209 protein-coding genes, 3 tRNA genes and 2 pseudogenes (2 of these 214 running past the window's edge) are annotated in these 224,842 nt (G+C 63.8%); 106 read left to right on the forward strand and 108 right to left on the reverse strand.

What is annotated here, in order from left to right; all coding sequences use genetic code 11:
- From KU43P_RS09670 to KU43P_RS09695, 6 genes are all read right to left on the reverse strand, one after another.
- Positions 1–294, reverse strand: the beginning of a protein-coding gene (locus KU43P_RS09670) for a FadD3 family acyl-CoA ligase (protein ID WP_317662603.1). The gene continues 1,290 nt to the left of window position 1, outside the view; 294 of the gene's 1,584 nt are visible here — the first part of the coding sequence; it begins with the start codon at positions 292–294; its stop codon lies beyond the left edge, outside the window.
- Between the two features lie 68 nt (positions 295–362).
- On the reverse strand, positions 363–1,109 hold the full coding sequence (locus KU43P_RS09675; protein ID WP_317662605.1) for an SDR family NAD(P)-dependent oxidoreductase: 747 nt from the start codon (positions 1,107–1,109) through the stop codon (positions 363–365).
- A 94-nt stretch (positions 1,110–1,203) separates the two neighbouring features.
- Positions 1,204–2,286, reverse strand: a complete 1,083-nt coding sequence (locus KU43P_RS09680) for a 2Fe-2S iron-sulfur cluster-binding protein (protein ID WP_411567251.1) — start codon at positions 2,284–2,286, stop codon at positions 1,204–1,206.
- A gap of 10 nt (positions 2,287–2,296) precedes the next feature.
- Positions 2,297–3,052: a glucose 1-dehydrogenase gene (locus KU43P_RS09685; protein ID WP_317662607.1), complete on the reverse strand. Its 756-nt coding sequence runs from the start codon at positions 3,050–3,052 to the stop codon at positions 2,297–2,299.
- On the reverse strand, positions 3,040–4,719 hold the full coding sequence (locus tag KU43P_RS09690; protein ID WP_317662609.1) for an FAD-binding protein: 1,680 nt from the start codon (positions 4,717–4,719) through the stop codon (positions 3,040–3,042). Before KU43P_RS09690 ends, KU43P_RS09685 begins: the two co-directional genes overlap by 13 nt.
- A 7-nt stretch (positions 4,720–4,726) precedes the next feature.
- Entirely contained in the window at positions 4,727–5,242 is a 516-nt protein-coding gene (locus KU43P_RS09695) for a flavin reductase family protein (protein ID WP_317662610.1), read from the reverse strand.
- Positions 5,243–5,457: 215 nt separating this feature from the next.
- On the opposite strand from KU43P_RS09695, the gene KU43P_RS09700 reads away from it, so the two are divergent.
- The 21 genes from KU43P_RS09700 to KU43P_RS09800 all read left to right on the forward strand — a co-directional run bounded on the left by KU43P_RS09700 (position 5,458) and on the right by KU43P_RS09800 (position 25,249).
- Positions 5,458–6,639, forward strand: a complete 1,182-nt coding sequence (locus KU43P_RS09700) for an acyl-CoA dehydrogenase family protein (protein ID WP_317662611.1) — start codon at positions 5,458–5,460, stop codon at positions 6,637–6,639.
- Between the two features lie 123 nt (positions 6,640–6,762).
- Positions 6,763–7,887: an LLM class flavin-dependent oxidoreductase gene (locus KU43P_RS09705; protein ID WP_317662613.1), complete on the forward strand. Its 1,125-nt coding sequence runs from the start codon at positions 6,763–6,765 to the stop codon at positions 7,885–7,887.
- Positions 7,888–7,906: 19 nt separating this feature from the next.
- Positions 7,907–8,803: a VOC family protein gene (locus KU43P_RS09710; protein ID WP_317662615.1), complete on the forward strand. Its 897-nt coding sequence runs from the start codon at positions 7,907–7,909 to the stop codon at positions 8,801–8,803.
- An 11-nt stretch (positions 8,804–8,814) separates the two neighbouring features.
- Positions 8,815–9,696 carry a CoA transferase subunit A gene (locus KU43P_RS09715; RefSeq protein ID WP_317662617.1) on the forward strand — a complete coding sequence of 294 codons (882 nt, stop codon included), beginning with the start codon at positions 8,815–8,817 and terminating at the stop codon, positions 9,694–9,696.
- Between the two features lie 12 nt (positions 9,697–9,708).
- On the forward strand, positions 9,709–10,500 hold the full coding sequence (locus tag KU43P_RS09720) for a CoA-transferase subunit beta (RefSeq protein WP_317662619.1): 792 nt from the start codon (positions 9,709–9,711) through the stop codon (positions 10,498–10,500).
- A gap of 38 nt (positions 10,501–10,538) precedes the next feature.
- Positions 10,539–11,411, forward strand: coding sequence for an enoyl-CoA hydratase (locus tag KU43P_RS09725; RefSeq protein WP_317662621.1), 873 nt, complete (start codon positions 10,539–10,541; stop codon positions 11,409–11,411).
- Position 11,412: 1 nt separating this feature from the next.
- Positions 11,413–12,480, forward strand: coding sequence for an NAD(P)H-dependent flavin oxidoreductase (locus KU43P_RS09730; protein WP_317662623.1), 1,068 nt, complete (start codon positions 11,413–11,415; stop codon positions 12,478–12,480).
- Positions 12,481–12,492: 12 nt separating this feature from the next.
- The gene (locus KU43P_RS09735; protein WP_317662625.1) at positions 12,493–13,248 is read left to right on the forward strand and encodes an enoyl-CoA hydratase family protein; all 756 of its coding nucleotides are present in this window, start codon (positions 12,493–12,495) and stop codon (positions 13,246–13,248) included.
- 11 nt (positions 13,249–13,259) lie between these two features.
- Positions 13,260–14,426 (forward strand): acyl-CoA dehydrogenase family protein, encoded by a 1,167-nt coding sequence (locus tag KU43P_RS09740; RefSeq protein WP_317662627.1) that lies wholly within the window; start codon positions 13,260–13,262, stop codon positions 14,424–14,426.
- 10 nt (positions 14,427–14,436) lie between these two features.
- Positions 14,437–15,492, forward strand: coding sequence for an acyl-CoA dehydrogenase family protein (locus KU43P_RS09745; RefSeq protein WP_317662629.1), 1,056 nt, complete (start codon positions 14,437–14,439; stop codon positions 15,490–15,492).
- A gap of 21 nt (positions 15,493–15,513) precedes the next feature.
- Positions 15,514–16,662 carry an acetyl-CoA C-acetyltransferase gene (locus tag KU43P_RS09750; RefSeq protein ID WP_317662631.1) on the forward strand — a complete coding sequence of 383 codons (1,149 nt, stop codon included), beginning with the start codon at positions 15,514–15,516 and terminating at the stop codon, positions 16,660–16,662.
- Positions 16,663–16,671: 9 nt separating this feature from the next.
- On the forward strand, positions 16,672–17,547 hold the full coding sequence (locus KU43P_RS09755) for an SDR family oxidoreductase (protein ID WP_317662632.1): 876 nt from the start codon (positions 16,672–16,674) through the stop codon (positions 17,545–17,547).
- Between the two features lie 172 nt (positions 17,548–17,719).
- A complete protein-coding gene (locus KU43P_RS09760; protein WP_317662634.1) occupies positions 17,720–18,868 on the forward strand; it encodes an acyl-CoA dehydrogenase family protein in 1,149 nt (382 codons plus the stop codon).
- Complete coding sequence (locus KU43P_RS09765; RefSeq protein WP_317662636.1) at positions 18,865–20,055, forward strand: acyl-CoA dehydrogenase family protein; 1,191 nt, start codon at positions 18,865–18,867, stop codon at positions 20,053–20,055. The genes KU43P_RS09760 and KU43P_RS09765 overlap by 4 nt, the downstream gene beginning before the upstream one ends.
- 17 nt (positions 20,056–20,072) lie before the next feature.
- A complete protein-coding gene (locus KU43P_RS09770; RefSeq protein ID WP_317662638.1) occupies positions 20,073–20,855 on the forward strand; it encodes an SDR family oxidoreductase in 783 nt (260 codons plus the stop codon).
- A 2-nt stretch (positions 20,856–20,857) separates the two neighbouring features.
- Complete coding sequence (locus KU43P_RS09775) at positions 20,858–21,316, forward strand: MaoC family dehydratase (RefSeq protein ID WP_317662640.1); 459 nt, start codon at positions 20,858–20,860, stop codon at positions 21,314–21,316.
- A gap of 10 nt (positions 21,317–21,326) precedes the next feature.
- Positions 21,327–22,529 carry an acetyl-CoA C-acyltransferase gene (locus KU43P_RS09780; RefSeq protein ID WP_317662642.1) on the forward strand — a complete coding sequence of 401 codons (1,203 nt, stop codon included), beginning with the start codon at positions 21,327–21,329 and terminating at the stop codon, positions 22,527–22,529.
- A 1-nt stretch (position 22,530) separates the two neighbouring features.
- Positions 22,531–22,905: a nuclear transport factor 2 family protein gene (locus tag KU43P_RS09785; RefSeq protein WP_317662644.1), complete on the forward strand. Its 375-nt coding sequence runs from the start codon at positions 22,531–22,533 to the stop codon at positions 22,903–22,905.
- Between the two features lie 410 nt (positions 22,906–23,315).
- Positions 23,316–24,563, forward strand: coding sequence for an IS256 family transposase (locus KU43P_RS09790; RefSeq protein WP_317658073.1), 1,248 nt, complete (start codon positions 23,316–23,318; stop codon positions 24,561–24,563).
- Positions 24,564–24,702: 139 nt separating this feature from the next.
- A complete protein-coding gene (locus tag KU43P_RS09795; RefSeq protein ID WP_317662646.1) occupies positions 24,703–24,972 on the forward strand; it encodes a hypothetical protein in 270 nt (89 codons plus the stop codon).
- A gap of 4 nt (positions 24,973–24,976) precedes the next feature.
- Positions 24,977–25,249, forward strand: a complete 273-nt coding sequence (locus KU43P_RS09800; RefSeq protein ID WP_317662647.1) for a DUF3077 domain-containing protein — start codon at positions 24,977–24,979, stop codon at positions 25,247–25,249.
- 137 nt (positions 25,250–25,386) lie between these two features.
- Here the strand turns inward: KU43P_RS09800 and KU43P_RS09805 are convergent, their stop codons facing one another.
- Positions 25,387–25,860, reverse strand: a complete 474-nt coding sequence (locus KU43P_RS09805; protein WP_317662649.1) for an SRPBCC family protein — start codon at positions 25,858–25,860, stop codon at positions 25,387–25,389.
- 15 nt (positions 25,861–25,875) lie between these two features.
- Positions 25,876–26,649 (reverse strand): SDR family oxidoreductase, encoded by a 774-nt coding sequence (locus tag KU43P_RS09810; protein WP_317662650.1) that lies wholly within the window; start codon positions 26,647–26,649, stop codon positions 25,876–25,878.
- A gap of 163 nt (positions 26,650–26,812) precedes the next feature.
- Here KU43P_RS09810 and KU43P_RS09815 point away from each other — a divergent pair, with 163 nt between their 5' ends.
- The 4 genes from KU43P_RS09815 to dmpG are packed head-to-tail and all read left to right on the forward strand — an operon-like array spanning position 26,813 to position 30,398.
- Positions 26,813–27,640 (forward strand): alpha/beta fold hydrolase, encoded by an 828-nt coding sequence (locus tag KU43P_RS09815; RefSeq protein WP_317662651.1) that lies wholly within the window; start codon positions 26,813–26,815, stop codon positions 27,638–27,640.
- The gene (locus KU43P_RS09820; RefSeq protein WP_317662653.1) at positions 27,637–28,428 is read left to right on the forward strand and encodes a fumarylacetoacetate hydrolase family protein; all 792 of its coding nucleotides are present in this window, start codon (positions 27,637–27,639) and stop codon (positions 28,426–28,428) included. Before KU43P_RS09815 ends, KU43P_RS09820 begins: the two co-directional genes overlap by 4 nt.
- A gap of 15 nt (positions 28,429–28,443) precedes the next feature.
- Positions 28,444–29,352 (forward strand): acetaldehyde dehydrogenase (acetylating), encoded by a 909-nt coding sequence (locus tag KU43P_RS09825; RefSeq protein WP_317662655.1) that lies wholly within the window; start codon positions 28,444–28,446, stop codon positions 29,350–29,352.
- An 11-nt stretch (positions 29,353–29,363) separates the two neighbouring features.
- On the forward strand, positions 29,364–30,398 hold the full coding sequence (gene dmpG / locus KU43P_RS09830) for a 4-hydroxy-2-oxovalerate aldolase (protein WP_317662657.1): 1,035 nt from the start codon (positions 29,364–29,366) through the stop codon (positions 30,396–30,398).
- An 18-nt stretch (positions 30,399–30,416) separates the two neighbouring features.
- On the opposite strand, the gene nudE is transcribed toward dmpG, so the two are convergent.
- From nudE to KU43P_RS09845, 3 genes are all read right to left on the reverse strand, one after another.
- Complete coding sequence (gene nudE, locus KU43P_RS09835) at positions 30,417–30,968, reverse strand: ADP compounds hydrolase NudE (RefSeq protein WP_317662659.1); 552 nt, start codon at positions 30,966–30,968, stop codon at positions 30,417–30,419.
- A 103-nt stretch (positions 30,969–31,071) separates the two neighbouring features.
- Positions 31,072–32,199, reverse strand: coding sequence for a LuxR C-terminal-related transcriptional regulator (locus KU43P_RS09840; RefSeq protein ID WP_317662661.1), 1,128 nt, complete (start codon positions 32,197–32,199; stop codon positions 31,072–31,074).
- Between the two features lie 137 nt (positions 32,200–32,336).
- Positions 32,337–33,380: a Rieske 2Fe-2S domain-containing protein gene (locus tag KU43P_RS09845; RefSeq protein ID WP_317662663.1), complete on the reverse strand. Its 1,044-nt coding sequence runs from the start codon at positions 33,378–33,380 to the stop codon at positions 32,337–32,339.
- A 170-nt stretch (positions 33,381–33,550) separates the two neighbouring features.
- Between KU43P_RS09845 and KU43P_RS09850 the strand changes: the two genes are divergently transcribed.
- The 4 genes from KU43P_RS09850 (at position 33,551) to KU43P_RS09865 (ending at position 37,389) form a co-directional block, all read left to right on the forward strand.
- Entirely contained in the window at positions 33,551–34,381 is an 831-nt protein-coding gene (locus tag KU43P_RS09850; RefSeq protein WP_317662665.1) for an SDR family NAD(P)-dependent oxidoreductase, read from the forward strand.
- Positions 34,368–35,294: an alpha/beta hydrolase gene (locus KU43P_RS09855; protein WP_317662666.1), complete on the forward strand. Its 927-nt coding sequence runs from the start codon at positions 34,368–34,370 to the stop codon at positions 35,292–35,294. Before KU43P_RS09850 ends, KU43P_RS09855 begins: the two co-directional genes overlap by 14 nt.
- A gap of 91 nt (positions 35,295–35,385) precedes the next feature.
- Positions 35,386–35,556, forward strand: coding sequence for a hypothetical protein (locus KU43P_RS09860; RefSeq protein ID WP_317662668.1), 171 nt, complete (start codon positions 35,386–35,388; stop codon positions 35,554–35,556).
- A 72-nt stretch (positions 35,557–35,628) separates the two neighbouring features.
- The gene (locus KU43P_RS09865) at positions 35,629–37,389 is read left to right on the forward strand and encodes an FAD-dependent oxidoreductase (protein ID WP_317662670.1); all 1,761 of its coding nucleotides are present in this window, start codon (positions 35,629–35,631) and stop codon (positions 37,387–37,389) included.
- A gap of 108 nt (positions 37,390–37,497) precedes the next feature.
- Here KU43P_RS09865 and KU43P_RS09870 read toward each other — a convergent pair whose 3' ends face one another.
- Complete coding sequence (locus tag KU43P_RS09870; protein ID WP_317662671.1) at positions 37,498–37,677, reverse strand: hypothetical protein; 180 nt, start codon at positions 37,675–37,677, stop codon at positions 37,498–37,500.
- Between the two features lie 157 nt (positions 37,678–37,834).
- Here KU43P_RS09870 and KU43P_RS09875 point away from each other — a divergent pair, with 157 nt between their 5' ends.
- Positions 37,835–38,578, forward strand: a complete 744-nt coding sequence (locus KU43P_RS09875; protein ID WP_317663765.1) for a peptidase C39 family protein — start codon at positions 37,835–37,837, stop codon at positions 38,576–38,578.
- Positions 38,579–38,696: 118 nt separating this feature from the next.
- Here the strand turns inward: KU43P_RS09875 and KU43P_RS09880 are convergent, their stop codons facing one another.
- Positions 38,697–39,980, reverse strand: coding sequence for an NAD(P)/FAD-dependent oxidoreductase (locus KU43P_RS09880; RefSeq protein WP_317662673.1), 1,284 nt, complete (start codon positions 39,978–39,980; stop codon positions 38,697–38,699).
- 201 nt (positions 39,981–40,181) lie between these two features.
- Here KU43P_RS09880 and KU43P_RS09885 point away from each other — a divergent pair.
- Together KU43P_RS09885 and KU43P_RS09890 are read left to right on the forward strand one after the other, a co-directional pair.
- Positions 40,182–40,258 (forward strand) — tRNA-Val (locus KU43P_RS09885).
- Positions 40,259–40,899: 641 nt separating this feature from the next.
- Positions 40,900–41,478: a hypothetical protein gene (locus KU43P_RS09890; protein ID WP_317662674.1), complete on the forward strand. Its 579-nt coding sequence runs from the start codon at positions 40,900–40,902 to the stop codon at positions 41,476–41,478.
- 432 nt (positions 41,479–41,910) lie between these two features.
- Here KU43P_RS09890 and KU43P_RS09895 read toward each other — a convergent pair whose 3' ends face one another.
- From KU43P_RS09895 to KU43P_RS09920, 6 genes are all read right to left on the reverse strand, one after another.
- On the reverse strand, positions 41,911–42,273 hold the full coding sequence (locus KU43P_RS09895) for a hypothetical protein (RefSeq protein WP_317662676.1): 363 nt from the start codon (positions 42,271–42,273) through the stop codon (positions 41,911–41,913).
- A gap of 536 nt (positions 42,274–42,809) precedes the next feature.
- Entirely contained in the window at positions 42,810–44,264 is a 1,455-nt protein-coding gene (locus KU43P_RS09900; protein ID WP_317662678.1) for a DEAD/DEAH box helicase family protein, read from the reverse strand.
- Between the two features lie 194 nt (positions 44,265–44,458).
- Positions 44,459–44,761, reverse strand: coding sequence for a hypothetical protein (locus KU43P_RS09905; RefSeq protein ID WP_317662680.1), 303 nt, complete (start codon positions 44,759–44,761; stop codon positions 44,459–44,461).
- Positions 44,758–45,204: a hypothetical protein gene (locus tag KU43P_RS09910; protein WP_317662682.1), complete on the reverse strand. Its 447-nt coding sequence runs from the start codon at positions 45,202–45,204 to the stop codon at positions 44,758–44,760. The genes KU43P_RS09905 and KU43P_RS09910 overlap by 4 nt, the downstream gene beginning before the upstream one ends.
- Positions 45,205–45,215: 11 nt before the next feature.
- Positions 45,216–45,482, reverse strand: a complete 267-nt coding sequence (locus KU43P_RS09915; protein ID WP_317662684.1) for a helix-turn-helix domain-containing protein — start codon at positions 45,480–45,482, stop codon at positions 45,216–45,218.
- A 209-nt stretch (positions 45,483–45,691) separates the two neighbouring features.
- Positions 45,692–46,648, reverse strand: a complete 957-nt coding sequence (locus KU43P_RS09920) for a tyrosine-type recombinase/integrase (protein WP_317662686.1) — start codon at positions 46,646–46,648, stop codon at positions 45,692–45,694.
- 280 nt (positions 46,649–46,928) lie between these two features.
- Here KU43P_RS09920 and KU43P_RS09925 point away from each other — a divergent pair.
- The 3 genes from KU43P_RS09925 to KU43P_RS09935 all read left to right on the forward strand — a co-directional run bounded on the left by KU43P_RS09925 (position 46,929) and on the right by KU43P_RS09935 (position 48,234).
- Positions 46,929–47,005, forward strand: a tRNA-Val gene (locus tag KU43P_RS09925).
- Positions 47,006–47,148: 143 nt separating this feature from the next.
- On the forward strand, positions 47,149–47,721 hold the full coding sequence (locus tag KU43P_RS09930) for an SPOR domain-containing protein (RefSeq protein ID WP_317662688.1): 573 nt from the start codon (positions 47,149–47,151) through the stop codon (positions 47,719–47,721).
- An 87-nt stretch (positions 47,722–47,808) separates the two neighbouring features.
- Positions 47,809–48,234: a GTP pyrophosphokinase gene (locus KU43P_RS09935; RefSeq protein ID WP_317662690.1), complete on the forward strand. Its 426-nt coding sequence runs from the start codon at positions 47,809–47,811 to the stop codon at positions 48,232–48,234.
- Between the two features lie 3 nt (positions 48,235–48,237).
- On the opposite strand, the gene KU43P_RS09940 is transcribed toward KU43P_RS09935, so the two are convergent.
- The 3 genes from KU43P_RS09940 to KU43P_RS09950 all read right to left on the reverse strand — a co-directional run bounded on the left by KU43P_RS09940 (position 48,238) and on the right by KU43P_RS09950 (position 50,376).
- Complete coding sequence (locus KU43P_RS09940) at positions 48,238–48,930, reverse strand: endonuclease I family protein (protein ID WP_317662692.1); 693 nt, start codon at positions 48,928–48,930, stop codon at positions 48,238–48,240.
- Between the two features lie 6 nt (positions 48,931–48,936).
- Positions 48,937–49,179 carry a DUF1654 domain-containing protein gene (locus tag KU43P_RS09945; protein WP_317662693.1) on the reverse strand — a complete coding sequence of 81 codons (243 nt, stop codon included), beginning with the start codon at positions 49,177–49,179 and terminating at the stop codon, positions 48,937–48,939.
- 108 nt (positions 49,180–49,287) lie between these two features.
- Entirely contained in the window at positions 49,288–50,376 is a 1,089-nt protein-coding gene (locus KU43P_RS09950; protein ID WP_317662694.1) for an asparaginase, read from the reverse strand.
- 323 nt (positions 50,377–50,699) lie between these two features.
- Here KU43P_RS09950 and KU43P_RS09955 point away from each other — a divergent pair, with 323 nt between their 5' ends.
- The 7 genes from KU43P_RS09955 to KU43P_RS09985 all read left to right on the forward strand — a co-directional run bounded on the left by KU43P_RS09955 (position 50,700) and on the right by KU43P_RS09985 (position 57,642).
- A complete protein-coding gene (locus tag KU43P_RS09955) occupies positions 50,700–51,653 on the forward strand; it encodes a sugar ABC transporter substrate-binding protein (protein ID WP_317662695.1) in 954 nt (317 codons plus the stop codon).
- An 18-nt stretch (positions 51,654–51,671) separates the two neighbouring features.
- Positions 51,672–53,225, forward strand: a complete 1,554-nt coding sequence (locus KU43P_RS09960; RefSeq protein ID WP_317662697.1) for a sugar ABC transporter ATP-binding protein — start codon at positions 51,672–51,674, stop codon at positions 53,223–53,225.
- Positions 53,222–54,217, forward strand: a complete 996-nt coding sequence (locus KU43P_RS09965; RefSeq protein WP_317662698.1) for an ABC transporter permease — start codon at positions 53,222–53,224, stop codon at positions 54,215–54,217. Before KU43P_RS09960 ends, KU43P_RS09965 begins: the two co-directional genes overlap by 4 nt.
- 4 nt (positions 54,218–54,221) lie before the next feature.
- Positions 54,222–55,244, forward strand: coding sequence for a LacI family DNA-binding transcriptional regulator (locus tag KU43P_RS09970; RefSeq protein ID WP_317662700.1), 1,023 nt, complete (start codon positions 54,222–54,224; stop codon positions 55,242–55,244).
- A 9-nt stretch (positions 55,245–55,253) separates the two neighbouring features.
- Positions 55,254–56,162, forward strand: coding sequence for a ribokinase (rbsK, locus tag KU43P_RS09975; RefSeq protein WP_317662702.1), 909 nt, complete (start codon positions 55,254–55,256; stop codon positions 56,160–56,162).
- Entirely contained in the window at positions 56,159–56,557 is a 399-nt protein-coding gene (rbsD, locus tag KU43P_RS09980; RefSeq protein WP_317662704.1) for a D-ribose pyranase, read from the forward strand. Before rbsK ends, rbsD begins: the two co-directional genes overlap by 4 nt.
- A 77-nt stretch (positions 56,558–56,634) precedes the next feature.
- On the forward strand, positions 56,635–57,642 hold the full coding sequence (locus KU43P_RS09985; protein WP_317662706.1) for a nucleoside hydrolase: 1,008 nt from the start codon (positions 56,635–56,637) through the stop codon (positions 57,640–57,642).
- On the opposite strand, the gene KU43P_RS09990 is transcribed toward KU43P_RS09985, so the two are convergent.
- Positions 57,614–57,826: a hypothetical protein gene (locus tag KU43P_RS09990; RefSeq protein ID WP_317662707.1), complete on the reverse strand. Its 213-nt coding sequence runs from the start codon at positions 57,824–57,826 to the stop codon at positions 57,614–57,616. The two genes, KU43P_RS09985 and KU43P_RS09990, sit on opposite strands and share 29 nt — an antisense overlap.
- Positions 57,827–58,121: 295 nt before the next feature.
- Here KU43P_RS09990 and KU43P_RS09995 point away from each other — a divergent pair, with 295 nt between their 5' ends.
- Positions 58,122–58,442, forward strand: coding sequence for an I78 family peptidase inhibitor (locus KU43P_RS09995; RefSeq protein ID WP_317662709.1), 321 nt, complete (start codon positions 58,122–58,124; stop codon positions 58,440–58,442).
- Positions 58,443–58,528: 86 nt separating this feature from the next.
- On the opposite strand, the gene KU43P_RS10000 is transcribed toward KU43P_RS09995, so the two are convergent.
- Both KU43P_RS10000 and KU43P_RS10005 read right to left on the reverse strand, forming a co-directional pair.
- Complete coding sequence (locus KU43P_RS10000) at positions 58,529–58,741, reverse strand: cold-shock protein (RefSeq protein ID WP_317662711.1); 213 nt, start codon at positions 58,739–58,741, stop codon at positions 58,529–58,531.
- Positions 58,742–58,901: 160 nt separating this feature from the next.
- Entirely contained in the window at positions 58,902–59,207 is a 306-nt protein-coding gene (locus KU43P_RS10005; RefSeq protein ID WP_317662713.1) for a hypothetical protein, read from the reverse strand.
- Between the two features lie 327 nt (positions 59,208–59,534).
- Here KU43P_RS10005 and thrS point away from each other — a divergent pair, with 327 nt between their 5' ends.
- From thrS to KU43P_RS10055, 10 genes are all read left to right on the forward strand, one after another.
- On the forward strand, positions 59,535–61,457 hold the full coding sequence (gene thrS, locus KU43P_RS10010) for a threonine--tRNA ligase (RefSeq protein ID WP_317662715.1): 1,923 nt from the start codon (positions 59,535–59,537) through the stop codon (positions 61,455–61,457).
- Complete coding sequence (gene infC / locus KU43P_RS10015) at positions 61,457–62,008, forward strand: translation initiation factor IF-3 (protein ID WP_176515932.1); 552 nt, start codon at positions 61,457–61,459, stop codon at positions 62,006–62,008. The genes thrS and infC overlap by 1 nt, the downstream gene beginning before the upstream one ends.
- A 60-nt stretch (positions 62,009–62,068) precedes the next feature.
- A complete protein-coding gene (gene rpmI / locus KU43P_RS10020; RefSeq protein WP_009394045.1) occupies positions 62,069–62,263 on the forward strand; it encodes a 50S ribosomal protein L35 in 195 nt (64 codons plus the stop codon).
- A gap of 28 nt (positions 62,264–62,291) precedes the next feature.
- On the forward strand, positions 62,292–62,648 hold the full coding sequence (gene rplT / locus KU43P_RS10025) for a 50S ribosomal protein L20 (protein ID WP_003250671.1): 357 nt from the start codon (positions 62,292–62,294) through the stop codon (positions 62,646–62,648).
- Positions 62,649–62,758: 110 nt separating this feature from the next.
- Positions 62,759–63,775: a phenylalanine--tRNA ligase subunit alpha gene (pheS, locus tag KU43P_RS10030; protein ID WP_176514290.1), complete on the forward strand. Its 1,017-nt coding sequence runs from the start codon at positions 62,759–62,761 to the stop codon at positions 63,773–63,775.
- A 31-nt stretch (positions 63,776–63,806) separates the two neighbouring features.
- Positions 63,807–66,188, forward strand: coding sequence for a phenylalanine--tRNA ligase subunit beta (gene pheT, locus KU43P_RS10035; protein WP_317662720.1), 2,382 nt, complete (start codon positions 63,807–63,809; stop codon positions 66,186–66,188).
- A 4-nt stretch (positions 66,189–66,192) separates the two neighbouring features.
- Positions 66,193–66,495: an integration host factor subunit alpha gene (ihfA, locus tag KU43P_RS10040; RefSeq protein WP_003250679.1), complete on the forward strand. Its 303-nt coding sequence runs from the start codon at positions 66,193–66,195 to the stop codon at positions 66,493–66,495.
- The gene (locus KU43P_RS10045; RefSeq protein ID WP_008100384.1) at positions 66,476–66,832 is read left to right on the forward strand and encodes a MerR family transcriptional regulator; all 357 of its coding nucleotides are present in this window, start codon (positions 66,476–66,478) and stop codon (positions 66,830–66,832) included. Before ihfA ends, KU43P_RS10045 begins: the two co-directional genes overlap by 20 nt.
- 112 nt (positions 66,833–66,944) lie before the next feature.
- Positions 66,945–67,021 (forward strand) — tRNA-Pro (locus KU43P_RS10050).
- Positions 67,022–67,701: 680 nt separating this feature from the next.
- Complete coding sequence (locus KU43P_RS10055; protein WP_317662723.1) at positions 67,702–68,676, forward strand: AraC family transcriptional regulator; 975 nt, start codon at positions 67,702–67,704, stop codon at positions 68,674–68,676.
- 42 nt (positions 68,677–68,718) lie between these two features.
- Here the strand turns inward: KU43P_RS10055 and KU43P_RS10060 are convergent, their stop codons facing one another.
- From KU43P_RS10060 to KU43P_RS10080, 5 genes are all read right to left on the reverse strand, one after another.
- Positions 68,719–70,632 (reverse strand): tyrosine-protein phosphatase, encoded by a 1,914-nt coding sequence (locus KU43P_RS10060; protein ID WP_317662724.1) that lies wholly within the window; start codon positions 70,630–70,632, stop codon positions 68,719–68,721.
- Between the two features lie 139 nt (positions 70,633–70,771).
- Positions 70,772–71,545, reverse strand: coding sequence for an AraC family transcriptional regulator (locus KU43P_RS10065; protein ID WP_317662726.1), 774 nt, complete (start codon positions 71,543–71,545; stop codon positions 70,772–70,774).
- A gap of 36 nt (positions 71,546–71,581) precedes the next feature.
- Positions 71,582–72,817: an MFS transporter gene (locus KU43P_RS10070; RefSeq protein WP_317662728.1), complete on the reverse strand. Its 1,236-nt coding sequence runs from the start codon at positions 72,815–72,817 to the stop codon at positions 71,582–71,584.
- A 275-nt stretch (positions 72,818–73,092) separates the two neighbouring features.
- A complete protein-coding gene (locus tag KU43P_RS10075; protein ID WP_317662730.1) occupies positions 73,093–73,329 on the reverse strand; it encodes a hypothetical protein in 237 nt (78 codons plus the stop codon).
- Positions 73,330–73,332: 3 nt separating this feature from the next.
- Complete coding sequence (locus KU43P_RS10080; RefSeq protein WP_411567237.1) at positions 73,333–73,629, reverse strand: MlaA family lipoprotein; 297 nt, start codon at positions 73,627–73,629, stop codon at positions 73,333–73,335.
- 168 nt (positions 73,630–73,797) lie between these two features.
- Between KU43P_RS10080 and KU43P_RS10085 the strand changes: the two genes are divergently transcribed.
- Both KU43P_RS10085 and KU43P_RS10090 read left to right on the forward strand, forming a co-directional pair.
- Positions 73,798–74,508, forward strand: a complete 711-nt coding sequence (locus KU43P_RS10085; protein ID WP_317662732.1) for a response regulator — start codon at positions 73,798–73,800, stop codon at positions 74,506–74,508.
- Positions 74,505–75,860 (forward strand): ATP-binding protein, encoded by a 1,356-nt coding sequence (locus KU43P_RS10090; protein ID WP_317662733.1) that lies wholly within the window; start codon positions 74,505–74,507, stop codon positions 75,858–75,860. Before KU43P_RS10085 ends, KU43P_RS10090 begins: the two co-directional genes overlap by 4 nt.
- 6 nt (positions 75,861–75,866) lie before the next feature.
- Here the strand turns inward: KU43P_RS10090 and KU43P_RS10095 are convergent, their stop codons facing one another.
- From KU43P_RS10095 to dkgB, 3 genes are all read right to left on the reverse strand, one after another.
- Positions 75,867–76,331 (reverse strand): DUF1348 family protein, encoded by a 465-nt coding sequence (locus KU43P_RS10095; RefSeq protein WP_317662735.1) that lies wholly within the window; start codon positions 76,329–76,331, stop codon positions 75,867–75,869.
- Between the two features lie 220 nt (positions 76,332–76,551).
- On the reverse strand, positions 76,552–77,733 hold the full coding sequence (locus tag KU43P_RS10100) for an MFS transporter (RefSeq protein ID WP_317662737.1): 1,182 nt from the start codon (positions 77,731–77,733) through the stop codon (positions 76,552–76,554).
- A gap of 47 nt (positions 77,734–77,780) precedes the next feature.
- A complete protein-coding gene (gene dkgB, locus KU43P_RS10105; RefSeq protein WP_317662738.1) occupies positions 77,781–78,584 on the reverse strand; it encodes a 2,5-didehydrogluconate reductase DkgB in 804 nt (267 codons plus the stop codon).
- Between the two features lie 223 nt (positions 78,585–78,807).
- On the opposite strand from dkgB, the gene KU43P_RS10110 reads away from it, so the two are divergent.
- Complete coding sequence (locus tag KU43P_RS10110; protein ID WP_317662740.1) at positions 78,808–82,827, forward strand: NEL-type E3 ubiquitin ligase domain-containing protein; 4,020 nt, start codon at positions 78,808–78,810, stop codon at positions 82,825–82,827.
- A 42-nt stretch (positions 82,828–82,869) separates the two neighbouring features.
- Here KU43P_RS10110 and KU43P_RS10115 read toward each other — a convergent pair whose 3' ends face one another.
- From KU43P_RS10115 to KU43P_RS10125, 3 genes are all read right to left on the reverse strand, one after another.
- The gene (locus tag KU43P_RS10115; protein ID WP_317662742.1) at positions 82,870–84,447 is read right to left on the reverse strand and encodes a hypothetical protein; all 1,578 of its coding nucleotides are present in this window, start codon (positions 84,445–84,447) and stop codon (positions 82,870–82,872) included.
- A 119-nt stretch (positions 84,448–84,566) separates the two neighbouring features.
- Complete coding sequence (locus tag KU43P_RS10120) at positions 84,567–85,061, reverse strand: DUF934 domain-containing protein (RefSeq protein ID WP_317662745.1); 495 nt, start codon at positions 85,059–85,061, stop codon at positions 84,567–84,569.
- A complete protein-coding gene (locus KU43P_RS10125; RefSeq protein ID WP_317662746.1) occupies positions 85,045–86,697 on the reverse strand; it encodes a nitrite/sulfite reductase in 1,653 nt (550 codons plus the stop codon). Before KU43P_RS10125 ends, KU43P_RS10120 begins: the two co-directional genes overlap by 17 nt.
- Positions 86,698–86,910: 213 nt before the next feature.
- On the opposite strand from KU43P_RS10125, the gene KU43P_RS10130 reads away from it, so the two are divergent.
- Complete coding sequence (locus KU43P_RS10130) at positions 86,911–87,987, forward strand: ABC transporter substrate-binding protein (RefSeq protein ID WP_317662748.1); 1,077 nt, start codon at positions 86,911–86,913, stop codon at positions 87,985–87,987.
- Between the two features lie 268 nt (positions 87,988–88,255).
- Here the strand turns inward: KU43P_RS10130 and KU43P_RS10135 are convergent, their stop codons facing one another.
- Positions 88,256–88,474 carry a DUF2970 domain-containing protein gene (locus KU43P_RS10135; RefSeq protein ID WP_317662750.1) on the reverse strand — a complete coding sequence of 73 codons (219 nt, stop codon included), beginning with the start codon at positions 88,472–88,474 and terminating at the stop codon, positions 88,256–88,258.
- A gap of 139 nt (positions 88,475–88,613) precedes the next feature.
- Positions 88,614–92,321, reverse strand: a complete 3,708-nt coding sequence (metH, locus tag KU43P_RS10140; RefSeq protein ID WP_317662752.1) for a methionine synthase — start codon at positions 92,319–92,321, stop codon at positions 88,614–88,616.
- Positions 92,322–92,487: 166 nt separating this feature from the next.
- Here metH and KU43P_RS10145 point away from each other — a divergent pair, with 166 nt between their 5' ends.
- The 5 genes from KU43P_RS10145 to KU43P_RS10165 all read left to right on the forward strand — a co-directional run bounded on the left by KU43P_RS10145 (position 92,488) and on the right by KU43P_RS10165 (position 97,931).
- Positions 92,488–94,788: a fatty acid cis/trans isomerase gene (locus KU43P_RS10145; RefSeq protein WP_317662753.1), complete on the forward strand. Its 2,301-nt coding sequence runs from the start codon at positions 92,488–92,490 to the stop codon at positions 94,786–94,788.
- A 178-nt stretch (positions 94,789–94,966) separates the two neighbouring features.
- Positions 94,967–96,001, forward strand: coding sequence for an acyltransferase (locus KU43P_RS10150; protein WP_317662755.1), 1,035 nt, complete (start codon positions 94,967–94,969; stop codon positions 95,999–96,001).
- Positions 96,002–96,059: 58 nt separating this feature from the next.
- Entirely contained in the window at positions 96,060–96,644 is a 585-nt protein-coding gene (gene nfuA, locus KU43P_RS10155; RefSeq protein ID WP_016393607.1) for a Fe-S biogenesis protein NfuA, read from the forward strand.
- 198 nt (positions 96,645–96,842) lie between these two features.
- Positions 96,843–97,451 (forward strand): SCO family protein, encoded by a 609-nt coding sequence (locus KU43P_RS10160; protein WP_317662757.1) that lies wholly within the window; start codon positions 96,843–96,845, stop codon positions 97,449–97,451.
- Positions 97,452–97,931 (forward strand): copper chaperone PCu(A)C, encoded by a 480-nt coding sequence (locus KU43P_RS10165; RefSeq protein ID WP_317662759.1) that lies wholly within the window; start codon positions 97,452–97,454, stop codon positions 97,929–97,931. It begins immediately after the preceding gene.
- 146 nt (positions 97,932–98,077) lie between these two features.
- Here KU43P_RS10165 and KU43P_RS10170 read toward each other — a convergent pair whose 3' ends face one another.
- On the reverse strand, positions 98,078–98,305 hold the full coding sequence (locus KU43P_RS10170; RefSeq protein WP_016393610.1) for a hypothetical protein: 228 nt from the start codon (positions 98,303–98,305) through the stop codon (positions 98,078–98,080).
- Between the two features lie 513 nt (positions 98,306–98,818).
- Here KU43P_RS10170 and speD point away from each other — a divergent pair.
- Genes speD through dinB form a run of 6 tightly spaced genes read left to right on the forward strand, consistent with a single transcriptional unit; the run spans position 98,819 to position 104,936 of the window.
- Positions 98,819–99,208, forward strand: coding sequence for an adenosylmethionine decarboxylase (gene speD, locus KU43P_RS10175; RefSeq protein WP_317662761.1), 390 nt, complete (start codon positions 98,819–98,821; stop codon positions 99,206–99,208).
- Positions 99,192–100,001, forward strand: coding sequence for a radical SAM protein (locus KU43P_RS10180; RefSeq protein ID WP_317662763.1), 810 nt, complete (start codon positions 99,192–99,194; stop codon positions 99,999–100,001). Before speD ends, KU43P_RS10180 begins: the two co-directional genes overlap by 17 nt.
- Positions 99,998–100,597 carry a hypothetical protein gene (locus KU43P_RS10185; RefSeq protein WP_317662764.1) on the forward strand — a complete coding sequence of 200 codons (600 nt, stop codon included), beginning with the start codon at positions 99,998–100,000 and terminating at the stop codon, positions 100,595–100,597. Before KU43P_RS10180 ends, KU43P_RS10185 begins: the two co-directional genes overlap by 4 nt.
- 14 nt (positions 100,598–100,611) lie before the next feature.
- The gene (locus KU43P_RS10190) at positions 100,612–101,829 is read left to right on the forward strand and encodes an MFS transporter (RefSeq protein WP_317662766.1); all 1,218 of its coding nucleotides are present in this window, start codon (positions 100,612–100,614) and stop codon (positions 101,827–101,829) included.
- Positions 101,807–103,858, forward strand: coding sequence for an ornithine decarboxylase (locus KU43P_RS10195; RefSeq protein ID WP_317662767.1), 2,052 nt, complete (start codon positions 101,807–101,809; stop codon positions 103,856–103,858). The genes KU43P_RS10190 and KU43P_RS10195 overlap by 23 nt, the downstream gene beginning before the upstream one ends.
- Positions 103,851–104,936 (forward strand): DNA polymerase IV, encoded by a 1,086-nt coding sequence (dinB, locus tag KU43P_RS10200; protein ID WP_317662769.1) that lies wholly within the window; start codon positions 103,851–103,853, stop codon positions 104,934–104,936. The genes KU43P_RS10195 and dinB overlap by 8 nt, the downstream gene beginning before the upstream one ends.
- Here the strand turns inward: dinB and KU43P_RS10205 are convergent.
- The 7 genes from KU43P_RS10205 to KU43P_RS10235 form a co-directional block, all read right to left on the reverse strand.
- Complete coding sequence (locus KU43P_RS10205) at positions 104,884–105,786, reverse strand: AraC family transcriptional regulator (protein WP_317662771.1); 903 nt, start codon at positions 105,784–105,786, stop codon at positions 104,884–104,886. The two genes, dinB and KU43P_RS10205, sit on opposite strands and share 53 nt — an antisense overlap.
- On the reverse strand, positions 105,783–106,097 hold the full coding sequence (locus KU43P_RS10210) for an AzlD domain-containing protein (RefSeq protein WP_317662773.1): 315 nt from the start codon (positions 106,095–106,097) through the stop codon (positions 105,783–105,785). The genes KU43P_RS10205 and KU43P_RS10210 overlap by 4 nt, the downstream gene beginning before the upstream one ends.
- Positions 106,094–106,795, reverse strand: a complete 702-nt coding sequence (locus KU43P_RS10215; RefSeq protein ID WP_317662775.1) for an AzlC family ABC transporter permease — start codon at positions 106,793–106,795, stop codon at positions 106,094–106,096. Before KU43P_RS10215 ends, KU43P_RS10210 begins: the two co-directional genes overlap by 4 nt.
- A gap of 117 nt (positions 106,796–106,912) precedes the next feature.
- Positions 106,913–107,617, reverse strand: a complete 705-nt coding sequence (locus KU43P_RS10220) for a sel1 repeat family protein (protein ID WP_317662776.1) — start codon at positions 107,615–107,617, stop codon at positions 106,913–106,915.
- Positions 107,618–107,705: 88 nt separating this feature from the next.
- Positions 107,706–108,800: a hypothetical protein gene (locus tag KU43P_RS10225; RefSeq protein WP_317662777.1), complete on the reverse strand. Its 1,095-nt coding sequence runs from the start codon at positions 108,798–108,800 to the stop codon at positions 107,706–107,708.
- A gap of 22 nt (positions 108,801–108,822) precedes the next feature.
- Positions 108,823–109,452, reverse strand: coding sequence for a LysE family translocator (locus tag KU43P_RS10230; RefSeq protein WP_317662778.1), 630 nt, complete (start codon positions 109,450–109,452; stop codon positions 108,823–108,825).
- Positions 109,453–109,454: 2 nt separating this feature from the next.
- The gene (locus KU43P_RS10235) at positions 109,455–110,237 is read right to left on the reverse strand and encodes a YqcI/YcgG family protein (protein ID WP_317662780.1); all 783 of its coding nucleotides are present in this window, start codon (positions 110,235–110,237) and stop codon (positions 109,455–109,457) included.
- 160 nt (positions 110,238–110,397) lie between these two features.
- Between KU43P_RS10235 and KU43P_RS10240 the strand changes: the two genes are divergently transcribed.
- Positions 110,398–111,318, forward strand: a complete 921-nt coding sequence (locus KU43P_RS10240; protein ID WP_317662781.1) for a LysR substrate-binding domain-containing protein — start codon at positions 110,398–110,400, stop codon at positions 111,316–111,318.
- 15 nt (positions 111,319–111,333) lie between these two features.
- On the opposite strand, the gene KU43P_RS10245 is transcribed toward KU43P_RS10240, so the two are convergent.
- The gene (locus KU43P_RS10245; RefSeq protein ID WP_317662783.1) at positions 111,334–111,672 is read right to left on the reverse strand and encodes a hypothetical protein; all 339 of its coding nucleotides are present in this window, start codon (positions 111,670–111,672) and stop codon (positions 111,334–111,336) included.
- A gap of 201 nt (positions 111,673–111,873) precedes the next feature.
- Here KU43P_RS10245 and KU43P_RS10250 point away from each other — a divergent pair, with 201 nt between their 5' ends.
- Positions 111,874–112,455, forward strand: a complete 582-nt coding sequence (locus tag KU43P_RS10250) for a flavin reductase family protein (RefSeq protein ID WP_317662785.1) — start codon at positions 111,874–111,876, stop codon at positions 112,453–112,455.
- 108 nt (positions 112,456–112,563) lie between these two features.
- On the opposite strand, the gene KU43P_RS10255 is transcribed toward KU43P_RS10250, so the two are convergent.
- Genes KU43P_RS10255 through glcD form a run of 5 tightly spaced genes read right to left on the reverse strand, consistent with a single transcriptional unit; the run spans position 112,564 to position 118,969 of the window.
- The gene (locus tag KU43P_RS10255; RefSeq protein WP_317662787.1) at positions 112,564–114,747 is read right to left on the reverse strand and encodes a malate synthase G; all 2,184 of its coding nucleotides are present in this window, start codon (positions 114,745–114,747) and stop codon (positions 112,564–112,566) included.
- A 34-nt stretch (positions 114,748–114,781) separates the two neighbouring features.
- Positions 114,782–115,180 carry a heme-binding protein gene (locus KU43P_RS10260; RefSeq protein WP_317662789.1) on the reverse strand — a complete coding sequence of 133 codons (399 nt, stop codon included), beginning with the start codon at positions 115,178–115,180 and terminating at the stop codon, positions 114,782–114,784.
- Positions 115,173–116,408: a glycolate oxidase subunit GlcF gene (gene glcF, locus KU43P_RS10265; RefSeq protein WP_317662791.1), complete on the reverse strand. Its 1,236-nt coding sequence runs from the start codon at positions 116,406–116,408 to the stop codon at positions 115,173–115,175. The genes KU43P_RS10260 and glcF overlap by 8 nt, the downstream gene beginning before the upstream one ends.
- Positions 116,409–116,417: 9 nt before the next feature.
- Positions 116,418–117,470, reverse strand: a complete 1,053-nt coding sequence (gene glcE / locus KU43P_RS10270) for a glycolate oxidase subunit GlcE (RefSeq protein ID WP_317662793.1) — start codon at positions 117,468–117,470, stop codon at positions 116,418–116,420.
- On the reverse strand, positions 117,470–118,969 hold the full coding sequence (gene glcD / locus KU43P_RS10275) for a glycolate oxidase subunit GlcD (RefSeq protein ID WP_317662795.1): 1,500 nt from the start codon (positions 118,967–118,969) through the stop codon (positions 117,470–117,472). The genes glcE and glcD overlap by 1 nt, the downstream gene beginning before the upstream one ends.
- 181 nt (positions 118,970–119,150) lie before the next feature.
- On the opposite strand from glcD, the gene glcC reads away from it, so the two are divergent.
- Positions 119,151–119,915: a transcriptional regulator GlcC gene (gene glcC / locus KU43P_RS10280; RefSeq protein WP_317662796.1), complete on the forward strand. Its 765-nt coding sequence runs from the start codon at positions 119,151–119,153 to the stop codon at positions 119,913–119,915.
- Between the two features lie 128 nt (positions 119,916–120,043).
- Here the strand turns inward: glcC and KU43P_RS10285 are convergent, their stop codons facing one another.
- The 6 genes from KU43P_RS10285 to KU43P_RS10310 all read right to left on the reverse strand — a co-directional run bounded on the left by KU43P_RS10285 (position 120,044) and on the right by KU43P_RS10310 (position 124,209).
- Positions 120,044–120,889 (reverse strand): IS3 family transposase, encoded by an 846-nt coding sequence (locus tag KU43P_RS10285; protein ID WP_317663767.1) that lies wholly within the window; start codon positions 120,887–120,889, stop codon positions 120,044–120,046.
- Positions 120,886–121,245, reverse strand: a complete 360-nt coding sequence (locus KU43P_RS10290; protein WP_317658071.1) for a transposase — start codon at positions 121,243–121,245, stop codon at positions 120,886–120,888. The genes KU43P_RS10285 and KU43P_RS10290 overlap by 4 nt, the downstream gene beginning before the upstream one ends.
- 46 nt (positions 121,246–121,291) lie before the next feature.
- Positions 121,292–122,524, reverse strand: a complete 1,233-nt coding sequence (locus KU43P_RS10295) for a M20/M25/M40 family metallo-hydrolase (RefSeq protein ID WP_317662797.1) — start codon at positions 122,522–122,524, stop codon at positions 121,292–121,294.
- Positions 122,525–122,657: 133 nt separating this feature from the next.
- On the reverse strand, positions 122,658–122,975 hold the full coding sequence (locus KU43P_RS10300; protein ID WP_317662798.1) for a DUF2388 domain-containing protein: 318 nt from the start codon (positions 122,973–122,975) through the stop codon (positions 122,658–122,660).
- Positions 122,976–123,070: 95 nt separating this feature from the next.
- The gene (locus tag KU43P_RS10305; protein ID WP_317662800.1) at positions 123,071–123,322 is read right to left on the reverse strand and encodes a hypothetical protein; all 252 of its coding nucleotides are present in this window, start codon (positions 123,320–123,322) and stop codon (positions 123,071–123,073) included.
- A 125-nt stretch (positions 123,323–123,447) separates the two neighbouring features.
- Positions 123,448–124,209 (reverse strand): NAD(P)-binding domain-containing protein, encoded by a 762-nt coding sequence (locus KU43P_RS10310; RefSeq protein WP_317662802.1) that lies wholly within the window; start codon positions 124,207–124,209, stop codon positions 123,448–123,450.
- A gap of 323 nt (positions 124,210–124,532) precedes the next feature.
- Between KU43P_RS10310 and katG the strand changes: the two genes are divergently transcribed.
- From katG to tam, 4 genes are all read left to right on the forward strand, one after another.
- Positions 124,533–126,779, forward strand: coding sequence for a catalase/peroxidase HPI (katG, locus tag KU43P_RS10315; protein WP_317662804.1), 2,247 nt, complete (start codon positions 124,533–124,535; stop codon positions 126,777–126,779).
- Positions 126,780–127,026: 247 nt separating this feature from the next.
- A complete protein-coding gene (locus KU43P_RS10320; protein WP_317662805.1) occupies positions 127,027–128,238 on the forward strand; it encodes a M24 family metallopeptidase in 1,212 nt (403 codons plus the stop codon).
- A gap of 127 nt (positions 128,239–128,365) precedes the next feature.
- Positions 128,366–129,700, forward strand: a complete 1,335-nt coding sequence (locus KU43P_RS10325; protein WP_317662806.1) for an MFS transporter — start codon at positions 128,366–128,368, stop codon at positions 129,698–129,700.
- Positions 129,701–129,800: 100 nt separating this feature from the next.
- Positions 129,801–130,577, forward strand: coding sequence for a trans-aconitate 2-methyltransferase (tam, locus tag KU43P_RS10330; RefSeq protein WP_317662808.1), 777 nt, complete (start codon positions 129,801–129,803; stop codon positions 130,575–130,577).
- Here the strand turns inward: tam and KU43P_RS10335 are convergent.
- Both KU43P_RS10335 and KU43P_RS10340 read right to left on the reverse strand, forming a co-directional pair.
- Positions 130,574–130,939: a DUF2784 domain-containing protein gene (locus KU43P_RS10335; RefSeq protein ID WP_317662810.1), complete on the reverse strand. Its 366-nt coding sequence runs from the start codon at positions 130,937–130,939 to the stop codon at positions 130,574–130,576. The two genes, tam and KU43P_RS10335, sit on opposite strands and share 4 nt — an antisense overlap.
- A 157-nt stretch (positions 130,940–131,096) precedes the next feature.
- Positions 131,097–131,966 (reverse strand): LysR substrate-binding domain-containing protein, encoded by an 870-nt coding sequence (locus KU43P_RS10340; RefSeq protein WP_317662812.1) that lies wholly within the window; start codon positions 131,964–131,966, stop codon positions 131,097–131,099.
- A gap of 243 nt (positions 131,967–132,209) precedes the next feature.
- Between KU43P_RS10340 and KU43P_RS10345 the strand changes: the two genes are divergently transcribed.
- The 4 genes from KU43P_RS10345 to KU43P_RS10360 all read left to right on the forward strand — a co-directional run bounded on the left by KU43P_RS10345 (position 132,210) and on the right by KU43P_RS10360 (position 136,952).
- Complete coding sequence (locus KU43P_RS10345; RefSeq protein ID WP_317662813.1) at positions 132,210–133,526, forward strand: MFS transporter; 1,317 nt, start codon at positions 132,210–132,212, stop codon at positions 133,524–133,526.
- Between the two features lie 135 nt (positions 133,527–133,661).
- Complete coding sequence (locus KU43P_RS10350) at positions 133,662–134,372, forward strand: YebC/PmpR family DNA-binding transcriptional regulator (RefSeq protein WP_317662814.1); 711 nt, start codon at positions 133,662–133,664, stop codon at positions 134,370–134,372.
- A 138-nt stretch (positions 134,373–134,510) separates the two neighbouring features.
- On the forward strand, positions 134,511–135,455 hold the full coding sequence (locus KU43P_RS10355; RefSeq protein WP_317662816.1) for a LysR family transcriptional regulator: 945 nt from the start codon (positions 134,511–134,513) through the stop codon (positions 135,453–135,455).
- 84 nt (positions 135,456–135,539) lie between these two features.
- Complete coding sequence (locus KU43P_RS10360) at positions 135,540–136,952, forward strand: DOPA decarboxylase (RefSeq protein ID WP_317662818.1); 1,413 nt, start codon at positions 135,540–135,542, stop codon at positions 136,950–136,952.
- Between the two features lie 37 nt (positions 136,953–136,989).
- Here the strand turns inward: KU43P_RS10360 and KU43P_RS10365 are convergent, their stop codons facing one another.
- Positions 136,990–138,363, reverse strand: coding sequence for an MFS transporter (locus tag KU43P_RS10365; RefSeq protein WP_317662819.1), 1,374 nt, complete (start codon positions 138,361–138,363; stop codon positions 136,990–136,992).
- Positions 138,364–138,873: 510 nt separating this feature from the next.
- Here KU43P_RS10365 and quiC point away from each other — a divergent pair.
- Positions 138,874–140,781, forward strand: coding sequence for a 3-dehydroshikimate dehydratase QuiC (gene quiC / locus KU43P_RS10370; protein ID WP_317662821.1), 1,908 nt, complete (start codon positions 138,874–138,876; stop codon positions 140,779–140,781).
- Positions 140,782–140,842: 61 nt separating this feature from the next.
- On the opposite strand, the gene KU43P_RS10375 is transcribed toward quiC, so the two are convergent.
- Positions 140,843–141,271, reverse strand: a complete 429-nt coding sequence (locus tag KU43P_RS10375; protein WP_317662823.1) for a molybdopterin-binding protein — start codon at positions 141,269–141,271, stop codon at positions 140,843–140,845.
- 232 nt (positions 141,272–141,503) lie between these two features.
- Between KU43P_RS10375 and KU43P_RS10380 the strand changes: the two genes are divergently transcribed.
- Positions 141,504–142,175 (forward strand): TetR/AcrR family transcriptional regulator, encoded by a 672-nt coding sequence (locus KU43P_RS10380; protein ID WP_317662825.1) that lies wholly within the window; start codon positions 141,504–141,506, stop codon positions 142,173–142,175.
- A 7-nt stretch (positions 142,176–142,182) separates the two neighbouring features.
- Here KU43P_RS10380 and KU43P_RS10385 read toward each other — a convergent pair whose 3' ends face one another.
- Both KU43P_RS10385 and KU43P_RS10390 read right to left on the reverse strand, forming a co-directional pair.
- The gene (locus KU43P_RS10385) at positions 142,183–143,190 is read right to left on the reverse strand and encodes a GlxA family transcriptional regulator (protein ID WP_317663769.1); all 1,008 of its coding nucleotides are present in this window, start codon (positions 143,188–143,190) and stop codon (positions 142,183–142,185) included.
- Between the two features lie 266 nt (positions 143,191–143,456).
- Entirely contained in the window at positions 143,457–144,521 is a 1,065-nt protein-coding gene (locus tag KU43P_RS10390) for an AbrB family transcriptional regulator (protein ID WP_317662826.1), read from the reverse strand.
- A 124-nt stretch (positions 144,522–144,645) separates the two neighbouring features.
- Here KU43P_RS10390 and KU43P_RS10395 point away from each other — a divergent pair, with 124 nt between their 5' ends.
- Positions 144,646–145,548, forward strand: a complete 903-nt coding sequence (locus KU43P_RS10395; protein WP_317662827.1) for a LysR family transcriptional regulator — start codon at positions 144,646–144,648, stop codon at positions 145,546–145,548.
- 37 nt (positions 145,549–145,585) lie between these two features.
- On the opposite strand, the gene KU43P_RS10400 is transcribed toward KU43P_RS10395, so the two are convergent.
- Together KU43P_RS10400 and KU43P_RS10405 are read right to left on the reverse strand one after the other, a co-directional pair.
- A complete protein-coding gene (locus KU43P_RS10400) occupies positions 145,586–146,920 on the reverse strand; it encodes a D-serine ammonia-lyase (protein ID WP_317662828.1) in 1,335 nt (444 codons plus the stop codon).
- A gap of 41 nt (positions 146,921–146,961) precedes the next feature.
- Positions 146,962–147,834 carry a LysR family transcriptional regulator gene (locus KU43P_RS10405; protein ID WP_317662829.1) on the reverse strand — a complete coding sequence of 291 codons (873 nt, stop codon included), beginning with the start codon at positions 147,832–147,834 and terminating at the stop codon, positions 146,962–146,964.
- Between the two features lie 134 nt (positions 147,835–147,968).
- Here KU43P_RS10405 and KU43P_RS10410 point away from each other — a divergent pair, with 134 nt between their 5' ends.
- The 7 genes from KU43P_RS10410 to KU43P_RS10440 all read left to right on the forward strand — a co-directional run bounded on the left by KU43P_RS10410 (position 147,969) and on the right by KU43P_RS10440 (position 155,161).
- The gene (locus tag KU43P_RS10410; protein WP_317662831.1) at positions 147,969–149,090 is read left to right on the forward strand and encodes a muconate cycloisomerase family protein; all 1,122 of its coding nucleotides are present in this window, start codon (positions 147,969–147,971) and stop codon (positions 149,088–149,090) included.
- Between the two features lie 18 nt (positions 149,091–149,108).
- A complete protein-coding gene (gene catC, locus KU43P_RS10415) occupies positions 149,109–149,399 on the forward strand; it encodes a muconolactone Delta-isomerase (RefSeq protein ID WP_008092782.1) in 291 nt (96 codons plus the stop codon).
- A 52-nt stretch (positions 149,400–149,451) separates the two neighbouring features.
- The gene (gene catA / locus KU43P_RS10420; RefSeq protein ID WP_317662834.1) at positions 149,452–150,387 is read left to right on the forward strand and encodes a catechol 1,2-dioxygenase; all 936 of its coding nucleotides are present in this window, start codon (positions 149,452–149,454) and stop codon (positions 150,385–150,387) included.
- Positions 150,388–150,652: 265 nt separating this feature from the next.
- Positions 150,653–152,011 carry a spinster family MFS transporter gene (locus KU43P_RS10425; RefSeq protein ID WP_317662836.1) on the forward strand — a complete coding sequence of 453 codons (1,359 nt, stop codon included), beginning with the start codon at positions 150,653–150,655 and terminating at the stop codon, positions 152,009–152,011.
- 1 nt (position 152,012) lies between these two features.
- The gene (locus KU43P_RS10430; protein WP_317662837.1) at positions 152,013–152,987 is read left to right on the forward strand and encodes a helix-turn-helix transcriptional regulator; all 975 of its coding nucleotides are present in this window, start codon (positions 152,013–152,015) and stop codon (positions 152,985–152,987) included.
- Positions 152,988–153,053: 66 nt separating this feature from the next.
- Positions 153,054–154,154: an NAD/NADP-dependent octopine/nopaline dehydrogenase family protein gene (locus tag KU43P_RS10435; RefSeq protein WP_317662839.1), complete on the forward strand. Its 1,101-nt coding sequence runs from the start codon at positions 153,054–153,056 to the stop codon at positions 154,152–154,154.
- A complete protein-coding gene (locus KU43P_RS10440) occupies positions 154,151–155,161 on the forward strand; it encodes a 3-hydroxybutyryl-CoA dehydrogenase (protein ID WP_317662841.1) in 1,011 nt (336 codons plus the stop codon). Before KU43P_RS10435 ends, KU43P_RS10440 begins: the two co-directional genes overlap by 4 nt.
- On the opposite strand, the gene KU43P_RS27020 is transcribed toward KU43P_RS10440, so the two are convergent.
- From KU43P_RS27020 to KU43P_RS10460, 5 genes and pseudogenes are all read right to left on the reverse strand, one after another.
- Positions 155,123–155,878, reverse strand: a complete 756-nt coding sequence (locus tag KU43P_RS27020; protein ID WP_411567252.1) for a methyl-accepting chemotaxis protein — start codon at positions 155,876–155,878, stop codon at positions 155,123–155,125. The genes KU43P_RS10440 and KU43P_RS27020 overlap by 39 nt on opposite strands.
- Positions 155,879–155,980: 102 nt before the next feature.
- Positions 155,981–157,264 (reverse strand): annotated as a pseudogene (locus tag KU43P_RS27025) (HAMP domain-containing protein); the annotation flags it as partial.
- A 126-nt stretch (positions 157,265–157,390) separates the two neighbouring features.
- A complete protein-coding gene (locus tag KU43P_RS10450; protein WP_317662843.1) occupies positions 157,391–158,017 on the reverse strand; it encodes an NIPSNAP family protein in 627 nt (208 codons plus the stop codon).
- Between the two features lie 85 nt (positions 158,018–158,102).
- Positions 158,103–159,347, reverse strand: a complete 1,245-nt coding sequence (locus KU43P_RS10455; RefSeq protein ID WP_317662845.1) for an OprD family outer membrane porin — start codon at positions 159,345–159,347, stop codon at positions 158,103–158,105.
- 240 nt (positions 159,348–159,587) lie between these two features.
- Positions 159,588–160,505: a LysR family transcriptional regulator gene (locus KU43P_RS10460; RefSeq protein ID WP_317662847.1), complete on the reverse strand. Its 918-nt coding sequence runs from the start codon at positions 160,503–160,505 to the stop codon at positions 159,588–159,590.
- Between the two features lie 458 nt (positions 160,506–160,963).
- Between KU43P_RS10460 and iacA the strand changes: the two genes are divergently transcribed.
- The 7 genes from iacA to KU43P_RS10495 are packed head-to-tail and all read left to right on the forward strand — an operon-like array spanning position 160,964 to position 166,528.
- Complete coding sequence (gene iacA, locus KU43P_RS10465; protein WP_317662849.1) at positions 160,964–162,133, forward strand: indole-3-acetate monooxygenase; 1,170 nt, start codon at positions 160,964–160,966, stop codon at positions 162,131–162,133.
- A gap of 17 nt (positions 162,134–162,150) precedes the next feature.
- On the forward strand, positions 162,151–162,513 hold the full coding sequence (locus KU43P_RS10470; protein ID WP_317662851.1) for an IacB protein: 363 nt from the start codon (positions 162,151–162,153) through the stop codon (positions 162,511–162,513).
- Between the two features lie 15 nt (positions 162,514–162,528).
- The gene (locus tag KU43P_RS10475) at positions 162,529–163,812 is read left to right on the forward strand and encodes an aromatic ring-hydroxylating oxygenase subunit alpha (RefSeq protein WP_317662853.1); all 1,284 of its coding nucleotides are present in this window, start codon (positions 162,529–162,531) and stop codon (positions 163,810–163,812) included.
- Positions 163,812–164,288 carry an aromatic-ring-hydroxylating dioxygenase subunit beta gene (locus KU43P_RS10480; RefSeq protein ID WP_317662854.1) on the forward strand — a complete coding sequence of 159 codons (477 nt, stop codon included), beginning with the start codon at positions 163,812–163,814 and terminating at the stop codon, positions 164,286–164,288. Before KU43P_RS10475 ends, KU43P_RS10480 begins: the two co-directional genes overlap by 1 nt.
- A 10-nt stretch (positions 164,289–164,298) precedes the next feature.
- Entirely contained in the window at positions 164,299–165,039 is a 741-nt protein-coding gene (locus KU43P_RS10485; protein WP_317662855.1) for an SDR family NAD(P)-dependent oxidoreductase, read from the forward strand.
- A gap of 20 nt (positions 165,040–165,059) precedes the next feature.
- Positions 165,060–166,019: a PDR/VanB family oxidoreductase gene (locus tag KU43P_RS10490; protein ID WP_317662856.1), complete on the forward strand. Its 960-nt coding sequence runs from the start codon at positions 165,060–165,062 to the stop codon at positions 166,017–166,019.
- An 11-nt stretch (positions 166,020–166,030) separates the two neighbouring features.
- A complete protein-coding gene (locus KU43P_RS10495; RefSeq protein WP_317662859.1) occupies positions 166,031–166,528 on the forward strand; it encodes a flavin reductase in 498 nt (165 codons plus the stop codon).
- A 3-nt stretch (positions 166,529–166,531) separates the two neighbouring features.
- On the opposite strand, the gene KU43P_RS10500 is transcribed toward KU43P_RS10495, so the two are convergent.
- The 3 genes from KU43P_RS10500 to lpxO form a co-directional block, all read right to left on the reverse strand.
- The gene (locus KU43P_RS10500; protein WP_317662861.1) at positions 166,532–167,101 is read right to left on the reverse strand and encodes a GNAT family N-acetyltransferase; all 570 of its coding nucleotides are present in this window, start codon (positions 167,099–167,101) and stop codon (positions 166,532–166,534) included.
- A 78-nt stretch (positions 167,102–167,179) separates the two neighbouring features.
- Positions 167,180–167,524, reverse strand: a complete 345-nt coding sequence (locus KU43P_RS10505) for a carboxymuconolactone decarboxylase family protein (protein WP_317662863.1) — start codon at positions 167,522–167,524, stop codon at positions 167,180–167,182.
- A 142-nt stretch (positions 167,525–167,666) separates the two neighbouring features.
- The gene (gene lpxO / locus KU43P_RS10510; RefSeq protein ID WP_317662864.1) at positions 167,667–168,566 is read right to left on the reverse strand and encodes a lipid A hydroxylase LpxO; all 900 of its coding nucleotides are present in this window, start codon (positions 168,564–168,566) and stop codon (positions 167,667–167,669) included.
- 158 nt (positions 168,567–168,724) lie between these two features.
- On the opposite strand from lpxO, the gene thpR reads away from it, so the two are divergent.
- Complete coding sequence (gene thpR / locus KU43P_RS10515; protein ID WP_317662866.1) at positions 168,725–169,270, forward strand: RNA 2',3'-cyclic phosphodiesterase; 546 nt, start codon at positions 168,725–168,727, stop codon at positions 169,268–169,270.
- Between the two features lie 7 nt (positions 169,271–169,277).
- On the opposite strand, the gene KU43P_RS10520 is transcribed toward thpR, so the two are convergent.
- From KU43P_RS10520 to KU43P_RS10540, 5 genes are all read right to left on the reverse strand, one after another.
- On the reverse strand, positions 169,278–171,713 hold the full coding sequence (locus tag KU43P_RS10520; protein WP_317662867.1) for a TonB-dependent siderophore receptor: 2,436 nt from the start codon (positions 171,711–171,713) through the stop codon (positions 169,278–169,280).
- Between the two features lie 79 nt (positions 171,714–171,792).
- Positions 171,793–172,782, reverse strand: coding sequence for a FecR family protein (locus KU43P_RS10525; RefSeq protein WP_317662868.1), 990 nt, complete (start codon positions 172,780–172,782; stop codon positions 171,793–171,795).
- Entirely contained in the window at positions 172,779–173,285 is a 507-nt protein-coding gene (locus KU43P_RS10530) for a sigma-70 family RNA polymerase sigma factor (protein WP_317662870.1), read from the reverse strand. The genes KU43P_RS10525 and KU43P_RS10530 overlap by 4 nt, the downstream gene beginning before the upstream one ends.
- Before the next feature lie 39 nt (positions 173,286–173,324).
- Entirely contained in the window at positions 173,325–173,936 is a 612-nt protein-coding gene (locus tag KU43P_RS10535) for an NAD(P)H-dependent oxidoreductase (RefSeq protein WP_317662872.1), read from the reverse strand.
- A gap of 161 nt (positions 173,937–174,097) precedes the next feature.
- On the reverse strand, positions 174,098–175,003 hold the full coding sequence (locus KU43P_RS10540) for an AraC family transcriptional regulator (protein WP_317662873.1): 906 nt from the start codon (positions 175,001–175,003) through the stop codon (positions 174,098–174,100).
- 180 nt (positions 175,004–175,183) lie between these two features.
- Here KU43P_RS10540 and calA point away from each other — a divergent pair, with 180 nt between their 5' ends.
- Positions 175,184–176,236 (forward strand): vanillin reductase, encoded by a 1,053-nt coding sequence (gene calA / locus KU43P_RS10545; protein WP_317662874.1) that lies wholly within the window; start codon positions 175,184–175,186, stop codon positions 176,234–176,236.
- A gap of 113 nt (positions 176,237–176,349) precedes the next feature.
- Here calA and KU43P_RS10550 read toward each other — a convergent pair whose 3' ends face one another.
- A complete protein-coding gene (locus KU43P_RS10550) occupies positions 176,350–177,666 on the reverse strand; it encodes a hypothetical protein (protein ID WP_317662876.1) in 1,317 nt (438 codons plus the stop codon).
- A 200-nt stretch (positions 177,667–177,866) separates the two neighbouring features.
- On the opposite strand from KU43P_RS10550, the gene KU43P_RS10555 reads away from it, so the two are divergent.
- On the forward strand, positions 177,867–179,066 hold the full coding sequence (locus tag KU43P_RS10555; protein ID WP_317662878.1) for a sugar transporter: 1,200 nt from the start codon (positions 177,867–177,869) through the stop codon (positions 179,064–179,066).
- A 50-nt stretch (positions 179,067–179,116) separates the two neighbouring features.
- Here the strand turns inward: KU43P_RS10555 and KU43P_RS10560 are convergent, their stop codons facing one another.
- From KU43P_RS10560 to KU43P_RS10570, 3 genes are read right to left on the reverse strand one after another with little or no spacing between them, the layout of a single operon-like run.
- On the reverse strand, positions 179,117–179,701 hold the full coding sequence (locus tag KU43P_RS10560; RefSeq protein ID WP_317662880.1) for a LysE family translocator: 585 nt from the start codon (positions 179,699–179,701) through the stop codon (positions 179,117–179,119).
- A gap of 50 nt (positions 179,702–179,751) precedes the next feature.
- Entirely contained in the window at positions 179,752–180,582 is an 831-nt protein-coding gene (locus KU43P_RS10565; protein WP_317663771.1) for an AraC family transcriptional regulator, read from the reverse strand.
- 59 nt (positions 180,583–180,641) lie between these two features.
- Positions 180,642–181,541 carry a LysR family transcriptional regulator gene (locus KU43P_RS10570; RefSeq protein ID WP_317662881.1) on the reverse strand — a complete coding sequence of 300 codons (900 nt, stop codon included), beginning with the start codon at positions 181,539–181,541 and terminating at the stop codon, positions 180,642–180,644.
- Positions 181,542–181,645: 104 nt separating this feature from the next.
- Between KU43P_RS10570 and nfsB the strand changes: the two genes are divergently transcribed.
- Positions 181,646–182,299, forward strand: coding sequence for an oxygen-insensitive NAD(P)H nitroreductase (gene nfsB / locus KU43P_RS10575; RefSeq protein WP_317662882.1), 654 nt, complete (start codon positions 181,646–181,648; stop codon positions 182,297–182,299).
- 144 nt (positions 182,300–182,443) lie between these two features.
- On the opposite strand, the gene KU43P_RS10580 is transcribed toward nfsB, so the two are convergent.
- Together KU43P_RS10580 and KU43P_RS10585 are read right to left on the reverse strand one after the other, a co-directional pair.
- Positions 182,444–183,598 carry a cysteine desulfurase family protein gene (locus tag KU43P_RS10580; RefSeq protein ID WP_317662883.1) on the reverse strand — a complete coding sequence of 385 codons (1,155 nt, stop codon included), beginning with the start codon at positions 183,596–183,598 and terminating at the stop codon, positions 182,444–182,446.
- A 149-nt stretch (positions 183,599–183,747) separates the two neighbouring features.
- The gene (locus KU43P_RS10585; RefSeq protein WP_317662885.1) at positions 183,748–184,674 is read right to left on the reverse strand and encodes a LysR family transcriptional regulator; all 927 of its coding nucleotides are present in this window, start codon (positions 184,672–184,674) and stop codon (positions 183,748–183,750) included.
- A gap of 138 nt (positions 184,675–184,812) precedes the next feature.
- On the opposite strand from KU43P_RS10585, the gene KU43P_RS10590 reads away from it, so the two are divergent.
- Entirely contained in the window at positions 184,813–186,042 is a 1,230-nt protein-coding gene (locus KU43P_RS10590; protein ID WP_317662887.1) for an acyl-CoA dehydrogenase, read from the forward strand.
- A gap of 161 nt (positions 186,043–186,203) precedes the next feature.
- Here the strand turns inward: KU43P_RS10590 and KU43P_RS10595 are convergent.
- The 14 genes and pseudogenes from KU43P_RS10595 to KU43P_RS10660 form a co-directional block, all read right to left on the reverse strand.
- Positions 186,204–186,323 (reverse strand): annotated as a pseudogene (locus KU43P_RS10595) (IS5/IS1182 family transposase); the annotation flags it as partial.
- 31 nt (positions 186,324–186,354) lie between these two features.
- The gene (locus KU43P_RS10600) at positions 186,355–186,756 is read right to left on the reverse strand and encodes a hypothetical protein (protein ID WP_317662888.1); all 402 of its coding nucleotides are present in this window, start codon (positions 186,754–186,756) and stop codon (positions 186,355–186,357) included.
- Between the two features lie 53 nt (positions 186,757–186,809).
- Complete coding sequence (locus KU43P_RS10605; RefSeq protein ID WP_317662889.1) at positions 186,810–187,640, reverse strand: lipid II-degrading bacteriocin; 831 nt, start codon at positions 187,638–187,640, stop codon at positions 186,810–186,812.
- 42 nt (positions 187,641–187,682) lie between these two features.
- Entirely contained in the window at positions 187,683–187,832 is a 150-nt protein-coding gene (locus tag KU43P_RS10610; RefSeq protein WP_317662891.1) for a Com family DNA-binding transcriptional regulator, read from the reverse strand.
- 89 nt (positions 187,833–187,921) lie between these two features.
- On the reverse strand, positions 187,922–188,314 hold the full coding sequence (locus KU43P_RS10615; protein ID WP_411567238.1) for a hypothetical protein: 393 nt from the start codon (positions 188,312–188,314) through the stop codon (positions 187,922–187,924).
- A 111-nt stretch (positions 188,315–188,425) separates the two neighbouring features.
- On the reverse strand, positions 188,426–189,490 hold the full coding sequence (locus KU43P_RS10620; RefSeq protein ID WP_317662893.1) for a TerC family protein: 1,065 nt from the start codon (positions 189,488–189,490) through the stop codon (positions 188,426–188,428).
- Positions 189,491–189,652: 162 nt separating this feature from the next.
- Complete coding sequence (locus tag KU43P_RS10625) at positions 189,653–190,675, reverse strand: methionine ABC transporter ATP-binding protein (protein WP_317662895.1); 1,023 nt, start codon at positions 190,673–190,675, stop codon at positions 189,653–189,655.
- Positions 190,676–190,691: 16 nt separating this feature from the next.
- Positions 190,692–191,471, reverse strand: coding sequence for a MetQ/NlpA family ABC transporter substrate-binding protein (locus KU43P_RS10630; protein WP_317662897.1), 780 nt, complete (start codon positions 191,469–191,471; stop codon positions 190,692–190,694).
- Positions 191,472–191,496: 25 nt separating this feature from the next.
- On the reverse strand, positions 191,497–192,162 hold the full coding sequence (locus KU43P_RS10635) for a methionine ABC transporter permease (RefSeq protein ID WP_317662899.1): 666 nt from the start codon (positions 192,160–192,162) through the stop codon (positions 191,497–191,499).
- Positions 192,159–193,532, reverse strand: coding sequence for an LLM class flavin-dependent oxidoreductase (locus tag KU43P_RS10640; protein WP_317662901.1), 1,374 nt, complete (start codon positions 193,530–193,532; stop codon positions 192,159–192,161). The genes KU43P_RS10635 and KU43P_RS10640 overlap by 4 nt, the downstream gene beginning before the upstream one ends.
- Before the next feature lie 10 nt (positions 193,533–193,542).
- Positions 193,543–194,766 (reverse strand): SfnB family sulfur acquisition oxidoreductase, encoded by a 1,224-nt coding sequence (locus KU43P_RS10645; protein WP_317662903.1) that lies wholly within the window; start codon positions 194,764–194,766, stop codon positions 193,543–193,545.
- A 183-nt stretch (positions 194,767–194,949) separates the two neighbouring features.
- Positions 194,950–196,257 (reverse strand): phosphate ABC transporter substrate-binding/OmpA family protein, encoded by a 1,308-nt coding sequence (locus KU43P_RS10650; protein WP_317662905.1) that lies wholly within the window; start codon positions 196,255–196,257, stop codon positions 194,950–194,952.
- 146 nt (positions 196,258–196,403) lie between these two features.
- Complete coding sequence (locus KU43P_RS10655) at positions 196,404–196,916, reverse strand: nuclear transport factor 2 family protein (RefSeq protein WP_317662907.1); 513 nt, start codon at positions 196,914–196,916, stop codon at positions 196,404–196,406.
- A 10-nt stretch (positions 196,917–196,926) separates the two neighbouring features.
- Entirely contained in the window at positions 196,927–198,045 is a 1,119-nt protein-coding gene (locus tag KU43P_RS10660) for an amidase (protein ID WP_317662910.1), read from the reverse strand.
- Positions 198,046–198,217: 172 nt separating this feature from the next.
- Here KU43P_RS10660 and KU43P_RS10665 point away from each other — a divergent pair, with 172 nt between their 5' ends.
- Entirely contained in the window at positions 198,218–198,697 is a 480-nt protein-coding gene (locus KU43P_RS10665) for a MarR family winged helix-turn-helix transcriptional regulator (RefSeq protein ID WP_317662912.1), read from the forward strand.
- 30 nt (positions 198,698–198,727) lie between these two features.
- Here the strand turns inward: KU43P_RS10665 and KU43P_RS10670 are convergent, their stop codons facing one another.
- The 5 genes from KU43P_RS10670 to KU43P_RS10690 all read right to left on the reverse strand — a co-directional run bounded on the left by KU43P_RS10670 (position 198,728) and on the right by KU43P_RS10690 (position 204,313).
- Positions 198,728–200,047, reverse strand: coding sequence for a hypothetical protein (locus tag KU43P_RS10670; RefSeq protein ID WP_317662914.1), 1,320 nt, complete (start codon positions 200,045–200,047; stop codon positions 198,728–198,730).
- 164 nt (positions 200,048–200,211) lie between these two features.
- Positions 200,212–200,610, reverse strand: a complete 399-nt coding sequence (locus tag KU43P_RS10675) for a c-type cytochrome (RefSeq protein WP_317662916.1) — start codon at positions 200,608–200,610, stop codon at positions 200,212–200,214.
- Positions 200,611–200,836: 226 nt separating this feature from the next.
- Complete coding sequence (gene feaR / locus KU43P_RS10680; RefSeq protein WP_317662918.1) at positions 200,837–201,751, reverse strand: transcriptional regulator FeaR; 915 nt, start codon at positions 201,749–201,751, stop codon at positions 200,837–200,839.
- Positions 201,752–202,047: 296 nt separating this feature from the next.
- Complete coding sequence (locus tag KU43P_RS10685; RefSeq protein WP_317662920.1) at positions 202,048–202,722, reverse strand: heavy metal response regulator transcription factor; 675 nt, start codon at positions 202,720–202,722, stop codon at positions 202,048–202,050.
- Positions 202,723–202,969: 247 nt separating this feature from the next.
- Positions 202,970–204,313, reverse strand: coding sequence for an OprD family porin (locus KU43P_RS10690; RefSeq protein ID WP_317662922.1), 1,344 nt, complete (start codon positions 204,311–204,313; stop codon positions 202,970–202,972).
- A 351-nt stretch (positions 204,314–204,664) separates the two neighbouring features.
- Here KU43P_RS10690 and KU43P_RS10695 point away from each other — a divergent pair, with 351 nt between their 5' ends.
- The 4 genes from KU43P_RS10695 (at position 204,665) to arfB (ending at position 210,947) form a co-directional block, all read left to right on the forward strand.
- Complete coding sequence (locus KU43P_RS10695; RefSeq protein ID WP_317663773.1) at positions 204,665–205,930, forward strand: TolC family protein; 1,266 nt, start codon at positions 204,665–204,667, stop codon at positions 205,928–205,930.
- 68 nt (positions 205,931–205,998) lie between these two features.
- Positions 205,999–207,246: an efflux RND transporter periplasmic adaptor subunit gene (locus KU43P_RS10700; protein WP_317662924.1), complete on the forward strand. Its 1,248-nt coding sequence runs from the start codon at positions 205,999–206,001 to the stop codon at positions 207,244–207,246.
- Between the two features lie 24 nt (positions 207,247–207,270).
- Complete coding sequence (locus tag KU43P_RS10705; RefSeq protein ID WP_317662926.1) at positions 207,271–210,429, forward strand: CusA/CzcA family heavy metal efflux RND transporter; 3,159 nt, start codon at positions 207,271–207,273, stop codon at positions 210,427–210,429.
- A 104-nt stretch (positions 210,430–210,533) separates the two neighbouring features.
- A complete protein-coding gene (gene arfB / locus KU43P_RS10710) occupies positions 210,534–210,947 on the forward strand; it encodes an alternative ribosome rescue aminoacyl-tRNA hydrolase ArfB (protein ID WP_317662928.1) in 414 nt (137 codons plus the stop codon).
- Between the two features lie 151 nt (positions 210,948–211,098).
- Here arfB and KU43P_RS10715 read toward each other — a convergent pair whose 3' ends face one another.
- The 4 genes from KU43P_RS10715 to KU43P_RS10730 all read right to left on the reverse strand — a co-directional run.
- The gene (locus tag KU43P_RS10715) at positions 211,099–211,317 is read right to left on the reverse strand and encodes a hypothetical protein (protein WP_317662930.1); all 219 of its coding nucleotides are present in this window, start codon (positions 211,315–211,317) and stop codon (positions 211,099–211,101) included.
- Between the two features lie 212 nt (positions 211,318–211,529).
- The gene (gene mrdA, locus KU43P_RS10720; protein ID WP_317662932.1) at positions 211,530–213,416 is read right to left on the reverse strand and encodes a penicillin-binding protein 2; all 1,887 of its coding nucleotides are present in this window, start codon (positions 213,414–213,416) and stop codon (positions 211,530–211,532) included.
- A 267-nt stretch (positions 213,417–213,683) separates the two neighbouring features.
- Complete coding sequence (locus KU43P_RS10725) at positions 213,684–215,192, reverse strand: TolC family protein (protein WP_317662934.1); 1,509 nt, start codon at positions 215,190–215,192, stop codon at positions 213,684–213,686.
- Between the two features lie 31 nt (positions 215,193–215,223).
- Positions 215,224–224,842, reverse strand: the 3' portion of a protein-coding gene (locus tag KU43P_RS10730; protein ID WP_317662936.1) for a VCBS domain-containing protein. 923 nt of this gene lie beyond the right edge of the window; the window shows 9,619 of its 10,542 coding nt (coding positions 924–10,542); its start codon lies beyond the right edge, outside the window; the stop codon is at positions 215,224–215,226.

Raw genomic sequence — 224,842 nt, forward strand, 5'->3', positions numbered from 1 at the left:
CGCCGCTTCGGCGCCTTTCATGCGGGTGTTGAGCGGCACCAGGGTGGCGCCGACGCTGTGCAGGGCACCGGCGGCGACGATCCACTCCCACAGGTTGGGCGCCCACACCGCCACCCGCGCCGCGACCGGCACGTCCAGTGCCAGCAGGGCGCGTGCCGCCAGCCGGCGTAGTTGGTCCAGGCGCTGGTAGCTGATGGGTTGCCCGGCCTCTTCGATGGCCGGGCGCTCGCCGTAGGCCGCGGCGGCCAGGGCGAAGAGTTGCGGGAGGGTCTGAGCGTTTTCCACGGGCGGCATGGGGCCTCCTCAGGCAGAGGATCGATAAGCCAAGGGGATGGCCGGGCCCGTGGGCCCGGCCGGATGGGTCAGGCGCTGGGCGGGGCGAAGCGGCGGCCGGCGGAGAAGCCACCGTCCACGGCGATCATCTGCCCGCTGACGAAGGACGCATCGTCCGAGGCCAGGAACAGGGCGACGCTGGCCACTTCTTCCGGTTGCCCCGAGCGGCTGAGCATGTGCTGCGAGGCGAAGAAGTCATGGAACGCCTGCTGCTCGCGGACCATGCTGGTCATCGGCGTTTCGATCAGGCCCGGGCACAGACCGTTGACGCGGATGTTGGCGTGGCCGTAGTCGATGGCCATGCTGCGGGTGAGCTGGTTGATACCGCCCTTGGACACGTTGTAGGCCACGTTGCCGTCGCAGCCCTGCAGGCCGAAGATCGAACCGATGTTGATGATCGAGCCGTTGCGCTGAGCCTGCATCTGCCCCAGCACATGCTTGCTGGTGAGCATGCTGCCGGTCAGGTTGATGTCCAGCACGCGCTGCCAGTCGGCGGTGTTGGCCGTGGTCACGCTGCCCTGGCTGGCCACGCCGGCGGCGTTGACCAGTACGTCGATACGGCCGAAGCGCTGGATGACCTCGGTCATCACCTGTTGCACCTGCTCTTCATTGCGCACGTCCAAGGTCATGAACAGGCCAGGGAAATCTTCAGGCGGCTGGCCAACGTCCAGCCCGACCACCTGGGCGCCCTCGGCGCTGAAACGGCGAACACAGGCCAGGCCGATACCCGACGCAGCGCCTGTTACCACGGCGACCTTGCTTTGCAAACGAGCCATATTCAAACCCTCTGTCTTATTGTTGTGGAGCGTTTCCGCTGGCGAGTCTACCTGTTGCCGAGCCTGTCGGGATCGTCCGCAAGGACTAGTGGCATCAGGTGGGGAACTTCAGATGCACCCGAGCCCCCTGGGGGTGCCCCTGGCAGGCCAGGGTCCAGCCCGCTTCCAGCTCGGCGCTGCTGAGCACATCATTGCGGGTCAGCTGCGCCTGGCCCTCCTGCACGGTACACATGCAGGCCCCGCAGAACCCTTCCTCGCACGAGAACGGCACATCCAGCCCCGCCGCACGGCAACTTTGCAGCAAGGTGTCGCCAGGGCGCGGCACGATCTGGTGGGTCGCGCCATCGAGCTCCACCACCAGCAGCTCGCACACCGCGCCTTCCACCTCGATGGCCGCCTGGGTAACCCCCACGCTGTCCGGGTCCGGTGGTGAAACGAAGCGCTCCACGTGGATGCACTCTCGCGGCTCGCCCAGGGCCAGCAGGGTGCCCTCCACGGTATCCATGAACGGCCCCGGCCCGCAGATGAAGTAATCCGCGCCGCGCCACTGGCGCACCAGTTGGCGCACCTGCGCAGCCTCCAGGTAGCCCTGCACCGAGTCCAGCAGGTGCACGATCTGCAATTGCTCCGAGTGTGCCCGGGCGAGCTGGCGCAGTGCGTCGCGGAAGATCACCGACGCTTCGTCGCGGTTGGCGTACACCAGCAGCACCGGGCGCTGGCCGCTGTGCAGCACGGCCTTGAGCAGGGAGAACACCGGGGTGATCCCCGAGCCGCCGCCGAACAGCACCAGTGGCCGGCTGTCGTCGGCGGCCTGGTGCGCGTCGATGCAGAAATGCCCGGCCGGTGGCAGCACCTCGAGCCAGTCGCCCACCTGCACGCTCTGGTTCATCCAGTTCGACACGCGCCCGCCCTCGACGCGCTTGACGGTCACCTTGGGCCTGGCATCGGTCCACGGCGAGCTGGACATCGAGTAGCAGCGGGTAAGCCGCTGGCCCCCGACGTTCACGCGAAAACCGAGAAATTGCCCAGGCTTGTAGGCAAAGCGTGCACGCAGCGCTTCGGGCACCTCGAACACCAGCGAGCGGGCGTCGGCAGTTTCATCGATGATCGCGCACACCTGCAGGCGCAGCTCGCCTGCTGTGGCGCTGGCGGTCAGGGTCGGTTCTGCAGCAGCCAGGACGTTCATGTCAGATGCCACTGATCAACTGAGCGTTATCCACCCGCAGCTCGGCGCCATTGACGAAGCGCGACTCGTCGCTGGCCAGGAACAGCACCACATTGGCGATATCACGCGGCGCGCACATGCGGTTCATCGGGTCCTGGTCGAGTACCTCCTGGGGGATCGCCTGGCCGCCGGCCAGGGCCTGGGTCATGGGCGTGTTGACGCCGTCCGGGTGCACGCTGTTGCAGCGGATGCGATAGCCCTGCTGCTTGCAGTGCAGGGCGATGGAGCGGGTCATGGCCGCCACCGCGCCCTTGGAGGCCGAGTAGGCGCAGAACAGCGGCATGGCGCCCAGCGCCGCCACCGACGACATGTTGATGATCGAGCCGCCGCCGGTTTTCTTCATCGCCTCGATGGCGTACTTGCAGCCGAGGAAGTAACCCTCGCCGTTGATCTTCTGCACCTTCTGCCACAGCTCAAGGCTGGTGTCCTCGATGGTGCCCATGGCCAGGATCGCGGCATTGTTCACCAGCACGTCGAGGCGGCCGAAGTGTTCCAGGGTGGTGGCGATCACCTGCTGCCAATCGCTTTCGCTGGCGATGTCGTGCTTGATGAACAGGGCATTCTCGCCGATCTGCGCGGCCACTTCGCGGCCGGCCTGGTCGTTGAGGTCGGTGAGTACCACGCGGGCACCCTGGCTGGCCAGCAGCAGGGCATCTTCACGGCCGATGCCGCTGGCGGCGCCAGTGACCAGGCAGACCTTTCCTTCTACACGTTGCATGGGTGTTCTCCTTGGGGGCTAGGGTGGCTGGCATGGCGCTCGGCAACATGGGCCGCAGCGCGTCTGCCAGAAAAGACACAGTCGGCCAGGGACAGGCCGGAGACATACAGGTTGGAGGCCACGCCCACCGCACAACGGCCGGCGGCGTACAGCCCGGTGATCGGCCTGCCCCGTTCGTCGAGCACCTGGCCGCTCTGCTCGCACACCCGCAGGCCGCCCAAGGTCAGGGTCGGGCAGGGGTAGAGACGGCTGTCGTAGGACAGGTCCAGGCAGTACCAGGGGCCTTGGCTCAGGTCGTGGCGCATGGCAGGTGACTTGCCCAGCGGGTCGTCGATTTCGCCGCGGGCGGCGCGGCCATAGGTGTCGACGCTGTTGCGCAGGGCCGGTGCCGGCAGCTTGCAGCGCTGGGCGAGTTGTTCGAGGCTGTTGCCGCGCCGGCAGTTGAACAGCAGGTTGAGCAGCACCGGCAGGCGCTGGAACGACCACACCTTGCCCGGCCCCACCTGCCGCAGCGCCTGGTTGCGCAGGTGGCGGTCAAGGATCAGCAGGGCACGGCCATCGTGCATTTCGACCATGTCATGGCCAAGGGTGGCGCCATACACTTCCTCGTTGCAGTAGCGCTCGCCGCGGGCATTGACGATCAGCCCCCGGGCCCAGGCCAGCGGCGGGTTGATGAAGCGCCAGGCGCTGACCTTGTGCATCTGCCCAAGGCTGCCCCCGGCACTGCGGCCCAGTTCGATGCCGCTGCCGTCGCACCCGCTGCTGCCCAGCGGCAGGCCGGCCAGGTAGCGAGGGGCGAATTGCTGCAAGAGTGTGCGGTTGAACACGAAGCCGCCGCTGCTCAGCAGCACGCCATGGAGCGCACGTATCAGTATCGGTCGGGCGGATGCCTGTTCGATGCGTTGCAGGCGTGCCCGCAGGCGGGCGGACAATGCCGGGGCGTACATGTGCACCGCCGCCGCCCACCGCGAAAGCCGGGCATGCTGGCGGGCTGCGCGGCTGCCCTGCGGCAACTGCCAGGCCTCGACCCCCACCACCTGGTCATCCCGGTCGATCACCAGGCGACGTACCTGGCATTGAGTGCGCACCGTGACGCCCTGGCGCCGGGCGCTGTCGGCAAGGGCCGCGAACAGGCTGGCGCCAGACAGGCCATGGCCCTTGGCACGGTGCCCGCGTGGCGCAGGTTCGGCCGTGGCGGCATAGGCCGGCACGGCTTCGTTGCCGGAGTAATAGAGGTAGTAGCGGTCGCTGGGGTAGGAGGTCTTGTGCGGCGCCATGCTGCCTTCGAACACCACGCCCTGGCGTTCCAGCCAGCTCAGCTGGTCAGCGCTGGCGTCGCAGAAGCTACGCAGCGTGGGTTCACTGACAGCATCGCCGACCTCCTGGCGCAGGTAGGCGAACATGGCCGCACGGCTGTCCGGGTAACCGGCCTGCTGCTGTTGCGGCGTGCCGCCTCCGGCATAGACCACGCCGCCGCTGAGTGCAGTGGCGCCGCCGCCGGCAAACCGTTCCAGAGCCAGCACCGAGAGGCCACGGCTGGCCGCCTCGATGGCGGCGCTGGCGCCCGCGCCGCCGAAGCCGACCACCACCAGGTCGGCCTGCTGCTGCCATTGCAGCTGCTGCGCCTGGTTCACCCGCAGCGGTGCCATCACCGCCCGCGCTGTCATGGGCGCCTCAGCCGGCACTGGCCGCGAGGGGCACAGGTTTGGCGGTGGTGGTGTAGTGGCCGTCCAGGTACACCAGCGGCGTGATGGTCGGGGTGGTGTGAATGCGCAGGATGCGGCCGATGAAAATGGTGTGGGTGCCGTAGGCGAACTGGCCGTCCTGGCGGCAGAGGATCGACGACTGGGCGTCGGCCAGGTAGGGGATGCCTTCGTCGCTGGTCAGCCACTGGCCTTGGCCGAAGCGCGCCTCGCCCTTGATGCTGCCGCTGCACAGGTGGGCCAGGTGCTGTTGTTCAAGGCCCAGGATGTTCACGCAGAAGCCGGCACCGGCGGCCAGCGCCGCGTGGGGGGAAGCGCTCTGGTTGACGCAGATCAGCAGCGATGGCGGTTCGGTGCTCAGCGAGTCGACCGCAGTGGCGGCCATGGCAAAGCGCTGGCTGCCGTCGCTGGTGCTGATGATGGTGACGGACTTGGCCAGGCGGCGCATGGCCTGGAGCATGTCGGCTTTGAGTGAGTTGTCGTTCATCGCACGGCCTCGGTGTTGGCGGTTTCAGTGCGATGAATTCTTGCAACGCTGGCAATGGCCAACATCGTCCGAGGGGACTAGTCGGTGCGCACTGCGCATGGTCCGTTTGAGGGATGCCGAACCCTATACGCCTTGTTGCAATGCCGGCGGTGGAGGCTTTAGCGCCTCTCTCGCATGCGCTCCGGCGAACGGGGCGACCAGAGGAGAACAACAAGATGAACAACGACCTCACCCGTCAAACCCTGCGCCAACGAGCGCGCGAACTGGTGCCGGTGCTGCGCGAGCGTGCCGCCCAGGCCGCCCAGGCAGGCCGCCTGCCGGAAGAAACCATCGCCGACTTCCACGAGGCAGGCTTCTTTCGCATCCTCCAGCCGGCCCGGTGGCAAGGCCTGGAACTGGAGCCCAAAGACTTCTTCGAAGTGCAGATGATCCTGGCCGAGGGCTGCATGTCGTCGGCCTGGGTGCTGGGTGTGGTGGCCATCCACAACTGGCAGCTGGCGCTGTTCGACGACCGCGCCGCGCAGGATGTGTGGGGGCAGAGCAGCAGCGTGCTGATCTCGTCTTCCTATATGCCGGTGGGCAAGGTGGAGCGGGTCGAGGGCGGTTTTCGCCTGAGCGGTCGCTGGGGCTTTTCTTCCGGCAGCCAGCACTGCCAGTGGGCCTTCCTCGGGGCGCTGGTGCCGCCGGAAACACCGGGTGGCGCGCCGGACTATCGAACCTTCCTGGTGCCGTGCAGCGACTACCAGATACTCGACAACTGGAACGTCATGGGGCTGGAAGCCACCGGCTCCCACGACGTGCGGGTCGACAACGCCTTCGTGCCCGAATACCGCACCCATCGGGCAGCCGACGGCTTCATGCAGCAGAGCCCCGGCAACCAGGTGAACACCTCGGCGCTGTATCGCCTGCCGTTCGGGCAGATCTTCGTGCGCGCGGTGTCGACCTCGGCCATCGGCGCCTTGCAGGGGGCGGTGGACCACTTCATCGCCCATAACCGAGCGCGAGTCGCCGTCAACGATGGCCGCAAGGTGCTCCAGGACCCGGCCGCGCAGAGCGCGTTGGCCAACGCCATGGTCTGTGTCGACGAGTGCCGCACCGTGCTGCTGCGCAACTTCGAGCTGATGCTGGGCAGCGCCCGCGACGGCACCCCGCTGTACATGCAGCTGCGGGTCAAGATGCGCTACGACTCGGCGCGGGTGGTCGACCGCTGCGCCAAGGCGGTCGCCGAGCTGATGTTCAACAGCGGCGCATCGACCATCTTCCGCGACCACCCGATCAATCGCGCCTTCCGTGACATCCACACCGGCCGCGCCCATGTGGCCAACAGCCCGGCCAAGTACGCCTGGAACCTGGGGGCGGTGAGCATGGGCCAGGACAGCACCGACTTCTTCCTCTGAACGCACCGGGCGCTCACCGCTTTCGGCTAGTCCATTTGTGGGATTCGAGCGCCCGGGCAATGCGTGAGGATGTGATCAAGGCCGGGCTCCCGGCCACGTCTGCAGAACAATAAGGAAAGGCACATGAAATTCTCGCTGATATACGAAGCCCAGACCATCGATGCCAGCCGCGAGGGTGACCGCAAGATCTTCGATGACACCGTCGAGCAGGCGGTGCTGGCCGACCAGCTGGGCTTCGACACCTTCTGGTGCGTGGAGCACACCGCGCTGACCAACTACTCGCACATGTCCGCACCCGAAACCATGCTGGCCTTCGTCGCCGGCAAGACCGAGCGCATCGGCATCGGCCATGGCGTGGTCTGCCTGCCGCCGGCGATGAACCACCCGGTGAAGGTCGCCGAGCGCATCGCCACCCTCGACCTGCTGTCCAAGGGGCGCGTGCATTTCGGCGTGGGCAAGGGCGGTACCCAGCAGGAGGCCGGCACCTTCGGCTACGACCTGGCGACCCTGCAGCCGCAGATCGACGAGGCCATGTACCTGATCCCGAAAATGTTCGTGCAGGACGAGATCGAACACCACGGTGACTTCGTCAAGATCCCGAAACGGCCGATCCACCCCAAGCCGTACCAGGACCCGCACCCGCCGATGTACCTGGCCTGCACCAACACCGACTCGCTGAAGAACGCCGGTGGGCGTGGCATGGGCGCGCTGGTGCTGGGCTTCGGCGGGCCGGATGAAATCGCCAAGAAGGTCGCGGTGTACCACGAGGCCTTCGACAACCGTGACGAACGCAAGCAGGTCGGTTTCCGCCCCAACCGCCACATCGCCGCGCTGTGTCCGGCAATCGTGCTGGAGGACAACGAGCAGGCGCGCCACATCGGTATCCGTGGCCAGCGTTACTTCATGGAATCGCTGGGCTACTGGTACGGCGGTGGCGAGCGCCCGGACCCGGAAAAGTGGAAGGACGACACCTATGTCGACGGCAACGGCCAGGCAGTGATCAAGTCGCGCTTTGCCTCCGAGGAAGTGCGCGTCGACTTCTCCGACCCGACCATGGCGATGATGAACCCCAACCACGCCTACGGCACCGTCGAAGACTGCATCGGCTATGTGCAGCGGCTGATCGACGCCGGGGCCGACGAGATCCTGTTCATCTGCCAGATGGGCACCGTGCCGCAGTGGGCGCAGCTGGAGACCCTGCGCAACATCGGCGAGAAAGTCATCCCGCACTTCCGCAAACAGCAGTAACCAGACAAGGAGACGGCACATGGATATCCGTGGCCTGGGGTATGTCACCGTGCAATCGCGCGACCTGCAGCAGTGGCGCCACTATGCCAGCCAGGTGCTGGGCATGATGGTGAGCGAGGACGAGTCCGGCGAGCGCCTGTTGCTGAAGATGGACGAGCGCCCTTATCGCATCCTGGTGCAGCACAGCGCCCAGGACGGCTTCGGCGCCTGCGGCTGGGAGGTGGCCAGCCAGGCCGCCTTCGACCAGGCCGTGGCCGAGCTGCGTGTCGGCGGCGTGACCGTGGAGCAGGGCGATGCCGGCCAGTGCGCCCAGCGCCGGGTGCAGGCGCTGGCGCTGTTCGCCGACCCCGACGGCAACCGTCACGAGCTGTACTGGGGCCCGCGGCAGGACTTTGCCCGCTTCGTCTCGCCGGTCGGTGTGCGCGGCTTCGTCAGCGACGACTTGGGCATGGGCCACGTGGTGCTGCCGGCGCCCACCTTCGAACGCTGCCGTGATTTTTACGAGCAGCTGATGGGCTTCGGCCTCTCGGACCTGATGAAAGTCCGCTTCACCCCCGATCCGGCCGAGCCGGAAAAACGCATTCACTTCATGCACTGCAACAACGGCCGTCACCACTCCCTGGCGATCTTCGAGTGCCCGGTTGCCAGCGGCTGCGTGCACATGATGGTCGAGGTCGACGGCCTCGACGAAGTCGGCCGCGGCCTGGACCGCCTGCACGCCCACGGCGTGAAACTGACCGCCACCCTCGGCCAGCACACCAACGACCAGATGATCTCCTTCTACATGCGCACGCCCTCGGGTTTCGACCTGGAGTACGGCTGCGACGGGCTGGTGGTCGACTGGAGCCGCCACACGCCGTTCGAGAGCACCGTGGTCAGCCAGTGGGGCCATGACTTCAGCGTTGGCCGCCAATGAGGACAGTACCCATGGACAAACAGATGACCACCGCCGAAATGGTCGCCCAGCTGCAGGACGGCATGACCCTGGGCATCGGCGGCTGGGGCCCGCGGCGCAAACCGATGGCGCTGATCCGCGAGATCCTGCGCTCGAACCTCAAGGACCTGACCATCGTCGCCTACGGCGGGGCCGATGTCGGCATGCTGTGCGCTGCTGGCAAGGTGAAGAAGCTGGTGTTCGCCTTCGTGTCCCTCGATTTCATTCCCCTGGAGCCGCACTTTCGCAAGGCGCGCCAGGAAGGGGCCATCGAGGTGATGGAAATCGATGAAGGCATGCTGCTGCTGGGCCTGCGGGCGGCAGCGATGAACGTGCCCTTCATCCCCACGGCCGTCGGCCTGGGCACCGACGTGCTGCGCTGCAACCCGGACATCAAGCTGGTGGCCTCGCCGTATGCCGACGGCCGTGACTGGGTCGCCATGCCGGCGCTCAAGCTCGACGCGGCGCTGGTCCACGTCGACCGCGCCGACGCCCGCGGCGTCTGCCAGATCGCTGGCCCCGACCACTACATGGACGACCTGTTCGTGCGGGCTGCGGCGCGCACCTTCGTCACCTGCGACGAACTTGTGCCCAGCGACTGGTTCCATGCCGAGCCGTCGCGTGCGCACCAGGTGTTCTGGGAGCGCAACCTGACCACCGCAGTCGCCCATGTGCCGGGGGGCGCACACCCCTCGTCCTGCGCGCCGCTGTATGGCTTCGATGTGCCGCACTTCAAGGCCTACGCCGCCTCGGCGCAAAGCGAGGCCGACTGGCAGGGGTACGTCGACCACTACGTGGGCTGTTCCCACGCCCAGTACCTGGAACGTTGCGGCGGCCTCGAAGCCATCCGCCAACTGCCCCTGCCGGTTTTCTAAGCGAGGAACGCCATGACCACCGCACACCCTTACAGCCTCGCCGAACTGATGATCTGCGCCGCCGCCCAGGCCTGGCGCGACGACGGCGAGGTGCTGGCCACCGGCATTGGCGTGATCCCGCGCCTGGCCGCTTCGCTGAGCATGCTCGACGGTAACCCCCGGCTGATGATGACCGACTCGGAGGCCTACATGGTCGCCGAACCGGTGCCGGTAGGCCCACGCAACGGCCATGAGCCCAAACGCGACAGCTGGATGGGCTTCTCGCGGATCTTCGACAACGTCTGGAGCGGCAAGCGCCACGCGATGATCGGGCCGATCCAGGTCGACCGCTTCGGCCAGGCCAACCTGTCGTGCATCGGCGACTACGCCAAACCCAAGTCGCAGATGCTCGGCGTGCGCGGCTTGCCGGGCAACTCCATCAGCCATGCCAACTCGTTCTACGTGCCCAGCCACAACCGCCGGGTGTTCGTCGAAGGCGAGTGCGACATGGTTTCGTCGGTGGGCTACAACCCGGCTCGCCTGGCCCGTGGCTGGGCATTGGAAGACATCGATATCCGCCTGATCGTCACCGACCTGTGCGTGCTGGACTTCCTCGGCCCTCGGCACCAGGTGCGGGTGCGCTCGCTGCACCCCGGGGTGAGCCTGGACGAGGTGCGCGACAACACCGGCTTCGAACTGCATGTGCCAGAGCAGGTGCCGCTCACCACGGCGCCCACCCAGGCGCAACTGCAGCTGATCCAGCGGCTGGACCCTCACGCGCTGCGCGCCAGCCAGCTCAAGGGCAACCCGCCCGGCCAGCGCTGAGCCGCACAAGGCCAACACCTCGAATCGGAGTAGCAGCAATGAGCGAGCAAGACATCACACCCGCCGATGAGGTGGTGCTGTACGAAGTACGGGGTGCGGTGGCCCTGGTGACCATGAACCGGCCCGCGTTCCACAACGCCCAGAACTCACGCATGACCTATGCCCTGGATGCAGCATTCGCCCGCGCCTGCGCCGATGACGCGGTGAAGGTCATCGTGCTGCGCGGCGCGGGCAAGCACTTTTCTGCCGGCCACGACATCGGCACCCCGGGGCGCGATGTGGACCAGAGCTTCGACCGGGTCAGCCTGTGGTACGACCACGTCAACAAGCCGGGCGGCGAGTTTCTCTACGCCCGTGAACAGGAGGTCTACCTGGGCATGTGCCGGCGTTGGCGCGACATGCCCAAGCCCACCATCGCCATGGTCCAGGGCGCCTGCATCGCCGGTGGCCTGATGCTGGCCTGGGTCTGCGACCTGATCGTCGCCAGCGACGACGCCTGGTTCCGCGACCCGGTGGTGCGCATGGGCATACCGGGGGTGGAATATTTCGCCCACGTGCACGAGCTGAACCCGCGTATCGCCAAGGAGTTCCTGCTCCTGGGCAACCCCATGCCGGCGGCCCGCGCCTACCAGATGGGCATGCTCAACCAGGTCGTCCCCCGCGAGCAGCTGGAGCAGGCCACGCTGGCCATGGCCGAGCAACTGGCACAGATGCCGCGCCTGGGCCTGCAACTGGCCAAGCAGGCGGTGAACAACGCCGAGGACCTGATGGGCAAGCGCGCCACCATGGACATGGTGTTCGGCCTGCACCACTTCGCCCACGCCCACAACGAGCTGGTCTGCGGCGACCGCCTGGGCGGCCACGACGCCCGCTCCATGGCCAGCGCGCAACGTGAAACGGGGAGGGCGTGAGATGGCCGTGTCACTGCAGACGCGCCTGACCGCCTTGCTCGGTTGCCGCTACCCGATCATCCAGACGGCCATGGGCTGGGTCGCCGACCCGCGCCTGGTGGCCGCCACCTGCAACGCCGGTGGTTTCGGCTTCCTTGCCGGGGCGACCATCGAGCCGCGGCAGATGGAGGCGGCGATCGTGGAAACCCGGCGCCTCACCGACCAGCCGTTCGGGGTCAACTTCCACATGTACCAGGCCAACGCCGCCGACATCGTCGAGCTGGTGCTGCGCCACAAGGTGCGGGCGGTGAGCTACAGCCGTTCGCCCGGCAAGCAGATGATCGCCCGCCTCAAGGACGCCGGCGTGGTCTGCATGCCCACCGTCGGTGCCCTCAAGCACGCGCAGAAGGCCGTGGAGATGGGCGCCGATGTGGTCACCGTGCAGGGCGGCGAGGGCGGTGGGCACACCGGCACCGTGCCCACGGCGATGCTGCTGGGCCAGGTGCTCGATGCGGTCCAGGTGCCGGTGGTGGCCGCGGGCGGCTTCAAGGACGGCCGTGGCCTGGTGGCGGCCCTGGCCCAGGGGGCCGACGGCATCGCCATGGGCACGCGCTTTCTGATGAGCGCCGAGAGCCCGGTGCCAGCCGCCACGCTGGCGCGCTACCTGGCGGTGCGCGACCCGGCCCAGGTGATCGTCAGCCGGGCCATCGACGGCATGCCGCAACGCATGATCCGCAACGAGCTGCTGGATTCGCTGGAGTCCGGCAACAGCCTGCGCCGCTGGCTGCTGGCGCTGCGCAGCGGCCTGGCCTACCGCCGCCATACCGGCCTGGGCCTGGGCGAGCTGCTGGGCAGCGCGCTGAAAATGCGCCAGGGCGGCGGCCTGACTGCCGCCCAGAGCCTGATGGCCGCCAACGCACCGATGGTGATCCAGAAGGCCATGGTCGAAGGCCGCCCAGCCGAGGGCGTGCTGCCGGCCGGGCAGGTGGCTGCCGGTATCGACAGCCTGCCCGATTGCGCCGAATTGATAGAGCAGATCGTCCAGGATGCCGAGCGGCACCTGGACGCGCTGTACCGCCGACTTTCCTGAGGGGGAATCCCGATGCAAGCATTCAACGTCACCATCGACCGCGGCATCGCCGAGCTGGTGTTCGATCACCCGCCGGTCAATGCCTTCAACAGCCAGGGCTGGGCCGATATCGCCCGCACCCTGGACGCGCTGGGCCGCGACGACAGGGTGCGGGTGATCGTCATCCGTGCCGAGGGCCGCGGCTTCTGCGCCGGGGTCGACATCAAGGAGCTGGCCGCCGACGCCAACCTGATCGTGGCGGTCAACAAGGGCAACTACGACACCTTCAAGGCCATTCACCGCAACCCGCTGCCGGTGATCGTCGCCGTGCACGGCTTCGTGCTGGGCGGCGGGATCGGCATCTGCGGCGCCGCCGACATTCTGCTCGCCTCCGACTGCGCCCGCTTCGGCGTACCCGAGGTAGACCGTGGCGCCATGGGCGGCGGCGCGCACCTGCAGCGGCTGTTCCCGGTGCAGAAGGTGCGCCACATGTACTTCACCGGCGAAATGATCGACGCCGCCGAGGCGTACCGCCTGGGCGCCGTGGAGCGCGTGGTGCCGCGTGAACAGCTGCGCGAGGCCGCACTGCAGATCGCCGCGTCCATCGCGGGCAAGAGCGCGGCCATGATCCGCCTGGCCAAAGAGGCGCTCAACGGCATCGAGGACGGCAACCTCGAAGACAAGTACCGCCGCGAACAGGGCTTCACCCTGGAGGCGTACCGTGCCCAGGACTCCCAGGAAGCGCGCGACTCGTTCGTCGAGAAGCGCAGCGCTCACTTCAACGGCTGAGGGCAGCGACCATGGACCTGACCTACACCAAGGCTCAACAGGCATTCCGAGCCCAAGTGCGCGCCTGGCTCGAAGCCAATGTGCCCAGCGAGCCGCTGCCCTCGTTCGACACCGAAGAGGGCTTTGCCGCGCACCGCGCCTGGGAAGCCACGCTCAACGAGGGGCGCTGGGGCATGGTCACCTGGCCCACCCGGCTGGGTGGGCGGGGCTGCGACCTGATCGAGTGGCTGATCTTCGAAGAAGAGTACTACCGTGCCGGCGCCCCGGCGCGGGTCAACCAGAACGGCATCTTCCTGCTCGGCCCCACCCTGATGGAGTACGGCACCGAGGAGCAGAAGGCGCGCTTTCTGCCGCGCATGGCCACCGGGCAGGACATCTGGGCTCAGGGCTGGTCGGAGCCGGGCGCCGGCTCCGACATGGCGGCGATCCGTGCCAAGGCCGTGCGCGACGGCGACCACTATGTGCTCAACGGCCAGAAGACCTGGTCGACCCGCGCCGTATGGGCCGACTGGGTGTTCTGCATCTTCCGCACCGACCCTGCGTCCCAGCGCCACCACGGGCTGACCTTCATCCTGGTGCCGTTGAACAGCCCCGGCATCACCGTGCGGCCGATCCCGCAGTTGAACGGCCTGCCGGGTTTCGCCGAGATCTTCTTCGACGATGTGCGGGTGCCGGTAGACAACGTGCTGGGTGGTGAGGGCATGGGCTGGCATGTGGCGATGTCCACCGCAGGCTTCGAGCGCGGGCTGATGCTGCGCTCGCCAGCGCGCTTCCAGGAAACCGCACGGCGCCTGGTGCAGCTGTACCAGGCCAACCGCGAGCGCGCCGACCGCGACCCGGCCATCGGTGAGGCGGTGATGCGCTGCTGGCTGGATGCCGAGGCCTACACCCAGCTCACCTACATGACCGCCTCGAAGCTGGTGAAGGGCGGGCGGATCGGGCCGGAGTCCTCGACCAACAAGATCTTCTGGTCCGAGCTGGACCTGCGCCTGCACGACACCGCCATGAGCATCCTCGGCCTGCGCGGCGAGCTGCTGCCCGAGGCCCCGGCCGCCGGCGACGTCGGCCCGTGGCTGGAAGGCTTCCTGTTCGCCCAGGCCGGGCCGATCTACGCCGGCACCAACGAGATCCAGCGCAACATCATCGCCGAACGCATGCTCGGCATGCCGCGCGCCTGAGGAGCAGACCATGGACTTCAGTTTCAACAGCGACCAGCTGCTGTTCCAGGACAGCGTGCGCAGTTTCTTCATCAACGAGGTCACCCCGGAGCGCATCCGCGAGCTGTGGGACACCGACAGTGGCCGATGCGATCGACTCTGGGGCCAGCTGGTCGAGCTGGGCCTCACTGCCCTGACCGTGCCCGAGCAGTACGGCGGCCTGGGCCTGGGTGCCCTGGACTTCGTGCTGCTGGCCCAGGAATGCGGCTACGCCGGCCTGCCCGAGCCCCTGGTGGAAACCATGCTGGTGGCGGTGCCGCTGCTGGCCGAGCTTGGCCAGGCGCACGAGGCGCTCAAGCATGACTGGCTGGGCCGGGTGGCCGAAGGGCGGGCGCGGTTGGCGGTGTGCGAGCCGGGCAACCCGCTGGTCAGTGATGCCCATGTCGCCGACCTGCTGTTGCTCAGCCATGCAGACGAGCTGCATGCCGTGCCGCGTGAAGCCGTGGAACGGGTGCGCAATGTGTCGGTGGACCCGAGCCGCCACTTGTATCAGCTGAGCTGGACACCGACTGCAGCCACCTGCGTGGCCCGTGGCGATGAAGCCGCGCAGCTGCTGGCGCGTGCCTTCGAACGGGGCGCGCTGGGCTGCGCCGCGCAGCGCCTGGGGCTGGCCAAGCGCATGGTCGACCTGGCCGTGGACTACAGCTTCGAGCGCAAGCAGTTCGGCAAGCCGATCGGCTCGTTCCAGGCGGTGAAGCACCTGATGGCCAACGTCGCGGTGCGCATCGAGTTCGCCAAGGGCCCGCTGTACCGCGCCGCGTTTAGCGTGGCCCATGGCGAGGCGGCGCAGGCGGTGGCCGTGTCCCACGCCTGCCTGGCCACCTCGGAGGCGGCCATGCTGGCGGCGCGCAACGCGATGCAGGCCCACGGCGCGATGGGGTACACCTGGGAAGTCGACCTGCAGATCTTCATGAAACGCGCCTGGGCCCTGGACAAGGCCTGGGGCGACCCGGCGCTGCACAAGGCGCGGGTGCGCCAGGCGCTGTTCGAACAGGGGCTGGCCATTGGCGCCGGCGCCACTTTCTGATTGCCGACTTAGAGGTAGAACATGCCTGAAGCCTATATCGTCGACGCCCTGCGTACGCCCACCGGGCGGCGCAAGGGTGGCCTGGCGCAGATCCACGCCGCCGACCTGGGTGGCCATGTGCTGCGGGCCCTGGTCGAGCGCAATGCCATTCCCGATGACGACTACGACGATGTGATCTTCGGCTGCGTCGACACCATCGGCCCGCTGGCGGGCGACATCGCCCGCACGGCCTGGCTGGCCGCCGGGCTCAGCCAGGCCGTGCCAGGTACCACCATCGACCGCCAGTGCGGCTCGTCGCAGCAGGCGGTGCACTTCGCCGCCCAGGCGGTGATGAGCGGCACCCAGGACGTGGTGGTCGCAGGCGGTGTGCAGACCATGACGCAGATCCCGATTTCCTCGGCCATGACCGCCGCCGAGCCGTTGGGTTTCACCAACCCGTTCACCGGCTCCGAGGGCTGGGTGCGCCGTTACGGCACCACGCCACCGACCCAGTTCCGCTCGGCGCAGATGATCGCCGAACGCTGGCAGCTCAGCCGCCAGGCGCTGGAAGCCTATGCGATGGAGTCCCATCGCCGGGCATTGCGGGCCATCGAGCAGGGGTATTTCCGCCGCGAGATCGTGCCGCTGGTGGGCGTGGAGCATGACGAGACGCCGCGCCACACCAGCCTGCAGAAGATGGCCGAGCTGGAGTGCCTGTTCGGCTGCGACCGGGTTACCGCCGCGGTGTCGAGCCAGACCTGCGACGCTGCCAGCGCGGTGCTGATCGTTTCGCAGGCGGCGCTCAAGCGCTACAACCTGACGCCGCGGGCGCGCATCCATCACATGAGCGTGCGCGCCGACGACCCGGTATGGATGCTCACCGCGCCGATCCCGGCCACCGAATACGCGCTCAAGCGCGCCGGCATGCGCCTGGAGGACATCGACCGGGTGGAGATCAACGAAGCTTTTGCCTCGGTGGCCATGGCCTGGCTGCAGGAGACGGGCTACCCCCATGCCCAGACCAACGTCAACGGCGGCGCCATTGCCTTGGGCCATCCGCTGGGCGCCACGGGCACCCGGCTGATGTGCAGCCTGCTGCATGAACTGGAGCGCAGCGGCGGCCGCTATGGCCTGCAGACCATGTGCGAAGGCGGCGGCCAGGCCAACGTGACCATTATCGAACGCTTGTAGGAGAACAGCATGGCAAGTTGCGAAAACCGCACCGTGATCATCACCGGTGCCGGCGGCGGACTGGGCCGGGCCTATGCCCTGGCCTTCGCCGCCGAGGGCGCGAAGGTGGTGGTCAACGACATCAACCGCGAAGCCGCCGAGGCGGTGGTGGGGCAGATCCGCGAGCACGGCGGGCAGGCCGTGGCCAACAGCAACGACATCACCGACTACGCCGATGCCGGGCGGATCCTGCAGGCGGCGCTGAACACCTTTGGCGGGCTCGATGTGGTGGTGAACAACGCCGGCATCTGCCGTGACCGGATGTTCGCCAGCCTCACCGAAAGCGACTGGGATGCGGTGGTGGCGGTTCACCTGAAGGGGCATTTCTGCCTGTCCAGCCACGCCGTGCGCCACTGGCGCGAGCAGGCCAAGCATGGCGAGAAAGTGGATGCGCGGATCATCAATACCAGCTCCGGCGCCGGGCTGCAGGGGTCGATCGGGCAGTCCAACTACAGCGCGGCCAAGGGCGGGATCGCCGCGCTGACCCTGGTGCAGGCGGCAGAGCTTGCGCGTTACGGCATCACGGTCAATGCCCTGGCCCCGGCGGCGCGCACCGGCATGACCGAGCAGGTGTTTGCCGAGGTGATGAAGAAACCGGAGCAGGGCTTCGACTTCTTTGCGCCAGACAACGTAGCCCCGGTGGTGGTGTGGCTGGGTTCGGCGGCATCGGCCGGCGTCAGTGGGCAGCTGTTCGAGGTCGAAGGCGGGCGCCTGTCGATCGCCGACGGCTGGCGGCGTGGCCCACAGCTCGATAACCATGGGCGCTGGGCGGTGGCCGAGGTGGGCGCAGCCGTTGCGCAACTGCTGCAACAGGCCGTGCCGGCGCAGAAAGTCTACGGCACCTGACTCCACGTTTTCCGCTGGCTCTGCGGGCCGCATCACTTGCCAGGGTGATGCGGTTTTTTTGTTGTGCCAGGGCACGGGCAAAGGCCGCCCCTAGTCCGATTGGCCGATTCCACTCGCCCCGCACCCGCCCACACTTCGCTCAACACCCGCCAGACGAGTAGAAGACCCCGCGATGGACTTTGCATTCACCGACGAGCAGGAAATGATCCGTGAATCGGCCGAGGGCTTCCTCGCCGATGTCTGCGACTGCGCCGCCGTACGCACGGCCATGGCCAGCGAAACCGGCTACGACACCCACCTCTGGCAACGCCTGTGCAGCGAGATGTACTGGCCTGCCATCCACATCCCCGAAGCCTACGGCGGCCTGGGCCTGGGCTACGTCGAGCTGGCGATTCTGCTCGAACAGATGGGCCGTCGCCTGCTCTGTTCACCGTTCTTCGCCACGGCCTGCCTGGCCACGCCAGCGTTGTTGCTGGCCGGCAGCGAAACGCAGAAACAACGCTGGCTGCCCGCCATTGCCGAAGGCCGGGTGCGCGCCACCCTGGCCTGGGGCGACGGTGCCGGCTGGTCGCAGGACGGCATCAGCGTGGTCGCCAAGGCCGAAGGCGAGGGCTATGTGCTCGACGGCGAGTACGCCCAAGTCATCGACGGCCACAGTGCCGACCTGCTGGTGGTCGCGGCCTGGACGGCGCAGGGCATCAACCTGTTCCTGGTCGAAGCTGGGCAGGTGGGCCTTGTGCGCCAGTGGCAACCGACCATGGACCAGACCCGGCGCCTCGGGCGCATCCGCCTGGACCGTGTGTACGTCGGGCCGCAGGCCGTGCTCGAGGCCTCCTGGCCGCTGTTGCAGCAGGTGTTGCGCCTGGCCTGCATCGGCCTGGCCGCCGAACAGGTCGGCGGTGCCCAGCAGTCGCTGGACCTGAGCGTTGCCTACCTGCAGGAGCGCCAGCAGTTCGGCCGCCCGCTGGCCAGCTTCCAGGCCCTCAAGCACCGCGTCGCCGACATGATGCTGCAGGTCGAGTGTGCCCGTTCGGCCAGCTACTACGCCGCCTGCGTTGCCCAGGAAGCGCTGGACCCGGCGGGCGCCGCGCAGGTCGCCGCCGAGCTGCCGCTGGCCGCATCAACGGCCAAGTCTCAGTGCTCCCAGGCGTATTTCCACTGCGCCGCCGAGTCGATCCAGCTGCACGGCGGTGTCGGTTTTACCTGGGAGTACGACCCGCATCTGTATTTCAAGCGTGCCCGGGCCAGCGAAAGCTACCTCGGTGCACCCGCCTGGCATCTGCAGCAGATCGCCAACCTGGTGATCGGGGAGCAAGCATGAAGATCCGTTTCAGTGAACAGGACGAACGCTTTCGCGAAGAAGTCGCCGGCTGGTTGGCCGAGCACCTGTGCGGCGAGTTCGAGGCACTGCGGTTTCGCGGCGGCCCGGGCGATGAGCACATGTTCGCCCACGAGCGCAAAGCCTGGGAGCGCAAGCTCGCCGAAGGCGGCTGGACCTGCGTGGGCTGGGCCCCGGAGCATGGCGGGCGCGGGCTGTCGATCAGCCAGCAGGTGATCTTCCACGAAGAATATGCCCGCGCCGGCGGCCCGGGGCGCATGGGCCACATCGGCGAAGGCCTGGCCGGCCCGACCATTGCCGCTTTCGGCAGCGAGGAACAGAAGCGCCGGTTTCTGCCGGGCATCGTCGCCGGCACCACCTTCTGGTGCCAGGGCTATTCCGAACCGGGCGCCGGCTCCGACCTGGCCGCAGTGAAAACCCGCGCCGCCCAAGGCGCCGACGGCGACTGGCTGATCAACGGCCAGAAGGTCTGGACCTCGCTGGCCCACGAGTCCGACTGGTGCTTCGTGCTGGCCCGCACCGAGCCCGGCAGCGTCGGCCATCATGGCCTGTCGTTCCTGCTGGTGCCGATGGACCAGCCGGGGATCAGCGTGCGCCCCATCGAGCAGATGACCGGCACCTCGGAATTCAACGAAGTGTTCTTCGACGATGCCCGCACAGAAGCAGCGAACATCGTCGGCCAGCCCGGCGAGGGCTGGAAGATTGCCATGGCGCTGCTCGGCTTCGAGCGTGGTGTGTCCACCCTCGGCCAGCAGATGCAGTTCAACAACGAACTGGACGAGATCATCGCCATCGCCCGCAGCAACGGCGCCGACCGCGACCCGCATCTGCGCCTGCGCCTGGCCGAGGCCTGGTGCGGCCTGCGCATCCTTCGCTACAACTCGCTGCGCATGCTCTCCGGGCCCCAGGACGGTTCGCTGCGCCGCGAGGCGACCATCTACAAGCTGAACTGGTCGAGCTGGCACGCAAGCTTGGGCAAGCTGGCCATGGATGTGCTCGGGCCCGAGGCCGAGCTGCTCGAAGGTGCGCCATACCAGCTCAGCCGCCTGCAGTCGCTGTACCTGTTCAGCCGTGCCGACACCCTCTACGGCGGCAGCAACGAGATCCAGCGCAACATCATCGCCGAACGCGCCCTGGGCATGCCCCGGGAGCCGCGAGTGCGTCCCTGATCGAAGGAGTTTTCTGCATGACTGTTCCCCACTATGTTCCGGGCCATGGCCTGCTGCGCGGCAAGGCGGTGCTGATCACCGCGGCTGCCGGCTCCGGCATCGGCTTTTCCGCCGCGCTGCGCGCTGCCGAGGAGGGCTGCCGGGCGCTGATGATCAGCGATATCCACGAGGGCCGGCTGCACGAGGCCGTGGCGCGCATCCGTGAGGCCACCCAACTGCAGGCGGTGCATGGGCACTTGTGCAACGTGACCGACGAGACGCAGGTACGCGACCTGGTCAGCGCCGCCGAGCGCGAGCTGGGCGGTGTCGACGTGCTGATCAACAACGCAGGCCTGGGCGGCTCCCGCGCGCTGGTGGAGATGCCGGACGAGGAGTGGCAGCGGGTGATCGACGTGACCCTCACCGGCACCATGCGCATGACCCGGGCCATGTTGCCGCACATGATGGCGCGGGGCGCCGGGGTGATCGTCAACAATGCTTCGGTGCTGGGCTGGCGGGCGCAGAAACAGCAGGCCCACTATGCCGCGGCCAAGGCTGGGGTGATGGCGCTGACCCGCTGTTCGGCGCTGGAAGCGGCCGAGCATGGCATCCGTATCAACGCGGTGAGCCCGAGCATTGCCATGCATGACTTTCTCGCCCGCTCGGCACCCCAGGCGGTGCTGGACCAACTGGCCGCAGGCGAGGCCTTTGGCCGCGCCGCCGAGGTGTGGGAGGTGGCCAACGTGATGATGTTCCTGGCCAGCGACTACAGCTCGTACATGACCGGCGAAGTGCTGTCGGTCTCCAGCCAGAGGGCCTGACCATGCCACGTATTTTCGAGACGCCAGGTGCACTGCACGACGCCCAGGGGCAGGAGCTGGGCAAGAGCGAATGGCTGCTGGTGGACCAGGCGCGCATCGACCTGTTCGCCGAAGCGAGCGGCGACCACCAGTGGATACACGTGGACGCCGAGCGCGCCGCCCAGGGGCCGTTCGGCGCTTGCATCGCCCACGGCTACCTGAGCCTTGCGCTGGTCAACCTGTTCCTGCCGCAGATCGTCGAGGTGCGGGGCATTGCCATGGGCGTGAACTATGGCTGCGAGCGGGTGCGCTTCCCGTCGGTGGTGCGCGTGGGGTCGCGGGTGCGCGGCAGTGCCACGCTGCTGTCCACCGAGGCGGTGGGCGAGGGCGTGCAGGCGCTGATCCGCGTCAGCGTCGAGATCGAAGGCCAGGAACGGCCCGGCTGCGTGGTCGACACGATCAGCCGCTACTACCCGAACTGAGGAATCGAGCATGAACGAAGCAGTCATCGTGTCTACGGCGCGCACGCCCATTGGCAAGGCTTTCCGGGGTGCCTTCAACGATACTGAGGCGCCGACCCTGGGCGGCCACGTGGTGGCCGAAGCGGTACGCCGCGCCGGCATCGCGCCGGAGGAGGTGGAGGACGTGATCATCGGCGCCGCGGCCCAGCAGGGTACCCAGGCCTACAATCTTGGGCGCCTGTGCGCGACGGCGGCCGGGCTGCCGGCGCAGGTCGCCGGCATGGCGGTAGAGCGCCAGTGCGCGTCGGGCCTGATGAGCATCGCCATCGCCGCCAAGGGCATCGTCTGCAACGAACTCGACATTGCCGTGGCCGGTGGCCTGGAGTCGATCTCGCTGGTGCAGAACAAGCACAAGAACCTCTATCGCCTGCAGTCCAGCCTGGTGCTGGAGCGTGACCCCACGGCCTATATCCCGATGATCGAGACCGCCGAGATCGTCGCCCAGCGCTACGGCATCAGCCGCGAAGAGCAGGACGCCTACAGCCTGCAGAGCCAGTTGCGCACTGCTCATGCTCAACAGGCCGGGTTGTTCGACCTGGAGCTGGCGCCGCTGACCACGCACAAGCTGCTGGTGGACAAGGCCAGCGGCGAGAGCCGGCATGAGTCGGTGACCTTGCGCCAGGACGAGTGCAACCGCGCCGATACCAGCGCGGCCAGCCTGGCCGCACTGGAACCGGTGTGGGGGGGTGGGCAGTGGACAGGTGCCGGGCGCTTCATCACCGCAGGTAACGCCTCGCAGTTGTCGGACGGTGCCTCGGCGGCAGTGCTGATGAATGCACGCCTGGCCGAGCAGCGCGGCTTGCAGCCGCTGGGTATCTACCGCGGCCTGGCGGTGGCGGGGTGCAAGGCGGACGAGATGGGCATCGGGCCGGTGTATGCGATCCCCAAGCTGCTCAAGCGCCATGGGCTGAAGGTCCAGGACATCGGCCTTTGGGAGCTGAACGAGGCGTTTGCCTGCCAGGTGCTGTATTGCCGGGATACCTTGGGCATCGATAACGACCGGCTCAATGTGAACGGCGGCGCCATCGCCATTGGCCACCCGTTCGGCATGTCCGGGTCGCGGATGGTCGGGCATGCGTTGATCGAGGGCAGGCGCCGGGGCGTGCGCTATGTGGTGGTGAGCATGTGCATTGGTGGCGGCATGGGTGCTGCTGCGCTGTTCGAGGTGGCTTGAGATGGGCTTGCCGACGGCGCAGGAGGTTCAGCAGCTGATGCAGCGGTATGTGCTGCTGGTGGATGGCGGGGATGTCGAAGGCATTTTGGCGATGTATGCCGAGGATGCCACGGTCGAGGACCCGGTCGGGGCGGCGCCGTTGCGCGGGATCGAGGCCATTGCCGCGTTCTACCGGCAGGGCTTGGGGGCCATGCAGGTGTCGGCTGTGCTGACCGGGCCGGTGCGGGCGACCTGTGACGGGCAGGGGGCCGTGCCGTTTCGGGTGGTGTTTGGCGAGCGTGGGCTGGATGTGATCGATGTGATGGCGTTTGATGAGCGGGGGTTGATCCGCAGCATGAAAGCGTACTGGAGCGAGGTTAACGTCGAGGCGGTATGAACTCGCTCCTGGGGAGTATTTGAGGGCCCTATCGCTGGCAAGCCAGCTCCTACAGGGGCGGTGGGGTACCTGTAGGAGCCGGCTTGCCGGCGATAGGGCCAGCAGCCGTAAGATATTTCTGAACCTGAAACCAAATGCTTCAGGATTCGCATGTTTGGGAAGTATCCTACGACCGCTACTGAAATTTCGCTATTGTCGGGGAAATGCCTCACGGATAACGTTCTCCAGTCGCTTCGGCGACCGGGTGTGAGAACCCGCTTCGAACTTCATGTTAGTAGCACCGCTATGGCAGCAGTGCGCGGGCAGGCTTCGGCCTGGCCGGGCTTAATCACGGGTTCACCGGTTTCTCACCCCGCGTGAGGGTGTCAGAAATTTTGTGTTCGGGCATAACATGAGTAAGAGGTGCATGTATGCCAACCAAAAAGAAACCCCTGCGTGACCTGCCCAAAATCCCCAAAGAGCTGCTGGAGCAGTTCGGTGAGGGCCTGATGACCGCAGAAGCTATCGAGGATGCCTCTGCGGCGTTCAAAAAGGCCTTGATCGAGCGTGCTCTGCATGCCGAGCTTGGTCACCACCTGGGTTATCCGCCGGGCGCGCAGCGCCCAGAGGATGAAACCAACCAGCGTAACGGCAAGAGTGGCAAGACGGTTTTGACCGGCGATGGCCCGCTGCGGCTGGAAATTCCTCGTGATCGAGACGGCAGTTTTGCGCCCATTCTGATCCCTAAGCACGAACGGCGGTACACCGGTTTCGATGACAAGATCATCGCCATGTACGCCCGTGGCATGACGGTCAGAGAGATCCGAGCGTTTCTGTCCGAGCAGTATGGAACCGACGTTTCGCCCGATTTCATCAGCTCTGTGACAGACGAGGTCATGGAAGAGATTGGCGCGTGGCAACAGCGGCCATTGGAGCCGATGTACCCGGTCATTTTCTTTGATGCGCTGCGGGTGAAAATTCGCGAAGAAGGCCTGGTGCGCAACAAGGCCATTTACCTGGCTTTGGGCGTTCTACCCGACGGGACGCGCGATATCTTAGGCATCTGGATCGAGAACACCGAGGGTGCGAAGTTCTGGATGAAGGTTTTTAACGATCTCAAGACGCGTGGTGTCGAGGATGTGCTGATTGCCGTGACCGATGGCCTCAAAGGCATGCCAGAGGCTCTCAGCGCCGTGTTTCCAGAAACGACGCTGCAGACGTGCATCGTGCACCTGATCCGCAACAGCCTCGACTACGTGGCTTGGGACAAGCGCCGGGCACTGGCCAAGGCGTTGAAACCGATTTACCAGGCCATCAATGCAGAAGCGGCTGAGCAGGCATTGGATGAGTTTGAAAACGGACCCTGGGGCAAACAGTATCCAACGGTCGTGGCAGCCTGGAGACGCGCCTGGGATCGAGTGATTCCCTTCTTTGTCTTCCCACCTGCCATCCGCAAAGTGATCTACACCACCAACGCTATTGAGAGCATCAACGCCCAGCTACGCAAAATCATTAAAACTCGGGGGCATTTCCCGAACGATGAAGCAGCCACCAAGCTGATCTGGCTGGGGCTGCGGAACATCACGGCAAACTGGGGCTCGGCGGCGCATGATTGGAAAAGTGCGATGAATCAATTCGCGATTCTGTACGGGGATCGGTTCATCAGGCCGACGTGGTGAAAATCGGGCCTGCCTAACGGCAGGCCATTACCGGCCCGAACACAAAAAAACTGACAGTCCCCCCCGCGTACTGCTGCCACCCTTATCCCGTGAGAAGGATGAGATGGCAGATCCCATTAGCGAACCTGTGAGATCCGTCATGAAAAAGATTGTTCCTGACCCACCCCGCCCGAAGACCCCCAACACGCCATTCTTCACCGTCCAATCCGACATGTATCCCCCCGACGCCCTGGCCCACGTCAGCGAGCTGCTACGCGGCGTCATCGAAACCATCGACGAACACTGCCGAACCCGTGCGGGCGAACCTGGCTTGAACATGCTGGGCAATGCCATGCATGCCAGCGAGATCGCGTTTGCGCTGGTGGAGCATGTGCACACGCGGCTCTATGGCCAACACGCCCAGGGGTAACGACATGGCTGACCAGCCCAAGATCGTCACAACCGTCGGCGTCGAGACGTTCCTCGATGTCGGTAACCCGCCCATCGACCTGTTACGCGTCCAGCCAGGCATTCCGATCGATGATGCCTACGAGCAAGTTCCGATACTGCTGGGCTACATCAAGCATCTGGTGGGTGAGGGTGACATGGAAGATGACCACAAGCTGCTCGGCGCAGCGGATTATCTGGGTGCCTTGGCCAAGGCATTGATGAACGATATCGAGGTGGCCAAGAACAGGTTGCATTGACCTCAAGGGCCCTATCGCTGGCAAGCCAGCTCCCACAGATACCCCGCAATGCTTGAAAACGATGCCGTACCTGTGGGAGCCGGCTTGCCGGCGATAGGGCCAGCTCAGGCAAAAGCGATTTCATATCGCACTGCCAATCAACCCTGCAGATCCTTGTTCTGCGTGCGCCCACTCTCGTAATAGGCCTTCAGGTTTTCACCAATCTCCCGCACCACTTTGTCGAACGCCCGGCTCATTAGCCATTCGGCCAACCGCCCGCCACGCAGTCGATAATGCAGGCTGGTGCTGATGCGGCAGCTGTCCCCCGAACCCTCCAGCCAATACCGAAAACTGGCCTGGCGAAACGGGAAGGGCGCACCGGCATTACCCTTGTGCAGCACCAGCACAAACCCTGCGCCGTCCTCCCAGTGCACCACGCTCTCATCCAGCCACTGCCCACCCTTGCGCATGACCCGGCGGCTGGCGCCCATGCCCTCGCGGGCACCCGGGTGAAACTGGCTACCGGTCAGCCCCGGCACATAGTGCGGGGCAAGGCTGAGGTCGCGCAGCTTGCTCCAGGCCTGGTCGCGGGTCAGGTTCAGGGCCACGGTGTGGCGAGCGATGCGGTTCATCTGCAATCTCCAGGTTCAGTGGGCATTCGCTGCATCGAGAAACGCCGGGCGTTCACCGCCGCCATGCACGGCCAGGTCGGCGCCGCTGACGTAGCGGGCCAGAGGCGAGGCGAGGTAGAGGCAAGTGTCGCCGATGTCGTCAGGCTCGGCCAGGCGCCCCAATGGGATGGTCGCCGCCACCTGGGCCACGGCCTGGTCGTCACCGTAGTGCAGGCCGGCTTGTTCGGTGAGGATCAGCCCGGCGGTGACGGCATTCACCCGCACCTTCGGTGCCCATTCCACGGCCAGCGAGCGGGTGAGGTTCAGCAAACCGGCCTTGGCGGCGCCATAGGCGGCGGTGCCGGGGGAAGGGCGGGTGGCGCTGACGCTGCAGATGTTGATGATGCTGCCGCCCTCGGGCTGTGCCTGCATCACCCGGTTGGCCAGTTGGCAGAGGTTCAGCGGGGCCAGCAGGTTAAGGCGGATGATCGACTCCGAGAAGCGCGGCGAGGCACTGGCCGCATCGGCGTAGGGCGCGCCCCCTGCGTTGTTGACCAGCACGTCGAGGCGGCCGAAGCGCTCCATGATGTGGCCCATCATCCGCTCCAGCTGCTCCACGTCGCGTACGTCGCAGGGCAGGAACAGCGCCTCCCGGCCAGCCCGGGCCGGCAGCCGCTCCGGTGCCTGGCGGCCGCAGATCACCACGTGGGCGCCGCATTCCAGGAATCGCCGGCTGATGCCTCTGCCCACACCCTTGCCACCGCCGGTGACGAGGACGACTTTGTCGCGAAAACTCAAGGGGTCGTGCATGGGGATGCCTTGTCATTCAGGGAAATGCTCCGATCCTAGGCCCCGGTGCCGATCGGGCCTACGTCCAAAGGGACTATTGCGCCCGCGTAGTCCTCTCGGACGATGTTGCGCTTCAACCCCCTCTGAATAATTCCGGCACAACAATGAGCCGGGAGGATTCCCCATGGGCGCATCAGCGCAAGGGCACAAGGCCACGCTACCCAGCGGCCTGCAGCTGCACTACCACGACACAGGCACCGGCGACCCGGTCGTCTTCATCCACGGCAGCGGTCCCGGCGCCAGCGGGCACAGCAATTTCAAACACAACTACCCGGCCTTCGCTGCCGCCGGCCACCGCGCCATCGTCCCTGACTTGCCCGGCTACGGGGCATCGGACAAACCGCTGACCGACTACACCCTGGACTTCTTCGTCGACGCCCTGCTGGGCCTGCTCGACGTGCTGGACATCCCGCGCTGCACCCTGGTGGGCAACTCCCTGGGCGGCGCCATCGCCATTGCCATCGCCTTGCGCCACCCCGAGCGGGTCACACGCCTGGTGCTGATGGCCCCCGGCGGGTTGATGGACAAGGCCCAGTACTACCTGCAGATGGAAGGTATCCAGCGCATGGCCGCCGCGTTTGCCAGCGGTGAACTGCGCGATGCCGCAGGGATGAAGCGCCTGCTGAGCCTGCAGCTGTTCGACCCATCGCTGATCGACGACGACACCGTGGCCGAGCGCGTGGCGGTGGTCGCCGAGCAGCCCCCTTGCGTGCTCGCCACCATGGACGTGCCGAACATGGCTGATCAGGTGGCGCAGCTGGCCTGCCCGATCCTCGGCTTCTGGGGCATGAACGACAAGTTCTGCCCGGCCTCCGGCGCGCAGACCCTGATGCAGGCCTGCCAGCGCATCCGCTTCGTGCTGCTGAGCGAGTGTGGGCACTGGGTGATGGTCGAGCACCGTGCCCTGTTCAACCGTGAATGCCTGGCATTTCTCGCGGAGGGCCGCCCATGACCGCGCAGCTTCGCCAGCACTACGGCGACGAACTCTACCAGGCCCTGACCGAAGGCCAGACCCTGGCGCCCCTGACCGAGCGCTGGCCGGACATCACCATCGAAGACGCCTACCACATCTCGCTGCACAGCATGCAGCGGCGCGTGGCCGCCGGCGACCGGGTCATCGGCAAGAAGATCGGCGTCACCTCGGCTGCCGTGCAGCGCATGCTCGATGTGCACCAGCCGGACTTCGGCTTCATCACCCGCAGCATGGCTTTCGACGACGGTGCCGAGATTTCTCTGGCCGAGCACCGCCTGATCCAGCCGCGTGCCGAAGGCGAGATCGCCTTCGTGCTCAAGCACGACCTGGCCGGCCCCGGCGTGACCGAAGCCGATGTGCTGGCGGCGACCGACTACGTGACTGCCTGCTTCGAGATCGTCGATTCACGTATTCACGACTGGCGCATCCGCATCCAGGACACGGTGGCCGACAACGCCTCCTGCGGCGTGTTCGTACTCGGCAACGCGCGTGTCGACCCCCGCACCCTGGACCTGCCCAACCTGCACATGCGCGTGTCGAAGAACGGCCAGCCGCTGAGTGAGGGCCTGGGCTCGGCGGTGCAGGGCAACCCGTTGACCGCGGTCGCCTGGCTGGCCAACACCCTCGGCGCCTTCGGCATCCCCTTCAAGGCCGGCGAGGTGATTCTCTCTGGTTCGCTGGTGCCGCTGGAGCCGGTGCAGGCCGGCGACCAGTTTTTCCTGACCCTCGACGGCCTGGGCAGCGCCCAGGTGTCCTTCCGTGCCTGATCAAGGAGCAAGGCCATGAGCCAGAAACTGAAAGCGGCCATTATCGGCCCGGGAAACATCGGCACCGACCTGCTGATGAAAATGCTGCGCTCCGAATGGATCGAACCGGTCTGGATGGTCGGCGTCGACCCTGAATCCGAAGGCCTCAAGCGCGCCCGCGAGATGGGCGTGAAGACCACCGCCGAAGGCCTGGACGGCCTGCTGCCGCACGTGCTGGACGACGATATCCGCATCGCCTTCGACGCCACCTCGGCCTACGCCCATGCTCGCAACAGCGAGAAGCTCAATGAACTGGGCGTGGTCATGATCGACCTCACCCCGGCGGCCATCGGCCCGTTCTGCGTGCCGCCGGTCAACCTCAAGGAGCACGCCGCCAAGCTTGCGATGAACGTCAACATGGTCACCTGTGGCGGCCAGGCGACCATCCCCATGGTCGCGGCGGTGTCGCGCATCCAGTCGGTGGCCTATGGCGAGATCGTCGCCACGGTGTCCTCACGTTCGGTGGGGCCGGGCACGCGGCAGAACATCGACGAGTTCACCCGCACCACGGCAGGCGCAGTGGAGAGCATCGGCCGAGCGCGGCGCGGCAAGGCCATCATCGTCATCAACCCGGCCGAGCCGCCGTTGATGATGCGCGACACCATCCACTGCCTGACCGACGACACCCCGGACCAGGACGCCATCCGCGCCTCGGTACTGAGCATGGTTACCGAAGTGCAGCGTTACGTGCCCGGCTACAAGCTGGTCAACGGCCCGGTGTTCGACGGCAACAAGGTGTCGATCTTCATCGAGGTGGAAGGCCTGGGGGACTTCCTGCCCAAGTCGGCCGGCAACCTCGACATCATGACCGCCGCCGGCCTGCGCACCGCCGAGATGTTCGCCGAAGAAGCCCACAAGGGCGCCCTGCAATTGCCCGCCCGTTGAGGAGAGTGACCATGAACCTGCAAGGCAAGAACGTGCTGCTGCACGACATGAGCCTGCGTGACGGCATGCATGCCAAGCGTCACCAGATCAGCATCAAAGAGATGGTGGACGTGGCCACCGGACTGGACGCGGCCGGCGTGCCGTTGATCGAGATCACCCACGGCGACGGCCTGGGCGGTGCATCGCTGAACTATGGCTTGCCGGCCCACAGTGACGAGGCGTATTTCAGTGCGGTGATCCCCCGGCTCAAGCAGGCGAAGGTCTCGGCCCTGCTGCTGCCGGGGATCGGCACCTTGGATCACCTGAAGATGGCCCATGAGCATGGGGTGTCGACCATCCGCGTGGCCACCCACTGCACCGAGGCCGACGTGTCCGGCCAGCACATCGGCATGGCGGCGAAGATGGGCCTGGACACCGTAGGCTTTCTGATGATGGCGCACATGGTCAGCGCCGAAAAGCTGCTGGAGCAGGCGCGCCTGATGCAGAGCTACGGCGCCAACTGCATCTACTGCACCGACTCGGCGGGCTACATGCTGCCGGATGAAGTCAGCGAGAAGATCGCCGCGCTACGCGCAGGCCTGGAGCCGGGTGTGCAGGTGGGTTTCCATGGCCATCACAACCTGGGCATGGCCATTGCCAACTCCCTGGCGGCCATCGAGGCGGGTGCGGCGCGTATCGACGGGTCGGTCGCGGGGCTGGGTGCCGGGGCCGGCAATACGCCGCTGGAGGTGTTCGTGGCGGTGCTCGAACGCATGGGCGTGAACAGCGGTGTGGACCTGTACCGGATCATGGACGTGGCCGAGGACCGGGTGGTGCCGATGATGGACCAACCGATCCGCCTGGACCGCGATGCCCTGACCCTGGGCTACGCCGGGGTGTACAGCTCGTTCCTGCTGTTTGCCAAGCGCGCCCAGCTCAAGTACGGCGTGCCGGCCCGTGAGCTGCTGGTGGAGCTGGGCCGCCGCGGGACCGTGGGCGGGCAGGAAGACATGATCGAGGACCTGGCCTTGACCCTTTCCCGCGAGCGCGGGGTGTTGCCGACCTGAGGCGGATGTTCGCTGGCGTCAGCTACGCTGCGCCAGCACCCCCATGGCCATGAAGATGGCCGCGATCGCCCGCGCTTCATGAAGCTCGCCGCTGGCGACCAGGGCAGGGATCTGCGCCATGGGTACGGTCAGGCATTCCAGCGGTTCGGGCTCGTCTGCGGTCAAGCGGGTGCAAGGGCTGAGCTGTTCGGCCAGCACCACCCGGCAACGATGGCCCAGGTGGCCAGGCGCCAAGGTCAGGTCGCCCAGCTCGGTCAACCGCGCGCCGTGCAGCCCCACTTCTTCGCCAAGCTCGCGTTGCGCGGCCTCCAGGTAGCTTTCGCCAACGTCGGCGCCGCCCTTGGGCAGGCCGAGTATGGTGCCTTCCACCCCCACCGCGTACTCGCGAACCATCAGCACATGACGCGGATCGGGCATTGCCACCAGCAGCACCGAGCGGTAGCCGGTGCCGTTGAGGCGTTCATAGATGCGGCGCTGGCCGTTGCTGAACTGCAGGTGCAGGGCTTCGATCTGGAAATGGCTGCTTTTGGCCAGCAGCTCGGTCTTGAGAATGGTAGGGCTCTGGCGCATGGGGCGGGCCTCTGGCGACGGTAAGCGACAGGCTTACTATGGCGCGCCGAGGGGTACCTGCCATCGTCCGGGCGGACGATGGCGACACAGGCGGGAAGAGGGCTCAGCCCAGGGTGGCGACGCTGCGCAGGATCAGCCGCACCAGCATGGTCTGGCGGGTGACGCCGGTCTTGGAGAAGGTGGAGCGCAGGTGGGCCCGCGAAGTGTTGCGGCTGATGCCCAGCTCTTCGGAGGCTTCGTCGAGGGTCAGGCCGTTGGCCAGGAGCATGGCCAGCTGGGTTTCTGCCGGGGTGAAGTCGAACAGGGCACGGACGATCTCCTGGGGGGCGGAGGATTGCTGCTCCGGGTCGCTGATGAAGATCACCACGGCGGGACATTGCTTGCCCTCGCTCCAGGCGGCCAGGGGTACCGAACGCACGATGATGCCCAGGTCGGCGCGGCCGGACGGGCGGGTGACGCGCATGGCCTCGACCACCGTGGCCTGGTTGCCCTTCTGCGAAAGCATGGCCTGGCGCACCAGGCGACGAAACTCCTGGGTATCGCGGGCGCTGCCGACCTGCAGGCCGTCGTTGACCTGCTTGATGCCGTCCTTCTCCTGCAGCAGCCGTTCGGCCACCTGGTTGGTCTGCAGCACCTTGCCGGTTTCGTCGAGGATGATGGTGCCCACGGCCATCTGGTCGACGGCGCCGGCGTACAGATTGCGTTCGATCTCGATGCGGTTGAGCTGCATGTGCACCTTGATCGATTGCTCCAGGTGCGGAATGAACCGTGCCAGTAGGGTCTTCTCGTCGTTGACGAAGGGCGGGTCGTCGCGGCCCCGGCTGATGCGCAGGCGGCACTGGGCACCGTCGCTGGTGTTGATGTCCACGCCCAGGATATGGAACACGTCCACAGGTTCCAGGAAGTTGCGAAAGAACTCCGATTGCCTGAGTTCGGCTTCCGGCAGGTAATCGCTCAACGCGACCACTTCGCTGTTGGGGAGCCCGATGAAGGGGTCCAGGGCGTAGAAGTGCTTGTTGTAGGAGTTGGTCGCCTCGCTGGAGGTGCCGTTGGTGCTGACCATCAGGCCATCGACCTGGCTGCTGGGCGGGCGCAGGATGAACGTAACGTACTTGCTGTCGAGGAGGCGATTGAGCTGATTGAGGAAGGTGACCCAGGGGATGTTTTCCATCGGGCCCTGATAGAGCTGACCGACCAGCTCGCTGAAGTCTTCTAGGCTGAGACTCTGCATGAATGCGTACCGTTTATTATTATTAGCACTGGCGTCGGCGAGCATAAACGGTGTCCTTGTTTACGCGCAATGTCCTGTTGCGGGCCCGATCAGCGGTCATGGCCGACGGCTGATCGGGTGCCAGGGAGGGGTTGCTGTCAGGCGCGCTCGGCGCCACACACGACATAGTCCTTGCGGGTGCGGGTATCGTCGGAAATCAGCGCGACATCGGTGTAGAACTGCTCGTACCAGCGGCGCAGCTGGTACACCGGGCCGTCGCCGTCGCACAGCAGCGGGTTGTCGACACGGGTCTTGCTGTGCCAGATCGCCACATCCTCGTAGAAGGCTTCCTGGGCTTGTTTGACATAAGCCTTGGCGATGGCCTGGTTCTCTTCCTCGCTCAGCCCCGGGATCTTTTTCACCAGCACGCCATAGCGCAGGGTGAAACTGTCGAGGTCGATCGGCACGTGGCAGTTCAGCAGCACCGAATGGATCGGCTGGTCGCCCATGGCACCGGTCATTTCGGTGATCTGGTACGCCGGGCCGTAGTAGGTGGCGACGGTGGTCAGCACGCTGTCACCGGAGAGCCGGGCACTGCGCGCACGCATGATCTGGGCGGCGGTGTGGCCTTCGAAGACGTTGCTGAAGGCATCGATCGGTGCACCGTGCACGGTGTCGAAGTGGGCCATGTCGGCGATGTTGTCGATCAGCTCGCGGCAGTTGGTGTCGATCTTCAGCTCGGCAATTTCCCATGACGCCCATTGCGCGTCGTAGCACGCGTCGATGCGCGGGATGGCCTGCTCGGCGATCGGTGCATTGCCTTCGGGATCGTTCCACACGAACAAGAGGTGGTTCTGCTCCATGATCGGCCAGCGCTTGATCCTGGCCCGAGGCGGGATGCGCTTGGCGTACGGGATGTCGTCGCACACGCCGTCGGCGTTCCAGCGCCAGCCGTGGAACGGGCAGCGGATGGCGTTGCCTTCGACGCAGCCGGTGCTCAGGTCGGCGCCCATGTGCGGGCAGTAGCCGTCGAGGATGTTCAGTTCGCCGTCCTCGCCCTGGAACGCCACCAGGCGGGTGCCGAAGACATCCAGGCGGTGGGCTTTGCCATCGCGGTACTGGGCGGCCAGACCCAGGCAGTGCCAACCGCGCGCGTAGCGGTCTTCCAGCAGTTTGGCTTCGATACGGTGCAGTGTGCTCATGTTGTTGTTCTCCGGTTCTTCTTGGGGCCGCACGGGCAGCTCGGCCGACGGTACGGTGCACTCAAGCGATTCTGCCGGTCGTGACGTGGCGGTCATCGTCTGAACGGACGATGGCCTGCGACAGCAGGGCGGATTTACTGGCGGCCATCAGCCACAGGCAGGAGAACGTGATGGCGGGACAGGTAGCAGTGATCACCGGCGCAGCCAGCGGCATCGGCCGCGGGCTGGCCGAGCATGCAGCGCAGCTTGGCCTGCGCCTGGTGCTGGCGGATGTCGACGCCCCACGCCTGATGGCACTGGCCGCACGGTTGCAGGCGCAGGGCGCCGAGGTGCTGGCCAGGGTGACCAACGTGGGCGACGCCGAACAGATGGCGCAACTGCGCGAGGCAGCTCTGGCGCGCTTCGCCAGGGTCGACCTGTTGTTCAACAACGCTGGGGTGATGCAGACCGGCTACAGCTGGGAAGTCGACCCCGCGCAATGGCAGCGCATCCTCGATATCAACCTGCGTGGTGTGATCAACGGCATCCGCTGCTTCGTGCCCTGGCTGCTCGAACAGGGGCGCCCGGCCCACGTTATCAATACCGCGTCGCTGGCCGGGCTGGTGTGCAGCCCGCTGATGGCGCCCTATACCGTGACCAAGCAGGCCGTGGTGGCGCTCAGCGAAACCCTGCATTACGAGCTGGCCCAACTGGGGGCGCCGATCTCGGTTTCGGTGCTCTGCCCGGGCGCCGTGGCCAGTGACATCATGGCCTCCGACCCGGTCGAGGCAGGCCCAGCGGCGTCATTCAGCGCCGCGCTCGATGGCAGTATTCGCGCCGGCATGAACCCCCGTGAACTGGCCGGCCTGGTGTTCCAGGCCGTGGCCGAAAAGCGTTTCTGGATTCTGCCGCACAAGGCCTTCAAGCCGGCCCTTGAGCGGCGCCTGCGCAGCGTGCTCGATGAAACCAACCCAGCTTTCGCCATGCCCGAACTCGAGGGAGACGCCCATGCCGCTCGATAACCAGCTTGCCAGCGTACTGCAGGGTTTCCGCGCCCAGGGCGAGCCCGATTACGCCACCCTCGATGCCCGCCAGTATCGGCTGTATGCCGACAACCTGATGCCGCCCTTGCCAGGCGCGGACATGGCCGACGTGCGGGATCTCGAAGTCGGCGGCGCGCAGGGGATGCTCGCGGCGCGCCTGTACCGCCCGCTGGACCGTGACGGCCTGCCGTTGCTGGTGTTCTTCCACGGCGGCGGTTTCGTGATCGGCAACCTGGACACCCATGACAACCTGTGCCGCACGCTGGCCCTGGAAACCGGCGCGGTGGTGGTGTCGGTGGCCTATCGCCTGGCACCGGAGGCGCGCTTCCCGGCGGCACCCCACGACTGTTATGCCGCGACCCGATGGCTGGTCGAGCATGCCCAGGCACTGGGCGTGGACGCTGGCCGCCTGGCGCTGGCGGGCGACAGCGCCGGTGGCAACCTGGCCATTGCCGTCAGCCGCCTGGCCCGAGAACACGGTGGGCCGGCGATTCGGCACCAGTGCCTGTTCTATCCCGTGACCGATGCGGCGTGCGCCAGCGCGTCCTATGGGCAGTTCGCCGAGGGCTATCTGTTGTCGCGGGCCATGATGGGCTGGTTCTGGGGGCAGTATCTGGAGCACCCGCAGCAAGCTGACGACGCCCTGGCGTCGCCCCTGCGCGACGAGGCGCTTCAGGGTTTGCCGGCCACCACCTTGCTGACCGCCGAATACGACCCGCTGCGCGACGAAGGCGAGGCCTTCGCCGAGCGCTTGCAGGCGGCAGGTGTGAGCGTGCGGCTGGAGCGCTGCGACGGCATGGTGCACGGTTTCATCAGCATGGCGCCTTTCGTCGAGGCTGCCGCACGGGCCCTGCAGGGCGCCGCTGCGGACCTGCGCCGCGCACTGGGTTGAGGCAGGCCGGCCTCGTCCGTTCGGACGAAGCCGGCGCAGAGCGGCAGTTCTAGGCTGGCAGCACACCCTCTCTACGTTTAGAGGCATGGCCATGAAAACAACAAGATTCTGCCTGACCCTGATCGTCTCTGCCTTCGTCGCTGCCTACGTGGCAGCGCTGACCCAGCCCTTACCGGTGTCTCAGCGCGTGGCCTATTACTGCCAGCCTGGATATCAGTCGTGCTACATGCCGGCGCTCGGGGCAATGCGACTGTTGCCTTGAGCGCGCGCCTGCCCGGCCGACCTCGAATCGTCGCAATCGCGGCCGGTGGCCGCACATGGAGAAGGGGCATTAATGAACAATGACAACACGCATGGCATGCGCTGGGATGCCGTCTACGACGTGGTCGTGGTCGGTTCCGGCGCTGGCGCCATGACTGCGGCGCTGCGCGCCCATGACCATGGCCTGTCGGTACTGATGGTGGAAAAGGCCGCGCAATACGGCGGCACCACGGCGATCTCCGGCGGCGGCATCTGGATCCCCTGCAACGACCAGATCGAAGGCCTTGGCGGCAGCGATTCACCCGAGCAAGCACGCGCCTACCTGCGTGCCACGGTTGGCGAAGACTACGAGCCCGCGCGCATCGACGCTTACCTGGAACACGGCCCGAGGATGCTCGGCTACCTGGCCGCTCGCGCCCAGACCTACTTTCGCGCCGTGGCGCGTTACCCTGACTATTACCCCGAGCGCGAAGGCGGCAAGCCCGGCTACCGCACCCTGGAGCCGGCCGTCTTCGACGCCGCCCGCCTGGGCGACGAATTCCAGCGCCTGCGCGCCTCGTCGCCGGCGACCCTGATCGCCGGCCGCATCGCCATGACTCAGGTCGAGGCCCACACCATCGTCACCAAGGAGCCCGGCTGGCTCTGGCTGACAGCGCGCCTGGGCCTGCGCTACCTCGCCGACCTGCGTTGGCGCCGGCGCACCCCTCGGGATCGCCGGCTGACGCTGGGCAACGCGCTGGTCGCCAGCTTGCGTGCGGCGATGCAGGCGAGGGGCATCGAGCTCTGGCTGCAAACGCCCATGCGCAGCTTGTGCAGCGAGGGCGGCAAGGTCACAGGGTTGTTGGCCGAGCGCCAGGGCAGGGCGGTGAATGTGCGCGCGAACGCTGGCGTGATCCTCGGTTGCGGTGGCTTCGAGGCCGACCAGCTCATGCGCGAGCAATACCTGCCCGGCCCCACCAGCGCCAAATGGACGGCCGCGCCGCCGATCAACAGTGGGGATGGCATTCGCGCCGGCCTGGCGTTGGGTGCCGACGTGGCCCTGATGAGCCACACCTGGGGCGCACCGACCGTGCATGTGCCTGGCGAAGAGAAACAGCGGGCGCTGTTCGTCGAACGGGCGTTTCCCCGTTGCATCATGGTCAACGGCCAAGGGCAGCGCTTCGTCAACGAGGCGGCGCCGTACCCGGACATCATCTACGCCATGTACGCCGACCAGCAGCGCAACGGCGCCAACGTGCCCGCCTGGTTGATCTTCGATGCCGAATACCGCAAGCGCTACCCGTGCGGCGTGCTGTTGCCAGGCACGGTGCAACCGGACAGCAAGATCCCCGACGGCTGGCTGGACAAGGTGATCTACCGGGCAGACAGCCTGGCCGCCCTGGCCGCCAAGATTGGCGTGGATGCCCAGGGCCTGGCGCAGAGCGTGCAACGCCTCAACCAGCAGGCCGGCAAGGGCGTGGATACGGATTTTGGCAAAGGCGACAGCCTGTTCGACCGCTACTACGGCGACAGCAACTGCCAGCCCAACCCATGCCTGGGGCCGCTGGAGCGGGCGCCGTTCTACGCACTGCGCATTGATGCTGGCGAGTTGGGTACCAAAGGCGGTTTGCGCACCGATGCGCAGGCGCGCGTGCTGCGGGCCGATGGTTCACTGATCGATGGGTTGTACGCCATTGGCAATACCAGTGCGGCGTTGATGGGCAAGACCTACCCAGGCCCCGGCTCGACTATCGGGCCGGCCATGACCTTCGGCTACATCGCGGCAAACCACCTGGCGCGGGAGGTGGGGCAGGTGCAGCCTGAAGTGATGGCCGAAGCCGGGTTGCATCGATAGTTGTGCGGCTCACTCGCAGGCTTGGCCCGCGCGTGAGCCGTACACCCCGTTAGCAACGTACGTCCTGGAGATGATCCGCACTGAAAGGCTTACAAGGAATCCAGATACTCAGTGCACCCCGGCATGCCGCCGCGCGCGGCGCACAGGCTGCGCCTTGGCCGGCCCCTGTGGTGGTTGGTGGTGATGTGGTGAATGACGCCGCACGATACGCAGTACGCCCCATAGCATGGCGGCTGCAACGCTAAGCCACATACCCACCAGCATGAGAATTGCCATTGTCAGGCTCATGTGTGCCTCCTTCTCTCGGACCAAGCCATGGCTCGCCCTACAGACACAGCATTAGTCTAGCTCGCCGGCGGTGACGTTCCATTGACCGAACGTCTGGTGCTTTGGTCCAGTGGCTTTGCGGCTTGCATTGGGCTATACCCGCGCCGCGCCGCGCCCTATGATCGTTGCCCAGAGCCGGGCGCTGCCTGCCTGGCATCGGAACAAGCGAGCGTTCATGGAGCACGATTCCTTCAAGCCGTGGGGCAATGGCCCACGGCGACTACTGTTGGCATGCCTGATGGCGGCGAGCCTGGGCGGTTGCGCCGGTACGCCGCCAGCTTCCCTCAAAAGCCTGCCGCAACGGGTCGAGATCAGCAGCGTGCCGTTCTACCGCGGCAACGCCAACCACAGCGGCGCCATGGCCTTGGCCGCCTTGCTCTCGCAGCAGGGCGCGCCGATCACGCCGGGGTTGCTCGACAAGCCCTTGAACCTGCCCCAGGGCGCCGAGTCGCTGGGCACCAGCATTCCTCGCGTGGCGCGTGAATACGGCATGGTGGTTTATCCGCTGGATCAACGCTTCGACGCTTTACTGACCCAGGTGGCAGCCGGCAATCCGGTGCTGCTGCGGTATCAGGACGGTTCGGCCTGGTGGAGCGAGCCGCGCTATGCGTTGCTGATCGGCTATGACCGCTACAAGCAGCGTGTGCTGTTGCGCTCAGGCATGAATCGACGGCAGCTGATGGCCTTCGATGACTTCACCTCGGCGTGGGCGAAGGAGGGGAGTTGGGCTGTGCTGGTACAGCCACCGCGGCAACTGCCGGCCCAGGTGGACCGCCAGCGTTGGCTGCAGGCTGCCGACGAACTGGCCCGCGCGGGGCAGGAAGTGGCGGCGAAACAGGCTGTGAGCAGCCTGGGCAAGTAGCGGGGTAATTGCTGACCCTATCGCCGGCAAGCCGGCTCCCACAGGTGCGCCACTGCCCTTGAGTTCAGTGGGATACCTGAGGGAGCCGGCTTGCCGGCGATGAGGCCATCAGCCTGGATCAGAAGCCCAGACGGTCACGCAGGCTGTAGTACCAGGCACCGATGGCGCTGAACGGTACACGCAGCATCTGGCCACCCGGGAACGGGTAGTGCGGCAGACCGGCGAAGGCGTCGAAACGTTCGGCCTGGCCACGCAGTGCCTCGGCCAGTACCTTGCCCGCCAGGTGGGTGTAGGTCACACCGTGGCCCGAGCAACCCTGCGAGTAGTAGATGTTGTCGCCGATACGGCCAACTTGCGGCAGACGCGACAGGGTGAGCAGGAAGTTGCCGGTCCAGGCGAAGTCGATCTTGACGTCCTTGAGTTGTGGGAAGGCCTTGAGCATCTTCGGACGAATGATCGCCTCGATGTTGGCCGGGTCGCGGGCACCGTATACCACACCACCGCCGAAGATCAGGCGCTTGTCGCTGGTCAGGCGGTAGTAGTCGAGCAGGTAGTTGCAGTCTTCGACGCAGTAGTCCTGCGGCAGCAGGGTACGGGCCAGTTCTTCGCCCAGCGGCTCGGTGGTGATCACCTGGGTACCGCATGGCATCGACTTGGCGGCCAGTTCCGGCACCAGGTTGCCCAGGTAGGCGTTGCCGGCGACGATGATGAACTTGGCGCGTACCTTGCCCTGCGGGGTGTGCACGACAGGGTTGGCGCCACGCTCGATGCGCACGGCCGGGGTCTGCTCATAGATGATGCCGCCCAGCGACTCGACCGCGGCTGCTTCGCCCAGGGCCAGGTTCAGTGGGTGGATGTGGCCGCCGCTCATGTCCAGCATGCCGCCGACGTAGCTGTCGCAGGCAACCACTTCGCGGATGCGTTTCTGGTCCATCAGCTCCAGCTGAGTGTGGCCGAAGCGTTCCCACAGGCGTTTCTGCGATTCCAGGTGGCCCATCTGCTTGCTGGTCAGCGCAGCGAACACGCCGCCGTCTTTCAGGTCGCACTGGATGTTGTACTTGGCAACGCGCTCACGGATGATGCGGCCGCCTTCGAAGGCCATGTGGCCCAGCAGTTGTGCTTGCTTGGGGCCGACGGTGCGTTCGATGACGTCGATGTCACGGCTGTAGCTGTTGACGATCTGACCGCCGTTGCGGCCCGACGCGCCGAAGCCGACTTTGGCCGCTTCGACGATGCTTACCTTGAAGCCGTTTTCCAGCAGGAACAGTGCGCTGGACAGGCCGGTGTAGCCGGCGCCGATGATGCACACATCGGTTTCCACCTCACCCTGCAGCGCCGGACGTGGCGGCACCGGGTTGGCCGAGGCGGCGTAGTAGGACTGGGGGTAGGGGGTATTGGCCATGCTCGAGAAACCTCGTGTTTTATATTTTTAACGAATGTACCGATGCTATCAATAATAATAAACACCCGCTAGTCGTCCCGTTAAAAATCCTTTACTGGGTGTCGGTGGCCCTTCCTTATAAAGAGGTTAAGATTCAGTAGCTTAGCGTGAAAAAAAGTGTTGACAGGGGTTTTGGATTGCGTAGAATGCGCACCACACGACAGGCACATAGCTCAGTTGGTTAGAGCACCACCTTGACATGGTGGGGGTCGTTGGTTCGAGTCCAATTGTGCCTACCAAATCGCCCGTAGAAGATACGGGGCTTAGAGGGGAATCCGAGAGGGTTCCTCTTTTCGTTTTCCCTGAGAAAACGTTCACAATCTATAGCCTTCGTTCACATCCTGCAATGTGCACCTGCTTTCCTGCTCTGTAGGCATTCACACCTGATTTGTGTGAATGGGAAGGCAAGGCTAACCCCTCATTCACAGCAAAAATTGTGAACGAACACTCTCAAGCCATTGATCCTAAAGGGCAAACCTCTACCTAGTGAAGGTGGTGCTCATTGGTCGTGGCCTCCCAATGGCGTGCGTCTAACCATCTGAGCTATGTGCCAGTCAGGTGCTCTAGCTGCTCGCATACGATGCGTATTGATGAACGCCATAGGCGAGTGCAAGGAACGCTGAAGCGAGACGCCATACCAGTCTGTGTACGCTTGCGGGGTGATCCTAGGCATGGCTGTCTGAGAATCTTGGGCTTGACGCCAGTGGGGTAGAGAGGGGGTGTAGGGGAGGCTTCCTATGTCTGCAATGCCGCTCAGGATTTTCTAGGAGAAATGGCTGGCCTTCTGGTATCAAGGGGCGGCATATCATGGGGGGCGCTGTATCTACATCGGCGCTTGTGTAGACAGTTTTGCATCTGTAGGCATAGAGATTTGGCAGAAATGGATTCTGGACTGGTTAACGCTGTAGTTCCGGTGGTGATCACTCTCCTTGGCACTATGACCATTGGTCTTGTGGGTGGGTGGTTTAAGTTCTACTTAGAAAGAAGGAGTGTGAGATTTGCTATCTATGCTGAGATTCAGGCTCTGGTGCTCATAATTCGTAAGCGTGAATATCTAGAAGGAATGATAGAGACTATAAAAGAGTTTGAAGAGGGGAAGTATAAGAAGGGAACTTGTGTAATTTATTCGGCATCAATCGACCCTAGTTACTGTCGAGTGTATTCTGCTTTGGTTTCAACGCTTGGTAGTCTACCTGCTGATGCTGCGCAATTGGTCGTCATCTTCTATCAGCTAATAGATAGCGTGGTTAGGGATTTGAGTCCAGGTGGGCAGCTACATGAAGGGACGGATGATGTGACTGTCTTCAATGAGGCTTCTGACCTTTTGTCTAAAGCTTTGAGGGTGGCTGAGGAGCTGCAGCGAATTGAGCATGGTGGCCTTTGGTTGCAAGTTAAAAGGTTGCTGAGGCTTGAATCGAGGGATTCATTAATCCACTCTTTGAGAAATGGCAGTGCTTGATCTTGTGTTGTTGTGTTGATTTGAGGTATATTACGCGGTAAAGGGAAACGGCCCTGCTTATCTGAAAGGTAAGCTACTGTAAGCGCAGAGAGTGTGCTGGCTGTGGTAAGTAGGTTAGGAAGCGAAGCCTTAGATGGCGTAGTGACTGACAGAACGCTTCAGTTACATAGCGGGGATGGTTGGTAGAACCCGCCCGTTGTATGCCGACGAATAGGCATAAGCCATATCCAAGCAAGGGCTGAGTACGCTTGGACGGGAACCACTACCGAATAGTTGGGCAATGTCGGGCGACGCCCCCATTGAAGAACGGCCTAGCAGGTAACTGTTAGTGCACCCTAAAAGGGCAGTTAGAGAAATCTAACGCATTGTGTCAGAAGTGGTTACGCCTTCTGAAAGTCAATCCATGCCCTTTGTCTTAATAAATAATTCCTGCTAATTTACCGCCTTCAATGGTTTGACTTGGTTAAGTCTGTCAATGTCTTTCTGGTAGTCAGCAGCAATCCTTGCTTCTATCGCAATGTGTCTATCGACTTCAGCTTTAGGTGGTCTACCTACTGGACGAGTAATGCCTACCGCTTTAAGAAGCTCCTTAACCGCAGAGTAGTTATGCTCCTCGGTTCCTTTCTTCAATACTTCAATGGCTACATCTTGCCAGTAAAGTTTGTGTTCAATATCCCAAGCGTTATCTTTGGCATGACTGTCTAGCGTAATAAGACTAACTCCCCACTCCTTCGCTAGAAGGCTATGGGAGTAAGCTTCAATGTATTTCTGTTTTCCATCTTCTGGTATGTTCATTTTCTATTCTCTTGTTTGGTAGTAGTAAGTGGTGCCTCAAGCCGGCAGGGGCTTTGCTCCGCAAGGGTAAAGCGAGAGCACGTCAGCAAGCTGACACGCCCTACCGGGCTGACGCATGAAAAGAGAAGAGCGTTAACTACTCGCTATGGTTAGGTGTGCCGACGTATCGTCGGTTTCCTCCTAACGTTAAATCCTTCTTTTCGAGCGTTCAGAAATTAGTGCGAGTAATGATGTGTGAGTGTAACGAACGTTAAGGACGTTCACTGGCATACGCTCTTCCATCACCCTATAAGTATCACCTTGGTATTGGCTACCTATAGGGCTAAGCAATCTCCTAGCTAAGCAGTGAACTCTAGATGGTTGTCTACTGTTAAGGGCTTAGCGTATTGGTAGCAATGGTTGATCCTGGTAGATCAACAATCTCCAAGGAGCGATAGAGTATGTGTAGTTTCTTACGATACTCTATGGTGGATTTCCCAAAAATCCTTAAGGAATCCTTAAGAGAAATTGGAAAAAATGTGGTGACGCAGGAAATTTTAAGCTGCTCGTTTTAGTCCAGCGGTCCAATTGAGAATTGATTTGTAAGTTACTCCGAGGTTGTCAGCAATAACCTTTCGATCAAGTCCTTTCTCAAGAAACAGTGAGACTGCCTCAGCTTGAAGCATCGCCTTAGCTTTCTTCTTCTCAGACTTCTCTTTCTCCCAAGGTGTCATGCAAAGCTCAGTATTGATAGAGGCTAGACGACCAAGTTTAGATTGAAGATACTTAGCCATCTCGATGTTCTGTACGAATAGAACCACTGGTGCTGTATTGTCTCTATCGCGTAGTGAAGTGCGCGCTACAGCTTGTAGCGTTGATTCATAGAGTCGCTCGAACTCAATAGCTTTCCTGATTTCAGGAACTGGTACACCTAGCATCTCGCTAAGACTATGGAAGCTTAATGCGTCGTCAGGGCTAACGTTTCCATGCTGTAGGCAAATGGCAATGCTTCTATCTTGGTAGCCATTAATGCCTCGACTATCAATAGGGAGCTTTGTTACATTGTCTGCAAAGCTATACTCAACCCAGTCGTGCATGAAAGCTAAACTCTCATCGTCTCCAATCATTGCGGTTACACCGTCAAGCCAAGAAGCCAACTGTGTGTCATTGTTCCATTTGATTACAGATTCGCCATTGCGTTGCATCAGGCTTTGAGTCTTGGAGTATTTACCTTTCAAGAAAGGGTGAAGCTCAACACGCTTACCGTAACCATCAAAGTCAGGAGTGAATATTGAGCGTTCAAAACTCCATCCTTGACTCTCAGCGTGTACGCCTAGGAGCGTATCCCTCACATTGTTAGCCAGGATGTGTACAGTGTTTGCGTAGGTGAAAGCGGGGAGGAAATCCCTGTAACGCACAATCCGTACTAGGCGTTTACCCTTAGTGCTTTGCTTCTCTACCTCAACGCTACATTTGGGGGTGATCATAGCCTTGAGCACTTCAATTGCGGAGCTACTGAGTGCGCTGCCATCTTTGGTTTTGATCATGGATTCTACAAGGGCTACGTGCTCAGGGTTGAGCGTTGCTTTCTTGTCATCACTTACGGTTAGATAGTGGCCAATGCTACTCAGGTAGCTAATGCTATCGAACTGGTGAGACCAGCAATCAGAGACGCTAGGCACTTCATCCATAACCAAATCCCATCCCGCCAGCAACCTTGCATCCACTTGCCTTAGGGCCTCATGTGTAACCATAAGCAGGGGTGAGTTAGCCATTGCTAATGCTTTCTCAATGGTGGCAGCTACATGACTGGTCGTTTCAGAAGTAATGATGACAGGGATAATGCCGGTAGTGGTTTTAATGGTAAGTGCTAGCTCTTTGATAAGCTCCTTGGTAGGCATTGCGTAAATCAGTTTTGAGCTAGAGATTAGTGTAGGTAGTGCTTCAATGAATTTGGTAGATTTGCCACTGCCGGGCAATGCTTCCGCTACATAAATGGTTTTAGTGGTCATGCGTCCTTGTTCTTTAATGAGCTTCTGCAAGCTCCTATAAGCGTGTATGAGAGGCGTAGAGCGTCACCCTGTGGGTTGCTTAGGGTTAGCCTATAACAGCTTGCAGAATGGAGATTAGAAGGGTTGCTACAGAGATTAGAAAGGCTGTGACACTAGCAAGGCAGAGAATGGATATTGCCCAGCGACGGAGTAAATTACTTATCGGTCTTCACCTTTGCTTTAACTGGTGCTCTGTCAGCTTCTAGCTTGTCAATGATGGAGTGTAGAGTCTGTGTGGATGTGAACGCACTATCAAGCTTGCTAGAGGTAGGAAGGTCAATACACACATAATTGCCACGCTGATTCATTTGGTAACGCACACCTTTGTATTCCTTTACCTCTCCGACTAGCAGTGAGTTTTTAATAAGGATATCGGCTGCTTTCTGTTGGGTTTGCGCTTTACGCTCAGCAAGGTACTGTGCTTCAGCGTCTGAGTAGTAGGCTTCTCGAAGGCTCATTCTGTTACCCCGTATTGCTTGTAAATGTTCTTCTTGATTTCTTTCATGAGTGCTGTCTGATTCTTAACGGTAGCGCTGGTTCCCGACACTACAGATTGCTTGATGCCAAGGAGGTTGCCTTGCTCATCGTAACTGAAATTGTTCTGCTCCACTTTCTTACCCTTGCTGGCTTCAATGGCAAGCTGAGCATCAATGCCTTCTCGGATTCCTGGATCAGACTTGTAGAGGCGTGCAATTGTCTCTTGTCTCAGTTGCCGCATAAGCGTAACTGCCTCAGCAGGATTACCCATTACACTAGCTCGTTGATTAGATGGCGCTTGAGTAGGTGTACCATCGGTAATCTCCCAGCCTTCTTTTGCTGCAATGTCTAGAATCTCAGCAGGAGAGCGGCCAGTGGATTTGGAGAGTTCAAAAATGTCATGGGGGTTAAGAGTCTTGGTCATGATAGGGTTCCTTACAGTTCGATAATTCGATATTCATTAGTGGAGTTGGGGTGTTCTTTGCTTGGGTTTTGCTCGATGAGTCCAACTTTGATAAGTCGGTTGAGTGTTCGTGCTACTGAATTACTAGACATGCCTGTTGCGCTCTCGAAAGCGGCAAGGCTAATGGCTGACCATCCGTCCTCCTTTTTCTCATTTCTAATAATGAGGTAGATCAATTTGGAGGATAGGGTATTAAGTTGTTTGTGCTGAATTTTTGCAATGTCTTCAATGGTTATCATGTTCTATGCTTTCCTTTAGGGTTTGTATTTTTTAGTTGTAATTCCTGATCGTGCTTACTGCATAACTCTCTCCCTCTCAAAATTCTATGTCTATACTAAATATACTGGTAGGGGTGAGAAACGTATACAAAAGAGGGGGTGTATTTGTTGGGATTGGAAAAAGGCCCTAGATTGATTCTCCTAAGGCCTTGGGGTTGCTAACGGTGTGCTCAGTCTATGAGGTGTAGGACGTCTTTAGCGTTGAGGTGTGAGTACCTAGCAACGGACCTTGTATCCCTATGCCCGGATACAATCATTATTTGAGCGTTATTGAATCCCTTCTTAGCTACGTTAGTGATGCGTGTGTGTCTTAACTGATGTAGCTTCACTGACTTATCAAGGCCTGCTCTGTTTCTCGCCTTCCTGACAGCCTGTGAGACGCTGTGAGGGCGTACAGTGAACAATCTACCCTTGGGTATACGCTCCGCATGAGCCAAGCATATGGCCTTCTTCAGAAGCTCTATGGCTCGTTTGGTGAGAGGTACAGACCTAGTGCCGTTCTTACCATCCACTACATCTGCAATGCGTTGTTCTAGGTGCAAGCAATTGACTGTTAGCTTGAGTATCTCGGAGCGTCTCATTGCCGTTTCATAGGCTAGCTCCGCTATGAGCGCCATGGTGGGTGTTAACTCTTTCAGCATCAGGTTCAGTTCATACGCACTGACTACCTTGTCGCTAGGCTTCGATGGCTTAGGAAGCGACACCTCAGTAACAGGGTTGGCAATGTTGATTAGGAGTTCACGCTTCGCATACTTGAAGAACCTAGACATGAACGCTAGCTGAGTCCTACAGGTGGCTGGCTTCACAGATTCCAGGCGCTTCAATTTGAAGTCGTTCACATCCTTAGGGGTGATTTGCTTGATGGGTTGTGGGAAGGCGTGAGCTAGCTGCTCAACGATTTGGATGGCATGGGCATAGCTACCCTTGCCCTTGAGAAGGGATTCACAGTAGGACATGCCTAGCGTGTAGATGGTGTGCTCTCGGTGTTGCTTGGTGACAGCCTCAAGCTTGCCAGCCCATGCTTGAGCTTCTTCCTGAGTCTTGAAGGTCTTGGACTGAGGGGGCTTACCCTTGAGTCTGACTTGAGCGTTCCAGTTACCAGATGGGAGGGAGCGAATGGTTGCCATGATGACGCCTCAAATGTGAATGGGCGTTCTCTCAAGGGCTTGATCTAGAAGGGGCGGGCCTTCGGGTTCCTCTTGTTGACATGGTGGGGGTCGTTGGTTCGAGTCCAATTGTGCCTACCAAATCCCAGAAAGGGCGATCCGAAAGGTTCGCCCTTTCTGCATTTCGGGGCTGTATCCGGCCGTTTGTAAAGCGGCTGCCCGGGTTCTGAAAGTTTTTGATTTTTTTGAAAAAAACGCTTTACAGGTGTGCATCTGATCACTAATATGCGCACCACACGACAGGCACATAGCTCAGTTGGTTAGAGCACCACCTTGACATGGTGGGGGTCGTTGGTTCGAGTCCAATTGTGCCTACCAAATCTCAGAAAGGGCGATCCGAAAGGGTCGCCTTTTTTGTTTGCCCGCACAAAAGTCTTTGTCGCAGGGTGTAACGTATGGTCGCGGTTCGGGCCATGGGGCGCCATGCTAGAATCCGCCCCTTCGAATCTGGAGGTACACGCGTGCGCAAACTGGCAGTGGTAATGGCAGTGCTGGCCCTGGCGGGCTGTGAAAACGAGGTGGAAGGTGTGCACAAGCAGGTGGCCGAGCACCTGAACAACCCCAAGACCGCCAAGTTCGGCAACGTACGGATCGACACCAAGGGCACCATTTGTGGCCAGGTGCGCGGCAAGGACGATGCCGGGCAGTACGAAGCCTACCGCAGCTATGTGGCCATCAAGGGTACTGATGGCCAGTACCAGATCATCGTCGACGACACCGGCAACAACCTGCGCATCCGCGAAATGTGCGGCGGTGCCGACTTGCAGCGTCGCGCCGAGGCTCTGGCCGGCCAGCCGGCACCTGAGGGTTGGGATGTGGAAGTGATCCAGGGCGCCAACATGGGCGCACTGAGCGACATGACCGCACGCCTGATCGAGAAGGGCATCCCGTCCTCGGTCGAATACCGCGAGGGCAAGCCGGTGGTGCTGATGGGGCCATTCCCGACCCGCGAAGAAGCCGAGGCACGCAAGGCCGAGGTCATGGCCAAGCTGGGCACGGATTCGGTGGTTATCCAGCACGGCGCCCAACGCTGACGCCAGAAGCCCGGCGCAGGCGCCCTGTCATCTGCCTCCCAGGCCGGCTATGCTTGCCTTGGGAGATGGCTGAACGGGGAGGGCCTCATGTCTACACTGGAACGGGCCATCGTAGTGGCCGCCAGAGCGCATGAAGGGCAATACGACAAGGGTGGGGCGGCGTATATTCTGCACCCCTTGCGAGTGATGATGCGGGTGTCTACGCCCGAGCAGCGGATCGTCGCTGTGCTGCACGATGTCATTGAAGACACTTCGCTTACGCTGTCCGATCTTGCGCGCGAGGGCTTCGCGCTGAAGATTCTGGCTGCCTTGCTGGCATTGAGTCGGCGTCAGGGCGAGAGCTATGAGGATTTCGTGGTGCGCCTGGGCGTCGACCCTCTGGCTCGCACCGTGAAGCTGGCCGACCTTGCGGACAACAGCGATCTTTCGCGCATTCCATGCCCTGGTCCTGCCGACCTGGCGCGGCTGGCCCGTTACCGGGAAGCCAGCGCCTACCTGCAGACGCTGCCCTGAACCTCAGCCGCAGGCCTTGAGGTTCACCGGCCCGACAAAGTCGTTGCCGCGCCCCATGACGCACGCCACCTGCTGGTTGCGTTGCTGCTCCCAGGCTTGTGGTGGGTAGGTCTTGTTCCAGGCTTCGAACAACTGACGGTCCTGTTTCGACAAGCGCAGGTTGTACTGCTTGCTCATGTAGAAATAGGTGCGCGCGATCATCCCGCGGATCGACGGGCGCGGCATCACCTTCTTGGCCTTGAAATCGACCTGGGTCAGGCAGCGGCCATATTGGCCCTGCTGCTGGGGCAGCCAGCCGAAGCTGAAGTTGCTGCGATCGCCATTGACCTCACCGATGCTGGGCACCAGGTTGTGCAGGTCGGCTTCGGCGCGATTATAGATGTCGTCGTGGCGCGAGCACTGCTTGCGCCCGCCCTCTTGCCAGCATTGGCGCTGATGGCCGATCTGCCAGGCTGGCACGATGTGCTCCCATTCGATGCGCGAGGCGCGCTGGGCGTTCTTGCGCGGTGAATAGCCGCAGGAGGCCAGGTCGACCTTGTTGCCCTTGTACTTGCAGCCGCAATAGAACTCCGTCGATTGCGGCGCGTACAGCTTCCAGGCGACCTTCTTGGCCTCCTGGAAGGTGCGGGGTGCATCGGCGAGGGCTAACGGGGTGGCGAGCAGCAGGCAGGTCGCGGCAAAAAGCGAAACTCTCATGCGCGATCAGTCTTCCTTCGGCACCGTCCAGAAAATCTGCACGCCGCCATCGTCGCGGTGGGCGAGGGTGACGTTGTCGTTCTCGGCGATTTCTTCGAGCAGGGTTTCCCAATCGTCCGGCGACTCGTGGGCCAGGCGGAAGATCAGTGCGGCGCGGCTGCGCTGGGCGGTGGGGCTGTTGATGATCTTCTGGATGCGCACACCCAGTTGTTCATAGCTGCTCGGCGTTGCGGGGGCAGTACTGGCCACGGGGCTTTTCCTTGTTTTGCTGTATGCGCATACAGTATTTCACTGTAGTATTTTTCGCAACAGCCTGTCAGGTGAAAAGCCCCGTGACGCTGGCTGGGCCTGCCGGGATCAGTATTCCCAGAAGATCCGCTGCAGCTCCTTGCTGTCCTGGGTCTTGGTCATCGCCACCATGGCCAGGATGCGCGCTTTCTGCGGGTTAAGGTCATGGGCGACGACCCAGTCGTTCTTGTCGTCAGGCTGCTCGGCGTTACGCAGTACGAAGCCGCCCTGGTTGACGTGGGAAGAACGGATGATCTGCACCCCATTCTTGCGCAGTTCCTGCAGCGCCGGTACCACCCGCGACGACACCGAGCCATTGCCAGTGCCGGCATGGATCAACGCCTTGGCGCCGTTCTGTGCCAGGGCCTTGTAAGCCGTATCGGTCACGTTGCCGTAACCGTAGGCGATGTCCACCTGGGGCAGGGCGCTGATCTGCTTGATGTCGAACTCGGAGTTGACCGTGTGACGCTTGGCCGGCAGGCGGAACCAGTAGGACTTGCCTTCCACCACCATGCCCAGCGGGCCCCAGGCGCTCTTGAAGGCTTCGGTCTTGATGTTGATCGACTTGCTCACATCGCGCCCGGACTGGATCTCGTCGTTCATGGTCACCAGCACGCCCTTGCCACGCGAATCCTTGTTGCTGGCCACGGCCACTGCGTTGTACAGGTTGAGCATGCCGTCTGCGGACATGGCGGTGCCGGGGCGCATGGAGCCGACCACCACGATGGGCTTGTCGGTCTTTTCCACCAGGTTGAGGAAGTAGGCGGTTTCTTCCAGGGTGTCGGTACCGTGGGTGATGACGATGCCGTCCACGTCATTGCTGTCGGCAAGCTCGGCCACGCGCTTGCCCAGCTTGAGCAGGTCGTCGTTGGTGATGCTTTCGGAGGCGATCTGCATCACCTGCTCGCCGCGCACGTTGGCCAGGTCGGCCAGTTCCGGTACACCAGCGATGAGCTTGTCGACGCCGAGCTTGGCGGCTTGGTAGGTGGCGCTGTTGGCCGCGCTGGCGCCTGCGCCGGCAATGGTGCCGCCGGTGGCGAGGATTACCACGTTGGCCAGCTTCTGTTGGTTTTCGACTTCCTTGGCCGAGGCCATGGAGGGCAGGATCAGCAGCAGGGCGAGTGCGCTGGGGGCAAAAGTTTTAAGTGCAGCATTCATCGTTTTTGTTCTCTCTCTTCCTATTGAGATTTTTTGGTGTTGCACGCCATGCCACGCAGTTTTCATACCACCCGGGCGCAGCCGGCTCGAAACGCCGCCGCAACACGGCTCCAATGGCTGGAGCGGTAATCCAGCCATTCGGAACTCCGAACAAGAATAGGAAAAGCTGTTCGGTTTTTCGTAAAAATCCCAGATAATCTGCGCTAGAGCGGCTAACCCCCCAAAAGCGAAACGGATTTGACAAATAGGGATCCTGTTTCCATAGTTACCCAACGCAAACGTTTGCGATCCGATAAAAACCACAAGATTCGGAGTCATCTCCCATGAAGCTGCCGTTCCCCGGTCGTCTGCTAGCGCTCGCCGTCATTTCCTCGCTGCCCCTCGTCATGCCGTTATCTGCCCATGCAGAAGACAAGCCCAAGGTCGCCTTGGTGATGAAGTCCCTGGCCAACGAGTTCTTCCGCACCATGGAAGACGGCGCCAAGGCCTATCAGAAAAAACATGCCGATGACTTCGAACTTGTGGCCAACGGCATCAAGGATGAGACCGACACCGTCAACCAGATCCGCATCGTGGAGCAGATGATCTCCACCGGCGCCAAGGCGATCATCATCGCCCCGGCCGATTCCAAAGCCCTGGTGCCCGTGGTTAAGAAGGCCATGGACGCCGGCATCACCGTGGTCAACATCGACAACCGCCTTGACCCCGACGTGCTCAAGAGCAAGAACATCAGTGTGCCCTTCGTCGGCCCCGACAACCGCAAGGGTGCGCGTCTGGTTGGTGACTACCTGGCCAAGGAAAAACTCAAGGCCGGTGACCAGGTCGGCATCATCGAAGGCGTGCCGACCACCACCAATGCCCAGCAGCGCACAGCGGGCTTCAAGGACGCCATGGACGCTGCAGGGATGAAGATCGTCTCGACGCAGTCCGGCAACTGGGAAATCGACAAGGGCAACAGCGTCGCCGCTTCGATGCTCAACGAATACCCCGACCTCAAGGCCCTGCTGGCCGGCAACGACAGCATGGCCCTGGGCGCTGTCTCGGCCGTGCGCGCTGCCGGCAAGGCCGGCCAGGTGCAAGTGGTGGGCTACGACAACATCAACGCCATCAAGCCGATGCTCAAGGATGGCCGCGTGCTCGCCACCCTCGACCAGGCCGCCAGCCAGCAGGCAGTGTTCGGCATCCAGGCGGCGCTGAAGATGCTCAAGGGCGAAAAACCGGACGTGGATGCCGACAACGTCATCCAGACCCCGGTCACCCTGATCACCAAGCCTTGACGCCCAGGAGAGATGGCCATGTCCGCTACGGCCGTTGAAGGGGTGCTGATCGCCACCGGGCTGGGCAAAAGCTACGCCCAGCCGGTGCTCGGCGACGTCAGCCTGACCCTGCGCGCCGGTGAAGTGCTGGCCCTGACTGGCGAAAACGGCGCGGGCAAGAGCACCCTGTCCAAGCTCTTCAGCGGCCTCGAAACACCCACCACCGGCCATATGCGCTACCGCGGTCAGGCCTATGCCCCCGGCAGCCGCAGCGATGCCGAGCGGCTGGGTGTGCGCATGGTGATGCAGGAACTCAACCTGCTGCCGACCCTGACCGTGGCCGAGAACCTGTTCCTCGACAACCTGCCCAGCCGTTTCGGCTGGATCAGCCAGAAGCGTCTGCGCCAGCTGGCCACGGCCGCCATGGCCCAGGTCGGCCTCGACGCCATCGACCCGGATACCCCGGTTGGCGAACTGGGCATCGGCCACCAGCAGATGGTCGAGATCGCCCGCAACCTGATCGGCGACTGCCATGTGCTGATCTTCGACGAACCCACGGCCATGCTCACCGCCCGCGAGGTGGAGCTGCTGTTCGTGCAGATCGAGCGCCTGCGTCAGCGCGGCGTGGCCATCGTCTACATATCCCATCGCCTCGAAGAATTGCAGCGTGTTGCCCAGCGCATCGTCGTGCTGCGCGACGGCAAGCTGGTGTGTGATGAGCCGATCCAGCGATACAGCAGCAACGAGCTGGTCAACCTGATGGTGGGCCGCGAGCTGGGTGAACACATCGACCTGGGCCGGCGCACGATCGGGGCGCCGCTGCTCAAGGTCGAGCACCTGTGCCGCGGCGACAAGGTGCGCGACGTGTCGCTGCAAGTCAGGGCAGGGGAGATCTTTGGTATCTCCGGGCTAATCGGCGCTGGGCGCACCGAACTGCTGCGGCTGATCTTCGGCGCCGACCGCGCCGACAGCGGCAGCATTGCCCTGGGCCAGCCGCTGCGGGAGGTGACCATCGATTCGCCCAAGGCCGCAGTCAAGGCTGGCATCGCCCTGATTACCGAAGACCGCAAGGGCGAGGGCCTGCTGCTGTCGCAATCGATCAGCGCAAACATCGCCCTGGGCAATCTCGGCGCCGTGTCGCGCGCCGGGGTGCTCAATGGCGTTGCCGAGCGGGCGCTCGCCGATCGGCAGATTGCGGCCATGCGCATTCGCAGTGCCAGCGCTGCCCAGGCGGTCGGCGAGCTGTCGGGCGGCAACCAGCAAAAAGTGGTGATCGGCCGCTGGCTGGAGCGTGATTGCCAGGTGCTTTTGTTCGACGAGCCGACCCGCGGCATAGACGTGGGCGCCAAGTTCGACATCTATGGCCTGCTGGCCGAACTGGCGCGCCAGGGCAAGGCGCTGGTGGTGGTGTCCAGCGACCTGCGCGAGCTGATGCTGATCTGCGACCGCATCGCCGTGCTCAGTGCCGGCCGCCTGATCGATACCTTCGAGCGCGACCATTGGAGCCAGGACCAGCTGCTCGCTGCCGCCTTCGCTGGCTACCAGAAACGTGACGCCTTGCTGCACGACGCAGCACCCAGGATGGATGCATGAAAACCACACCCCTCGAAACCTCCGGCAGTACGACCCCGCGCCGCAGCGGCACCTACTTCGGCCTTGGCACCTATCTGGGCCTGGCCGGCGCCTTGTTGGCGATGATCGTGCTGTTTTCGCTGCTCAGCAGCCACTTCTGGTCCTACGCCACCTTCAGCACCCTGGCCAACCAGATCCCCGACCTGATGGTGCTGGCCGTGGGCATGACCTTCGTGCTGATCATCGGCGGCATCGACCTCTCGGTCGGCTCGGTGCTGGCCCTGGCGGCGTCCACGGTCAGCGTGGCGATCCTCGGTTGGGGCTGGGGTGTGCTGCCGTCCGCCTTGCTCGGTATGGCGGTCGCGGCCCTGGCCGGCAGCGTCACCGGCGCGGTCACCGTGGCCTGGCGTATTCCGACGTTCATCGTTTCCCTGGGTGTGCTGGAAATGGCCCGAGGCCTGGCCTATCAGTTCACCGACTCGCGCACCGCCTACATCGGCGATGCCTATGCCTGGTTTTCCAACCCGATCGCCTTCGGCATCTCGCCGGCCTTCATCATTGCCTTGCTGGTGATCGTCTTCGCTCAACTGGTGCTGACCCGCACCGTGTTCGGCCGCTACCTGATCGGCATCGGCACCAACGAAGAGGCCGTGCGCCTGGCCGGTATCGACCCGCGCCCGTACAAGGTGCTGGTGTTCGCCCTGATGGGCCTGCTGGCGGGCCTGGCGGCGCTGTTCCAGATTTCCCGGCTGGAAGCCGCCGACCCCAACGCCGGCGCTGGCCTTGAATTGCAGGTGATCGCCGCGGTGGTCATCGGCGGCACCAGCCTGATGGGCGGGCGCGGATCGGTCATCAGTACCTTCTTCGGTGTGCTGATCATTTCCGTGCTGGCCGCAGGCCTGGCGCAGATCGGCGCATCGGAACCCACCAAACGCATCATCACCGGGGCGGTCATCGTGATCGCCGTGGTGCTCGACACTTATCGCAGCCGGCGCTCGAACCGGCGGAACTGAAAACATGGCAACCATCAAAGACGTCGCTGCACTTGCGGGTATTTCCTACACCACCGTTTCACATGTCCTGAACAAGACCCGCCCCGTCAGTGAGCAGGTGAGGCTCAAGGTCGAAGCGGCCATCGCCGAGCTTGACTACGTGCCCAGCGCCGTGGCGCGTTCACTCAAGGCGCGCAGCACGGCCACCATCGGTTTGCTGGTGCCCAATAGCGTCAACCCCTATTTCGCCGAGCTGGCGCGCGGCATTGAGGATGCCTGCGAGCGCAACGGCTATTGCGTGATCCTGTGCAACTCCGACGACAACCCGCAAAAGCAGCGCAGCTACCTGCGCGTGCTGTTGGAAAAACGTATCGATGGCCTGGTGGTCGCGTCGGTAGGTGAAGACAGCGACCTGCTGCAGAGCCTGGCCTGCGTGCGCACGCCCATGGTCATCGTCGACCGCGAGTTGGAGGGCGTGGAGGCCGACCTGGTGCGCATCGACCATGAGCATGGCGCGTACCTGGCGACCTGCCATCTGCTCGAACTGGGACATCGCGACATCGCCTACATCGGCGGCCCGGCTGAAACCGGTGTCAGCCAACTGCGCCTGGCCGGTTTCCGGCGTGCGCTGGCCGAGGCGCAGGTCGAAGTGCAGAGCGGCAATGTGCTGCATTGCGACTTCACCAGCCCGGGCGGCCATGCGGCTGCTGCGCAGTTGCTCGATGGCCGGCGACCCACGGCGATCTTCGCCGGCAACGACATGATCGGCTTCGGCGTGCTGCGTGCGGCGGCCGAGCGCAACATCAGCGTACCGGGCGAGCTGTCGGTGATCGGTTTCGACGACATCGAGCTGAGCCGTTACGTGTACCCGCCGTTGACCACGGTCGGCCAGTCGATTCGCGAGCTGGGCGAAAACGCTGCGGCGCTGCTGCTGTCGCGTATCGCCACGCCGCGCCGGGAGGCGGCCGAGCAGCGCATCGTCGCCCCGCGCATCGTCTTGCGTGAATCCACCGGGCCGCGCCCAGACTTGTTCAATGATTACCGCTAAGGAATCGTCATGAGTGCCAAGGTGCTGGTGGTCGGTAGCCTCAACATGGACCTGGTGGCCCGCGCCGAGCGGCTGCCGCGGCCGGGGGAGACATTGGCGGGAGAAAGCTTCTTCACAGTGCCCGGTGGCAAAGGGGCCAACCAGGCGGTGGCGGTGGCGCGCCTGGGCGCCAGCGTGGCCATGGTCGGCAACGTGGGCGATGATGCTTATGGCCTTCAATTGCGCCAGGCCCTGGAGGTGGAGGGCATCGATTGCCAGGCGGTTGGTGTGTGCCCGGGTGTGTCCAGTGGCGTGGCGCTGATTACCGTGGATGCGGCCAGCCAGAACTGCATCGTCATCATTCCCGGCGGCAATGGCCTGCTGACGCCTGAGGCGGTGCAGCGGTTCGATGGGTTGCTGCAGGTCGCCGAGGTGGTCGTCTGCCAGCTCGAAGTGCCTGCCGCCACCGTGGCCTGGGTGCTGTCCAGGGGGCGTGAGCTGGGCAAGCGTGTGATTCTCAACCCGGCGCCGGTCACCGGCCCGCTGCCGGCCGAGTGGTTCGCCAACATCGACTACCTGATCCCCAATGAGCACGAGGCCGAGGCGCTGACGGGCGAGCCGGTGCGCGACCTGGACAGTGCCCGTCGCGCCGCTGAGCGCCTGCTGCAGTTGGGTGCAGGCAAGGTCATCGTCACCCTGGGCGCGCAGGGCGCGCTGTTCGTCACCCCTGATGGCAGCCGGCACTTCCCGGCGCCGCAGGTCAAGCCGCTGGATACCACGGCAGCGGGCGATACCTTCGTCGGCGGCTTTGCCGCAGCGCTGGTGCAGGGCAAGGAGGAGGGCGAGGCGATCGCGTTCGGCCAGCGCGCCGCCGCGTTGTCCGTTACCCGTGCCGGTGCTCAACCCTCGATCCCTTTCCTGGCGGAGCTGACCCCATGAAAAAGACCGCGCTGCTCAATGTGGCCTTGTCGCGCACCATTGCCGGCATGGGCCATGGCGACATCCTGGTGATCGGCGATGCCGGGCTTCCGGTGCCGCCGGGTGTCGAGCTGATCGACCTGGCGTTGACGCCAGGTATCCCGGACTTTGCCAGCGTGTTGCGGGCGGTGCTCAGTGAGCTGCAGGTAGAGCGCCATGTGCTGGCTGAAGAAATGCAAAAGGTCGTGCCGCCGGCGCTGGTAGAGATCGAGCGCTTGAAGGCCAAGCTCGGCAAGCGCGAATGGCTGAGCCATGAAGCATTCAAGGTGTTGTCGCGCAATGCCCGTGCCGTGGTGCGCACCGGCGAGTGTCAGCCCTATAGCAACATCGCCCTGATCTCCGGCGTCACCTTCTAGGCTCCCGTAGGAGCGGATTCATCCGCGATTGGGCCGCAAAGCGGCCCCGCCCGATCCAAAGGCAACAGGAGTGCCCCATGCTCAAGCCCCTGCTACAAGGACTCACCCTCATGGCCGCAGCCGCCACCACCACCCTCCAGGCCGCCCCCCGCGAGCTGATCATCGACACCGACCCCGGCGCCGACGACGTGGTCGCACTGTTCCTCGCCATGGCCTCCCCGGACGAGCTCAACATCCGCGCCATCACCACCGTGGCCGGCAACGTGCGCCTCGACAAGACCTCGCGCAACGCCCGCCTGGCCCGCGAGTGGGCAGGCCGTGAAGACATCCCGGTGTACGCCGGGGCAGGGCGCCCGCTGGTGCGCACGCCTATCTACGCCGCCGAAGTGCATGGCGAAGAAGGCCTGACCGGTGTGCAGGTGCATGAGCCCAAGCAGCCCCTGGCCCAAGGCAATGCGGTGCAGTACCTGGTCGATACCCTGGGCACCGCCAAACCGCAGAGCATCACCCTGGCCATGCTCGGCCCGCAGACCAACCTGGCCCTGGCACTCACCCAGAAGCCGGAAATCGCCAAAGGCATCAAGGAAGTGATCGTGATGGGTGGCGCCCACTTCAATGGTGGCAACATCACCCCGGTAGCCGAATTCAACCTGTTCGCCGACCCGCACGCCGCCGAGGTGGTGCTGGCCAGTGGCGTGCCACTGACCTACCTGCCCCTGGATGTCACCCACAAGATGCTGACCAGCGACGCACGCCTCAAGCAACTCGCCGCGGTCAACAACCACGCCAGCCAGTTGGTGGTGGACATTCTCAACGCCTACATCAAGCACGATATGGACCAGTACGGCCTACCCGGCGGCCCGGTGCATGACGCCAGCGTTATCGCCTACCTACTCAAACCCGAGCTGTTCAGCGGCCGGCGCATCCACGTGAGCGTCGACAGCCGCGAAGGCCCGACCTTCGGCCAGACCGTCGCCGACTGGTACGGCGTGCTCAAGCGGCCGGCCAACGTGATGTGGGTGGCGGAGGGTGACGCTCAGGGCTTCTTCGACCTGCTCAGCGCGCGCCTGGCTCGATTGCAATAGCCGTGTGCGGCGCGTAGCGCTCGAACACCTGATCGATGAAGCTGCGCGCCGCTTCGCCGCCGCGGTCGCGCACCAGCAGGTCGATGGCGATCAGCAGCAATTCTTCGGGCGTGCCGGGGCTGTAGGCGCTCTGGCCTTCGGCCCACTTGACCTTGATATCGGCGTCGATGCTATGGCTGCTCATGAAAGGCTCTCACTGGGGGCCCGGTGCGGAAGGGCGAACACCTGACCCTGGTGTTCGAAGAAGGCATTGTGCCTTCACTTCTTAAAGTAAATCATGACATTGCGTCAATGGCTTTCGCCTCCAAGCATAAAAAGCTTCACGCCTTAAACCAAGCGGCTTGTGACAAACGCTGCAAAATTCGGTGACGATTGCCTTTCGTCTGACGTGCCGAGTTCAGGCAGACTTGGGCGTTTTGCAACGAATGGCTGGTGGAGCTGTCCGATCAGGCAGTTCCCAGATCGATTTAGGAGGATTCATGTTCCAAACTCGCGCTTCCCTGGCAACCTTGCTGGTGGCTGTTGTGCTCGCTGGTTGCAGCACGGGTGGTAACTCGGGTGGTAGCAAGGAGCCATCTGTTCCTGCCAGCAACGATGGCCGTTGCGAGGCCAGTGGTGCCGACTTCGCTATCGGCAAGCCGGCCAGTGCCGACCTGCTCGAGCAGGCGCGCAAGGGCAGTGGCTCGCAGATGGCGCGTATCCTCAAGCCGCATGATGTGGTGACCCTGGAATACCGCTCCGAGCGTTTGAACCTGAACGTGGACGAGCGTGGTGTGGTGACTCGGGTCAACTGCGGTTGATCGCACTGGCCTCATCGCCGGCAATGACAAAGCTCAAGCCATAAAAAAACCCGCCACGAAGGCGGGTTTTTTTTACAGCTTCCGAATTACTCCGGACGAACCTGTGCAGCCTGCATGCCCTTCTGGCCGCGCTCGGCGACGAAGGAAACAACCTGGCCTTCTTTCAGGCTCTTGAAGCCGTCGGATTCGATGGCCTTGAAGTGTACGAACAGGTCGTCGCCGCCGCCTGCTGGGGTGATGAAGCCGTAGCCTTTCTCATCATTGAACCATTTGACGGTGCCTTGTTGGCGATTGGACATGGGGTGAATCTCCAGTACATTTTGATTTTTTCGGTGGTGCAATGTGGCCGAGGCTACGGAGCACGGGGAACATCATAGTCTAATTCTGCGGATGTGGCGCCTTTTACCTTCGCAGGATATTGATCCAGGCCAAATGATGCGTGGTGAACGGCTGCCAGCCTCAGGATTTAGGTGTGCAGGCCTGGCGCACGGCGGTCTGGGCGCGCTGCATCAGTTTGGCATCAACGCCATCCTTGCTGTCCAGGTCCGCGATCTCTGCGGTGGTAAAATTCTTTTCGATAGCTTCTGCTCCGCACTTGCAGTGCTTGTCTGCCGATTTGGCGTCCAGGCCCTGGCCGGTGGCTGCTTGAGTGCATTGGCTCATGTAGTTGGCTTTTGCCCCGGAAGGGAATTCGCCCGCGTGTGCACCGAGCGGTAGCAGCAGGGCGCCGGCGGCGGCAAGGGCCAGAAGAGACTGAACTCGCATAACCAGTTACTCCTTGGGTTAAGGTCTCATCAAGAGTAGGTTGCTTCCCAAAATCTGATAGGGATTTTTCTGCGTTAGTTCACCGTAAAAGCGCAATTTCCAAATATTTCTGCCTGCTGCGCAACCCGCGTGCTAGCATGCTCGGCTTGCAGCTATATACCTGCAGCTATCTTTTTACCTTCCAGTCACTCAGGTCCCCCTGGCAAGCCGAAAGGCTTCTGCCACTGTGAGGCAGGCTTCCCCAAGGGAAGGCAGGTCGGATCTTGTACTGGCTCATCCCAACCCACGTGACCTTTGGTAGGGGTCACCACTAGGAGAGGAGGCGCCATGCCCGTTATTACTCTTCCCGATGGCAGCCAACGCGCGTTCGATCACGCCGTTTCCGTAGCCGATGTTGCCGCGTCGATCGGTGCAGGTCTGGCAAAAGCCACCCTGGCCGGCAAGGTCGATGGCAAACTGGTCGATGCCTGCGACCTGATCACCCACGACGCCAAGCTGCAGATCATCACCCCTAAAGATGAAGAGGGACTGGAGATCATCCGTCACTCGTGCGCCCACCTGATCGGCCACGCGGTGAAGCAGCTGTACCCGACCGCCAAGATGGTCATCGGCCCGGTCATCGACGAAGGCTTCTACTACGACATCGCCTACGAGCGCCCCTTCACCCCTGAAGACCTGGCCGCCATCGAAAAGCGCATGCAGCAGCTGATCGAGAAGGACTACGACGTCGTCAAGAAGATGACCCCGCGCGCCGAAGTCATCGATGTGTTCAAGACCCGTGGCGAAGACTACAAGCTGCGCCTGGTCGAAGACATGCCGGACGAACAGGCCATGGGCCTGTACTACCACGAAGAATACGTCGACATGTGCCGTGGCCCGCACGTGCCGAACACCCGCTTCCTCAAGGCATTCAAGCTGACCAAGCTGTCCGGCGCCTACTGGCGCGGCGATGCCAAGAACGAGCAGCTGCAACGCGTGTATGGCACCGCCTGGGCCGACAAGAAGCAGCTGGCCGCCTACATCCAGCGCATCGAAGAAGCCGAAAAGCGCGACCACCGCAAGATCGGCAAGCAGCTCGACCTCTTCCATTTGCAGGAAGAAGCCCCGGGCATGGTGTTCTGGCACGCCAACGGCTGGACGGTCTATCAGGTACTCGAGCAGTACATGCGCAAGATCCAGCGCGAGAACGGCTACCAGGAAATCAAGACGCCGCAGGTTGTCGACCGCATTCTCTGGGAGCGTTCCGGCCACTGGTCCAACTATGCCGAGAACATGTTCACCACTTCATCGGAAAGCCGCGACTTCGCGGTAAAGCCGATGAACTGCCCATGCCACGTGCAGGTGTTCAACCAGGGCCTGAAGAGCTACCGCGACCTGCCTCTGCGCCTGGCCGAGTTCGGTGCCTGCCACCGTAACGAGCCGTCCGGCGCCCTGCACGGCATCATGCGCGTGCGTGGCTTCGTGCAGGACGACGCGCATATCTTCTGCACCGAAGATCAGGTGAAGAAGGAAGCGGCCGACTTCATCAAACTGACCCTGGACGTGTACAAGGACTTCGGTTTCACCGACGTGGCCATGAAGTTGTCCACCCGTCCGGCCAAGCGTGTCGGTTCCGAAGAGCTGTGGGACCGTGCCGAAGGCGCACTGGCCGACGCTCTGAACGAATCGGGCCTGGAGTGGGAGTACCAGCCGGGCGAGGGCGCGTTCTACGGCCCGAAGATCGAGTTCACCCTGCGCGACTGCCTGGGCCGTAACTGGCAGTGCGGCACCCTGCAGTACGACCCGAACCTGCCCGAGCGGCTGGACGCCAGCTACATTGCCGAAGACAACGCGCGCAAGCGCCCGGTGATGCTGCACCGCGCCATCCTCGGTTCGTTCGAGCGCTTCATCGGCATGCTCATCGAGCATTACGCAGGCGTGTTCCCAGCGTGGCTGGCACCGACCCAGGCGGTGATCATGAACATCACCGACAAACAGGCCGATTTCGCCCTCGAGGTTGAGAAATCTCTGAACGGTAGCGGTTTCCGTGCCAAGTCGGACTTGAGAAATGAGAAGATCGGCTTTAAAATCCGCGAGCATACTTTGCTCAAGGTCCCGTACCTTTTGGTTATAGGGGATCGCGAAGTCGAAACGCAAACCGTCGCTGTGCGTACTCGCGAAGGCGCAGACTTGGGCTCCATGCCCGTCGCCCAGTTCGCTGAGCTCCTGACACAAGCGGTTTCCCGGCGTGGTCGCCAAGAATCGGAGTAATGACTATTAAGCGTGAAATGAGAAACGATAAGCGTGCTGCACCGAAGGCCCCGATCAACGAGAATATCTCGGCCCGCGAGGTTCGGTTAATTGGCGCAGACGGCGAGCAGGTTGGCATCGTCTCGATTGATGAAGCGCTGCGTATCGCTGATGAAGCGAAGCTGGACCTGGTAGAAATCTCTGCAGACGCGGTACCACCGGTCTGCAAGGTCATGGACTACGGCAAGCACCTCTTCGAGAAGAAGAAGCAGGCTAACGAAGCCAAGAAGAACCAGAAGCAGATCCAGATTAAAGAAATCAAGTTTCGTCCAGGGACGGAGGAAGGGGATTACCAGGTAAAACTACGCAACCTGGTACGTTTCCTTACTGATGGGGACAAGGCCAAGATCTCTCTGAGATTCCGTGGCCGTGAGATGGCTCACCAGGAGCTGGGCATGGAGCTGTTGAAGCGGGTCGAAGCTGACCTCGCCGAATACGGCGCCGTTGAGCAGCATCCGAAGATGGAAGGACGCCAGCTTATGATGGTCATCGCCCCCAAGAAAAAGAAGTAATCTCCCGGGCACGGCAGGCCTGATGATTATGTGTAATTTTATCGAATGCGGAGTTCCAACATGCCAAAAATGAAAACCAAGAGCGGTGCTGCGAAGCGCTTCCTGAAGACCGCTTCCGGCTTCAAGCACAAGCACGCTTTCAAGAGCCACATCCTGACCAAAATGTCGACCAAGCGTAAGCGTCAACTGCGTGGTAGCAGCCTGCTGCACCCGTCCGACGTTGCAAAAGTCGAGCGCATGCTGCGCGTACGTTAATTCTGGTCAAAGATAGAGGAAGTTACTCATGGCTCGTGTAAAGCGCGGCGTTATCGCTCGTAAGCGTCACAAAAAAATTCTGAAACTGGCTAAAGGTTACTACGGTGCACGCTCGCGCGTATTCCGCGTAGCCAAGCAGGCAGTCATCAAGGCAGGCCAATACGCCTACCGCGACCGTCGCCAGAAGAAGCGTCAGTTCCGCGCACTGTGGATCGCTCGTATCAACGCCGGTGCCCGCACCAACGGTCTGTCCTACAGCCGTCTGATTGCTGGCCTGAAAAAGGCGTCGATCGAAATCGACCGTAAGGTTCTGGCTGACCTGGCAGTGAACGAAAAAGCGGCGTTTGCTGCAATTGTCGAGAAAGCTAAAGCCGTTCTGGCTTAAGTACCCACGACAATCATCCGTCAGCGCGTTGCGCTGGCGGGTGTAAAACGTCATCGATAGGGGAAGAGCCTTCAAAGCTCTTCCCCTATTTTCGTATCTGGAGTCTGTACATGGAAAACCTGGATGCGCTGGTCTCCCAAGCCCTTGAGGCTGTGGAGCGCGCTGAAGACATCAATGCCCTGGAACAGATCCGGGTTCAGTATCTCGGCAAGAAGGGCGAACTGACCCAGGTAATGAAGACCCTGGGCAACCTGCCAGCCGAAGAGCGGCCGAAAGTCGGCGCGCTGATCAACGACGCCAAAGAGCGCGTTACCGAGGTGCTCAACGCACGCAAGGCAGGCTTCGAAGAGGCCGAGCTCAGCGCTCGCCTGGCCGCCGAATGCATTGATGTGACCCTGCCAGGTCGCGGCCAGGCCACCGGTGGCCTGCACCCGATCACCCGTACACTCGAGCGCATCGAGCAGTTCTTCACCCACATCGGCTACGGCATCGCCGAAGGCCCCGAGGTCGAAGACGACTACCACAACTTCGAAGCGCTCAACATCCCCGGCCACCACCCGGCCCGGGCGATGCATGACACCTTCTACTTCAATGCCAACATGCTGCTGCGCACCCACACCTCGCCGGTGCAGGTGCGGACCATGGAGTCCACCCAGCCGCCGATCCGCATTGTGTGCCCGGGCCGTGTCTACCGCTGCGACTCGGATATCACCCACTCGCCGATGTTCCACCAGGTCGAAGGCCTGCTGATCGACCGCGACATCAACTTCGCCGACCTCAAGGGCACCATCGAAGAGTTCCTGCGGGTGTTCTTCGAGAAAGAACTGGCCGTGCGCTTCCGCCCGTCGTTCTTCCCGTTCACCGAACCGTCCGCCGAAGTCGACATCCAGTGCGTGATGTGTTCCGGCAAAGGCTGCCGCGTGTGCAAGCAGACCGGCTGGCTGGAAGTGATGGGCTGCGGCATGGTGCACCCGAACGTGCTACGCATGTCCGGCATCGACCCGGAAGAATTCCAGGGCTTCGCCTTCGGCATGGGCGCCGAGCGCCTGGCCATGCTGCGTTATGGCGTCAACGATTTGCGTCTGTTCTTCGACAACGACCTGCGGTTCCTGGCCCAATTCCGCTAGGCCCAATCGACGCAATTTCTAGGAGAACAGCATGAAATTCAGTGAACAGTGGCTGCGCGGTTGGGTAAACCCGCAAGTCTCCCGTGACGAACTGGTCGCCCGCCTGTCCATGGCCGGCCTGGAAGTCGACAGCGTGACCCCCGCTGCCGGCCAGTTCAGCGGCATCGTCGTGGGTGAGATTCTCGCCACCGAACAACACCCGGACGCCGACAAGCTGCGCGTGTGCCAGGTCAGTAGCGGCCAGGAAACCTTCCAGGTCGTGTGCGGCGCGCCCAATGCACGCCCAGGCATCAAGATCCCGTTCGCCATGATCGGCGCCGAACTGCCAGGCGACTTCAAGATCAAGAAGGCCAAGCTGCGCGGCGTCGAGTCCTTCGGCATGCTGTGCTCGGCCGCCGAGCTGCAGATCAGCGAAGAGAACGACGGCCTGCTGGAATTGGCCGCCGACGCCCCGGTGGGCCAGGACATTCGCCAGTACCTGAACCTGGACGACGCCAGCATCGAGATCGGCCTCACCCCTAACCGCGGTGATTGCCTGTCCCTGGCCGGCCTGGCCCGCGATGTCAGCGCCCTGTACAACGTTTCGGTTACCCGCCCGGTCGTGCCTGCTGTAGCGGCCGCCCACGACGAAGTGCGCCCGGTCGAAGTCTGCGCCCCGGCCGCCTGCCCACGCTACCTGGGCCGCGTGATCCGCAACGTCGACCTGTCCAAGCCGACCCCGCTGTGGATGGTTGAGCGCCTGCGCCGCAGCGACGTGCGCAGCATCGACGCCGCCGTCGACATCACCAACTACGTGATGCTTGAGCTCGGCCAGCCGATGCACGCCTTCGACCTCGCCGAAATCAACGGCGGCATCCGCGTACGCATGGCCGAAGAGGGCGAGAAGCTCGTCCTGCTCGACGGCCAGGAAGTCGCCCTGCGCGCCGACACCCTGGTCATCGCCGACCACACCCGCGCCCTGGCCATTGCCGGCGTGATGGGTGGCGAGCACAGCGGCGTCAACACCGAGAAGACCCGCGACCTGTTCCTGGAAAGCGCCTTCTTCGAGCCGATTTCCGTCGCCGGCAAGGCCCGTTCCTACGGCCTGCACACCGATGCCTCGCACCGCTACGAGCGCGGCGTCGACTCGCAGCTGGCCCGCGAAGCCATGGAGCGCGCCACCGCCCTGGTGCTGGAAGTCGTCGGCGGTGAAGCCGGCCCGATCGTCGAAGCCGTCAGCCAGCAACACCTGCCGCAAGTCGCCCCGGTGACCCTGCGCGCCGAACGCATCACCCAGATGCTCGGCATGGAGCTGGACGCCACCCAGGTCGAGCAGATGCTCAACGCCCTGGAGCTGACCACCACGGCCGACGGGGCAGGGCAGTGGACTGTCAACGTCCCGAGCCACCGCTTCGACATCAGCCTGGAAGTCGACCTGATCGAAGAGCTGGCACGCCTGTACGGCTACAACAACCTGCCGGTTCGCTACCCGCAAGCCCGCCTGGCCCCGCAAGCCCGCCCGGAAACCCGCGGCGAGCTGCCGAACCTGCGCCGCCTGCTGGTGGCCCGTGGTTACCAGGAAGCCATCACCTACAGCTTCATCGACCCGAAACTGTTCGAGCTGTTCGCCCTAGGCGTAGAGCCGCTGCTGCTGGCCAACCCGATCTCCAGCGACATGGCCGCCATGCGTGCGTCCCTGTGGCCGGGCCTGGTCAAGGCGCTGCAGCACAACCTCAACCGCCAGCAAGACCGCGTGCGCCTGTTCGAAAGCGGCCTGCGCTTCGTCGGCCAGCTGGGCGACCTCAAGCAGCAACCGATGATCGCCGGCGTCGTCACCGGCAGCCGCCTGCCCGAAGGCTGGGCCAACGGTCGCGACAGCATCGACTTCTTCGACGTCAAGGCTGACGTGGAAGCCCTGCTGGGTTATTCCGGCGCCCTGAGCGACTTCACCTTCGTCGCCGGTAAGCACCACGCCCTGCATCCAGGCCAGACCGCCCGCATCGAGCGCGACGGCAAGGAAGTCGGCTACCTCGGCGCCCTGCACCCAGAACTTGCAAAAGCCCTGGATCTGGACCGCCCGGTGTTCGTCTTCGAGCTGGTATTGGGTGACGTGGTCGAAGGCCGCCTGCCGAAATTCAGCGAACTCTCCAAGTTCCCGGAAACCCGTCGCGACCTGGCTTTGATCGCAGGACGTGATGTAGCTTCTAGTTCCGTGCTTGAAGTAATTCGTGACAATGCAGGCGAATGGCTTACAGACCTCAGGCTGTTTGACGTCTACCAGGGTAAAGGCATTGATCCTGATAGAAAAAGCCTGGCCGTCGGCTTGACCTGGCAGCATCCATCGCGCACTCTTAACGACGATGAGGTGAACACTACCCTGCAAAACATCCTCACCTCGCTTGAACAAAGGTTGAACACCACGTTAAGGAAATAACGGCATGGGTGCTCTGACGAAAGCTGAGATGGCCGAAAGGCTGTACGAGGAGCTGGGGCTTAACAAGCGTGAGGCCAAGGAGCTGGTCGAGCTGTTTTTTGAAGAAATTCGGCACGCACTTGAAGAGAACGAGCAGGTCAAGTTGTCCGGTTTCGGCAACTTCGACCTTCGCGACAAACGCCAGCGGCCGGGCCGCAACCCCAAGACAGGGGAAGAGATCCCGATCACTGCACGGCGCGTCGTCACCTTTCGTCCAGGGCAGAAGTTGAAGGCCCGGGTTGAGGCCTATGCTGGAACCAAGCCATAACGACGAACTGCCTCCCATACCGGGCAAACGCTACTTCACCATTGGTGAAGTGAGCGAGTTGTGTGCCGTAAAGCCACACGTGCTGCGGTATTGGGAGCAGGAGTTCCCTCAGCTCAACCCCGTGAAGCGGCGGGGCAATCGGCGGTATTACCAGCGCCAGGACGTGCTGATGATCCGCCAGATTCGCGCGCTGCTTTATGATCAGGGGTTCACCATTGGTGGGGCGCGGTTGCGGCTCTCCAGTGATGAGGTGAAGGATGAGTCCAGCCAGTACAAGCAGCTGATTCGGCAGATGATTGTTGAGTTGGAGGATGTGCTGGTGGTGTTGAAGAAGTGACCTGGTTGGCGATGAGTGGAAATTTTTGAAAAAAAAGCTTTCACTTATCAGGAGGTTAGGGTACATTCTTCAACGTTCTCGGCAATATTGAGAACGTGCTTCAAAGCCCAGTCGGGGCGTAGCGCAGCCCGGTAGCGCACTTGCATGGGGTGCAAGGGGTCGAGTGTTCGAATCACTCCGTCCCGACCAACATATTCAGTGACTTAGGCCATTTCCGAAAGGGGTGGCCTTTTTCATGTGCGTGACTTTTGCGTGAGTTCTCTGTATCCGGCCTTTTCTGTGGAACTCCCCGAATAGCCTTTCGGCCGCCTCTTCGTAAGCAGCTGACGCGTCCTCAACCCTGGCGAATAGACCCAGATTTATCTGTTTCCGGTTTTCCACGATGTAGGCGCGGAATTTACTTAATCGAGCAATAAAGCTGACGCCTTTGAACCGGCTTGTGTTGTTCCTCCTCATTCCGGTGTTTCTGGAAGGGTCCAGCCTACTGGCGTGCCGGAGATTCGCGCCACGTACCAGTTGCGGGGGCGGCGCGACCATCCAGAGTGTCAGCTACAAGAGTATGTTCTAAGCCGGATTGACCGTGAGGTATACCCAGTCTGAGCCGCATGACGCTCTGCTTTTCAACTTAGGTAAGTGATGAGGCGTGCTGGTGTACGTCACGACATTTGCTGTCTCTATCAGATCGAGAGTCGTCCGCGCGGCGCTCGATCTGACAGTCCCACAGGCGCAGACGATGCCTGAATCGGGAGGTTCTATTACATTGCTCGTTTTGGACTGGACTAGTCCATACCTGTTAAGCGCGTCACGCCGTTGTCATTCATCCTTGTTAAGCTGCGACGCCCATCTCGCGGCACAAGGAGATCCACGTCGTGATCCCAGCCAAAACCCGCAAACATTTCATGCTCCGCTCCGCCAACATGCGCAGCGATGACTTCGCTTCGCTGTTCACCCAGCTCCATGGCAACCTTTACGCCGACATGCCGCGCCTGGCGGAGGACGTTGTCATTAGCGGTGTCTACGGCCGTTACGAGGGCATGAGCGTGCGGCGCATGCACTACCAGGGCGATTTCACGTTCGTGCTGCCCACCCCGCAGGATGAGATCACCTTCGTACTCCCCACGGCCGGCAAGATCATTTTCGATCACCGTGGCGAGTCGATTGGCGGGGCCCAGGTGGGGCTGGCCGTCGACAAGAAAGACCTGCGTTCCATGCGTTTCACCGAGGGCCATGCCCAATGCGGCATGTCGCTTTGCCGTGGGCTGTTTGCCAAGCGGTTGTCGACGCTGCTGGAACGGCCGTTGGCCGAGCCGATTCGTTTTGCCCCGGTGGTAGACCTCAATGTGCCGGCGTTCCAGGGTATCCGGGCGTTGCTGGAAATGGCCACGGGCACGGAGTTCGATCACTTGCTCAACAGCGGTTTGCTGATGCCGCAGCGTTTGCAGGACATGCTGGTCGATGCCCTGCTGGAGGCCTGGCCGCACAATTACAGCGAGGCGTTGCGCAGGCCCACGCCATCGCTTGCGCCGCGTCATGTGAAGTTGGCGATGGCGCATATCCGTGAACATCCCGCCAGCCAGGTCAGTGGCAGTGAACTGGCGGCGTTGGCCAATGTGAGTTTGCGGGCGCTGCAGGAGGGGTTTCGGCGCTTTACCGGTACTTCGATTGTCGGCTATCAGCGCCAGGTGCGGCTGGAGCAGGCGCGGCAGGTGCTGGCGAGCGAGGAGGGTGGGTCGGTGGCGGAGGTGGCCTTGCAACTGGGGTTCAGTAATGCGGGGCGGTTTACCCAGTATTTTCAGCAGGCATTTGGGGTGAGCCCGGCGCAGGTCAGGCGGGGGCAGCTGTAGGCGTGGATGAATCCGCGCCTACAGGAGGGTTTCGGGAAAGCTTCAGAAGGCGTAGCTGGCCTTGAGGCTGCCGCTTACGCCGTGGCTGTCTCCGCCGCCCAGGGCTGCCACCTCGGCGCCGACGCTCAGCGGGCCGAGGTTGGCCATCAGGTTCACGCCGGCGTTGAACTGGTCGCGGTTGTCGAAGGCTGCGCGTTGCTCGATATCCAGCCCCAGCAGGTGGCCTTCGCTGTCGACCTCCTGGTCGCCGAGGGCGTGGTCGTAACCCACCTCGACCCCCGGAACCAGTTGCCAGCTACCCATGGCAATGGGGGTGAACGATGCCTTGACGTTGGCGAACGCACTGCGGCGGGTCTCTTTCAGGTCGTCTACCTGCAATGCCAGTTCGCTACCCTTTTCGGTGAAGCCGGAAAGGTCTACACGGCTTACCCGCATGCCCAGGCTCGGCTCCAGCACCAGGCCACTGGTGTTCATGCGATAACCCAGCGCCAGGCTGCCGCCGGCCAGGGTGCCGTGGCTGTCACCTTTGGCAGTGCCCAGGCCACCGCCCAGTTCGCGCTTGCTGCTGTAGTCGAGGTAGCCGGCGCTGGCGTTGGCGTCGATGAACAGGCCTTGCTCCAGGCTGCCGGGGGCGAAGCGGGTGCCGAGGCGCAGGAAGGTCAGATCGGTGTCGGCCTCGCCGCCGGCGCCGCCGACGTTGCCCTTGCTGTAACCGAAGCCGGCATGGGCGCTGAGCTGTTCGGAAAAGCGCTGGGTCATGCCAATCATCAGGCCTTGGCTGTGCTCGTTGCTGCTGGCGGCATGGGCCGAGCCGTCGGTGCCCAGGTAGCCGGCCAGCGCCGTGCTCCACAGGCGTGACTGGCCGACCTTGAGGTCGCTGCCATCGGCAAACGGGGCGGCTGCACGGTCGATCATGCTCGCCTGGCGCAGCAGGTAGCTGGCGGCGTCGGCGTGCACCTGGCCGCCGACGGTGGACTCGACGCCGCCCAGGGTGCCGGCGTCGATGGCCGATTGCAGGTAGTAGTTGTAGGCGCTGTAGGTACCGGAGAGCGCGGTGTCCTGCAACTGCCCGAGCAGGCGCGCACCGGCTGCGGCGTTGCCTTGCAGGCCGGCTTCGCCGGGCAGGGTGTTGTAGCGCACCATCTTGCCACGCAGCACGTAGATCGTTTCCTGGCTCAGGCCCAGGCCCTGCTTGAGGTAGTTGTCCATGCTGCCGTACTCGGCGGTCACTTCGTCCAGGCCGGCCTGCAGGTAGCTGGCATCGACACCGATCAAGGGTGCGTAGATGGCGGCCATGCTCGGTGGCATGTGGGCCAGGGTCGCGGCCATGCGCGCGGCGGTGTAGTCGTTGGTGGCCAGGTAGTTTTGCATGATCGTCGCGTCATCGACCCCGGCGATGCTCTGCAGCACTGCGGCCGTCCAGCCGGTGCGGTCCTTGCCGGCAGTGCAGTGGAACACCGCTGCGCCATCGGCGCTGGCCAGCTCGTTGAACAGCTTGGTGAATTCCCCGCGCATGCCGGCGTCGCTGACGAAGGCGCGGTTGGTCTCCTCCATCATGGCCCGCGCTTCGGCGGCGCTGGAGAACGACATGTTGGTGATGTTCGCGCCTGAGGTGGTGTTGCCGATGATGTCGATGTTGGTGTAGCGGGCGCCGGCCGGCACGTTGTCGGGGGTGGCGGCGATTTCGCTGGGGGTACGCAGGTCGAACACATCGCTGATGCCCAGGCCGTTGAGCGCGGCCATGTCGGCGGCTGTCGGGGTCAGGGCATTGGAGCGATAGAACACGCCGGCACGCATCACGCCATCATGGCTTGTGCTGTAGGGTGCGGTGGTGCCAGCCACGTCGCGGAAGTTGTCCATGCCGGCCAGGCGCGGGGTGTCGAGCGCATCGGCGGCGTGGGCGGCGGAGACGGCGAGGGTAAGCAGGGACAAGGAACAGAGCAGACGTTGCGACACGGGAATGGCCTCGAGAGGGGGAGTGGGTGTGGCTACTCTCGCCAGGCTAGATGAAACCTTATGTGACGAAGCGGGGGCCTGTACCAAAGCCTGCGCGATGTGTCCGGTGCGTGCGTTTTCTGTCTGCAAAGGGCCTGTTTTACTTGAAGAACTGGCTCGGGGTTATGCCGAACTGGCGCTTGAACATGCTGGCGAACGCGCTGGGGCTGTCGTAACCCAGGGTGCCGGCCACGTCGATGATGCGCTCGCCCAGGGCGATGCGCTCCAGTGCCTGCATCAGCCGCGCCTGCTGGCGCCACTGGCCGAAGGTCATGCCGGTTTCCTTGCGGAACAGGCGCTGGATGGTCTTTTCATCGATGCCCAGGTGCAGGCCCCAGTCGGCCACCGTGGAGGGGTCGTCCGGCTTGTGCTGCAGTGCCGAGCAGATCGTTCGCAGGCGTGGGTCGCTGGGTTGCAGCAGCTTCAGCGGCAGGGTTGGCAGCACGCAGATCTCGTCGAGGATCAGGCGCATGATGCGCGCCTGGCGGGAGTCTTCGGCGAAGGGCCCGGTGAAGTCCACCGAGGCCTTGATCAGTTCGCTGAGCAGCGGCGAGATGCTGATGGCCTTGCTCTGCTGCGGCAGTGGCGCTGCCGTGTCGGGGCGCACGAACACGCTGCGCATCTTCACGTCACCCACGCAGCGGATGGCGTGCACCTGGCCGCAGGGCATCCAGATGCCGCGACTCGGCGGTACCGTCCAGCGTTCGGCCTGGGACTCCACGATCATCAAGCCCTTGATGGCGTAGATCAGCTGATGCTTGGCATGCGAGTGCGGCGCGATGTACCAGTCCGGCGGGTAGTCGGTGGCGCGGCTGCCCACTTCCCAGGACCATTCATCGACCTCAACCAGCATGTCTTTCAAGGGCTTGACCATGGTGCTCCCGTGTAGCCGCATCAGCGCGTCGCCATCTTAGCAGCAGGTGGCCGGCCGCGCTTTCGAGCGGGTCGCCGGCAACAGCGCGGTGGCCAGCCCAAGCAGTGGCAGGAACGCGATCGCCTGGTACACCCATTCGATGCCATGCCGGTCCGCCAGCTCGCCAAGCCCCGCAGCGCCGATGCCGCTGATGCCGAACATCAGGCCGAACATCACCCCGGACACCATGCCGACCCGGCCGGGTACGGCTTCCTGGGCATACACCACCAGGGCCGCGAAAGCCGAGGACATCACCAGGCCGATGATCACTGCCAGCACCGCTGTCCAGGCCAGGTTGGCGTGGGGCAGGGCCAGGGCGAAGGGGGCCACGCCGAGGAAGGACACCCATATCACCGCCTTGCGCCCGATGCGGTCGCCCACCGGCCCGCCGGCGAAAGTGCCCAGGGCCACGGCGGCGAGAAACACGAACAGGTAGAGCTGGCTTTGTTGCACGCTCAGGCCGAAGTGCTCGATCAGGTAGAAGGTGAAGTAGTTGGTGAACGAGGCGATGTACACGAACTTGGCGAACATTAGCACCGCGATCACCCCGACCGCGCGCCACATGGCGCCCTTGGACAAGCCAGGGGCCTGCTGACCGGCGAAGGTCTTGAGCCGGGTCTGGCCGTGGCGCACGGTCCAGCCGGTGACACGCAGCAGCACGCACACTGCCAGCGCTGCGGCCAGCATGAACCAGGCGATGGCCGTTTGGCCGTGGGGGATGATGATGGCGGCGGTCAGCAGTGGGCCGATTGCCGAACCGGTATTGCCGCCGACCTGGAAGGTCGATTGCGCGGTGCCGAAGCGCCCGCCGGAGGCCATCCGCGCCACCCGCGAGGCTTCGGGGTGAAAGGTGGCCGAGCCGACGCCGACCACGGCGGCCGCCACCAGCAGCATGCTGTAGCTGTCGGCGAAGGCGAGCAGGGCGATGCCGACCAGGGTCACCAGCATGCCGGCGGGCAGCAGGTAGGGTTGCGGGTGCTTGTCGGTGTACATGCCCACCCAGGGTTGCAGCAGCGAGGCGGTGACCTGGTAGATCAGCGCAATCCAGCCGATCTGGGCGAAGCTCAGCGAGAAGTCGCTTTTGAGCATCGGGTAGATCGAAGGCAGCACGGCCTGGATCAGGTCGTTGAGCAGGTGGGCGAAGGCGGCGGCACCGACGATGCTGACCAGGAAACCCTGGGGTTGGTCGGTGGGCGTGGAGGGCGAGGCCATGGTGGCGGCTGGAGTCGTCATGGGCGAGGCTCTTTTCGTGTGGAGGCAAGGCATTGCGGCTGGAGAATAGCCAGCGCTGCTTTTGTCTGTCTCACGTCGAACAGGCACTCACTAGCGCGTTTCGGACATCAGATTGTGGCGGCCCTATCGCCGGCCTGCTCGGCACAGAGGTCGGAAATCAGGCTGGAGGGGTAGCTTGATCTGGGCGCAGAGGCATGTCTACCCGGCGATGACCGACGAACAGATCGCGCCGCTGCTGGTCGCCGCTGTCGGCGAGATGGCGCTCTGAACGTGCGCTAGAGCGACGCGTCTTTTCTGGCCATCCACTTGAGCAGCGCAGCAATCGGCACGCGGCGGTGCACTTCGTGACGTTGCAGTGCATCGCCGTTGCCATAGCGCTCGCGATAGCGGCTGACGATCAGGTCGCGACCATCCTCCGATACCCGTGCCTCCAGCTCATGCAGCAGTGCTTGCTCTGCGCCACTCTCCAGGCGGCGAAATAGCAACACCGGGGGTTGTAATACGTCATTCATCGCTTAGCTCCAGGTGATGCGGCGGCCGTTCAAGCTGGCGGTGAGGTTGTGCATGCATTGGGGGGTGAAGTCCGTGAGGTGCTTGCAACCCCGGGCGACCGGCGCCAGCGCAGGGTCGCCGACACTACGGTTGAAGGCGAAGATGGCGCGGTTGACCGGCTCGGCAGGGTCGCTGATCTGGTAGGCGGTGTGCCCGTAGCCACTGGCCGGTGGCCGCGCGCTGTAGCCTCCGGCGGCGAGCAGGGTCAAGGCGAGTACCGAGTTGCGGGCTGAAAACCAGGCAGAAAATGACAGGGGCATGGGGCTCATTCCAGGCAAGAACTGCTGCCAATGCTGCAGGTGATTGATTGCCTGGGCATGTCCGAAATGTCTCCGCGCAGACACTTTATTGCCGCATTGAAATATATGACGAACGCCTGATGATGGCTTTACAGTACGCCTTACTTACCTCTGTTCGCGGTGCCCGGCGTGAGTCATTTGCTGATTGTCGACGATGATGTCGAAGTGCTCGACCTGTTACAGAAATTCCTCCGTCAGCACGGCTATGAAGTCGATGTGGCCGTAGATGGCGACGGGCTATGGCAGGCGCTCGAACGGTGCGTGCCGGACTTGGTGATTCTTGATGTGATGCTGCCGGGCGACAGTGGCCTGGTGCTGTGCCAGCGCCTGCGCGCCGAGTACCAGGTGGCGGTAATCATGCTGACCGCCATGGGCGAGCTGAGCGATCGGGTGGTCGGCCTGGAGTTGGGCGCGGATGACTACCTGACCAAGCCTTTTGCTGCCCGCGAGCTGCTGGCCAGGGTGCGCGCAGTGCTGCGCCGGGCGGGCGAGAGTGCGCACGGGCCGGTGGGCAACCCGCGCACTTTCCTGGAGTTTTCCGGTTGGCAGCTGGATGTGGTTCGGCGTGAACTGCGCTCGCCAGAGAACGTGATGATCCCCTTGTCCACCGGCGAGTTCGAGCTGCTGCTGGTGTTCGCCGAACACCCGCGGCGGGTGCTCAGCCGCCAGCAGTTGCTGGACCTGGCGCGGGGCGAGTCCCACGAGGCCTATGATCGCAGCATCGACGTGCAGGTAAGCCGGCTGCGTCGCAAGCTTGAAATCGATGACGACAGCGAGCCGTTGATCCGTACCTTGCGCAATGCCGGCTACCTGTTCACCGCCAACGTGAGCAAGCGATGAGTTGGCTTGCCTGGGCACGCAGGGCGCTGCCTTGGCCGCGCATCACGATTGCCCGCTGGATTGCTCTGACCACCTTGGCGGCGATGCTCAGCTTGCTGCTGCTCAAGGGATTGTTCAGCCTGGTGATGAGCGTATGGGCACAGCCGCCATTGCTGGAAAGCGGCTTGATCGAGAAGTTCGCCACCGTGACGCGCATGCTCGATGCCGCCCCCGTGGCCCAGCGTACGACCCTTGCAAGCGCGGCGGGCGATGCGTCGTACCGCGTGCAATGGTTCCGCCAGCGCGACGAGTCGGGCCTTCCGGCGTGGGTTGAAAAGGATTCGCACAAAGGTGCGGCAATCCTGCGTGAGTTGTTGCATCGCCAGCAGGTGCAGATCGAGGTGTTCGGGCCAGAGGATATGCCAGCGCAGAGCGCGCCACGCGGCTACGCCTTGTTGATTCAGTTGTCGGACGGCTCTTGGCTGCAATTTCACGTGCTCGACCGCAGCTGGGGCCTGGATGAGTTGCCGCGCAACGTGATCGTCCTGGTATTGATGATGGTCTCGAGCCTCGCAGTGGCCTGGTTCGCTGCGCGTTACCTGGCCGACCCGCTGGAGCGCTTCACCGTAGGCGCGCGGCGCTTTGGCAAGGACTTCAACGCACCGCCGATTCCGGTGGTCGGCCCCCACGACCTGCGCCAGGCCATACTCGCCTTCAATGCCACCCAGGCCCAGCTCAAGCACTTTATCGATGACCGCACGCAGATGCTGGCGGCGATCTCCCACGACCTGCGCGCACCGCTCACACGCATGCGCCTGCGCGGCGAATTCATCGAAGACGCCGAACTGCAGGCGAAGCTGTTCAAGGACGTGGACGAGATGCAGGCGATGGTCGACGCCGCCCTGCAATTCTTCCGCGATGATGCGCGGCTGGAGCAGGCGACTGCGTTCGACCTGGGGGGCTTGTTGCTCACCGCAGTGGACGACTACAAGGACGCTGGGGTGGATGTCGGCTACAGCGGGCCGCAACGCTACGTCTATGTCGGCCGGCCGATCGGCATCAAGCGGGTGGTGGTCAACCTGCTCGACAACGCCGTGAAATATGGCCGCGAGCCGGCAATCCAGCTCACGGTCGATGCCGAGCAAATCGTCATCCGCGTGCTCGACCGTGGGCCGGGCATCGCCGAGCACCTGCAGGAACAGGTGTTCGAGCCGTACTTTCGCATCGAAGGCTCGCGCAACAAGGATACCGGTGGCGTGGGCCTGGGCCTTCCCGCAGCACGCGCCATCGTGCTCGAGCAGGGCGGCAGCATGACCCTGAGCAACCGCCCGGTGGGCGGGCTCGAGGTCAAGGTCACGCTCCCCGTTGGCTGACCGCCATCAGAGCCCCAGGTCGCTGAGCCCGGGGTGATCGTCCGGGCGCCGGCCCAGGGGCCAGTGGAACTTGCGCTCCGATTCGGCGATTGGGTGCTCGTTGATGCTCGAATGGCGGTGCTGCATCAGGCCGTCGTCGGCAAACTCCCAGTTCTCGTTGCCGTAGGCCCGGAACCACTGGCCGCTGTCGTCGTGATATTCGTAGGCATAGCGCACGGCGATGCGGTTGCCGGTGAAGGCCCACAGCTCTTTGATCAGGCGGTATTCCAGTTCGTGGTTCCACTTGCGTACCAGAAAGGCCTCTACCTGCGCACGGCCACGGGGAAACTCCACGCGGTTGCGCCAGACGGTATCGGGCGTGTAGGCAAGCGCCACCTTGGCGGCGTCACGGCTGTTCCAGCCGTCTTCGGCCAGGCGGACTTTTTCGATGGCGCTGTCGCAGGTGAAAGGGGGTAATGGAGGGCGGGACATTGCGAGGCTCCTTGGCGATGGTGGGCACCAAGGAGCGTAGTGCCTGGGAGGCTGATTTGAGAAGGGCTGCGGTGGGCACTTCAAAATTGCGGCTGGCGGAACAATGCCGGTCTGCTTCAGGAGGTCATTCGCTGCCTACTTCGTCCATGTAGGCCTTGAAGAACCCGTCAGGACCCTCCTGCGTACGATACTCAAGAGGGCCGCCTCGGTGCGTTGTACTTCAGGCTGCGCCGGCCAGGGCCTTGTCGGCCACCTTGCCGCGACCGCCCAGCCACACCAGCAGCAAGCCAGTGGCCGCCAGCATGCCGCCGGCCATCGGTACGGCCGCGTAGCCCAGGTTCAGGCTGATCACGCCGCCCCCCAGGGCCGCACCCACGGCATTGCCGAGGTTGAACGCGCCGACGTTGATCGACGAGGCCAGGCCTGGGGCCTCGGCGGCGGCGGTCATGACCCGCATCTGCAGCGGCGGTACCACGGCGAAGGTGAACACGCCCCACACCAGCAAGGCGATGGCCGCGCCGATGTGGCTGCCGAGCACCAGCGGCATCAGCAGCATGATCAGCGCCAGGGTGCCGAGGAAGATGCGCGCAGCCCCGTCCAGCGACCAGTCGGCCAGGCGCCCGCCGAGGCTGTTGCCCAATGTGAAGCCGACCCCGATCAGTACCAGGCCGAGGGTGACGAAGCTGTCCGAGGCCCCCGTCAGCTCAGCCAGCACCGGCGCCACATAGGTGTACAGGGTGAACATGGCCCCGGCGCCGAGCACCGTGGTGGCCATCGCCAGCAGGACGTTGGGGCGAGCGATCACTGCCAGTTCCTTGCGCACGTGGGGCACGCTGCCGCGCTCACCCTTGGGCAGGGCATACCACAGCGCGGCCATGGCCAACAGGCCCAGCACGGCGGTGCCGGCGAACGCCATGCGCCAGCCGACCTGCTGGCCGATCCAGGTGGCTGCTGGCACGCCGCCGATGTTGGCGATGGTCAGGCCCATGAACATGGTCGCCACGGCGCTGGCCTGCTTGTCCTTGGGTACCACGCTGGCGGCCACCACCGCGCCGAGGCCGAAGAAGGCCCCGTGGTTGAGGCTGGTGACCAGACGCGAAGCGAGCAGGGTGTAGTAGTCGGGCGAGAGTGCCGACAACAGGTTGCCGAGGGTGAAGATGGCCATCAGCGCCATTAGCGCGGCGCGCTTGCCGAAGCGGCTGAACAGCAGGGTCATGATCGGTGCACCGACCATCACGCCGACGGCATAGGCGGTGATCAGCATGCCGGCGCTGGGGATGCTGACATCCACGCCTTGGGCGATCACGGGCAGCAGGCCCATCGGGGTGAATTCGGTGGTGCCGATGCCGAAGGCGCCAATGGCCAGGGCAAACAGGACCCGTTTAGGAGAAAGCGTGCTCATCGGGAGCTCCGGGTTGAAGGTGAAATGATGCGGTCGTGCGGGAGCAATCAGTCCCACACCGGGGCCAGGTTGTCCGGGCTGACTTCCCGCCCGTTGCGTTCGAGCGTGGCGATCTGCGCCATGTCCTCAGCATCCAGGCGCAGGCTGCGGGCAAGCAGGTTGCTGGCCAGGTTCTCGCGCTTGGTGGACGACGGAATCACCGCATAGCCCAGCTGCATGGCCCAGGCCAGCGCCACCTGGGCGACGGTGGCCTTGTGCTTGTTGGCGATGGCGGTGAGCACCGGGTCATTCAGTACCTTGCCGTAGGCCAGGGTCATGTAGGAGGTGACGGTGATGCCCTGCTCCTGCAGGAAGGCCGCCAGTTTGCGGTTCTGCAGGTAGGGGCTGAGCTCGATCTGGTTGGTGGCGATTTCACCGTTGCAGACCACTTCGATGGCTTGCCGGGTCAGGTCGATGTTGAAGTTGGAAACACCGATCTGGCGGGTCAGGCCCAGTTGCTTGGCTTGAGCCAGTGCGCCCATGTATTCGCGCAGCTCGACGCCGTTGCCCGGCGCCGGCCAGTGGATAAGCAGCAGGTCGACGTGGTCGGTGCGCAGCTTGCTCAAGCTTTCGCGCAGGCTCGGTACCAACTTGTCGGCGGCGTAGTTGTCGACCCAGATCTTGGTGGTGATGAACAGCTCGCTACGCGGCACGCCGCTTTCGGCGATGGCCTGGCCGACTTCGGCTTCGTTCTTGTAGATCTGCGCGGTGTCGATGACCCGGTAGCCCAGCTCCAGCGCGGACTTGACCGAATCGATGACGGCCTGGCCAGTGAGGCGGAAGGTGCCGAGGCCGAAGGATGGAATGCTCATGGGGGCTGCTCCTGAATTTAGCGGGCCGTGGCCCGGACACTGTTTCGAGTGACGAGGAGTGTGCGCGTTTCATTGCCTGGGATTAAGGTGCACGTCGGCCAAGGTCATTTGCGCTGTGGTCACGAATTAGCGTAGCGGTCGTGCAAAAGGTACATAGATATGGCCAAGGAACAGCCCCTATCAGGTCAGCTGCCGTTCTCCTTCACGAACGGACCCGCGCGCCATGACCGATTCCCCGATTGCCAAGGATTCCATCGATGCTTTCATCGCCCGACAATTGCCGAGCTGGCTGACCGGCGCAGCACCTGAGCTGCTGGCACAGTTGCGTATTTGCGCAACCCGCCAGCAACAGGTCCAGGCCCAGTTGAAACCTTTGCTGTGTGCTGTCGAACCCTTGGACAGCTTCGCCGAGCCGCTGCTCAGGCAAGCCTTGGCCAATGCAGGGTTAGCCGAGGTAAATCCGCGCAGTGCTCAGCTGAAAATACAGTATCTGCGGCTGAAGCCACCGATTTCCCCAAGCTTGCCTCTTCACTACGAAAGCACCGAGCAGCGCCGGACACTGCTCGCGGCCGCGCTGCATAATTTCCACCAGCGCGAGACCACAAGCGCAGGTTTCGCCCCTGGCTCAGGCCTGCTGGATGCGAACGGTCAGCCGCTGGCCATGGCCCCTGAGCGCTTCGCCGAGCTCTGTCGCACCCTGGACCTTGGCACGCAATATCAACACCATCTGAAGTCGCAGCTTCAAGACGGTGCAACAGGGCAAGCTGTCGCGGCGGCCATGGAGCAAGCCTTGCGCATCAACCTTGAAGTGTCCGCTGTGGTTGCCAGGGTCCGCAACGAGATCGACCAGGCTACGCTCCAGCCCATCCTGAACATGCTTGCCGAGCAACCGGCAAACCCGCTCGGCGCTGCGACGCTGCACTGCCACAGTGTGCGCTTGCTGGGCAAGCGGCTGATCGGCGCGCTGGCCATGGAACTGCGCCAGGCAGGTAAGCTGCTCGGTGTGGTCGCCTGGCTACCGGATGACCCTTATGCCCCTCTGAGCTGGCACGCCAGCTGGTCTTTGCTGTACCTGACCCTGGGTTTGCGCCTACGCAGTGGTGGTTACCGCATTTACATCCAGCGCCTGATCGCCGAGCGTGATCGGGTCGGTTTCAACACCGTACTCAAGGCGCGCCTGGCCACGGGCGGCAACGATGTGCCACTGGAGGTCGATGGCCGGCATTTCGCAATTGAAGGTGACGTGTTTGCCAGCCTGCGTCGGGAGCAGCTCGACAAGATGCTGGATGACGCTCGGGTGCTGGCAGTGCCAACCGGAGACGAAGACAGCGAGGACCGCCGCGCCCGTTTGCATGCCTACCTGGAGTTGGGGCTGGACTTGTTGGGGCTGGCGGCGTTCTTTGTGCCGGGGCTAGGCGAAGTGATGCTCGGCGTCCTCGCGGTGCAGATCGCCAGCGATGTTTATGAGGGCTATGAAGATTGGCAACTGGGAGACCGGGATGCTGCTTTGGGGCATCTGTTCAATGTCGCCGAAACCGTCGCGCTGGTTGGCATCACTGCCGGCGCTGCCCATGGCCTGGGCAAGCTTGCCCAGCGGGTGAGCAAAGTCGACGGCCTGCTGCCGGTGGCCCTTGCCGATGGCCGACTGCGCCTGTGTGACCCTGGCCTGCCAGGTTATGCGGTGGAGGAGGGCGAGCAGGCATTGGATGTAGGCCAGACCATTCACCAGGGTATTCGACAGCACAGGCGCCTGCACGAAGGTGTGTATGTGGTGGCACAGGATTCGGCCGGCGGCGACTGGCAAATCCGCCACCCTACCCAGCCCGATGCCTATTCACCACGCCTGGAACACAACGATGCGGGGGAGTGGCGGCATGAGTTGGAACGCCCGCGCTACTGGGATGACCCTGTGTATCTGGTGCGGCGTTTGGCCAGCCGCACGGCTGCGATCAGTGAACAAGAGGCGCAGAACGCGCTGCGCAGCACGGGCTTCGATACCAATCGCCTGCGTCGCCTGCACCTGGAGAACGCCCCGCCGCCCGCACGGCTGCTGGATGCTATCGAACGTCAGCAGTTGCACGCGCGTTATCCGCAAGTGCAAGGGGACGCGTTCGAAGAGATCTTCAACAACCGCCAGGTCCATCCGCAGCCTGCCGACCAAGTGTTGATGCGCGACTTTACCGGCCTTACACCGCGCTGTGCCCGGGAAATCGTCGAGCAGGCCAACAGTGTCGAACTGGACAGCCTGCTGAACGCCCAACGTGTGCCCTTGAGCCTGGCTGAGCAGGCACGCTGGGCCGTACGCGACAGCCGGCTGGACCGCGCGTGCGCCGCCTTGTACCAAGAGGGAACGATCGCCGAGGGTGTTGAGCTAGACCGGGAAGCGCTGGCGAAGCAGATCGGCCTGGCGCCTGTCGGGCAGGGTATACGCCCACCGCAACGATTGTTGGACGGGCGCCTGGGTTATCCGCTCAGCGGTCGCGGCCAAGGTAGCCGCCAGGCACTTCGGCAGGGTTTGGGGCAACTGTTCCCGCTGCTTGACGATGCCCAGTTGGCGCGTTACCTGGAGGATTTGGTACAGCGTCAGGTGGACCCTTGGCAGCACTTCAGCCAGTTGCGCCGGGCCCGAGAAAGCCTGCAGCAAGCCTTGCATGCCTGGCGTAATGAGCCGGGCCAAGGCTTAATCCGCCGCCTGCGCCGCGCCTGGGTGGCCAGGCGTATCCTCGGCAGTTGGCGGCGCATGTACCCGGGCACGGTGGAGGGCGACTTTCACTTGATCATCAATGGCGATCATGTGGGAGGGCTACCGACAGTGCCCGCAGATGTGGACTTCAGCCACATAAGCCACCTGACCCTGCGCGACATGCAACTGGACGCCATCGATGCCTCCCTGTTCGCGCGGTTCTCAGGTGTTCGCAATCTGGACCTGAGGGACAATCAGTTGTCTCGTCTGCCTGCTGGGATCGAACAGATGAGCGGGCTGAGAAGCCTGCTCCTGGGCAACAACCGCATTGTGCTCTCCGCCGAGGACAACCTGCGTTTGAGCCAGCTTCGTGGTCTGCGGCGCCTGGATCTGAATGACAACCCCATTGGCATGTCGCCCTCCCTGGCGTCTTTCACGCAGTTGCGTCGCTTGTCCTTGCGCCGGACCAATGTGCGCGAGTTGCCGGCAGACGTGACCGTCCATGCCAACTTGCAAGCCCTGGACCTGCGTGACAACCGGATCAGTGAGTTGCCGAACGCTCTTTCGGGTTACTCGCCGCGTTTGTTGCGGCGCCTGCATCTGCATGACAACCCGCTCACCGAGGAAAGCGCGCTACGTTTACAGCGCGCGCGGGCCAGTGCCGATGCAGGTACGTCGGCTGGCTTCGTTCATTCGCAAAGCGACGGCTCCCCCCACGAATCATGGCTGCGCGGATTCACACCGACTCAGCGTGAACAGCGGCTGGCGCAATGGCAGCGTGTCCAGCGCGAGCGGCGATCCGGGGACTTGATGCGGTTCTTCTCGGACCTGCTCGATACCCGCGAGTACCACAACCAGCCCCGCGATGTGCAGGCGCGGGTGTGGCATATCATCGAGGCCTGCGAGCAGCATGCCGAGGTGCGCACCCGGCTGTTCGAACAAGTGAGCGGGCCACGAACCTGCAGCGATCAGTTTCTGATGACACTCAGCGAGCTGGAAGTCGGTGCACTGGTCGCCAGAGCCAATGCACAGAGCGCGGGGCTTCACACTGAGCAGGCGCTGGTAAGCCTGGGACGTTCGCTGTACCGGCTGGACCGGGTGAATGCCATCGCCGCCCGGCAGGTGGCCGTACTGGGGGTGAACGACCCGGTGGAAGTTTACCTGACGTATCGCGTCAGGCTGGCGGACAGCCTGGATCTACCTGCCCAGCCGAGTAACCTGGCGTTTCAGTCCTTCAGTGGAATAACTGCGGCGGACCTCGGGGCCGCCCGGGCCGAGGTGCTGAGGGAGGAAACCACCCAGGCATTGGCCGAGGCACTGGCTGACCGGGAATTCTGGGTGGAGCATCTGCACGCGCAGCATGCCCTGCGCTTCGAACAGATGAACGTACCCTTTCACGAGCGTTTGGATGCATTGACGGAGCAGGCGCCGACGATGGCCGATCAGGCTTATCTGCAGCAGGTGGAGCAGATCGTCGTGGCGCGTGAGGCGGCGGAGCGCAACCTCATCGTTGAGTTGAGCCGCGAGGCGGTGTTGCGTCAGGGCTGGCAGATCGGTTGATGCGGGAGAAAGGAACCAGCCCGCCAAATGGCGGGCTGGGCGTCATGCGCCTATCTGCCCCGGTACGGGTTGCAACAGCCACAGGTGGCGCAGCCCGGCCAGCTGGTCATCCAGCGTTGAAGCCGCCCCGGTGCGCCGCGCGGCCTGGTCCTGGTCGAGCAGCTTTTCAAGCATGTTCAGCAAGTCGCGTGATCGATCCGCCGAAGCGCGGTTGGTGTCATCCGTTTTCAGTACCCCGTCCTGATAGGTGCGCACACGCTCTTGCTGGCTGGCCTCCTGGGACGTGCTGGCTTCCACCAGCGAGTTGTTGGCGAATGCCAGGCGAGTGGTGCTGCGCGCAACGTCCTCCACTTCGTGATAGCGGTAGTTCTGCGATTTGCTGTCACGGCTCAGTTTCAAGTCCACCAGCGGGTTGAGGCCTTTGTGCCAAGCCGCCTTCAGGCTGGCTTGCTGGTCCTGCTGCACCGACAGGTTGGCGGCATTGCCTTTGCTGCTCGTTGACTGCGAAACCTTGTAGTCGAAATGGTCCGCTTCCTCTGGCCGCATTGGGTTGGGCTTCTGCATGGCCTGGGTGATCGACGCATCGAAGTCGGCCAGGCCACTCAGCAGCAAGCGGCTGGCCTTGTTCTGCGCCGTGTCATGGTTGGCTGGGCGAGAACTGGTGTCGTCCACGCTGTTGAGCTGGCTGAAGGCATCCTTGAACAGCGTCATCATCTGTTCGTCGCCCTGGCCGCGCTTTTGAGCGGCATCGAACTGGTTCAGGTAATTGGCCACCGCAGCCTGGCGCTGTGCCTGGCTGCCCAGCAGGGTGCCGCCGTGGGTGTCGAAGTTCATCTTCACTTCACCGCTTGCACCTTGCAGCTTCAGGCTGCGGGTGTGTTCGTCCAGTTGCAGGTCAAAGGTCTGCTGGGTGCCGCTGGCGGTGTCCAGCTTGGCGTTCATCTGCAAGCCTGTGAACAGGTTGGGGTCGAGCTTGACCAGCGCGCCCAGCTGCAGTTGGGGGGGCTCCCGGGTCAGCCCATTGAGCGCGGACTGGAAGCTGTCCGCCAACCCTGCCAGGCCTTTGAGTTCTTCGCTGGTCAAGGTGCCGCCTTGAACGTCGGCGTCCACTGCCAGGCCTTTGTCGCTGCTGTACAGCCCAAGGGAAATGGTGGCGCCCGATGCACTGGTGAGCTGGAAGGTCACGCTGTTGGTCGCATGCTCGCGCAGCCTGGCCTGCTGCATGCCCAGCAGCAACGGCTCGGTTGCCGTGCTGTCGTTGACCGCCAGCCCCGACTGGGAAATCCGCTGGCCGCCGTTGGCCGCCAATTGTTCCAGAAGGGCGGCGCCTAGCCCCTGGAAGCGTGAAGCCGTGGAAGATGACTGGACTGCGCTGTGCATGTACATGCTGAGCTTGTCGAGGCCCTTCTGCTCCCACACGTATTGGCCCTGTGCCTCTTGCAGCGTGCCTTTGGCGCTGTAGGTCTGGGCGTCGACATTGCTGGCCTGCTGGCCGAGGCTGACCACGGTGCTGGGCCTTACGGTCAATGCCTGGGAAGGGGGGGAGCTGCTGACCTGCGGAGCCCGAGGGGCGATCTGAACGACCGGCGTCAGGCGTACCGCGGAGGTAATGGTGGTCATAGCCAGCATCCTTACTGATCATCGAGGGTAAACCTTGATATCGGCAGGCCAGCAATAAACCTGAGTGCGGAAACAAAACCCCATGGCCCACCGAAGGGGCGGGCCATGTGGGAGGACGATCAGCGGCGGCGGAACAGCGGCAGCGGTTCGTCGGTGGCGGCCTGGTAGGTCACCGAGAAGTCTTTCAGGCTTTGCAGCGCGTCTTCCGGGTCCTTGTCGGCTCGGATGGCGAAGGCATCGAAACCGCAGCGGGCCATGAAGAACAGCTGGTCACGCAGCACGTCGCCAATGGCGCGCAGCTCGCCCTTGAACTTGTAGCGGTCACGCAGCAGGCGCGCGTTGGAGTAGTTGCGCCCGTCGGTGAAGGCCGGGAAGTTCAGGGCGATGACCTGGAAGTGCTGCACGTCATCACCGATTTCTTCGGCCTGCTCGTCGCTGTCCAGCCACACGCCCAGGCCGCCGTCGCGGGCCTTGAGTACATGGGCGTGGTCGCGCCACAGCTGCAGCGGGACGATGTAGTCGTCGCAGTTGGTCAGTTCGTCGAGGGTGGTTTCCTTGGGCAGCAGGTGCCAGGTTTCGTCGACGATCTGATGGTTCTTAATGATTCGCTGCATAGACGCGTTCCTTGAAGGGGTCGATGCCGATACGCTGGTAGGTGTCGATGAAACGCTCTTCCTCGGTACGTTGCTCGACGTACACGGCGATCAGCTTCTCGATCACATCGGCCATGTCATCCTGGGCGAAGGACGGGCCGAGGATCTTGCCCAGGCTCGCGTCACGCGCGGCATTGCCGCCCAGCGACACCTGGTAGAACTCTTCGCCCTTCTTGTCCACGCCGAGGATGCCGATGTGGCCGACGTGGTGGTGGCCGCAGGCGTTCATGCAGCCGGAGATGTTCAGGTCGATTTCGCCGATGTCGAACAGGTAATCCAGGTCGTCGAAGCGGCGCTGGATGGATTCGGCGATCGGGATCGACTTGGCGTTGGCCAGCGAGCAGTAGTCACCGCCCGGGCAGCAGATGATGTCGGTCAACAGACCGATGTTCGGCGTGGCGAAGCCACCTTCGCGCAGTTCCAGCCACAGGGCGTGCAACTGGCGCTGCTCGACGTCGGCGAGGATGATGTTCTGCTCGTGCGAGGTGCGCAGGAAGCCGAAGCTGTAGCGCTCGGCAAGGTCTGCCACGGCGTCGAGCTGCTTGTCGGTCAGGTCGCCGGGGGCAACGCCGGTTGGCTTGAGCGACAGGGTCACGGCCACATAGCCAGGGCGCTTGTGGGCGCGGGTGTTGCGCGAGCGCCAGCGGGCGAAACCTGGGTTCTCGGCGTCCTGGGCACTGTAGTCGACGTTGTCGAGGGCCAGGTACTCCGGGTCGACGAAGTGGCGCGACACGCGCTGTACTTCGTCTTCGGTCAGGGTGGTGCTGCCGCCACGCAGGTGGGCCATTTCGGCCTCGACCTTCTCGGCGAACACTTCCGGGGTCAGCGCCTTGACCAGGATCTTGATCCGCGCCTTGTACTTGTTGTCACGGCGACCGTAACGGTTGTACACACGCAGGATGGCGTCCAGGTAGCTGATCAGGTCCTGCCACGGCAGGAACTCGTTGATGAACGAGCCAACTACCGGGGTACGGCCCAAGCCGCCACCGACCAGCACGCGGAAGCCCAACTCGCCCGCGGCGTTGCGCACCGGCTCCAGGCCGATGTCGTGCACTTCGATGGCCGCGCGGTCTTCTTTCGAGCCGTTGATGGCGATCTTGAACTTGCGCGGCAGGTAGGCGAATTCCGGGTGGAAGGTGGTCCACTGGCGGACGATCTCGCACCACGGGCGTGGGTCGATGATCTCGTCTGCAGCAACGCCGGCGAACTGGTCGGTGGTGGTGTTGCGCAGGCAGTTGCCGCTGGTCTGGATCGCGTGCATCTGCACGGTGGCCAGCTCGGCGAGGATGTCCGGAATGTCTTCCAGTGCCGGCCAGTTGTACTGCACGTTCTGGCGGGTGGAAATGTGGGCGTAGCCCTTGTCGTAGTCGCGAGCGATCTTGGCCAGAGTGCGGACCTGGCGGGCGTTCAGCTGGCCATAAGGCACGGCGACGCGCAGCATCGGCGCGAAACGTTGGATATAAAGGCCGTTCTGCAGGCGCAGAGGGCGGAATTCTTCTTCGCTCAGCTCACCGGCCAGGTAGCGGCGGGTCTGATCACGGAACTGCTTGACGCGGTCCTCGATGATCCGCTGATCGTACTCGTCGTATACGTACATAAAAGTCCTGTCTCAGGCTGCATGCAGCTATTCGCGCGCACGGCCGCGCACTCCGGTTCGGAGCCGAGGAACGATATCAGGTTGGGGTTATGCGCTAAAGTGATGTTTTTGCATATGAAAAGAACCAAACGAACTAACTGAGACTGACTGGCATTTGTTCGTGAATGCTTCTCGCGCGTTTATACTCACACGTTTGTTCCAGGGGTTGACCGCATGCTCAAGGCGCTTTGCCAAAGCTTGTGCCTGAGCTTGCCTTTGGCAGCCACGGCCCAGGCCGCTTCGGTGGTGTTCCTCAACCCCGGCCAATCCACTGAAAGCTTCTGGGTCAATTATTCTCGCTTCATGCAGGCGGCCGCAGACGACCTGGGCATGACCCTGCGGGTGGAGTATGGCGAGCGCAATGCCGAACGGGCGCTGACCCAGGCGCGGGCGATTCTGAAAGGCCCGCAACGGCCCGACTACCTGGTGCTGGTCAACGAGCAGTACGTGGCGCCTGAAATCATCCGCTTGTCCCAAGGCACCGGGGTCAAACTGTTCCTGGTCAACAACGGTCTTACCGCAGGCCAGACCGAAAGCATCGAGGCCCAGCCGGGCAAGTATGGCCAGCTGCTGGGCACCCTGACGGGCAATGACGAACAGGCGGGCTATCAGATGCTGCATCAGATGGTCGCCTTGCTGCCGCGCAGCGACGAATTCATCGACCTGGTGGCATTTTCCGGCGTCAAGACCACGCCGGCCTCGCAGCTACGCGAGCAGGGCATGCGCCGTGCTTTGGCCGACTTCCCCCGAGTACGCTTGCGCCAAGTGGTGTACGGCGGCTGGAATCGGCAGCGTGCCTACGAGCAGGCGCAACAGTTGCTGCAGCGCTACCCGGACACCAAGTTGGTGTGGTCGGCCAATGACGAAATGGCCTTTGGTGCCATGCAGGCATTCGAAGCCGCGGGCCGCAAGCCGGGGCGCGACGTGGTGTTCAGTGCGGTCAACAGCTCGCCCGAAGCGCTGCGTGCACGCATCAGTGGGCGGCTGGGGGTGCTCATGGGCGGGCATTTCAGTCTCGGCGGCTGGGCCATGGTCATGCTGCATGACGACGCGCAGGGCCTGCCGGTGAACCGAGATGGGCGCGACGAACATGTGTCGCCGGTGTTGCAGTCGATCGACCCGGTCAAGGCCAGGCGTTGGCTCAAGCTGCTGGAAAAGGACGACTACGGAGTCGATTTTCAGGGCTACAGTGCCGAAGGGCGGCCTGCTGGCTACCAGTACTCTTTTCTTACGTCACCCGTCGACTATTGAAAGACCCTACTTGAGCAAAGGGCATGGCTCGTCTTAACTGCTGGTGGTGAAGTGCATTCCCATAACCACTACAAGAGGCAATGCAATGGGAAACTCAACCAAGGTCCGCAAAGCTGACAGCAGTGTCGATGCCTGGGCGATCCTCTGCCTGATCGTTCTGGTAGTGGTCACCGCCGTGTATTGGGTCAGCCACCAGTAGCACCTTGTTTTCAGACCGTGATGCAACCTGAGCCGCCCGCGGATGGGAATTCCGCGGGCGGGTTGCGTTCTAGCGGGCGGTAATGTGCAAGGCCAGCTGTACCAGCCCGATCAGCACCAGAATGAACACCAGGGTGAACAGTGTGCCCAGCGCGATGAAATGGCTGGCTTTGCCGTGGGTAAAGTCACGCGCGCGGTTCTTGCCGCTCTGCACGCCGAAGGCGGCGGCGAGAATGCTGTGTAGCATCTGCCAGAAGGTGGGGGGCTTGCCTTGGCTGGAATCGTCCATGGGGGCTCCTGAGGAAATCAGAGGCAATCAGGGACAGTGTAGGTGAATGTACCGGCCCTATCGCCGGCTAGCCGGCTCCCACAGTGGCCTGCACTGTACCTGCGGGAGCCGGCTTGCCGGCGATAGGGCCGAAGCCGCCTTAGTTGTCGTACCCGAGGTTCGGCGCCAACCAGCGCTCGCTGACGCTCACATCCTGCCCCTTGCGCGCGCTGTAGCTGTCGATCTGGTCCTTGTCCACCTTGCCAACGGCAAAGTACTGCGCCTGTGGGTGGGCAAAGTACCAGCCGCTGACCGCCGCCGCCGGGAACATCGCGAAGTGTTCGGTGAGGAACACGCCGCTAGGGCCGGTTTCGCCGATCGCGCTGCCATCAAGCAAGCGGAACAGCGTTTCCTTCTCGGTGTGGTCCGGGCAGGCCGGGTAGCCCGGGGCAGGGCGGATCCCGCTGTACTGCTCCTTGATCAGCGCTTCGTTGTCCAGATGCTCGTCACGGGCGTAGCCCCAGTGCTCTTTACGCACCTGTTCGTGCAGCCATTCGGCGCAGGCTTCGGCCAGTCGGTCAGCCAGGGCCTTGACCATGATCGAACTGTAGTCGTCGCCCTTGTCCTGGTAGGCCTTGGCCACTTCCTCGGCACCGATGCCGGCGGTGGTGATGAAGCCGCCCACATAGTCGGTCACGCCGCTGCCTTTGGGTGCGACGAAGTCGGCGAGGGAGAAGTTCGGCTTGCCGTCGGGCTTGATGGTCTGTTGGCGCAGGTGGTGCAGGGTGGCCAGGGGCTGGCCATCGTCGCCGTATACTTCGATGTCGTCGTCAGCCACCTGGTTGGCTGGCCAGAAGCCAAACACCGCACGGGCGCTGATCAGCTGCTCGTCGATCAGCTTGTCGAGCATCTCGCGGGCGTCCTTGTACAGCGCCGTGGCTGCCTCGCCGACCACTTCGTCGGTGAGGATGCGCGGGAACTTGCCGGCCAGGTCCCAGGAGATGAAGAACGGGGTCCAGTCGATGTACTCGGCCAGGGTGCGCAGGTCGATGTTCTCCAGCACCTTGACGCCGGTGAAGGAGGGCACTGCCGGCTGGTAGCCGGCCCAGTCGTATTTCGGCTTGGTCGCCACCGCCTGGGCATAGCTCAGGCGCTCGGTGCGGGCGCTGCGGTTGGCGGTGCGCTCGCGGACTTCGATGTAGTCCTGGCGGGTTTTCTCGACGAAGCCTGGCTTGAGCTCCTTGGACAGCAACTGGGTCGCCACGCCCACCGCACGCGAGGCGTCGGTGACGTAGATGACCGCGTCATTGCTGTACTTGGGTTCGATCTTGACCGCCGTGTGCGCCTTGGAGGTGGTGGCGCCGCCGATCATCAGCGGCAGGTTGAAGCCCTGGCGCTGCATCTCGCGGGCAACGTGCACCATTTCGTCCAGCGACGGCGTGATCAGGCCGGACAGGCCGATGATGTCGCACTTCTCGTCGCGGGCGGTCTGCAGGATCTTCTCGGCCGGCACCATCACACCGAGGTCGACGATGTCGTAACCATTGCAGCCCAGCACCACGCCGACGATGTTCTTGCCGATGTCATGCACGTCGCCCTTGACCGTGGCCATGAGGATCTTGCCCTTGGCTTCGGGCTTGTCGCCTTTCTCCGCTTCGATGAAGGGGATCAGGTGAGCGACCGCCTGCTTCATCACGCGGGCGGATTTCACCACCTGCGGCAGGAACATCTTGCCGGCGCCGAACAGGTCGCCTACCACGTTCATGCCGCTCATCAGCGGGCCTTCGATGACCTCGATGGGGCGTGCGCATTGCTGGCGGCACTCTTCGGTGTCCTCGACGATGTGCGCGGTGATGCCCTTGACCAGGGCATGCTCAAGGCGCTTGTCGACCGGCAACGAGCGCCAGGCCTCGTTCTCGACTTCCTTGGTGGCACCGCCGCCTTTGTAGTCGTCGGCGATGGCCAGCAGGGCGTCGGTGCCTTCCGGGGTGCGGTTGAGCACCACGTCTTCGACCCTCTCGCGCAGCTCGGCCGGGATCTCGTCGTAGATCTCCAGCTGGCCGGCGTTGACGATGCCCATGGTCAGGCCGTTGCGGATGGCATGGTAGAGGAACACCGAGTGGATCGCTTCGCGCACCGGGTTGTTGCCACGGAACGAGAACGACACGTTGGACACACCGCCCGAACTCAGCGCGTGAGGCAGGTGGTCACGGATGTAGGCACAGGCCTCGATGAAGTCGACGGCGTAGTTGTTGTGCTCTTCGATGCCGGTGGCGACGGCGAAGATGTTCGGGTCGAAGATGATGTCTTCCGGCGGGAAGCCCACTTCGTTGACCAGAATGTCATAGCTGCGCTGGCAGATTTCCTTCTTGCGCGCAGCGGTGTCGGCCTGGCCGACCTCGTCGAAGGCCATCACCACCACGGCGGCGCCGTAGCGCTTGCACAGGCGAGCATGGTGCTTGAACTGCTCGACGCCTTCCTTCATGGAGATGGAGTTGACGATGCCCTTGCCCTGGATGCACTTGAGGCCCGCTTCGATCACTTCCCACTTGGAGGAGTCGATCATGATCGGTACCCGGGAGATGTCCGGCTCGCCAGCGATCATGTTGAGGAAACGAACCATGGCCGCCTGGGAGTCGAGCATCCCTTCGTCCATGTTGATGTCGATCACCTGGGCACCGGCCTCGACCTGCTGCAGGGCGACTTCCAGGGCCTCGGTGTAGTTCTCTTCACGGATCAGTCGGGCGAACTTGGCGGAGCCGGTGATGTTGGTGCGTTCACCTACGTTGACGAACAGCGACTGGCGGTCGATGGTGAACGGCTCCAGGCCCGACAGGCGGCAGGCCTTGGCGATTTCCGGAATCTCGCGCGGTTTGTACTTGGCCACGGCTTCGGCGATGGCCTGGATGTGGCCCGGGGTGGTGCCGCAGCAGCCGCCGATGATGTTGAGGAAGCCACTGGCGGCGAACTCTTCGACCACCGCGGCCATTTCTGCCGGGGTTTCGTCGTACTCGCCGAAGGCGTTCGGCAGGCCGGCGTTGGGGTGGGCCGAGACGTGGGTGTCGGCCTTGGTCGACAGCTCCTCGAGGTAGGGGCGCAGGTCCTTGGCGCCCAGGGCGCAGTTCAGGCCCACGGAAATCGGCTTGGCGTGGCGCACCGAGTTCCAGAACGCTTCGGTGGTCTGGCCCGACAGGGTGCGGCCGGAGGCGTCGGTGATGGTGCCGGAGATCATGATCGGCAGTTCGATGCCGTCATCCTCGAACACCTGCTGCACGGCGAAGATCGCCGCCTTGGCGTTGAGGGTGTCGAAGATGGTTTCGATCAGGATCAGGTCGGCGCCGCCCTCGATCAGGCCACGGGTGGCTTCGATGTAGTTGGTCACCAGCTCGTCGAAGGTGACGTTGCGGTAGCCGGGGTCGTTGACATCCGGGGAGATCGAGCAGGTGCGGCTGGTCGGGCCGAGCACGCCGGCCACGAAGCGCGGCTTGTCGGGGGTTTCCAGGGTCTTGGCATCGGCCACCTGGCGGGCGACGCGCGCACCCTCGACGTTCAGCTCGTAGACCAGCGACTCCATGCCGTAGTCGGCTTGGGAAATCTGCGTGGCGTTGAAGGTGTTGGTTTCGAGGATGTCGGCACCGGCATCGAGGTAGGCCTTCTCGATGGCGGCGATCACGTCCGGGCGGCTGAGCAGCAGCAGGTCGTTGTTGCCCTTGACGTCGCTTGGCCAATCGGCGAAACGCGTGCCACGATAGTCGTGTTCCTCGAGGCGATAGCTTTGGATCATAGTACCCATGCCGCCGTCGAGGATCAGGATGCGCTCTTTGAGTGCGTTCTGGAGTGCTTGGAGACGAGCGCTGCGGTCGGACATAGGAACTACCTGGTCGGGCAAATATCAGAAGGTGCGGAATCATAACAAAGCTGCGCGGTTTTTAGGCGCATCGGCCATTTGCATGAATTCTGCTCATGTTGAGGCACAAGCACCCAAGGACGACCAGGCAATCGTGATGGCTTTCAAGAACCAGGACTTACGGCACATGGTGCATCGCCTTATGGCTGCCGCCCTCGCTTTGCTGACCAGCAGCATGGCGTTCGGGCAGGCCCCCCAATCGAGCCCGGCAATTTCCTACACCCGGGATATTCAGCCGATTTTCACCGAGAAGTGCGTGGCCTGCCACGCCTGCAACGACGCCGCCTGCCAGCTCAAGCTGGAAAGCCCCGAAGGGGCCGTGCGGGGCGCCACCAAGGTACCGGTGTACCAGGGCGACCGGAGCAAGGCGGTGCCCACCACGCGGCTGTTCTACGACGCCCACAGCGAAGAGCAATGGCGCAAGAAGGGCTTCTATTCGGTGCTCGACAACCAGGGCAGCCAGGCCGCACTGATGGCGCGCATGCTCGAGTTGGGGCACAAGACCCCACTCACCCCCAATGCCAAGTTGCCCGAGGAAATCGTCCTGGGCCTGAACCGTAACAACATGTGCCCCCTGCCTCAGGAGTTCGACGCCTATGCCGGCGCTCACCCCAAAGAGGGCATGCCGCTGGCGGTGACCGGCCTCACCGACAAGGAATACGACACCATGCGCCACTGGCTGGCAGCCGGTGCGCCGGTGGAGTACCAGCCGATCAAGCCCAGCGAGGTGGAAGCGAAGCAGATTGCCGAGTGGGAAGAGCTGCTCAACCGCCCGGGCTCGACCGAAGCCCTGGTCGGCCGCTGGTTGTACGAGCACCTGTTCCTGGCGCACATCTACTTCGTCGGCGGCGAGCAGGGCCATTTCTTCCAGTGGGTGCGTTCGCGCACGCCGAGCGGCCAGCCGGTCGACCTGATCGCCACCCGCCGCCCCAACGACCCACCGGGCACCGATTTCTACTATCGGCTGATTCCGGTGCAGGGCGTGATCGTGCACAAGACCCACATCACGTACCCCATGGGGCCGCAGAAGCTCAAGCGCGTGAAGCAGCTGTTCTACGCCGGCGATTGGCATGCCACGGCGCTGCCGGGCTATGGCCCGCGCCACCGGGCCAACCCGTTCGAGACCTTCGAGGCGATCCCGGCGGTGGCGCGTTACCAGTTCATGCTCGACAACGCCGAGTACTTCGTGCGCACCTTCATCCGTGGCCCGGTGTGCCGCGGGCAGATCGCCACCGACGTGATCCGCGACAACTTCTGGGCGCTGTTCCAGGAGCCGGCCCATGACCGTTACATCACCGATGCCAAGTACCGTGGCGAGGCCACGCCGTTGCTGGCCATGCCAGGCCAGATCGATGACGTGGGCAGTGTGCTGTCGTTGTGGCACGCCTACCGAGACAAGCGTAACGACTATGAAAAGCTGCGCCGCGAAGCCTATGCCGAAATGCCGGCACCAGGCTGGTCGACGTTGTGGGCGGGCAACGACAATGCCTTGTTGAGCATCTTCCGCCACTTCGACAGTGCGTCGGTGACCAAGGGCCTGATCGGTGACGTACCGCTGACGGTGTGGCTGTTCGACTACCCGCTGTTCGAGCGCACCTACTACCAACTGGCGGTCAACTTCGACGTGTTCGGCAACGTTTCGCACCAGCTGCAGACGCGGCTGTACTTCGACCTGATCCGCAACGGCGCCGAGGTCAACTTCCTGCGTCTGATGCCGGCGGACCAGCGGGGTGCGATCCTCAGCAACTGGTACCAGAACAGTGGCAAGGTGAAGATGTGGCTTGACTACGAAGACATCGACACCGACACCCCGAGCGGCATCAAGCTAGACCCGCGCGACCCCAAGCGTGACTTCGGCCTCAAACTGTTGCAGCGCACCGGCAGCCTGAACGCCGCGCCTGACCCGATCAACCGGTGCCAGGGCGCGTACTGCTCGCGGCCGCAGATGTCGGAAGAGTTCCGCAATGCCGAGCAGTCGCTCAGCCGCCTGGTGTCGCGCCCAGCAGCGGGCCTGAAGGTGATCGACCAGTTGCCCGAGGCGACCATGCTGCGCATCGAAGGCGAGGGCGGCCAGCGCCAGGTCTACAGCCTGCTGCGCAACCGCGCGCACAGTAACGTGGCCTTCCTGCTCGGTGAGGCCTCACGCTATCAGCCGGGGCTGGATACCCTGACCTTGTACCCGGGCGTGCTCAGCAGCTACCCGAACTTCATCTTCAACATCCCGACCAAGGATGTAGCGGAGTTCGTCGAGGACATGGAGTACGCGCGTGATGACGCCGCCAAGTTCGAACGTATCGTCATGCGTTGGGGCGTGCGCCGCAGCCATCCGCAGTTCTGGCGTTACTTCCATGACCTGAACACGTACATCAAGGAGACCACGCCGGTGGAGGCGGGCGTGCTGGACATGAACCGCTACGAGAACCTCTGATCGGGTCGGCTGACCTTTCCGAAGGCACTGCGGTCGGAAACGGTGGGTGGTCCAAACGCCGGCAAGCCGACTCCCACAGGGCAGATATTGCACCTGATCTTCGTGGGAGCCGGCTTGCCGGCGATCGAGCGCGATGCGCTCGCCGGGCCTCAATGCACCGGCAATCGCAGGGTATTTCATGCTGTATTCGCTTCAGGCACTGCGGGCGTTCGCCGCCTGGGTGGTGGTCTGCCACCACTTCATGCAGATTTTCTTCGACTTTCATGCCACCGGCCCTGTCGGCCAGTTCCTCACCGATCGCGGTGCTGCAGGCGTCGACATCTTCTTCGTCATCAGCGGCCTGGTGATCTACCTGTCGACCCGCGACAAGGCCATCGAACCGCGCCAGTTCCTGCTCAACCGCGCCTTGCGCATCGTCCCTGCCTACTGGTTCTACACCGCACTGATGGCAGCGCTGCTGCTGGCCTTCAGCCAATGGATGCCGCATCAGGAATTCGCCTGGCGCCACCTGCTGTTGTCGCTGCTGTTCATCCCGGCGGAAAACCCGGGGGGTTACGGCCTGTACCCGACCCTGAACGTGGGCTGGACGCTGAACTTCGAGATGTTCTTCTACCTGCTGTTCGGCCTGGCATTCCTGGTTCGCCAGCGCCATCACCTGTTGCTGGTGACGGCTGCCTTGCTGCTGGTCAGCGAAGTGCTGGGCCGCCTTGGCGTGCTCAGCCGCTTCTACAACAACGACATCATCTACGAGTTCCTGCTCGGCATCGGCCTGGGCGTGCTGTACCGCCGCGGCCTGATACGCGAGGGCTTGTGGCTGCCGTTGGCGGTGCTGGGCGTTGCGGGCTACGCGCTGTATCACCTCGACGCCTCCCAGCGCCTGCTGCACTGGGGCCTGCCCAGCGCAATGGTGGTGCTGGCATTCGTCGCCCTGGAGCCGTACTTCCAGGGCAACCGGGTGCTCAAGGCGCTGGGCGACTGCTCGTACTCGGTGTACCTGGTACACGTGCTGGTGCTGTATGCCGGCTGGTTCGCCAGCCAGCGCCTGCACCTGAACCCCTACCTGGTGTTCGCCCTCTGCGTGCCGTCCATTGGACTAATGTCGTGGTTCAGCTACCAATGGCTGGAGCGCGGCCTGTACCGCCGGATGCAGGCCTGGCTGGCGGCGCCACGGGGGCAGACCCCAGCATTGGCGCTATCCCGAGTCAAATACTAGGACTTTGTTCAAGGGCCAGGTTGGCGTACACTTGGCCGCAAGTCTGTGAGGAACTTCCATGAGCGCTATAACCATTACTGACGCCGCCCATGATTACCTGGCCGATCTGCTTTCCAAGCAGAACACGCCTGGCATCGGCATTCGCATTTTCATCACCCAGCCGGGCACCCAGTACGCCGAAACCTGCATCGCCTACTGCAAGCCGGGCGAAGAGAAGCCCGACGACGAGCCAGTCGGCCTGAAGAGCTTCACCGCCTACCTCGATGCGGTCAGCGTGCCGTTCCTGGAAGACGCGCTGGTCGACTATGCCACCGACCGCATGGGTGGCCAGCTGACCATCAAGGCACCTAACGCCAAGGTGCCGATGGTCAACGAAGACAGCCCGATCAACGAGCGCATCAACTACTACCTGCAAACCGAGATCAACCCGGGCCTGGCCAGCCACGGCGGCCAGGTGAGCCTGGTCGACGTGGTCGACGACGGCATCGCGGTGCTGCAGTTCGGCGGTGGTTGCCAGGGCTGCGGCCAGGCCGACGTTACCCTGAAGGAAGGCATCGAGCGCACCCTGCTCGAGCGCATTCCCGAGCTCAAGGGCGTGCGTGACGTGACCGACCACAGTCAGAAAGAAAACGCCTACTACTGATAGGGTTTCTGGTGGTCTCTAGCAACAAACTGTTACGGTTTCAACCCCTGCGACAACAGGCCGCAGCCCATGTTTAAAGGGCTGCGGGCCATCTCAGCCTTGGTCGGGTAGAACCCCTCGGGGTGTCATGCAAGAATGCCCCGGTTTTTCGGCAGGCCCGCTTCTGGGGCCGGCACCTTCCCTGTAAAGGATGGTTTCATGAATGATCTGTTGACCCGGCGCGCCGTAGTCGCCGGGATGGGCGTTCTCGGGCTCGGCCTGCTGGCCGGCTGCAGCCCGGCCCGGGGGCTTGATTTCAAGTACGGCAAGAACATGAGCAACGAGATCCTCGGGCGCAAGTTCCGCCTCAAGGACCCTCAGGGCAACGAGCGTACCCTGTCGAGCTTCTACGGCAGCATGCCGATGATCTTCTTCGGATTCACCCAGTGTCCGGCGGTCTGCCCGACGACCCTGGCGCGTGCTGCGCAAATCCGCAAGTTGCTCAGGGGCCGCGACCGCGATCTGTTCCAAGTGGTGTTCATTACCCTGGACCCGGAACGCGATACCCCCGAAGTGCTCGATGCCTACGTCAAGGCCTTCGACCCGACGTTCACCGCGCTCACCGGCACCCCCGAGGAAATCGCCGAGGTGGCCAAGGAGTTCAAGGTCTTCTACGAGAAGGTCCCGGCCGGTGACACCTATACCATTTCCCATTCGTCCACCAGCTACGTCTACGACACGCGTGGCACCCTGCGCCTGAGCCTGGGCCATTCCCTGAACGCCCAGGAATGTGCCGAAGACCTGCGCACCCTGATGGAGATCTGCTGAATGTCGATGCAACCAATCAAGCGCGGCCTGGCCATTCTGGCACTGATGGGCCTGACCCTCCCGGCCCTGGCCCAGACCACCGTGAGCGATGCCTGGGTGCGTGCCAGCGTGCCGCACCAGCAGTCCACCGGTGCCTTCATGACGTTGACCGCCAGCAGCGATAGCAAGCTGGTCGGCGTGGCGTCGCCCGTGGCCAAGACCGTGCAAGTGCACGAGATGACCATGAACGGTGATGTGATGGGCATGAAAGAAGTGAAAGCCGTCGAGCTGCCGGCCGGCAAACCGGTGAGCCTGGACCCGAACGGTTTCCACGTGATGCTGATGGGCCTGACCCAGCAGGTGAAGGAAGGCGAGAAAGTGCCGCTGACCCTGACCATCGAAGATGCCAAGGGCGCGAAGGAAACACTGGACGTGCAGGCAGATGTGAAAGCCCTGACCGCCGAGGCCGGCGGGCATGACCACATGCATATGAACCACTGATTCAACTGATGCACCGGGGGCCGCTGCGCGCCCCTATCGCTGGCAAGCCAGCTCCCACAGGTACAGCACTGCTCTTAAGTCTTGTGCTGTATGTGTGGGAGCTGGCTTGCCAGCGATAGGGGCACACAGCGGCCCCTGTTCATTCTTCAGCTACGAAACCGTGGCAAAGGCCTGTCGAGTGTCAGCGACGTCAGGGTCTTTCGAACCTGGGCCTCATCGGCCTCCAGCGCCTTGAGGCTGGCGCGGATCTTGCCGGCGGCGGGCACATCGCCCTGCCGGTCGATCCAGTCGGCAATCTCCTTGCAGGCACTGCTCAGGCAGGCTTGGCGCTGAGTCATCAGCGACAGGAGGGTGGTGAGCTCTCTTTCGGACATGGCAGGATCCTCCGTTTAGCCCTGTGAGTGTAGCAGAGGATTGGCCGGCCTCTGCTGGCTTTGCCATGACGCATTTAAGGCGTGCTCTCAACGCGTAGAAACAACTCGTTACTTATAAACAGCATGTTTAAAGTTTCTGACATTGCGTTGACTTTGGATGATGCTCGGCAGCTGAAATTAAATCGTTGTAGCGCCTGATTGAACGGTATGGCAGTCGAAGTATAGAGAGGAATTGTGCGTGGGAATATTCCTGCGCACTGGCCTGTGCCTGCGGCCAGTATCCGGGTTTTTAGAATTTGGGCATTGAGCAAAACCTGAAAATCGTCCTAGATTGATAGTGCCCGCAGCAACCAAGGGCGATTTCAATAATCTGAAAGGAGTTCTCTTATGAAATCTGCAATCGAACTGTTCCGCACCGATGTAACGGGCGTTACTACCCAAGGTGTGTGCATGTGGTAAGCAAGGGGGCGGCCTAGTGCCGCCCCTCTCTACCTCTTGAAAGGAGCATGGTTTATGGATGATCGTGGCTACCACACCCTTTGGGATATAACAGGTGCCAGCGCAAAGTTGCTGACCAGCGATAAGACATTGCATCGCTTTTTTCTGACTGTATTTCAGGCGTCCGGGTTCACCGTCATCAGCGATATGATCCACAAGTTTTCTTCAGGTGGGGAGGGTGTGACGGGGATCTTTCTATTGTCGGAGTCGCACCTTTCATACCATACCTACCCCGAGCGTGGGTATATCAGTATCGATGTCTATACCTGCGGCAAAGGCAACCACTCGATCAATGAACGGATTGCAGCGTTTTTTGGTGAGGACGTCCAGGTCAACAGAAGGACGCTGTTGCGCGGCAGTGTGGTGACTGGCTTGTCGGGGGGGCGATATGCGACTGCTCGATAAAGGCCTGGTAAAGTTCGATTATCAATTTCCGCTTTATAATTTCTTCTTTCCGGCTCAGACGCACAACTGCTATGCGCCCGACAAAAGCCAGTTTTCAGAAATCATGGCCGGCGCCAATCAATCGGCACGTTCGCGCGCGTTGTATTTTCATGTGCCCTTTTGCGAAGCCATTTGTTCGTTCTGCCCTTTCACGCGGGGGCTGTACAAGAGTGCCGACGACATTGACCGATATACGCAGGCGCTGATCCGGGAGATCGAATACAAGGCGCAGATGATCGATTTGAAAGCGGTACCCGTCAGGGCGATATTTTTTGGCGGCGGCACCCCTTCGCTGTTGTCGCCGCGAAATATCCAGGACATTGGCGAGGCATTGCATCGTCACTTCGACATGAGCGAAGTGAAGGAGTTTTCATTCGAATTCAATGTCACCAGTGTCACCGAAGCGCGTGCGCGCGCGCTGGCCGATATCGGGGTGACCCATGCGCGCTTTGGGCTGCAAACGGTAGACAGCGAATGGCGCCAACTATTCAACCTCGACCCCGACATTGGCAAGATCGAGCGTGCCGTTGAACAGTTGCGCGCCCATTTCGGCCATGTGCTGTGTGACATTCTCTATGGCATGAATGGCAGCAACGAACATCAGACACTCGCCGACATCGACAAGGCCGTCGCCATGGGTGTCAGCAATGTCGATATCTACCCCATCAACAATGCCGCCACCTCCGTCAAATTGCACAAGCAGATCAGGGCACGCTCCACGGAGGTAATGCCCGCCATGCCAAGCTCAACATGAAGTTCATGCTCGATGAGCACCTGCGCCAATATGGTTATGTGCCGTACAACGGCCATGGCTATGTGCACAGGCCCGGAAACGGCGGTGAACTGTTCAGCGATGATTACGCGTTCATCTACCACGAACATGTCTACGGCTATGCCGATCACGACCTATTGGGCTTTGGCGTGGGGGCTATCTCTTCGGTGGCAGGGCACGTCATTACCAATGTTTCCCTGCGTGAAAAATATACCCAACGCATGACGGCAGGCGAGCACCTGTGCCAGGTCAGCCGGCACGACCCGGTGCTGGATGTGGTCAAGCCCCTTGTACTGCGCCTGGCCTACCACGGTTCGGTCGACAAGCGGTTGGTCGAGCTGGCCCGTGTGCCCAAGGCGCTGATGCAGCGACTCGATGCATTGGTCCAGTCCGGCCTGGTGGTGGAGGACAACCATTACTACCGGTTGACCCGGCTTGGTTGGCTTTGGTACAGCAACATCATGTTCTACCTGATGCCTGCAAGTGAACAGGACATTCTCCGAAAGCTGGTGTTCGAACGGCTCGATGTCCCTGGGCGGGACATCACGGAGCATGAATTGATTTATGCCGCTGGCTGAGGAAAGCATGAAATATGCAGGCGTTGAGTCTTAACAGCGGCACACGTTCCCTGACGTTGGGCTACTGCTTTTCCAAATGTGGTGAGTTTGCCTTCGAAGCGGCCTTTGCCGTGGCAATCGTGTCCATGACCGATGCAGACCTGCTGTTGATTGGCATTGCCTATTTTTTCCGCTACTTGCCGAGCATGGTGTTTTCGCCCTTGGGGGGGTGGCTTGCGGATAACGCCGACAAGAAACGCACACTGTTTCTGGTAGAGGCCGCCAAAGGCATCCTGGCACTTGCCTTCTTCATGGCGTTCAGCCTGTTCGCGCCAGTATTGCCCGTGTTGGTTGGCCTGGTGATGGTCATGACCGCGCTCGAGTGTTTGTATGTGCCGACGTTTCGCGCGTACTTTCCCGACCTTGTCGAAAAGGACCAGTTGGCCTCGGTCAACAGCGGAATCCAGGTGATCGAGGATGCTGCCTCGATTATCGGCCCGCTGGTTTTCTCGGTGTGCGTGTTGCTGCTGTCTCGCGATGCAACGTTCCTGTTCTTTGCCATATGCCTGGTGTTGTCGGCCATTTCCATCGCAACGTTGGGGCCTGCCAGGCAAGGCGCCCGACAGGCATTCGAAGGCCGCGCCATCATCCGCGATGCGGCGCGCAGTGTTGGCCGGCTTAGGGCCAGCAATGCGCCATTGTTTGCTGTCATCGGCTGCACCACGCTCTGTGCGATGTTCGCGACGTCGGTGATTCGCTTCATCCTTCCGGCTTCGGTGCTGGAGCACTTTGCCTCTGAAGCGGCGGTCGGTTACGTGTTCTCGCTGTTGGCGGCAGGCACCGTATTGGGTGGCGTGCTCTACACACGCTTCAACCCGCGCACAACTGCGCGCTTGGTGCTGCGTTACTGGGTGTTGTACGGCGCGCTGTTCTTTGCGGCTGCAGTGGCGCTGCAATTCAACAGCTGGCTGTTTCTGCTGATGCTGTTTCTGGTCGGCTTCATTGGTGCATTCGTCGATATCGCCATCGTCACCAACATCCAATGCTTGTCGAGCGAGCATGAAGTTGGCCGCAACTTTTCCCTCTATTACTTCACAGCCGTCATTGGGGACGCCGTCTCAGGGCTGGTTGCCAGCCTGGTCTTCGTGCTTGCGGGCCCGGCAACTTTCATCTGGATGACGCTCATGCTGTTCATCGCGCCCGTGCGCTGGAACCTCAAAGGAACTGCACATGACACCGACCATCCTCTATAGCGCGGGGCTGCCCATGGCTGCATGGGAGGGCATGCAGGCGACCGTTTTCAATTCGTCAGTCAACCTCGCGCTCGCTTCGGTATTGCTATTGAAGCCTGAAGATGCGCTGCAACCCGCAGTGCGTGAGGCAGTGGAGCGTTGGGGCCTGCCGCTGTTCATCGCCTTGGAACATCGGCATAGCCCGGTAGAGGCAGGCGATGAGCAGCGAGTGGACATACCCTTGTCGGCACACGACAGGGCACGGTTGATGGCTGCCGCGCTCGCCTTCGAACAGCAGGCGCTGCCCCCTTTCACACGCACGGTTGCGTCTTTTGTTGGCAAGCGCCGGCCTACCTTCGCCTGCCCTGGGCACCAAGGTGGCGCATGTTTGCAGCAGCATCCTGCCGGGGCCCGTTTCATGAGCTTGCTGGGGCAGGGCGTGTTCCAGGTGGATGTGCCCCATGCCGCGCCCGAGCTGGGTGATGTGCTGAGCCATGAAGGCCCGGTACTGGAGGCGGAGGAACTGGCCGCAAGGGTGTTTGGCGCCGACGAGACCTGGTTCGTGCTCAATGGCACCTCCACCGCCAACAAGGTGGTTGCCAGCGCGCTGCTGGCGGCCGGCGACCTGGTTTTGCTGGATCGCAACAGCCACAAGTCGGTGTTTCTTGGCGCCTTGGTGCAGTGCGGCGCCTTGCCGGTGTACCTGGACAATGTGCGCGATGAGCGAGGATTGCTGGGCGGCTATCGCGTCGGTGCCCTGGATGAAGCCCATCTGCGCAGCTGGGCGGGGCAGGTCTGTGAGCGCCGGGCGCGCGAGCCCAGGCCCTTTCGCCTGGCGGTGATCCAGCAGGCAACGTGCGATGGGGTGGTGGTCGATGCGTCAGCCTTGTTGGCCCGCATCGGCCATCTGTGTGATTACGTGCTGTTCGATGGCGCCTGGGCCGGGTATGAGCCTTTTGTGCCGGCGCTGGCCGGGTTATCGCCGCTGAATGTGCAACTGACCGACGCCTCGCCTGGCATTGTCGTGACCCAGTCGGTGCACAAGCAGATGTCCGGCCTCTCGCAAACCTCGCAGATTCACAAGAAGGACCGGCATATCAGCCACCTGCGCCGCTACTGCAGCTGGCCGGTGTTCAACGCCGCATTCATGCAGCACGCCTCGACCAGCCCTTCTTATCCGCTGTTCATGTCGCTGGAAGTCAATGCGGCCATGCTCGCCGAGGGTGAGGGCGAGCGCCACTGGCGCCAGGCGTTGGCGGCTGCGCAGTGGTTGCGCGAGCAGGTGGGGCGCCGCTGTCGCTTGATCCGGCCGCTGATGCTGACCGTCTCGAATACCTCGAGCCAGTACCAGCCACAAGGTGCCTTGGCGATCGAGCCTGGCCTGCACCATGCCGACCCGTGCAAAGTCATTTTCCTCACCCACGGGCCGCTGGATATCCCGGCCTGCCTGATCACTCGCTACCTGCAGGACTGCGAGTTCACGCCGGAAAAAACCGACTTCTACACCTTCACCCTGCTGATGACGCCCTCTAGTGACAGTGCCGCCTTGAGCCGGCTGGTGGACGCGCTCGAAGCGTTCGAAGCGCATTGGCACACGGGGACTGCGGCGCTGCAGTTGCTGCCTTCGTTGCGTGGAGCTGCAGCTACTTACGAGGGGCTGTCCATTGCTGCGCTGGGCGAGCGCATCAATGCGCTTTATCGCACGCATCAGGTTGAGCAGCGGCAAAGCGAGATTTTCAGCGCAATCGGGGCGGCGCAGTGCGATCGCTCGCCTTACCAGGCCAACCAGCAGTTCGTGCGTGGTGAGGCCCGTTTGCGCTGTGTGAAGGAGGTGGTGGGCCAAGTGGCGGCCGAGGGGGTGATCCCGTACCCACCCGGGATCATGTGCATCGCCCCCGGCGAGCGCTGGACGGCTGCGTTGGTCGACTACCTGCAAGCCGTCGAGGCGTTGGCGGCGCTGTACTGCGAGTTCGCCCCGCATATCCAGGGTGTCCATGAAATGCGCAATGCCGATGGCTCTGCCTCGCTGGGGGTATTCGTGCTTGACTGAACACCCTCGACGGCCTGGCGGTGCGCGCAAGTTCATTCACGTCGACATGGACTCCTACTTCGTCGCCGTCGAGCTCCTGGATGCGCCCTGGTTGCGCGATCGGCCGGTCGCTGTGGGCGGCACGGCGCTGGAGCGGGGCGTGATCAGTACCTCCAACTACATTGCCAGGGCGTTTGGCGTCAGAAGCGGCATGGCAACCGCCACCGCGCAGCGCCTGTGCCCGGACTTGGTGCTGTTGCCTGTGCGCTTCGAGCGTTACGAGGCGGTCACTGGCAGGCTGGAGGAAATTTTCCGGCGCTTTACGCCGACCGTCGAGTTTCTCTCGCTGGATGAGGCCTCGCTGGATGTCACAGGGCAGCCGCACTGCAACGGTTCGGCGACACACATGGCCAGCCGTATCCGGGCAACCATCGAGCGAGAGCTGCAGTTGACGGCTTCGGCCGGCATCGCACCTTTGAAGTACCTGGCGAAAATGGCCTCTGAAGTGAACAAGCCCAATGGCCAGTTTGTGGTTGCACCGGATCAGGTGCAGGCCTTTCTTGCGAACCTGGACATTCGCAAGATCCCCGGGGTGGGGCCCAAGACCGGGGCTGTGCTGCAGGCCATGGGGTGCGTCAAATGCGCTGATGTCACCGAGCAGATGATCCCTGCGCTGCTGCGCCAGCTCGGGGCGCATGGTTTCTATGTGTGGGAGCGTTGCCGCGGGCAGGAGGGCTACGAAGGCAAGGCGGGCGGTGTGCAGTCGCTGGGCGTCGAGCACACCTTGCCCAGCGACTGCCATGACTTTGCGCGCTGCGCCAGCGAACTGGATGGACTGCTGGCGGCCCTGGCGGTGCGCATGGAGGCGCTTGGCGATGCGCCGCCGATTGTCAGGAACCAGGTCAAGCTGAAGTTTGCCGATTTCACCACGGCCAGTGCCGAGGCGGGCGCCCTGGCATTGGAACCGCAGGTGGTGCATGGCCTGTGCCGCATGCTTTGGAATACCAAGCGGCAGGGGCGAGCCGTGCGCCTGGTCGGCATTGCCGTCAAGATCCGCAGAAGTCTGCCGGACCCATTGCAACTTGAGTTGGGATTGTGAGCAGCCGGGCAGGCAACGCTGCGTCGACGCATGCTTTGCGATAGGCCCCCGGTGTCACCCCGTAGGCCTGCTTGAACTGCCGGCTCAAATGGCTCTGGTCTGCAAACCCTAGTGCGAACGCCACCTCAGAGGCTGCCTGGCCCCTTTTCAACAGATCACGGGCGTGGGTGAGGCGCCGCTGTTTCAACCAGGCGTGCGGCGGCAACCCGGTGGCCTGGCGGAACACACGGGCGAAATGGAAGGGCGACAAGTTGACCGCCGCCGCCAGTGCTTCCAGCGAAGGTGGGTCGGCCAGTTGGCTTTCCAGCAGCTCGCGGGCGCGGGCCACGGCCAAGGGCTCGTTGCCGGGGGCCGTGGGTTCGGGGCAATGGCCGTGGCGCTGCACCAGCGCCAGCACCGCCTGGCGCCAGGCGGTCTGTTGTTCGAGGGCGCTGGCGCCCAGCTCGGACAAGCGGTGCAGCTGGCTGAAGGCCGAGGCCAGCGCAGGGTCCTGGATCACGCTTTCGCGAAAGCGCGGCATGCCGTGGCGGCCCAGTTCCAGTTCGTCGAGCACGCCGGTGACCCGTTCATGCTCGGGGTAGAAACCACGATAGCGCCAGCCGGCCTCGTGGGCGGTGGCGCCGGTGTGCAGTTCGTCTGGGTTGATCAGCACCATGCTGCCGACCGGCGCCAGGTGCTCGCTGCCGCGGTGCCAGAAGCTCTGGGCACCGGACTCGATCACGGTGAACACATACCCTTCATGCACATGGGGCGCGAAGCGCTGCTGGATATAGCGCGCATGCAGCATCTCGACATCGCCCAGGGCGGGCGCCTGCCAGAGGTGGGCTTGTTCGCGCAGGGGCGTGGTCATGCCAGCCAGCTGCGCAGCAGGAAGAAGATCAGCATGCTCGCCAGCATGCTCAGCAATACGCTGCGGGTCAACAGCACCAGGGCGATGGCGACCAGGGCGCCGAGCAGGTAAGGGTTGAGCGGGCTCAGGTCGAGCTGGTGGCCGGGCAGGAAGATGATCGGCCCGCAGATGGCGGTGAGCATGCCGGGCACGGCGAAGCCGAGGAACTGCCGTGCGTTGGAGCTCAGGCGCAGCGGCAGGCGCGGTTCGAGGAAGGCGTAGCGGTTGAGGAACACCACGGCGCCCATGGCGAAGATCAGTAGCCAGGTCATGCGCGAACTCCCGAAAACTTCTGGCAGATGAAACCGGCGGCCATGCCCAGCAGGCCGGCGGCCACCAGTGCGGTTTCCCAGTGCCAGTAGCTGAACAGCACGGAGCAGAACAACGACACCGCCACACACACCACCGTGGCGAGGTTGCGCACCAGCGGCGCGATCAGCGCGACAAAGGTGGCGACGATGGAAAAGTCCAGGCCAAGTTGGTCTAGGTGCGGGATGTTCTGGCCCAGCACGATGCCGGCCAGGGTAAACAGGTTCCAGGCCACATAGAAGGTCAGCCCCACGCCAAGCGCGTACCAGCGGTTGAACTGTTGCTGGTCGTAGTGGCTGGTCAGCGCGAAGAATTCGTCGGTGAGCAGAAAGCCCAGCCCCAACCGCCAGCGCAACGGCTGGTTGGACAGCACCGGGCGCATCGACAGGCCATAGAGCAGGTGCTGCGAGGTCAGCAGCAGGGTGGTGAGCAGGATCGACAGCAAGTTGGCGCCGCCCTTGAGCATGCCGATGGCCACCAGTTGCGCCGCGCCGGCAAAAACGATCGCCGACAGGCCCTGGCCTTCCCAGGCGCTGAGGTTGGCCTCGATGGCCATGGAGCCGGCCAGCAAGCCCCAGGGGGCGACGGCAAGTGACAGTGGCAGGATGGCGATGGCGCCGTGGAGGAAGGCTTGGCGAGCGATAGGCGGATGCTTGGGCATGATGGCTGCGACACGGTTACTCGGTAGAGCAGCTTGCCAGAGCGCGCTGCGGCTGGCTTGAACGATCTTGCTGGTTTGCCGCCTTGAGCAGCGGCTGCTCATGCGATGGCCGAGGATTCAACGATGGCTGGTCAGCCGCTGCTGGGCGGCGAGGCATCCGTTGATATCCACGGCTTTCTGCAGCAGCGTCTGGCGATGCACCGGGTCGAGGTCGCCGAGCAGCCGATAGACCTCGGCCTGGTAATCCCGTTGCCGGCCCCACTGCATTTCCAGGCCTTGTGGCTGGCTGCGGCTACAGGCCAGGCGGGTGGCTGGCTGCGGGTAGTAAGCCGCGTACAGGGTGGCCATGCTCGGGATCGCTTCCAGCGCTTCACGGTAGGCATTGCTGACGTTGTACGGAGGGCACCAGGTGGCGATCGCAGTAGCCGGCGGGGCGAAACCCTGCTGCAGGCTCGCTTCCAGCAGCGGGCAGGCGGCATCGGCGATTTGGGCTGCGGGCAGGTAGGTGGTGTAGTAAAGCGCCAGGCGATATTGCGCCACGGGGTGGCCAAGCTCGACTGACTTTTCCAGCAGCGCCACAGCCGTCGGCAGGGTGCGGGCCAGGGCCTGACCCTGGCGGTTGAGCTCTGGGTCGCCGCCAACCGCGGTGCGCAGGGGGCTGGCACTGTCGTCCTGGTGGTCGGCCTGTTCCAGCAATGGCAAGGCCTGGCGATACAGCAGGTCGGCATGCGGGTCGATACGCACATCGAGCGCAAGCGCCGCCTGAGGCACCAGTGAGATGAGCAGCGCAGCCAGGTACGGTGGGATGGCTTGGGTGTTCATGACAATTGCAGCTGCGCCTCGGGCGTATCGGAACGACGCGGTATTCTAGCCAACCCGGGGGCATCACCGAAAGCTCGACGTGCGATTGTCAGACAAGCTTGATCGGCGTGACCTTGCGCTGGGCGTGTTTTTCCTGGGCCAGCCCCAGCTTGGCGGTGATCACCTTGGCCAGGGCGTTGTTGCCCAGGTCGTTCAGATGCAGGCGGTCGATGAACAGGTCGGCGCCGAATACCGGTGAGCTGCTGAGCATGCTGTTCATGTCGTAGCACGGCACCGGGTCGGCCTGGCTCTTGATGCGCCGGAAGAAGGCCATGTGCAGCTGGCTGTCGAAGGTGCCTTGCAATAGGCGGTCGAAATTGGTCGGCTGCCGCTCCAGCGCCGCCAGCATGGCGAGTTCGCCGCTAGGCAAGGCCTCGCGGCACCAGGGCAGCAACGGTTGCAGGATGAAGGTCAGGGTGGCATGGCTGTCGGCCAGCATGCGCTCCCATTGGCGCAGGGTGCGGCCGATGCTGTCGGCCGCACGTGTCAGGCGTTTTTCCGGGGCGCAGAGCGGCCAGTCTGCCAGGGGCGCGGGGCGTCGCGCGACGAACGCCTGCCCCAGGCGTTGCAGCCAGGACAATGGCCGCCCCGTGTCGATGGGGGGCATGCCTTCGTTGAAGCTGTTCAGGTAGGCCTGATGGGCCTGGGCGTAATGCGGGTCGTGTCGACCGGCCAGCACTTCGCCCAGGGCCTCTTGGGCCAGGGTGTTGAGCCCGCTGAGTAGCACCACATGGCCAATTTCGCCCAGCCGGTGCTGGTGGGTGAGGAACAGCAGCAGCTCGTGACTGGCGTTCAGACCGCAACCGGCCAGGTTCAGCCACACTTCGCCGGTCAGCATCGACAGGTGCGAGGCCACCGTGTGTTCATCGCTGCTGGCACCGATGCCCATGGCGGTTGAGCCGCCCACCAACAGGTTGATGCGCGCCACGCCACCGCGCTCGGCGGCGGAGTAGCGCTTGCCGGCGCAATGGCTGTAACGCAACCCGAGTGCGTCGGTATTGATGGTGCCGGAGCGGTAGCCGCTCTCGTGAACATGCAAGGTTTGCGGGGCGCGGCGGCTGCCCAGCTGCAGGAAGCGCTGGTAATCCTGCTGCAGCGGCAAGGGCAGGCCCTGGCCGTGTGCAGCGGTATCGAGGGTCGTCATGGGCGCTCCCTTGTTCGCTGGCTCAGCCCGCCAGTGCCTTGAGGTTGTAGGCCAGGCCACCGGCGGCGATCAGCAGCAATGCAACGCCCGAGGCCAGGGAAATCATGCGGTTGCTGCGTGGCGAGGTGATCTTGCCGATGGCGAAGATGTACAGGCTGAGCACGGCGAAATCGATGAATACCCACAGCAGGGACAGCACCACCATGCTCTTGCCGAACGACTCGGTGATCTGGATGAACTGCGGGAAGAAGGCGATGAAGAAGATGATGTCCTTCGGATTCGAGATGCCCACCATGAAGCCTTGCCAGAGGCCGCCGCGGGCAGCTTTCGGTGCTTGTTCGGCGGTTTCGCTGATGGCCGGCGCCTGCAGGCACTCGCGCAAGGTGCCCACGGCGATGTAGCCGATGAACAGGCAACCCAGCAGGCTCATGCCGCTGAGCCAGGCCTTGTCGATGGCTGCGCTGGTCAGGATGACCCAGGCCGCGGCGCCAATCAGCACCAGTGAAGCCCAGTTGGTGCCGACGGCGGTGAAGATCGCCTTGCGCGAGCCGGAAGCAGCGGCGGTATTGACGATCAAGGCCACTACCGGGCCTGGGGTGGCGATCAGCAGCAGGACAGTCAATGCGTAAGTCAGAGTGAGTGCGGTATTCACGGTCAGTTCTCGATCAGTGTGTCGGGTGTGGCGTGGGCGTGGGCATGAAAGGGGCAGCGCGACGGGTTGAGCGAGCCTGCTTCCTGCAGTTGGTATTGCTTCCATTCGAAGTTGTCGTCCTGGCCGAAAAAGCCCAGGCTTTCCGGCATGACGCCGTCGTTGTAGTGGCGTACACGGTCGCGAATGCGCGCGCGGATGCGTTGGCCGCTCTCGGTACTGGCATTGGCCACCTCGTCGAAGTTCTCCCGCGGGTTGATGACGAACGTGATGTGATTGCCCAGGTTGCGGCTCTTCATCTGCCGGTGGCCGGGGAAATTCATGTTGATGAACAACGGCATGCCGGCGTAGCAGAACGACCAGCCGTTGTCGTCCGGGTCGGTGGGGATTGAAGGTGGCCACGGCTGCGGGTCACGGGCATGCACGCCGCGCAGCACCTTCCAGGCCAGCGCCTGTTGCTCGGCGAGGGTGCACCCGGCGTCGGTTTCGAGAAACACCACCAGCGGGCTGCCGATGCGTTGCTTCACGGGTACCGGAGCGATATGACGCACGTAGTCGGCCAGGCCCTGGGCGATGTCGTCGGCCAGTTGCTCGGCACGGGCGAAGAGGATGTGGCAGGTTGCGCCATTTACCGCCTTGCGCCCGAACAGGCACGGAAAGTCGGGGTTGGCGAGAATGCTGCGAAAGTGTTGTAGTGTCTGGTATGTCCAGTGATGCGTGTTCCGCTCATGTTCGGCGGTCAGCTCTAGCGCATCCAGGCGAAAGCAATTTCCATAACCCGTAAACATGATTTCCCCAGGCGTTTAATTAATCGAAATTTCCAGTCATATGCAGGCAGGTTGTTGGCTTATCTTTGTTATTTACCTGCATTTTCTGAGACGCACTTAACGTTGTAAAACGCGTGGAACTATGACCTACTATTAGTCTTACTCATGCTTCGGGGGCTTCATGTCGGAACGGATCCAGGCTTTGCACGCACTGCGTGCTTTCGAGGTTGCCTCGCGTTATGGGTCGTTCACCCGTGCGGCCGAAGAGCTGGCGCTCACCCAGGGCGCGGTCAGCCATCACATCAAAACGCTGGAAGCCATGTTTGGCTGCGACCTGTTCGAACGCCGCGGCCCCAAGCTGAGCCTGACCGAGCACGGCCGCGTGCTGTCCCAGGAGCTCAAGGTCGGTTTCAAGATCATCGAGAACGCCTGTGCGCTGCTGCGCCAGGACCGCTACGGCCTGCGCCTCAAGGCTCCTTCGACGCTGACCGTGCGCTGGTTGCTCAGGGCCCTGGATGCATTCAAGAGGGCCGAAGATACCTGCAGCGTGCAGCTGTCGAGCGTGTGGATGGACATCGACACGGTGGATTTCTATTCCGAGCCTTACGACTGCGCCATCCTGCTGGCCAACGGGCGTTTTCCGGCCGATGTCGAAAGCTTCAAGCTGTTCGATGAATGGCTGATCCCGGTGTGCCACCCGGACTACATGACGCGCGCCCAGCCGGAGCTGGCGGACCTGCGCCACTGCGAGTTCCTGCACCCGTCCCCGGACCGCCGCGACTGGCGCCGTTGGCTGGCGCGCATGGATGCGCTGGACATCAGCATCGACCAAGGCCAGGTGTTCGACACCCTTGACCAGGGCATCTCGGCCGCCCAGCAAGGCCTCGGGATCTCGGTGGTCGACCTGGTACTGGCCACTGCCGACCTCGGCGCCGGGCGGCTGGTCACACCGTTCAAGCATGCCGTGTCCACTGGCGACGGCTATTACATGACCTGGCTCAAATCCAGCCCCAAGGCGCGGCAGATGCACAAGCTGCGTGACTTCCTGCTGGGCCAGGTACCGGCACTGGCCTACAAGGACATCGACTACCTGTACGGCTGAGCCGCACCGCCGGCCTCACAAGCGTGCGGTGCTCACGGTGATGTAGCCCTTGTCGAGCACGGCGATGCGGATCACCGTTTCATCGACGCACGCCTTGCGTTTCTGTTTGATGCACACCCCCTCGATGGCCGCAGCACGCATCTGCTGCGCGATGGCGCGGCCGCAGGGATCGAAGAACGCCTCGCTGGCGAGCAGCTCGATGCGTTCGATCAGCTGCCGCGTGCGCTCGTCGGTCACGCAGAAGAACAACACCCCGGAGAGGTGCGGGTCATCGTCCGGGTTGCTGACCTCGTGGGCCATCAGTTCACGCAGGGTCTTGCGCAGTTCTGCAGTAGTGCTGAGGTGCGGTTGCATGCGGAGCCTCCAGTGGATCGAACGCTGGCGCCGGAACGAAACCGGTACCGTCCAGGGGCGATGTTGTTTTCGGCGGAGGGTTACGACAAGTAAGACACTTCCGAGTGTTGCGTAGGAATTTTCTGAGAGCGCTGAAAGGATGCTTCAACCCCGTCGATGCGGCACAATTGCCCGCTCACCTGCACGCTGACCGAGGTCCCTATGAACAGCCACTTTCAAGCCGTCGACCTGAAGAAGGCCTACCGCCTGCTCAACCACGGCCCGACTGTGCTGGTGTCCGCCAGCCATCAAGGCGTGGACAACGTCATGGCAGCGGCCTGGGCCTGCGCACTGGACTTCGACCCGCCCAAGGTCACCGTGGTGCTGGACAAGGGCACCCGCACCCGGCAGCTGGTCGAAGGCAGTGGTTTTTTCGTGATCCAGGTGCCGACAGCTGCCCAGGCGCGGCTCACCCATCAGGTGGGCACCCGCAGCCTGTTCGATCAGCCTGACAAACTGGCCCACATCGGTGTCGAGCTGGAGCGTGTGGAGGGGCATGCGGCGCCGTTGGTGAAGGGCTGCTCGGCCTGGCTGATGTGCCGGGTGATCGAGGAGCCGCACAACCAGAACACCTATGACCTGTTCATTGGCGAAGTGGTGGCGGCGTGGGCGGATGACCGGGTGTTCAAGGATGGGCACTGGGCCTATGAACATGCCGACCCGCAGTGGCGCAGCTTGCACTACGTAGCGGGTGGGCATTTTTATGCGATTGGTGATGCGGTGGTGGTCGACTCGCAGGCGTGAACCTACCGGCCCATCGCCAGCAAGGGCCCCATCAATCCCTGGAATATCGGGGTACCTGTGGGAGCCGGCTTGCCGGCGATTGGGCCGCGCAGCGGCCCCCTCAGCGCATCACCCCAGAACCTCCCGCTTGAACCGCAACCGCCACCCATGCAGCAACGGCTCGGTATAGCCGTTCGGCTGCTCACGACCCTCGAACACCAGCGCCTGCGCCGCACGGTATGCATGCGAGCCGGCAAGATTCCCCGCCATCGGTCGATAGGCCGCATCCCCGGCATTCTGCTGGTCGACCACCTTGGCCATGCGCTGCAGCGTCGTTTCCACCTGCTCGGCCGTGACCACGCCATGCAGCAACCAGTTGGCAATGTGCTGGGCCGAGATGCGCAGGGTGGCACGGTCTTCCATCAGGCCGACGTCATGGATGTCCGGCACCTTGGAACAGCCGACTCCTTGCTCCACCCAGCGCACCACATAGCCGAGAATGCCTTGGCAGTTGTTGTCCAGTTCGGCCTGGATATCCGCTGCGCTCCACGGCCGGTCCGGGCTGACGGGAATGCTCAGCAGGCCCTCCAGCAAGGTATCGCGCTCGGTGGCCGGGTCGACCTGCTCCAGTGCTTGCTGCACCGCGGCCACATCCACCTGGTGATAGTGCAGTGCGTGCAAGGTCGCGGCCGTGGGCGAGGGCACCCAGGCGGTGTTGGCGCCGGCCTTGGGCTGGGCAACCTTCTGTTCCAGCATGGCTGCCATCAGGTCAGGCATGGCCCACATGCCCTTGCCGATCTGCGCCTTGCCGCGCAGGCCGCAAGCCAGCCCCACCAGCACGTTGTTGCGTTCGTAGGCCTGGATCCAGGCGCTGTGTTTCATGTCGCCCTTGCGCAGCATGGCGCCCGCCTGCATGGCGGTGTGCATCTCGTCGCCGGTGCGGTCGAGGAAACCGGTGTTGATGAACACCACCCGTGCTGCGGCGCTGGCGATGCAGGCCTGCAGGTTGATGCTGGTGCGCCGTTCTTCATCCATGATGCCCATTTTCAGGGTATGCCGTGGCAGGCCGAGCAGGTCTTCGACGCGGCTGAACAACTGGTCGGCGAAGGCGACCTCGGCCGGGCCGTGCATCTTCGGCTTGACGATGTACAGGCTGCCCTCGCGGGAGTTGCCTCGGCGTTTGAGGTCGTGCAGGCCGATCAGGCTGGTGACCACCGCATCGAGGATGCCTTCGGGAATTTCATGGCCGTCGCGATCATGGACCGCCGGGTTGGTCATCAGGTGGCCGACGTTGCGGATGAACAGCAGCGAACGGCCTGGCAGGGTCAGCGGCTTGCCATTGGCGCCCTGGTACTGGCGGTCTTCGGCCAGCATCCGATTGAAGGTCTTGCCACCTTTGCTGACTTGTTCGCTAAGGTCGCCCTTCATCAAACCCAGCCAGTTGCGGTAGACGTTGACTTTGTCTTCGGCATCCACGGCCGCCACCGAATCTTCGCAGTCGATGATGGTGGTCAGTGCGGCCTCCATGAGGATGTCCTTGATCCCGGCCAGGTCGGCCTGGCCGATGATGCTGCTGGCGTCGACCTGGATTTCGAAGTGCAGGCGGTGGTGCCGCAGCAGGATGGCCGTTGGTTGGCCTGGGTCACCCTGGTAACCCTGAAATTGCTCGGCGGTTTCAAGACCGACCTGGCGGCCATCCTTCAAGGCCACACGCAGCGCCCCTTGCACGATGGCATAGGCGCTGGCATCGGCATGGGAGGCGCCTGCTAGCGGCGCAGCCTGGTCGAGGAAGCGTCGGCCGTAGGCAATGACCTTTGCGCCGCGCGTAGGGTTGTAGCCTTGGCCACGTGCGGCGTTGTCGCTGTCGGCGATTGCATCGGTACCGTATAGCGCGTCGTACAGCGACCCCCAGCGGGCATTGGCGGCGTTGAGGGCATAGCGAGCGTTGCTCAGCGGCACCACGAGCTGCGGGCCGGCCTGCTCGGCGATCTCGCGGTCGACGTTGGCGGTGCTTATTTTCACCGAAGCAGGGCTGTCGACCAGGTAGCCGATGCCGCGCAAGAAGCCCTGGTAGGCCGCCATGTCGCTGATCGGGCCAGGGTGCTGGCGGTGCCATTGATCGAGTTCAGCCTGCAGGCGGTCGCGCTCGGCCAGCAATTGGCGATTGCGCGGGGCAAGGTCGTGGACCAGGCTGCTGAAGCCGTGCCAGAAACTGGCAGCGTCGATGGCCGTGCCGGGGAGCACTTCGTCTTCGATGAAGCGCTGCAGGATAGGGGCGACCTTGAGTGGGTTCATGTTGGTCTCGCTGTTCATGTTCATTCAATAGAGAGGGTGTCAGTACCTGCGATCACACAGCCGCGGCTCCCGCCTTGGCCACCTGGGCATCCTGTTCGGGCTTGACCCCGGACACACCGATGGCACCCACCACCTGGCCATCGACGCGCAACGGCACGCCGCCTTCCAGGCTGGTGAGCAGGGGCGCGGTGACGAACGCGGTGCGGCCGTTATTGACCATCTGCTCGTAATCGCGAGTGTCCTTGCGCCCGAGTGCGGCGCTCCGGGCCTTTTCCAGGGCGATATAGGCGCTGGCCGGGGCGCAGCCGTCCAGGCGCACCAACCCCAGGGGATGGCCGCCGTCGTCGACCACGGCGATGGTCACGTTCCACTGTTGCGCCTCGGCTTCCTGGCGGGCGGCGGCGAGCAGGCGCGCCACCTCGTCCTGGCCGATCACGGACTTGCTATGCATGGCGGTTCTCCTGGTCAAGGGCTGCTTCGACGATTTCGATCCAGTGCCGCACCGGGGTTCGGCCAGCACCGTCGAGGTGGGTCTGGCAGCCGATGTTGGCGGTGGCGATGACTTGTGGCTTGCCGCTTTCCAACGCGTCGAGGCGGTTGTCGCGCAGTTGCCGCGACAGCCCCGGCTGGGTCAGCGAATAGGTGCCGGCAGAGCCGCAGCACAAATGCCCGTCCGGTACCGGGGTAAGGGTGAAGCCCAGGCGGGTCAGCAGGCTTTCCACCTGGCCGCCAAGCTTCAGTGCGTGCTGCAGGGTGCAAGGGCAGTGGAAGGCCAGGCGTTGTTCGGCGCACAGGCCAAGCTGTTCGACGGGCTCGTCGCGCAGCACTTGCACCAGATCGCGCGAAAGAGCGCTGACCCTCGCCGCCTTGGCGGCGTAGTGGGGATCGTTTTCCAGCAGGTGGCCGTAGTCACGCACGAAGGCGCCACAGCCGCTGGCAGTCTGCACGATGGCTTCGGCGCCAGCCTCGATGGCCGGCCACCAGGCATCGATGTTGCGCCGGGCACGTTGCAGGCCTTGTTCCTGGGCGTTGAGGTGGTAGTCCACTGCGCCGCAACAGCCCACTTCGTACGCCGGCTCGACACTGATGCCGAGCCGGTCCAGCAGGCGTGCCGCTGCCGCGTTGGTATTGGGTGACAGGGCAGGCTGCACGCAACCTTCGAGCAGCAGCACCCGGCGCGCATGGCGCGGCGCCGGGCGTTCACCTGCCGGGGCCACCCGGGCAGGCAGCTTGTTTTTCAGTGTGGCCGGCAACACCGGGCGCAGCGCCTGGCCGGTGCGGGCCAGGGCCTTGAACAGTGCCGGCCGTGGGACCACGGCGCGCAGGCCCTGGCGCAGCAGGCGCTGGCCGAGCGGGCGGGTGACCTGCTGGTCGACCACGGCGCGGCCGATGTCCAGCAGGTCATGGTATTTCACCCCGGACGGGCAGGTGGTTTCGCAGTTGCGGCAGGTCAGGCAGCGGTCCAGGTGCAGTTGGGTGCTGGCGCTGACCGGCTCGCCTTCGAGTACCTGCTTGATCAGGTAGATGCGCCCGCGCGGGCCGTCCAGTTCATCGCCGAGCAACTGGTAGGTGGGGCAGGTGGCGGTGCAGAAGCCGCAGTGCACGCAGCTGCGCAGGATGCTTTCGGCCTCTTCGGCGCGGGCCAGGCCCTTGGCGCTTTCGCTCAGGTTGGTTTGCATGGCGTGGCCTCACAGGTCCGGGTACAGGCGGCCAGGGTTGAACACACCCTGGGGGTCGAGTTGCTGCTTGAGCGCGTGGTGGTAACGCATCAGTGCGGCGGGCAGCGGCGCGCTGCTGTCGTCGCCCGGGGCGTAGCCGGTGGCGTGGCCGCCGGCCTTGGCCACCTGTTCGCGGATGTGCTGCACTGGCGCGTTCGTCTTGAGCCAGCGCTGCGCACCGCCCCAGTCGATCAATTGTTGCCCTGGCAGGTCCAGCTCGGCCGTGGCGAGGGGCACCGACAGCCGCCACAGCGGGGCGGGGTCTTCGAAGAAGGGCAGGCGCTGTTCGCGCAGGTCGCTCCAGAAGCGGCTGTCGAGCACGTCGCCGCCCAGGCGCTGGCGGGCGGACTGCACCGAACCTTCACCGCCTTCCAGGCGCAGGTACAGGGCTTCGCCGTCATGGCTGGCGGCGCTGATCGGCAGCGGTTGCTGGCCCCACTCGGCGAGGGCGTCCAGGGCGTGGTGGCGGTCCATTTCCAGGCGCAGGCTCAGGCACTGGCGCGGGCGCGGCAGCACCTTGAGCGACACCTCGGTCAGCAGCCCCAGGCAGCCAAAGCTGCCGGCCATCAGCCGGGATACGTCATAGCCGGCGACGTTCTTCATCACCTCGCCCCCAAAGCGCAGCAACTTGCCGTGGCCGGTGATGACGCGCGTGCCCAGCACGTAGTCGCGCACCGCGCCGGCCCACGGCCGGCGTGGCCCGGACAGCCCGGCTGCGACCATGCCGCCGAGGGTCGCCTCGGGCCCCAGGTGGGGTGGCTCGCAAGGCAGCATCTGCCCGGCCTCGTGCAGGGCCGCCTCGATTTGCAGCAAGGGCGTGCCGGCGCGGGCGGTGAGCACCAGTTCGGTGGGGTCGTAGCTGACGATCCCCCGATGGCTGCGGGTGTCGAGCACTTCTCCGGCCACGGGGCGGCCGAGCATGGCCTTGCTGTTGCCACCCTGGATGCGCAACGGGGTGCCCAGGTTCAGCGCCTGGTTGACCTGCTCGAGCAGGTCCTGGCTCATGTCGCGGTCCAGGCTCATCAGAAGCGCTCCAGTTCGGGGAAGGGCAGTTGACCGTGATGCACGTGAAGGGCGCCGAACTCGGCGCAGCGGTGCAGGGTGGGGATGTTCTTGCCCGGGTTGAGCAGCCCCTGCGGGTCGAAGGCGGCCTTCACGGCATGGAATAAGGTGATTTCGTCGCTGTTGAACTGTGCGCACATCTGGTTGATCTTTTCGCGCCCCACACCGTGCTCGCCGGTGATGCTGCCACCCACCGCCACGCACAGTTCGAGGATGCGCCCGCCGATGGCTTCGGCACGCTCCAGTTCGCCGGGCAGGTTGGCATCGAACAGGATCAGCGGGTGCATGTTGCCGTCGCCGGCGTGGAACACGTTGGCCACGCGCAGGCCGTATTCCTCGGAGAGTTCGCTGATGCCCTTGAGTACCCGTGGCAGTTCGCGGCGGGGGATGGTGCCGTCCATGCAGTAATAGTCCGGCGAAATCCGCCCCACCGCCGGGAAGGCGTTCTTGCGCCCGGCCCAGAAGCGCACGCGTTCGGCCTCGTCGCAGGCCAGGCGTACCTCGCGCGCGCCGGCCTGCTGCAGCACCGCCGCGACCCGTTCGCAGTCGTCCTGCACGTCAGCTTCCACGCCATCGAGTTCGCACAGCAGGATCGCCGCGGCGTCTACCGGGTAACCGGCGTGGATGAAGTCCTCGGCGGCGCGAATGGCCAGGTTGTCCATCATCTCCAGGCCGCCGGGGATGATGCCAGCGGCGATGATTTCGGCCACCGCCCGGCCTGCGTCCTCGACGCTGTCGAAGCTGGCCAGCAGCACCCGCGCCACCTGGGGCTTGGGCAGCAGTTTCACGGTGACTTCGGTGACGATGCCGAGCATGCCCTCGGAGCCGGTGAACAGCGCCAGCAGGTCGAAGCCTGGGCTGTCGAGGGCATCGCTGCCGAGGGTCAGGCGTTCGCCTTCGACGGTGAGAATCTCGACCTTGAGCAGGTTGTGCACGGTCAGGCCGTATTTCAGGCAGTGCACGCCGCCTGCATTTTCGGCGACGTTGCCGCCGATGGAGCAGGCGATCTGCGAGGAGGGGTCGGGGGCGTAATACAGCCCGTACGGCGCGGCTGCCTGGGAGATGGCCAGGTTGCGCACACCCGGTTGAACGCGGGCGAATCGGCCTTGGGTGTTGACCTCGAGAATGCGATTGAAGCGGGCCATCACCAGCAGGATGCCCTTGGCCAGCGGCAGTGCACCACCGGACAGGCCCGTGCCTGCGCCACGGGCCACCACCGGCACACCGCGCTGGTGGCAGAACTTGAGCAAGGTCTGCACCTGTTCCAGGCGCTCGGGCAGCACCACCAACAGCGGCACCGTGCGGTAGGCCGACAGGCCATCGCACTCGTAGGGTTTGAGGTCTTCTGCGCGGTGCAGGATCGCCAGGTCTGGCAGGGCATCGCGCAGCGCCTGGAGCAAACTTGGCAGGTCCACGGCCGGCAACGCACCGTCGACGCGTTCGTCGTACAGAATGTTCATGGGCTCACTCGGTTCTTGTTGTTGTTTGCCTCTGCTTTCAGCCTGCGCCGTGCGGGACAGTTGGTCGAGTGGTGTGGAAACTGGTCCTACCAGTTTTTCAGGGAGACTCTGTTCATTGATGGCCTTGGGCGGCTAGATTGGTGGGTATGTCAGCAGTGGTCCTACCAGTTAAGGAGTGCTCATGGGTGCGCAAGGCAAGGGCAACGTTGCTGACCAGGTGGCCGAACGGGTCGAGCGGCTGATCGTTGAAGGGGTGCTCAAGGTGGGCCAGGCACTGCCCTCGGAGCGGCGCCTGGTGGAGAAACTTGGCTGTTCACGCTCGGCGCTGCGCGAGGGCCTGCGCATCTTGCGCGGGCGCGGCATCATCGACACCGAGCAAGGGCGCGGTTCGTTCGTCGCCGACCTGACTGGCCAGCCGGTCGCCACGCCACTGATGCACCTGTTCAGCTCGCAGCCGCGCACGCTGTTCGACCTGCTGGAAGTGCGGGCTTTGCTCGAGGCCGAATCGGCGCGCCTGGCGGCGTTGCGCGCGACGGATGTGGACCGCCTGCTGATCCGCCGCCGCTACGAAGACATGCTCGCGGCCCATGCTGCCGGCGAGACCTTGGACCCACGAGAACATGCCCGCCGCGACCATGCATTTCATCGGGCGATCAGCGAGGCCTCGCACAACCCGGTGCTGGTGCACACGTTGCAGTCGCTGAGCGATCTGACCTTGAGCACGGTGTTCGCTTCGGTGAACAACCTGTATTGCCGCCCGGCGCAGAAGCGCCAGATCGACCGCCAGCATGCGCGGTTGTATCACGCAGTGATGGAGCAGTTGCCCGAGCAGGCGCAGCGGGCGGCGCGGGAGCATATCAATGGGATTCGCGACAGCTTGCGCGAGATCGAGCAGGAAGAGCAGCGGTTGGTGCGGGCGACCATGCGGATGGATGGGTGGGGGTGAGGGTGCCTTTGGTGGCCCTATCGCCGGCAAGCCGGCTCCCACGGGTGCTCCATTGATTTCAGGTTCAGTGGGGTACCTGTGGGAGCCGGCTTGAACTGGTCAACTAATTTTGGACACCGGTTTAGGTTTTATGCCGCTGCCTTCAGCTTTTTCTCCATGGCTACCGGGGTTTCGTAACCGTTGTAGCTGTGGAGGCGCTTCAGGTTGTAGCGCACCAAGTAAGCCTGGATGTCCGCCCGAGCTTGCTCTTCGGTTTCATAGCCCTTAGCAGGGATCCACTCTGATTTCAGGGCCCCGAAGAAACGCTCCATGGCGGCGTTGTCCCAGCACTGTCCGCGATGACTCATGCTCTGGTTCAGGCTGTACTCTTCAAGTGCAGCCCTGAATTTGTGGCTGGTGTACTGACATCCCTGGTCGGAATGAAACATCACGCCTGTCGGTTTGCCACGGGACTCGGCCGCCATGTGCAGTGCGTTACAGGCCAGCCTGGCGTCCGCAATCATCGAAAATGCCCAGCCGACTACACGGCGCGCATAAAGGTCGATCACAGCGGCCAAGTACAGCCAGCGCTTGCCAACCTGGATGTACGTCACGTCTCCACACCAAACCTCGTTGATCGTCGAAACTTTGAAATTTCGCTTCAGCTGATTCTCAGCAATCAATGCTTCCACGCCTGATGAGCGGTACCGGTGCGGCCTACGCTGCCTGCACTTAAGGTTAGCTTCACGCATCAGCGCACGTACTTTGTAACGCCCAATCTTATGGCCGTCGCGTCGTAACTCCTGGGTTAGCGTCCGCGACCCGGCCGAATCGCGAGAGGCTTTGAAGTGGCCTTCCACAGCCGAGCGTAACTGATCCCGTTCAGGATTTTTTCGGGCTTGGCGCTGGCGCCACGCATAGAAACTGCTGCGCTTGACCCCAAGCACGCGACAGCATTCGACAACACCATATTGCTCACTCAGTTCGTTGATCAGCGAGAACGATCTTTGGAGTCCCGAAGCAGGAGAGCACTGGCCTTTTTTAGGATTTCGATATCTCGATCTTTCTGCCGAACCAGTGCCTCAAGCTCTTGGATTCGATGTTGATCCGGGGTAATGGCCTTGGCTCCAGCTGGCACCTGGCCCTCCCGCTCCTTGCGCACCTGTTCGACCCAACGCCGCAGGGCTGTAGGCCCAATCTCAAGCATTTCGCAGACTTCGGGGACTGACTGGCCACCGTCCAGCACCATCTCGGCAGCCCGGACTTTCTGTTCTTTCGAGTATGACTTTCGCACTGATTTTGCCTCCAATTGGGCGCCATCATAGCGCCCTAAGAAGGTGTCCAAAATCATTAGGCCAGTTCAGCTTGCCGGCGATTGGGCCGTTACAAACGCTGCATCACTCGGACAGCTGCTTGATCATCGCCACTGTCAGATACAGCCGCGGCGCAATGCTGGCCAGTTCGATGTATTCATCATCCCCATGCAAACCCGCGCCCACCACGCCCATGGTTTCCAGCACCGCCGGCTTGTCGCTGCCCGGCACATAGGCATAGCCCGCATCCGTACCGAAACGCATGGCAATCGGCTCGATCTTGCGCCCCACCTCGCCATACAGCTGCTGCGCAGTCTGTGCCAGCTTCGCCGAGCCGTCGTTGCGCGCCAGTGGTGGCCGGCCCTTTTCAAGGGTAACCGTGGTCTGGGTGTCGGCCACCAATGGCTTTTTGACGATGCGTTGGGCATCGGCCTGCACCCGGTCGGTTTCACTAAGGTCGGAATAGCGCATATCGGCTTCGGCCGTGGCCAACGCCGGGATGATGTTGGCCTTTTCACCGGCCTTGGCCAGGGTCCAGTTCACCGTGGTGCCCTTGCTCGCATCGCCCAGGTCCTTCAACTGAAGGATCTGGTGGGCCAGTTCGGTCAGGGCGTTGCGGCCTTCTTCGGGTGCTGATCCGGCGTGGGAGGCACGGCCCTTGACCTCCAGCTTGAGGCGGTTGATGCCGTTGGTGGCGACCGTCACCGCGTCCTTGTCCGGTGGCTCGTAAGAGAACACGTAGTCATGCTTGCGGGCCAGTTCGGCAATCATCTGCTTCGAACCAGCCGAGCCCATTTCTTCGTCCGGGTTGAACAGCACGGTCAACGTGCGATAGCCCTTGAACTGTTGCTCCTGCAGCAGCTTCACCGCATGCAGGATCATCGCCACGCCACCTTTGGCATCGGCAACACCCGGGCCATAGGCGCGCGGCCCGTCGATCCGGAAAGGCCGTTTGGCAACGGTGCCGGGGACGAACACGGTGTCGTAATGCACCATCAGCAAAAAGTCCTTGCTGCCGGTGCCTTTGAATGTGCCGACGATGTTGTCGCCCACCGAGGGCTTGGCCGGGTGGGTCTGCACCTCGGCGCCCAAGGCCTCGAGTCGTTTGACCAGTTCGGCGCCAACCTGCGTCAGGCCAGCTTCGGTGCCTGTGCCGGTATCGACGGAAACTAGTGCTTTCAGGGTGTCCAGATAAGCCGGCTGTTCGTCCTGGGCCTGTTTGAGCAAGGCCTCAGGGGAGGTGTCGGCAGCGGTTGCCTGGGTACAGGCGATGAGCAGCGCCAGGGCGATGGCGTGGGGAGGGCGGAGCAATGGCATGGGAGCGTCCTTGTTTTACGTGAACGGTTGAGCCTAGCTCCTCTGCCGCAACCGTGTGGAGCAATGGCGGCCCTCCGCGAGCGAGCCCAGCGCCTGCGCATGCTGCAGGCATAGGCTCGCTCGCGAGTGGGCCCTAGTGATTAGCCACCGGGTCGTCCTGGCTCAGAATGGCCCTGGCCAATTCTTCGTCACTGGCCTGCAGGCCAGGATGGTCCTTGCGCGCCTGTTCCAGTGCCGACTCCACGTAGGCACCACGAATGGCACCGTCGCTGGCGACGAAGGCGGAGAGTTCGTCACGAGCCGGAATGATCCGTTTGTCGTCCTTGAAGGTCGAGTACAGCGAGGCGGAAACGCCAGCCGAGGTAGCGACGTCGCCCGCATCGACGTCGGCCAGGGCAGCACCGGCAGGCAGCAGGAGCAGCAAGGCGGGAGCGAGGATAAGGTGGCGCATGACGTGTTCTCCAGTAGCGTGAAGCCCAAAGGAAAGTACCACTCAGTGATTAAGAAAACGGAACCGTGGTGGTAGTTCCCTTGGCTTTCTGTTGCTCATGCCCTGCGGCTGTCGTTGCCCCGGATCTGGCGGGCGACGAACGCGCTGATGTTGTCTACGGCACTGTCCATCAGTTGCTGCATGGCGTCTTCGCTGCTCCAGGCGATGTGCGGGTTGAGCAGGAAGTCGTCGCGTTCGATCAAGGCATTCTGGTACTGCGCCTGGACCAGGCCAGGCGGTTGCTGGTGGACACCAGCTAGAACATCACCCCCCTCGCGCTGGCGTGCGGGTTTTGCGATGCGTCGCACTTCATGCTGTGGTTTCGCAAGCTGTACGGCGAGACGCCGTACAGCTTTCGCAAGCGACGTCATGAGTGGAGCGGTTGGATTGGCAGGGAGGGTAGCCCTGGAGCCCGAATTGTGACTGGCCGCTCCTACTGGGCGCGCTTGCGTAAGTTACCGAGCACCACCTCACAAGCAGCATCCCACCCCGGCTGTTGCTGCAGCACCGCCAACCCCTGTGCAGTGAACGTCCCCGGCGTGGCAATCGCCTCTCCCAACGCCTTCAGGCTGTACCCCGGCTGCGCGCGGGCGCTGCTCAGGCAATCCTGCAGGTTGCCCAAAACCAGTTCGCGCGCCTGGGCGTCGGGCAGCCCCTTGCCCGCCAGCCACTGCTGCAAATCGTGCAGCAGGAAGTAGAACCAGCCATTCATGCACGCCGCCACCGTGGCCAACTCGAACGCCGCTTCATCCTCGAGCACCACCCGCTGGCCCAACGGCCCCAGGCATTGTTCGATCAGTGGGTCATGCGGGCAGACCACCACGGTGGTCTGGTTGCTTTGCGCCGCATACGACAGCATCACCCGTACGCATCGCGCGCCGGGAAAGGCGCCGGCCAACTGCGCCAGGCTCACCCCAGCTGCCAGCGAAACCAGGTGTTGGCCAGGGCGCAGGCGCACTTCCGCTGCCACCTGCGCGAGCGCTTCGGGGCGCACGCCCAGTATCAATACATCGGCCCGTTCGACCAGCGCCTGGTTGCTCGGCAGCACCAGGCACCGTTGTTCGTCTGCCAGCGTCTGGGCACGCTCGGCATTGCGCGGTGACAGCAGGATAGGGCCAGCATGGCCACTGCGGCGCAGGCCAATGACCACTTTTTCGGTGAGCTCTCCGACCCCGAGAATACCCAGGCTGTACATGATGCCTCCCTTAGACTGTCTGGTTCGAGCCACTATCGCACGTGGGTGGTAACGGGGCATATAACGAGAGCGACGAGCCGTGTCACATTTACCGCCCTCGGTGTCTCGTAGAGCCAGCCTATCGGCCCCTAATAGCCACTCTATTAGAAGTATGCCCAAGCTCGACTAGTCTTTCCCCTGGCCCTGCAGCAAGCCCGAGGGCCCCGTGTCGGAACGTGACCGACCAGACCTGATAAGGGGTAGGCATGAGCCCATGTGCTCGGCTGGAAAGAACACCTGGCATAGACCGGAAATCTGGATAACCGACCCAAAGGTAACCGCAGATGTCGAACGAATCGAAATGCCCGTTCCATCAAACCGCAGGTGGCGGCACCACCAACCGTGACTGGTGGCCTGACCAGCTCAACCTGAGAATTCTCCACCAGCATTCAGCCAAGTCCAGTCCCGACCCGGACTTCGACTATGCCAAGGCGTTCAAAAGCCTCGATTTCCAGGCCCTGAAGCGTGACCTGACCGCCTTGATGACCGACTCCCAGGACTGGTGGCCGGCCGACTTCGGCCATTATGGCCCACTGTTCATCCGCATGGCCTGGCACAGCGCCGGTACCTACCGCATCGGTGATGGCCGTGGCGGCGCCGGCTCCGGCCAGCAACGCTTCGCTCCGCTCAACAGCTGGCCCGACAACGTCAGCCTGGACAAGGCCCGGCGCCTGCTGTGGCCGATCAAGCAGAAGTACGGCAACAAGATCTCCTGGGCCGACCTGATCGTGCTCACCGGCAACGTTGCCCTGGAATCCATGGGCTTCAAGACCTTCGGCTTCTCCGGCGGGCGCGCCGACGTGTGGGAACCGGACGAAGACGTGTACTGGGGCTCGGAAAAGGTCTGGCTGGGCGGTGACACCCGCTACGGCAAGGAACAGTTGAAGGCCCAGCCCCCCGGGCAGGGTGACCTGGTGGCCGAGCCTGCCAAGCACGGCGAAGAACAGAACCGCAACCTGCAGGCCGAGCGCAACCTGGAAAACCCGTTGGCTGCCGTGCAGATGGGGCTGATCTACGTGAACCCGGAGGGCCCGGAAGGCAACCCCGACCCAGTGGCCTCGGGCAAGGACATCCGCGAGACCTTCGGCCGCATGGCCATGAACGATGAGGAAACCGTGGCGCTGATCGCCGGTGGCCATGCCTTCGGCAAGACCCACGGTGCCGGCCCGGCCGATAATGTCGGCCCCGAGCCGGAAGCGGCAGGCCTGGAACAGCAGGGCTTCGGCTGGGCCAACACGTTCGGCACCGGCAAGGGGGGCGACACCATCACCAGCGGCCTGGAAGTGACCTGGACCTCGACCCCGACCCGCTGGAGCAACGAGTACCTCAACAACCTGTTCAACTTCGAATGGGAACTGACCAAGAGCCCGGCTGGCGCCAACCAGTGGCGGCCGAAAGAGGGCAAGGGTGCGGGCACCGTGCCGGATGCCCATGACCCGAGCAAGAAACACGCGCCGTCCATGCTCACTTCCGACTTGGCACTGCGCTTCGACCCGATCTACGAACCGATCGCCCGGCGCTTCAAGGACAACCCCGACCAGCTGGCAGATGCCTTTGCCCGCGCCTGGTACAAGCTGATCCACCGCGACATGGGCCCGCTGGCGCGCTACCTCGGGCCGGAAATGCCTAACGAGGAACTGCTCTGGCAAGACCCGCTGCCCAAGGCCGACCAGGCGGCGCCGGGTGAGCAGGACATCGCTGCACTCAAGAGCAAGATCCTCGCTTCGGGGCTGAGTGTTGGCGAGCTGGTGTCCACCGCCTGGGCCGCCGCCTCGACCTTCCGCGGCTCCGACAAGCGCGGTGGTGCCAACGGTGGCCGCCTGCGCCTGGCGCCACAGAAGGACTGGGCGGCCAACCAGGGCACCGACAAGGTGCTGGCGGCGCTGGAGAAGATCCGCGCCGAGTCCGGCAACAAGGTCTCTCTGGCCGACCTGATCGTGCTGGGCGGTACCGCCGCCGTGGAGAAGGCCGCCAAGGATGCCGGCTACACCGGCAGCGTGGGGTTCCGCCCGGGCCGCGTGGATGCCTCCCAGGCGCAGACCGACGTCGAGTCGTTCGCCGTGCTGGAGCCGCTGGCCGATGGTTTCCGCAACTTCAGCAAGGCCCGTTACAGCGTCAAGGCCGAGAAGCTGCTGCTGGACAAGGCCCAGTTGCTGACCTTGACCGCGCCGGAGCTGACCGTGCTGATCGGTGGCCTGCGGGTGCTGGGCGCCAACCATGGCGGCAGCAAGCATGGGGTGTTCACCGACAAGCCGGGCACCTTGAGCAACGACTTCTTCCGCAACCTGCTGGACATGGGCGTGGAGTGGAAGCCGACTTCGGACGACAACGAAACCTTCGAAGGCCGCGACCGCAAGACCGGGCAAGTGAAATGGACCGGTAGCCGGGTCGACCTGGTGTTTGGGTCGCACGCCCAGTTGCGGGCGTTGAGCGAGGTGTATGGCAGCAGTGATGGCAAGGACAAGTTCGTCAGGGACTTTGTGGCGGCTTGGGTGAAAGTGATGGAGCTGGATCGGTTTGATCTGAAGTAATGGTGCATAGGGGCTGCTTTGCAGCCCAATCGCCGGCAAGCCGGCTCCCACAAGGACTGCGCAATGCCTGAGGGCTGCGGGGCTTCTGTGAGAGCCGGCTTGCCGGCGATTGGGCAGCGCAGCTGCCCCAGGCCATCCCGCCAATTCCAGGTCGGATAGATACAAAAGCGTCCTCGTGCGTTCTGTTGCAATGCTTCTCAGGCGGCCGGCCTGAACAGCGTGCTCACAACGACAAGGAACACCGACCATGCAAATGCCCCAGACCCTGAAGATCCGCAACGGCGACAAGGTCAAGCCGACCTTCTCCGCGCAGGAGTACGCCGCCCGCCATGCCCGCCTGCGGGCCTACATGGCCGAGCAAGACATCGAAGCGGCCATCTTCACCTCGTACCACAACGTCAACTACTACAGCGATTTCCTCTACTGCTCGTTCGGCCGCCCCTACGCCCTGGTGGTGACCCAAGACAAGGTGGTGTCGATCAGCGCCAACATCGACGGTGGCCAGCCCTGGCGGCGCACGGTCGGCACCGACAATATCGTCTACACCGATTGGCAGCGCGACAACTACTTCGTCGCCATCCAGCAGGCACTGCCGCTGGCCTCGCGCATCGGCGTCGAGTACGACCACCTCAACCTGCAGAACCATGCCAAGCTCGCCGCCTGCTACCCCAGGGCCGAACTGCTGGACATCGGCGCGCCGTGCATGCGCATGCGCATGATCAAGTCGGCAGAAGAGCAGGCGCTGATCCGTCATGGTGCCCGCGTTGCCGATATCGGTGGCGCCGCGGTGGTCGAGGCGCTGCGTGATCAGGTACCGGAGTACGAGGTAGCGCTGCATGCCACCCAGGCGATGGTCCGAGAAATCGCCCGCAGCTTCCCTGACGGCGAATTGATGGATACCTGGACCTGGTTCCAGTCCGGCCTGAACACCGACGGGGCGCACAACCCGGTCACCAGCCGTAAGGTCAACAAGGGCGACATCCTCAGCCTCAACTGCTTCCCGATGATCGCCGGCTACTACACCGCCCTTGAACGCACGCTATTCCTCGACCATTGCCCAGACGACCACCTGCGCCTGTGGCAAGCTAACGTCGAGGTACACGAGGCGGGGCTGAAGCTGGTACGCCCGGGCATGCGCTGCTGCGACATCGCTCGGGAGCTGAACGAGATCTTCCTGCGTCACGACCTGCTGCAATACCGCACCTTCGGCTACGGCCACTCGTTCGGTACCCTCAGCCACTACTATGGGCGCGAGGCGGGGTTGGAGCTGCGCGAAGACATCGACACGGTGCTCGAGCCAGGCATGGTGGTGTCGATCGAGCCGATGATCATGCTGCCCGAAGGGCGGCCGGGGGCGGGTGGTTACCGCGAGCATGACATCCTGATCGTCAACGAGACGGGCGCCGAGAACATCACCAAATTCCCGTTTGGCCCGGAGCACAACATCATCCGCAAGTAAACGCCGGTGCCGTGCCGGTTTCTGCGCGGGAGCGGGCTTGCCCCGCGAAGAAGCCGGCACACATAACAAGAACATCGAATGACCACCAGACCCTGCCTCCAATTAGAAGAATCAGAGGGTACCCGTCATGTCCAGCACCACCCTTAACGCTCCCACCCTCGCCGGCGCCCCCCAGAGCGCCGAACGCCAGGCCTTGCGCAAAGCCGCCAGAGCCAGTTTCATGGGCAACTTCGTCGAGTGGTTCGACTACGCCGCCTACGGCTACCTCGCCACCATCATCGCCGCCACCTTCTTCCCGCAAACCGACAAGACCACCGGCCTTCTGGCGACTTTCGCGGTGTTCGCCCTGTCGTTCCTGGTTCGCCCGCTGGGCGGCGTGGTCTGGGGCCATTTCGGTGACCGCCATGGCCGGCGCAACGCGCTGTCGCTGTCGATCCTGATCATGTCGATCTCCACCTTCTGCATCGGCCTGCTGCCCGGCCATGCGCAAATCGGCCTGTGGGCCCCGTGCCTGCTGTTGCTGATTCGCCTGGTACAGGGTTTTTCCGCCTCGGGCGAGTACGCTGGCGCCTCGGCCTTCCTCGCCGAATACGCGCCACCTGGCCGGCGCGGGCTATACACCAGCATCGTGCCGGCCAGCACGGCGGCCGGGCTGTTGTTCGGGGCGGCGTTCGTCGCCGTGCTGCATGAGTTGCTCAGTACCGAAGACCTGCACAGCTGGGGCTGGCGCCTGCCGTTCCTGCTGGCTGCGCCCTTCGGCCTGGTGGGCCGCTACATCCGCATGAGCCTGCAGGACACGCCGAAGTTCCTGGAGATGGAGCAGCGCCTGGAAAGCAAGGCCTGCATGGCCCCGGCGCCGATCCGCGAGCTGCTCACCCAGCACCGCCGCAGCCTGGCCATCGGCATTGGCGTCACCTGCCTCAACGCGGTGGCGTTCTACCTGTTGCTTAGCTACATGCCCACCTACCTGTCGGCCGAAATGGGCATGAGTGAGCGCGATTCATTCATCGCCTCGACGGTGTCACTGGCCACCTACATCGGCCTGATCTTCCTCATGGGGCGGCTGTCGGATCATTTCGGGCGCAAGACCATGCTGGTGATTGCCTCGCTGCTGTTCCTCGGGATGACCGTGCCGCTGTTCAAGCTGCTCGACGGCCAGCCGTTGCTGGTGATCTTGGCGATCCAGATCCTGTTCGGCGCGATGCTGGCGATGAACGACGGCACCTTGCCGTGCCTGCTGGCAGAGATCTTCCCGACCCGGGTGCGCTTCAGTGGCTTCGCCTTGAGCTTCAACCTGGCCAATGCGCTGTTTGGCGGCACCGCCCCGTTCATTGCCACCTGGTTGATCCAGGTGACCGGCAGCAAGCTGGCGCCGGCCGGGTATCTGCTGGCGGCGGCTTTGGTGGCCTTGGTGGCGATGTTGATGTGTCGGGAGACGGCGTATGGGCAATTGAAGGACTGAGTTGCCTGTACGGGCCTTATCGCCAGCTTCCCGGCGATATGGCCCGTACGGCCGGCAGATGGCTTATGCTGAGCACACTGCCCGCCAAAAGGAGTTCCACATGGCCTGGTCCGCCACCCAGTATTCCCTCTTCGAAGATGAACGCACCCGCGCCGTGCGCGACCTGCTTGCCGCTGTGCCACCACGCCCGGTACGCCATGCCACCGACCTGGGCTGTGGCCCGGGCAACTCCACCGAAGTACTGCTGCAGCGTTGCCCGGATGCCCAGGTCACCGCGCTGGACAGCGACAAGGACATGATCGACAAGGCCCGCGAGCGCAAGCGCCTGCACATCCCACGGGTGCGCTGCGAAATCGCCGACATCAGCCAGTGGACCGCCCCCGAACCCCAGGACCTGATCCTCGCCAATGCCTCGCTGCAGTGGGTGCCCGATCATGGCGCGCTCTACCCGCACCTGGTACGACAATTGAGTGAAGGCGGCAGCCTGGCCGTGCAGACCCCGGACAACCTCGACGAGCCGGCGCACCGGCAACTGCGCGAGATTGCCGGCCGTGGCCGTTGGGCCGACAAGTTCGCCGACTTCAGCCTGCCGCCCCGGCACAGCGCCGCGTTCTACTACGACCTGCTCAGCCCCCTGTGCGCGCGGGTGGATGTATGGCGCACGACCTATCACCATCCATTGACAGGCGGGGCCGAGGCGGTGGTGGAATGGTTCAAGGGTTCGGCCCTGCGCCCTTACCTGGCCAAGCTGGACGAGGACGAACAGGCGGACTTCCTGCAGATGTACCTGCAGGCCATGCAGCGGGACTATCCGCCAGCCACCGACGGCAAGGTGCTGCTGCCGTTCCCCCGGCTGTTCGTGATTGCCACCCGCTAACGGTGGCGCCAGCGCCAGATCACGTAGCCATAGACGCCGAGGTTGACCAGCAGCACGATGGCGCCCAGCAGCCACTGAAGCTGCGGGGTTAGCCCGGCAGGGTAGATCAGCGGCCAGATGTAGTGTTCGACGAAGCCGCCGGGGTAGCCGGAATCGCCGGCGGCAAAGCGCATGCGGTTTTCCCAGTCGGTCAGCGGGCACTCCAGGTGCAGGCCCTCGACCGCCAGGCCCCAGGCCAGGGCGGGCAGGTGCAGGAGCAGGGCAGGGCGCCACTTGAACACCAGCAACCCGCCGAACAGCACCAGCAGGATGAAGCCGAGGTGCAACAGGACCAGGGTGTCGGCGGCTAGGCGAAAGAGCATGGCCAGTGCCTTTGAAGGTGGGGTAATGCTGGGTTGGGTATGTTGGCTGCGCGGGCCGCATCGCCGGCAAGCCGGCTCCCACAGGTAGTCCGCAGTTGTTGAAGGTTGTGGTATCCCTGTGGGAGCCGGCTTGCCGGCGATGCGGCCCTTGAATCCATCACAGCGCGTCCTGCACCACCTGCAGGAAAGTCGCCACCACCCGCCGCGTGCGCTGTTCACTCAGGCACACCAATGTCTCGGTCAGGTGCCGCTGGCAATCCACGATCGGCAACGCACACACCCGCGCATCGGCGCCGAATTCCGCCGCCGAAACCACGCCCACGCCAATTCCCACCACCACCGCCTCACGCGCCGCTTCCCGGCCTTCGACCTGGATCGCCGGGCGAATCCGCAAACCGGCGCGCTGCATCTCTTCTTCCAGCGTCTGCCGCGTCACCGAGCCCGGTTCGCGCAGCACCAGCGGCGTGTCGTCCAGGTCGGCCAGGCTGATCGAACCACGGCTGGCCCAAGGGTGGTTGTGCGAGACGAATGCCACCATCGGATCGCGGCGCAAAGGCACGCAGAACAGCCGCTCATCGTCGACATCCCGCCCCAGCAAGGCCAAATCCGCCTGGTAGCTGAACAGCCGAGCCAGGGATTCGTCGGTGTTGCCGGTTTCCACCTTGACCTGGATACCCGGGTACTGCTGGCAGAACCGCGCAATCTGCGGCAGCACGTGCACCGGTGCATCCACGGCCAGCACCAGGCTGCCGGTGTGCAGGGCGCGGGAGTCCTGCAGCAGTTCGTGAGCTTCGGCCTCGCAGGCGAACAGCCGCTTGCTGATGCCCAGCAGGCGCTCGCCCAAGTCCGTCAGCTGTACCGAACGCTTGTTGCGCTGGAACAGCAACACGCCAAAGCGCTCCTCCAGTTTTCGCACCTGGTCGGACACCGCAGGTTGGGTAAGGAACAGTTTTTCAGCAGCGCGGGTGAAGCTGCCATGCACGGCCACCGCGTGAAAGGCCTTCAGTTGAGCGTGGGACACGGACATGACCACTCCAGTAACAAGCTGACCTTATGTGTGAAATACGATAAATCGATTTTCGTTATCAGTCAGTACCTGTTTCCATGTATTTCAAGCCCGCCGTCACCGCCACAAGCGGTCGCCGGGCCATGGCGCGCCACCTGCGCCATCTGACCAATGACGAGCCACGTCATGCAGTGCGCAACACAAGAACAAGACAGGCATTTCTTCACATTCTGCCGGCACACTTGAGCAAGAGGTCAGACGCACATGAATCATTCCGTAGCCGCGCTTAAGCGTTGGCGCATCCAGATTTTCGCGATCACCTGGCTGGCCTACGCCGCCTTCTACTTCACCCGCAAAGCCTTCTCGGTGGCCAAGCTCGGCATCGGCGAAGACCCCACCTTCATGCTCGACAAGGCCGCCATGGCCAACCTCGACGGCATCTACCTGGCCGCCTACGCCGTGGGCCAGTTCACCTGGGGCATGCTTGCCGACCGTTTCGGGCCGCGTGTGGTGGTGCTTGGCGGCCTGCTGATTTCGGCCGCAGCGGCAGTGGTGATGGGCAGCTACGCAACCTTCCCGATCTTCGCCACCTGCATGCTGATCCAGGGCCTGGCCCAGTCCACCGGCTGGGCCGGCTTGTGCAAGAACATCGGCAGCTTCTTCCCGGCCTCGCAGCGCGGCCGGGTGCTGGGGCTGTGGAGTTCGTGTTACGCCTTCGGGGGCCTGGTCGCGTCGCCATTCGCCGGCTGGTGGGCCTATACCCTGGTCGGTACCTGGCATGCGGCGTTTTTCTCCAGCGCCGCAGTGGTGGCTGCGGTGGCCGTGCTGTTTTTCTTCCTGCAGCGCAACAAGCCCGAGGATGTCGGGCTGCCGGCGGTGGAGCCCGAGCCGCAGAGCATGGCGCCGGCCGGCAACCTGTGCAGCGTGTGGGCGCCGTTGCGCGAGATCCTGCGCAACCGCACGGTGTTGACCCTGGGTTTGGCGTATTTCCTGCTCAAGCCGGCGCGCTACGCGATCCTGCTGTGGGGGCCGGTGATCGTCTTCGAACAGATGCCTTCGGTCGGCAAGGTCGGCGCGGCGATCATCCCCACCGCCTTCGAACTGGCCGGGCTGCTCGGCCCGATCATCATCGGCCTGGCTTCGGACAAACTGTTCGGCGCCCGGCGCATGCCGGCCTGCGTGATCAGCTTGGTGCTGCTGACCGTGACCCTGGCAGCGTTCATGGGCGCCATGCACAGCGGCAGCATCGTACTGGTGGTGGCCCTGCTGTTCGTCATGGGGCTGACCCTGTACGGGCCGGACTCGATGATCAGCGGCGCGGCGGCGATCGACTTCGGCACAGCCAAGGCCGGCGCCACGGCGGCCGGTTTCGTCAATGGCTGCGGTTCGGTGGGGGCGGTGCTCGGCGGCTTGCTCCCGGGCTACTTCGACAGCGTCACGGTGTTCATCGTGTTCGCCGGTTGCGCGCTGTTTTCCGCGCTGGTGCTGTTGCCGCACTGGAACAGCCGCCCGGCCAGCAGCGCCCAGGCCCAGGACGTGGCACCCAACACCAGCATGGCGGTCAAGCCACTGCGCACCTGAGGGTCTGGCTGTGGCGGCGAGCAAGGCCGACAAAGCGTGAGATTACTTGTCGATCCACTGCGCGAGGGCGTATAAACTGCACCCACTTTTGGCCGGTCGCTTCCTGAACCGGCCGCTGAAACAAAGAGAGTCGACATGGGCGCACAGTGGAAAGCCAAGCATAGAGAAACAGCTGCCAATGCCAAGGGCAAGATCATGGGCAAGCTGGCCAAGGAAATCCAGATCGCTGCCAGATCGGGTGCCGATCCCGACATGAACCCGCGCCTGCGCCTGGCCATCGCGCAAGCCAAAAAGGCCTCGATGACCCGCGAGACCCTGGATCGGGCCATCCGCAAGGGTGCTGGCCTGGACGGCGATGCCGTGCAATACCAGGCGGTGAGCTACGAAGGTTTCGCGCCGCACCAGGTGCCGCTGATCGTCGAGTGCCTGACCGACAACGTCAACCGCACCGTCGCGCAGATCCGCGTGCTGTTCCGCAAGGGCCAGCTGGGTGCGAGCGGTTCGGTGACCTGGGACTTCAACCATGTCGGCCTGATCGAGGCCACCCCGAACCAAGATGCCGACCCGGAAATGGCTGCCATCGAAGCCGGTGCCCAGGACTTCGAGCCAGGTGAAGAAGAGGGTTCGACCCTGTTCATCACCGACACCACCGACCTGGATGCGGTGCAGAAGGCCCTGCCGGAGCAAGGTTTCACCGTGGTTTCGGCGAAGATCGGCTACACCCCGAAAAACCCGGTGAGCGCTGCCAGCCTGAGTGCTGAAGCACTGGCCGAGGTGGAAGCGTTCCTCGAAGCGATCGATGAGAACGATGATGTGCAGAACGTTTACGTTGGCCTGACCGACTAAACGCCGGGGCCGCTTGGCGGCCCATTCGCCGGCAAGCCGGCTCCCACAAGTCCCCGACAATTCTTGAATGCTGTGGGGTACCTGTGGGAGCCGGCTTGCTGGCGAATGGGCCAGCGAAGGCAACCAAAGGACCCCCGCATGAACGCAACCTTCGCCTCCCTCAGCCTCGCCCACCTGCGCACCCTCGACTGCCTCCTGCAGCTGAAGAACCTCAGCCACGCTGCCGAACGCCTGGGCGTCAGCCAATCGGCCCTGAGCCGGCAACTGGCCTCCCTGCGCGAAGCCTTCGACGACCCGCTGCTGGTACGCCAAGGTCGTGGTTACGTCCTCAGCGAATATGCCGAAGCCCTGGTCGAGCCCCTGCGCCAGGTGCTCGAAGAACTCCAGGCCTTGCGCCAACCCGCGGCTTTCGACCCGGCCCGCTGTGAGCGGCGCTTCTGCCTGGCGGCCTCGGACTATGTGGCCGAGCACATGCTGCCGTTACTGGTGGCCGCGCTGGAGCAGGAAGCCCCCGGCGTGTCCATCGACTACCGTACCTGGCAAGCTGGCCAGTACGCCTTGCTAGCAAGCGGCGAGATCGACCTGGCCACCACGCTGTTCGACGAGTCGCCGCCCAACCTGCATGGTCGGCTGCTCGGTGAAGACCGTGCGGTGTGCCTGATGCGCGGTGATCATCCGCTAGCGCGCAATGAGGCACTGAGCCAGGACGACTACCTGGCGTACAAGCACGTGCGCATATCCGGCGGTGGCGACAAGGACAGTTTCATCGACCGCCACCTCCGCGCCAATGGCCTGCAGCGGCGGGTTAGCCTGGAGGTGCCGTTCTTCTCGGCCACCGTGCAGGTCATCGCCAATAGCCAGGCGCTGGCCACCGTGCCCGAGCACATCGCCCGGCAGTTGTGTCGCCTGCATGACCTGGCGTGGCGGCCGCTGGGGTTTGTCGAGCATACCCAGCGCTATTGGGTGGTGTGGCACCAGCGTTTGCAGGCGTCGGCCGAGCATCGCTGGTTGCGCAACCGGGTGTTCGAGCTGTGGCGTCAGTCGCAGTTCGGGGTGCAAGGTGGTCATGCGGGTTTGCCATAGCAGGTATGCGCGAAGCGGGGTTATTCGGCCCGGAGCAAGTGCCTAGACTGGGGGCAGGCAGCAGACACCCCCAGGAGACCACCCGTGACCCCCGAACAATTCCGCCAGTACGGCCACCAGCTGATCGATCTGATCGCCGATTACCGCCAGAACGTCGCCGAGCGCCCGGTCATGGCCCAGGTCGAACCCGGCTACCTCAAGGCCGCATTGCCGGCCGCCGCCCCGCAGCAGGGCGAACCGTTCGAGGCGATCCTCGATGACGTCAACCAGCTGGTCATGCCTGGCCTGTCGCACTGGCAACACCCGGACTTCTATGGCTACTTCCCCTCCAACGGCACCTTGTCTTCGGTGCTGGGCGACTTCCTCAGCACGGGCCTGGGTGTGCTCGGCCTGTCGTGGCAATCGAGCCCGGCGCTGAGCGAACTGGAGGAAACCACCCTCGACTGGTTGCGCCAACTGCTCGGGCTGTCGGGGCAGTGGAGCGGGGTGATTCAGGACACGGCCTCCACCAGCACCCTGGTCGCGCTGATCTGCGCTCGTGAGCGGGCCACCGACTACGCCCTGGTGCGCGGTGGCCTGCAGGCCGAAGCCAAGCCCCTGATCGTGTACGTCAGCGCCCATGCCCACAGCTCGGTGGACAAGGCCGCGCTGCTGGCCGGCTTCGGCCGCGCCAACATCCGCTTGATCGCCACCGACGAGCAGTTCGCCATGCGCCCCGATGCCCTGCAGGCGGCCATCGAGCAGGACCTGGCGGCCGGCAATCATCCTTGTGCAGTGGTCGCCACCACCGGCACCACGGCCACCACCGCGCTGGACCCGCTGCGCGCCATTGGTGAAATCGCCCAGGCCAAGGGCCTGTGGCTGCATGTGGACTCGGCCATGGCCGGTTCGGCGATGATCCTGCCGGAATGCCGCTGGATGTGGGATGGCATCGAGCTGGCCGATTCGGTGGTGGTCAATGCGCACAAATGGTTGGGCGTGGCCTTCGACTGCTCGATCTACTACGTGCGCGACCCGCAGCACCTGATCCGGGTAATGAGCACCAACCCCAGTTATTTGCAGTCGGCGGTCGATGGCGAGGTGAAGAACCTGCGCGACTGGGGCATTCCGCTGGGGCGTCGATTCCGTGCGTTGAAGCTCTGGTTCATGCTGCGTAGCGAAGGTGTAGAGGCGCTGCAGCAGCGCTTGCGACGGGATCTGGACAATGCCCGTTGGCTGGCCGAACAGGTGGAGGCAGCCGGGGAATGGACGTTGCTGGCGCCGGTGCAGTTGCAGACTTTGTGCATTGTCCACAAGCCGGCAGGGCTGGACGGTGATGCGTTGGATGCGCATACCAGGGCCTGGGCCGATCGGCTCAATGCCTCTGGGGATGCTTACGTGACCCCGGCGACCTTGAACGGGCGGTGGATGGTGCGAGTGTCGGTGGGGGCGTTGCCCACCGAGCGTGAGCATGTCGAGAAGTTGTGGGGGCGTTTGCAGCAGGTTGTCAAAGGCTGAAAACGTAGGGGGCTGCAAAGCAGCCCCCTACGGTCTATCAGCTGCTCACCGCCTGAAAACTCCCCTTGCGGCTAGCCTCGAAGGCTTCCTTCTCCATCGGTTTGGCCTGCGGATTTCCCAGGTCTTCCATCGCCAACCGATGCGTCTCCGGCGCAATGTAAGCCGCCAGCGCACACAGGCAGGTCACGAAGAACGCCAGCCCACCCACCACCAGTGGAATGTTCTCCGAACCCGGCGGCGCCACCAGTGCGAACAGTGCCGGCAGCATGGCTGTCAGCATGGTGCCGACGTTCTGTGCGATGGCCATCGCCGAGACCCGGTAGCGGGTGTGGAACAGCTCCGGGTAGAAGCTCGGGAACACCGCGTTGTAACCCTGATAGACCATCCCCCACATGACGATGGAGGCGGCAAAGGCCAGTGGCACGTTCTGTATGCTGATCGCGTACAGGTAGACGAACGCCAGCAGCCCGGAGCCCAGGCACCCGGCGATCATGGTCGGGCGACGGCCGATCTTGTCGGAAAGGTTGCCCACGAATGGAATCACCAGCACCGCGACAATGTTGCCCACCACCGGAATCCACAGGTACACGCTCTTGTCGAAACCGATGCCGTAGGCAGGCTGCACCGCATAGGCCGCGCCGAAGATGGTGGCCACCACCGGGATCACGTTCATCAGGGCCATGAACATCACCAGCACCATGTGCTTCCAGTTATGGCGCAAAGCCTCGCTGATCGGCGACTTGGCCACCTTGTCCTGCTTTTCCTCTTTGACGAACGCCGGGGTCTCGTGCACTTCCTTGCGGATGATGAAGCCTGCGATCAGCACCACCGCACTCATCAGGAATGGAATCCGCCAGCCCCAGTCGTTGAATGCCTCGCTCGGCATGAAGTAAGCCAGCGGCAGAAACACCGCAGCGGCCAGCACCTGGCCGGCCTGCACGCCTTGCAGGGTGAAGCTGGCGTAATAGCCCCGCCGCCCGAATGGAGCGTGCTCCATGATCATCGAGCTGGCCCCGGAGATCTCGCCGGCCACGGCAAAACCCTGGACCAGGCGCAGCACCACCAGCAAGGCCGGGGCGAGGATACCGATGTCGTGGTAGGTGGGCAGCAGGCCGACGGCCATGGTCGACAGGCCCATCAGGAACATGCACAGCAGCAGCACGTTCTTGCGCCCGCGGGTATCACCCCAGTGGCCGAGCACGAAAGCCCCGATCGGGCGGGCCAGGTAGCCGACGCCGTAGGTCGCCAGCGAGGCGATGATGGCCATCTTCGGGTCGGTGTTGGGGAAGAAGATCTGCGGGAAAATCAGCGCCGCAGCCTGGGCATAGATGAAGAAATCGTAGTACTCGAGTGCCGAGCCTATCCAGCCGCTGGCAGTGGCTTTCTTCGCTTGAGAGCTTGAGTGGGCCATGGTTGTCTCCGTTGTTCTTGTTGGTTCCCGCACGGCGAGCGTGGGGTTGTCTCGGGAGTGTGGGTTCAGGAGCAAGGCGTGGAAGCGGGCTGCGGCATTGCTGGAGCAGGCAGCCAGGAGGCAAGTGCGGGGCGCAAGGCGAGAGCAGTGTGCATAGGTCGGTACCCGGTTTTATTGAATTTATTCTGTCGTGGCGTTGGGCTGGGTCAGCGCAGGTGGGCCTGCGTCTGGAATTCATGGTTGCCCCTCGGGGTGGGGTTAATCAATTCGTCAAAACGGGTTTTGGGCGATAATCGAACACAAAACTAACCATTCCGTACAAAGTGATTGATGGGGCGACTTTACCTGCGAATAATCGATCGTGCCAAGGTGCAGGCCCCATCGCCTGCAAGCCGGCTCCCACCGGTACTGCGCAGCGCTTCCTCGTGGGAGCCGGCTTGCCGGCGATAGGGCCGGTGCAGAAAACCACCCACGCCTAGCCCCGTAGCCTCCAATAACAAGGAACTCCCCATGCAGCGTTCGATAGCCACCGTGTCCTTGAGCGGCACCCTGCCGGAAAAGCTCGAAGCCATCGCCGCCGCCGGTTTCGACGGCGTCGAGATCTTCGAGAACGACCTGCTGTATTACGCCGGCAGCCCGCGCGAAGTGCGGCAGATGTGTGCCGACCTCGGCATCGCCATCACCTTGTTTCAGCCGTTTCGCGACTTCGAAGGCTGCCGCCGTGACCGCCTGCAGAAGAACCTTGACCGCGCCGCGCGCAAGTTCGACCTGATGCAGGAGCTGGGCACCGACCTTGTGCTGGTGTGCAGCAACGTACAGGCCGACGCGCTGGGTGAAGAGCAACTGCTGGTGGAAGACCTGCGCCTGCTGGCCGAGCATGCGGGGACGCGTGGCCTGCGCATCGGCTACGAAGCCTTGGCCTGGGGCCGCCATGTGAATACTTACCAGCAGGTGTGGAACCTGGTGCGCCAGGCCGATCATCCCGCCCTGGGGGTAATCCTCGACAGTTTCCACACCCTGTCGCTCAAGGGCGACCCGGCCGCGATCCGCGAGATCCCGGGAGACAAGATCTTCTTCGTACAGATGGCCGACGCACCGATCCTGAACATGGACGTGCTGGAGTGGAGCCGCCACTTCCGCTGCTTCCCGGGCCAGGGAGAAATGGATCTGGCCGGTTTCCTCGCGCCGATTCTTGCCACCGGCTACCGCGGCCCGCTGTCGCTGGAAATCTTCAACGATGGCTTCCGCGCCGCCCCGCCACGGCAGAACGCCGCTGACGGCCTGCGTTCTCTGCTTTACCTGGAAGAACAGACCGGCCTACGCCTGGCACAACAAGGCACCGCGATCGAACCCGGGGTGCTGTTCACCCCGCCGGCAGCCAGCGCCTATGACGGTGTGGAGTTCCTTGAGTTCGCCGTCGACGAGGCCGTGGGCGCACGCCTGGGCACTTGGCTCAAGCGCCTGGGCTTTGCCGAGGCTGGCAAGCACCGCAGCAAGGATGTACGGCTGCTGCGCCAGAACGACATCAACATCGTGCTCAACGCCGAGCCGTACTCCTTTGGTCACAACTTCTTCGAGGCCCATGGCCCGTCGCTGTGCGCCACCGCCCTGCGGGTCAAGGACGAACAGGCTGCGCTGCAGCGCGCCACCGACTTCCGTGGCCAGCCGTTCCGCGGCCTGGTCGGCCCCAATGAGTGTGAAGTGCCTGCCGTGCGTGCCCCGGATGGCAGCCTGATCTACCTGGTAGAGCAGGGCGCGCAAGGCCCGTCGCTGTACGACACCGACTTCCGCCTGGACCCGGCCGCCACCGCCCGCGGCGGCCTGCAGCGCATCGACCACATGGCCCTGGCGCTGCCTGCCGAGTCGCTGGACAGCTGGGTGCTGTTCTACAAGAGCCTGTTCGATTTCGCCGCCGATGACGAGGTAGTGCTGCCCGACCCCTACGGCCTGGTCAAGAGCCGCGCTCTGCGCAGCCAGTGCGGCAGCCTGCGCCTGCCGCTGAACATCTCGGAAAACCGCAACACCGCGATTGCCCACGCGCTGTCGAGCTACCGAGGCTCGGGTGTGCATCATATTGCTTTTGATTGTGCCGATATCTTCCGTGAAGTGGCGCGGGCGAAGGAGGCGGGCGTGCCGTTGCTGGAAATCCCGTTGAACTACTACGACGACCTCGCCGCACGGTTCGACTTCGACGACGAATTCCTCAGCGAGCTGGCCTATTACAACGTGCTGTACGACCGTGATGCCCAAGGGGGCGAGCTGTTCCACGTGTACACCGAGGCGTTCGAGGAGCGGTTCTTCTTCGAGATCATCCAGCGCAAGGGTGGGTATGCGGGGTATGGCGCGGCGAACGTGGCGGTGCGCTTGGCTGCGATGGCCAAACGCAGGAGCGGGGCGGTGCGCAAGCCGGTACTTTGACCGGCTGAACCAGCCTCAGCGCCGGCAAGCCGGGCGATGAGGCTGGTTCATGCAGCGTGGCTCAAGCAGGCACGCCAAGAATGATGTGCGAAGCCTTGATCACCGCAGTGGCGCTCACGCCCTGCGCCAGGCCGAGCTCGGCAACCGCTTCGCGGGTAACGATCGAGTACACCTTGGTGCCGCCCGCCAACTCCACCACCACCTCGGCATTGACCGCACCATCGGAGACGCTCAGTACCTTGCCGGCCAGGCAGTTGCGAGCCGACAGGCGAATGTCGCTGGACTCGGTCATCAGCATCACCCAAGGTGCCTTGATCAGGGCGACGGCCTCATTGCCCACCGCAATCCCGAGGTTGCGGATACTTTCCATCGTGACCACCGCAACCAGTTGCTCGCCACCAGGCAGGGTCAACACGACTTCGGCATTTACAGCACCTTCCTGAACCTGGCTGACCTGGCCCTTGAATACGTTGCGTGCGCTGGCTTTCATGGAATCGTCCTTATTTCTTGACTTTGGAGTTAGGATTTCGGCGCATCATCCTAGCTAGCGCTATGTACTATCAACCATAGCGCATTGGGGTATAACGCTTGCGAATGTACCCATGCAGAAAGGTCCACCCAGCCACTTCAATTCCTGACCACTCGACCAACAGCGCGCTTCCCTGCATCGCCCCGCTCACGGATAATCCCTCCCTATTCCAATAAGCAGCGCGTGAGTAGGTATGAGTAATCCCGTAGTCAGCCTCGGCCAGCCTGAAGTCGAAGGGGTGCGCAAATCGCGCAAGAACAACCCCGAGAAAACCCGCGAGGACATCCTCCAGGCCGCCATCAACGAGTTCGTCCAGCAAGGCCTGGCCGGCGCGCGGGTGGACGCCATCGCCGAACGCACGGCCACCTCCAAGCGCATGATCTACTACTACTTCGGCAGCAAGGAGCAGCTGTACGTCGATTGCCTGGTCAAGCTCTATGGTGATATCCGCAAGACCGAGCACAGCCTGGACCTGGAGTCGCTGCCAGCTGTGCAGGCGATCCAGCGCCTCACCGAGTTCACCTTCGACCACCACGACCACAACGTCGACTTCGTGCGCATGGTCTGCACCGAAAACATCCACTACGGCGAGTACGTGAAGAAATCGCCGGTGATCCGCGAGATGAGCAGCCTGGTGCTGCAGGCCCTGGACAAGACCCTGCGACGCGGCGTGGCTGAAGGCGTGTTTCGCGCGGGCGTCGAGGTCATCGACCTGCACATGCTGATGAGCTCGTTCTGCTTCTACCGTGTGTCCAACCGGCACACTTTCGGCCATATCTTCGACATCGACATGTCCGACGAGCAGATCAAGCAGCGCCACAAGGCGATGATCTGCGACGTGGTGATGCGCTACCTGCGCGCCTGAGCCGCGCTCACTCGCCCAGCCGTTGCTCGCGCGACGGCGGGTAACCGAAGTACGCCGCGTAGCACTTGCTGAAGTGCGACACCGAGACGAAACCGCAGGCCACCGCCACTTCCATCACCGACAGGTCGGAGTACTGCAGCAGGCGGCGGCTCTTGGTGATGCGCAATTCCATGTAGTAGCGCCGCGGCGAGGTGCCCAGCTGGGCCTGGAACAGGCGGTCTATCTGGCGCCGCGAGCGGCCGCTGTAGGCGGCGAGCTGGTCGAGGCTGAGGGTTTCTTCGAGGTTGTTCTCCATCAGCTCTACGATGGTGCGCAGGTGCAGGCTCATGGACTTCTTCGCCCCCGGCCCGACCTGGCGATAGCGCGCGCCAGAGAACGACAGGATTTCCTCGACGCCTTCGGCCAGGCCGTCGCCATACAGCCGGCGCACCAGCCCGAGCATCAGCTCCATGGCGCCATTTGGGCTGGCGGCGGTGAGGCGGTCGCGGTCGAGGGTGAAGCTTGCCGGCGTGATACGCGTCTGCGGGCTGCGCTCGGAAAGGCTGGCGCGTTGTTCGGGGTGGATGCTGCAGCCGTAGTCATCGAGCACCCCGGCGCGACCAAGGAACCAGGCGCCATTCCACAGCCCGCCCAGGGCTTTGCCGTGGGCCGCGCAGTCGTCCAGCAGACGATCCAGCTCCGGGTACTTGAGTGGGGTGCGCAGGCCGCCGCAAATGATCAGCAGGTCGAGCTCCTTCAGTGGCTCCGCTGCCAGTTCGCTGGCCACCAGCTCCAGGCCCAGGTCACTCAGCACCCGGTCGCCGTCCGGTGACAGCGGTGTGAAGCTGAAGCTGTCGGCGCGCAGCAGGTTGGCAGTGACCAGCACGTCCATCGCCACCGTGAAACTGGCCATGGAGAAGTGTTCGAGCAGGACGAAGTCGACCCGATAGGGTGCCTGGGGGCTGCCGGCGGTGGACTTGAGGCGCAGCATGTTGCTGGTGCTGGTCTTTTTGCTGAACTGGCGTGGGGTGGGCACTCTGGACTCCGCTTCCTGGCTGGCCGGCTGAGTGTGGCGGGTGGCCGGGGGAAAGACAATCGCCAGGGTGGTGGTGTCGTATTCGAGGTCGTATTGAGGCAAGCGGCTTATCTGTCGTTCATGAGACCAAGCGCCGCACGGGGGCGTTCGGCCTCAAGAACACCCAATACCTTGTGACAGGCGCTTTCCTGCGTCGGCTGCCAACGAAGTTGGTAGCCTGATTATTCAATTCTCGCCCTGAAGCACCGGCATCGGATTCGTGCACCTCACACCCGACTCAACCGAATAATCTGCCGAGCACAAAACGCCCCCGTCAGAATCACCCCGAACAACCGCAACGTCTGCATCGCCAGCACCAGCCCCACATCGGCATGGGTCTCCACCGCGATGATCGCCATGGCATCCAGCCCACCCGGGCTCGTGGCCAGGTACATCGACAGAAAGTCCACCCCCATCGCCCACGCCAACCCCCAGGCACAAACCGCACACAGCACGATCAGCGCCAGCGCCCCAGCGATCATGGTCGGCAAACGCTTCCACACATAGCGCACCGTCTGCCGGTCGAACCGCAGCCCGATATAGCAACCGATCGCCCCGTAGGCAAAGGCCAGCAGCGCCTCGGGAATGTTGATCGTCAGCAGCCCGCTCAACTGCAGGGCGCCTCCGAGCAATAGCGGCATCAGCAAGGCACCGGCCGGCATGCGATTGCCCGCCACCAGGCCAACCAGCACGATGGCCAGGCTGAGCAGGGTATCGAGCCACGGCATGGCGTCAGGTGCCAGCACAGCGCTGGGGGCAACCACCGGTCCCGGTGTGGCCCCAAGCAGGTGACTGACCAGCGACCCGACCATCACCACGCACACCACTCGTACATACTGCATGGTCGCCACCACCCGCCCGTCAGCGCCGTTTTCCTCGGCCATCGACACCATCGCCGAAGCCGCCCCCGGCGCCGTTCCCCAGGCAGCGGTGCTACCGGGAATGCCACCGAAGCGCACGGTGCCGAGCCCGACCAGGGCACTCAGCACCACGGTGATGAAAGTGGCCACCAGCATCAGGTGCCAGGACTGGGCCATCGATACCAGTACCGCCCAGCTCACCGAGTGGGCCACCAGCAGCCCGACGCAGCCCTGGCCGAAGCGAAATACCTGGCGATGCACGCTCAGCCGGGCGCCGCACACACCGAACACGATGGCCACCAACATGGGGCCGAGAAACAGACCGGCCGGTACGGCCAGGGCATGCAGCACCTGGCCGACGGCGCCGGCGCAGATCAATAGGGCAGGCCATTGGAAGGAAGGGCTGGAACAGCGGGAGAGGGCGGTGGGCAATGTCGATACTCCTTGCGCAGCGATAACGCGGGGCTGGCAGCGCCAGCGGAGAAAATTATCGACGGGGCAATCGATCAAGTCTATTTTCTACTTTTGATGAATCCATAACTGAAATTCATGAATCATGGACCTGCGTGACCTCACCTATTTCGAAACCATCGCCGAACTCGGCCACCTGGGCCGGGCAGCCGAGCGTCTCAACCGCAGCCAGCCGGCGCTGACCAAGAGCATTCAACGGCTGGAAGAGTCGCTGGGCACCCGCTTGTTCCAGCGTGACGGCCGGCGCATCAAGCTCACCGATGTCGGCAAGCTGTTGCTGGCGCGGGGCAGGCAGTTGCAGCTCAACATCGCCGAAACCGAGCGCGAAGTGCGCGACTTCGCCAGCGGCCTGGTCGGTAACATTCGCCTGGGCTGTGCGGCGAGCATGGCCGATCACCTGTTGCCACACCTCACTGCGGCCTTGCTGGAACGGGCACCGGAGGTGACCCTGAAGCTGTCCATCGCCCAGGACGATGTGCTCAAGGAGTCGCTGCGGGCCGGGCGGCTGGATGTGATCATTTCGCCGCAGATCGCCGATGACCCGCAGTTCACCACCCATCCCATCCTCGAAGACGAAGCGGTGGTGGTGGCCAGCGCCGAACACCCGGTATTCGCCGGGCCCATTGCCCTCAAGGACCTGTGCCAGTATCGCTGGGTGCTGGCGGGGCCGACCGTGACCGCTCGGCGCTGGATCGACAATGTGTTCATCGAGCACCAGTTGCCCGCACCCCGGGTGCAGATCGAGACCAACGCGATCTCCCTGCTGCCGCGCCTGATCGCCCGCACCCAGCTCTTGAGTTTCGCCGCACGGGAAACCCTGGAGCACGGCCTGGGCGCGTCGTGGTTGCGCGAAGTGCCGTTGCCGCAGACCACCATGCGCAGGACCGTGGCGGTGGCCGTGCGCACCGACGGCTACCTGTCGCCTGCGGCGGGTGCGCTGGTCGCCTTGTTGAAGGAGAAAGGGCGCAGTTTCTTCGAGCGCGATTGAATGGTGGGTTGCCGCAAGGCGCCAGGCAGGCGCGCTGTCAGCTTCGGCCTTTGGCCAGATAGGCCGCATATTCCTCGGCAGGCACCATGCTGCCGCCAGTGCCCCACACCAGATGCGTGGCATTGGCCAGGCGTTCTGGCGACAGCGCCATGCGTTCGAGGTAAGGCGCTGCCTGCAGCACCCTCAGCATGCCCGGCACACCGGCCAGCGCCGAGGGTTCCAGGCGCGCTTGCTCCAAATCGTGGGCCAGCACCAGCAGGCGGTAGAGTTCCTCGTCGGTCACCGTGTAGTAGCCGTCGAGCAAGCGCTGCATGGCCTTGCCGACGAAGCCGGAAGGGCGGCCCACCGCCAGGCCATCGGCAGCAGTGACGTTGTCGATGCCGAAGTCCTGGACACACACCGTATCGTGCAAGCCGGAGTACACCCCCAGCAGCATGCACGGTGAATGGGTAGGCTCGGCAAAGAGGCAGTGCACGTGGTCGCCGAATACCAGCTTCAGGCCGAACGCTACGCCGCCAGGGCCGCCGCCAACGCCGCAGGGCAGGTAGACGAACAGCGGGTGCTCGGCGTCGACCACAACCCCCTGCACCTGAAATTGCCGGGCCAGCCGCTCGGCCGCCACCGCGTAGCCGAGGAACAGGTGTGGCGAGTTCTCGTCATCGACGAAGTAGCACAAAGGGTCGCCGGCAGCTTGCTGGCGCCCTTGCTCCACGGCCACGCTGTAATCGGACGAGTGCTCGATCACCGTCACGCCGCTGGCGCGCAGCTTGTCCTTCTTCCATTGGCGGGCGTCCGCCGACATGTGCACGGTGGCCTGGAAGCCCAGCGTGGCACTGATGATACCGATCGACAGGCCGAGGTTGCCGGTGGAGCCGACGGCCACCTTGTACTGGCTGAAGAACTGCCGCGCCGGCTCCTCGGCCAGCACGCGGTAGTCGCTGTCCAGGGTGATCAGGCCCGCTTCCAGGGCAAGGTCTTCGGCATGCTTGAGCACTTCGTGGATACCGCCACGGGCCTTGATCGAGCCGGAGATCGGCAGTTCGCTGTCGGCCTTGAGCCACAGCGCACCGCTTGGCGCGAGGCCGGTCTCTTGCAGCAAGGTTCGTTGCAGTTTGGCCAGCGGGCGCAGGGGCGACTCGATGATTCCGGCACTGGCGGCGGTGTCGGGGAACACCGTGGCCAGGTACGGTGCGAAGCGCTGCAGGCGGGCGCTGGCGGCGTGCACGTCCGCTGCGCTGAGGCCGACGTCGCCCAGCGCTTGGGCCGCAGGCGCGATGGCAGGGTTGAACCATTGGGTTTCGCGCAGGGCGACCAGGTCCTCTATCAAGGGGTGGGAAGCGCACCATGCCGCAAGGGTTTTTCCGTGAATCATTGCAGGCGTTTCCTGTGGTTGGTTCGGGTTGTTCGCCGGGATCAAACTGCCTGCCGGGCAATCAGCGCCAGGCAGCGCTGCACCATCGGGCTCATGTCGCCCTTGCGCCGGCTGAGAATGATCGGGCTGACGGCGCTGCCGTCGAGCAGCTTGGCGTACTCGATATCGGTGCGGTGCTGCTGCTGCACCGTCTCCGGCACCAGGGTCACACCCAGGCCGACTGCGACCAGGCCGATGGCGGTCTGCAGTTCGTTGGCCCACTGGCTGACCTTGATGCTCATGCCGTGGTGGGCGAACAAAGCGAGGATGTGGTCGGCGTAGCTGGGCCTGGGGTTGGCAGGGTAGAGGATGAAGGCCTCCCGCGCCAGCTGGGCCAGCGACAGAGGCCCGCAGGCCAGGGCATGGCCCTTGGGCAGCACGGCCACCAGCGGGTCTTCGCGCAGTACTTGCTGCTGGATGGCTGGATCGTCGATGCGAATGCGGCCGAAGGCGATGTCGATGCGTCCGCTCTTCAGGGCTTCGACCTGTTGCAGGGTGGTCATCTCGTTCAGGCCCAGTTCCAGTTCGCTGTCCTGGCGCAGCTCGCGGATCAGCTCCGGCAGCACGGTGTACAGGGTCGAGGGGGCGAAGCCGATGCCTAGCCATTGACGCTGACCCTGGCCAATCCTGCGGGTGTTGTCGCTGATGTTGTCCAGCTGCTGGAGCAGGGTGCAGGTCTGTTCATAGAAAAAGCGCCCGGCCTCGGTCAGGCGCAGCGGCCGTTCGCGCACCACCAGCAGGGTGCCGAGCTGTTCCTCGAGCTGGCCGATCTGCCGGCTCAGCGGCGGCTGGGCGATGTGCAGCAGCTCGGCGGCGCGGGTGAAGTTCAAGGTTTCAGCCAGAACCTTGAAGTAGCGAAGGTGGCGCAGCTCCATCAGACCTCCAAGGTATGGTGGGAGATTCTTTTGATATTGGACGGCCGTCAGGTTCTCGCGCAATGCTTGAATAATCAAGTAAATGTAGTATCGGATCTGCCCCCTGCAGCCCGATTTGACGGGATCTTCGAACCATGACAAACGCCCTGATCGAGCGTATCGACGCAATCATCGTCGACCTGCCGACCATCCGCCCGCACAAGCTGGCCATGCACACGATGCAGCAGCAGACCCTGGTGATCCTGCGCCTGAAATGCAGCGACGGCGTGGAAGGCCTCGGCGAGGCCACCACCATCGGCGGCCTGGCCTACGGCTACGAGAGCCCCGAGGGCATCAAGGCCAACATCGACGCGCACCTGGCGCCGGCACTGATCGGCCTGCCCGCCGACAACATCAATGCCGCCATGCTCAAGCTCGACAAGCTGGCCAAGGGCAACACCTTCGCCAAGTCCGGCATTGAGAGCGCGCTGCTCGACGCCCAGGGCAAGCGCCTGGGCCTGCCGGTCAGCGAACTGCTCGGCGGGCGTGTGCGCGACAGCCTGGAAGTGGCCTGGACCCTGGCCAGCGGTGACACCGCCCGCGACATCGCCGAGGCCGAGCACATGCTGGAAATACGCCGCCACCGGGTGTTCAAGCTGAAGATCGGCGCCAATCCGCTGGACCAGGACCTCAAGCACGTGGTGGCGATCAAGCGCGAGCTGGGCGAGCGCGCCAGCGTGCGCGTCGACGTCAACCAGTACTGGGACGAATCCCAGGCCATCCGCGCCTGCCAGGTGCTGGGCGATAACGGCATCGACCTGATCGAGCAGCCGATCGCGCGCATCAACCGCGGCGGGCAGGTGCGCCTGAACCAGCGCAGCCCGGCGCCGATCATGGCCGACGAATCCATCGAGAGCGTCGAGGACGCCTTCAGCCTGGCCGCCGACGGCGCCGCCAGCATCTTCGCCCTGAAGATCGCCAAGAACGGCGGCCCGCGCGCCGTGCTGCGCACCGCGCAGATCGCCGAGGCGGCCGGCATCGCCCTGTACGGCGGGACCATGCTCGAAGGCTCGGTCGGCACCCTGGCCTCGGCCCATGCCTTCCTCACCCTGCGCCAGCTGACCTGGGGCACCGAGCTGTTCGGCCCGCTGCTGCTGACCGAGGAAATCGTCAACGAGCCGCCGCAGTACCACGACTTCCAACTGCACGTGCCGCGCACCCCGGGCCTTGGCCTGAGCCTGGACGAAGCCCGCCTGGCGCGCTTCGCCCGCCGATAACCGAAAAGGAGAGAACCCATGCTGTTCCACGTGAAGATGACCGTGAAACTGCCGGTCGACATGGACCCGGCCAAGGCCGCGCAACTGAAGGCCGACGAAAAGGAACTGGCCCAGCGCCTGCAGCGCGAGGGCACCTGGCGCCACCTGTGGCGCATCGCCGGGCATTACGCCAACTACAGCGTGTTCGACGTGCCCAGCGTCGAGGCGCTGCACGACACGCTGATGCAGCTGCCGCTGTTCCCGTACATGGACATCGAGGTCGACGGCCTGTGCCGCCATCCCTCGTCGATCCACGCTGACGACCGCTGAAAGCGGCCCCTGCGCCGCGTCTACCTGACAAGAACAATACGAGGTAAGCAACATGACCGTGAAGATCTCCCACACCCCTGACGTCCAGGCCTTCTTCGAGCAAGTGGCCGGCCTTGGCCATGCCGAAGGCAACCCACGCTTCAAGCAGATCATCCTGCGCGTGCTGCAGGACACCGCGCGCCTGATCGAAGACCTGGAGGTCAGCGAGGGCGAGTTCTGGCACGCCATCGACTACCTCAACCGCCTGGGCGGTCGCAACGAGGCTGGCCTGCTGGCCGCGGGCCTGGGCATCGAGCACTTCCTCGACCTGCTGCAGGACGCCAAGGACGCCGAAGCTGGTCTTGGCGGCGGCACCCCGCGTACCATCGAAGGCCCACTGTACGTGGCAGGCGCACCGCTGTCGGAAGGTGAGGCGCGCATGGACGACGGCACCGACCCGGGTGTGGTGATGTTCCTCCAGGGCCAGGTGTTCGACGCCGAAGGCCAACCCCTGGCCGGCGCTACCGTCGACCTGTGGCACGCCAATACCCAGGGCACCTATTCGTACTTCGATTCGACACAGTCCGAATACAACCTGCGCCGCCGTATCGTCACCGACGCCGAAGGCCGCTACCGTGCACGTTCCATCGTGCCCTCGGGCTATGGCTGCGACCCGCAGGGGCCGACCCAGGAATGCCTCAATCTGCTCGGCCGCCACGGCCAGCGCCCGGCGCACGTGCACTTCTTCATTTCGGCACCGGGGTACCGGCACCTGACCACGCAGATCAACTTTGAAGGTGACAAGTACCTGTGGGACGACTTTGCCTATGCCACCCGTGATGGCCTGATCGGCGAGCTGCGTTTCGTCGACGATGCTGCTGCAGCGCGTGACCGTGGCGTTAAGGGCGAGCGTTTTGCCGAGCTTTCGTTCGACTTCCGCTTGCAGGCGGCCAAGGCACCCGAGGCCGAAGTGCGCAGCCAGCGCCCACGGGCGCTGCAAGAAGGCTGACAGGCAGTCTTTCCCATAGCTGTGATGGCCCTATCGCCGGCAAGCCGGCTCCCACATCGACCGCAGCGCTGCTGACCCCTGTGGGAGCCGGCTTGCCGGCGATAGGGCCGGTACGAACCCAGCAAGCTCCACCGCCATACGCCATTCCAATAACAATAAAAGGTCCTTGGTCATGCATAACCCTACCCAGCGTTCGCTCGCCTGTTACTGACAGGTCACTGCCTAGTAATCCCTTCCCAGGCTGTCCAATCAGGAACTCCCGAGCATGACGAACCTCACCCAAGAGCAGCACCTCAAAACCCCGAACAAGCGCTATATCTACGAGTGGTACGTGGTCACCCTGTGCATGGTGGCGTACATATTCTCCTTCGTTGACCGGCAGATCCTGGCCCTGATGATCGAGCCGATCAAAGCCGACCTGCAGCTCAGTGATACCCAGTTCAGCCTGCTGCACGGCCTGGCGTTCTCGCTGTTCTACGCTTTCATGGGCATGCCCATCGCCTACCTCGCCGACCGCTTCTCGCGGCCGCGCATCATCGCGGTCGGGGTGATCTTCTGGAGCATCGCCACGGCCACCTGCGGCCTGAGCAAGAACTTCCTGCAGATGTTCCTTGCGCGAATTGGCGTCGGTGTCGGCGAAGCGGCCTTGTCGCCATCGGCCTACTCGATGTTCAGTGACATGTTCCCCAAGGAAAAGCTCGGCCGCGCCGTGGGCATCTATTCGATCGGCTCGTTCGTCGGCGGCGGTGTCGCCTTCCTGGTCGGCGGCTACGTCATCACCTTGCTCAAGGATGCGCAAACCATCGAGGTGGCCGTGCTCGGCGCCATGAAAGCCTGGCAGCTGGCATTCTTCATCGTCGGCCTGCCGGGGGTGATCGTCGGCCTGCTGGTCTGGCTGACGGTACGCAACCCAGAGCGCAAGGGCGCGCAGCTCGATGCCGACGGCCAAGTGCGCAAGGTGAAGCTTACCGATGGCCTGCGCTTCATCGGCCGCCACCGCAAAACTTTCGGCTGCCACTACCTGGGCTTCTCGTTCTACGCCATGGCGCTGTTCTGCATGATGAGCTGGACGCCCGCGCTGTATATCCGCAAGTACGGCATGAGCCCGGAGCAGGCCGGCTTCATGCTCGGCACCATCCTGTTGCTGGCCAATACCACTGGCGTGGTGTTCGGCGGCTGGCTGACCGATCACCTGGCCAAGCGCGGCTACAGCGATGCGGCGATGCGCACCGGGGTGATCGGTGCGGTGGGCATGATCGTGCCGGCGGTGCTGTACTCGCAGGTCGAACCGCTGTGGCTGTCGGTCACCTTGCTGGTGCCGGCGATGTTCTTTGCCTCGTTCCCGATGCCGGCGTCCACCGCGGCCATGCAGATACTCTCGCCGAACCAGGTGCGGGCGCAGGTATCGGCGGTGTTTCTGCTGATCAGCAACCTGCTGGGGCTGGGCCTGGGGACCACGCTGGTGGCGCTGATCACCGACCGCTACTTCGGCGCCCCGGCGGCAGTCGGTTCATCGATGTCGATCGTCAGCTTCGGCGCCTCGCTGCTGGCCATCGTGCTGCTGGCCAAGGGCTGCAAGTGTTTTCGCGACAGCCTGCAGCGCGAACACGCCGCCGAGGCCTGAGATGCTCGAGCGCTTCCCGCTGCTCGATTCGCGCGATGTGGCCGAGATGCAGGTGCAACTGGCCCGCTATCTCTGCCCGCATCGGCTGCGGGTGCTGAACGGCACACCGCCGCGCTTGCAGGCCAGCGGCGTGGCGTTCGCCGGGGCCTGGTTGCTGGAGCTGGATTATGACGCGCCGGTCGAGGTCAGCCTGGAAGGCACCGGTGCGCACTACCTGTTCCGCACCACCTTGCAGGGGCAGTGCGAAGTGACCCTGGGGCGCCATCAGGCAGCGGTTGCGGCGGGCGGCTTGAGTGTCAGCTCGCCGTTCGCCAGCAGCCGTATCGTCACCGGTGGCGCCTGCCGCAACGCGGTGCTCAGCCTGCCGCGCGAAGCACTGGAAGTGCAGTTGCAGCACCTGCTGGGGCGCAGCCTGCGCCAGCCGCTGGCGTTCGATGTGCCGCTGGCGGCGGCACACCCCGGTGTGCATGCACTGGGGGCTGCCATGGACTACCTGTGCAGCCTGCTGGCGCTGGACCTGAACCTGGCCCCCCTGCGCCAGGGCCTTGCCGACCACCTGGTGCAACTGCTGCTGACCCAGTTGCCGCACAACTACTCCGATGCGCTCTGCCAAGGCGCGGGCACGCCGTTGCCCGGCCCTGTACGGCGGGCGCGCGACCACATCGAGGCGCACCTGGATCAGCCGCTCGCCTTGTCGACCTTGTGCGCGCTCAGCGGCGTTTCGGTTCGCACCCTGCAGAACGGCTTTCTCAAGTTCCTTGGCCAGACCCCGGTCGAGTACATCCGCGAGCGGCGCCTGCACGCCGTGCACGTGGCCTTGCAGCGCGGCGAGGGCAGTGTCACCGAGGCCCTGCTGCGCTTCGGCATCAACAGCCCCGCGCACTTCACCCGGCAATACCGGCAGCGCTACGGCTGCCGGCCATCCGACACGCTCAAGGGCTCGGGAAGTTGCGCAATCGGTAGCCTGCCTGCGTGATCGGATGCGCAGGCCGTGCGGGGGCTGGCTAGCATCGGCTTACCTTGAACACGCGGAGCTACACCCATGAATGTCACGATCCTTGGCGGCGGTCACGGCTGCTATGCAGCGGCCGTCGAAATGGCCGAACGCGGCCACAATACCCGCCTGTGGCGGCGCGACCAGGCGGCGTTGCAGGCGCTGCAGGCCATCGGCAGCCTCACCGTGCGCGACTACCGCGGCGCCCGCAACGTGGCGCTGGGCGAGCAGTTGCAACTGATCGCCGACCTGGCCCAGGCGCTGGAAGGGGCAGACCTGATCGTCATCCCACTGCCGTCCACCAGCCATGAGGCGCTGGCCGCTGAAGTGGCGCCGCTGTTGCGCGATGGCCAGGTGGTGTTTCTGCCGCCGGGCACCTTCGGCAGCTATGTGTTCGCCAAGGCCATGCAGGCCTGTGGCAACTGCGCCGAAGTTGCCTTTGCCGAAACCGGTACCTTGCCTTATCTGGTGCGCAAGCAGGGTGTCGACCAACTGGTGATCAGCGCCTACGCCACGCGCCTACCCACCGGTGTGCTGCCCAGCCGGCTGTCGGCGCATGCCTTTGCCGTGCTGCGCGAAGCCTACCCCAGCGTCGAGCCCATCGAGAATGCCTTGAGCGGTGCGCTGATGAACGCCGGGCCGATCATCCACCCGCCGCTGATCCTGATGAATGCCGGCCCGCTCGAGCATTTCGAGTCGTGGGACATCCACAACGAAGGTACCCAGCCGTCGATCCGTCGAGTCACCAACCAGCTCGACGCCGAGCGCATGCGCGTACGGGAGGCACTGGGCTTCGCGGCGCCGCACTTCCCGCTGGCCGACCACTACAACACCGACCAGGGCGATGAATGGATGTACGGCCGCGGCGCCCACGGCAAGCTCACCGACAGCGGCGACTGGCGCGAGAAGATCGACTTGCAGCAGCACCGCTACATGCTCGAAGACACCCGCCTGGGCCTGTCGCTGCTGGTATCTGTCGGGCGTTGGGCCAAGGTCTCGACCCCGGTAGCCGAAGGCCTGCTGGCGCTGGCCTCGGCTGTCACCGGGCGTGACCTGTACGGCGAAGGCCGCACCCTGGAAAACCTCGGCCTGTCCGCGCTCGACCGGGCGCAGATGGCGGCCTTGCTGCAGGACGGGGTGGAGGCATGAGCGGGCCGCTGCGGCACATCGCTGTGGTCGGTGCCGGGCGCATGGGCGAGGGCATTGCCCTGGCCTTCGCCCAGGCCGGGCTGCAGGTGAGCCTGATCGACCTCAAGGTGCGTGAGGCACAGGCTGACTACTTCCAGGCACTCAGGCGCAATCTCCAGGCTGAGGCGCACAGCCTGGTTGCCCTTGAGCTGATCGGGAGGCTGCAGGCCGAACAGCTTTTGGCGCGTATCCACCTGCTCACCCGAGCGGAAGGTGAGCAGGCCCTGGCGGGCTGCCGGCTGATCTTCGAGGCGGTGCCTGAAGTGCTCGACGCCAAGCGCGAGGCGATGGCCTGGATCGACCAGCATGGCGCGGTGGACAGCATCATCGCCTCGACTACCTCGACCTTCCTGGTCACCGAGCTGGCGCAGATGGTTTCGCAGCCGCAGCGCATGCTCAATGCGCACTGGCTCAACCCCGCCCACCTGATGCCATTGGTGGAGGTGTCGCGCAGTGAGCAGACCTGCGAAGCGGTGCTTGCCGAGCTGCTGGCGACCTTGCAGAGCATCGGCAAGGTGGCCGTGGTGTGCAACGCCGCCCCCGGCTTCATCGTGCCGCGGTTGCAGGCGCTGGTGATGAACGAGGCGGCGCGCATGGTCGAGGAGGGCGTGGCCAGCGCCGAGCAGATCGACCTGGCGGTGCGCAGCGGTTTCGGCCTGCGCTTCTCGGTGCTCGGCCTGCTGGAGTTCATCGACTGGGGAGGTGGCGACATCCTGCACCACGCCTCGGCCTACCTCAGCCAGCACCTGGGCGAGCGCTACCAGGCGGCCCAGGCCGTGCAGGCGAACATGGCCGCTGGGCGCAACGGGCTGCGTGAAGGGGAGGGCTTCTACGATTATCGGCAGGTGGATGTTGCCGCCTATCGTCAGGAGCGCCTGGCCGCGCTGGTGCAGCGGGTGCGCCAGGCCGGCCTGGCGCCTCGCTTCGCTTCAGGCCTTGAAGCGCTGGATGAGCCCTTGCTGCTCTGATGCCAGGTCGTTCAACTGCTGGCTGATGCCGGCCGAACGCTCGGCCTGCCCCGAGAGCGAAGCGGTGACGTCGCGCACCGCTTCGACATTGCGGTTGACCTCCTCGGCGACGCTGCTCTGCTGTTCGGCGGCGCAGGCGATCTGCACGTTCATGTCGGTGATCACGCTGACCGCCTGGCGAATCTGCGCCAGCGCATCCAGGGCCTGGCGGGCCTGTTCGGCGTTGGCCTGGGCCTGCTCGTGGCTGTGCTGCATGCTGCGGGTCACCTCGCGGGTGCCGCTGCGCAGGTTGTCAGTGATCGCGCCGATTTCCTCGACCGAGGCCTGGGTGCGCTGTGCCAGGCCGCGCACCTCATCGGCCACCACGGCGAAGCCACGGCCGGCCTCGCCGGCGCGGGCCGCCTCGATGGCGGCATTGAGCGCCAGCAGGTTGGTCTGCCGGGCGATCGACAGGATCACCGCCATCACCGTGCCGATCTGCTCGCCACTGTTGGCCAGGTCGTGCAGGCGTTGCATGCCTTCGCTCATGTCCTGGGCCAGAGCCTGGATGCCGGTGGTGGCGTGTTCGATCACCTGCAGGCCATCGCCGGTGGCCTGGTCGGCATTGCGCGCCGCTTCGGCCGCCTGGGCGGCGCTGTGGGCGGAGGCCTGGGCGGTGGCAGACATCTGCTGCAGCGCCGCGGCCATCTGCTCGATTTCACGCAGTTGCTGCTGCATGCCGGCGTTGGTCTGGCTGGCGATGCGCGCCGATTGGTCGGCGGTGTCGCGGGTGTCGCGCACCCCGGCCTGAACTTGAGCGATCACCGGTTGCAAATGTTCGAGGAAGCGGTCGAAGGCACGGCTCAGGCGGCCCAGTTCATCATGGCCCGGGTAGGCCAGCCGGCGCGTCAGGTCGCCTTCGCCTTCGGCGATGTCTTCGAGCACTTGGGCAACATGCAGCAGCGGCCGGCTGACGCTGCGCGCGGTCAGCCACATCATCAGCACACCGAGCACGGCAGCGCTCAGGCCCAGGCCGATCTGCAGGGCCAGGCTGTGCAGGCGCTGCTCGCGCATCTGCGCCTGCAGGGCGGCCACCGGGGCGCCCAGCACGGCCTTGGGCACGCTGACCAGGACCGCCCAAGGGCTGGCGTCGGGCAGGGGCTGGATGGGGACCAGCATGCGCATGTCGGTGGCGTCTTCGAAGGTTTGGCCACGGCCTGCGCGGGTAGCATCGAGCATCGCGGCCGCGTGGTCGGGGTGGCGCGCCTTGAGCAAGGTGCCCAGGCGCTCGGGGTGGCGGCTGTCGCCCGCCAGCAGGCCAGCGGTGCTGATGATGGCGATATCGCCTTGGCCCTCGTAGAGCGCGGCGCTGGCGCTTTCGGCATCGCGCTGCAGCGCGCCCAGGTCGATGTCCAGGCCGATCACCGCGACCACGCGACCCTGGTCCAGCAGCGGCAAGGTCAGGCTGGTGACCAGCCGTGATGTGCCGCTGGAGCTGTCGACATAGGGTTCCAGCAGGCAGGGTTTGGCGGCCTCGCGCGAGCAGCTGAAGAAGGCATTGAACGGTGCACCGCTGGGGCCTGGCGAGGTGTCGGCGAGCAGTTTCTCGTCGCCCGGCACGGCCTGCAGCTGGCCGGGGGCCGATTGCAGCCAGTACAAGGCGAAGCGCCCCTGGTCGTTGCTACCCGATGCCAGCTGGCCGGCGAAGTCGGCATCGCGGCCGTCGAGGGCGTTGCGGTCGAAGGTGATGAACAGCCCCAGCAGTTCCGGCCGCCCGGCCAGGGCCTGGTGCAGCACCTGGGTGAGGTCGCGGCGCAGGTCGGCCGCTGGTACCTGCCCGTTGGCGCTGCGTTCGCGCAGGTGCATGACCTGGCGGCCGACGCCTTCGGCGAAGGTGTAGGCGCGGGCGAAACCCTGCTGGATCTGCAGCGCCTGGGCCTGGCCTTCGGCGCGCAGGTTATGCCGCGCTGCACTGAGCAGCATGTCGCTGGCGCTGGCCTTGACCTGGTCCTCGCTGGCCTGGCGCTGGGCCAGGGCGAGGGCGGTGAGGAGTACGACAACGGTGGCCAGGCACAGGCTGGCGAGCAGGGTGATCTTGTTGTGGATGCTCAAGGCGTTGGTCATGTCGTTGTTTTCCGCGACGCGAATTGGGCTCGCGGCAGGCTACCGGGCTGGCAGCGGCAACGGTATGGCTGCGCTGCCGATTGGCAGGCAGCGCCAAGAGGTTGGCACGCCTGTGCAACCGTAGCCTCAGGCGAGCGGGGAGAAGGGGGCCGGCAGGTACACCACCGACTGCATTTTCTGCAGTTGTGGCGCCGAGTTTTCCGGTGGCCATACGCCGTCGCCAACGGCGCGGGTGCGCACGTCGAGGCGTTGTTCGAGGCTCGTGTAGGGCCAGATGTGCAAGTAGCGCGGCACGCGGCCGCTGGTGGCGTAGAACGCCGCGTACACCTGGGAATAGTCGTCCCCGGTACGTGGGCCCACGGCCTTGCGCCAGCCGGCCAGGGTCGGGGCCAGGCCCGAGGTCACCAGGTCGTACTCGCGCAGCTCGTAGAAGGGCCCGTGCTTGCCGGGCGCCAGCGGTTCGAGGAAGGGGAACAGCCGGTAGTCGTCCATGTGCTGTTCGAGGATGAATTCGCCAATGCCGAAGGCATCGCTGGCGAGCAGCACGCGCTGGCGTTCGGCGGCCTGGGCCTGGGCATCGGTGAAGCGGCGCAGCACGGCGATGGTGTTCTGCGGGCCGATTTCCGAAAGCCAGCAGCCGACCAGCTCAACCCCAGCTCCGGCCTCCTGCAATGCCGCCTGGAGGCGGGGCAGGGCCTGGGCTGGTGTGCGCACGCGCAGGGTGAAGCGCAGCAGTTCGTATAGGTCGGACATAGGCGGTGGTTCCTTGGGTTGCAATCAAAGCGCCCGAACCCTCCCCGCACGGAAAGGCCCGGGCAAAAAACGGTGATCGGGTGGGTTACCAGAACTTCCAGGTGTAGGAGGTGATCAGGCGGTACTCGTCGTAGTCGGCGCCGTACTTCTGCTGGGTGTGCATGTTCTTCAAGTCGAATGCCAGGTCCTTGAGCGGGCCGCTCTGCACCACGTAGTTGAGCATGATGTCGCGCTCGCTTTCCTGGTCCCGGTCAAGGTCGGCGCCGCGGTCGATGTCGGTACCTTTGGTGTAGCGGGTGAACAGCTTGAGGCCGGGGATGCCGAGGGCGGCGAAGTTGTAGCCATAGCGCAACGACCAGCTGCGCTCGTCCGGGCGGATGAACGGGATGCTGCCCCAGTTCGGCAGCCACAGTTGCGGCACGTAGCCGTTCAGGGTCGGGAATACCGTGTCGCCGGTCATGCGTTGGTAGACGACGCCGAGGGTGTGACCGCTCTTTTCCACGCTCACCAGGCCATAGTAGGCGCGGTTGTCCACCGGGCCGCTGCGTGCGGCGCCGTCTTCCTGGTTGTTGAAGTAGCCGATGTCGGTCTTGAACTGGTAACCGTCGGCCAAGCGCAGGGTGTGCTTGATGCCGGCGTAGTCCTGTTTGTAGATGTCGTTGAGCACGCCGTGGAAGTAGCTGCCCTGCAGGTCTGGTGTCAGCGCGTAGGTGGCGCCGGCGAAGTCGAGGCCGTCGCTGTCCTGGCTGTCAGGGGTACCGAAACGGTACAGGCGCTCGTGGTTGGACGACTCGCGGGTGACGATCGACCAGAATCGCCCGCCGACCAGGGTCAGCTTGTCGATATCGCGCGATTCGATCACCGCACCCTGGTAAATGGTGTCGAGCTGGCGGCTGGGGTCGTTGGAGGCTACCGGGTAGAACGGCCGCTGGTCACCGACCTTCACCACACTCTTGGCGTACTTGAACTTGAGCGTCGCACCGCCCCGGCTGTAGTCGTCGGAGGTCTGCTGGCGGTGGCGGCTGTAGGGCAGCGAGCCATCGTTGCCGGTGGAGTCCAGGCGCACGGCGTATTGACCGTCGAGGTCCAGGCCGACCGCCAGCGGGGTGTCGGTGTAGCCGGATTCGAACTGCAGGTCGAAGCCCTGGGACCAGTTGCCGGCCTTGGACACCGGCGCATTGTCCTGGGTGTAGTTGCGGTTCAGGTAGAGGTTCTTGATGTTCAGCGAGAGGTGGCTGTCATCGACCACGTCGGCCAGGCCGAGCTGGGGTAGAGCGCAAGCCACACACAGGCACAACGGTTTCGCACGCAGGGGCCATCCGAATTCCATGGGGGTATTCCTGGAAATGTGATCAGGACAAGTTCCGGGGCAGTGGGCAACTGGGCAGGGAGGGCCGCAGGTCTGCTGCCTGCTTGTCTGTCACGTTGTTCTTGTTGTTTTGGGTGTGCGTTGCACGTCAGCAACGCTAATGGGCGGGGCAGGGAGGCTCAATGACAGGGGCGGTCAATGTCGTTGCGTTTTTTGCAACGGCCTGCGTGGGGGAGGCACGGCCAGCACCTCCCGCCGAGGTCACAGCACCTTGCGCATCGCCTTGGCCATCTCGGTCGCCAGTGCTCGGCTCAGGTCGTCCAGGGTGCGGCCGCGGCGGGTGACGATCTGGATGTCGGTGGCGTTCATGTCGGTGCAATCGATGGCCAGCGCCTTGAAGGTGCCGGCCTTGAGCTCATCGATGATCGGCAGCTCGGCCAGCAGCGTCGCGCCCAGCCCGGAGCGCACGAAGTCGAGGATCACCGCCAGCGAGTTGGAGGTCAGCGTGGGCACGATATCCACCCCCTGCGCCTTGCACGCGTCGTCCACCAGCTCGCGCACGCGGAAGTTGGCGCCAGGCAGCACCAGCGATTCGCGGGCGATGTCGGCAAGGCTGACCCGGCTGCGCTCGGCCAGCCGGCTGTCGCGGTGCACGATCAGGCGCAGCGGCTGCGCCAGGCTGAACAGGCGGCTCAAGCAGGCCGTCGGGCTGGGGGCGAATACCACGCCCAGGTGGGCCTGATCGGTCAGCACCATGCGCTGCACGTCCGGCGAAGGTGCGCTGATGATCTCGGCCTTGTGCGCTCCATGGGCCTGGAGAAACCCCTGCAACGCATTGATCGCCCGTGCGCCCAGCAGGCCTTCGCCGATGGCGATCACCGTCGAAGCCTGCTGCTGGTGGCGCAGTTCGTCCAGGCGGTTGAGCAGCCGGGTGTGCTGGCGCTGGCGTTCGACGTAGTAATCCACGGCGGCCTCGCCGGCGCTGGTCAGGCTGATGCGGTGGGTGTCGGGGCGCACCAACTCGATGCCCAGTTCGGCTTCGAGACGGGCGATCTGCCGGCTGACCGAGGAGGTGGCGACGCCCAGGGCTTCGGCGGCGGCGCGCATGGAACCTTTGTCGTGGCTCAGGTGCAGGTAACGCAGGCGATGGTCCTGCAGTTCGATGGGGCGGCTGGGCATGACCTTGACCTCGGGGCGCGGGTTTGATTGTGGTTTTCAGGCTCCCTGCCCGGCCATGCTACACCAGCTTTTTTCTCTCCGAAATCATGTGAAAAGTGTATTAAAAATTTTTCGGAATATCGGCGGGTGCGGTTAGTTTTTTTGGATGGATATTCACCCGCCTTTTTAGCTTAAATTCTATATAAATCATGAATATAGGCGTATTTGTTGGGGTTGTTCGGATCTGTTGCAGTGAAGAAATCGGGTTTTTAAGCGTGAAAATTCAATTGACAATTCACGTAAATGACCGCAAATTTTTGTCACCGGCACCCAAAACAAGAGAGACAGAACATGCCGCACGAACCCGCCTTTGCCCCTTTGCATGGCCGCTACCTTGCTGCAGCGAGCCCTGCCATTTCGCCTCCTGTCTACCGACACCTGCCTCAACAAGAAAACTGCGCCTGAGACGGAGAAAGTCCATGGATTCGCTTTGCCTGCGTGCCGCGCCCGAGTCGGCGCTTGCCTCCGGCCCTGCCTTCGAGGCTTTGCTCGACGGGGTTCGTGATCGAGCCCGTACGGGTGAGTTCGATCGCCAACGCCACATTTCCCGCGACGTGATCGATGCCTTCAAGGCTCACGGCGTCTACCGTGCCCTGGTGCCCAAGCGCTTCGGTGGCCTGGAATGCTCGCCGGGTGCGTTCTGCGAGATGATCGAACGCATTTCCCATGCCGACGGTTCCGCCGGCTGGGTCGCCAGCTTCGGCATGAGCCCGGTGTACCTGGCGGCACTGCCGCTGGAGACCATCGCCGAGATCTACGGCAACAGCCCCGACACCGTGTTCGCTGGCGGCATCTTCCCGCCGCAGCCCGCCGAAATCGTTGCCGGTGGCTTCAAGGTCAATGGCCGCTGGAAGTACTCCAGCGGGTCCATGGGTGCCGACATCGTTGGCGTCGGCATCGCCCCGCGCAACGGCGACAAGCTTGACCTGCCGCGCCTGGCGGTGATGCCACGCAGCCAGGCCCGCATCGAGGAAACCTGGGACACCGTCGGCCTGCTCGGCACCGGCAGCCACGACCTGCTGGTCGAGGATGTGGTGGTGGGCGAGCAGTGGACCTTCGTGCGCGGCGGCAAGCCGAACCTGGACGAGCCGTTCTTCCGCTACCCGTCGCTGTCGTTCGCCACCCAGGTGCTTTCCGTGGTCGGGCTGGGCATTGCCCGCGCCGCCCTGGACGAGCTGTCGGGCATGGCCAGCGGGCGCATCTCGGTCACCGGCGCCCCGGCTCTGGCCGACCGGCCTCTGGCCCAGGTGGATGTGGCCAAGGCCGAGGCCGCACTGCGCTCGGCCCGGGCGTTCTTCTACGAATCCATCGAGCGCGCCTGGCAGCACGTGCTGGCCGGCGACCCGGTGCCGATCGAGGTCACCAACCTGCTGCGCCTGTCCTCGACCCATGCCGCACGGGTCGCCGCCGAAGTGGCGCGCAGCGCGCAGCTGCTGTCGGGCATGACCGGCATCTACAACGAAAGCCCGCTGGCCCGCTGCGTCAACGATGCGCAAGTGGTCACCCAGCACGCCTTCATGGGCGACGTCACCTACCAGAACGCCGGGGCGATGTTCTTCGGTAAACAGCCCCTTCCGGGCTACCTGTAACTCTCGGGATATTTGTCATGAGCGATAACAAAGCCTTGCGCGTGCTGTTCTGCATGGGCATCAACCAGAACTTCTTCGACGCGCCGCGCGAGGAGCAACTGCAGGTGTGGGCCGCCTTCAGCGCGATGTGGAACGGCATCCACGACCTGCCCGGGGTGAACGTGCTGGGCAACATGGACGACGACCAGAGCATGGTCGGCCCGTCCGACGGCTTCCCCTGGACCACCTACCTGCTGGCCGACGTACCGGACATCCAGACCGTGCACGCCGCCTGCAACCTGTTCCGTACCACCGCCGTGGGCGAGGGGCCGTACAAGCTGTGGCGCTACGCCAAGGTCGAGGCCCGTGTCGGCCGCGAACTGATCATCCAGCGCGCCTGAGAGGAGGACGTTTCCGTGACCAACCTGATTCCCGCCGTCAATCTGAGCGTCGACCCCGCCGAGCTGGTGCAGCCCGACCGCGTCCACACGTCGTTGTACACCGACCCGGCGCTGTTCGACGCCGAGCTGGAAAAGATCTTCCACAGCACCTGGATCTGGGTCGCCCACGAGAGCGAAATCCCCGAAGCCGGCAGCTACAAGACCACCTACATCGGCAAGCAGCCGGTGATCGTCGTGCGCGACCGCAAGAAGGCCGTGAACGTGCTGCTCAACCGCTGCCGCCACCGCGGTGCCACGGTGTGCGAGCACAAGAAAGGCAAAACCAACAGCTTCGTCTGCCCGTACCACGGCTGGGGCTATGCGCTGGACGGTTCGCTGCGCGGCGTGCCGCACCCGGAAAGCTACGGCGACTGCCTGGACAAGGCCGAGCTGCCCCTGGTCAGCCTGCGTACCGAAAGCTACGCCGGCATGATCTTCGCCACCTTCAAGGATGACATCGAGCCGCTGGAAGACTTCCTTGGCGCTGCCAAGAAGTGGATGGACCTGTTCATGAAGCAGGGCGCGGGCTACGGCATCAAGGTGCCGGGCGAGCACCGTTTCCGCTTCCCGGGCAACTGGAAGATCCAGCTCGAGAACACCACCGACGCCTACCACTTCCCGCTTGTGCACAAGAGCTTCCTGTCGTCGGTGGATGAACAGACCCTGGAGCTGTTCGACTTCGTCAAGGGCCCCGGCTATGTCGAGGACTTGGGCAACGGCCACAGCGTGATGGTGATGATCCCCGAGCTGGTCGACCTGGAAGCCGACCTCGACAAACCGATCCCTGAGCGCTTCGAGTCGCTGGCCGCCGAGCTGCGCGACGAAGGCATCGAAGAGGCGCAGGTGCGACGCATCGTCCGCGCCGTGGGCGGGTCGGGCTTCAACCTCAACCTGTTCCCCAACGTTGCCTGCTCGATGGCGTTCTTCCGCGTGCTGCAGCCGATCTCGGTGACCGAGACCGAGATCCATCACTCGGTGATCACCATGGACGGCGGCCCGGCCGCGGCCAACCGCTACCGCCTGCGCCTGCACGAGCACTTCCAGGGCCCGATGGGCTTCGGCACCCCGGACGATTCCGAGGCGTGGGAGCGCGTGCAGAAGGGCGCCAATGCCGGCGAGAACCTGTGGATCATGCTCAACCGCGGCTTGCCCGGCGAACGCGCCAGTGAAGATGGCCTGGTCTCTGATGTGAGTGCCGAAACCGGCATGCGCGCGGCGTACCAGCAGTGGAAAAAGATGATGACCGCGGAGACCAAGTGATGAACCTCAATCTACTCAACGAAGTCACCGCCTTCATCTGGCAGGAAGGCGACATGCTCGACCACGGCGAGTACGAAGCCTGGCTTGCGCAATGGACCGCGAAAGGGACTTACATCATCCCGATCAACCCCAGGGAAACCGACTACGAGAACACCCTGAACTACGCCTACGACGACCACCACATGCGCCGCCTGCGCGTGCAGCGGCTGGTCGGCGGCGAGTCGATTTCCACGAGCCCGCAGCCGCGTACCGTGCGCAGCATTTCGCGCATTCGCGTGCTCGGCGATGACGGGGTGAACGTGACCGTGCGCGCCGCGCAGAACATCCGCGAGTTCCGCAAGGAAAGCCTCAAGCACTACACCGCCGACCTGACCTACACCCTGGTGCGTGCCGAGGGCGGGTTCAAGATTGAGCGCAAGGTGATCAGCCTGATCAACAGCGACGATACCCTTGCCGGTATCGGCTACATCCTGTGAGGGCCCGGTCATGAACCAAGTCGCATTGGTAACCGGGGCCGGGCAGGGGCTGGGCCAGCGCTTCTGCGCCCGGCTGCTCGCCGCGGGCTTCGACGTGGTGGTCTCGGACCGTGACCTGGCCTTGGCCCAGGCGACGGCCGAGCAGCTCGCGGGGCAGGGCGGGCGTACCCTGGCGGTCAAGCTCGACGTCGCCAGCAAGGCGGACTTCGAACAGGCCCTGGCCCAGGTGCTGGAGCACTTTGGTGCCCTGCACGTGGTGGTCAACAACGCGGCCGTGACCAAGACCACGCCGCTGATGCAGATCAGCCCGGAAGAGTTCGACGCGGTGGTCGGCCTGAACCTGCGCAGCGTGTTCCTCGGCTGCCAGGTGCTGGGTGCGCACCTGGCCGAGCACGGCTATGGGCGGATCATCAACATGGCTTCGCTGGCCGGGCAGAACGGCGGCACCGCCACCGGCGCCCATTACGCGGCGAGCAAGGGCGCGATCGTCACCCTGACCAAGATCTTCGCCAAGGAATTCGCCGCCCGCGGCGTCACCGTCAACGCCATCGCCCCTGGCCCGATCGACTCGCCAGCGGTGCATGCCGCGGTGCCGGCCGAGCGTCTGCAAGGGCTGTTGGCGAACATCCCGGTGCAGCGCCTGGGCGATGCGGACTTCCTGGGCGACCTGATCGTCCAACTGGCGCGGCCCGAGGCCTACTTCACCACCGGGGCGACCTGGGACGTGAACGGCGGCCTGTACATGCGATGAATCACTACAGGACACCGGTCATGAATGAACAATTGTTGAATGTGGTCGTGCGCAAGCGCGAGATCCAAGGGGCCGACGTGGTCGTCCTCGACCTGGGGCGCGCCGATGGCGCGGCCCTGCCGGCCTTCGAAGCCGGGGCGCATGTGGACATCCACGTGGCGCCCGGCCTGGTGCGCCAGTACTCGCTGTGCAGCGACCCGGCGGATGCCTCGGTGTATCGCCTGGGTGTGCTCAAGGACCCGGCCTCCCGGGGCGGCTCGGTGGGCGTGCACGAGGTGCTGGTGGAAGGGCGCGAGGTGCAGATCAGCACACCGCGCAACCTGTTCCCGCTGGCCGCCGATGCCCGTCGCTCGATCCTGCTGGGTGGCGGCATCGGCATCACGCCGATGATCGCCATGGCCCATGCCCTGCACCAGCAGGGCGCCGATTTCGAATTGCATTACTGCGGGCGCTCGCGCAGCCGCAGTGCGTTTCTCCAAGCCCTGGCCAGCGCGCCGTTCGCCGCATGGGTGGTCACCCACTTCGACGACGAAGACGCCGCCCAGCGCCTGGACTTGCCCGCCGTGCTGGGCGCCGCCAAGGCCGGCACGCACGTCTATACCTGCGGCCCGTCGGGCTTCATGGACTGGGTGATTGCCGGCGCTCGCCAGCAGGGCTACGCCGAGGACCACATCCACAAGGAGTATTTCCAGGTGGAGGTGGACGCCAGTGGCGCCAGCTTCGAAGTGGTCGCCGCGCGCAGCAACAAGACCGTACAGGTGGCCGAGGGCCAGAGCATCCTCGACGCCCTGGCTCAGGTTGGCATCAAGATCGACATCTCCTGCGAGCAGGGTGTGTGCGGCACCTGCATGTGCGAGGTGCTCGAAGGTGAGCCGGACCACCGTGACGTGTACCTGACCGATGAAGAGAAAGCCGCGAACGACCAGATCCTGGTGTGCTGTTCGCGGGCCAAGTCCAACAAGCTGGTGCTGGATATCTGAGGAGCATGACCATGGTTGACGTAAACCAATTTCGCAACGCAATGGCCATGCTCGGTGGCGCCGTGTCGGTCATTACCACCGACGGCCCTGCCGGGCGCTTCGGCTTCACCGCCTCGGCGGTGTGTAGCGTCACCGACTCCCCGCCGACTTTGCTGGTGTGCATGAACCGCTCGTCGTATTCCAACGAGCAGTTCAAGGCCAACGGCGCTTTGTGCGTGAACGTGCTGGCCGGCACCCACCAGGAACTGTCGGGGGCCTTCGCCAACCGCGCGCTGAGCATGGAAGAGCGCTTCGCCAGCACCCACTGGACCGTGCTGCAAAGCGGCGCGCCGGTGATGCAGGAAGCGCTGGTGAACTTCGACTGCCGGATCGCCCAGGTGCATGAGGTGGGCTCGCACAGCATCTTCTACTGCCAGATCGAGGAAATTCGCCACGGTGGCGCCGATGATGGGCTGGTGTATTTCAACCGTGCCTATCACCGGGTATGCGAGGCCTCGAAGGCCTGCTGAGCCTTAGCGCCCGCGCCGCCGCGAGACGCGGGCCTCGATGTTCTTGCGGCCGATCAGCAGCGCCGGCTTCTCCACCACCGGTTCGTCCGCCAGCCATTTGTACATCACCAGGCAGTCCACCAGGCCCAGGCGGGCATGGCGGAATGCCTTGGGCAGGCGGCCGACCGTCTCGAAGCCGAGCTTGTGCCACAGCGCCACGGCCACTTCGTTGCTGGCCACCACCGAGTTGAACTGCAGCGCCAGGAATCCTTCCTGGCGCGCCAGTTTCTGCGAGTGCTCGCACATCAAGCGCGCCACGCCACGGCCACGGGCGGCCTCGGTGACCATGTAACCGCAGTTGCCGACATGGGCGCCGGGCCCGGCGGCATTGGCCTTGAGGTAGTAGGATCCCAGCAGCTCACCGTCGTGTTCGGCCACCAGCGTGCGCAAGGGCAGTTCCAGCCATAGCTGGCGTGCCTGCTCGAAGTTCAGAGCCGGGTCGTAGGCGTAGGTTTCACGGGCCTGGACGATGGCCTGGAAGGTCGGCCAGAAACGCTCGAAGTCGTCGGGCGTCATGGGGCGGATGTGGATCATGGCGGTACCTGTGGGGGCTAGGGCGCCAAGTCTGAGAGGCGCGGCGCCGTCGCGCAAGGGCGGCGACGCCGCAGGGGCTCAACTCCCGGCTTTGCCCACTGCATCCAGGGCACGGGCGGAGTAGACCAGCGCGGCGCCGGCATTCATCGCCACGGCCACGCCCAGGGCTTCGGCGATCTCTTCACGGGTGGCGCCTTGCTTGACTGCCTGTTGCGAATGCACGGCGATGCAGCCGTCGCAGCGGGTGGTCACGGCCACCGCCAGGGAGATCAGTTCGCGGGTCTTGGCATCCAGGTGGTTGGTCTTGGCACCGGCACCGCTGGCGGTCATGTAGCCGGCCACGGTGTCGGGAGACAACTGCTTGAGATCGCCGATGCCGGCCATCAACTGCTTACGGTAGGCGTCCCAGTCCATCATGCTCATCGTCTTCACCTTGGGGAGGTTGCGAGTGGAGCTATGAGGCTAGTCGAAGATGGGGGTGTCTGTGCGGGCCCTATCGCCGGCAAGCCGGCTCCCACAGCTACGGTGCGACACCTGTGGGAGCCGGCTTGCCGGCGATAGGGCCTCAGATATAGACGAACACCAGCACCAGCGCCGCCACCACCAGCCATTTCTCCAGGTAGTAGCGCATGCGGTTGCGCTTCTTCAGCGCTTTGCCGCGCTCGCGGATCTTGTAGATGCGGGTGAACAGGCGGTTGATGCCGCCGGTCTTGTCGTTGGCATCGTTCGGGGCCGCCGCAGCCGCCATCACGTTGCGGCTGAACCAGCGGTTGAACGCCGTGGCCCAGCGGTACTTGAGCGGGCGCTCGACGTCGCAGAACAGGATGATGCGGTTGTGTTCGGTGGTGTTGGCGGCGTAGTGGATGTAGGTCTCGTCGAACACCACGCCTTCGCCGTCACGCCAGGAATACTTCTCGCCGTCCACATCGATGTAGCAACCGTCGTCGTTCGGGGTGTCCAGGCCCAGGTGATAACGGTAGGAACCGGCATAGGGGTCGCGGTGACGCACCAACTTGGCGCCGGGCGGCAGGGTGGCGAACATGGCGGCCTTGACCGTGCCAATGCCTTGCAGCAGCTCGGTGGTGCGCGGGCACAGGCTCATTGCCGAGGGGTGGCTTTCGCCGTACCACTTCAGGTAGAAGCGCTTCCAGCCGGTCTTGAAGAACGAGTTGAAGCCGACATCGTCATAATTGTCGGACTTCTTGATTTCGCCCACATGCAGCAAACGCTGGGCTTCTTCGCGGATCTCCTGCCAGTGGTCCTTGAGCGGCTGCAGCTCGGGGAAGGCCTCCACCGGCAGGTAGGGCTTGGCCGGGTGCTTGGAGAACAGGTAAAGGAAACTGTTGACCGGGGCCAGGAAGCTGGAGTGGTCACCGAGCTGGCGAGTCAGCTTGTGACGTACCCGACCGCGCAGGTGAACATAGGCGATCGAGAGGACGAAGATCAGTACGAGTGCAATTTTCATGGACGATTCTTTGTCGAAAAATGGCCATGCGCCATGGCATAAGCCCGCCAGCATAAACAATCATGGGGCGAGTTTGTACCTATTGTTGGTGGATTTGCCGGGCGACTTAGGTGTAATGCCCTGCAGACTGCACAAACGTTTTAGTTCAAGGAGCAACCATGGTTCAGGATATCCGCCCCAGTGGCGCCCCCTTCAAACGCCTGTTCTTCGCCTTGCCGGTGGCCGATGCCCAGCGCCGGGCGCTGGCCCAGTGGCGGCGCGGCCTGAACCTGCGCAGCGGCAAGCCGGTGCCGAGCGAGAACTTCCACCTGACCTTGCTCTTTCTGGGAGATGTGGACGCGGCGCAGGTGCCGGCCATCTGCGCCGCGGTGGACAACCTCGCCCGCCCGGGCGCACCGCTGCGCCTGCTGCTCGATCGCTTGACGGTGTGGCCACGGGCCAATGCGCTGGTGCTGGAGCCGCAGGAAACCCCGCCGGCATTGCGCCAACTGGTCTATGGGTTGCAGCAGGCGCTGCTGCCCATGGGCTTTGCCGAACAGGCCCGCGAGTACCGCCCGCACCTGACGCTGTCACGGGAGTTTCGCGGCCAGGCGCCCGAAGCCACGGTGGCGCCTGACTTCTTCGTGACTGCGCGGGCGTTCACGCTCTTCGAGTCGCGCAAAGGCCAGTACTGGCCACTGGCGCAGTGGCCATTGACGGCATGAGGCCGGGTCAGAACTCGGGCGTGTACTTGACGGTGAACATGAAGTTGCGCGGCTCGCCGTAGTTGTTGCTGCCGTTGAGCTGGTTGAAACCGGCCACCCAGTATTTCTTGTCGAACAGGTTGTTGCCGTTGACCGCCAGGCTCACCTCCGGCGTCAGCTGGTAGGCCAGGCGCGCGCTCCACACGGTGTAGCCGGGCACGGTGTAGGTGCGTTCGTAGCCCAGGGTATGGCTCTGGGTGGTGAAGCCCAGGCCCGTGCTCCAGCGTTGGCCTTCCAGCGGCAAGGTGTAGTCGGCCCAGGCACGCAGCATGTGCTTGGGTGTCCACTGGCTGAACACGCGGCCTTCTTCATCAGGGTCGTCGAGGAATTTGGTGGTGTTGTAGGTGTAGCCGGCAAACAGCTGCAGGCCGCTCAGCACTTCGCCGCTGATTTCTGCCTCGACGCCCTGGCTGCGCACCTTGCCCGCTGCGGTGGAGCAGTACCAGTCGTCACAGGCGAAGCCCGAGGCCACATCGGTGACGGCGCGGTTTTCCTGGTCGTAGCGGAACAGCGCCAGCGAGGCATTGACCCGGCCATCGAACAGTTCGCCCTTCAGGCCCGTCTCGTAGTTGCTGCCGATCACCGGCTTGAGCGGCGCGTTGTTGACGGCGCGTTCGGTCTGCGGCACGAACACGTCGGTGTAGCTGGCGTACCAGGCCCATTCGCGGGTCAGGTCGTAGACGAAACCGGCGTAGGGCGTGACTTCGCCGGTTTCGGTCATGCGGCTGGTGGGGTGGCGGTTGCCGGGGTCTGTGCGGCTGTTGAAGTCGATCGAATCCCAGCTGTAGTCGAACCAGCTGACCCGCGAGCCGACGATCAGGGTCAGGTCGTCGATGGGCTTGACCCGCCAGACGCCATACAGGCCTTTCTGGCGAATGTCGTAGCTGGCCCGGTTGGAGCGGGCCAGCTCGCCGTCGAACACGCTGTCGCGGCTGGGCTCGGGGCGGTTGTGGTCGATGTCGAAGATGTTGTCGTCGGATGCGTCGAAGTTGCGCCAGTAGGCGTCGTCCGAGGTCAGCTTGGAATAGTTGCCGCCGACGGTGATTTCGTGGGCCACGGGGCCGGTGTCGAAATGGCCGACGACATTCATGTCCAGGCCCAGCTTGGTGTTGTGAAAATCGGTGATCCAGTCGGCGTAGGTGATCCCGCTGCCGTCCGCCTCCACGGCCTGGCCGGTGGACTGTACGCGCTGGTGCGTGGAGGTGTTGGTTTCGTCCATGCGCACGGCGGCGGCCCGGAATGCCCAGTCGTCGTTGAAACGGTGGTCGAGGTCCAGGTAGTAGGTGGTCACGTCGGTTTCGGCGCGGCTCCAGCGGGCGCCGGTGAAGGTCGAGCGGGGCAGGTCGATGGGCTTGCCATCGGCGTAGCGGGGCAGGCCACGCAGCATCGGCCGCGACTGCTGGCGGTTGTAGCTGATACCAGCGCCGACCGTGGTGGCATCGTTCAGGTCGATGTCCAGCGCGCCGTACAGGGAGTGGGACTTGCTCCACTGGTAATCGATGAAGCTGTCGCTCTGGTCCTCGTCGGCGACCACCCGGCCGCGCACGCGACCGTCGGCGGTCAGCGGGCCGCCGGCGTCCAGTTGCAGGCCATAGTGGTCCCAGCTGCCGGCCTTGCCGGTGACGGTAACGGTCGGCGTGGCCTGGCCGCGCTTGCGCACCAGGTTGATCGCACCACCCGGGCTGCCGGTGCCTTGCAGCAGGCCGGAAGCGCCGCGCAGCACTTCGACGCGGTCGAAGAACACCAGGTCCTGGGTCGCCCAGTTGCCCAGCGAATAGTTGTTGCGCGGGATCGGCACGCCGTCGTACTGCCAGTCATCGATCTGGAAGCCACGCGAGGTCACCACCACGCCGGGGCCGATGCCTTGGGCACCGACGATCCCGGTGGTGTGGTTGAGGGCGTCCTGCAGGTCGGTGATGCCTTGGTCATCCAGCTGCTTGCGGGTAATCACCGTGATCGACTGGGGGATTTCCTTGAGGCTGTGGGTGCCCTTGCCCAAAGTGACCGCACGGGCGGCATAGGAGCCGCTGCCTTCGCTGGTGGCGTCCAGGTAGTCGTCGGTGATGCTGGTGCTCCCCAGCTCCAGTGCATCACCGCCCTGGCTGGCCGGGGCTACGCTGAAATGCCCGCTGCTGGTCACCCGCAACTGCAGGCCGCTGCCGGCCAGGGCTGCTTGCAGGGCTTGCTCGGCGCTCATCTGGCCGACTACGGCCGGGGCCTGCTTGCCCCGCACCAGCGCCGGCTCCAGGGCGATGATGGTGCCGCTCTGGCTGGCGATGCGGTTGAGGGTGGTGGCCAGGCTCGCTGGCGGCAGGTTGAACGACAGGGTCTGCGCCTGGGCGAGGGCATTGAAACTGGTCAGGACGGCGACCAGGGGCAGGGCGCGAGGCCAGAGGTTGTGCACGGAATTCTCCCGATTGTGTTGGCTTGTCAGGAGATAGGTGCAACGAGAAATGAAAACCGGACACGCTTGCGAATGATTTTCATGAATTTTTTTGGCGTACCTGCGCAGGGCCGATCAAGGTCAGCCACGGGCCGTAGTGTTCGATGCTGATCGGCAGGCTTTCGGCCAGGGCTTGCAGAGCCTGCTGCGGCTGATCGAGCGGGAACACACCTTGTACCCGCAGGTTGCGCACCTCGGGATCCACCCGCACATAGCCGCGCTGGTAGGGGCGCAAGGCGTCGATCACCTCCTGCAGCGGTTCGTCGAGCACTTCCAGGCGCCCATCCAGCCAGGCGGCGCGCTGCTGTTGCTCGTCGGCCAGCGGTTCGATGGCATTGCTGTGCAGCATCGCCGCCTGGCCCTGCTGCAGGTCAAGCCAGCGGCCGTCGGGCAGGCTGGCGCGCACGCTGTGCTCCAGCACCACGACCCGCGTGGCCGCAGCCTCCTGGCTGACCAGAAAACGGGTGCCCAGGGCCTGGACCTGCCCCTGGGCGGTGCGCACGCGCAAGGGGCGGTGGGGGTCGGCTGCAACCTGGATCAGCAATTGGCCACGGCGCAGTACCAGCAGGCGTTGCCCGGCATCGAAGTACAGGTCGACGGCACTGGCACTGTTCAGGCTCAGGCGGCTGCCGTCGGCGAGGGTGAAACTGCGGCGTTCGCCACTGCCGGTGTGGAAGTCGGCCAGCCAGTTCTGGGTCGCATCGCTGCGCCAGGCGCCCCACAGGGCACCCCCGAACAGGCCGACACTGGCCAGCGCAGCGAGCACGTCACGCCGCGAATGGGTGGGCTGCAGCAATACCTGGCGCGCTTCGGCGGCCTGGCCGGGGGCGCGCTGTTCCAGCGCGCGCAAAGTGGCAATCGGCTTGCCGAGGCGGCGCTGCAGGCGTTCCCAGGCCTGCTGGTGGGCCGGGTCCTGCTGCAGCCAGTGCGTCAGGCGTTGCAGCAGGGCGTCGTCGGGCGTGCGGGCATTGAGCGTCACCATCCAGTCGATGGCCTGTTCGCTGATCGCGTCGAGCGGGTGGCTGCTCATGGCTGCACCTCGCACAGGTAGCACTGGCGCAAGGCCTGCTTCATGTAGCGGCTGACGGTGCGTTCGCTGATCTGCAGCCTGGCGGCGATATCGACATAGCTCATGCCATCGAGCTGGCTGTACAGGAAGGCCGCCTTGACGATGGCGGGCAGGCCGTCCAGCACTTGGTCGATGGTCACCAGCGCCTCGATCAGCAGCAGTTGCTCTTCGGCAGAGGGGGCCACCGGCTCTGGCAGCTGCGCCAGGCGCTCCAGGTAGGCCTGTTCCAGCTGGCGGCGGCGGTGGCGATCGAAGATCAACCGCCGCGCGATGGTCGACAGGTAGGCCCGCGGTTGCTGGATACTGTCGGGGTCGACACGGGCGCCGAGCATCTGGCAGAAGGCTTCGGCGGCAGTGTCTTCGGCATCGGCGCGGTTGCGCAGGCGCTTGTGGATGTGTTGGAGCAGCCAGCGGTGGTGGTCGCTGAAGAAAAAGCCCAGCTTGCGGGTCGACGTGCTGTCCAACGGCTGATATCCAGATGTGAGTGTGAATCGTTCTCAATATTAGCCGGGGCGCTGTACACCTCGCAATGGGGCGGCGTCGAACAGTTGCTCGCCCAGCTGCCGGGCGCTGGGTAGCAGCAGTGCGGCGGCCGGGCCTTCGCTGTCTTCCAGCAGGGTCGAACTGAGCACTTCGGCGCCGCAGTAGTCGAAGATGCCATGCTCGATCTGCACACGCATCGCCTCGCCATAGCCATGGCGCTGGAAAGTGCCGGCATCGGCGCCCGCGACGCCCACCAGATGCACCTTCATGCCGCGCAGTTTCTTGACGATCGTGCCGCGTTCGTAGGCGAACGCCCAGCCATGGCTGAACACCCGCTCGACCCAGCCTTTGAGCAGGGCCGGCAGCGACCACCAGTAGATGGGGTAGACCAGCACCAGTGCGTCGGCGCTTTCGATGCGCGCCTGTTCACGCAGCACGTCGGCCGCAGGAGCGGCCAGGCCGCGGTGCACGGCATGGTCGGCGAAGCTGAAGCGCGGGTCGAAGCCTTCACTGGCCAGGTCGGCGATTTCACCGGTGTGGCCGGCGCTGGCCAGGCCTTCGGCCATTTGCCCGGCGAGGGCGTGGGTGAGGGATTTCGGGTCGTGGTGGCCGACTACGATCAAAGCGTGCATGGCGTTCTCCAGGGCCGGGATGGGTAAGTTACGATTGGTAAGTTACTTTTGGTAGGTTTTCAGTGTCAAGCGATGCTCTGGGTCAGCCGCGCAAGCCCTGAATGCCAAGAACGGGTGGGCGCCGGCTTGCCGGCGAGGGGCGGCAAAGCAGCCCCCTGAAATCAGACAGGCAAGCTCTCGTACGCCAGTTCATCCCCGGGGCTACGGGCAAACTGGCGTTTGTACTCACGGCTGAACTGCGAAGTGCTCTGGTACCCCACCCGATGCGCCGCCTGCGCCACGCCCAGCCCTTCGCCAATCAGCATCTGCTGCGCCTTGAGCAAGCGCAGGCGCTTGAGGTACTGCATTGGCGCCATGTCGGTACAGCGTTTGAAATGTTCATGGAAGGTCGACACGCTCATGTTGGCGCACGCGGCGAGCGTTTCCACATTCAGCGGCTCGCTGTAGTGCTCGCGCAGGTGGGCGAGGGCGGCGGCGATGCGGGCGAAATGCCCCTGCTGCTCGACCAACGCCCGCAGCACCCCGGCCTGCGGCCCGCGCAGCGCGGTGTACAACACCTCGCGCACCCGCGCCGGGCCCAGCACCTTGGCATCCAGCGGGTCCTGCAGGCAGCGCAGCAGACGCTCGACACTTTCGCGCATCGGCGCATCCAGCGCTGCCGAGGTCATCGACTGTGGCGTCTGCGCCTGCACCGCCGGGTCGGGGGCCAGATCCATGCGCTGCACCAGCTCGCTCAGCACGCCCCGGTCGATATCCACCGCCACGCCCAGCAATGGCGCCTCGGCCGTGGCGAAGGTTTCGCACATGAACGGCACCGACAGTGCCTGCACCAGGTAGTGACCGGCGCCATATTCCAGGGTACGCGGCCCCAGGCGCGCCAGTTTGCTGCCCTGGGCCAGGATCATCAGGCTGGGTTCGTAGAGCTGCGGGCTGCTGGCCACGTAGTGGTCCCAGCTCAGCACCTGCACCTGGGGCAAGTGCGTGGGCACGAAGCCTGGGCGCGTGGCCAGGCTGCGGATCAGGGTGCACAACGGGGCGTTGGCGTCGACGTGGCGGGTCAGTTGCATGGGTAACCAGGGCAGAGAATCAGACAGTCGCATCATCGCAGATTGAAGGCCAGGCGCCACAAGCCAGGGCCAAGGTTCGGAGAATCAGGCATGCATGCCGGAGAATCTGCCGTGGGCAGGGCGATTATCGGCGCGCAGAATGCGCCGCCTGAATCGTTTCACTTCTTCAAGAGGTTCTGCATGTACACTGCCATCGGCTACGCCGCCCAGACCCCGACCAGCCCCCTGGCCCCCATGACCTTCGAGCGCCGCAGCCCGCGCCCGGATGACGTCGCCATCGAGATCCTCTATTGCGGCGTGTGCCACTCCGACATCCACCAGGCCCGCAACGAGTGGGGCATCGCCGTGTACCCGCTGATGCCCGGCCACGAGATCATAGGCCGTGTCACCGCCGTGGGTGCGCACGTTACCGGGCACAAGGTCGGTGACCTGGTCGGTGTCGGCTGCATGGTCGATTCCTGCCGCCACTGCGAGGCCTGCGCCAAGGACCTGGAGCAGTACTGCCTGGAAGGCCCGACCATGACCTACGCCACCCCGGATCGGGTCGACGGCAGCAACACCATGGGCGGCTACTCCAGCAGCATCGTGGTCAGTGAACACTTCGTGGTGCGCATCCCGGCCGGCATGGACCTGCCCAGCGCCGCCCCAATCCTGTGTGCCGGCATCACCACTTACTCGCCGCTCAAGCACCATGGTGTCGGCCCAGGCCACAAGGTAGGCATCCTCGGCATGGGTGGCCTGGGCCACATGGGCATCAAGCTGGCCAAGGCCCTGGGCGCCGAAGTGACCCTGTTCACCCGTTCCCAGGCCAAGGCTGACGAAGCCCGTCGCCAGGGTGCCGACCATGTGATCGTGTCCACCGACGCCGAGCAGATGCGCGCCGCTGCGGGCCGGTTCGACTTCCTGCTCGACACCATTCCGGTGCAGCACGACCTCAACCCCTACCTGGAAACGCTGAAGTTCGACGGCGTGCATATTCTCGTTGGCCTGATCGAGCCGATCGACCCGGCGGTGCATGCGGCCAACCTGGTGCTCAAGCGCCGCGTGCTGGCAGGTTCGTTGATCGGCGGTATCGCCCAGACCCAGGAGGTGCTGGAGTTCTGTGCCGAGCATGACATTCGTTGCGATATCGAGATGCTGGATATCCGCAATATCAACCAGGCTTACGAGCGCATGATTGCCGGGGATGTGAAGTACCGGTTCGTGATCGACATGGCCACGCTGCAGGGGTGATTGCTGTCTGTTCCGGCCTCATCGCCCCACAGGTGCTCCACTGTTCTCAAGGGCAGTGGGGTACCTGTGGGAGCCGGCTTGCCGGCGATGAGGCCGGATCAGCCAAGGCACTCCTACCAGAGCAGCGGCTTGTCCAACCCCTTCCAGAACAACCACCGCCGCACTTCACCATGCTCCCCCGTCCCGATCTGCCACTCAGGCCGCCCGCTGCCCAGGGCTATCACCGAGATGAACCCGGCATGGCTCGCCGCAACCAGCGTGCGCCCGTCCGCGCTGATGTCCATGGCGCTGATGGTCGAACCGAGGTAGTGCTGCCAATGCTCGGCGTCATCTTCGCCAAATGCCCGCAAGTAACCGTAGGCATCGCCGATGATGTATTCGCCACTGCCCGCCACCCCGGCATACACCCGCGCGCCGTCCTGCAGCAGCGGGGTGCGTGGGTCTTCGCTGTAGTAATCGGTGTCCAGCCCCGGCAGGTCGCTCACGCGCACGCCCAGCGTGCCACCGTTGTAGAAGTGGCAAGCGTTGACGATCACCTGCTCGCCAGTGCGGTTGAACAGGGCGAAGTGCGGGTACTCGCCACCAGGACCGATCTGGGCGATGGGGTGCAAGTGCTCGTCCAGTACCAGGTGCCGACTGTTCTGTTCGCCGAGCACGATCAGCCGGCCGTCTGGCGAGACCGCACCATGTTCCATGGAAAGATGCAGGGCGATATCGTCGGGGTCGGTGCCTTCGGCCAGTTCTTCAAGGATCTGTTGCTGGTGTGGCAACAGCCGGGTGGCACCCTCGGCGGCCAGCAGGAATATGCCCTGCGAGCTGACCAGCAGCACACGCTGGCCATCAGCGAAGGGCACCAGTGTGGTCGGCGTCGGCGGCAGGTCGAAGGGCTCGAACGGGTAACCGGCCGGCAGGCCTTCCAGCCCACTGGGCCAAGGCAGGCGCGCCACCAGCGGCCCGCCCCAGCCATCGGTCACCCTGATTCCTTCGGCATTGGCCAAGGCGAAATAGCGGCGTTGTGGGCAGCGGCCGAAATGATCGATGCCGATCACCGGCGTTACCTGTCGATCGCCGATGCGCACCACCTGGCCCTTTTCGTAGGGCATGCCGATGCGCGCCAGGAGGCTGCCGTCGTCCAGCAGCAGGACCGTGCAGATGCCTTGGCCGTGCTTATCGAGCAGCGGCACCAACGGTTGGTGGGCGGGTGGCCAGGCGGCGCGAAAGGCTTGGTGCTGGGCTTGATCGACACCTGCCTGGTTGATGGCCTGCAGCGCTGCTTGCCAGGCATCGAGCAGGTGCTCGGTGGCCACGGCTTGGGGCTCTTCGAGGTCGTCCCAACCGTGAACGCTGCCTTGCGCCACGTAGCGGTTGATGGCCTGGGCATAGGCGGTGACCGCCTGCTGCCACTGTTGCTGGGGGTGTTGCTTGTCCATGGGCGGATCGCACTCCTTGTTCCGCTTGCCGTTCACACAGAGCGGGCATGGTACCCCCAATCCGTCCCCGGTTGTGAGGCCGGGTATTGACGCGTACCATGCCCGCATTCCCCCAATAACAAACCCGTGCCTCAGCGCGGCCGATACTTGGCCCCTGACGCGCGTCCTTTCGCCATGCCTGCGGAGAAAGCATTCAATCCATGAACGGACCTTTACCCAATGACCTGCCAGCGACCGTAGGAAGCGGCAGTTGGCTGAGCGTGATCGCGCTGGCCCTGGCTGCCTTCATCTTCAACACCACCGAATTCGTGCCGGTGGCGCTGCTCAGCGACATTGGCCGCAGTTTCGCCATGAGCACCGCCCAGGTCGGCCTGATGCTCACCATCTACGCCTGGGTGGTGGCACTGGCCTCGTTGCCGATGATGCTGCTCACCCGCAACGTCGAGCGGCGGCGCCTGCTGCTGTTCGTGTTCTTGGTGTTCATCCTCAGCCACCTGCTGTCGTGGCTGGCGCAGAGCTTCGCGATGCTGGTGTTGAGCCGTATCGGCATCGCCCTGGCCCACGCGGTGTTCTGGGCCATCACCGCGTCGCTGGCGGTGCGCGTGGCGCCGCCGGGCCAGCAGGCCAAGGCACTGGGCCTGCTGGCCACGGGCACGACCCTGGCGATGGTGCTGGGGATTCCCCTGGGCCGGGTCGTGGGCGAGGCGCTGGGCTGGCGAGTAACCTTCCTCAGCATTGCCGGCGTGGCGCTGGCGACCATGCTGTGCCTGATGAAGTCGCTGCCGCTGCTGCCAAGCCAGAACTCCGGGTCGCTGCGTAGCCTGCCGATCCTGTTCAAGCGCCCGGCGCTGGTGATCACCTATGTGCTGGTGACCCTGGTGATTACCGCGCAATTCACCGCCTACAGCTACATTGAGCCGTTTGCCCTGCAGGTGGCGCAGATCGGTGGCGAGCGCACCACGTTGGTGTTGCTGTTGTTCGGCGGTGCCGGGGTGTTCGGCTCGCTGTTGTTCAGCCGTTACAGCGACCGCTTCCCCCATGGCTTCCTGGTGGGCTCGATCGGCCTGCTGGCGGCGTGCCTGCTGTTGCTGCTGCCGCTGTCGGGCAACTTCCATGCGTTTGCCGCGCTGAGCATGCTATGGGGGATCGCGATCCTGAGCTTCAGCCTGTCGCTGCAGTCCAAGACCCTGAAGCTTGCGTCCGATGCCACGGATGTGGCCATGGCGCTGTTCTCCGGGATCTACAACATCGGGATCGGCGGGGGAGCGCTGCTGGGGAGTATCGTCAGCAGCCAGATGGGCGTGGCCGATATCGGCATGGTCGGGGGCAGTGTGGCGGTTGCCGGGTTGCTGCTGGCAGCGGCCAGTACTCGGCGGTTTCGAGAGGCACTTGGCAAGTGATTTACCGTGTTGACCCTATCGCCGGCTAGCCGGCGACAGGGTCAACCCCATCAACTCAGCAGCGTCGCCCAGGCCGACACCAGCAACATCCCCGCCAACCCCCGGTTGAACCACAGTAATCGCCCCGGTGCCTGCAGCCAGCGCGCACTGCCCACCCCCAGCAAGGCCCATGCCGTCATGCACGGCAGGGCAATCAGCAGAAATATCAGCGCCAACAGCCACACCGGCAGTGCCGGCGCGGCAAACACGCCAATCACTGCCACGGCCATCATCCACACCTTCGGGTTCACCACTTGCAGGGAAGCGGCGCTCCAGGCATCGAACGGCTTGTCTGCGCTGATATCCAGCGGATGCCGTGCGCTTCTCAGAATGCGCCAGGCCAGCCAGCTCAACCACAGCACCCCGGCCCAGCTCATTAGTCGCTGGGCCAGGGGATGGCGCAGCAGCAACTCACCAAGGCCTAACCCGACCAGCAGCACCACCGCCGCCGCTGCAGCGCAGCCCGCCAGGATCGGGGCTACGCTGGCGCGCATGCCTTGATGTGCGCCATGGGCAAGGATGAGCAAGTTGGTCGGCCCGGGGCTGATGCTGGCGACCAGGGCGAAAAGCATGAATGGCAACAACGACTGCGACATGGTGAACGGCTCCAAGTGATCAGAGCCCCATGCTCGGCCATTGTTGCGGGTCAGTCTGGAAGGTTTGAGCAGCGGCGCCGGTAGTTGGCCGGGGTCAGCTGGTAGGCGCGGCGGAACCAGCGCCCTAGGTGGCTCTGATCGGCAAAGCCCAGGGCCATGGCCACTTCGCTGGGCGTCTGGCCTTGGGCGAGCAGGTGCCGAGCCCGGGCCAGGCGCAGCTGGATCAGATAGGCATGCGGAGCCAGGCCGAACGCGGCCTTGAACGCCCGAGTCAGGCGGAAGCGGTCGACAGCACAGGCCTGGGCCAGGTCGTCGAGGCTGATGTCCTGGTCCATGTGGGCATGCAGATAGTCCCGCGCCCGCTGGGCCGTCAGCGGCAGGCGCGGGTCGGGGTCGAGGCGCTTGCGCCAGTGCAGGTGGCGGGTCAGGCAACTGAGCAGGTCATCGGTGGCGGTTTGCTGAACGATGCGCAACTCTTCGCCGTGCACGGCCTGGAAGGCGCGGGCGGTGGCGCCGGCCAGGTGCAGGTCATGGCACAGCGGGTCGGCGATGCTTGGCAGGCTGTCGCTCGGCGCCTGCTCGAACAGTGCGCGCAGCTCGGTTTCCAGCCATTGCGGCTGCAGGTACAGGGTTGAGTAGGTGAAGCCTTCTTCGGTCGGGGCGTGGCCATTGTGGATGTCGCCGGGTTCGAGCAGAAACACATGGCCCGGCGTGCTGTGGTGGCGCACCTTGCGGCAATCGAACTGCTGCACACCTTGCTCGGTGAAGCCGACCAGGAAACTGTCGTGCCAGTGCGGGTCGTAGGCATGGCCGACGAAATGCGCACGGACCGACTCGATGCCGGTGACGGCGTCTTGCTTGAGGTCGATCCAGTTGCTCATGACGGTGTGGCTGCTGTTGTACAAGGCAGTACACCTTACCGTGGAAGGCGTGCCCGGGTTTAGAACATTTGTGCAGGCTGCAGGGCGCTAAAGCGCTCGCGCAGCCACAAGTGCAACTGGGAGACCGCAGGCGAAAGCTGCTTGCGATGCGGGCATACCAGGGTCACCGGGGTGAGCTCGCCGGGGTGGTCCGACAGCAGCACTTCAAGCTCGCCGGCCGCCACGTTGGCGCTGACATCCAGCCACGACTTGTAGGCAATGCCTTGGCCCAGCAGGGCCCAGCGCCGCACCACATCGGCATCATCGCTGAACAGCGGGCCGCTGACCTGCACCGTGCGGTTGCCCAGGCGCCACTTGTCATAGATGCGCCCCAACTGCAGGTACAGCAGGCAGGCATGCTGTTGCAGGTCGTCCAGCTGCTGCGGGCGACCATGGCGCGCCAGGTAATCCGGAGAAGCCACCAGCACCCGGCGGTTCCATGGGGCCAGGGGCAGGGCGATGTAGTTGGCTTCTTCATTGAGGCCGTAGCGAATAGCCACGTCCACTGGGTCGCGGAACAGGTCGGCGACCTGGTCGGAGAGGAAGAAGCGCAAGCTCAGGTCCGGGTGCTCACGGCGAAAATCGCTCAACCATGGCAGCAGGATATTGCGGCCAAGGTCTGAAGGCGCCGACACCTGCAGCACGCCGCGCAGCGAGCTGTGCGCACCGTGCAAATTGTCGCGCCCCTGGCGCAGGCTCTGCAGCACGTTGAGCGCGGTGGGCAGGTACAGCTCACCTTCGGCGGTCAGGCGCAGGCTGCGGGTGGTGCGGGCGAACAGGCGGACGTCGAGATCGCGCTCCAGCCGCTTGATTGCAGCGGCTACCTGCCCGGGCAACAGGTCGGCCTCATGGGCTGCAGCGGTGAAGCTGCCCAAGGCATTGCTGCGCACGAACAGTTCCAGGTCGGTGATGCGGAGCATTTTCACTCCAGGAGGGAAAGTGTTCCTGTATTTTGCCGGTTTTTCTTATCTGCAGGAAAGATAGTATGTGACACAAATCCTCTTCCTTTGATTGGAGTTACCGCATGGACACTGTTTCCCTGGCCAAACACCGCTACACCACCAAGGCCTACGATGCCACGCGCAAAATCCCCCAGGCCACCATCGATGCCTTGCTCGAGCAGCTGCGCCACAGCCCATCGTCGGTCAACTCGCAGCCCTGGCACTTCATCGTCGCTGACACCGCCGAAGGCAAGGCCCGCCTGGCCAAGAGCACGGCCGACGGTTACGCGTACAACACGCCGAAGATTCTCGATGCCTCCCATGTCATCGTGTTCTGCACCCGCACCGAGATGACCGAAGCGCACCTGGACACGGTGCTCGACCAGGAAGCCGCCGACGGGCGTTTCCGTGACGAGCAGGCTCGCGCCGGGCAGAACCAGAGCCGTCGCCATTATGTGAACCTGCACCGTTTCGACCAGAAAGACCTGCAGCACTGGATGGAGAAACAAACCTACCTGGCCCTGGGCACCGCGCTGCTGGGCGCCGCTGCTCATGGCCTCGATGCCACGCCGATCGAAGGCTTCGACAGCAAGGTCATGGACGCCGAGCTGGGCCTGCGCGAGCAGGGGTATACCAGTGTGGTGGTGCTGAGCCTGGGCTACCGCAGCGAGGCCGACTTCAATGCCGGGCTGAACAAGTCGCGGTTGCCGGCGGCGAAGGTGTTTACCTTCCTGTAAGTCAGTTGTTGGCGCTGCTTGCCCTATCGCCGGCAAGCCGGCTCCCACAGGTACTGCACTGTTTTCTGGGGCAGCGCATCATCTGTGGGAGCCGGCTTGCCGGCGATAGGGACGGTCATGCCAACACATCCGCTGGGCCGGGTTTCACCACAGTGCAACCGCCCCCGCCGCAACCGCCCGCCCAAACACTTCGATCGCCTTGTCCACCTCAGCCTCGCGGGTAAACCGTCCGATACTGATGCGCACGCTCTTGCGCGCCCGCTGCTCATCCATGCCCATGGCCAACAGCACATGCGACGCCGCGTTGCTCGCAGAATTGCACGCCGAGGTGGTCGACAACGCCAACTCGCTGGCCAGCGCCATGCTGTTGAACCCTGGGGCTTCGATGCACAGGTTGAGCGTGTGGGGAATGCGTTGCTGCGGGCAGCCATTGAGGCTGATCCCTGGCAGTGCCAGCAGCCCTTCACGCAGCCGTTTTGCCAACTGTTCCAGGCGCTGATGCTCGCTATCACCCGGCTGGCCGGCAAGGGCGAAGGCGCTGCCCATGCCGACGATCTGATGGGTCGGCAAGGTGCCGGAGCGCAGGCCACGCTCATGGCCGCCGCCGTGAATCTGCGCACGCATCAGTTCACGCGCACGGGGCCCGACGTACAGCGCGCCGATGCCCTTGGGGCCATACACTTTGTGCGCCGAGAACGACATCAGGTCGACCGCCAGGTTTCTCAGGTCGATGGCCAGTTTACCTACCGCCTGGGCGGCATCCACGTGCAGCAGCGCGCCATGGGCTCGCACCCGCTCGCCGAGGGTGGCGAAATCGGTGACAGTACCCAGTTCGTTGTTGACCGCCATTAGCGACACCAGGCGAGTATCGGCGCGCAGTGCTGCCTGCACGGCATAGGGCTGGATCAGGCCCGAAGCATCCGGTGCCAGGCGGGTGACGCCCCAACCTTGGCGTTCCAGCTCATTGATGGTATCGAGCACCGCCTTGTGTTCCAGCTGGCTGGTGATCAGGTGGCCAGGCTGGCCGATGCCCTGGGCGATGCCTTTGAGCGCGAGGTTGTTGGATTCAGTGGCGCCCGAGGTCCAAACCAGGTCATCGGCGCCGGCGCCGACACGCTCGGCCACTTGCTGGCGGGCCTGCTCCACAGCATCGCGGGCCGCTTGGCCGTAGGCGTGGCCGCTGGAGGCAGGGTTGCCGAAATTCACGTGCTGCCCGAGGCAGGTGAGCATGGTTTCGATCACCCGGTCGTCGACCGGGGTGGTGGCGGCGTAGTCGAAATAGAGCGGGGCGCTTGGCATGGGGACGGGTCCGTGGCTGTCAACGTGGAGTCGGTGATCGTTGCAGCAAGCGTATCCGCCCCAGACGAGATATTTTTGTCTTTTGGCTGACGCTTTTTCGAAAATGGTAGAAAAATTTTCTCTTGTCCAATGTATGGGTGGAAAAATTTTCAGGCCTGTACCAGTGCCCGCTCTTCCTCGGCCACTACACGCTCGCACAGCTCGATTATCTGCTCGCGCATCCAGCGGTTGGCCGGGTCCTGGTCAGTGCTTTCGTGCCAGTAGAGGTGGGTTTCCAATGGCGGCACCTCCACCGGCAGCGGGTGGTAACGCAAGTGATGGCGGCGAGCGAAGCGCTCAGGCACGGTCATTGCCATGTCAGTCTGTTGCAGCACCTGGGACGCCATCAGGTAATGCTGCGAGCGCAGGGCGACCTTGCGTTGTACGCCCATCTTGCCCAGGGCCAGGTCGACGTAGCCCAGGCCGTTGCGGCGGCTGGAGATATGGATATGGGTCATGCCCAGATAGGCATCGAGGGTAAGCTTGGCGTCGGCCAGTGGGTGGCCTGGGCGCAGGGCACACACATAGCGGTCGTGAATCAGCTTGACATGGCGCACCTGAGGGTCGGTGTTCAGCGGCGCATCGACAGCGAAGTCCAGGCGCCCGGCAGCCAGTTCCTTGGTGGTTTCTCGGCGCTTGCACAAAAAGCTTTCGATCAGCACCGCCGGGGCCAGGCGGCGCAGGCGCTGGAACAGCGGCGGCAGGATCACCGCCTCGGTGAGGTCGGTCATGCTGATGCGGAAGGTCTTGTTGGCCTGCTGCGGGTTGAAGATGCGGCTTTCCTGCACCGAGGTGCGCAGCAGCGCCAGGGCATTGCGCACCGGGCCGATGATGTTTTGCGCCATGGGCGTGGGCACCATGCCCTGCGCGGTGCGCACGAACAGCGGATCGTTGAAGGTTTCGCGCAGACGCGAAAGCGCGTTGGATACCGCAGGCTGGGTGATGCCGACGATTTGCCCGGCGCGGGTCAGGTTGGCTTCGGTGTAGATCGCGTCGAAAACGATGAACAGGTTGAGGTCGACCTTGCTGAGGTTCATGGCGCCGCTCTTTGTTGGAATTATTGGCCGATCATATATCGGTTATGAATGTTTATACACGTAGAAAATAGACTAGGTGGATCGAGGCCGGCTGCTCTAGGCTCTGCCCATGTACTTCCAACCGTGAAGGTAGCCCCGATGGATTTCGCCTATTCGCCCAAGGTTCAGGCACTGCGCGAGCGTGTCACCGCGTTCATGGACGCCCATGTCTATCCCGCAGAAGCGGTCTTCGAGCGCCAGGTCGCCGAAGGTGACCGCTGGCAGCCCACTGCGATCATGGAGGCGCTCAAGGCCAAGGCCCAGGCCGAAGGCCTGTGGAACCTCTTCCTGCCCGAGTCTGAATACGGCGCCGGCCTGAGCAACCTGGAATACGCGCCGCTGGCCGAGATCATGGGCCGCTCGCTGCTGGGGCCGGAGCCGTTCAACTGCTCGGCGCCGGACACCGGCAACATGGAAGTGCTGGTGCGTTATGGCAGCGATGCGCAGAAGCGCCAGTGGCTGGAGCCGCTACTGCGTGGCGAGATCCGCTCCGCCTTCGCCATGACCGAGCCGGACGTGGCCTCATCGGACGCTACCAACATGGCCGCCACCGCCGTGCGTGACGGTGATGAGTGGGTGATCAATGGCCGCAAGTGGTGGACCTCCGGTGCCTGCGACCCGCGTTGCAAGGTGATGATCTTCATGGGCCTGTCCAACCCTGAAGGCCCGCGCCACCAGCAGCACTCGATGGTACTGGTGCCGACCGATACTCCGGGCGTGAAAATCGTACGGCCGCTGCCGGTGTTCGGCTACGACGACGCCCCTCACGGCCACGCCGAAGTGCTGTTCGAGAACGTGCGGGTGCCCTACGAGAACGTGATCCTCGGCGAAGGCCGCGGTTTCGAGATCGCCCAGGGCCGTCTGGGGCCAGGCCGGATTCACCACTGCATGCGTTCGATCGGCATGGCCGAACGGGCGCTGGAGCTGATGTGCAAGCGCTCGGTCGCCCGCACAGCCTTCGGCCGCCCGTTGGCGCGGTTGGGCGGCAACGTCGACAAGATCGCCGACTCGCGCATGGAAATCGACATGGCGCGCCTGCTGACACTCAAGGCCGCATACATGATGGACACGGTGGGCAACAAGGTCGCCCGCAGCGAAATCGCGCAGATCAAGGTGGTGGCACCGAACGTGGCGTTGAAGGTGATCGACCGGGCGATCCAGATGCATGGCGGGGCAGGGGTGAGCGGGGACTTCCCGTTGGCGTACATGTATGCGATGCAGCGCACGCTGCGTTTGGCCGATGGGCCGGATGAAGTGCATCGGGCGGCGATTGGCAAGTATGAGATCGGCAAGTATGTGCCGGCGGAGATGTTGCGTAGCGGGCGGTAGTTGCTGCTGATTCTCTTGCGGGACAGGCGCAATGCTTGTCCCGCATTACCTGTTAACGATGTTTTGAAGGATAGTTCTTCGCTATTTGGAGGAAGTTTCTATTTCTCGTTTGTGGGTAATTAATTCCCTGAGTTGCTGTTAGGGATGGTCTGAGTAGTACAAATCAGGGCCGCCAATCCCTTCCACGGTACAACCTGATCCATCACGATGAGGAACAACTCCTTGCAGGTTTTCTTGCGCTTACCGGCGTACTCGGCGTCGGCGAAGGTCATCTGCTTCATCGGAAAAATCGGGCAACGGGATCGGCGTATTTCACCAGATTTGGAAAGTCTTTTTCAGAATTTCCCTAGCAATCAAAATCAGAGCTATGAAATACAGAGCTGCCGGGAAAATGGCTAGAAATGCCCCATTGAAAGCCACGCTGAGACTGAGCAGCCCTACAACCAAAGAGAAAGCTGCCGGCGGAATACTCAGTGCAAAATAAGCAGCTCTACAAGTTGCCCCGCCACGTAAGCCTGGTCTAGCCAGAGACGCCGCAACGCAAAAGAAGGCCACGAAAAGCGTGAAGTAGAAAACGTACATCACAAAATATTCGTAGACCTGACCGCGCTCATCACCAGAGTCGAATTCCTTTCGAAGCAAGAGCCACAGTAGAATGTTTGCAAAACATATAACCACCAAGGGAGATAACCTTGCCAAAAACCCCTTTGCCATTTTGTCTCTTCCCTTGAAATGCGCGCTATCTCTAGAGCGCATTTGTTAAAATGCTACTTCCGAATCGAGATCGGGTATGACCCCTGAATTTCGATCGAGTACGGCTTAGCGTTAAGCTCTTGTTGAATCTTGGCTAAAATTGCGGTAGCAGCTTCTCCGAACGCACTGCGCCATGAGCCTGGGTTTGCGTCGTATGTGTCGTTGTAGGCACGAGCCTCACCATCAAAATTGACTCGGCCATCCGCAAATTTGGTGATCGTACCCTCCACCTTCAGCGTGATGTTGCCCAACCAAAGACCTGTCATCCAAGAATCATTGGCCGTATTGTACGGGATCTTGTCCAAAGAGACGCGACTGCTACCAACCGTTGCGCTAGCCAAGGCATTGTCGAGTGCTGAAATAGATTGAGCATTAAGGTTGAGTCCTAACGAATTGATACTCGTTTTCGCCACGCTACCTTCACCGTACATGAAGTGCCCTAAGGCCGCAACAGGCGTTAAGACGCTTCCCGAAAACTCAGTAGGCTGCGACGCCTCTGGCGGTGCCAGCGGATCTTTAGAGCCTACATACCAAAGTGCTTGGGCTGGTGTAGTGCCAGGGTTCTTGCACATGTAGGTGTCCGCCCACTTCAGTCCATAGCAATCCTTTCGGAACGATGGGTAGATACCGCCTGGGAATGTACCGTTAGTCATATTGGCTGCTTGCTCATTACAGAGCTTAATCACCATTTCACGCCACATACCCTGACCATAGTAATTATGGCGCTGGAGCATTTGACCGCGAAGAATATTAGCAGGGTTTGGCGATGGGAAAGGAAGACCACCGGAAGAGCTGTAACCTGGAGCAGTTGCGTTAACATTAATTGGAGGAAGTTCAATAGACATGATGGATCCTTTTAGTCGAGTGAAAGTCCACTTCTTCGGGACTTAGGGATCGCTCTTAGGCGATAGCTCGAGACTCAAGGTCTTCACATGGTTCAGCGTCCCGCACCGGGAGCACTTGATCTGGAGCTGGGCCACCCCACCTGCACGAGCGAGGAGGCGGTTGCAATTTCCGCAACGAATATCTCTAAGCATCTGCAAAGCCTTAAGTTTTTCAGCTAGGGATAGTCAGAAGTAGCTATGCCCCCCGTCGATTTTGAAAGAGGAAAATCAATCAAGCGCGATCAAATCACCTGCTCATTTCTCTGGGTGCTGAATTCAGCTTTGGCATCGACATTGCCCAGGAACACGATGGGCAGGTTGTCGAGGGTTACCGAGGGTTGGCCACCTCGGGCGAGATCCGGGCTGTCTGCCTGCAGGGACGATTGCACGCCGATGGTCCGGCGCCAGGTGGTGCTGCGGCCAAACCATTGGCTGGCGTAGCCGACGTCCTCCACCACTTTCTCTTCGCCGAAGATCGTGCGTACGTGGGTCATCTGACCCGCTTCGTTATAGAAATACACGCCGTTGAACAACACCGCCAAGCTACCCACGGCAAGTACCGGAATGGTAATGGCGGCGATGAGCCTGCGGCTGACGCGCAGTTGGGTGAAATCAGGGATAGGCAGTTTTTGCATGGGGCACTCCTTGTGCAGGGAGCGCGCATGCTGACTAAGAGGGAAGGAGTGCCACAATCAGTCGATTCTCATTGGGCTTGTAGGAAAGGTCGATTGTGGCGACTCGTTGATTCATGCTCGCAATTCCGGGTCCTTTTTCTTCGCCTCGGGCGTGGCGTTTTCATTCGACAAGGGGGCGGCAGGCTCGGCTTCCACCGCAGGTTTCTCCCCCCGCGTCTTGATCAACGACACCACCACCCCACCCAGCAACAACCCGAACGTCACCCCGAGCGACAGCAGCGCCGGCACCTTGCCGACCATGCCGTGATAGAAGATCTTGCAGCCGATGAAGATCAGCACCAGCGCCAGTGCGTACTTGAGGTACACGAACCGGTGCATCAGTGCCGACAGGGCGAAGTACAGCGAGCGCAGGCCGAGGATGGCGAAGATGTTCGAGGTGTAGACGATGAACGGATCCTGGGTGATGGCAAAGATCGCCGGCACACTGTCGACAGCGAACACCAGGTCGGCCAGCTCGATCAACACCAGCGCCAGGAACAGTGGCGTCGCATAGCGCAGCGCCTTGCTCTGGCCGGGTGGGGTGAGGCGCACGAAAAAGTGCGCGCCATGGATCTGGTCGGTCACGCGCATGTGCCTGCGGACGAACTTGAGGATCGGGTTGTTGGCCAGGTCCGGGTGGCTGTCTTCTTTCGACAGGGCCATCTTCACCCCGGTGAACAGCAGGAACGCACCGAAGAGGTAGAGCACCCACTCGAAGTTCTGCACAAGCGTCGCGCCCACGCCGATCATGATCGCGCGCAGGAACACCACGCCAAGGATGCCCCAGAACAGTACCCGGTGCTGGTAACGGCGGGGGATGGCGAAGAAGCCGAAGATCATCGCCATGACGAACACGTTGTCCATCGAAAGCGATTGCTCGACCAGGAAACCGGTGTAGAACTCCAGCGCCGACTGCGCCCCCAGCTCGTACCAGACCCACACGCCGAACAGCACACCGACGCTGAAGTAGCCCGAATACAGCAGCAGGCTCTCGCGCATTTCGATTTCGCGGTTCTGCCGGTGCAGCACGCCCAGGTCGAGTACCAGCAAGCCGATGACGATGGCCAGGAATACCAGCCAAAGCCAAGTGCTGGTGCCCAGGAACGGGGTAGTGAGGAATGTCTGCAGAGCTGTCATGAGCCCCTCCTTGAATGTCGACGTTGCATGGCAACAGTGATCCGACATGGCGGCGCGGTCGCCGTCAGAGGGGCCCGGTATCACATGGGTTTGAGCCTAGACCCATTGAGGCGTGATGCCGAATGGCGCGCTGTTACAAAACTTTGCCTGAAAGTACAGGGGTCAATGCACCCACCGGGCCCAATCGGCAATCCCTCGCGCCCGTTGCAGCAGTTCGCCAGCAGAGGCTTCACCGGTCACCGCCAGGCGCAGCCGGCCCAAGGCCCGGCCCTGTATGCGCTCGATCGACCCTTCAAGCAGCCGCACCTGCGACCCCAAGGCATTGGCCAATAGAGCAAGGTCAGGCTCGATACCTTTCACACCCGTGAACTGCAGTTCCAGATGCGCCTGCCCGGCAGCCTCTTCCGTAGCCTGGCGCGGGCGCTCATGGCTGGCCAGCAGCAACTGGCTCACCGAGTGCTGCGGCGCGCCGAACACCTGCCAGACCTCACCCTGTTCGACCACGCTGCCGTGGTGCAGCACGGCCACGCGGTCACACAGGTCGCGGATCACTTCCATCTCGTGGGTGATCAGGACGATGGTCAAGCCCAGCCGTTGGTTGATATCGCTCAGCAGCGCAAGGATGGCGCGAGTGCTTTGCGGGTCGAGCGCCGAGGTGGCTTCGTCGCACAGCAGGATGCTCGGTTGCAGTACCAGGGCTCGGGCGATTCCCACACGTTGTTTTTGCCCACCCGACAACTGCGCTGGATAGGCATCGGCGCGGTCGGCCAGCCCCACCAGTTGCAGCAGCTCACTGACTCTGCGCACGCGCTCCGGCGCCGGCACGCCGGCCATCTGCATTGGCAGCTCGACATTCTCAGCGACCGTGCGGCTGGCCAGCAGGTTGAAGTGCTGGAAAATCATCGCGACCTTGCGCCGCAACTGGCGAAGGCCGTTGCTGCCGAGCGTGGCAATGTCCTCGCCCTCGATCAGCACCTGGCCGGTGCTGGGCGTTTCCAGGCGGTTGATCAGGCGCAGCAGGGTCGACTTGCCCGCACCGCTGCGGCCAATGATCCCGAACACCTCGCCCTGGCGAATGTGCAGGTCGATGCCCTGCAGCGCCGACAATCCGCCATAGCGCTTGTGGACCCCGCGCAATTGCAGCTGCGCGGTTGCAGCCAGCACTTCTTGTGGAAAACGGGTCATGGGAGGTCCTCGCTGGTCAGAAACCCGGGGCGATCTGCCCTTTGTAGCGGGTCAGGATGAAGTTGCGGACTTCCGGCGAGTTCAGTGCCTTGGCCAGTTTCTGCAGGCCGTCGTTCTGCAGGTTGTCCGGGCGCGCCACCAGGTATTCGACGTACAAGTCCTTGCCTTTTTCGACGATCAGCGCGCTGTTGGTGTCGATGCCGGCTTCCAGGGCGTAGTTAGCGAACACGAACGCCAGGTCGACCTGCTTGACTGAGCGCGCCAGCATGGCCCCTTCGAGTTCGCGGATCTTGAAGTGGTGCGGGTTGGCAGTGATGTCACGCTGGGTCGACTGCGGATTGCTCGGGTCTTTGAGGCTGATCAGGCCGGCTTCGGCCAGCAGCACCAGAGCGCGACCGGTGTTCACCGGGTCGTTGGGGATGGCCACGCTGGCGCCGTCGGGCAGCTCGGCGAGGGTCTTGTACTTGGCCGAATAAGCGCCGAAGGGTTCGATGTGCACGCCAACCACCGGCACCAGGTTGGTATGGCGGGCCTTGTTGAAGTCATCGAGGAATGGGCGGTACTGGTAGTAGTTGGCATCCAGGTTCTTCTGCGCCAGTTGCAGATTGGGCTGGATGAAATCGTTGAATACCTTGATGTCGAGGTCGACCCCTTGCTTGGCCAGGGTGGGTTTGACGAATTCGAGGATCTCGGCGTGGGGCACCGGGGTGGCGCCGACTACCAAGTGTTCGGCAGCCTGTGCAGAAAAGCTGTGAGCGGCGATGAGTGTGGCAAGGGCAGCCAGGGTCTTTTTCATGGGAGGTTTCCTGAAGGTATGGAAGTCAGCGTCGAGTGAAGTGGCGAACGAGGCGGTCTCCGCTCATCTGCAGCGCCTGTACCAGCACGATCAGCAGCAGCACGGTAACCACCATCACGTCGGTCTGGAAGCGTTGATAGCCAAAGCGGATGGCCAGGTCGCCCAGGCCGCCGCCACCGATCACGCCGGCCATGGCGGTGTAATCCACCAGCACGATGGCGGTGACGGTGATGGCCGCGAGCAGCCCGGTGCGGGCTTCGGGCAGCAGGGTGTGCCAGATGATCTGGCGGATGCTGCCGCCCATGGCCTGGCTGGCCTCGACCAGGCCCCGGTCGACTTCGCGCAGAGCGGTTTCCACCAGCCGAGCGAAGAACGGCGTGCAGCCCACCACCAGCGGCGGGATGGTGCCGCGCACGCCCAGTGAAGTGCCAGTCAGCACCGTGGTGAGCGGGATCAGCACGATCAGCAGGATGATGAACGGCAACGAGCGCAGCACGTTCACCAGCGCCGACAGCACGCGATACAGCGGCGCATTGGCCAGCAACTGGCGTTGCCCGGTGAGGTACAGCAGCACCCCCAGCGGCAGCCCGAACAACACCGTGAAGCCCAGCGCCGCGCCGAGCATGCTCAGCGTGTCGATGCAGGCCTGGAGGATTTCCGACCAGTCCAGATTCGCAAGCAGCTCGTTCATCGCCGGGCCTCCTGGCGTAGCGTTGCCACTGGGTGCGGCGCGTGCAGGCGGTCGCCCTGGCCGAACAGCTTGTTGCGCAGCGTGCCCTCGGCGTATTCGCGCTTAAACAGTCCGCGTGCCTGAAGTTCCGGGACCAGCAGGTCGACGACTGCAGTGAAGGTTTCCGGGGCCACCACACTGGCCAGGTTGAAGCCATCGACGTCGGTGTCCTCGACCCACTCCTGCAACTGATCCGCCACGCTCTGCGCCGAGCCCACCAGTACCGGCCCGTCGCCGCCGATGGCGCAGTAGTCGGCGATTTCGGCGGTGGTCCAGGTGCGCGAGGGATCGGCCCGGGTGAACGCCTCGACGGCAGACTGAATGGCCTCGCTGGGCACTTCACGCAGCACCTGGTCTGGCTCAAGCTTGGCGAAGTCGATGCCGGTCCAGCCCGACATCAGGGTCAAGGCGCCGGTGGCGCTGGCGTACTCGCGGTACTCGCGCAGCAAGGCGAGGGCGGCTTTGTCGGTTGGCGCGACGATCACCGTCAATTGCTCGAAAATCAACACGCTGTCTGCGGCCCGGCCTGCCGCGACGGCGGCAGCACGCAGGTCGGCTACCTGCTTTTTCAGCACGGCCTTGCTCGGTGCGGCGACGAACACGCATTCGGCGTTAGCGGCAGCGAACGCCCGGCCACGGCTGGAAGCCCCAGCCTGATAAAGCACCGGTGTGCGCTGCGGTGACGGTTCGCTGAGGTGAAAGCCCGGTACCTTGAAGTAGGTGCCATCGTGCGCGATGCCATGCACTTTGCGCGGGTCGGCATACACGCCACTGGCCCGGTCGGCGCACACCGCATCGTCTTCCCAACTGGTTTCCCAGAGCTTGTAGCAGACCTGCAGGTATTCCTCGGCCAAGGCATAGCGCTGGTCGTGGCTCAATTGGTCACGTTGGCCGAGGTTGCGCGCACCGCTGGCCAGGTAGGAGGTGACGATGTTCCAGCCGGCGCGGCCTTGGGTCAGGTGGTCAAGCGTGCTCATGCGCCGGGCGAACGGAAACGGGTGCTCGAACGACACCGAGGCGGTCACGCCAAAGCCCAGGTGGCGCGTGGCGGCAGCCATGGCGGGCACCAGCTGCAGGGGGTCGTTGACCGGCACCTGGGCGGCGTTGCTCAAGGCGGCGTCGGCGCTGGCGCCGTACACGTCGTACACCCCCAGCACGTCGGCGATGAACAGGCCGTCGATGCAGCCGCGCTCCAGTGTTCTGGCCAGCTCCGTCCAGTAGTGGATGTCGGTGTAGCGCGTGGCCTGGTCCCGTGGGTGGCGCCACAGGCCGGGCGCCAGGTGGCCGACGGTGTTCATGGCAAAGGCATTGAGGCGAATCTGCTTGGTCATGGCGCGGGCCTCAGTTCCAGTCGTGGCGGGCCGGCTTGATGCCGTTCAAGGCCCAGTTGCCGACCAGGTGGTACTTCCAGCGCACCGGGTCGTGCAGGGTGTGTACGCGGGCGTTGCGCCAGTGCCGGTCGAAGTTGTGGCGGGTCAGTGAGGAACGTGTGCCGCCCAGTTCGAACAGGCGGTTGCTGGCTTCGATGGCGGCTTCGGTGGTCAGCACCTTGGCTTTGGCCACAGCCAGTGAGGCGGCGGCGACGTTGTCTTCGTCGGGCGCCGGCTTGGCGGCGTCCAATACTCGCCCGGCACGTTCCAGCAGGGCCTCGGCGGCTTCCTGGCGAATCTCCAGAGCGCCGACCTGGATGATGGTCAGGGGGTCATCGCTGGCGCGCTCCACCTTGGCATCGATCCACGGGCGGGCGTGTTCGCGGACGAAGGCGATGGTGTCATCCAGGGCTGCGCGGCCGATACCGGCATCGATGGCGGCGGTGGTCAGCTGGGCGAACGGGCCAGCCAGGGTCGGGCGTTCGTACGAGCGATAGCTGGGGAACAGGTTGAAGGCTGGTACGCGCAGGCCATCCAGCAGCACCGTGCCGCTGGAGGTGGTGCGCTGGCCCATGCTGCTCCAGTCGTCGACGATGACCAGCCCGGGGGTGCCACGTTGTACGAACGCGAGCTGGGCCCGGCCCTGATCGTCCAGGGCGAGCACGCCGAGCCAGTGGGCGTAGAGCGAGCCTGTGCAATAGCCTTTGCGGCCGTCGATGCGGTAGGCGTCACCTTCGGCGACCAGCCGGGTGCTGATGTCCTGCACGGTCTTGCCGCCGGTTTCCGAAAGGGCGTTGGCGAAGCGGTTGCCGTTCAAGGCCAGGTCGAAGAAGAAGCGCTTCTGGTCCTCGGTGCCTTGCAGGCGGATGTCTTCGAGCAGGCAGTAATGGTTCTGTGGGATCTGGCCGAGCGAAGGGTCGGCGGCGGAGACGATGGCGATCACCTGCGCCAAGGTGGCGAAGGACACTTCGGCGCCGCCGTAGTCACGTGGCACGGTGATGCCCCACAGGCCGCTGTTGGAGTAGGCGTCGACGATATCGGCGGGCACTGCGCGGTTGCGGTCACGCTCGGCGGCGCCCTCGCGCAGCAGGGCGGCGACGCGGTGAGCGATGTCGATGGCTTCGGCGTCATCGGTGATGACGTGGGCGTTGGGTTGGCGGATGTCGTAGTCCGCGCAGCGGATTTCAGTCGGCATGTTGACCTCGGAGACTGGATGGTTGAATCCATGTCTGCAGGGGCCATGCCAGAATTAAAAGCCTTTTAAATCAGCCGATTGGCGCAAAAAAACCGGGTTCTTGTGTTGCGCCGCATGAAGAAGTGTTGAAGGGCTGTCTGGGGTGCAACAGTTGCCGCTGCAACACTCAGGCGCCTGTGCGCCTCAGTACACCCACACTTCGACTCGGCGGTTGCGCAGGCGCCCCTGTTCCAGGTCATTGCCCGCCACCGGCAGTTCATCGCCCATGCCGGTCACCTCCAGCACCTCGACACCGTCGCGGGCCAGCTCACGGCGTACTGCCTGGGCCCGCAGGCGCGAGAGCAGGGCGGCCCGGCCTGGCGTTTCCTTGGGGTCGCCAAAGCCCACCAGCACGGCCTTGCTCTGCAGCTTGCCGGCCTGGCGCAGGTAGTCGGCCACCCGCTGCACATCGCGCAGGGCCTTGTTGTCGAGGCTGGCACTACCCTCCTGAAAGCGGAAGTTCACGCTCAGGCGCTGCGCCTGCTGGGCCAGGTTGCGGTAGCGCGGCGGCATGTCGCCCTGGGCCGGCACAGCTTGCGCGTTGATCTGCTGGGACACGAACCCTTGCTCGGCGACGATGGCCTGGCCGGCCGGGCTCTGTGCGAAGTCGGCAAGGGCCTTGGCCTGGGGCTTGGCATTGGCCGGCAAGTAGAGGTAGAGGCGCCGCGACAGGGGGTAGTCCTCACTGGCGACCAAGGGCCGTTCCGGCAGCATCGCCGGGGCGTCGCCTTCGGCGATCGCCAGCACCTTGGCACCGTGTACGGCGGCCAGGCTGCTGAAGCCGATGGCCTGGCGATCGGCGACCACCCGAGCGGTCAGCTCTTCGCTGGCCTCGAAGCGCTGCACCTTTGCCGCCAGCTCGGCGTGATGAGGGTCCAGTACCAGGGCCTTGAAGGTTTCGAACGTGCCGGAGCGGTCGTCGCGGGCATACAGGTGGATGTCTCCGCCGGCCACGCCGAGCTGTTCCCAGCGCTGGATCTGCCCGGCGTAGATTAGCGCCAGTTGCCGGGTGCTCAGTTGGGGCAAGGGGTTGTCCGGGTGGACGATCACCGCCACGCCATCGAGGCCGATGACCTGCTCGGCCCTGGCGGCACGCAAGTCGCCGAGCGCCTTGAGCTGCTGTGCTTCGGTGTCGCTGATTGGCCGCGAGGATGCCGCCAGATCGGCATCGCCGCGGCCCAGGGCGGCGAATCCAGTGCTTGAGCCGTGCGCCGCGATGTCGATGCGCAGCGGTTGGCCCTGATCATCGCGGGCGTTGATCACGGTCTCGTTCGCCACCGTACCGGAGCGTTGCTCGATGGCCGTCGCCTGCTGGGCACGCAATTGCCCCTGCACCAAGGCCGGCAGCAGGGCTGCGCCGATGGTGTTGGAGCCTTGCACGCGCAGGTGCGCAGGTTCGGCAATGGCCGTCAGGGATAGAAAGGGAAGGAGCAGGAGCAGCAGGCGCAGCATGCCGGGCAACCTTTGGCATAGAGTTGCCCGGCAGATTACGACGGTGGCGTGACCGAAATGTGACAACCCGGAGGGCCCTATCGCCGGCAAGCCGGCTTGCACAGGTAGATCACTGGTTTTGAATGTGGGAGCCGGCCTGACGGCAGCTACCGCTCAGGCACTGGCAACGGCGCCTCGCTGTTCCAGGCGCTGACGGGCCGGCTGAACAGGTTTTCGGTCTGGAAATGGGCCATGCGCCATTGCCCCTCTTCCAAGGCAAAGCGGACCGTCAGCCGTGCGGCGTTCAGGTGCGAGGCGCCATCGGCAAAGGTGCTGGTCTGCAGCATCACCCAGCGGCCCACGCCCTGATCGCCGTCCGCCTCGATCACTTCGCTGGTCAGAAAGTGCACGTTCAACGCGAAGTGCGCCGGGGTCTTCATGTAGGTGGCGAACATTGCCCGGATCGCCTCGCGGCCCCGGTAACCGCCAAAGCTTTCGGCATACTTCGCCCCTTTGCCTTCCCACACCGCGTCCTGGGTGAACAGTGCGGCCAGCTCGTCGAGTGGGGTGCTGGCGTCGAGCTGGTCGCACAGTTCCATGTAGCGATTGATGCACTCGCGAATCGCCTGCTGGCTTTCGAAGCCTTGCAGGCGAGCCATCAGGGCTGGGATATCGATCATCGGTGCAACCTCAGCAATTCTGATACAGGTTCAGCAACAGCCGCTCGGCCACCGCCAGCAGCTTCTCGTCAGCACCCTTGGCGGCCACCAGTTGCAGGCCGACCGGCAAGCCGGCCTCACTGCCTAGGGGAATGCTCAGGGCTGGGTGGCCGGACAGGTTGAACGGGCGCACCAGCGAGGTCATGCCCAGCACCGCACGGGTGTCGGCAGCCGCTTCGAGGCGCAGCGGGAAGTCGGGCATGGTCGGCAAGGCCAGCACGTCGAAGCTGGCCAGGGCCTGGTCGACTTCTTCGGTGAAGCGCTGGCGCACCGCTTCGGCTTCGGCCAGCGCACTGTCGGTGGTCTGGCCGGCAGCGGCCAGGCGTCCGGTGATATCAGCACCGACCTTGCCGGTTTCCAGCAGGTGGCCACAGCCCTCGAAGGTTTCGCGGTTGATCACCACCATGCCGGCGTCATAGGCCGCGCCGAAGTGCTTGAGCTCGACATTGCCCAGGGGCAGGCCGGTTGCCGTCAGTGCGCCATGCACCACCTTGTGAATGGCTGCCTCGGCGGTCACCCGCAGCACGCCGATACGGGCCTTGGCCGGCACCTGGGCGGGGACGAAGGTAGGGTCGATCATGCTCATGGCACGCACCAGCATCGGCAGGCTGGCGGCGAACGGGCCGACGCAGTCGAGGCTGCTGCGCGCCGGCATCACACCTTTGCGGCTGACACGGCCGAAGGTCGGCTTGAAACCGAACACGCCACAGCAGCAGGCTGGGATACGCACCGAACCACCGGTGTCGGTGCCCAGGCTGAAGTCGGCCAGCCCCGCCGCCACGGCGGCCGCCGAGCCACTGGACGAGCCGCCGGGAATGCGCCCTGGGAAGCGTGGGTTGGCCGCAGTGCCGGTGTAGTGGTTGATGCCGGTGGTGCCGAACGCCAGTTCGTGCAGGCTCACCTTGCCGGTCAGGCGCGCACCGTTGGCCAGCAAGTGGCCGACCACTTCGGCATGCCGTTCTGCCAGTGGTGCCTGCTCCAGCGCTTGGCTGGAGGCGCGGGTCGCGGTACCGGCGACATCGATGGTGTCCTTGACCATGACCCGGGGGCCGGCGCCGCCCAGGTCGAGGGTTTCAACGAGTATTGTCATTTTTATTCAGCCTTTCTCCGAAGGGATGCCGGACCACGGTCCAGCCGTTAACATGCGTGCGAATTACGTGAAATGTCAACTGAATATTCCAGCATTGTATGACGCCTGCCGGTAGCCAAATGCGTGGAAACGGCTATGATGGCGCGACTATTTCCGCACAAGTAGTGAATCGATGAGCAACTCGAAGAACACAGGCCACAGCCATCACGACCCGGCCAGCGATGAATTTCGCAAGGAAGATTTCCCTTTCTACTGGCTGGCCCGTGTGCATGGTCGCTACACCCAGAACATGGAGCGTCTGCTCAAGAAGATCGACCTCGACGTGCCGCGCTGGCGCGTGCTGTGGATCCTCAACGAGAACGGTGAATCGAGCATCTCCGAGATTTCCACCCACGCCATCGCCAAGCTGTCGACCATCACCAAGATCGTCTATCGCATGAAGGACGACGGCCTGGTGGAAACCTCCCCAAGCCCCGAAGATGGCCGGGTGACCCAGGTGCGCATCACCGAGGTCGGCCTGCAGAACATCGAGCGCATGCAGGACGTGACCCGTGAACTGTTCCAGCGCAGCTTCAAAGGGCTGACAGAAGCCCAGGTGCAACGGCTGAACCGCATGCTGGAAGTGGTGTTCCACAACCTGGAGACGCTCTGACTGCAAAGGGGCGCGCTGCGCCCCCGCCGATCAGAAGGTGCTGACGAAGACCACCTGGGTGTACAGGTTGTTGTTGTCGTTGCCCAGTTGCGTGCCGCCCTGTTCGAAGCTGCGCTCGGGTTGGTACAGGCCCACCAGCGGCACCACCATCAAGTGGTCGTTGATCGTCCATTCGGCGTACAGGTCCAGCTCGCGGCCGTCCGCATTGCCCAGGTTGCGGTCGATGGTGTCGAACTTGAACCACATGGCGCCGAGGTTCAGCGACGGGGTAGGGCTGACCGTCAGGCCGACCTTCTGAATCCGCGCATTGCTGTTGAACGGGCTGGCATAGTTGCCGGCCACCTCGCCTTGGAACCAGGTGCCCAGGCCGCGGCCGAGGCCGTAGAACAGGGTGTCGTACTGCTCGGAGAAGCGGCTGTAGCGGTAGCTGACGTTCGGCTGCCACGGCAGGTCGGCGAAGGTCCAGCCAGCCTCCAGGTACCAGGCATCTTCGGTGCTGGTGTGGGGTTTGTCCTGCGTGGCGTACTCGCCAGACAGGAACAGGTTCTCCACCCCGGCATTGCCTTGGCCGCGCAGGCTGTAGGTCTTCATGCCGTCGCGTTCCAGCTGCTGGGGCGAGGCGTATTGCTCGTCGACGTGGGTAGTGCCGACGTAGGTCAGGCCCACGGTGCCGGCGTCCGCCACGTGTTCCAGGGTGGCCACGTGCATTTCCGTGTTGGCCTGGGCGCGGTTGTCCGACTGCAGCCACATCACATCGCCACGCCAGCCTGTCTTGCCGCCCAGGCGCAGCACGGCGGTCTTGTCGAAGCTCTTGCGTGCGGCCAGGTAGTAGGCGCCGCCACGGTTGAACTGGCCGTCGGCCAGGCCGTGGCCGACATTGAGCGAGTCGCCCTGGATCAGGAAGCCGTCACCGACCGCGACCATCTGCTTGCCAAAGGACAGGTCGATGCCGTCCTCGCCCAGCAGCGGCACCAGGTTGCCGGACTTCCATCCCACATAGGCGTCTTCGATCTTGGTGGTGCGCTCGCTACCGTCGCTGAACCCCGCCGCATCGCCATCACCCCAGGTGGCGGAGCTGAGCAGGGCGAAGGCGCCATACATCGAGCCGGCGCCGCCCAGGCGCTGGTCGCCACTCAGGCCGTACTTGATATAGCCCTCGCGCCACGACTCGGAGCCTTCCTGGTCGCGGGCGATGGCGTAGCTTTCTTCACTGTGAAACGCACCGAACACCGCTTCGACATTGGCGTTGAGGTGGCGCTCGGCGTCGCCGTAGAGCTCCAGGGCGGACGCCTGCAGCGAGACCCCGGCCAGCACTGCGGCCAGGGTGAGACGGAACGGGCGGTGCAGCATGGTCTGGCTTCCTTTGTTATGGGTTTGGCAGAAGTTCCGAAGACATGCCAAGGATCATGCAGGAAGCCCCGACGCCAGTTTTTGCCCTGGCTGCCAGTTGTCTTTGGCAGCGTGCCAAAACGCCAAAGGCCCCATTTCGGGGCCTTTGGCGACTGCTTGCGGGGTTACTTGAGGCTGGCGAGGAAGCAGGTCACCGCCTGGCGTTCGGTAGCGTCGTGCAGGCCGGCATACGGCATGTAAGTGCCTGGCACGGCGGCCTGTGGTTGCTCGATGAAGGCGCTGATGCCTTGAGCGGTCCAGGCGGCCTGGCGCGACTTCATGGCTTGCGAATAGTTGGCGCCCGCCACGGTCCCTGGGGTACGGCCAAGCACATCGTGCAGGTTGGGGCCCATCATGGTCGGCCCGTTCTTTTGGGAGGAATGGCACGCCGCGCAATCACGGGCGAAAACTTGTTCGCCTTGCTGGGCCTGCGGGGCTGCGCATTCTTCAGCCAGTGCCAGGGGGCTGGCCAGAGCGGCGAGCAGGAATGGGGCGGCGAATTTGCGGAGGATGACGGTCGACATCAGTACGGTTCCAGGGTTGTTTCTTGTTGGTATTGAGTTTGATTGTGCGCCAGCTTGGCGCAGTAGGTTTTGCTGTGCCTGCCAGGCCGTTTGCCGGGGGTGCCAGGTCGGTTTGTGGGAGCCGGCTTGCCGGCGATCAGGCCAGAGCAGGCAACCGCTTGCCTTGAGCAGGCTGTTCGGGACCTATCGCCGGCAGCCCGCTCCCGCAGGGGGCGCAGGCGACCACTCAGTTGGCGTGGCGCTTGCGGTATTCCCCCGGCGTCATGCCGAAGCGGGCCTTGAACGCGGTGCTGAAATAGCTCGAATCGGAGAAACCCCAGGCATAGCCGAGCGACGAGACCTTCTGGTCCATGGCCGGGTTGCGCAGGCTTTCGGCGCAGAAGTCGAGGCGGCGGTTACGGATGTACTGGGCGATCACCAGTTCATGCTTGGCAAAGATGCGGTACAGGCTGCGCATGGAAATACCCACTTCGCGGGCAATGAACTCGGGGCTCAGGCCTTCGCAGGTGATGTTCTGGTCGATCAGGGCCATGGCCTTGCGGAACATGCGCTCGTGGCTGCCGGGTATCGAATCCTGGCTGATGGCCGGGCGCAACAGGGCGATCAGCGCGTCGAGCACCGCCAGGCTTTCGTTGTTAGCCATGTGCTGGGTGCGGCCGGCTTCGAGCATCATCTGCCGGGCCATGCTGGCCAGCGGCGTCTGCGCCTCGATGCGTTTGGCGCAGGCCACGCCGACGCCGCGGGTGCCGCTCTGCACCTGGGCGCGCGGCAGGATCAGCGACAGTTGCCGCGAGCGCTGGTGAAAGTGCATGTCCAGCGGGGTGCTGGCGTCGATCAGGGTGAGGTCGCCGGCCTGCAGCTCGATGCATGCCTGCTGGTGCTCGATGCGCGACGTGCCGGCCAGTTGCAGCACGGCGTAGTAGTTGTCGGCACCACTGGCGCGGATTTCTCGCTGGCCGCGGAACAGGTTTACCTGGGTCATGTCGACGATGCTCATGGAGATCTGGCCTACCTGGCATTTTTCCAGCTGGCCGACGAAGCCGGGGTCGAGCTTGCGACCGTTGAAGTGGCCGCAGGCTTCATTCACCTGGCTGAGCCAGGCCTGGAAGTGGTCGTCGGAAACACGGCTTGCAGGGGTCATGGATGCCTCGCACGGTATGACGTGGAACGGCTCGCTTGGGCGAACTCTTGGAATTTGGGTTATGCATTACTATTCACTTGAAAATTCAAGCAAAAATCGAGCCTGAATATAAGTATCGCTGACTGAAATAATTGATAACTTGTTGAATACAAAGGATTTAAATAAAAAACAGGAGCGTGCACGGAATGCGGAAAGGGATGAAAAATTCAACGACGCTGCCCGCAGTTGTAGCATTTTGAAACGTTAGTGTTTCCCTTGAGGGCGGGGAGCGGCCTATTTGCCGCGCCGTGCTGGCTTCATCGCTCTTCCAGGACGTACCCGACACCTCGGCGCGTGTGGATGAGCCTGGCGTCGAAAGGCTCGTCAATCTTCGCTCGCAGCCTGCGAATCGAGACCTCGACGACGTTGGTGTCGCAGTCGAAGTTCATGTCCCAGACTTGGGCGATGATCTGCGTGCGGCTCAACACCACGCCTGCATGGCGCATCAGGTAATGCAGCAAGGCGAACTCCTTGGTCGTCAGGTCGATGCGCTGGCCGTCCCTGAAGGCTCGGTGGCGGCCCTGGTCGAGTTCCAGGTCGGCGACCCGGATGATCTCCACGGATGCGCTGTGATCGGACCTGCGCATGAGCGCGCGCACCCGGGCCAGCAACTCCGGGAACTCGAACGGCTTGATCAGGTAGTCATCGGCACCGTGCTCCAAGCCCCTGACCTTGTCGGCCAGACGGCTGCGCGCCGTGAGGATCAGGATGCGAGCAGGGCAAGCGTGTCGCTTCAACCGTTCGAGCACTTGCCAGCCATCCATCTCGGGCAGGTTGATGTCGAGGACGATGACCTCGTACTCATGTTGTTCGGCCAGGTACACACCATCTGACCCACTGTGAACGCAATCCACGACATAGCCGCATTCTGTAAGACCTTGGCGCACATAGGCCGCGGTTTTTACTTCATCTTCGATTACCAGAATCCGCATTGGGGTATTGTCTCGATATCACGGGGCAATGAGCCGCGCACGCGCAGGTGTATTGTTGAAATGAGGAAATCAAAAAGCTTTGGCGGAAGCTTGAATAACGTATTTGTAATGCGCGGGTAATGGGTTTGATAGTTTGGGGTTTATTCTTGGCGCAAAAAAAAGCGCCCAGAGGGCGCCAAAATATCCACCTTATAACCAAAGGAGCACAGGAGGTGAATGCGTGAATTTAGTAGTTCGAAAAGGGTTGTCAACGTATCGAAAGTGGATATTCGACGATCAAGCGAACTTCATCGAGGTCCGATTCGAATGCCGTGGCTCGGGTAGTTGCCTGGCGCACCCGGAATGACAGGTCTTTCGCCGCGCCGGTCTGCACGGTGTACTTCACTTCGACATCTCGCTCCCAACGTTTCTGATCGGTTAGCGGATTGCCGTTCTCGTCGGTGCGCATGTAGATCGGGTTGGCGTTCGAGTAGTCGGCGTCGGAACCCCTGGCATAGCGGGTCATGAACGACAAGCCGGGGATGCCGTAGTGGGTCATGTTCAAGTCGTAACGCAGCATCCAGGAACGTTCGTTCGGCGAGTTGAAGTCGCTGTACTGGATCGAGTTGTCGAGGAAGATCGAGTCCGACTGACGCAGGTAGTCGAAATCGTCGTCGCCGGTGTTGCGCTGGTGCGACAGTGCCAGGGTGTGCGCCCCGTACTGCACGCCCAGCTTGGCACTCCAGATGTCGTTGTCGAACTCGCCCAGGCGCTGCTTGCCCTCATCGACGGCCTTGTAGAGGTTGAAGCCGCCGATCAGCGCCAGTTCGTCGCTCAGCGGATAGGCCATGCTGGTACCCGCATAGTACTGATTCCAGGCGTCTTTCAACTGGCTGGCGTACAGGCTCACGGTGAAGTTGTCGTTGACCTGATAGTCACCGCCGCCGTAACCGATCCAGGGCGAGTTGACCGGCCCGGCATAGAAGGTCTCGAAGTTGTCGTCGAGGTTGCTGGAGACCGGCTGGCTCATGGCGTGTAGCCGGCCACCCTGCAAGGTGAGGCCCTGGACGCTGGTGTTCTCGACCGTCACGCCGCGAAAGCTTTCGGGCAGCAGTCGCGAATCGCCCGAGGCAACGACCGGGTTTGCCGGGAAGACGTCACCCACCCTCACGATGGTATCGAACAAGCGCACCTTGGCGGCGGCACCGATCTTGGTGTATTCGTCGCGTGCTTCGCCGTCGCTGGCGACGGGCAACACGTCGAATGAGCTGCGCCCGCCGTTGCGTCCCTCGCCGGTGTCGAGCTTGATGCCGATCATGGCGAAGGCATCCACACCTACGCCGACCGTGCCCTGGGTGAAGCCGGAGTTGAACGTGCTGATGATGGCCTGGGCCCAGGCTTCGGAATAACCGTTGCTGTTGCCTTTGCCACTGTTATAGGTGGGGGCGGAACTGTCTCGGTTGTCGCGATTGAAATAGAAGTTGCGATTGAGCACAGTGAAGCGGCTGCCTTCAATGAACCCTTGCGGTTTGTCTTCGGCGTGGGCCGAAATAACGAAACTGCCGGAAAATGCAAAAACTGCAGCCAAACAAAGGGTTGCCTGAGTGCTCATTCGATGCTCCTTCGAGTCCTGGCGGCTTTTATTATGTGATGTCGATGCGGGGGGCGTAGTTATCGATCCCCGGCAGCGCCTCTGGCTGAGCGCCCGGCGCATAGTTGCAGGTCGAAGATAACGGGAGGGTGATCGGATAATGACAATTTCGTCATCGATCGGCCGCGGGGCGATGCAGTGAGTTCAGCTACTCCAGCCACTTCACGGGTTTCTAACGAGATTGTAATTTTCGCGCCACCGCGCTGATAGCTACCGCTGATTAGAGTGCCAGCACTTTTTCCAGTGGGGCTTGGCAGTGGTTGCGACGTGCTCGCCAAGCGTGATCGAAGTTTGCGCACGAGGACCGTGAAAGTGCCCGGGTATCACCGCAATGTCTTTTCAAAATGCGCTGCCTGGAAGGTCGCCGCCTTGTGTGCGGCCATCTGCGGGTTGATGGCGCCGGCAGCCTTTGCCCAGGGCATCAGCTTGCCCCAGGCGCTGTCGACGGCAATGTCTGCCAACCCCGACCTGGCGGCTGCCAGGCAGGAGATCGGCATCGCGCAAGGTGCGCGCGCGCAGGCTGGGGTCATTCCCAACCCCGAAATTTCCTATGAGATGGAAGACACCGACCGCGACAACAGCACGACCACCGTGACGCTCAGCCAGCCCTTGGAGCTTGGCGGCAAGCGCAGCGCCCGAATCGAGGTCGCCACCTTCGGCCAGTCCGTGGCGCAGCTGGAGCTTGACCGGCGTGTGAACGCCCTGCGTGCCGATGTCGTGCAGGCGTTCTACGCGGCCCTGCGCGCCCAGACTGGCCTGGACCTGGCCAGCCAATCCCTCGAATTGACCGAGCGCGGCCTGCGCATCGTCGAGGGCCGCGTGCGCGCGGGTAAATCCTCGCCGGTGGAGGCTACCCGTGCCCAGGTGCAGCTGGCCGAAGCCCAGTTGCAGATGCGCCGTGGCGAAACCGAGAAAACCACCGCCTACCAGCACCTGGCCCAGGTTACGGGAAGCCCGGTCACCGTGTTCGACCGCCTGGATTCGCCGAGCCTGTCCCCCGGTAAGCCGCCGGCGACTGACGCGCTGCTGTCCAGGCTCGAGCAGACCGCAGAGATGCGCCAGGCGGTGGCGCAGATCGATCAGAGCGATGCCGCGTTGGGTTCGGAAAAAGCCCAACGTATCCCCAACCTCACGGTGAGTGTGGGTAGCCAGTACGACCGCTCCGTGCGCGAGCGAGTCAATGTCGTGGGCCTCTCCATGCCCCTGCCTCTGTTCGACCGTAACCAGGGCAACATCCTGTCCGCTTCGCGCCGTGCCGATCAGGCACGCGACCTGCGCAACGCGGTGGAGCTGCGGCTGCGCAGCGAAACCCAGACCGCGCTGAACCAGTGGTCCACCGCCATGCAGGAAGTCGAGTCCTACGACAAGACCATTCTGCCGTCGGCTCAACGGGCCGTGGACACCGCGACCCGCGGCTTTGAGATGGGCAAGTTCGGCTTCATCGAGGTGCTCGATGCCCAGCGCACCTTGATCGTTGCGCGGGGCCAGTACCTCGAGTCGCTGGCAGCGGCGACCAATGCGCGCGCGCAGCTGGAGCGGGTGTACGGCGACCTGGGCACAGCTGTCGACGTGCGCTGAGCGGCCCAGACACATTCTTCGGCACGCGGCATTGAACACGCCGCGGTCAACGATCAGCAGGAGCAGCAATGGATAACAAACGCAGGATCGCCCTGGCGGTAGTCGCAGTGGCAGCCCTCGGCTTTGGCAGCCTCGCCTGGAACGCCGGTTCCGAGCAGGCATCCGGTCATGCCGAGCACGGTGCAGACGATGACCACGGGCATGACAAGCAAGCCGCATCAGCCACCAGAGGGGAAGGCGATGAGAACCATGGTGAGCAAGGCCACGCAGAAGAGGGCCATGGCGAGGAGGGCAAGCTGACCCTCAGCGCCGAACAGATCAAGGCCGCCGGTGTCGTGCTGGCAACGGCAGCAGCGCGCGAGCTTGGCACCGTCGTGACCTTCCCAGGCGAGATCCGTTTCGACGAGGACCGTACCGCCCACGTGGTCCCTCGGGTCCCCGGCGTCGTCGAAAGCGTTCATGCCAACCTCGGCGAAGCGGTGAAGAAGGGGCAGATCCTTGCCGTGATCGCCAGCCAGCAGATCTCTGACCTGCGCAGTGAGCAACAAGCCGCCCAGCGCCGCGTGGAGCTGGCGCGGGTGACCTTCGAGCGTGAGAAGCAGCTGTGGCAGGACAAGATCTCTGCCGAGCAGGACTACCTCCAGGCGCGCCAAGCGCTGCAGGAGGCCGAGATCGCCCTGGCCAACGCCAGGCAGAAGGTTGGCGCGATCGGGGCGTCGGTCAACGCCGTTGGCGGTAACCGCTACGAGCTGCGCGCTCCCTTCGACGCGGTGATCGTGGAAAAGCACCTGACTGTCGGCGAGGTGGTCAGCGAGGCGACCAACGCGTTCATTCTTTCTGACCTCAACCAGGTATGGGCGACCTTCGCGGTGCCACCGGCCGACCTGGGCAAGGTGGTGACCGGCCGGGCGGTGAAGGTGTCGTCCCCCGACATGAATGCCGAGGTCGACGGCAAGGTCGGCTACGTCGGCAGCCTGCTCGGTGAGCAGAACCGTGCGGCGACCGTCCGCGTCACCCTGACCAACCCCAATGGCGCCTGGCGCCCGGGCTTGTTCGTGAACATCGCGGTCACCTCACGCAGCGATCGGGTTGCCGTGGCCGTCCCGGAGGCCGCTGTGCAGACCGTCGAGGAGCAGCCTTCGGTGTTCGTGCGCACCGCCGAGGGCTTCGATACCCGGCCGGTAAAGCTTGGCCGCCGTGACGGTGGCTATGTGGAGGTGACCGATGGCGTGAAGTCCGGTGACCGGGTGGCAGCCAGCGGCAGCTTCACGCTCAAGTCCGAGCTGGGCAAGGCCACGGCCGAGCACAGTCACTGATGCGCACCGACAGGATGATTTGCCATGTTTGAACGTCTCATCAGATTTGCCATCGAGCAGCGCATCGTGGTCATGATCGCCGTGCTGATCATGGCCGGCATCGGCATCTACAGCTACCAGAAGCTGCCGATCGACGCGGTACCCGATATCACCAACGTGCAGGTCCAGATCAACGCGGCCGCCCCGGGCTATACGCCGCTGGAAACCGAGCAGCGGATCACCTTCGCGGTCGAAACGGCCATGGCCGGCCTGCCGGGCCTCAAGCAAACCCGTTCGCTGTCTCGCGCCGGCCTTTCGCAGGTCACCGTGATCTTCGAGGACGGCACTGACATCTTCTTTGCCCGCCAACTGGTCAACGAGCGGCTTCAGGTTGCCAAGGCGCAGCTGCCAGAGGGTGTGGAGGCGGTCATGGGGCCCATCTCCACCGGGCTTGGCGAGATCTTCCTGTGGACGGTCGAGGCTGAAGACGGCGCAGTCAAGGAGGACGGCACGCCCTACACGCCCACCGACCTGCGGGTGATCCAGGACTGGATCATCAAGCCGCAGTTGCGCAACGTCCCCGGTGTGGCCGAGATCAACACCATCGGTGGCTATGCCAAGCAGTATCACATCGCACCTGACCTCAAGCGCCTGGCGACCTACAAGCTGACCCTCAATGACCTGGTCGCGGCCCTGGAAAGCAACAATGCCAACGTCGGCGCCGGCTACGTGGAGCGCAGTGGCGAGCAGTTGCTGATCCGCGCGCCTGGCCAGCTGGGCAGTGTCGAAGATATCGCCAACATCGTGATCACCAGCGTCGCTGGGGCGCCGATTCGCATCAGCCATGTCGCCGAAGTCAGCATCGGTAAAGAGCTGCGCTCCGGCGCCGCTACCGAGAATGGCCGTGAGGTGGTGCTGGGGACCGTGTTCATGCTGATCGGCGAGAACAGCCGGAGCGTGTCCCAGGCGGTCGCTGCCAAGCTTGAGGAAATCAACCGCACGCTGCCCAAGGGGGTAGTCGCGATCACGGTCTACGACCGGACCCATCTGGTCGAAAAAGCCATTGCGACGGTCAAGAAGAACCTCATCGAAGGGGCGATCCTGGTCATCGCCATCCTGTTCCTGTTCCTGGGCAACATCCGTGCGGCGCTGATCACCGCGATGGTGATCCCGCTGTCCATGCTGTTCACGTTTACCGGCATGTTCCACAACAAGGTCAGTGCCAACTTGATGAGCCTGGGGGCGCTGGACTTCGGCATCATCGTCGACGGCGCCGTGGTGATCGTGGAGAACGCGATCCGCCGACTGGCCCAGGCGCAGCACAAGCACGGGCGCTTGCTCACCCGGGCCGAGCGTTTCCACGAGGTCTTCGCCGCAGCGCGTGAAGCGCGTCGGCCACTGATCTTTGGCCAGTTGATCATCATGGTGGTGTACCTGCCGATCTTCGCCCTCACCGGGGTCGAGGGCAAGATGTTCCACCCCATGGCCTTCACCGTGGTGATGGCGCTGCTGGGCGCGATGATCCTCTCCGTCACTTTCGTCCCGGCGGCGATCGCCATGTTCGTCACGGGCAAGGTCAAGGAAGAAGAGGGCGTGGTCATGCGCCACGCGCGCCAGCGCTACCAGCCTGTCCTGCAATGGGTGCTGGAACACCGCAACCTCGCCTTCTCGGCGGCGGTCACCGTGGTGGTGCTCAGCGGTGTGCTCGCCAGCCGCATGGGCAGCGAGTTCATTCCGAGCCTGAGCGAGGGCGACTTCGCCCTGCAGGCCTTGCGGGTTCCCGGCACCAGCCTGACCCAGTCGGTGGACATGCAGCAGCGCCTGGAAAAGGCGGTGATGGAAAAGGTGCCGGAGGTGGAGCGCGTGTTCGCCCGTACCGGTACTGCGGAAATCGCCTCCGACCCGATGCCACCGAACATTTCCGACGCTTACATCATGCTCAAGCCCAAGGCGCAGTGGCCGGACCCGGACAGATCGCGTGACGAACTGATCGAAGAGGTGCAGAAGGCCGCCGCCAGCGTGCCTGGGAGCAACTACGAGTTGTCTCAGCCGATCCAGCTGCGCTTCAACGAACTGATTTCCGGTGTACGCAGCGACGTCGCGGTCAAGGTCTACGGCGACGACATGGACGTGCTGAACCGTACCGCCGCGAAGATCGCCACGGCATTGCAGGGTGTCCAGGGGGCGTCCGAGGTGAAGGTCGAGCAGACCACGGGCCTGCCTGTTCTGACCATCAACATCGACCGTGAAAAAGCCGCGCGCTACGGCCTGAACATTGGCGCCGTACAAGATGCCGTGGCGATCGCGGTGGGTGGTCGCCAGGCCGGCACGCTGTATGAAGGCGACCGTCGCTTCGACATGGTGGTGCGCCTGTCCGAGACCCTGCGCACCGACGTCGCCGGGCTGTCGGGCCTGCTGATCCCGGTGCCCGCGAACCCGGCGCTCGGGGCCGAGCAGATCGGCTTCATTCCCTTGTCCCAGGTGGCCCGCCTGGACCTGGAGCTGGGCCCCAACCAGATCAGCCGCGAGAACGGCAAGCGCGTGGTGGTGGTCAGTGCCAACGTGCGCGGCCGTGACCTGGGTTCGTTCGTCGACGAGGCGAGCCAGGCCCTGGCCACCCGCGTACAGGTTCCTGCCGGTTACTGGACCACCTGGGGCGGCCAGTTCGAGCAGCTGCAATCGGCCGCCGAACGCCTGCAGATCGTCGTGCCGGTGGCCTTGCTGCTGGTCATGACCTTGTTGTTCTTGATGTTCAACAACCTCAAGGACGGCCTGCTGGTCTTCACCGGGATTCCGTTCGCGCTGACCGGTGGTGTCGTGGCGCTGTGGCTTCGCGACATCCCGCTGTCGATCTCGGCAGGCGTTGGCTTCATTGCGCTGTCCGGGGTGGCGGTACTCAACGGCCTGGTGATGATTGCCTTCATCCGTTTGCTGCGCGAGGAAGGGCGCACCCTCAGGCAGGCGGTGGACGAGGGTGCACTGGCCCGACTGCGCCCGGTGCTGATGACCGCCCTGGTAGCTTCCCTGGGCTTCATTCCGATGGCCCTGGCGACCGGTACGGGTGCGGAAGTCCAACGACCGCTGGCGACCGTGGTGATCGGCGGGATCCTGTCTTCCACCGCGCTGACCTTGCTGGTGCTGCCTGCGCTCTATCACTGGGCCCATCGCAGGGACGACGACGGCGATCAAGCGCTGAACGGATAGTCGATGTAGGGCGTCGCGGTCAGTGTGGTGGGGGTCAAACGTGTTTTGTTCTGTGGCCGAACGCAAAGGCTGTGATAATGGAGAGCAATCACAAGGGCCTTGCCATGCTGACCATCTCTGACAACGTGCATCTGCCAGATGCCGACATCGAACTGACGTACATCCGCGCGCAAGGCGCGGGTGGGCAGAATGTCAACAAGGTGTCCAGCGCCGTGCACCTGCGCTTCGACATTCGCGCATCAATGCTGCCCGCGTTTTACAAGGAGCGGCTGCTGGCGCTGCGTGACAGTCGCATCACCGGCGACGGCGTGTTGATCATCAAGGCCCAACAGTACCGGACCCAGGAGCAGAACCGCGCTGACGCGCTGGCGCGTCTTGCCGAGTTGATCATCGCTGCCGGCAAGACCGAGAAGAAACGCCGTCCTACCAAGCCGACCCTAGGCTCCAAGACCCGCCGCCTCGAAGGAAAAGCCAGGCGCAGCACTGTCAAGGCAGGTCGGGGCAAAGTGGAGTTCTAAAACCCGCAACACAGGTTGCAGGCTTTTGCATGTGCCTTTCGAAAGGGATGCATCAACAACAACCAGTGAATGGGCCGAAACGAAGAAAGCCAGGCAATGCCTGGCTTTCTTGTCGCGGGGGGTGCTTCATGTGAAGTCCTTGTGGCGCCGATCAGTTATCGGCTTGTTCCTGATCACCCTTGCGTGCTTTCTGCTGCTGGGCAACTTGCTGTGTGTTCTGATCGAACGAGTCGTCGCTCCACAAGCGCGCCTGCTCCGCCCGGAAGTTTTCATTGAATTGAACCGCGCGCTCATGACCGCCTTCGGCATAGGCGCTACCCATGAGTGCAAACAGCACGCTGCCAAGGGCGAAAGATTTCAAATGTTTCATATCAAGCCTCGGTGTCTACCAGGCCTGCCAGATGCGCGGCCTTTGTTGTCTGGTAGTTTAGGAACGCGAAGCTAACGGGAAGGTGAGGCAATCATTACAATCCTGCAACGTTCGCCATTGGCACTGCCCCCGAGGCTTGGATTGGCGTCGAACTTCCTGGGGCAGCCCATCCTGTGGGAGCCGGCTTGCCGGCGATGGGCTGCCACGCAGCCCTAGGTATGCGGCACTCCCTTGGGCACCCCGGCATACTGCGGCTTCAGATGCCCCTGTTCATCCAGCAGGTAGGCATCCATCACTTCCCGCACCACCGGCCCGGCGACCCGGCCGCCGGCCTCGCCGTTCTCGATCATCACCGCCACCACCACGCTGGGGTGATCGGCCGGGGCGAAGCCGACGAACAGGGCGTTGTCACGGTGGCGTTCGAGGGTTTTGTTGCGGTTGTAGCGCTCGCCCTGCTTGATCGCCACCACCTGCGCCGTGCCGCTCTTGCCGGCAATCCGGTACTGGGCCCCGGCAGCGGCGGCGCGAGCGATGCCGCGCGGGTCGTGCATGACCATCTGCATCCCCTGGTTGACCTGGTCCCAGGCGTGCCGGTCGTGCAGTACGATGTCGGGCATCGGATTGGGGTCGACCGGCGTTTCGCCGCCCACCGTCATCGCCAGGTGCGGGCGGTGCCACGCGCCCTTGCTGGCCAGCAGGCTGGTGGCCTGGGCCAGTTGCAGCGGGGTGACCTGCATGTAGCCCTGGCCGATGCCGAGGATCAGCGTCTCGCCGGGGAACCAGGCCTGACGCCGGGTGGCCCGCTTCCATTGGGCCGAAGGCATGAGCCCGGCGGCCTCTTCGTTCATGTCCAGCGAGACCTTTTGCCCCAGGCCGAACTCGGCCATGTAGTCGTGCAGGCGGTCGATGCCCAGCTTGTGCGCCAGGTCGTAGAAGTAGGTGTCGTTGGAACGCATGATGGCGGTGTACATGTCCACCCAGCCATCGCCGCTGTGGTTCCAGTTGCGGTACTTGTGGTCGTAGTTGGGCAGCTCGTAGTAGCCCGGGTCGAACACCCGGCTGCCAGGCGTGATCACGCCGCTGTCGAGGCCGGCAATGGCCACTTCCGGTTTTACCGTCGAACCCGGCGCATACAGGCCGCGCAGCACGCGGTTGAACAGGGGGCGGTCGATCGAGTCGCGCAGGGCGGCGTACTGCTTGAAGCTGATGCCCTTGACGAACAGGTTGGGGTCGAAGCTGGGGTTGCTGACCATCGCCAGCACGTCGCCGTTGGCCGGGTCGAGCACCACCACCGCACCACGGCGGTCGCCCAGGGCCTTCTCGGCGGCCACCTGCAGGTGGCTGTCGAGGCTGAGGATGATGTCCTTGCCGGGGATCGGGTCCTGATGGTTGAGCACGCGCATGACCCGGCCCTGGGCATTGGTCTCGACTTCCTCGTAGCCCACATGGCCGTGCAGCTGGCTTTCGTAGAAGTGCTCGATACCGGTCTTGCCGATCGACTGGGTGCCGCGGTACTCGGTGCTGTCGAGGGTCTTGGCTTCTTTTTCGTTGATGCGCCCAACGTAACCCACCGAATGGGCGAAGTGCTCGGCCAGGGGATATTCGCGGATGAACTGCGGCTCCACGTCCAGGCCCGGCAGGCGGAACTGGTTGACCGCCACCAGGGCGATCTGCTCCTCGGTCAGGCCGACCATCAGGGTCACCGGTTCGAACGGCTTGCGGCCACGGCGCAGGTCCTTGTCGAACTGTTTGCGGTCATCCTCGCCAAGACCCAGGACTTCGGCCAGGGTATCGAGCACCTTGGCCGAATCGCCGGCGCGCTCGCGGGTCATGGTCAGGTCGAAGCTGGGCTTGTTGTCGGCCAGCACCACGCCGTTGCGATCGTAGATCAGCCCGCGCTCGGGGGCGATGGGCAGCACGTGCACGCGGTTGTTTTCCGATACCGCGGTCTGCTGGTCGTGTTGCAGCACCTGCAGCACATAGAGCCGGCCGACGAGGACGGCGACCAGGCTGAAGACCAGGGCAGCGCAGGCCAGGAGCCGGCGGTTGACCAGGTGCTTTTCCTTTTCGTGGTCCTTGAGGGGGATCGGTTGGGGCATGGGCGATGGTGTGTCGGCTGAACGCGAAACCTGTGGGAGCCGGCTTGCCGGCGAATACGCCAGGCCAGCCAACATGGATGTAGACGAGTGCCATGCACCCGAATCGCCGGCAAGCCGGCTCCCACAAGCATGCGGGGCGGCGATGCTACGCCCACCGGCGCCTGCCCTCAAGGCGAGGGCCGACGCACGGTCTCCGGCGCATGGCGTTTCACCCCGTTATCAGGGCACTCGCGGCGTATATGAAGATTTGTTCATGCGCCTTCGGTTTCACTTGCCTGCAGCCAGCAGGTTGTCCTGGGTCTGTTGCTCCACCGTGCGTTCGATCTCCCGTGCCAGAGTTTTAACATCATGCTGTTCGATTTCCTTGGGCATCACCGCGAAGCCGATCGAGTTGTACAGCCGCCCCCAGGCCGCCTGGGCGTCGGAGTAGGCGGCCTCGCGCTGGTAGCGCGACAGCAGCATGCGGCCTTCGGCGCGGATCAGCTCCAGCTCGCTGCCCAGCGCGGCTTTGCGCGAGGACTGGGCGTAGTTGAGCAGGCTCTGGTCCACGCGCAGGCTTTCGTCGGCGAATTCCACTTCCTGGCGGGCGAGCTGATAGCGCAGCAGGCCCACGCGAACCTGGGTGAGAATCGCCATGGACAACGCGGTACGGCGCATGTCGTCGGTCTTTTCCTGGCTCTTTTCCGCCGCGGTGATGTCCGGGTACTGCAGCAGGCGCAGCAGGTTCATCGAGACGTTGATGCCGGTCTGGTTCCAGTCGCTGTTGTACAGGTACTTGTTGGAATCGTACTCGTAGCCGTAGTTGAAACTCACGTTCGGCCACAGCTGGGCCTTGGCGATCTTCAGGTCGTTCATGCTCACGCGCTTGCGGTACCACTCTTCCATGATTTCCGGGCGGCGCTCCAGCGACAGGCGCTCCAACTGCTCGACATTGCTGGTCAACATCGGCAGCGGTGGTTCGGCGGTATCGGCCAGCACCATGCGGGTATTGGGCGGCAGCGACATCAGTGCGGCCAGTTCGGCGCGGGCGAACTCAAGGTCCTGGCGGCGCACGGTGAGCATGTACACCGAGTCGAGCAGGGCGCGCTGGTAGGCCAGGATGTCCTGGCGCGGCAGCAGGCCCTTGCCCTCGGCTTCACGGGCCGAGGTCAGGGCGCGGTGGGTGCGCATCAGCAGGCCGTCCACTTCCGGCAGCAGGCGCTGGGCACCCAGGGCACGCCAGTAGGCATTGCGCACGTCCTGCAGCACATTCTGCGCAACCTTCTCACGGCGCTCCTCGGCCATCAGGATCTGGTCGTTCTTCTGCTGCGTGCGGAAGTAGGCAACGCCGAAGTCCAGCAGGCTCCAGGACAGCCCGAGGCTGTACAGGGTGCGGTAGCGCTCTTCGGAGGTGGAAGGGCGCAAGCTGACCTGGCGGTCCTCGATGCCGATCGAGGTGCCGCCGGAATCGTTGTTGCGCCCGGCGTAGCCGGCGGAGGCGACCAGGCGCGGCAGCATCTCGTGGCTGGAGACGTCGCGCAGGTCCGAGGCCAGGGCGCTTTCCAGCAGCTTCAGGCGGTAGTCGAGGTTGTACTTCAAGGCCCGTGCCGAGGCTTCGTAGAAGGTGATAGGGCCGTTGACCGGCTCTTGCTCCTTGTACATCCGCGCCTGGTCCTCGATCACCCGCTGGCGCATTTCATCTTCGCTGTAGGGCTTGGGCTCGAAGGCCGAGCAGGCGCTGAGCAGGACGCTGACGGCAGTGAAGGTGCTCAGGCTTTTCAATGTGGATACTGGCATAGGCAGTCCTTGGTCCATCCGTGAATAGGCATCATGGCGCGTTGCTGCCGCGGCGCTGGGCGGCTTCACGCAGTTGCGCACGGAAGCCGTGTGCGGGCTGTGGGGGCTCTTCGGCGGCCGGTACCATGTCGGCCTGGAAAGGTGCCCACAGCGAAGGGTCCGGCAACAGGCCGTCAGCGCTGAGGCTGATGACGCCGTGGCGGCCGTCGACCCAGTTCTTGTCCTCGGCACTGCCGAGCCTGCTTTCGGCCACCGCGCGGGCGACGAACTGGCCATTGACCTGGCCCAGCTGGCTGCCAAGCGACTGGCTTTCGATCTCGGGGGTGGCGAACAGCTGCACATTGCTGCCGTCTGCGTCCCAGGCGGACAGGGTCAGGGCCTGGTTGACCCGCTCCACCACCGGCGCGACGAAGATCGCCGGTGACACGTCCGGCAAGGGCAACGTCCCGGTGCCGGCCTGGTTGTCGCGGTCGACGTACGGCCCTGGCGGAATGTACGGGGTGGAAATATCCAGCGTGATGGTCAGCAGGGCCTGGTCGGTGGCGCCGGCGAGGTCGCTGATGGTGTAGGTGAAGAAGTCCTGCAGCACCTGGCCAAGGCCGGCCGCCGCCAGTACGTCGCGGTTGCTCAGGTCGATGGTGTAGGTGTAGCTGCCGTCGGCGTTGAGCACCAGGGTGCCGTATTTGCCGATGATGGGCTGGCCGATCACCCCAGACGTGCCGCTGCCGTTTTCCTGGCCGGTGCGGATGCCGGTCACGGTCAGGCCGTCGCCAGCATCCACGTCGCTGTCATTGGGCAACACGTTGCCACTGGTGTGTGGCGCAGGTACCTGGTCGCTGGCGGTGTTGCTGTCGTCGCGAGCCACCGGGTTGTCGTTGGCGCCCTGGATGGTCACGGTCAGGCGGGCGTCCGAGGTGATGCCGGCCGTATCGCGCATGCGGTAGGTGAACACTTCGCGCAGCGATTCGCCAGCGCTGCGCATGGCCTGCACGGTGGGGTTGCTGTTATCCACGACGTATTGGTAGCTGCCGTCGGCATTGATCAGCAGCGTGCCGTACAGGCCCTGGAGCAGCTGGCCGGCGCCGACGGTGCGGCCATTCTCGCCGGTGTACTGCACCACCGTCTTGGTTTCGCCGTATGGCGTGCCGTCTATGTCGGTGTCGTTGTCGAGCACGTTGCCCCGCGGGTCGACCCCTGCGGTGCCGTTGTTCACGCCACCGGCTTCCACCGCCGTGGCGGTGTCGTCATGGGCCTGCGGGTAGTCGTTGCGCCCGTCGATGGTGATGCTCAGCAAACCGTTGGCGGTGCCGCCCCAGATATCGCTCAGCAGGTAGGTGAAGTTGTCGACCAGGGTCTGGCCGCTCACGCGCAGGGCCTGGACGGCTTGCAGGCTGTTGTCGAGCACATAGTTCCAGGTGCCGTCGGCGTTCAGCGTGAGGTCGCCGTACTGGCCGCGCAGGGTTTGCCCGACCAGGCTGGCATTGCCGGGCAGTGGGCCGTTGCCGCTCCAGAACGCCAGCACTTCTAGGGTTTCCGGGAACAGGATGTTGATCGTATCCGGGTCGCTGTCGTTGTCCATCACGTTGCCGCTGGGGTTGCTGCCGGGGATGTTGTTGTTCACCCCTCCAGCCTCCACGGCCATGCCCTGGTCGGGGCCGGCGATCGGAGGCTGGTTTTCGCCGCGGATGAAGATGGTCAGGGTGGCGGTGTCGCTCAGCCCGCCGCCGTCAGTGACCTGGTAGGTGTAGTTCTGGATGACGAAGCCCAACGGGCCCAGGGCAATGATGTCCGGGTCGTTGGCGTTGACCACGAAGCGGTAGCTGCCGTCGGCATTGAGGGTCAGGGTGCCGTAGTTGGTGGTGACGGTGGTGCTGCCGGTGACGGGGTCGAGGGTTGGATTGCTGCTTTCTGCACCCACGCCCACGGCGGTGACCACCTTGGTGTCATTGGCATCCACGTCGGTGTCGTTGTTCAGCACGTTGCCGGTGGGGTTGCGGCCGTTGTTGCCGTCATCGTCCTCGGCCACGGCGTAGGCCAAGTCATCACGCGCCACGGGCGTGTCGTAGCGGCCTTCGATGGTGATGTTGATCTGCGCTTGGGAGCTGGCGCCAGCGGTGTCGTGCATGCGGTAGGTGAAGGTTTCGCGCAACTGTTCGCCGGCCTTGAGCGCCTGCACGGCGGCCAGACTGTCGTTGACGGTGTACACGTAGTTGCCGTTGGCATCGATGCTCAGGGTGCCGTAGGTGCCGGCCACCACGGTCGAGCCGGCGCTCACCTGCAGGAAGGTGCCGCCTGCGGCCAAGGTGCCCAGGTAGATGCCGTCCACCGACTTGCTGTCGCCGGCATCCACATCGCGGTCGTTGACCAGCGCGTTGCCGCTGCCCGTCTGGCCCGGAGTGCCATTGTTGACGCCACCGGCCTCGATGGCGATGGCGTTGTCATTGGCGGCAATGGGCGTGTCGTTGCGGCCATGGATGACTACGGTGAAGGTGGCCGTGACGACCTTGCCTTTGCCATCGCTGACGCTGTACTGGAATACCTCGGTGAGCCGGTCGGCGTCGGTGCGCAGGGCCTGCACCGCGCTGTTGCTGTTGTCCACCACGTAGCGGTAGTTGCCCTGAGCGTCGAGCACCAGGCTGCCATAGTTGCCGGCCAGTGACTGGCCAGGGGTGGCGCTGGTGCCGGTCGGGCTGACCACCGAGCTGATGGTCAAGGTGTCGCCATCCGGGTCGCTGTACGAACCACGAATGCTGCCACTGGGGTTCACGCCGGCGGTGGCGTTGTTCAGGCCGCCGGCTTCGATGGCATCGACGCGCACCGGGTTGACGATGGGGGGGTCATTGACGCCGGTAACGGTGATGACCAGTTGTGCCTGGTCGGTCAGCCCGCCGCTGTCGTGGATGCGGTAGGTGAAGATCACGTTCAGGCTTTGCCCGGTCGTGAGCGCGCGAATCGCCGGGTCGGCGCTGTTGACCACGAAGGTGTAGGTGCCGTCTTCGTTGAGGGTCAGTCGGCCGAAGTTGCCGCTGATCAGGCTGTTGTCGGCCAGGCGGGCCACGGTACCGGTGATGGCTGCTGGGGCGCCGTTGGCCACCGGGCTGAGCGTGCCACCGGCGCTTTCCAGGCCGCTGCGCACACCGTCCACCTTGAGCTGGGTGGTGGTCGGCTGGTCGAGGCGGTCGACGTCGGTGTCGGCCCCGATGCCGGCGTTGCCGGTGATCACGTTGCCGGTGGCATTGACCGGCGCCGGGCTGCCGTCGCTGGCCCCAGCACTGGCCGTGCCGCGGTCGTCCACGGCCACCGGCGCATCGTTGGCGCCCTGGATGGTGATCACCAGCACGGTCACCGAACTCAGCCCGCCGGCGTCGACCATCTGGTAGGTGAACTGCTCGACCAGCGTATCGCCGGGCGACAGTGCCTGGACGGCCGCGTTGCTGTTGTCGACCACATAGCGATAGCTGCCATCGGCGTTGATGGTCAGGTTGCCGAAGTTGGCCAGTACGCTGGATGCCTGGCCGCTGGCGACCGGAATGATCCGGCCGCCTCCTGGGCCGTCGAAGCGCACCGCGTTGACTTGCTTGGTCTCGCCCAGCGCCACCGAGTCCACGTCGGTGTCGTTGGTCAGCACGTTGCCGGTGGCGTCCCGGCCCGGGGTGCCGTTGTTGGTGCCGCCGGCCTCCATGGCGGAATCGGTGTCGCCGTTGGCGATCGGGGTATCGTTGGCGCCGTGGATGTTGATCTGCAGGACCGCGCTGCTGGTCAGGCCGCCGCTGTCGACGATGTCGTAGCTGAAGAAGTCGCTGACGAAGTTGCCGGCGGTACGCAGTGCCTGTACCTGCGGGTTGCTATTGTCGACGATGTACTGGAAGCCGCCGTTGGGCCTGATCACCAGGGTGCCGAAACGCCCTTGAATCACTGTGGCCAGGCTGCCGTCCACCGGCACGCCGGTGGGGTTGGTGTTACTGGAAATGTGGGTGACGGTGAGTACGTCGTTGTTGGTCTGGATGTCGACATCGGTGTCGTTGGCCAGCACATTGCCCGTGGGGTTCACCCCAGGGTCGGCGTTGTTGAAGCCGCCGGCTTCGACAGCGATGGCGAGGTCGTTGACGGCCACCGGGGCGTCGTTGACCGGGTCGATGACGATGTTCATGACGTCGGTGTCGGTCAGCGCATCGGCCGGGTTCTGCCCCGGGATGCCGTCACCGTTGACGGGCGCATCGCCGAAGTTGCCCTGGTCGTTGGTGACCATGGTCAGGGTTTCCTGGTTGCGGAAGGTGTTGAAGTCCTGGTCGCCCTTGTAATAGAGCTGGCCCAGCAACACGTTCAACTGGGCCAGGGTGCCGGTCAGCACGAGGGTACGGCCGGCCCCGGCGGGCGGCGTGGCGGTGGCGGCGGGGGGCGTGGTGGTCTGCCAGAGCACGCCATGCACCACGCTCAGGGTGATGGTCATGACCCCATTGGCGGTGCCGGCGTTGACGTCCACGTCACTGATCGCCAGGCCGCCGATGTGCAGTACCGTGTCTTCCTGGCCATGCTGGTCGGAAACGGTATTCACCGGCGCTTCGTTGATATGCACGTAACCGGCGTCGCCGGTACCGGTGGTGCCTTCGCCCAGGCTCAGATTGATGCTGCCAAGGCCTGCCAACGCCGCAGCGCTGTCGGTATCGATACGCACACGGAAGTTGCCACCGGGGGTGGCCTGGTGGGTCTGGTCCACGGCAATCAGGTAGTTGCCGGACGGCAACAGGGCAAACTGGTACAGGCCGCCATTGGCGGTGATGGTGGTGAACGTGCGGTCGTCGCCGGTGCCGAACAGGCCGTCGTCGCCGGCCCAGGTCAGGGTCACGCCGATGCCGTCCAGGCCCGGCCCGTCAGGGGTGACGCTGTTGGTGGCGCTGCGGGTGTCGTCCCACAAGGTGCCCCTGATCACGCCCATGCCGGCGCCATCGCTGAGGATGTAGTTGTTCAGGCCGCTGGCGCCGTCCTGGCCTGTACGTTCACCCGTGGCGCTGCCGGCGGTGGCGGGCAGCGAACCGCCCCAGCCGGTGCTTTCGAAATCGCTGGGCAGGCTGGTCCAGGTCAGCACGGCGGCACTGGCAGCGTTGTCGGCGATGTTGGCGTTGCTGGGCAGAGTGACGGTGTAAATCACCTGCACCGTGTCGTTGGGCGCCAGGCGGGCGAAGTCCACGGTGATGCCGGTGCCCTGGCTGAAGCTGATGCCACTGGGCAGGTTGCCCAGGTCCAGCGCGGTGCCGTTGAGCACGATGCTCTGGACCTGGTAGTTGCTGCCATTGGGGAACTTGTCGACCAGGTGGGTCTCGTAGGCGGGCACGCCGCCGTTCTGGGTGAAGCTCACCGACACCGTGGCATTGGTGGTGCCGGCACCGGGGGTGACGTTGATGACCGACTTGTCCATGTTGGTGAAGCTGGGCTCCACAACGCGCTCGAAGATCGTGTCGCTGCGGCCGCGATCGACGCCGCCGTTGGGGCCGACGTGTTCGAACACGGTCATGCCCAGCTGGCTGTTGGCCTGGTTGCCGGCCACGTTGCTGACACGCACGTTGAACTCGAGGATCACCCCTTCGATATCGCCGTCGTTGACCTCGTTGTTGGTCAGGTTGCCGAGGTCGAAAATGATCGTCTGGCTGCCGTCGCTGTTGGGGGTGATCTGCAGGCGACCGTTCTGGCTGTCGAAGACGCCCGTCGGGGTCGTGCCGCTCAGGTCGGCGTGGATCGGCAGGGCCACATCGCTGTTCTGGTTGCCGATCATGAACAATGATGAGCCGCTGGTGACCAGGTTGCCGGCGTCGGTGGTCAGGCCGCCAAGGCTGCTCGATACCATCGCGATCAGGATTCTGTTGAAATCGGCGGGGATGAACTCAAGCCCGGCCGCCAGTTCGATGCGAATCTGGTAGTTGGGGTTGTCGCCGGTCGGCACCAGCACTGCCACCCGGTAGCGGACGATCTCACCGACCACCACGGTTTCCAGCAGGCCGCTGGTATCGGTGGCGCCGCCGGTATTGGTTGCAGGCGGGGTATCGGTCACGCCGCCCACGCGGGACACCTGGATGCCGTTGGTGACCGGGATCAGCAATGCACTGAGCACTCGGTAGTCGTTGAGCACGCCGGAGTTGAGCAGGCCGTTGTCGCCGTTGCGCTCGCCATTGGCGGTGTCGGCCGAACTGTTGATGCCGTTCAGGCTGCTCCAGTTCACCTGCACGTTGTTGGTGATCGCGGCTTCACCCGCCGCCGTGGCATTGACCACCCCGGAGAGGGTGATGACGATCCGGCCACCGTTGGCAATGTCGATGTTGGCGCCGTTGGCGGTTACCAGCCGGCCGCCGCTGATCACGAAGTCGACGCCCCCGTTGTTGGTGGCGCCACCGCTGTATTGAATGGTGCCGCTGATGACCAGGTTGTCGATCTCGGTCGGCAGGTTGTCGAGCAGGCTGATGTCGAACGCATCGGTGCCGGAGTTGTTGGTCACCGTGATGGTGAAGGTCACGGTATCGCCCTGGTCGAAGCCACCGAACGACGGGGTCGAGGTGATCTGCTGGGTCACCGTCAAGGTCGGTTCGACGATGGTCGCACCGGGTTGCTGGGCGCTGGTGAGGTTGCGGTCTACCGCTACCGTGCCGTTCGGGGTGTCGCCGTCGGGGTCGCTGTAGACCAATTGGGCGCCATTGTTGAGCGTGGTGCCCTGCTGGTTGCCGATGACGTTGCTGGCCACCAGCACCAGGCGAATGACGAAGCTGTTGTTGCCGGTGACGTTGTCGGCGTTGGCGCCGGCAGTGCCGAACACCAGCATCAGGTCGGCGCCGTCGCTGCCGTCCAGGGTCACCGGGTTGACGGTGACCACGCCATTGAAGTTCGCCCCCAGCGCACCACTGCCGGCGACGGTGGTGATGATCTGGTAGCCCAGGTTGCCGTTGAAACGTGGGTCCAGGCGCAGGCCCGGAGGGATCAGGTCGTTGATGCGCAGGCTGCCGGTACTGCCTTCGGGCAGGGTGACGACGATGTCGTAGGTGATGCTTTCGCCGATCACCAGGTTGCTGCCGGTGGTGTGGCTGGCGCTGGAGTCGTCGTTGGTGAGGCTGCCGTCCTTGTAGGTCTTGGTGATGGTGGGGGCCGCGACCTGCTGGTTGGCCACCTCCACCAGGTCGGTGGGGGTGAAGTCCTGGCCGCCGTTGACGCTGGCGTAGTTGGTGAGTGCCGCCGTGCTCTGCAGGGTGCTGGAGGCGAGGATGGCGTTGCTGACCCTGACGTCGTAGGTAATCACCACCACGTTGGCGCCGGACAGGTCGCTGGCGGTGCCGCTGCGCCCGGCCAGCAAGGTGGCCTGGCCGTTGGCATCGAGGAAGGTGATGGTGTTGCCGCTGACGCTGTAGTCGGTGCCGGCCACCAGCAGGGTGCCGTCGCCGCGGTAGATCTGCAGGTTGGCCGCCGCCAGGCTGCCGCCGACGAACGACAGGCCGGCGGGCAGGGTGATGCTGGTGCTCACGTCGAAGGCACCGCCACCGCCGCTGTTCTTCAGCGCGGTGGCCAGGCGCAAGGCATCGGCACCGTCGATACCGGTGACGTTGCCGTCCACGGCGGCCAGGCTGGTCACGCTGCCGCCGAACGGCACACCCGTGGTGCCGGGGGCGGTCCAGCTACCGGTGGTGCCGGTGACCGTGCCGTTGCTGCTGGACACCACGCCATGCTTGATATCCAGCACAGGTTCGGCAACCGACTCGATCACCGCCACATCGGAGGAGGTCAGCACGGTCTTGTCGACGGTGGTGGTCTGGCTCGATTGAGCCAGCACGTCGAGTTCGCGCTGGTCGGCGAACGGCTGGTCACCGACCACCATGGTGAAGCGCACCTGCACCGTGCCGCCATTGAGGCCGCCGGAGGCGAAATTGCCGAAGTTGAAGATGATCGAGTTGCCCGGGCCGGTGGTGACGCTGTCGGGCACATCGAGGATGTTGTTGCCGCTGCCGAAGCTCCACTGGCCCACCCCGTTGCCGAAGCTCCAGTTGATCCCGGTGGCGTCGAGCAAGGGCAAGGGCAGGTAGGCGATGAGCTTGAAGTTCTCGTAATCGGCCACCAACAGGTCGTAGCTGATGGTGAAGGTCACTACATCGCCCGGGCGCAGCTCGCCGTTGCCCGGTGGGTTGCCACCGTTGACCTGGGTCAGCTCGATATCCACCGCGGAGGTGTCGATGGTGCTGGTGGTGCTGGAGCCGTCGGTCTGGGTCCCGCCCATGTTGAGCGCATCGCGCAGCACGGTGGCGCTGACCGTGGCGTTGTTGCTGACGCTGTCGCCTTCGTTGAGCTGGTCGTGGGGCGGGTGGTCGGAGGTGTAGGTGGTGTCGATCAGCGCTTCGTAGACGATGCTCAGGCGGGTGGCGCCTTCTTGCAGGTTATCGTCGTAGAGGTCGCCGAACAGCGCTGCCACACCGGGGCCGGCGATGGCCCGGCGGATCGATTCGGCGATGTCGAATACCAGCGTGGTGCTGCCGTCGGCATTTACCGTCTGGGTGTAGACCAGGGCGATGGCCTGGGACGCGCCATGCTGCTGGATGATCAGGGTCGGCGGGTTGCGCGGGTCGAAGGTCTGGCCGTCGCTGAGCAGGTCGGTCAGGGTGAACTGGCCCTGTTCGAGGATGTTCTCGCCGAAGGCGAAGAAGTCGGAGATGGCCACGTCCATGGTGTAGCGCAGGGTGTCGCCGGGCGTGAGGCCCGGGGTGCCGACGTCGTTCTGCAGGTTCACCTGCTTGAGCAGGGTGATCGACTTGGCGACGAAGGTGATGCCCTGGCCGTTGCCGGTTTCGCTGAACGGGTAGCCGTCCGGGTCGGTGGGGCGATCGCGGGGGTCCAGCGGGTTCCAGTCACCGGTCACGCTGGCGGTGCCGAAGTTGATGGTCACCGGGTTGCCGGTGGACGGGTCGATCACCGGGCGGCCGTTGGCATCGATCTCCGGCACGTAGAAGCTCACCTGGGTTTCGCTGGCGCCGCTCAGGGTGTCGTAGTGGATGTCGTAGCTGGCCACGAAGGCATTGGGGTTGGCCAGGGCCAGGGCGATGGCGGCAGGGCTGGTGAGCACCGTGCCGTCATGCAGGGTAACCGATGTCAGGGTGCCGCCAGGGCCGGGGGTGATGGCACTGACGTGCACCTGGTCGGGCACGGTCTGGGTCACGGTGACGTTGGTCAGGGTCTGGCCGGGCGCGGGGGTGACGGTAACGGTCTGGGTGCGGGTGAAGTTCGGCCCGGTGACCGTTTCGCCCTCGGGCATGTTGACCGTTTGGGTGATCTTCAGCAGCGTCGGCGTGACCACGAAACTGTGCAGCGCGCTTTCCACCAGGCTGGGGTCCTGGACCGGGTTGTTCACCGAGTCGTTGCCGTACTCGAAGCCGGCGCGGGTGTTGATGGTGAGGTTGGGTGCGCCGTTGGAGTAGCTGGTATCGGCCAGGTTGCTGAGTTGGCCGGTGATCAGGATGTCGATGCTCGGCTGGCCGTTGGTGACGCTGGCGTAGGGCAGTTGCAGCACCACCATCTGGTCGCCGGGCTTCATGCCGACGCTGGCGGCGTTGATCACCAGAGCCTTGCCGGTGGCATCCTTGGCCAACGGGTGGGTGGCATTGCCGTTGGCATCGAAGGTGATGACG

Origin of the sequence: Pseudomonas sp. KU43P, assembly GCF_033095865.1 — a bacterium.
Classification (GTDB): domain Bacteria; phylum Pseudomonadota; class Gammaproteobacteria; order Pseudomonadales; family Pseudomonadaceae; genus Aquipseudomonas.

What these genes read in the sequence shown, in the direction of transcription:
- KU43P_RS09805 (WP_317662649.1), bottom strand. Translation starts at nt 25,860, where the DNA reads ATGAACCGCATCGCTCGCCACACCGTGGCCCTGAACCTGACCCGCGAC.
- KU43P_RS10225 (WP_317662777.1), bottom strand. Translation starts at nt 108,800, where the DNA reads ATGACGACCCTCGATACCGCTGCACACGGCCAGGGCCTGCCCTTGCCG.
- arfB (WP_317662928.1), top strand. Translation starts at nt 210,534, where the DNA reads ATGCTGACCATCTCTGACAACGTGCATCTGCCAGATGCCGACATCGAA.
- KU43P_RS09915 (WP_317662684.1), bottom strand. Translation starts at nt 45,482, where the DNA reads ATGATAACCATTGAAGACATTGCAAAAATTCAGCACAAACAACTTAAT.
- mrdA (WP_317662932.1), bottom strand. Translation starts at nt 213,416, where the DNA reads ATGCCCCAACCGATCCCCCTCAAGGACCACGAAAAGGAAAAGCACCTG.
- KU43P_RS10340 (WP_317662812.1), bottom strand. Translation starts at nt 131,966, where the DNA reads ATGTCCGTGTCCCACGCTCAACTGAAGGCCTTTCACGCGGTGGCCGTG.
- KU43P_RS09800 (WP_317662647.1), top strand. Translation starts at nt 24,977, where the DNA reads ATGGCTGACCAGCCCAAGATCGTCACAACCGTCGGCGTCGAGACGTTC.
- KU43P_RS10110 (WP_317662740.1), top strand. Translation starts at nt 78,808, where the DNA reads ATGACCGATTCCCCGATTGCCAAGGATTCCATCGATGCTTTCATCGCC.
- KU43P_RS09820 (WP_317662653.1), top strand. Translation starts at nt 27,637, where the DNA reads ATGACCGCGCAGCTTCGCCAGCACTACGGCGACGAACTCTACCAGGCC.
- rbsK (WP_317662702.1), top strand. Translation starts at nt 55,254, where the DNA reads ATGAGTGCCAAGGTGCTGGTGGTCGGTAGCCTCAACATGGACCTGGTG.
- KU43P_RS10260 (WP_317662789.1), bottom strand. Translation starts at nt 115,180, where the DNA reads ATGCATAGCAAGTCCGTGATCGGCCAGGACGAGGTGGCGCGCCTGCTC.
- dmpG (WP_317662657.1), top strand. Translation starts at nt 29,364, where the DNA reads ATGAACCTGCAAGGCAAGAACGTGCTGCTGCACGACATGAGCCTGCGT.
- KU43P_RS09740 (WP_317662627.1), top strand. Translation starts at nt 13,260, where the DNA reads ATGGACCTGACCTACACCAAGGCTCAACAGGCATTCCGAGCCCAAGTG.
- KU43P_RS09715 (WP_317662617.1), top strand. Translation starts at nt 8,815, where the DNA reads ATGGACAAACAGATGACCACCGCCGAAATGGTCGCCCAGCTGCAGGAC.
- KU43P_RS09890 (WP_317662674.1), top strand. Translation starts at nt 40,900, where the DNA reads ATGGATTCTGGACTGGTTAACGCTGTAGTTCCGGTGGTGATCACTCTC.
- glcD (WP_317662795.1), bottom strand. Translation starts at nt 118,969, where the DNA reads ATGAACATTCTGTACGACGAACGCGTCGACGGTGCGTTGCCGGCCGTG.
- KU43P_RS10715 (WP_317662930.1), bottom strand. Translation starts at nt 211,317, where the DNA reads ATGAAACATTTGAAATCTTTCGCCCTTGGCAGCGTGCTGTTTGCACTC.
- KU43P_RS10450 (WP_317662843.1), bottom strand. Translation starts at nt 158,017, where the DNA reads ATGTCCGACCTATACGAACTGCTGCGCTTCACCCTGCGCGTGCGCACA.
- KU43P_RS09790 (WP_317658073.1), top strand. Translation starts at nt 23,316, where the DNA reads ATGCCAACCAAAAAGAAACCCCTGCGTGACCTGCCCAAAATCCCCAAA.
- KU43P_RS10590 (WP_317662887.1), top strand. Translation starts at nt 184,813, where the DNA reads ATGGATTTCGCCTATTCGCCCAAGGTTCAGGCACTGCGCGAGCGTGTC.
- KU43P_RS10470 (WP_317662851.1), top strand. Translation starts at nt 162,151, where the DNA reads ATGAGCGATAACAAAGCCTTGCGCGTGCTGTTCTGCATGGGCATCAAC.
- KU43P_RS10095 (WP_317662735.1), bottom strand. Translation starts at nt 76,331, where the DNA reads ATGTCCCGCCCTCCATTACCCCCTTTCACCTGCGACAGCGCCATCGAA.
- nfsB (WP_317662882.1), top strand. Translation starts at nt 181,646, where the DNA reads ATGGACACTGTTTCCCTGGCCAAACACCGCTACACCACCAAGGCCTAC.
- KU43P_RS10605 (WP_317662889.1), bottom strand. Translation starts at nt 187,640, where the DNA reads ATGTCTATTGAACTTCCTCCAATTAATGTTAACGCAACTGCTCCAGGT.
- KU43P_RS10675 (WP_317662916.1), bottom strand. Translation starts at nt 200,610, where the DNA reads ATGTCGACCGTCATCCTCCGCAAATTCGCCGCCCCATTCCTGCTCGCC.
- KU43P_RS10565 (WP_317663771.1), bottom strand. Translation starts at nt 180,582, where the DNA reads ATGAGCAACTGGATCGACCTCAAGCAAGACGCCGTCACCGGCATCGAG.
- KU43P_RS10410 (WP_317662831.1), top strand. Translation starts at nt 147,969, where the DNA reads ATGACAAACGCCCTGATCGAGCGTATCGACGCAATCATCGTCGACCTG.
- KU43P_RS09950 (WP_317662694.1), bottom strand. Translation starts at nt 50,376, where the DNA reads ATGAATGCTGCACTTAAAACTTTTGCCCCCAGCGCACTCGCCCTGCTG.
- speD (WP_317662761.1), top strand. Translation starts at nt 98,819, where the DNA reads ATGGATGATCGTGGCTACCACACCCTTTGGGATATAACAGGTGCCAGC.
- KU43P_RS09840 (WP_317662661.1), bottom strand. Translation starts at nt 32,199, where the DNA reads ATGCAGAGTCTCAGCCTAGAAGACTTCAGCGAGCTGGTCGGTCAGCTC.
- thpR (WP_317662866.1), top strand. Translation starts at nt 168,725, where the DNA reads ATGGTTCAGGATATCCGCCCCAGTGGCGCCCCCTTCAAACGCCTGTTC.
- KU43P_RS09905 (WP_317662680.1), bottom strand. Translation starts at nt 44,761, where the DNA reads ATGAGCCTTCGAGAAGCCTACTACTCAGACGCTGAAGCACAGTACCTT.
- KU43P_RS09725 (WP_317662621.1), top strand. Translation starts at nt 10,539, where the DNA reads ATGAGCGAGCAAGACATCACACCCGCCGATGAGGTGGTGCTGTACGAA.
- KU43P_RS10375 (WP_317662823.1), bottom strand. Translation starts at nt 141,271, where the DNA reads ATGAAAGCCAGCGCACGCAACGTATTCAAGGGCCAGGTCAGCCAGGTT.
- iacA (WP_317662849.1), top strand. Translation starts at nt 160,964, where the DNA reads ATGGATTCGCTTTGCCTGCGTGCCGCGCCCGAGTCGGCGCTTGCCTCC.
- KU43P_RS10435 (WP_317662839.1), top strand. Translation starts at nt 153,054, where the DNA reads ATGAATGTCACGATCCTTGGCGGCGGTCACGGCTGCTATGCAGCGGCC.
- catC (WP_008092782.1), top strand. Translation starts at nt 149,109, where the DNA reads ATGCTGTTCCACGTGAAGATGACCGTGAAACTGCCGGTCGACATGGAC.
- KU43P_RS10365 (WP_317662819.1), bottom strand. Translation starts at nt 138,363, where the DNA reads ATGGCCCACTCAAGCTCTCAAGCGAAGAAAGCCACTGCCAGCGGCTGG.
- KU43P_RS09755 (WP_317662632.1), top strand. Translation starts at nt 16,672, where the DNA reads ATGGCAAGTTGCGAAAACCGCACCGTGATCATCACCGGTGCCGGCGGC.
- KU43P_RS10610 (WP_317662891.1), bottom strand. Translation starts at nt 187,832, where the DNA reads ATGCTTAGAGATATTCGTTGCGGAAATTGCAACCGCCTCCTCGCTCGT.
- KU43P_RS10615 (WP_411567238.1), bottom strand. Translation starts at nt 188,314, where the DNA reads ATGCAAAAACTGCCTATCCCTGATTTCACCCAACTGCGCGTCAGCCGC.
- KU43P_RS10080 (WP_411567237.1), bottom strand. Translation starts at nt 73,629, where the DNA reads ATGCCCCTGTCATTTTCTGCCTGGTTTTCAGCCCGCAACTCGGTACTC.
- KU43P_RS10460 (WP_317662847.1), bottom strand. Translation starts at nt 160,505, where the DNA reads ATGCCCAGCCGCCCCATCGAACTGCAGGACCATCGCCTGCGTTACCTG.
- KU43P_RS10125 (WP_317662746.1), bottom strand. Translation starts at nt 86,697, where the DNA reads ATGTACGTATACGACGAGTACGATCAGCGGATCATCGAGGACCGCGTC.
- KU43P_RS10150 (WP_317662755.1), top strand. Translation starts at nt 94,967, where the DNA reads ATGCTGTATTCGCTTCAGGCACTGCGGGCGTTCGCCGCCTGGGTGGTG.
- KU43P_RS10440 (WP_317662841.1), top strand. Translation starts at nt 154,151, where the DNA reads ATGAGCGGGCCGCTGCGGCACATCGCTGTGGTCGGTGCCGGGCGCATG.
- KU43P_RS10215 (WP_317662775.1), bottom strand. Translation starts at nt 106,795, where the DNA reads ATGCCCAAGCATCCGCCTATCGCTCGCCAAGCCTTCCTCCACGGCGCC.
- catA (WP_317662834.1), top strand. Translation starts at nt 149,452, where the DNA reads ATGACCGTGAAGATCTCCCACACCCCTGACGTCCAGGCCTTCTTCGAG.
- KU43P_RS10170 (WP_016393610.1), bottom strand. Translation starts at nt 98,305, where the DNA reads ATGTCCGAAAGAGAGCTCACCACCCTCCTGTCGCTGATGACTCAGCGC.
- pheS (WP_176514290.1), top strand. Translation starts at nt 62,759, where the DNA reads ATGGAAAACCTGGATGCGCTGGTCTCCCAAGCCCTTGAGGCTGTGGAG.
- KU43P_RS10135 (WP_317662750.1), bottom strand. Translation starts at nt 88,474, where the DNA reads ATGGACGATTCCAGCCAAGGCAAGCCCCCCACCTTCTGGCAGATGCTA.
- nfuA (WP_016393607.1), top strand. Translation starts at nt 96,060, where the DNA reads ATGAGCGCTATAACCATTACTGACGCCGCCCATGATTACCTGGCCGAT.
- calA (WP_317662874.1), top strand. Translation starts at nt 175,184, where the DNA reads ATGTACACTGCCATCGGCTACGCCGCCCAGACCCCGACCAGCCCCCTG.
- KU43P_RS09955 (WP_317662695.1), top strand. Translation starts at nt 50,700, where the DNA reads ATGAAGCTGCCGTTCCCCGGTCGTCTGCTAGCGCTCGCCGTCATTTCC.
- KU43P_RS10400 (WP_317662828.1), bottom strand. Translation starts at nt 146,920, where the DNA reads ATGATTCACGGAAAAACCCTTGCGGCATGGTGCGCTTCCCACCCCTTG.
- ihfA (WP_003250679.1), top strand. Translation starts at nt 66,193, where the DNA reads ATGGGTGCTCTGACGAAAGCTGAGATGGCCGAAAGGCTGTACGAGGAG.
- KU43P_RS09795 (WP_317662646.1), top strand. Translation starts at nt 24,703, where the DNA reads ATGAAAAAGATTGTTCCTGACCCACCCCGCCCGAAGACCCCCAACACG.
- KU43P_RS09825 (WP_317662655.1), top strand. Translation starts at nt 28,444, where the DNA reads ATGAGCCAGAAACTGAAAGCGGCCATTATCGGCCCGGGAAACATCGGC.
- KU43P_RS10210 (WP_317662773.1), bottom strand. Translation starts at nt 106,097, where the DNA reads ATGACCTGGCTACTGATCTTCGCCATGGGCGCCGTGGTGTTCCTCAAC.
- KU43P_RS10490 (WP_317662856.1), top strand. Translation starts at nt 165,060, where the DNA reads ATGAATGAACAATTGTTGAATGTGGTCGTGCGCAAGCGCGAGATCCAA.
- KU43P_RS09855 (WP_317662666.1), top strand. Translation starts at nt 34,368, where the DNA reads ATGCCGCTCGATAACCAGCTTGCCAGCGTACTGCAGGGTTTCCGCGCC.
- infC (WP_176515932.1), top strand. Translation starts at nt 61,457, where the DNA reads ATGACTATTAAGCGTGAAATGAGAAACGATAAGCGTGCTGCACCGAAG.
- KU43P_RS09750 (WP_317662631.1), top strand. Translation starts at nt 15,514, where the DNA reads ATGCCTGAAGCCTATATCGTCGACGCCCTGCGTACGCCCACCGGGCGG.
- KU43P_RS09695 (WP_317662610.1), bottom strand. Translation starts at nt 5,242, where the DNA reads ATGAACGACAACTCACTCAAAGCCGACATGCTCCAGGCCATGCGCCGC.
- KU43P_RS09745 (WP_317662629.1), top strand. Translation starts at nt 14,437, where the DNA reads ATGGACTTCAGTTTCAACAGCGACCAGCTGCTGTTCCAGGACAGCGTG.
- KU43P_RS09770 (WP_317662638.1), top strand. Translation starts at nt 20,073, where the DNA reads ATGACTGTTCCCCACTATGTTCCGGGCCATGGCCTGCTGCGCGGCAAG.
- KU43P_RS10535 (WP_317662872.1), bottom strand. Translation starts at nt 173,936, where the DNA reads ATGCACGCTTTGATCGTAGTCGGCCACCACGACCCGAAATCCCTCACC.
- KU43P_RS09705 (WP_317662613.1), top strand. Translation starts at nt 6,763, where the DNA reads ATGAAATTCTCGCTGATATACGAAGCCCAGACCATCGATGCCAGCCGC.
- KU43P_RS10100 (WP_317662737.1), bottom strand. Translation starts at nt 77,733, where the DNA reads ATGAGCACGCTTTCTCCTAAACGGGTCCTGTTTGCCCTGGCCATTGGC.
- feaR (WP_317662918.1), bottom strand. Translation starts at nt 201,751, where the DNA reads ATGACCCCTGCAAGCCGTGTTTCCGACGACCACTTCCAGGCCTGGCTC.
- KU43P_RS10255 (WP_317662787.1), bottom strand. Translation starts at nt 114,747, where the DNA reads ATGAACAGCGAGACCAACATGAACCCACTCAAGGTCGCCCCTATCCTG.
- glcE (WP_317662793.1), bottom strand. Translation starts at nt 117,470, where the DNA reads ATGAGCCTGGACCGCGACATGAGCCAGGACCTGCTCGAGCAGGTCAAC.
- KU43P_RS10320 (WP_317662805.1), top strand. Translation starts at nt 127,027, where the DNA reads ATGCAAATGCCCCAGACCCTGAAGATCCGCAACGGCGACAAGGTCAAG.
- KU43P_RS09935 (WP_317662690.1), top strand. Translation starts at nt 47,809, where the DNA reads ATGTCTACACTGGAACGGGCCATCGTAGTGGCCGCCAGAGCGCATGAA.
- KU43P_RS09960 (WP_317662697.1), top strand. Translation starts at nt 51,672, where the DNA reads ATGTCCGCTACGGCCGTTGAAGGGGTGCTGATCGCCACCGGGCTGGGC.
- KU43P_RS10630 (WP_317662897.1), bottom strand. Translation starts at nt 191,471, where the DNA reads ATGAAAAAGACCCTGGCTGCCCTTGCCACACTCATCGCCGCTCACAGC.
- KU43P_RS09910 (WP_317662682.1), bottom strand. Translation starts at nt 45,204, where the DNA reads ATGACCAAGACTCTTAACCCCCATGACATTTTTGAACTCTCCAAATCC.
- KU43P_RS10625 (WP_317662895.1), bottom strand. Translation starts at nt 190,675, where the DNA reads ATGACCCGTTTTCCACAAGAAGTGCTGGCTGCAACCGCGCAGCTGCAA.
- KU43P_RS10685 (WP_317662920.1), bottom strand. Translation starts at nt 202,722, where the DNA reads ATGCGGATTCTGGTAATCGAAGATGAAGTAAAAACCGCGGCCTATGTG.
- KU43P_RS10000 (WP_317662711.1), bottom strand. Translation starts at nt 58,741, where the DNA reads ATGTCCAATCGCCAACAAGGCACCGTCAAATGGTTCAATGATGAGAAA.
- quiC (WP_317662821.1), top strand. Translation starts at nt 138,874, where the DNA reads ATGCAGCGTTCGATAGCCACCGTGTCCTTGAGCGGCACCCTGCCGGAA.
- KU43P_RS09990 (WP_317662707.1), bottom strand. Translation starts at nt 57,826, where the DNA reads ATGAGCAGCCATAGCATCGACGCCGATATCAAGGTCAAGTGGGCCGAA.
- KU43P_RS10395 (WP_317662827.1), top strand. Translation starts at nt 144,646, where the DNA reads ATGGACCTGCGTGACCTCACCTATTTCGAAACCATCGCCGAACTCGGC.
- KU43P_RS09765 (WP_317662636.1), top strand. Translation starts at nt 18,865, where the DNA reads ATGAAGATCCGTTTCAGTGAACAGGACGAACGCTTTCGCGAAGAAGTC.
- KU43P_RS10705 (WP_317662926.1), top strand. Translation starts at nt 207,271, where the DNA reads ATGTTTGAACGTCTCATCAGATTTGCCATCGAGCAGCGCATCGTGGTC.
- KU43P_RS10690 (WP_317662922.1), bottom strand. Translation starts at nt 204,313, where the DNA reads ATGAGCACTCAGGCAACCCTTTGTTTGGCTGCAGTTTTTGCATTTTCC.
- rpmI (WP_009394045.1), top strand. Translation starts at nt 62,069, where the DNA reads ATGCCAAAAATGAAAACCAAGAGCGGTGCTGCGAAGCGCTTCCTGAAG.
- KU43P_RS10240 (WP_317662781.1), top strand. Translation starts at nt 110,398, where the DNA reads ATGTCGGAACGGATCCAGGCTTTGCACGCACTGCGTGCTTTCGAGGTT.
- KU43P_RS10380 (WP_317662825.1), top strand. Translation starts at nt 141,504, where the DNA reads ATGAGTAATCCCGTAGTCAGCCTCGGCCAGCCTGAAGTCGAAGGGGTG.
- KU43P_RS10560 (WP_317662880.1), bottom strand. Translation starts at nt 179,701, where the DNA reads ATGTCGCAGTCGTTGTTGCCATTCATGCTTTTCGCCCTGGTCGCCAGC.
- KU43P_RS10075 (WP_317662730.1), bottom strand. Translation starts at nt 73,329, where the DNA reads ATGAATGACGTATTACAACCCCCGGTGTTGCTATTTCGCCGCCTGGAG.
- tam (WP_317662808.1), top strand. Translation starts at nt 129,801, where the DNA reads ATGGCCTGGTCCGCCACCCAGTATTCCCTCTTCGAAGATGAACGCACC.
- KU43P_RS10655 (WP_317662907.1), bottom strand. Translation starts at nt 196,916, where the DNA reads ATGATCGATATCCCAGCCCTGATGGCTCGCCTGCAAGGCTTCGAAAGC.
- KU43P_RS09710 (WP_317662615.1), top strand. Translation starts at nt 7,907, where the DNA reads ATGGATATCCGTGGCCTGGGGTATGTCACCGTGCAATCGCGCGACCTG.
- glcC (WP_317662796.1), top strand. Translation starts at nt 119,151, where the DNA reads ATGGGTGCGCAAGGCAAGGGCAACGTTGCTGACCAGGTGGCCGAACGG.
- KU43P_RS10325 (WP_317662806.1), top strand. Translation starts at nt 128,366, where the DNA reads ATGTCCAGCACCACCCTTAACGCTCCCACCCTCGCCGGCGCCCCCCAG.
- KU43P_RS10345 (WP_317662813.1), top strand. Translation starts at nt 132,210, where the DNA reads ATGAATCATTCCGTAGCCGCGCTTAAGCGTTGGCGCATCCAGATTTTC.
- KU43P_RS10505 (WP_317662863.1), bottom strand. Translation starts at nt 167,524, where the DNA reads ATGAGCATGATGGACTGGGACGCCTACCGTAAGCAGTTGATGGCCGGC.
- KU43P_RS09875 (WP_317663765.1), top strand. Translation starts at nt 37,835, where the DNA reads ATGATCGTTGCCCAGAGCCGGGCGCTGCCTGCCTGGCATCGGAACAAG.
- KU43P_RS09685 (WP_317662607.1), bottom strand. Translation starts at nt 3,052, where the DNA reads ATGCAACGTGTAGAAGGAAAGGTCTGCCTGGTCACTGGCGCCGCCAGC.
- KU43P_RS09810 (WP_317662650.1), bottom strand. Translation starts at nt 26,649, where the DNA reads ATGCACGACCCCTTGAGTTTTCGCGACAAAGTCGTCCTCGTCACCGGC.
- metH (WP_317662752.1), bottom strand. Translation starts at nt 92,321, where the DNA reads ATGTCCGACCGCAGCGCTCGTCTCCAAGCACTCCAGAACGCACTCAAA.
- dkgB (WP_317662738.1), bottom strand. Translation starts at nt 78,584, where the DNA reads ATGAGCATTCCATCCTTCGGCCTCGGCACCTTCCGCCTCACTGGCCAG.
- KU43P_RS09675 (WP_317662605.1), bottom strand. Translation starts at nt 1,109, where the DNA reads ATGGCTCGTTTGCAAAGCAAGGTCGCCGTGGTAACAGGCGCTGCGTCG.
- KU43P_RS10065 (WP_317662726.1), bottom strand. Translation starts at nt 71,545, where the DNA reads ATGGTCAAGCCCTTGAAAGACATGCTGGTTGAGGTCGATGAATGGTCC.
- KU43P_RS09780 (WP_317662642.1), top strand. Translation starts at nt 21,327, where the DNA reads ATGAACGAAGCAGTCATCGTGTCTACGGCGCGCACGCCCATTGGCAAG.
- KU43P_RS10425 (WP_317662836.1), top strand. Translation starts at nt 150,653, where the DNA reads ATGACGAACCTCACCCAAGAGCAGCACCTCAAAACCCCGAACAAGCGC.
- KU43P_RS09785 (WP_317662644.1), top strand. Translation starts at nt 22,531, where the DNA reads ATGGGCTTGCCGACGGCGCAGGAGGTTCAGCAGCTGATGCAGCGGTAT.
- KU43P_RS09965 (WP_317662698.1), top strand. Translation starts at nt 53,222, where the DNA reads ATGAAAACCACACCCCTCGAAACCTCCGGCAGTACGACCCCGCGCCGC.
- KU43P_RS09730 (WP_317662623.1), top strand. Translation starts at nt 11,413, where the DNA reads ATGGCCGTGTCACTGCAGACGCGCCTGACCGCCTTGCTCGGTTGCCGC.
- KU43P_RS09865 (WP_317662670.1), top strand. Translation starts at nt 35,629, where the DNA reads ATGAACAATGACAACACGCATGGCATGCGCTGGGATGCCGTCTACGAC.
- KU43P_RS09860 (WP_317662668.1), top strand. Translation starts at nt 35,386, where the DNA reads ATGAAAACAACAAGATTCTGCCTGACCCTGATCGTCTCTGCCTTCGTC.
- KU43P_RS09895 (WP_317662676.1), bottom strand. Translation starts at nt 42,273, where the DNA reads ATGAACATACCAGAAGATGGAAAACAGAAATACATTGAAGCTTACTCC.
- KU43P_RS10550 (WP_317662876.1), bottom strand. Translation starts at nt 177,666, where the DNA reads ATGGACAAGCAACACCCCCAGCAACAGTGGCAGCAGGCGGTCACCGCC.
- KU43P_RS10220 (WP_317662776.1), bottom strand. Translation starts at nt 107,617, where the DNA reads ATGAACACCCAAGCCATCCCACCGTACCTGGCTGCGCTGCTCATCTCA.
- KU43P_RS10120 (WP_317662745.1), bottom strand. Translation starts at nt 85,061, where the DNA reads ATGCAGCGAATCATTAAGAACCATCAGATCGTCGACGAAACCTGGCAC.
- KU43P_RS10580 (WP_317662883.1), bottom strand. Translation starts at nt 183,598, where the DNA reads ATGCCAAGCGCCCCGCTCTATTTCGACTACGCCGCCACCACCCCGGTC.
- KU43P_RS09870 (WP_317662671.1), bottom strand. Translation starts at nt 37,677, where the DNA reads ATGAGCCTGACAATGGCAATTCTCATGCTGGTGGGTATGTGGCTTAGC.
- KU43P_RS10350 (WP_317662814.1), top strand. Translation starts at nt 133,662, where the DNA reads ATGGGCGCACAGTGGAAAGCCAAGCATAGAGAAACAGCTGCCAATGCC.
- KU43P_RS10205 (WP_317662771.1), bottom strand. Translation starts at nt 105,786, where the DNA reads ATGACCACGCCCCTGCGCGAACAAGCCCACCTCTGGCAGGCGCCCGCC.
- KU43P_RS09970 (WP_317662700.1), top strand. Translation starts at nt 54,222, where the DNA reads ATGGCAACCATCAAAGACGTCGCTGCACTTGCGGGTATTTCCTACACC.
- lpxO (WP_317662864.1), bottom strand. Translation starts at nt 168,566, where the DNA reads ATGAAAATTGCACTCGTACTGATCTTCGTCCTCTCGATCGCCTATGTT.
- KU43P_RS10430 (WP_317662837.1), top strand. Translation starts at nt 152,013, where the DNA reads ATGCTCGAGCGCTTCCCGCTGCTCGATTCGCGCGATGTGGCCGAGATG.
- KU43P_RS10160 (WP_317662757.1), top strand. Translation starts at nt 96,843, where the DNA reads ATGAATGATCTGTTGACCCGGCGCGCCGTAGTCGCCGGGATGGGCGTT.
- nudE (WP_317662659.1), bottom strand. Translation starts at nt 30,968, where the DNA reads ATGCGCCAGAGCCCTACCATTCTCAAGACCGAGCTGCTGGCCAAAAGC.
- katG (WP_317662804.1), top strand. Translation starts at nt 124,533, where the DNA reads ATGTCGAACGAATCGAAATGCCCGTTCCATCAAACCGCAGGTGGCGGC.
- KU43P_RS10700 (WP_317662924.1), top strand. Translation starts at nt 205,999, where the DNA reads ATGGATAACAAACGCAGGATCGCCCTGGCGGTAGTCGCAGTGGCAGCC.
- KU43P_RS10540 (WP_317662873.1), bottom strand. Translation starts at nt 175,003, where the DNA reads ATGCAACTGACCCGCCACGTCGACGCCAACGCCCCGTTGTGCACCCTG.
- KU43P_RS10195 (WP_317662767.1), top strand. Translation starts at nt 101,807, where the DNA reads ATGACACCGACCATCCTCTATAGCGCGGGGCTGCCCATGGCTGCATGG.
- KU43P_RS10585 (WP_317662885.1), bottom strand. Translation starts at nt 184,674, where the DNA reads ATGAACCTCAGCAAGGTCGACCTCAACCTGTTCATCGTTTTCGACGCG.
- KU43P_RS10650 (WP_317662905.1), bottom strand. Translation starts at nt 196,257, where the DNA reads ATGCTGCGCCTGCTGCTCCTGCTCCTTCCCTTTCTATCCCTGACGGCC.
- KU43P_RS09760 (WP_317662634.1), top strand. Translation starts at nt 17,720, where the DNA reads ATGGACTTTGCATTCACCGACGAGCAGGAAATGATCCGTGAATCGGCC.
- KU43P_RS09845 (WP_317662663.1), bottom strand. Translation starts at nt 33,380, where the DNA reads ATGAGCACACTGCACCGTATCGAAGCCAAACTGCTGGAAGACCGCTAC.
- KU43P_RS10500 (WP_317662861.1), bottom strand. Translation starts at nt 167,101, where the DNA reads ATGATCCACATCCGCCCCATGACGCCCGACGACTTCGAGCGTTTCTGG.
- rplT (WP_003250671.1), top strand. Translation starts at nt 62,292, where the DNA reads ATGGCTCGTGTAAAGCGCGGCGTTATCGCTCGTAAGCGTCACAAAAAA.
- KU43P_RS10485 (WP_317662855.1), top strand. Translation starts at nt 164,299, where the DNA reads ATGAACCAAGTCGCATTGGTAACCGGGGCCGGGCAGGGGCTGGGCCAG.
- KU43P_RS10005 (WP_317662713.1), bottom strand. Translation starts at nt 59,207, where the DNA reads ATGCGAGTTCAGTCTCTTCTGGCCCTTGCCGCCGCCGGCGCCCTGCTG.
- KU43P_RS10115 (WP_317662742.1), bottom strand. Translation starts at nt 84,447, where the DNA reads ATGACCACCATTACCTCCGCGGTACGCCTGACGCCGGTCGTTCAGATC.
- KU43P_RS10090 (WP_317662733.1), top strand. Translation starts at nt 74,505, where the DNA reads ATGAGTTGGCTTGCCTGGGCACGCAGGGCGCTGCCTTGGCCGCGCATC.
- KU43P_RS10145 (WP_317662753.1), top strand. Translation starts at nt 92,488, where the DNA reads ATGGTGCATCGCCTTATGGCTGCCGCCCTCGCTTTGCTGACCAGCAGC.
- KU43P_RS09850 (WP_317662665.1), top strand. Translation starts at nt 33,551, where the DNA reads ATGGCGGGACAGGTAGCAGTGATCACCGGCGCAGCCAGCGGCATCGGC.
- KU43P_RS10235 (WP_317662780.1), bottom strand. Translation starts at nt 110,237, where the DNA reads ATGTTTACGGGTTATGGAAATTGCTTTCGCCTGGATGCGCTAGAGCTG.
- thrS (WP_317662715.1), top strand. Translation starts at nt 59,535, where the DNA reads ATGCCCGTTATTACTCTTCCCGATGGCAGCCAACGCGCGTTCGATCAC.
- KU43P_RS10130 (WP_317662748.1), top strand. Translation starts at nt 86,911, where the DNA reads ATGCTCAAGGCGCTTTGCCAAAGCTTGTGCCTGAGCTTGCCTTTGGCA.
- KU43P_RS10300 (WP_317662798.1), bottom strand. Translation starts at nt 122,975, where the DNA reads ATGCGCCACCTTATCCTCGCTCCCGCCTTGCTGCTCCTGCTGCCTGCC.
- KU43P_RS10600 (WP_317662888.1), bottom strand. Translation starts at nt 186,756, where the DNA reads ATGGCAAAGGGGTTTTTGGCAAGGTTATCTCCCTTGGTGGTTATATGT.
- KU43P_RS10405 (WP_317662829.1), bottom strand. Translation starts at nt 147,834, where the DNA reads ATGGAGCTGCGCCACCTTCGCTACTTCAAGGTTCTGGCTGAAACCTTG.
- KU43P_RS10335 (WP_317662810.1), bottom strand. Translation starts at nt 130,939, where the DNA reads ATGCTCTTTCGCCTAGCCGCCGACACCCTGGTCCTGTTGCACCTCGGC.
- KU43P_RS10245 (WP_317662783.1), bottom strand. Translation starts at nt 111,672, where the DNA reads ATGCAACCGCACCTCAGCACTACTGCAGAACTGCGCAAGACCCTGCGT.
- KU43P_RS10495 (WP_317662859.1), top strand. Translation starts at nt 166,031, where the DNA reads ATGGTTGACGTAAACCAATTTCGCAACGCAATGGCCATGCTCGGTGGC.
- KU43P_RS09815 (WP_317662651.1), top strand. Translation starts at nt 26,813, where the DNA reads ATGGGCGCATCAGCGCAAGGGCACAAGGCCACGCTACCCAGCGGCCTG.
- KU43P_RS10620 (WP_317662893.1), bottom strand. Translation starts at nt 189,490, where the DNA reads ATGACAGCTCTGCAGACATTCCTCACTACCCCGTTCCTGGGCACCAGC.
- KU43P_RS10455 (WP_317662845.1), bottom strand. Translation starts at nt 159,347, where the DNA reads ATGGAATTCGGATGGCCCCTGCGTGCGAAACCGTTGTGCCTGTGTGTG.
- KU43P_RS10670 (WP_317662914.1), bottom strand. Translation starts at nt 200,047, where the DNA reads ATGCTGCACCGCCCGTTCCGTCTCACCCTGGCCGCAGTGCTGGCCGGG.
- KU43P_RS09735 (WP_317662625.1), top strand. Translation starts at nt 12,493, where the DNA reads ATGCAAGCATTCAACGTCACCATCGACCGCGGCATCGCCGAGCTGGTG.
- KU43P_RS10555 (WP_317662878.1), top strand. Translation starts at nt 177,867, where the DNA reads ATGAACGGACCTTTACCCAATGACCTGCCAGCGACCGTAGGAAGCGGC.
- KU43P_RS10295 (WP_317662797.1), bottom strand. Translation starts at nt 122,524, where the DNA reads ATGCCATTGCTCCGCCCTCCCCACGCCATCGCCCTGGCGCTGCTCATC.
- KU43P_RS09690 (WP_317662609.1), bottom strand. Translation starts at nt 4,719, where the DNA reads ATGACAGCGCGGGCGGTGATGGCACCGCTGCGGGTGAACCAGGCGCAG.
- KU43P_RS27020 (WP_411567252.1), bottom strand. Translation starts at nt 155,878, where the DNA reads ATGCAGCAGCAACTGCGTGAAATCGAGCAGATGGCCGCGGCGCTGCAG.
- KU43P_RS10640 (WP_317662901.1), bottom strand. Translation starts at nt 193,532, where the DNA reads ATGACCAAGCAGATTCGCCTCAATGCCTTTGCCATGAACACCGTCGGC.
- KU43P_RS09880 (WP_317662673.1), bottom strand. Translation starts at nt 39,980, where the DNA reads ATGGCCAATACCCCCTACCCCCAGTCCTACTACGCCGCCTCGGCCAAC.
- KU43P_RS09995 (WP_317662709.1), top strand. Translation starts at nt 58,122, where the DNA reads ATGTTCCAAACTCGCGCTTCCCTGGCAACCTTGCTGGTGGCTGTTGTG.
- KU43P_RS09720 (WP_317662619.1), top strand. Translation starts at nt 9,709, where the DNA reads ATGACCACCGCACACCCTTACAGCCTCGCCGAACTGATGATCTGCGCC.
- KU43P_RS10635 (WP_317662899.1), bottom strand. Translation starts at nt 192,162, where the DNA reads ATGAACGAGCTGCTTGCGAATCTGGACTGGTCGGAAATCCTCCAGGCC.
- KU43P_RS10645 (WP_317662903.1), bottom strand. Translation starts at nt 194,766, where the DNA reads ATGCCGACTGAAATCCGCTGCGCGGACTACGACATCCGCCAACCCAAC.
- KU43P_RS10525 (WP_317662868.1), bottom strand. Translation starts at nt 172,782, where the DNA reads ATGAGCAGCCACCCGCTCGACGCGATCAGCGAACAGGCCATCGACTGG.
- KU43P_RS10290 (WP_317658071.1), bottom strand. Translation starts at nt 121,245, where the DNA reads ATGATTTTGGACACCTTCTTAGGGCGCTATGATGGCGCCCAATTGGAG.
- KU43P_RS10665 (WP_317662912.1), top strand. Translation starts at nt 198,218, where the DNA reads ATGAGCAACTCGAAGAACACAGGCCACAGCCATCACGACCCGGCCAGC.
- KU43P_RS10480 (WP_317662854.1), top strand. Translation starts at nt 163,812, where the DNA reads ATGAACCTCAATCTACTCAACGAAGTCACCGCCTTCATCTGGCAGGAA.
- KU43P_RS10190 (WP_317662766.1), top strand. Translation starts at nt 100,612, where the DNA reads ATGCAGGCGTTGAGTCTTAACAGCGGCACACGTTCCCTGACGTTGGGC.
- KU43P_RS09940 (WP_317662692.1), bottom strand. Translation starts at nt 48,930, where the DNA reads ATGAGAGTTTCGCTTTTTGCCGCGACCTGCCTGCTGCTCGCCACCCCG.
- KU43P_RS09900 (WP_317662678.1), bottom strand. Translation starts at nt 44,264, where the DNA reads ATGACCACTAAAACCATTTATGTAGCGGAAGCATTGCCCGGCAGTGGC.
- KU43P_RS09700 (WP_317662611.1), top strand. Translation starts at nt 5,458, where the DNA reads ATGAACAACGACCTCACCCGTCAAACCCTGCGCCAACGAGCGCGCGAA.
- KU43P_RS09920 (WP_317662686.1), bottom strand. Translation starts at nt 46,648, where the DNA reads ATGGCAACCATTCGCTCCCTCCCATCTGGTAACTGGAACGCTCAAGTC.
- glcF (WP_317662791.1), bottom strand. Translation starts at nt 116,408, where the DNA reads ATGCAAACCAACCTGAGCGAAAGCGCCAAGGGCCTGGCCCGCGCCGAA.
- KU43P_RS10070 (WP_317662728.1), bottom strand. Translation starts at nt 72,817, where the DNA reads ATGACGACTCCAGCCGCCACCATGGCCTCGCCCTCCACGCCCACCGAC.
- KU43P_RS09985 (WP_317662706.1), top strand. Translation starts at nt 56,635, where the DNA reads ATGCTCAAGCCCCTGCTACAAGGACTCACCCTCATGGCCGCAGCCGCC.
- KU43P_RS10180 (WP_317662763.1), top strand. Translation starts at nt 99,192, where the DNA reads ATGCGACTGCTCGATAAAGGCCTGGTAAAGTTCGATTATCAATTTCCG.
- KU43P_RS10660 (WP_317662910.1), bottom strand. Translation starts at nt 198,045, where the DNA reads ATGACAATACTCGTTGAAACCCTCGACCTGGGCGGCGCCGGCCCCCGG.
- KU43P_RS10355 (WP_317662816.1), top strand. Translation starts at nt 134,511, where the DNA reads ATGAACGCAACCTTCGCCTCCCTCAGCCTCGCCCACCTGCGCACCCTC.
- KU43P_RS10250 (WP_317662785.1), top strand. Translation starts at nt 111,874, where the DNA reads ATGAACAGCCACTTTCAAGCCGTCGACCTGAAGAAGGCCTACCGCCTG.
- KU43P_RS10725 (WP_317662934.1), bottom strand. Translation starts at nt 215,192, where the DNA reads ATGCCAGTATCCACATTGAAAAGCCTGAGCACCTTCACTGCCGTCAGC.
- pheT (WP_317662720.1), top strand. Translation starts at nt 63,807, where the DNA reads ATGAAATTCAGTGAACAGTGGCTGCGCGGTTGGGTAAACCCGCAAGTC.
- KU43P_RS10310 (WP_317662802.1), bottom strand. Translation starts at nt 124,209, where the DNA reads ATGTACAGCCTGGGTATTCTCGGGGTCGGAGAGCTCACCGAAAAAGTG.
- KU43P_RS10165 (WP_317662759.1), top strand. Translation starts at nt 97,452, where the DNA reads ATGTCGATGCAACCAATCAAGCGCGGCCTGGCCATTCTGGCACTGATG.
- rbsD (WP_317662704.1), top strand. Translation starts at nt 56,159, where the DNA reads ATGAAAAAGACCGCGCTGCTCAATGTGGCCTTGTCGCGCACCATTGCC.
- KU43P_RS10045 (WP_008100384.1), top strand. Translation starts at nt 66,476, where the DNA reads ATGCTGGAACCAAGCCATAACGACGAACTGCCTCCCATACCGGGCAAA.
- KU43P_RS10570 (WP_317662881.1), bottom strand. Translation starts at nt 181,541, where the DNA reads ATGCTCCGCATCACCGACCTGGAACTGTTCGTGCGCAGCAATGCCTTG.
- KU43P_RS09775 (WP_317662640.1), top strand. Translation starts at nt 20,858, where the DNA reads ATGCCACGTATTTTCGAGACGCCAGGTGCACTGCACGACGCCCAGGGG.
- KU43P_RS10185 (WP_317662764.1), top strand. Translation starts at nt 99,998, where the DNA reads ATGAAGTTCATGCTCGATGAGCACCTGCGCCAATATGGTTATGTGCCG.